The sequence below is a fragment of the Bacillus sp. NEAU-CP5 genome (genome assembly GCF_026420705.1).
GTDB lineage: Bacteria > Bacillota > Bacilli > Bacillales > Bacillaceae > Bacillus > Bacillus velezensis.
In genome coordinates, this window is sequence record NZ_JAPMOV010000005.1 from 1 (window position 1) to 230,686 (window position 230,686).

At 45.9% G+C, this 230,686-nt stretch carries 230 protein-coding genes, 2 tRNA genes, 1 rRNA gene, 7 pseudogenes and 2 riboswitches (1 of these 242 cut by a window edge); of the genes and pseudogenes, 181 read left to right on the top strand and 59 right to left on the bottom strand.

The features are described from left to right. The first annotated feature begins 11 nt into the window (after positions 1-11). The 8 genes from rrf to tsaD all read left to right on the top strand — a co-directional run bounded on the left by rrf (position 12) and on the right by tsaD (position 4,132). Positions 12-127 (top strand): 5S ribosomal RNA (rrf, locus tag OTK50_RS15270). A gap of 19 nt (positions 128-146) precedes the next feature. Continuing rightward, positions 147-223, top strand: a tRNA-Met gene (locus tag OTK50_RS15275). 10 nt (positions 224-233) lie between these two features. Then, positions 234-310, top strand: a tRNA-Asp gene (locus OTK50_RS15280). Positions 311-493: 183 nt separating this feature from the next. Then, complete coding sequence (thiL, locus tag OTK50_RS15285; protein ID WP_100001264.1) at positions 494-1,471, top strand: thiamine-phosphate kinase; 978 nt, start codon at positions 494-496, stop codon at positions 1,469-1,471. A gap of 15 nt (positions 1,472-1,486) precedes the next feature. Then, positions 1,487-1,963 (top strand): tRNA (adenosine(37)-N6)-threonylcarbamoyltransferase complex ATPase subunit type 1 TsaE, encoded by a 477-nt coding sequence (gene tsaE / locus OTK50_RS15290; RefSeq protein ID WP_007408853.1) that lies wholly within the window; start codon positions 1,487-1,489, stop codon positions 1,961-1,963. Next, a complete protein-coding gene (gene tsaB / locus OTK50_RS15295) occupies positions 1,944-2,633 on the top strand; it encodes a tRNA (adenosine(37)-N6)-threonylcarbamoyltransferase complex dimerization subunit type 1 TsaB (protein WP_007408854.1) in 690 nt (229 codons plus the stop codon). Before tsaE ends, tsaB begins: the two co-directional genes overlap by 20 nt. Positions 2,634-2,643: 10 nt before the next feature. Then, positions 2,644-3,099 carry a ribosomal protein S18-alanine N-acetyltransferase gene (gene rimI / locus OTK50_RS15300; protein WP_003155993.1) on the top strand — a complete coding sequence of 152 codons (456 nt, stop codon included), beginning with the start codon at positions 2,644-2,646 and terminating at the stop codon, positions 3,097-3,099. Next, the gene (gene tsaD / locus OTK50_RS15305; RefSeq protein WP_015239289.1) at positions 3,092-4,132 is read left to right on the top strand and encodes a tRNA (adenosine(37)-N6)-threonylcarbamoyltransferase complex transferase subunit TsaD; all 1,041 of its coding nucleotides are present in this window, start codon (positions 3,092-3,094) and stop codon (positions 4,130-4,132) included. Before rimI ends, tsaD begins: the two co-directional genes overlap by 8 nt. A gap of 223 nt (positions 4,133-4,355) precedes the next feature. On the opposite strand, the gene OTK50_RS15310 is transcribed toward tsaD, so the two are convergent. Then, on the bottom strand, positions 4,356-6,284 hold the full coding sequence (locus OTK50_RS15310) for an ABC-F family ATP-binding cassette domain-containing protein (protein WP_015239290.1): 1,929 nt from the start codon (positions 6,282-6,284) through the stop codon (positions 4,356-4,358). A gap of 139 nt (positions 6,285-6,423) precedes the next feature. On the opposite strand from OTK50_RS15310, the gene moaC reads away from it, so the two are divergent. Genes moaC through tatC form a run of 4 tightly spaced genes read left to right on the top strand, consistent with a single transcriptional unit; the run spans position 6,424 to position 8,534 of the window. Further along, positions 6,424-6,936, top strand: a complete 513-nt coding sequence (gene moaC / locus OTK50_RS15315; protein ID WP_003155986.1) for a cyclic pyranopterin monophosphate synthase MoaC — start codon at positions 6,424-6,426, stop codon at positions 6,934-6,936. After that, a complete protein-coding gene (locus OTK50_RS15320) occupies positions 6,933-7,580 on the top strand; it encodes a redox-sensing transcriptional repressor Rex (RefSeq protein ID WP_003155984.1) in 648 nt (215 codons plus the stop codon). Before moaC ends, OTK50_RS15320 begins: the two co-directional genes overlap by 4 nt. A gap of 18 nt (positions 7,581-7,598) precedes the next feature. Next, a complete protein-coding gene (locus OTK50_RS15325; RefSeq protein WP_003155981.1) occupies positions 7,599-7,769 on the top strand; it encodes a twin-arginine translocase TatA/TatE family subunit in 171 nt (56 codons plus the stop codon). A gap of 6 nt (positions 7,770-7,775) precedes the next feature. Then, on the top strand, positions 7,776-8,534 hold the full coding sequence (gene tatC / locus OTK50_RS15330) for a twin-arginine translocase subunit TatC (protein WP_095352346.1): 759 nt from the start codon (positions 7,776-7,778) through the stop codon (positions 8,532-8,534). Between the two features lie 38 nt (positions 8,535-8,572). Here the strand turns inward: tatC and OTK50_RS15335 are convergent, their stop codons facing one another. Next, positions 8,573-8,764, bottom strand: coding sequence for a YdiK family protein (locus tag OTK50_RS15335; protein WP_003155975.1), 192 nt, complete (start codon positions 8,762-8,764; stop codon positions 8,573-8,575). Continuing rightward, entirely contained in the window at positions 8,761-9,495 is a 735-nt protein-coding gene (locus OTK50_RS15340) for a CPBP family intramembrane glutamic endopeptidase (protein WP_007408860.1), read from the bottom strand. The genes OTK50_RS15335 and OTK50_RS15340 overlap by 4 nt, the downstream gene beginning before the upstream one ends. A gap of 236 nt (positions 9,496-9,731) precedes the next feature. Between OTK50_RS15340 and groES the strand changes: the two genes are divergently transcribed. Beyond that, on the top strand, positions 9,732-10,016 hold the full coding sequence (gene groES, locus OTK50_RS15345) for a co-chaperone GroES (protein WP_003155970.1): 285 nt from the start codon (positions 9,732-9,734) through the stop codon (positions 10,014-10,016). A gap of 41 nt (positions 10,017-10,057) precedes the next feature. Continuing rightward, positions 10,058-11,692: a chaperonin GroEL gene (groL, locus tag OTK50_RS15350; RefSeq protein ID WP_003155941.1), complete on the top strand. Its 1,635-nt coding sequence runs from the start codon at positions 10,058-10,060 to the stop codon at positions 11,690-11,692. 90 nt (positions 11,693-11,782) lie between these two features. Here the strand turns inward: groL and OTK50_RS15355 are convergent, their stop codons facing one another. The 4 genes from OTK50_RS15355 to OTK50_RS15370 form a co-directional block, all read right to left on the bottom strand. Beyond that, positions 11,783-12,979 (bottom strand): tyrosine-type recombinase/integrase, encoded by a 1,197-nt coding sequence (locus OTK50_RS15355; protein ID WP_266121922.1) that lies wholly within the window; start codon positions 12,977-12,979, stop codon positions 11,783-11,785. A gap of 17 nt (positions 12,980-12,996) precedes the next feature. Further along, complete coding sequence (locus OTK50_RS15360) at positions 12,997-13,503, bottom strand: ImmA/IrrE family metallo-endopeptidase (protein ID WP_214812960.1); 507 nt, start codon at positions 13,501-13,503, stop codon at positions 12,997-12,999. A gap of 72 nt (positions 13,504-13,575) precedes the next feature. Further along, positions 13,576-14,523: an SHOCT domain-containing protein gene (locus OTK50_RS15365; RefSeq protein WP_266121923.1), complete on the bottom strand. Its 948-nt coding sequence runs from the start codon at positions 14,521-14,523 to the stop codon at positions 13,576-13,578. Positions 14,524-14,769: 246 nt separating this feature from the next. Next, positions 14,770-15,132, bottom strand: coding sequence for a helix-turn-helix domain-containing protein (locus OTK50_RS15370; RefSeq protein WP_266121924.1), 363 nt, complete (start codon positions 15,130-15,132; stop codon positions 14,770-14,772). Between the two features lie 164 nt (positions 15,133-15,296). On the opposite strand from OTK50_RS15370, the gene OTK50_RS15375 reads away from it, so the two are divergent. Next, the gene (locus OTK50_RS15375) at positions 15,297-15,524 is read left to right on the top strand and encodes a helix-turn-helix transcriptional regulator (protein ID WP_266121925.1); all 228 of its coding nucleotides are present in this window, start codon (positions 15,297-15,299) and stop codon (positions 15,522-15,524) included. Positions 15,525-15,737: 213 nt separating this feature from the next. Here OTK50_RS15375 and OTK50_RS15380 read toward each other — a convergent pair whose 3' ends face one another. Then, the gene (locus OTK50_RS15380) at positions 15,738-16,121 is read right to left on the bottom strand and encodes a hypothetical protein (RefSeq protein WP_266121926.1); all 384 of its coding nucleotides are present in this window, start codon (positions 16,119-16,121) and stop codon (positions 15,738-15,740) included. 79 nt (positions 16,122-16,200) lie between these two features. Between OTK50_RS15380 and OTK50_RS15385 the strand changes: the two genes are divergently transcribed. The 17 genes from OTK50_RS15385 to OTK50_RS15465 all read left to right on the top strand — a co-directional run bounded on the left by OTK50_RS15385 (position 16,201) and on the right by OTK50_RS15465 (position 24,444). Then, positions 16,201-16,515, top strand: a complete 315-nt coding sequence (locus OTK50_RS15385; protein WP_266121927.1) for a hypothetical protein — start codon at positions 16,201-16,203, stop codon at positions 16,513-16,515. After that, entirely contained in the window at positions 16,512-17,210 is a 699-nt protein-coding gene (locus OTK50_RS15390; RefSeq protein WP_266121928.1) for a BRO family protein, read from the top strand. Before OTK50_RS15385 ends, OTK50_RS15390 begins: the two co-directional genes overlap by 4 nt. 68 nt (positions 17,211-17,278) lie before the next feature. Further along, positions 17,279-17,851, top strand: coding sequence for a helix-turn-helix domain-containing protein (locus tag OTK50_RS15395; protein ID WP_003155916.1), 573 nt, complete (start codon positions 17,279-17,281; stop codon positions 17,849-17,851). Then, positions 17,848-18,105 (top strand): YqaH family protein, encoded by a 258-nt coding sequence (locus OTK50_RS15400; RefSeq protein WP_266121929.1) that lies wholly within the window; start codon positions 17,848-17,850, stop codon positions 18,103-18,105. The genes OTK50_RS15395 and OTK50_RS15400 overlap by 4 nt, the downstream gene beginning before the upstream one ends. Beyond that, positions 18,102-18,305: a YqaI family protein gene (locus tag OTK50_RS15405; RefSeq protein WP_266121930.1), complete on the top strand. Its 204-nt coding sequence runs from the start codon at positions 18,102-18,104 to the stop codon at positions 18,303-18,305. Before OTK50_RS15400 ends, OTK50_RS15405 begins: the two co-directional genes overlap by 4 nt. A 102-nt stretch (positions 18,306-18,407) precedes the next feature. Further along, a complete protein-coding gene (locus OTK50_RS15410; protein ID WP_266121931.1) occupies positions 18,408-18,596 on the top strand; it encodes a hypothetical protein in 189 nt (62 codons plus the stop codon). Continuing rightward, positions 18,593-19,510 (top strand): hypothetical protein, encoded by a 918-nt coding sequence (locus OTK50_RS15415; RefSeq protein WP_266121932.1) that lies wholly within the window; start codon positions 18,593-18,595, stop codon positions 19,508-19,510. Before OTK50_RS15410 ends, OTK50_RS15415 begins: the two co-directional genes overlap by 4 nt. Continuing rightward, on the top strand, positions 19,470-20,267 hold the full coding sequence (locus OTK50_RS15420) for a PD-(D/E)XK nuclease-like domain-containing protein (RefSeq protein WP_317236467.1): 798 nt from the start codon (positions 19,470-19,472) through the stop codon (positions 20,265-20,267). Before OTK50_RS15415 ends, OTK50_RS15420 begins: the two co-directional genes overlap by 41 nt. Positions 20,268-20,464: 197 nt before the next feature. Then, positions 20,465-21,166, top strand: a complete 702-nt coding sequence (locus OTK50_RS15425; RefSeq protein WP_161503361.1) for a DnaD domain protein — start codon at positions 20,465-20,467, stop codon at positions 21,164-21,166. Continuing rightward, positions 21,051-21,998, top strand: coding sequence for an ATP-binding protein (locus OTK50_RS15430; protein ID WP_252616895.1), 948 nt, complete (start codon positions 21,051-21,053; stop codon positions 21,996-21,998). Before OTK50_RS15425 ends, OTK50_RS15430 begins: the two co-directional genes overlap by 116 nt. Then, the gene (locus OTK50_RS15435; protein WP_014304482.1) at positions 21,995-22,138 is read left to right on the top strand and encodes a hypothetical protein; all 144 of its coding nucleotides are present in this window, start codon (positions 21,995-21,997) and stop codon (positions 22,136-22,138) included. Before OTK50_RS15430 ends, OTK50_RS15435 begins: the two co-directional genes overlap by 4 nt. A 94-nt stretch (positions 22,139-22,232) precedes the next feature. Then, positions 22,233-22,661 (top strand): RusA family crossover junction endodeoxyribonuclease, encoded by a 429-nt coding sequence (locus OTK50_RS15440; RefSeq protein WP_016938684.1) that lies wholly within the window; start codon positions 22,233-22,235, stop codon positions 22,659-22,661. A 57-nt stretch (positions 22,662-22,718) separates the two neighbouring features. Beyond that, the gene (locus OTK50_RS15445; RefSeq protein WP_266121933.1) at positions 22,719-22,871 is read left to right on the top strand and encodes a hypothetical protein; all 153 of its coding nucleotides are present in this window, start codon (positions 22,719-22,721) and stop codon (positions 22,869-22,871) included. Between the two features lie 80 nt (positions 22,872-22,951). Further along, complete coding sequence (locus OTK50_RS15450; protein WP_003155894.1) at positions 22,952-23,155, top strand: XtrA/YqaO family protein; 204 nt, start codon at positions 22,952-22,954, stop codon at positions 23,153-23,155. 31 nt (positions 23,156-23,186) lie between these two features. Next, positions 23,187-23,546 (top strand): hypothetical protein, encoded by a 360-nt coding sequence (locus OTK50_RS15455; protein WP_017417487.1) that lies wholly within the window; start codon positions 23,187-23,189, stop codon positions 23,544-23,546. A gap of 220 nt (positions 23,547-23,766) precedes the next feature. Next, a complete protein-coding gene (locus OTK50_RS15460; RefSeq protein WP_017417489.1) occupies positions 23,767-24,027 on the top strand; it encodes a hypothetical protein in 261 nt (86 codons plus the stop codon). Between the two features lie 3 nt (positions 24,028-24,030). Then, positions 24,031-24,444 (top strand): hypothetical protein, encoded by a 414-nt coding sequence (locus tag OTK50_RS15465; RefSeq protein ID WP_017417490.1) that lies wholly within the window; start codon positions 24,031-24,033, stop codon positions 24,442-24,444. Positions 24,445-24,587: 143 nt separating this feature from the next. On the opposite strand, the gene OTK50_RS15470 is transcribed toward OTK50_RS15465, so the two are convergent. Then, positions 24,588-24,938 (bottom strand): Ig-like domain-containing protein, encoded by a 351-nt coding sequence (locus OTK50_RS15470; RefSeq protein ID WP_017417491.1) that lies wholly within the window; start codon positions 24,936-24,938, stop codon positions 24,588-24,590. A 108-nt stretch (positions 24,939-25,046) separates the two neighbouring features. On the opposite strand from OTK50_RS15470, the gene OTK50_RS15475 reads away from it, so the two are divergent. From OTK50_RS15475 to OTK50_RS15645, 35 genes are all read left to right on the top strand, one after another. Further along, on the top strand, positions 25,047-25,481 hold the full coding sequence (locus OTK50_RS15475) for a hypothetical protein (RefSeq protein ID WP_266121934.1): 435 nt from the start codon (positions 25,047-25,049) through the stop codon (positions 25,479-25,481). Between the two features lie 10 nt (positions 25,482-25,491). Next, positions 25,492-25,665 carry a hypothetical protein gene (locus tag OTK50_RS15480; protein ID WP_266121935.1) on the top strand — a complete coding sequence of 58 codons (174 nt, stop codon included), beginning with the start codon at positions 25,492-25,494 and terminating at the stop codon, positions 25,663-25,665. A gap of 85 nt (positions 25,666-25,750) precedes the next feature. Beyond that, entirely contained in the window at positions 25,751-26,368 is a 618-nt protein-coding gene (locus tag OTK50_RS15485; protein WP_151296168.1) for a hypothetical protein, read from the top strand. Positions 26,369-26,500: 132 nt separating this feature from the next. Further along, entirely contained in the window at positions 26,501-26,629 is a 129-nt protein-coding gene (locus OTK50_RS15490; RefSeq protein WP_151296169.1) for a hypothetical protein, read from the top strand. Between the two features lie 14 nt (positions 26,630-26,643). After that, positions 26,644-27,159 carry a sigma-70 family RNA polymerase sigma factor gene (locus OTK50_RS15495; protein WP_266121936.1) on the top strand — a complete coding sequence of 172 codons (516 nt, stop codon included), beginning with the start codon at positions 26,644-26,646 and terminating at the stop codon, positions 27,157-27,159. A gap of 104 nt (positions 27,160-27,263) precedes the next feature. Beyond that, the gene (locus OTK50_RS15500; RefSeq protein ID WP_014304494.1) at positions 27,264-27,401 is read left to right on the top strand and encodes a hypothetical protein; all 138 of its coding nucleotides are present in this window, start codon (positions 27,264-27,266) and stop codon (positions 27,399-27,401) included. 298 nt (positions 27,402-27,699) lie between these two features. Further along, a complete protein-coding gene (locus tag OTK50_RS15505) occupies positions 27,700-27,912 on the top strand; it encodes a helix-turn-helix domain-containing protein (RefSeq protein WP_003155868.1) in 213 nt (70 codons plus the stop codon). A 133-nt stretch (positions 27,913-28,045) separates the two neighbouring features. After that, complete coding sequence (locus tag OTK50_RS15510; protein ID WP_041481605.1) at positions 28,046-28,234, top strand: hypothetical protein; 189 nt, start codon at positions 28,046-28,048, stop codon at positions 28,232-28,234. Between the two features lie 168 nt (positions 28,235-28,402). Continuing rightward, complete coding sequence (gene terS, locus OTK50_RS15515) at positions 28,403-29,164, top strand: phage terminase small subunit (RefSeq protein WP_266121937.1); 762 nt, start codon at positions 28,403-28,405, stop codon at positions 29,162-29,164. Then, entirely contained in the window at positions 29,151-30,359 is a 1,209-nt protein-coding gene (locus tag OTK50_RS15520; RefSeq protein ID WP_252616944.1) for a PBSX family phage terminase large subunit, read from the top strand. The genes terS and OTK50_RS15520 overlap by 14 nt, the downstream gene beginning before the upstream one ends. Before the next feature lie 5 nt (positions 30,360-30,364). Then, a complete protein-coding gene (locus OTK50_RS15525) occupies positions 30,365-31,768 on the top strand; it encodes a phage portal protein (RefSeq protein WP_252616871.1) in 1,404 nt (467 codons plus the stop codon). Then, positions 31,755-32,678, top strand: coding sequence for a phage minor head protein (locus OTK50_RS15530; protein WP_266121938.1), 924 nt, complete (start codon positions 31,755-31,757; stop codon positions 32,676-32,678). The genes OTK50_RS15525 and OTK50_RS15530 overlap by 14 nt, the downstream gene beginning before the upstream one ends. 3 nt (positions 32,679-32,681) lie before the next feature. After that, positions 32,682-33,008, top strand: a complete 327-nt coding sequence (locus OTK50_RS15535) for a hypothetical protein (protein WP_266121939.1) — start codon at positions 32,682-32,684, stop codon at positions 33,006-33,008. Between the two features lie 113 nt (positions 33,009-33,121). Continuing rightward, on the top strand, positions 33,122-33,703 hold the full coding sequence (locus OTK50_RS15540; protein WP_266121940.1) for a DUF4355 domain-containing protein: 582 nt from the start codon (positions 33,122-33,124) through the stop codon (positions 33,701-33,703). 15 nt (positions 33,704-33,718) lie between these two features. Next, positions 33,719-34,636 (top strand): phage major capsid protein, encoded by a 918-nt coding sequence (locus OTK50_RS15545; protein WP_234949358.1) that lies wholly within the window; start codon positions 33,719-33,721, stop codon positions 34,634-34,636. A 4-nt stretch (positions 34,637-34,640) separates the two neighbouring features. Next, positions 34,641-34,976 carry a hypothetical protein gene (locus tag OTK50_RS15550; RefSeq protein ID WP_266121941.1) on the top strand — a complete coding sequence of 112 codons (336 nt, stop codon included), beginning with the start codon at positions 34,641-34,643 and terminating at the stop codon, positions 34,974-34,976. A 1-nt stretch (position 34,977) separates the two neighbouring features. Beyond that, on the top strand, positions 34,978-35,229 hold the full coding sequence (locus OTK50_RS15555) for a hypothetical protein (RefSeq protein WP_053574174.1): 252 nt from the start codon (positions 34,978-34,980) through the stop codon (positions 35,227-35,229). Between the two features lie 8 nt (positions 35,230-35,237). Then, positions 35,238-35,537 carry a phage head-tail connector protein gene (locus OTK50_RS15560; protein WP_266121942.1) on the top strand — a complete coding sequence of 100 codons (300 nt, stop codon included), beginning with the start codon at positions 35,238-35,240 and terminating at the stop codon, positions 35,535-35,537. Next, entirely contained in the window at positions 35,534-35,872 is a 339-nt protein-coding gene (locus tag OTK50_RS15565; RefSeq protein WP_053574173.1) for a phage head closure protein, read from the top strand. The genes OTK50_RS15560 and OTK50_RS15565 overlap by 4 nt, the downstream gene beginning before the upstream one ends. Next, positions 35,865-36,281, top strand: a complete 417-nt coding sequence (locus OTK50_RS15570; RefSeq protein WP_007408589.1) for an HK97 gp10 family phage protein — start codon at positions 35,865-35,867, stop codon at positions 36,279-36,281. Before OTK50_RS15565 ends, OTK50_RS15570 begins: the two co-directional genes overlap by 8 nt. An 18-nt stretch (positions 36,282-36,299) precedes the next feature. After that, complete coding sequence (locus tag OTK50_RS15575; protein ID WP_017417510.1) at positions 36,300-36,698, top strand: DUF3168 domain-containing protein; 399 nt, start codon at positions 36,300-36,302, stop codon at positions 36,696-36,698. A gap of 13 nt (positions 36,699-36,711) precedes the next feature. After that, positions 36,712-37,224: a phage major tail protein, TP901-1 family gene (locus OTK50_RS15580; protein ID WP_266121943.1), complete on the top strand. Its 513-nt coding sequence runs from the start codon at positions 36,712-36,714 to the stop codon at positions 37,222-37,224. Next, entirely contained in the window at positions 37,166-37,480 is a 315-nt protein-coding gene (locus OTK50_RS15585) for a fibronectin type III domain-containing protein (RefSeq protein ID WP_266121944.1), read from the top strand. Before OTK50_RS15580 ends, OTK50_RS15585 begins: the two co-directional genes overlap by 59 nt. Further along, positions 37,470-37,736 carry a fibronectin type III domain-containing protein gene (locus tag OTK50_RS15590; RefSeq protein WP_266121945.1) on the top strand — a complete coding sequence of 89 codons (267 nt, stop codon included), beginning with the start codon at positions 37,470-37,472 and terminating at the stop codon, positions 37,734-37,736. Before OTK50_RS15585 ends, OTK50_RS15590 begins: the two co-directional genes overlap by 11 nt. 56 nt (positions 37,737-37,792) lie before the next feature. After that, the gene (locus OTK50_RS15595; protein ID WP_266121946.1) at positions 37,793-38,299 is read left to right on the top strand and encodes a tail assembly chaperone; all 507 of its coding nucleotides are present in this window, start codon (positions 37,793-37,795) and stop codon (positions 38,297-38,299) included. A 47-nt stretch (positions 38,300-38,346) separates the two neighbouring features. Next, positions 38,347-38,655, top strand: a complete 309-nt coding sequence (locus OTK50_RS15600) for a hypothetical protein (protein ID WP_095315853.1) — start codon at positions 38,347-38,349, stop codon at positions 38,653-38,655. Between the two features lie 4 nt (positions 38,656-38,659). After that, positions 38,660-43,801: a hypothetical protein gene (locus tag OTK50_RS15605; RefSeq protein ID WP_266121948.1), complete on the top strand. Its 5,142-nt coding sequence runs from the start codon at positions 38,660-38,662 to the stop codon at positions 43,799-43,801. Further along, positions 43,798-44,562 (top strand): distal tail protein Dit, encoded by a 765-nt coding sequence (locus OTK50_RS15610; protein ID WP_014304512.1) that lies wholly within the window; start codon positions 43,798-43,800, stop codon positions 44,560-44,562. Before OTK50_RS15605 ends, OTK50_RS15610 begins: the two co-directional genes overlap by 4 nt. Positions 44,563-44,574: 12 nt before the next feature. After that, the gene (locus tag OTK50_RS15615) at positions 44,575-47,769 is read left to right on the top strand and encodes a phage tail spike protein (protein ID WP_266121949.1); all 3,195 of its coding nucleotides are present in this window, start codon (positions 44,575-44,577) and stop codon (positions 47,767-47,769) included. Positions 47,770-47,780: 11 nt separating this feature from the next. Beyond that, a complete protein-coding gene (locus tag OTK50_RS15620; protein WP_150941149.1) occupies positions 47,781-48,068 on the top strand; it encodes a hypothetical protein in 288 nt (95 codons plus the stop codon). Positions 48,069-48,086: 18 nt separating this feature from the next. Further along, positions 48,087-48,254 (top strand): XkdX family protein, encoded by a 168-nt coding sequence (locus tag OTK50_RS15625; RefSeq protein ID WP_014304515.1) that lies wholly within the window; start codon positions 48,087-48,089, stop codon positions 48,252-48,254. 13 nt (positions 48,255-48,267) lie between these two features. Continuing rightward, positions 48,268-48,489, top strand: a complete 222-nt coding sequence (locus tag OTK50_RS15630; protein WP_213390678.1) for a hypothetical protein — start codon at positions 48,268-48,270, stop codon at positions 48,487-48,489. A gap of 71 nt (positions 48,490-48,560) precedes the next feature. After that, the gene (locus OTK50_RS15635; RefSeq protein ID WP_374107373.1) at positions 48,561-48,830 is read left to right on the top strand and encodes a hemolysin XhlA family protein; all 270 of its coding nucleotides are present in this window, start codon (positions 48,561-48,563) and stop codon (positions 48,828-48,830) included. Positions 48,831-48,845: 15 nt separating this feature from the next. Then, on the top strand, positions 48,846-49,109 hold the full coding sequence (locus OTK50_RS15640; RefSeq protein WP_266121951.1) for a phage holin: 264 nt from the start codon (positions 48,846-48,848) through the stop codon (positions 49,107-49,109). Between the two features lie 55 nt (positions 49,110-49,164). After that, entirely contained in the window at positions 49,165-50,325 is a 1,161-nt protein-coding gene (locus tag OTK50_RS15645) for an N-acetylmuramoyl-L-alanine amidase (RefSeq protein ID WP_266121952.1), read from the top strand. Between the two features lie 37 nt (positions 50,326-50,362). On the opposite strand, the gene OTK50_RS15650 is transcribed toward OTK50_RS15645, so the two are convergent. Beyond that, positions 50,363-50,803: an SMI1/KNR4 family protein gene (locus tag OTK50_RS15650; RefSeq protein ID WP_129091951.1), complete on the bottom strand. Its 441-nt coding sequence runs from the start codon at positions 50,801-50,803 to the stop codon at positions 50,363-50,365. Between the two features lie 12 nt (positions 50,804-50,815). After that, positions 50,816-52,636, bottom strand: a complete 1,821-nt coding sequence (locus OTK50_RS15655) for a T7SS effector LXG polymorphic toxin (RefSeq protein WP_266121953.1) — start codon at positions 52,634-52,636, stop codon at positions 50,816-50,818. A gap of 543 nt (positions 52,637-53,179) precedes the next feature. Here OTK50_RS15655 and OTK50_RS15660 point away from each other — a divergent pair. Both OTK50_RS15660 and OTK50_RS15665 read left to right on the top strand, forming a co-directional pair. Continuing rightward, positions 53,180-53,503, top strand: coding sequence for a hypothetical protein (locus OTK50_RS15660; protein ID WP_213390675.1), 324 nt, complete (start codon positions 53,180-53,182; stop codon positions 53,501-53,503). 58 nt (positions 53,504-53,561) lie between these two features. Next, on the top strand, positions 53,562-54,575 hold the full coding sequence (locus OTK50_RS15665) for a type II TA system antitoxin MqsA family protein (protein WP_213390674.1): 1,014 nt from the start codon (positions 53,562-53,564) through the stop codon (positions 54,573-54,575). Positions 54,576-54,702: 127 nt separating this feature from the next. Here the strand turns inward: OTK50_RS15665 and OTK50_RS15670 are convergent, their stop codons facing one another. Continuing rightward, a complete protein-coding gene (locus OTK50_RS15670) occupies positions 54,703-54,891 on the bottom strand; it encodes a hypothetical protein (protein WP_266121954.1) in 189 nt (62 codons plus the stop codon). 642 nt (positions 54,892-55,533) lie between these two features. Between OTK50_RS15670 and OTK50_RS15675 the strand changes: the two genes are divergently transcribed. Then, positions 55,534-56,106 carry a hypothetical protein gene (locus OTK50_RS15675; protein ID WP_015239293.1) on the top strand — a complete coding sequence of 191 codons (573 nt, stop codon included), beginning with the start codon at positions 55,534-55,536 and terminating at the stop codon, positions 56,104-56,106. Between the two features lie 462 nt (positions 56,107-56,568). Next, entirely contained in the window at positions 56,569-56,958 is a 390-nt protein-coding gene (locus OTK50_RS15680; protein WP_025284353.1) for a hypothetical protein, read from the top strand. A 197-nt stretch (positions 56,959-57,155) separates the two neighbouring features. Here OTK50_RS15680 and OTK50_RS15685 read toward each other — a convergent pair whose 3' ends face one another. Both OTK50_RS15685 and gutB read right to left on the bottom strand, forming a co-directional pair. Then, positions 57,156-59,072 carry an NB-ARC domain-containing protein gene (locus tag OTK50_RS15685; protein ID WP_376707337.1) on the bottom strand — a complete coding sequence of 639 codons (1,917 nt, stop codon included), beginning with the start codon at positions 59,070-59,072 and terminating at the stop codon, positions 57,156-57,158. Then, positions 59,073-60,119: a sorbitol dehydrogenase gene (gutB, locus tag OTK50_RS15690; RefSeq protein WP_266121955.1), complete on the bottom strand. Its 1,047-nt coding sequence runs from the start codon at positions 60,117-60,119 to the stop codon at positions 59,073-59,075. A 200-nt stretch (positions 60,120-60,319) separates the two neighbouring features. Here gutB and OTK50_RS15695 point away from each other — a divergent pair. The 8 genes and pseudogenes from OTK50_RS15695 to OTK50_RS15730 all read left to right on the top strand — a co-directional run. Next, positions 60,320-60,904 (top strand): annotated as a pseudogene (locus OTK50_RS15695) (transcriptional regulator); the annotation flags it as partial. Then, positions 60,902-62,044 (top strand): annotated as a pseudogene (locus OTK50_RS15700) (glycoside-pentoside-hexuronide (GPH):cation symporter); the annotation flags it as partial. The pseudogenes OTK50_RS15695 and OTK50_RS15700, both read left to right, overlap by 3 nt. Before the next feature lie 101 nt (positions 62,045-62,145). After that, positions 62,146-63,108: a carbohydrate kinase family protein gene (locus OTK50_RS15705; protein ID WP_100001269.1), complete on the top strand. Its 963-nt coding sequence runs from the start codon at positions 62,146-62,148 to the stop codon at positions 63,106-63,108. Between the two features lie 233 nt (positions 63,109-63,341). Continuing rightward, the gene (locus OTK50_RS15710) at positions 63,342-63,659 is read left to right on the top strand and encodes a YjdJ family protein (RefSeq protein ID WP_025284358.1); all 318 of its coding nucleotides are present in this window, start codon (positions 63,342-63,344) and stop codon (positions 63,657-63,659) included. A 113-nt stretch (positions 63,660-63,772) separates the two neighbouring features. Beyond that, complete coding sequence (locus tag OTK50_RS15715; RefSeq protein WP_015239300.1) at positions 63,773-64,459, top strand: PspA/IM30 family protein; 687 nt, start codon at positions 63,773-63,775, stop codon at positions 64,457-64,459. A gap of 50 nt (positions 64,460-64,509) precedes the next feature. Next, entirely contained in the window at positions 64,510-65,535 is a 1,026-nt protein-coding gene (locus OTK50_RS15720) for a TFIIB-type zinc ribbon-containing protein (RefSeq protein ID WP_007408871.1), read from the top strand. Further along, a complete protein-coding gene (locus OTK50_RS15725) occupies positions 65,535-66,296 on the top strand; it encodes a TPM domain-containing protein (protein WP_012116978.1) in 762 nt (253 codons plus the stop codon). The genes OTK50_RS15720 and OTK50_RS15725 overlap by 1 nt, the downstream gene beginning before the upstream one ends. Before the next feature lie 26 nt (positions 66,297-66,322). Then, positions 66,323-67,327 (top strand): SPFH domain-containing protein, encoded by a 1,005-nt coding sequence (locus tag OTK50_RS15730; protein ID WP_020955434.1) that lies wholly within the window; start codon positions 66,323-66,325, stop codon positions 67,325-67,327. 41 nt (positions 67,328-67,368) lie between these two features. Here the strand turns inward: OTK50_RS15730 and OTK50_RS15735 are convergent, their stop codons facing one another. The 4 genes from OTK50_RS15735 to OTK50_RS15750 form a co-directional block, all read right to left on the bottom strand. Further along, complete coding sequence (locus OTK50_RS15735) at positions 67,369-69,300, bottom strand: acyltransferase family protein (protein WP_094031555.1); 1,932 nt, start codon at positions 69,298-69,300, stop codon at positions 67,369-67,371. 271 nt (positions 69,301-69,571) lie between these two features. Next, the gene (gene rsiV / locus OTK50_RS15740) at positions 69,572-70,432 is read right to left on the bottom strand and encodes an anti-sigma-V factor RsiV (protein WP_038457135.1); all 861 of its coding nucleotides are present in this window, start codon (positions 70,430-70,432) and stop codon (positions 69,572-69,574) included. Next, complete coding sequence (locus OTK50_RS15745; protein ID WP_003155802.1) at positions 70,432-70,929, bottom strand: RNA polymerase sigma factor; 498 nt, start codon at positions 70,927-70,929, stop codon at positions 70,432-70,434. The genes rsiV and OTK50_RS15745 overlap by 1 nt, the downstream gene beginning before the upstream one ends. A 188-nt stretch (positions 70,930-71,117) precedes the next feature. Beyond that, positions 71,118-72,158, bottom strand: coding sequence for a 2,3-butanediol dehydrogenase (locus tag OTK50_RS15750; protein WP_007408876.1), 1,041 nt, complete (start codon positions 72,156-72,158; stop codon positions 71,118-71,120). 363 nt (positions 72,159-72,521) lie between these two features. Between OTK50_RS15750 and OTK50_RS15755 the strand changes: the two genes are divergently transcribed. Both OTK50_RS15755 and OTK50_RS15760 read left to right on the top strand, forming a co-directional pair. Next, positions 72,522-72,890 carry a septal ring lytic transglycosylase RlpA family protein gene (locus tag OTK50_RS15755; protein ID WP_014417081.1) on the top strand — a complete coding sequence of 123 codons (369 nt, stop codon included), beginning with the start codon at positions 72,522-72,524 and terminating at the stop codon, positions 72,888-72,890. A gap of 65 nt (positions 72,891-72,955) precedes the next feature. Continuing rightward, positions 72,956-74,002 carry a TolB family protein gene (locus tag OTK50_RS15760; RefSeq protein ID WP_239033869.1) on the top strand — a complete coding sequence of 349 codons (1,047 nt, stop codon included), beginning with the start codon at positions 72,956-72,958 and terminating at the stop codon, positions 74,000-74,002. Positions 74,003-74,032: 30 nt separating this feature from the next. Here OTK50_RS15760 and OTK50_RS15765 read toward each other — a convergent pair whose 3' ends face one another. From OTK50_RS15765 to gabP, 4 genes are all read right to left on the bottom strand, one after another. Then, positions 74,033-74,191, bottom strand: coding sequence for a hypothetical protein (locus OTK50_RS15765; RefSeq protein WP_003155794.1), 159 nt, complete (start codon positions 74,189-74,191; stop codon positions 74,033-74,035). 98 nt (positions 74,192-74,289) lie between these two features. Further along, entirely contained in the window at positions 74,290-74,499 is a 210-nt protein-coding gene (locus tag OTK50_RS15770) for a cold-shock protein (protein WP_007408879.1), read from the bottom strand. A gap of 202 nt (positions 74,500-74,701) precedes the next feature. Continuing rightward, positions 74,702-76,240 carry an outer spore coat copper-dependent laccase CotA gene (cotA, locus tag OTK50_RS15775; RefSeq protein WP_045206917.1) on the bottom strand — a complete coding sequence of 513 codons (1,539 nt, stop codon included), beginning with the start codon at positions 76,238-76,240 and terminating at the stop codon, positions 74,702-74,704. Between the two features lie 109 nt (positions 76,241-76,349). Continuing rightward, positions 76,350-77,735 carry a GABA permease gene (gene gabP / locus OTK50_RS15780; RefSeq protein WP_012116987.1) on the bottom strand — a complete coding sequence of 462 codons (1,386 nt, stop codon included), beginning with the start codon at positions 77,733-77,735 and terminating at the stop codon, positions 76,350-76,352. A gap of 332 nt (positions 77,736-78,067) precedes the next feature. On the opposite strand from gabP, the gene OTK50_RS15785 reads away from it, so the two are divergent. From OTK50_RS15785 to purD, 23 genes are all read left to right on the top strand, one after another. Then, on the top strand, positions 78,068-79,030 hold the full coding sequence (locus OTK50_RS15785) for an AAA family ATPase (protein WP_239033868.1): 963 nt from the start codon (positions 78,068-78,070) through the stop codon (positions 79,028-79,030). Further along, positions 79,030-80,214 carry a DUF58 domain-containing protein gene (locus OTK50_RS15790; RefSeq protein ID WP_239033867.1) on the top strand — a complete coding sequence of 395 codons (1,185 nt, stop codon included), beginning with the start codon at positions 79,030-79,032 and terminating at the stop codon, positions 80,212-80,214. The genes OTK50_RS15785 and OTK50_RS15790 overlap by 1 nt, the downstream gene beginning before the upstream one ends. 18 nt (positions 80,215-80,232) lie before the next feature. Continuing rightward, a complete protein-coding gene (locus OTK50_RS15795) occupies positions 80,233-82,440 on the top strand; it encodes a DUF4129 domain-containing transglutaminase family protein (protein ID WP_239033866.1) in 2,208 nt (735 codons plus the stop codon). Positions 82,441-82,603: 163 nt separating this feature from the next. Then, positions 82,604-84,145 (top strand): glutamine-hydrolyzing GMP synthase, encoded by a 1,542-nt coding sequence (gene guaA, locus OTK50_RS15800; RefSeq protein ID WP_007408887.1) that lies wholly within the window; start codon positions 82,604-82,606, stop codon positions 84,143-84,145. A 103-nt stretch (positions 84,146-84,248) separates the two neighbouring features. Then, positions 84,249-84,782: a sigma-70 family RNA polymerase sigma factor gene (locus tag OTK50_RS15805; protein ID WP_239033864.1), complete on the top strand. Its 534-nt coding sequence runs from the start codon at positions 84,249-84,251 to the stop codon at positions 84,780-84,782. Beyond that, a complete protein-coding gene (locus OTK50_RS15810; protein ID WP_266121956.1) occupies positions 84,764-86,203 on the top strand; it encodes a DUF4179 domain-containing protein in 1,440 nt (479 codons plus the stop codon). Before OTK50_RS15805 ends, OTK50_RS15810 begins: the two co-directional genes overlap by 19 nt. Before the next feature lie 123 nt (positions 86,204-86,326). Beyond that, a riboswitch (purine riboswitch) is annotated at positions 86,327-86,428 on the top strand. A gap of 131 nt (positions 86,429-86,559) precedes the next feature. Further along, positions 86,560-87,882, top strand: a complete 1,323-nt coding sequence (locus OTK50_RS15815) for an NCS2 family permease (protein ID WP_007408891.1) — start codon at positions 86,560-86,562, stop codon at positions 87,880-87,882. A gap of 197 nt (positions 87,883-88,079) precedes the next feature. Then, the gene (locus OTK50_RS15820; RefSeq protein ID WP_020955444.1) at positions 88,080-88,862 is read left to right on the top strand and encodes a hypothetical protein; all 783 of its coding nucleotides are present in this window, start codon (positions 88,080-88,082) and stop codon (positions 88,860-88,862) included. Between the two features lie 138 nt (positions 88,863-89,000). After that, entirely contained in the window at positions 89,001-89,174 is a 174-nt protein-coding gene (locus tag OTK50_RS15825) for a Fur-regulated basic protein FbpA (protein ID WP_003155777.1), read from the top strand. Positions 89,175-89,296: 122 nt separating this feature from the next. Next, on the top strand, positions 89,297-89,851 hold the full coding sequence (locus OTK50_RS15830) for a DUF2179 domain-containing protein (RefSeq protein ID WP_020955445.1): 555 nt from the start codon (positions 89,297-89,299) through the stop codon (positions 89,849-89,851). Beyond that, positions 89,848-90,045, top strand: a complete 198-nt coding sequence (locus tag OTK50_RS15835; protein ID WP_007609843.1) for an NETI motif-containing protein — start codon at positions 89,848-89,850, stop codon at positions 90,043-90,045. Before OTK50_RS15830 ends, OTK50_RS15835 begins: the two co-directional genes overlap by 4 nt. 78 nt (positions 90,046-90,123) lie before the next feature. After that, positions 90,124-90,225, top strand: a riboswitch (purine riboswitch). 132 nt (positions 90,226-90,357) lie between these two features. Next, the gene (gene purE / locus OTK50_RS15840; protein ID WP_007609846.1) at positions 90,358-90,846 is read left to right on the top strand and encodes a 5-(carboxyamino)imidazole ribonucleotide mutase; all 489 of its coding nucleotides are present in this window, start codon (positions 90,358-90,360) and stop codon (positions 90,844-90,846) included. Next, positions 90,800-91,981 (top strand): 5-(carboxyamino)imidazole ribonucleotide synthase, encoded by a 1,182-nt coding sequence (purK, locus tag OTK50_RS15845; RefSeq protein ID WP_266121957.1) that lies wholly within the window; start codon positions 90,800-90,802, stop codon positions 91,979-91,981. Before purE ends, purK begins: the two co-directional genes overlap by 47 nt. Beyond that, a complete protein-coding gene (purB, locus tag OTK50_RS15850; RefSeq protein ID WP_007408896.1) occupies positions 91,981-93,273 on the top strand; it encodes an adenylosuccinate lyase in 1,293 nt (430 codons plus the stop codon). The genes purK and purB overlap by 1 nt, the downstream gene beginning before the upstream one ends. A 75-nt stretch (positions 93,274-93,348) precedes the next feature. Then, on the top strand, positions 93,349-94,068 hold the full coding sequence (gene purC, locus OTK50_RS15855; protein ID WP_007408897.1) for a phosphoribosylaminoimidazolesuccinocarboxamide synthase: 720 nt from the start codon (positions 93,349-93,351) through the stop codon (positions 94,066-94,068). Further along, on the top strand, positions 94,068-94,322 hold the full coding sequence (gene purS / locus OTK50_RS15860; RefSeq protein ID WP_003155758.1) for a phosphoribosylformylglycinamidine synthase subunit PurS: 255 nt from the start codon (positions 94,068-94,070) through the stop codon (positions 94,320-94,322). Before purC ends, purS begins: the two co-directional genes overlap by 1 nt. After that, positions 94,319-95,002, top strand: coding sequence for a phosphoribosylformylglycinamidine synthase subunit PurQ (gene purQ, locus OTK50_RS15865; protein ID WP_007408898.1), 684 nt, complete (start codon positions 94,319-94,321; stop codon positions 95,000-95,002). Before purS ends, purQ begins: the two co-directional genes overlap by 4 nt. Next, positions 94,986-97,214: a phosphoribosylformylglycinamidine synthase subunit PurL gene (gene purL, locus OTK50_RS15870; RefSeq protein ID WP_191974092.1), complete on the top strand. Its 2,229-nt coding sequence runs from the start codon at positions 94,986-94,988 to the stop codon at positions 97,212-97,214. The genes purQ and purL overlap by 17 nt, the downstream gene beginning before the upstream one ends. Continuing rightward, positions 97,190-98,620 carry an amidophosphoribosyltransferase gene (gene purF / locus OTK50_RS15875; protein ID WP_007609856.1) on the top strand — a complete coding sequence of 477 codons (1,431 nt, stop codon included), beginning with the start codon at positions 97,190-97,192 and terminating at the stop codon, positions 98,618-98,620. Before purL ends, purF begins: the two co-directional genes overlap by 25 nt. Positions 98,621-98,711: 91 nt before the next feature. Beyond that, a complete protein-coding gene (purM, locus tag OTK50_RS15880) occupies positions 98,712-99,752 on the top strand; it encodes a phosphoribosylformylglycinamidine cyclo-ligase (RefSeq protein ID WP_094031563.1) in 1,041 nt (346 codons plus the stop codon). After that, a complete protein-coding gene (purN, locus tag OTK50_RS15885; RefSeq protein WP_007408902.1) occupies positions 99,749-100,336 on the top strand; it encodes a phosphoribosylglycinamide formyltransferase in 588 nt (195 codons plus the stop codon). The genes purM and purN overlap by 4 nt, the downstream gene beginning before the upstream one ends. Further along, on the top strand, positions 100,333-101,871 hold the full coding sequence (gene purH / locus OTK50_RS15890; RefSeq protein WP_105938005.1) for a bifunctional phosphoribosylaminoimidazolecarboxamide formyltransferase/IMP cyclohydrolase: 1,539 nt from the start codon (positions 100,333-100,335) through the stop codon (positions 101,869-101,871). The genes purN and purH overlap by 4 nt, the downstream gene beginning before the upstream one ends. Before the next feature lie 15 nt (positions 101,872-101,886). Then, on the top strand, positions 101,887-103,155 hold the full coding sequence (gene purD, locus OTK50_RS15895; RefSeq protein ID WP_239033862.1) for a phosphoribosylamine--glycine ligase: 1,269 nt from the start codon (positions 101,887-101,889) through the stop codon (positions 103,153-103,155). Between the two features lie 169 nt (positions 103,156-103,324). On the opposite strand, the gene OTK50_RS15900 is transcribed toward purD, so the two are convergent. Next, positions 103,325-103,555: a DUF2892 domain-containing protein gene (locus OTK50_RS15900; RefSeq protein WP_017419030.1), complete on the bottom strand. Its 231-nt coding sequence runs from the start codon at positions 103,553-103,555 to the stop codon at positions 103,325-103,327. A 121-nt stretch (positions 103,556-103,676) separates the two neighbouring features. On the opposite strand from OTK50_RS15900, the gene OTK50_RS15905 reads away from it, so the two are divergent. From OTK50_RS15905 to OTK50_RS15915, 3 genes are read left to right on the top strand one after another with little or no spacing between them, the layout of a single operon-like run. Next, positions 103,677-105,419 carry an adenine deaminase gene (locus tag OTK50_RS15905; RefSeq protein ID WP_239033861.1) on the top strand — a complete coding sequence of 581 codons (1,743 nt, stop codon included), beginning with the start codon at positions 103,677-103,679 and terminating at the stop codon, positions 105,417-105,419. A 24-nt stretch (positions 105,420-105,443) separates the two neighbouring features. After that, positions 105,444-106,439: a DUF3048 domain-containing protein gene (locus tag OTK50_RS15910; RefSeq protein ID WP_101670767.1), complete on the top strand. Its 996-nt coding sequence runs from the start codon at positions 105,444-105,446 to the stop codon at positions 106,437-106,439. Positions 106,440-106,441: 2 nt separating this feature from the next. Next, positions 106,442-106,753, top strand: coding sequence for a YerC/YecD family TrpR-related protein (locus OTK50_RS15915; RefSeq protein ID WP_003155745.1), 312 nt, complete (start codon positions 106,442-106,444; stop codon positions 106,751-106,753). A 34-nt stretch (positions 106,754-106,787) separates the two neighbouring features. On the opposite strand, the gene OTK50_RS15920 is transcribed toward OTK50_RS15915, so the two are convergent. Next, a complete protein-coding gene (locus OTK50_RS15920) occupies positions 106,788-108,362 on the bottom strand; it encodes an FMN-binding glutamate synthase family protein (protein WP_224224081.1) in 1,575 nt (524 codons plus the stop codon). A 195-nt stretch (positions 108,363-108,557) separates the two neighbouring features. Between OTK50_RS15920 and OTK50_RS15925 the strand changes: the two genes are divergently transcribed. The 5 genes from OTK50_RS15925 (at position 108,558) to OTK50_RS15945 (ending at position 116,000) form a co-directional block, all read left to right on the top strand. Beyond that, positions 108,558-109,247, top strand: a complete 690-nt coding sequence (locus OTK50_RS15925) for a heptaprenylglyceryl phosphate synthase (RefSeq protein WP_003155740.1) — start codon at positions 108,558-108,560, stop codon at positions 109,245-109,247. Positions 109,248-109,304: 57 nt separating this feature from the next. Further along, positions 109,305-111,524, top strand: a complete 2,220-nt coding sequence (pcrA, locus tag OTK50_RS15930) for a DNA helicase PcrA (protein ID WP_224224082.1) — start codon at positions 109,305-109,307, stop codon at positions 111,522-111,524. Positions 111,525-111,548: 24 nt separating this feature from the next. Then, on the top strand, positions 111,549-113,555 hold the full coding sequence (ligA, locus tag OTK50_RS15935; RefSeq protein ID WP_032872523.1) for an NAD-dependent DNA ligase LigA: 2,007 nt from the start codon (positions 111,549-111,551) through the stop codon (positions 113,553-113,555). Positions 113,556-113,570: 15 nt separating this feature from the next. Next, positions 113,571-114,767, top strand: coding sequence for a CamS family sex pheromone protein (locus OTK50_RS15940; protein WP_007609871.1), 1,197 nt, complete (start codon positions 113,571-113,573; stop codon positions 114,765-114,767). Between the two features lie 237 nt (positions 114,768-115,004). Further along, positions 115,005-116,000, top strand: a complete 996-nt coding sequence (locus tag OTK50_RS15945) for a phosphotransferase enzyme family protein (RefSeq protein WP_224224083.1) — start codon at positions 115,005-115,007, stop codon at positions 115,998-116,000. A 36-nt stretch (positions 116,001-116,036) separates the two neighbouring features. Here OTK50_RS15945 and OTK50_RS15950 read toward each other — a convergent pair whose 3' ends face one another. Further along, positions 116,037-116,729 (bottom strand): MgtC/SapB family protein, encoded by a 693-nt coding sequence (locus OTK50_RS15950; RefSeq protein WP_007609875.1) that lies wholly within the window; start codon positions 116,727-116,729, stop codon positions 116,037-116,039. Positions 116,730-116,849: 120 nt separating this feature from the next. Next, a complete protein-coding gene (gene putP, locus OTK50_RS15955) occupies positions 116,850-118,328 on the bottom strand; it encodes a sodium/proline symporter PutP (protein ID WP_012117009.1) in 1,479 nt (492 codons plus the stop codon). Positions 118,329-118,749: 421 nt separating this feature from the next. Here putP and gatC point away from each other — a divergent pair, with 421 nt between their 5' ends. The 3 genes from gatC to gatB are packed head-to-tail and all read left to right on the top strand — an operon-like array spanning position 118,750 to position 121,956. After that, on the top strand, positions 118,750-119,040 hold the full coding sequence (gene gatC, locus OTK50_RS15960) for an Asp-tRNA(Asn)/Glu-tRNA(Gln) amidotransferase subunit GatC (protein ID WP_003155732.1): 291 nt from the start codon (positions 118,750-118,752) through the stop codon (positions 119,038-119,040). A gap of 14 nt (positions 119,041-119,054) precedes the next feature. Next, a complete protein-coding gene (gene gatA, locus OTK50_RS15965; RefSeq protein WP_224224084.1) occupies positions 119,055-120,512 on the top strand; it encodes an Asp-tRNA(Asn)/Glu-tRNA(Gln) amidotransferase subunit GatA in 1,458 nt (485 codons plus the stop codon). Between the two features lie 13 nt (positions 120,513-120,525). Then, complete coding sequence (gene gatB / locus OTK50_RS15970) at positions 120,526-121,956, top strand: Asp-tRNA(Asn)/Glu-tRNA(Gln) amidotransferase subunit GatB (RefSeq protein ID WP_003155730.1); 1,431 nt, start codon at positions 120,526-120,528, stop codon at positions 121,954-121,956. Between the two features lie 63 nt (positions 121,957-122,019). Here the strand turns inward: gatB and OTK50_RS15975 are convergent, their stop codons facing one another. Further along, positions 122,020-122,868 (bottom strand): TetR/AcrR family transcriptional regulator, encoded by an 849-nt coding sequence (locus OTK50_RS15975; protein WP_224224085.1) that lies wholly within the window; start codon positions 122,866-122,868, stop codon positions 122,020-122,022. 128 nt (positions 122,869-122,996) lie between these two features. On the opposite strand from OTK50_RS15975, the gene OTK50_RS15980 reads away from it, so the two are divergent. The 3 genes from OTK50_RS15980 (at position 122,997) to rlmD (ending at position 128,737) form a co-directional block, all read left to right on the top strand. Then, positions 122,997-126,140, top strand: coding sequence for an efflux RND transporter permease subunit (locus OTK50_RS15980; RefSeq protein WP_032872515.1), 3,144 nt, complete (start codon positions 122,997-122,999; stop codon positions 126,138-126,140). Between the two features lie 152 nt (positions 126,141-126,292). Then, a complete protein-coding gene (locus OTK50_RS15985; RefSeq protein ID WP_007609891.1) occupies positions 126,293-127,204 on the top strand; it encodes a diacylglycerol kinase in 912 nt (303 codons plus the stop codon). 147 nt (positions 127,205-127,351) lie between these two features. Then, a complete protein-coding gene (gene rlmD, locus OTK50_RS15990) occupies positions 127,352-128,737 on the top strand; it encodes a 23S rRNA (uracil(1939)-C(5))-methyltransferase RlmD (RefSeq protein ID WP_224224087.1) in 1,386 nt (461 codons plus the stop codon). Between the two features lie 188 nt (positions 128,738-128,925). Here rlmD and OTK50_RS15995 read toward each other — a convergent pair whose 3' ends face one another. Next, positions 128,926-129,393: a hypothetical protein gene (locus OTK50_RS15995; protein WP_052827154.1), complete on the bottom strand. Its 468-nt coding sequence runs from the start codon at positions 129,391-129,393 to the stop codon at positions 128,926-128,928. Between the two features lie 352 nt (positions 129,394-129,745). On the opposite strand from OTK50_RS15995, the gene OTK50_RS16000 reads away from it, so the two are divergent. Both OTK50_RS16000 and OTK50_RS16005 read left to right on the top strand, forming a co-directional pair. After that, positions 129,746-130,699, top strand: coding sequence for an ABC transporter ATP-binding protein (locus tag OTK50_RS16000; protein ID WP_003155721.1), 954 nt, complete (start codon positions 129,746-129,748; stop codon positions 130,697-130,699). Beyond that, positions 130,700-131,575, top strand: coding sequence for an ABC transporter permease (locus tag OTK50_RS16005; RefSeq protein WP_007609910.1), 876 nt, complete (start codon positions 130,700-130,702; stop codon positions 131,573-131,575). Between the two features lie 67 nt (positions 131,576-131,642). On the opposite strand, the pseudogene OTK50_RS16010 reads toward OTK50_RS16005, so the two are convergent. The 9 genes and pseudogenes from OTK50_RS16010 to OTK50_RS16050 form a co-directional block, all read right to left on the bottom strand. Beyond that, positions 131,643-131,906 (bottom strand): annotated as a pseudogene (locus OTK50_RS16010) (TIGR01741 family protein); the annotation flags it as partial. A 91-nt stretch (positions 131,907-131,997) separates the two neighbouring features. Then, entirely contained in the window at positions 131,998-132,468 is a 471-nt protein-coding gene (locus OTK50_RS16015) for an immunity protein YezG family protein (RefSeq protein ID WP_224224088.1), read from the bottom strand. 33 nt (positions 132,469-132,501) lie between these two features. Further along, on the bottom strand, positions 132,502-132,963 hold the full coding sequence (locus OTK50_RS16020; RefSeq protein WP_224224344.1) for an antitoxin YezG family protein: 462 nt from the start codon (positions 132,961-132,963) through the stop codon (positions 132,502-132,504). Positions 132,964-132,977: 14 nt separating this feature from the next. Continuing rightward, positions 132,978-133,466, bottom strand: coding sequence for an immunity protein YezG family protein (locus tag OTK50_RS16025; RefSeq protein WP_224224089.1), 489 nt, complete (start codon positions 133,464-133,466; stop codon positions 132,978-132,980). Positions 133,467-134,079: 613 nt separating this feature from the next. Beyond that, positions 134,080-134,535: a TIGR01741 family protein gene (locus OTK50_RS16030; protein WP_173613769.1), complete on the bottom strand. Its 456-nt coding sequence runs from the start codon at positions 134,533-134,535 to the stop codon at positions 134,080-134,082. Positions 134,536-134,554: 19 nt separating this feature from the next. Continuing rightward, a pseudogene (locus OTK50_RS16035) lies at positions 134,555-135,115 on the bottom strand (DNA/RNA non-specific endonuclease); the annotation flags it as partial. Between the two features lie 264 nt (positions 135,116-135,379). Continuing rightward, entirely contained in the window at positions 135,380-135,775 is a 396-nt protein-coding gene (locus tag OTK50_RS16040; protein ID WP_224224090.1) for an immunity 22 family protein, read from the bottom strand. A 596-nt stretch (positions 135,776-136,371) separates the two neighbouring features. Then, positions 136,372-136,662, bottom strand: coding sequence for a contact-dependent growth inhibition system immunity protein (locus OTK50_RS16045; protein ID WP_015417243.1), 291 nt, complete (start codon positions 136,660-136,662; stop codon positions 136,372-136,374). A gap of 16 nt (positions 136,663-136,678) precedes the next feature. Beyond that, a complete protein-coding gene (locus tag OTK50_RS16050) occupies positions 136,679-138,562 on the bottom strand; it encodes a ribonuclease YeeF family protein (RefSeq protein ID WP_224224091.1) in 1,884 nt (627 codons plus the stop codon). Positions 138,563-138,860: 298 nt separating this feature from the next. On the opposite strand from OTK50_RS16050, the gene OTK50_RS16055 reads away from it, so the two are divergent. From OTK50_RS16055 to OTK50_RS16095, 9 genes and pseudogenes are all read left to right on the top strand, one after another. Then, on the top strand, positions 138,861-139,580 hold the full coding sequence (locus OTK50_RS16055) for a YebC/PmpR family DNA-binding transcriptional regulator (RefSeq protein WP_003155709.1): 720 nt from the start codon (positions 138,861-138,863) through the stop codon (positions 139,578-139,580). 311 nt (positions 139,581-139,891) lie between these two features. Beyond that, positions 139,892-140,005 (top strand): annotated as a pseudogene (locus OTK50_RS19970) (hypothetical protein); the annotation flags it as partial. Positions 140,006-140,246: 241 nt separating this feature from the next. After that, positions 140,247-141,110: an aminoglycoside 6-adenylyltransferase gene (gene ant(6), locus OTK50_RS16065; RefSeq protein ID WP_045206945.1), complete on the top strand. Its 864-nt coding sequence runs from the start codon at positions 140,247-140,249 to the stop codon at positions 141,108-141,110. Between the two features lie 139 nt (positions 141,111-141,249). Then, on the top strand, positions 141,250-141,498 hold the full coding sequence (gene cotJA / locus OTK50_RS16070) for a spore coat-associated protein CotJA (protein ID WP_003155704.1): 249 nt from the start codon (positions 141,250-141,252) through the stop codon (positions 141,496-141,498). Further along, complete coding sequence (gene cotJB, locus OTK50_RS16075; RefSeq protein ID WP_007408934.1) at positions 141,482-141,745, top strand: spore coat protein CotJB; 264 nt, start codon at positions 141,482-141,484, stop codon at positions 141,743-141,745. Before cotJA ends, cotJB begins: the two co-directional genes overlap by 17 nt. 14 nt (positions 141,746-141,759) lie before the next feature. Next, positions 141,760-142,329, top strand: coding sequence for a spore coat protein CotJC (gene cotJC / locus OTK50_RS16080; RefSeq protein WP_003155700.1), 570 nt, complete (start codon positions 141,760-141,762; stop codon positions 142,327-142,329). Between the two features lie 88 nt (positions 142,330-142,417). After that, complete coding sequence (locus OTK50_RS16085) at positions 142,418-142,951, top strand: GNAT family N-acetyltransferase (RefSeq protein ID WP_266121958.1); 534 nt, start codon at positions 142,418-142,420, stop codon at positions 142,949-142,951. Positions 142,952-142,979: 28 nt separating this feature from the next. Further along, positions 142,980-143,258 carry a YesK-like family protein gene (locus OTK50_RS16090; RefSeq protein WP_012117023.1) on the top strand — a complete coding sequence of 93 codons (279 nt, stop codon included), beginning with the start codon at positions 142,980-142,982 and terminating at the stop codon, positions 143,256-143,258. A gap of 113 nt (positions 143,259-143,371) precedes the next feature. Continuing rightward, complete coding sequence (locus OTK50_RS16095; protein ID WP_012117024.1) at positions 143,372-144,061, top strand: YetF domain-containing protein; 690 nt, start codon at positions 143,372-143,374, stop codon at positions 144,059-144,061. Positions 144,062-144,093: 32 nt separating this feature from the next. On the opposite strand, the gene hmoA is transcribed toward OTK50_RS16095, so the two are convergent. Further along, complete coding sequence (hmoA, locus tag OTK50_RS16100) at positions 144,094-144,420, bottom strand: heme-degrading oxygenase HmoA (protein ID WP_003155696.1); 327 nt, start codon at positions 144,418-144,420, stop codon at positions 144,094-144,096. A gap of 84 nt (positions 144,421-144,504) precedes the next feature. Further along, positions 144,505-144,867 carry a VOC family protein gene (locus tag OTK50_RS16105; RefSeq protein ID WP_029326180.1) on the bottom strand — a complete coding sequence of 121 codons (363 nt, stop codon included), beginning with the start codon at positions 144,865-144,867 and terminating at the stop codon, positions 144,505-144,507. 160 nt (positions 144,868-145,027) lie between these two features. Here OTK50_RS16105 and OTK50_RS16110 point away from each other — a divergent pair, with 160 nt between their 5' ends. From OTK50_RS16110 to OTK50_RS16125, 4 genes are all read left to right on the top strand, one after another. After that, a complete protein-coding gene (locus OTK50_RS16110) occupies positions 145,028-145,894 on the top strand; it encodes an STAS domain-containing protein (protein ID WP_007408939.1) in 867 nt (288 codons plus the stop codon). A gap of 311 nt (positions 145,895-146,205) precedes the next feature. Then, a complete protein-coding gene (locus OTK50_RS16115) occupies positions 146,206-146,379 on the top strand; it encodes a YezD family protein (RefSeq protein WP_003155693.1) in 174 nt (57 codons plus the stop codon). A 29-nt stretch (positions 146,380-146,408) separates the two neighbouring features. Next, a complete protein-coding gene (locus tag OTK50_RS16120; RefSeq protein ID WP_045206947.1) occupies positions 146,409-146,711 on the top strand; it encodes a hypothetical protein in 303 nt (100 codons plus the stop codon). A gap of 90 nt (positions 146,712-146,801) precedes the next feature. Continuing rightward, positions 146,802-147,446, top strand: coding sequence for a Bax inhibitor-1/YccA family protein (locus tag OTK50_RS16125; protein ID WP_007408941.1), 645 nt, complete (start codon positions 146,802-146,804; stop codon positions 147,444-147,446). Between the two features lie 38 nt (positions 147,447-147,484). Here OTK50_RS16125 and OTK50_RS16130 read toward each other — a convergent pair whose 3' ends face one another. Continuing rightward, positions 147,485-147,997, bottom strand: a complete 513-nt coding sequence (locus tag OTK50_RS16130; RefSeq protein ID WP_045206948.1) for a MarR family transcriptional regulator — start codon at positions 147,995-147,997, stop codon at positions 147,485-147,487. Positions 147,998-148,147: 150 nt separating this feature from the next. On the opposite strand from OTK50_RS16130, the gene OTK50_RS16135 reads away from it, so the two are divergent. Beyond that, positions 148,148-149,269, top strand: a complete 1,122-nt coding sequence (locus OTK50_RS16135; RefSeq protein WP_045206949.1) for an FAD-dependent oxidoreductase — start codon at positions 148,148-148,150, stop codon at positions 149,267-149,269. Between the two features lie 36 nt (positions 149,270-149,305). Here the strand turns inward: OTK50_RS16135 and OTK50_RS16140 are convergent, their stop codons facing one another. Continuing rightward, positions 149,306-150,376 (bottom strand): DUF3900 domain-containing protein, encoded by a 1,071-nt coding sequence (locus tag OTK50_RS16140; protein WP_007609950.1) that lies wholly within the window; start codon positions 150,374-150,376, stop codon positions 149,306-149,308. A 164-nt stretch (positions 150,377-150,540) separates the two neighbouring features. Here OTK50_RS16140 and OTK50_RS16145 point away from each other — a divergent pair, with 164 nt between their 5' ends. The 6 genes from OTK50_RS16145 (at position 150,541) to OTK50_RS16170 (ending at position 157,336) form a co-directional block, all read left to right on the top strand. Next, positions 150,541-153,723 carry a bifunctional cytochrome P450/NADPH--P450 reductase gene (locus OTK50_RS16145; RefSeq protein ID WP_266121959.1) on the top strand — a complete coding sequence of 1,061 codons (3,183 nt, stop codon included), beginning with the start codon at positions 150,541-150,543 and terminating at the stop codon, positions 153,721-153,723. A gap of 292 nt (positions 153,724-154,015) precedes the next feature. Beyond that, entirely contained in the window at positions 154,016-154,609 is a 594-nt protein-coding gene (locus OTK50_RS16150) for a hypothetical protein (RefSeq protein ID WP_015416999.1), read from the top strand. Then, positions 154,602-154,913, top strand: a complete 312-nt coding sequence (locus OTK50_RS16155) for a winged helix-turn-helix domain-containing protein (protein WP_007609957.1) — start codon at positions 154,602-154,604, stop codon at positions 154,911-154,913. The genes OTK50_RS16150 and OTK50_RS16155 overlap by 8 nt, the downstream gene beginning before the upstream one ends. Further along, entirely contained in the window at positions 154,914-155,804 is an 891-nt protein-coding gene (locus tag OTK50_RS16160) for an ABC transporter ATP-binding protein (RefSeq protein WP_015417000.1), read from the top strand. A gap of 14 nt (positions 155,805-155,818) precedes the next feature. Then, the gene (locus tag OTK50_RS16165; RefSeq protein WP_032867543.1) at positions 155,819-156,559 is read left to right on the top strand and encodes an ABC transporter permease; all 741 of its coding nucleotides are present in this window, start codon (positions 155,819-155,821) and stop codon (positions 156,557-156,559) included. A gap of 54 nt (positions 156,560-156,613) precedes the next feature. Further along, positions 156,614-157,336 (top strand): pentapeptide repeat-containing protein, encoded by a 723-nt coding sequence (locus OTK50_RS16170; RefSeq protein WP_094031571.1) that lies wholly within the window; start codon positions 156,614-156,616, stop codon positions 157,334-157,336. A gap of 61 nt (positions 157,337-157,397) precedes the next feature. On the opposite strand, the gene pznA is transcribed toward OTK50_RS16170, so the two are convergent. Further along, the gene (pznA, locus tag OTK50_RS16175) at positions 157,398-157,523 is read right to left on the bottom strand and encodes a TOMM peptide plantazolicin (protein WP_157662605.1); all 126 of its coding nucleotides are present in this window, start codon (positions 157,521-157,523) and stop codon (positions 157,398-157,400) included. 977 nt (positions 157,524-158,500) lie between these two features. Here pznA and OTK50_RS16180 point away from each other — a divergent pair. The 12 genes from OTK50_RS16180 (at position 158,501) to OTK50_RS16235 (ending at position 171,332) form a co-directional block, all read left to right on the top strand. Continuing rightward, entirely contained in the window at positions 158,501-159,205 is a 705-nt protein-coding gene (locus tag OTK50_RS16180) for a hypothetical protein (protein WP_012117035.1), read from the top strand. A 12-nt stretch (positions 159,206-159,217) separates the two neighbouring features. Beyond that, the gene (locus OTK50_RS16185) at positions 159,218-160,210 is read left to right on the top strand and encodes a TOMM precursor leader peptide-binding protein (protein ID WP_076425521.1); all 993 of its coding nucleotides are present in this window, start codon (positions 159,218-159,220) and stop codon (positions 160,208-160,210) included. Positions 160,211-160,212: 2 nt separating this feature from the next. Then, on the top strand, positions 160,213-161,559 hold the full coding sequence (locus tag OTK50_RS16190) for a YcaO-like family protein (protein ID WP_015239353.1): 1,347 nt from the start codon (positions 160,213-160,215) through the stop codon (positions 161,557-161,559). A 26-nt stretch (positions 161,560-161,585) separates the two neighbouring features. Beyond that, a complete protein-coding gene (locus tag OTK50_RS16195; protein WP_076425519.1) occupies positions 161,586-162,395 on the top strand; it encodes a SagB/ThcOx family dehydrogenase in 810 nt (269 codons plus the stop codon). Beyond that, positions 162,395-163,069 carry a type II CAAX prenyl endopeptidase Rce1 family protein gene (locus OTK50_RS16200; RefSeq protein WP_227749529.1) on the top strand — a complete coding sequence of 225 codons (675 nt, stop codon included), beginning with the start codon at positions 162,395-162,397 and terminating at the stop codon, positions 163,067-163,069. Before OTK50_RS16195 ends, OTK50_RS16200 begins: the two co-directional genes overlap by 1 nt. 24 nt (positions 163,070-163,093) lie before the next feature. After that, positions 163,094-163,900 (top strand): class I SAM-dependent methyltransferase, encoded by an 807-nt coding sequence (locus OTK50_RS16205; RefSeq protein WP_076425516.1) that lies wholly within the window; start codon positions 163,094-163,096, stop codon positions 163,898-163,900. 469 nt (positions 163,901-164,369) lie between these two features. Continuing rightward, complete coding sequence (locus OTK50_RS16210) at positions 164,370-166,298, top strand: LTA synthase family protein (RefSeq protein ID WP_003155677.1); 1,929 nt, start codon at positions 164,370-164,372, stop codon at positions 166,296-166,298. Positions 166,299-166,513: 215 nt separating this feature from the next. Then, positions 166,514-167,278: a glucose-1-phosphate cytidylyltransferase gene (gene rfbF, locus OTK50_RS16215; RefSeq protein WP_052827163.1), complete on the top strand. Its 765-nt coding sequence runs from the start codon at positions 166,514-166,516 to the stop codon at positions 167,276-167,278. 6 nt (positions 167,279-167,284) lie between these two features. Then, positions 167,285-168,253, top strand: a complete 969-nt coding sequence (locus tag OTK50_RS16220) for a GDP-mannose 4,6-dehydratase (RefSeq protein ID WP_012117042.1) — start codon at positions 167,285-167,287, stop codon at positions 168,251-168,253. Between the two features lie 24 nt (positions 168,254-168,277). Next, positions 168,278-169,189 (top strand): putative nucleotide-diphospho-sugar transferase, encoded by a 912-nt coding sequence (locus OTK50_RS16225; protein WP_015239358.1) that lies wholly within the window; start codon positions 168,278-168,280, stop codon positions 169,187-169,189. A 28-nt stretch (positions 169,190-169,217) separates the two neighbouring features. Beyond that, a complete protein-coding gene (locus OTK50_RS16230) occupies positions 169,218-170,378 on the top strand; it encodes a glycosyltransferase family 2 protein (RefSeq protein WP_059366706.1) in 1,161 nt (386 codons plus the stop codon). A gap of 15 nt (positions 170,379-170,393) precedes the next feature. Further along, a complete protein-coding gene (locus OTK50_RS16235; RefSeq protein ID WP_007408951.1) occupies positions 170,394-171,332 on the top strand; it encodes a putative nucleotide-diphospho-sugar transferase in 939 nt (312 codons plus the stop codon). A 29-nt stretch (positions 171,333-171,361) separates the two neighbouring features. On the opposite strand, the gene OTK50_RS16240 is transcribed toward OTK50_RS16235, so the two are convergent. Together OTK50_RS16240 and OTK50_RS16245 are read right to left on the bottom strand one after the other, a co-directional pair. Continuing rightward, positions 171,362-172,591 carry an MFS transporter gene (locus tag OTK50_RS16240; protein WP_007408952.1) on the bottom strand — a complete coding sequence of 410 codons (1,230 nt, stop codon included), beginning with the start codon at positions 172,589-172,591 and terminating at the stop codon, positions 171,362-171,364. A 117-nt stretch (positions 172,592-172,708) separates the two neighbouring features. Continuing rightward, complete coding sequence (locus tag OTK50_RS16245; protein ID WP_266121960.1) at positions 172,709-174,094, bottom strand: amino acid permease; 1,386 nt, start codon at positions 174,092-174,094, stop codon at positions 172,709-172,711. A 244-nt stretch (positions 174,095-174,338) separates the two neighbouring features. Here OTK50_RS16245 and OTK50_RS16250 point away from each other — a divergent pair, with 244 nt between their 5' ends. The 3 genes from OTK50_RS16250 to OTK50_RS16260 all read left to right on the top strand — a co-directional run bounded on the left by OTK50_RS16250 (position 174,339) and on the right by OTK50_RS16260 (position 177,695). After that, the gene (locus OTK50_RS16250; protein WP_038457244.1) at positions 174,339-175,796 is read left to right on the top strand and encodes an aldehyde dehydrogenase family protein; all 1,458 of its coding nucleotides are present in this window, start codon (positions 174,339-174,341) and stop codon (positions 175,794-175,796) included. Between the two features lie 465 nt (positions 175,797-176,261). Further along, positions 176,262-176,666, top strand: a complete 405-nt coding sequence (locus OTK50_RS19975; protein WP_370466150.1) for a methyl-accepting chemotaxis protein — start codon at positions 176,262-176,264, stop codon at positions 176,664-176,666. Between the two features lie 129 nt (positions 176,667-176,795). Beyond that, positions 176,796-177,695 (top strand): SDR family oxidoreductase, encoded by a 900-nt coding sequence (locus OTK50_RS16260; RefSeq protein ID WP_007408956.1) that lies wholly within the window; start codon positions 176,796-176,798, stop codon positions 177,693-177,695. A gap of 47 nt (positions 177,696-177,742) precedes the next feature. Here OTK50_RS16260 and OTK50_RS16265 read toward each other — a convergent pair whose 3' ends face one another. Next, entirely contained in the window at positions 177,743-178,810 is a 1,068-nt protein-coding gene (locus tag OTK50_RS16265; protein ID WP_266121961.1) for a glycosyltransferase family 2 protein, read from the bottom strand. 158 nt (positions 178,811-178,968) lie between these two features. Between OTK50_RS16265 and OTK50_RS16270 the strand changes: the two genes are divergently transcribed. The 3 genes from OTK50_RS16270 (at position 178,969) to OTK50_RS16280 (ending at position 182,719) form a co-directional block, all read left to right on the top strand. Beyond that, positions 178,969-180,858: an ABC-F family ATP-binding cassette domain-containing protein gene (locus tag OTK50_RS16270; RefSeq protein WP_138091867.1), complete on the top strand. Its 1,890-nt coding sequence runs from the start codon at positions 178,969-178,971 to the stop codon at positions 180,856-180,858. 190 nt (positions 180,859-181,048) lie between these two features. Next, positions 181,049-181,471 (top strand): MerR family transcriptional regulator, encoded by a 423-nt coding sequence (locus tag OTK50_RS16275; protein WP_044802026.1) that lies wholly within the window; start codon positions 181,049-181,051, stop codon positions 181,469-181,471. Positions 181,472-181,534: 63 nt separating this feature from the next. After that, a complete protein-coding gene (locus OTK50_RS16280; protein WP_014304592.1) occupies positions 181,535-182,719 on the top strand; it encodes an MFS transporter in 1,185 nt (394 codons plus the stop codon). 43 nt (positions 182,720-182,762) lie between these two features. Here the strand turns inward: OTK50_RS16280 and OTK50_RS16285 are convergent, their stop codons facing one another. After that, the gene (locus tag OTK50_RS16285) at positions 182,763-184,319 is read right to left on the bottom strand and encodes an ABC-F family ATP-binding cassette domain-containing protein (protein ID WP_003155656.1); all 1,557 of its coding nucleotides are present in this window, start codon (positions 184,317-184,319) and stop codon (positions 182,763-182,765) included. Positions 184,320-184,490: 171 nt separating this feature from the next. Between OTK50_RS16285 and OTK50_RS16290 the strand changes: the two genes are divergently transcribed. Both OTK50_RS16290 and OTK50_RS16295 read left to right on the top strand, forming a co-directional pair. Continuing rightward, a complete protein-coding gene (locus OTK50_RS16290) occupies positions 184,491-185,621 on the top strand; it encodes a DEAD/DEAH box helicase (RefSeq protein ID WP_032872449.1) in 1,131 nt (376 codons plus the stop codon). A 70-nt stretch (positions 185,622-185,691) separates the two neighbouring features. Next, positions 185,692-186,137, top strand: a pseudogene (locus tag OTK50_RS16295) (GNAT family N-acetyltransferase). A 52-nt stretch (positions 186,138-186,189) separates the two neighbouring features. On the opposite strand, the gene OTK50_RS16300 reads toward OTK50_RS16295, so the two are convergent. Next, a complete protein-coding gene (locus OTK50_RS16300; protein ID WP_021495142.1) occupies positions 186,190-187,209 on the bottom strand; it encodes an NADP-dependent oxidoreductase in 1,020 nt (339 codons plus the stop codon). Between the two features lie 128 nt (positions 187,210-187,337). Then, positions 187,338-187,688: a DUF3212 family protein gene (locus OTK50_RS16305; protein WP_007610002.1), complete on the bottom strand. Its 351-nt coding sequence runs from the start codon at positions 187,686-187,688 to the stop codon at positions 187,338-187,340. A gap of 191 nt (positions 187,689-187,879) precedes the next feature. On the opposite strand from OTK50_RS16305, the gene OTK50_RS16310 reads away from it, so the two are divergent. The 6 genes from OTK50_RS16310 to OTK50_RS16335 all read left to right on the top strand — a co-directional run bounded on the left by OTK50_RS16310 (position 187,880) and on the right by OTK50_RS16335 (position 200,564). Then, a complete protein-coding gene (locus OTK50_RS16310) occupies positions 187,880-188,227 on the top strand; it encodes a general stress protein (protein ID WP_003155650.1) in 348 nt (115 codons plus the stop codon). 164 nt (positions 188,228-188,391) lie between these two features. Beyond that, a complete protein-coding gene (locus OTK50_RS16315; RefSeq protein WP_224224096.1) occupies positions 188,392-189,657 on the top strand; it encodes a pectate lyase family protein in 1,266 nt (421 codons plus the stop codon). A gap of 124 nt (positions 189,658-189,781) precedes the next feature. After that, a complete protein-coding gene (locus OTK50_RS16320) occupies positions 189,782-191,218 on the top strand; it encodes an anion permease (RefSeq protein WP_007408966.1) in 1,437 nt (478 codons plus the stop codon). Positions 191,219-191,323: 105 nt separating this feature from the next. Then, the gene (locus OTK50_RS16325; RefSeq protein ID WP_094031576.1) at positions 191,324-192,022 is read left to right on the top strand and encodes a hypothetical protein; all 699 of its coding nucleotides are present in this window, start codon (positions 191,324-191,326) and stop codon (positions 192,020-192,022) included. 114 nt (positions 192,023-192,136) lie between these two features. Beyond that, a complete protein-coding gene (locus OTK50_RS16330) occupies positions 192,137-198,160 on the top strand; it encodes an NTTRR-F1 domain (protein WP_099320039.1) in 6,024 nt (2,007 codons plus the stop codon). A 178-nt stretch (positions 198,161-198,338) separates the two neighbouring features. After that, positions 198,339-200,564, top strand: a complete 2,226-nt coding sequence (locus tag OTK50_RS16335) for an exosporium glycoprotein BclB-related protein (RefSeq protein WP_191974095.1) — start codon at positions 198,339-198,341, stop codon at positions 200,562-200,564. Positions 200,565-200,718: 154 nt separating this feature from the next. Here the strand turns inward: OTK50_RS16335 and OTK50_RS16340 are convergent, their stop codons facing one another. Further along, positions 200,719-201,798 carry a sensor histidine kinase gene (locus tag OTK50_RS16340; RefSeq protein ID WP_227749532.1) on the bottom strand — a complete coding sequence of 360 codons (1,080 nt, stop codon included), beginning with the start codon at positions 201,796-201,798 and terminating at the stop codon, positions 200,719-200,721. Between the two features lie 72 nt (positions 201,799-201,870). Next, positions 201,871-203,754, bottom strand: a pseudogene (locus OTK50_RS16345) (ATP-binding protein); the annotation flags it as partial. A 234-nt stretch (positions 203,755-203,988) separates the two neighbouring features. Between OTK50_RS16345 and OTK50_RS16350 the strand changes: the two are divergent. The 9 genes from OTK50_RS16350 (at position 203,989) to nosA (ending at position 218,959) form a co-directional block, all read left to right on the top strand. Beyond that, positions 203,989-205,065 carry a response regulator gene (locus tag OTK50_RS16350; RefSeq protein WP_266121962.1) on the top strand — a complete coding sequence of 359 codons (1,077 nt, stop codon included), beginning with the start codon at positions 203,989-203,991 and terminating at the stop codon, positions 205,063-205,065. Between the two features lie 179 nt (positions 205,066-205,244). Next, on the top strand, positions 205,245-211,148 hold the full coding sequence (locus tag OTK50_RS16355) for a SpaA isopeptide-forming pilin-related protein (protein WP_266121963.1): 5,904 nt from the start codon (positions 205,245-205,247) through the stop codon (positions 211,146-211,148). A 107-nt stretch (positions 211,149-211,255) separates the two neighbouring features. Beyond that, positions 211,256-211,909 (top strand): class A sortase, encoded by a 654-nt coding sequence (locus OTK50_RS16360; protein ID WP_038457258.1) that lies wholly within the window; start codon positions 211,256-211,258, stop codon positions 211,907-211,909. Between the two features lie 241 nt (positions 211,910-212,150). Next, on the top strand, positions 212,151-213,755 hold the full coding sequence (locus tag OTK50_RS16365) for a sensor histidine kinase (protein WP_039062765.1): 1,605 nt from the start codon (positions 212,151-212,153) through the stop codon (positions 213,753-213,755). After that, a complete protein-coding gene (locus OTK50_RS16370; protein WP_072588893.1) occupies positions 213,752-214,432 on the top strand; it encodes a response regulator in 681 nt (226 codons plus the stop codon). The genes OTK50_RS16365 and OTK50_RS16370 overlap by 4 nt, the downstream gene beginning before the upstream one ends. Positions 214,433-214,444: 12 nt before the next feature. Beyond that, a complete protein-coding gene (locus OTK50_RS16375; RefSeq protein WP_072588894.1) occupies positions 214,445-215,407 on the top strand; it encodes a tripartite tricarboxylate transporter substrate binding protein in 963 nt (320 codons plus the stop codon). A 192-nt stretch (positions 215,408-215,599) separates the two neighbouring features. Further along, positions 215,600-216,898, top strand: coding sequence for a citrate:proton symporter (locus OTK50_RS16380; protein WP_007408485.1), 1,299 nt, complete (start codon positions 215,600-215,602; stop codon positions 216,896-216,898). 51 nt (positions 216,899-216,949) lie between these two features. Beyond that, on the top strand, positions 216,950-217,744 hold the full coding sequence (locus tag OTK50_RS16385; protein ID WP_072588895.1) for an MBL fold metallo-hydrolase: 795 nt from the start codon (positions 216,950-216,952) through the stop codon (positions 217,742-217,744). Between the two features lie 123 nt (positions 217,745-217,867). After that, complete coding sequence (gene nosA / locus OTK50_RS16390; RefSeq protein WP_094031581.1) at positions 217,868-218,959, top strand: nitric oxide synthase; 1,092 nt, start codon at positions 217,868-217,870, stop codon at positions 218,957-218,959. Here nosA and OTK50_RS16395 read toward each other — a convergent pair. Further along, entirely contained in the window at positions 218,953-219,225 is a 273-nt protein-coding gene (locus OTK50_RS16395; RefSeq protein WP_025284412.1) for an acylphosphatase, read from the bottom strand. The two genes, nosA and OTK50_RS16395, sit on opposite strands and share 7 nt — an antisense overlap. Positions 219,226-219,292: 67 nt before the next feature. On the opposite strand from OTK50_RS16395, the gene OTK50_RS16400 reads away from it, so the two are divergent. After that, on the top strand, positions 219,293-219,952 hold the full coding sequence (locus OTK50_RS16400) for an MOSC domain-containing protein (protein WP_017419099.1): 660 nt from the start codon (positions 219,293-219,295) through the stop codon (positions 219,950-219,952). A gap of 39 nt (positions 219,953-219,991) precedes the next feature. Here OTK50_RS16400 and OTK50_RS16405 read toward each other — a convergent pair whose 3' ends face one another. From OTK50_RS16405 to map, 4 genes are all read right to left on the bottom strand, one after another. Beyond that, positions 219,992-220,126, bottom strand: coding sequence for a YflJ family protein (locus OTK50_RS16405; protein ID WP_003155609.1), 135 nt, complete (start codon positions 220,124-220,126; stop codon positions 219,992-219,994). A gap of 179 nt (positions 220,127-220,305) precedes the next feature. Beyond that, positions 220,306-220,461, bottom strand: a complete 156-nt coding sequence (locus tag OTK50_RS16410; protein ID WP_007610027.1) for a hypothetical protein — start codon at positions 220,459-220,461, stop codon at positions 220,306-220,308. Between the two features lie 82 nt (positions 220,462-220,543). Then, entirely contained in the window at positions 220,544-220,855 is a 312-nt protein-coding gene (locus OTK50_RS16415; protein ID WP_003155607.1) for a DUF3243 domain-containing protein, read from the bottom strand. Positions 220,856-220,911: 56 nt separating this feature from the next. Next, entirely contained in the window at positions 220,912-221,661 is a 750-nt protein-coding gene (gene map / locus OTK50_RS16420) for a type I methionyl aminopeptidase (protein ID WP_007408490.1), read from the bottom strand. Positions 221,662-221,825: 164 nt separating this feature from the next. Between map and nagE the strand changes: the two genes are divergently transcribed. Both nagE and OTK50_RS16430 read left to right on the top strand, forming a co-directional pair. Beyond that, positions 221,826-223,208 (top strand): N-acetylglucosamine-specific PTS transporter subunit IIBC, encoded by a 1,383-nt coding sequence (gene nagE / locus OTK50_RS16425; RefSeq protein WP_015239387.1) that lies wholly within the window; start codon positions 221,826-221,828, stop codon positions 223,206-223,208. Positions 223,209-223,334: 126 nt separating this feature from the next. Next, positions 223,335-223,778 carry a YfmQ family protein gene (locus tag OTK50_RS16430; protein WP_007408492.1) on the top strand — a complete coding sequence of 148 codons (444 nt, stop codon included), beginning with the start codon at positions 223,335-223,337 and terminating at the stop codon, positions 223,776-223,778. A 40-nt stretch (positions 223,779-223,818) separates the two neighbouring features. Here OTK50_RS16430 and OTK50_RS16435 read toward each other — a convergent pair whose 3' ends face one another. Beyond that, a complete protein-coding gene (locus tag OTK50_RS16435; RefSeq protein ID WP_020955498.1) occupies positions 223,819-225,756 on the bottom strand; it encodes an LTA synthase family protein in 1,938 nt (645 codons plus the stop codon). A 245-nt stretch (positions 225,757-226,001) separates the two neighbouring features. On the opposite strand from OTK50_RS16435, the gene OTK50_RS16440 reads away from it, so the two are divergent. Further along, positions 226,002-226,379, top strand: coding sequence for a DUF1992 domain-containing protein (locus tag OTK50_RS16440; RefSeq protein WP_007610033.1), 378 nt, complete (start codon positions 226,002-226,004; stop codon positions 226,377-226,379). Positions 226,380-226,388: 9 nt separating this feature from the next. Here the strand turns inward: OTK50_RS16440 and OTK50_RS16445 are convergent, their stop codons facing one another. From OTK50_RS16445 to OTK50_RS16455, 3 genes are read right to left on the bottom strand one after another with little or no spacing between them, the layout of a single operon-like run. After that, positions 226,389-226,820, bottom strand: a complete 432-nt coding sequence (locus OTK50_RS16445; RefSeq protein WP_038457280.1) for an Hsp20/alpha crystallin family protein — start codon at positions 226,818-226,820, stop codon at positions 226,389-226,391. A 15-nt stretch (positions 226,821-226,835) separates the two neighbouring features. Next, complete coding sequence (locus OTK50_RS16450) at positions 226,836-227,078, bottom strand: spore germination protein (RefSeq protein ID WP_003155595.1); 243 nt, start codon at positions 227,076-227,078, stop codon at positions 226,836-226,838. Positions 227,079-227,092: 14 nt separating this feature from the next. Continuing rightward, on the bottom strand, positions 227,093-227,353 hold the full coding sequence (locus tag OTK50_RS16455) for a spore germination protein (RefSeq protein WP_014417185.1): 261 nt from the start codon (positions 227,351-227,353) through the stop codon (positions 227,093-227,095). A 270-nt stretch (positions 227,354-227,623) separates the two neighbouring features. On the opposite strand from OTK50_RS16455, the gene treP reads away from it, so the two are divergent. Next, on the top strand, positions 227,624-229,039 hold the full coding sequence (treP, locus tag OTK50_RS16460; protein ID WP_020955500.1) for a PTS system trehalose-specific EIIBC component: 1,416 nt from the start codon (positions 227,624-227,626) through the stop codon (positions 229,037-229,039). 75 nt (positions 229,040-229,114) lie between these two features. After that, positions 229,115-230,686: the 5' portion of an alpha,alpha-phosphotrehalase gene (treC, locus tag OTK50_RS16465; protein ID WP_007408498.1), read on the top strand. It continues 114 nt past the right edge of the window; the window shows 1,572 of its 1,686 coding nt (coding positions 1-1,572); it begins with the start codon at positions 229,115-229,117; its stop codon lies beyond the right edge, outside the window.

The window sequence follows — 230,686 nt, forward strand, 5'->3', positions numbered from 1 at the left end:
ACTCTCAATGGTTTGGTGGCGATAGCGAAGAGGTCACACCCGTTCCCATGCCGAACACGGAAGTTAAGCTCTTCAGCGCCGATGGTAGTCGGGGGTTTCCCCCTGTGAGAGTAGGACGCCGCCAAGCTTTTCTAAAATTTTATCATCGCGGGGTGGAGCAGTTCGGTAGCTCGTCGGGCTCATAACCCGAAGGTCGCAGGTTCAAATCCTGCCCCCGCAACCAAAAAATAAATGGTCCGGTAGTTCAGTTGGTTAGAATGCCTGCCTGTCACGCAGGAGGTCGCGGGTTCGAGTCCCGTCCGGACCGCCATTTTTATTGTAAACGAAACGATCATGTTTTCGTTTTTTTTTGTGTTTTCTTTTAAATACTGGCAGCTTGGTATCTAACCAAGCTTTCTTTTATATCGTTAAAGTCTTGGATATTGAAACATAATCCGATACACTAGAAAGAGCTGTATTTCACAAGAGCGTCAGAAAGGGAGACGGAAGATATATGGATGAGTTTGATTTGATTCACAGTATTACGCCGCATTCGCATTATCATCCTTCCGTCGATGTAGGGATCGGTGATGATGGTGCGGTTTATACAGCATCACCCCATATGCAGCAAATTGTCTGCCTTGATACAATGGTGGAGAATGTCCATTTTAAATTAGAGTATTCCTCTCCTCGTGATATCGGTTATAAGGCGCTTGCTGTTAACATTAGTGACGTGGCGGCGATGGGAGGCATTCCGAAGTTTTATTTGGTGTCTCTAGCGGTTCCTTCTTGCTGGCAGAAAGCGGACGTCCAGGCAATGTATGAAGGAATGGCGGAACTGGCGAAACTATATCAAATGGATTTGATCGGGGGAGATACCGTCTCCGCTTCCGGTCAAGCCGTAATTACCGTTACTGTCATCGGAGAAGTTGAGAAGGATTGCGCTTGTCTGCGAAGCTCGGCAAGACCCGGAGATGTTGTGTTTGTTACAGGGGATATCGGTTCGTCCGCAGTAGGACTGTCTCTTTTATTGGGAGAAACACTCCCTTCTGCTTTTCATATGACTGATTATTTTATTCAAAAACATAAGCGGCCCGTTCCGAGAGTTCAGGTCGGCCGCTTCTGCTCTCAGCTTCAGCGCGCGGCTCTGAATGATATCAGTGACGGATTGGCTAGTGAGCTGCATGAAATAGCTGCGGCAAGTTCAGTTACGATAGAAATTAAAGAACAACTTCTGCCGGTGCATCCGGATTTGCCTGAGGCAGATTCTGAGTGGAAGAAATGGGTGTTATTCGGCGGTGAAGATTTTGAATTGGTTGGAACGGTTTCTCAGCAAGAGTGGACCTCTCTGCTTGATTACTGCACTCAATCGGGCATTCCGATTGCGAAGATAGGAGCAGTAACTGAACGGAAGGAAGCATGTGTTCTTTTGACAGCCAATGATCAGAGACAAATCGTCCTTGAGAAAAAAGGATACAATCATTTTAAATAAGACGGGTGACTCACTTTGAAGACATTACAATGGAGAACGAAAAACCCCGAAGAAACGAAAGCCGTAGCCAAGCTTGCCGCTTCTTTGGCAAAGCCGGGAGACATTTTGACACTGGAAGGCGACTTAGGCGCGGGAAAAACGACTTTTACAAAGGGTTTTGCCGAAGGACTGGGAATCACGAGGGTGGTAAACAGCCCGACTTTTACAATTATAAAAGAATACCATGACGGTTCGCTTCCTCTATATCATATGGATGTGTATCGTATGGAGGATGAAAGCGAAGACTTAGGGCTTGAAGAATATTTTGAGGGACAAGGCGTCTGCTTAATTGAATGGGCTCATTTAATTCAGGATCAGCTGCCTGCTGAACGGCTGCAGATCGTCATCACAAGAGCCGGTGATGAGGCAAGGGACATTACCTTTACGGCTTGCGGAACACGGTATGAAACGCTTTGTGAGGAGATAAATAAACATGACAATACTGGCAATTGATACGTCAAATTACACGTTGGGTGCCGCGCTCGTTCGTGACAAAACGGTGATGGCGGAGTATATTACATATTTAAAAAAGAATCATTCCGTGCGGGCCATGCCTGCTGTCAATTCATTGCTGAAGGATTGCGGCCTAACACCGCAGGACCTTACGAAAATAGCGGTGGCGAAAGGACCGGGTTCGTACACAGGTGTCAGAATCGGTGTGACGCTGGCAAAAACATTGGCATGGTCGCTGAAGCTTCCGGTTTCCGCTGTCTCGAGTCTGGAGGTGCTGGCGGCTAACGGACGGCACTTTCAAGGACTGATCTGCCCGTTATTTGATGCCCGGCGCGGACAGGTATATACGGGACTTTATGAATATCAGGACGGCCGATTACAATCCGTTCTTCCAGATCAGAATGTCCTTTTAACTGATTGGCTCGGCATGCTGAAAGAAAAAGCGTCTCCGGTTTTATTTTTAGGACACGATACAGCCATTCATGAAGAAACCATTCTGCATGAATTGACATCTCAAGCAGTGATTGGAACGGCTGCACAGCATAATCCGCGGCCGTCAGAGCTGGCGTTTTTAGGCTTAGAAAAAGAGGAAGCGGATGTCCACAGCCTTGTTCCGGATTATTTGCGTCTGGCAGAGGCTGAAGCGAAATGGATGGAATCTCAAAAATAGGGTGATAGGGATGAAAACGAAAACGGCGATTCGAAGCATGCGTCCGGAAGATATTGATCAAATTTATGAAATTGAAACAGCATCCTTTACTTCTCCGTGGACGAAGGATTCATTTTATCATGAGCTTTTGGAAAATCCGTATGCCCACTACCTTGTCATTGAAAAGGACGGCTGTCTGGCGGGGTATTGCGGAATCTGGATTATTATAGATGACGCGCAGATTACGAACATAGCCATTAAGCCGGAATATCGGGGCCAATCATTGGGAGAAGCGCTGTTTCGCTCTGCGATAGAATTGTGCAGAGAAAAAAAGGCAAGAAGGCTCTCTCTCGAAGTCAGGGTCTCAAATCATCCCGCCCAATCCTTATATAAAAAATTCGGTCTTCAGGCCGGAGGAATCAGAAAACAATACTATACAGATAACGGAGAAGATGCGTTATTAATGTGGGTGACATTACATGAGTGAAAAACAAGATATTTATGTATTAGGAATCGAAACAAGCTGTGATGAAACAGCGGCCTCGGTCGTAAAAAACGGGAATGAAATTATTTCAAACGTTGTCGCTTCTCAAATTGAAAGCCATAAACGTTTCGGCGGGGTCGTGCCTGAAATAGCGTCCAGACATCATGTGGAGCAGATTACCCTTGTGATTGAGGAAGCTCTTTTAAAAGCGGAGATGGGCTTTGATGACCTTGATGCGATTGCCGTAACGGAAGGACCCGGACTTGTCGGAGCCCTGTTAATCGGAGTCAATGCGGCAAAGGCGTTAAGCTTTGCCCATCAAATACCGCTAGTCGGCGTCCATCACATCGCGGGCCATATTTATGCAAACAGGCTGATAGGAGAGCTTCAATTCCCGGCGCTTGCTTTGGTTGTGTCAGGCGGACATACGGAATTGGTTTATATGAAAGAGCACGGTTCATTCGAGGTTATCGGTGAAACGCTGGATGATGCCGCAGGCGAAGCTTACGACAAAGTGGCAAGAACGATGGGGCTTCCTTATCCGGGAGGGCCGCAGATTGATAAGCTGGCTGCTGTGGGAACGGATTCCATTCCGCTTCCGCGTGCGTGGCTGGAAGAAGGGTCTTACAATTTCAGCTTCAGCGGCCTGAAGTCAGCCGTGATTAACACGCTTCATAACGCCTCGCAAAAAAATGAGGTGATTCCTCCTGAGGATCTTGCCGCAAGCTTTCAGCAGAGTGTCATTGATGTACTGACGGCAAAAACTTCTAAGGCCGCGAAAGAATACGGGGTTAAACAAGTGCTGCTGGCAGGGGGCGTAGCCGCTAACAAAGGGCTGAGAGCCGCACTGCAGCAGGAATTCAGTCATTCGGGAGATCCCGAGCTTGTCATCCCGCCGCTTTCCTTATGTACGGACAATGCAGCGATGATTGCGGCTGCCGGAACCGTTGCTTTTGAAAAGGGGATTCGGGGCTCATATGATATGAACGGACAGCCCGGTTTGGAATTAACATCCTTTGATCGTCTCACGTTGTAAAACGTGAGGCTTTTTTTTACTTATTAACAGATAATTCGAACATATCCACAGGATTGTGAATACGTTCAGAAATCCAGGCTGGATAAGGGGCTGCAAGTTGTTAGTAAAGTGGATAAAGTCAGAAAATTTTGTGGATAGTGTGTATAAAACGCTTACTTACATGGCTGACAAGGAAGATAGCTGTGGATAAAAAAGCACCCCTTAAAGAGGTGCTTGACGTTTTCTATTCTTCTGAGGAGAGTTCCTCCCATTCTGCTAATAAGTTTTCGAGCTCTTGATTCAGAGCTTCATTCTCCGCGTGAATGGTCTGTACCTTTTCATGATCCTGATACACGTCAGGATCGCACAGCAGCTCCTCATTGGCGCTGATTTTCTCTTCGGCGGATGAGACGGCAGCTTCAATTTCTTCAATGCGTCTCAGGCGCTGCCGTTCTTTCTTCTTCCATTCTTTTTCTTCCTCGTAAGTTCTTTTCGTATCCTGTTTGACCTTGCCGGCAGGCTGAGCCTGCTCCTTTTCCTGCCGCTTCATTTCTTCCAGTTCCAGCTGCTGGGCTTTTTTCTCGGTGTAATAGTCATAGTCACCCAAATATTCTTCTGCATGATCCGGAGACAGCTCCAGCACCCTTGTGGCGATCCTGTTAATAAAGTAGCGGTCATGCGATACAAATAACAGTGTTCCCGGGTAGTCGATCAGGGCGTTTTCCAGCACTTCTTTACTGTCCAGATCAAGGTGGTTTGTCGGTTCATCAAGGATGAGAAAGTTTGCTTTTTGCAGCATCAGCTTGGCAAGCGCGACTCTTGCTTTCTCACCGCCGCTTAGAGAACGGACAGGTTTCAGGACATCGTCTCCGCTGAACAGGAAGTTGCCGAGGCATGTCCTGATCTCTTTTTCCGGCATGTCCGGATATTCATCCCACAGCTCGTCCAGCACGCGTTTGGACGAGGTCAGTTCAGCCTGCTCCTGATCATAATAGCCGATTGTGACATTGGAACCGTACGTGATCGATCCGGATTCGGGGCTGAGCGTGTTCATAATGGTTTTCAGCAAGGTTGATTTGCCGATTCCGTTCGGTCCGACGAGGGCGGCGCTTTCGCCTCTTGTAATGCCGAAGGTCAGGTTTTTCAAGAGCGGCGGCTGGCCGTCATAGCTGATGGAAACATCCTGTACGCGCAGGACGTCGTTTCCGCTCTGTTTTGTAATGTCAAAACGGAAGGCGGCTGATTTTTCATCCCCGAGCGGCTTTGCCATGACGTCCATCCGTTCAAGCTGTTTTCTTCTGCTTTGGGCTCTTTTCGTTGTAGAAGCTCTGGCCAGATTGCGGTCGACAAAATCTTGAAGCTTGGCGATTTCGTCCTGCTGTTTTTCATACAGCTTCAGGTCTTTCTCATACTGCTCAGCTTTTTGTTCTAAATAGGCGCTGTAGTTGCCGAGGTATTTTTTGCTTTCTGTCCGTGAGACCTCGTACACTTGGCTGACGACTTTATCAAGAAAGTATCTGTCGTGGGAAACGATCAGGATGGCGCCTGAATATCCCTGTAAATAATGCTCAAGCCATGTAAGCGTATCGATGTCGAGATGGTTCGTCGGTTCATCCAGAATAAGGAGATCAGGCTGGGTCAGCAGCAGTTTTCCGAGCGCAAGTCTTGTTTTCTGACCGCCGCTCAGGCTTTGCACTTTCACGGAATCGTCAAATTTTCCGAAGCCGAGGCCGTGAAGGATAGATCGGACATCCGCTTCATATTGATAGCCGCCTTTATCCTTGAAATCCTGCTGAAGCCTGTCATAGGTTTTCATCAGCGTCTCAAGCTCCGCGGGGGCGGCCGTGGCCATCTTTTCTTCAATAGAGCGCATCTCTTTTTCCATTGCTTTCAGGAAATCAAAAACGCTCAGCAGTTCTTCTTTTATGGTAAGCTGGGATTCCAAGCCTGTGTGCTGGGCGAGATATCCCATCGTTAATTCTTTCGGTTTGATTAATTCACCCTTTTCATATGAAAGGTGACCTGCGATAATTTTAAGGAGAGTTGATTTGCCGGCTCCGTTTCTGCCTACTATGGCGATGCGATCCCGAGATCTGACTTCAAGCTTTATATTGTTTAAAATAGGATCAGCGCCAAAAGATTTGGATAGCTGATTAATTTGTAAGATCATCATATTATTTCACCTCTGTTATAATAAGTTAAGTGTAGCTTATCAACCTGCTGTCAGCAAACAATACATCAGAATTGGAACATTATAGGATAAGACATCAGGGAGAAAATAGTGTATGATCAGAAGTAAGGAGAGTTTAAATATGAATGGATTTTCTCATTTTAATGAAGAAGGCCGTGCCCGCATGGTGGATATAAGCGATAAATCTTCAACAGTCCGTACTGCCGCTGCGATATCCAGCGTACACATGAAGCATGACGTGTACAGCAGAATCAAAAACCGCGAGATCGGAAAAGGAGACGTGCTGGCTGTCGCACAGGTGGCAGGAATTATGGCCGCAAAGCAGACGTCAGCGATTATCCCGATGTGCCACCCGCTTTCTTTAAGCAGCGTCGACATTTCATTCGGCTGGGAGGAAAAGGATTCCGAAGCCGTTCTTCATATACAGGCAAGCGTAAAAACGAAAGGGAGTACAGGTGTGGAAATGGAAGCGCTAACTTCCGCTTCAGTCTGCGCTTTGACCGTTTATGACATGTGCAAGGCGCTGGATAAAGGAATGGTCATCGGCCCGACCTGCCTCATGGAAAAGACAGGAGGCAAAAACGGTGATTTTAAAAGAGATGCATCTGAGTATAAAGTGGAGGACCAATCATGAACAAGGATCAATCAAAAATTCCACAGGCGACGGCAAAACGGCTGCCGCTTTATTATCGCTTTTTAAAGAATTTACACGCGTCAGGAAAACAGCGCGTTTCATCAGCTGAACTGAGCGACGCGGTAAAAGTCGATTCGGCCACGATCCGCCGGGATTTTTCCTATTTCGGGGCGCTCGGCAAAAAAGGATACGGCTATAATGTGGATTACCTGCTGTCATTTTTCAGAAAAACACTGGATCAGGATGAAACGACGAACGTCATTTTGATCGGTGTCGGGAATTTAGGGACGGCGTTTCTTCACTATAATTTCACAAAAAATAATAACACAAAAATATCTATGGCTTTTGATGTGAATCAGAGTAAAATAGGAACTGAGGTAGGCGGTGTGCCTGTCTTTGATCTTAATGATTTAGAGCTTCACATTAAGGATGAACCCGTGGCGATTCTTACCGTTCCCGCGGTTGCCGCCCAGTCAATCACCGACCGGCTCGTGTCGCTCGGAATCAAGGGGATCCTTAACTTTACGCCGGCCCGTTTGAATGTGCCGGATCACATTCGAATTCATCATATAGATTTAGCTGTAGAGCTTCAATCATTGGTTTATTTCTTGAAGCATTATTCTGTTTTGGAAGAAATTGAATAGCGAAAGGAGGAGCTGCACATGATCGGTCCTGGAAGCCTGGCGGTTATCGGTGTGGTAGCGGTGATTATTTTCGGTCCGAAGAAGCTTCCCGAATTAGGAAAAGCGGCGGGGGACACGCTTCGTGAATTTAAGAACGCTACTAAGGGATTAGCCGGTGAAGAAGAGGAAAAAAAGAAAGAAGAACAGTAAGATAGGATGACGCGTATGAGAGTGAATCAAATGACGCTTGTGGAGCATATTGCCGAACTTCGGAAACGATTGCTGATTGTGGCGTTATCCTTTACGGTTTTCTTTATTGCCGGCTTTTTTCTGGCAAAACCTATCATTGTGTATCTTCAAAAAGCCGATGAAGTAAAAGAGCTCACCCTTAATGCTTTTAACCTGACGGATCCGCTGTTTATCTTTTTGCAGTTCGCGTTTATCATCGGCATCATTTTGACTTCGCCGATTATTCTCTATCAGATTTGGGCGTTTGTCAGCCCGGGTCTGTATGAGAAGGAGCGCAAAGTAACACTCAGCTATATTCCGATTTCGATCGTGCTGTTTGTCGGCGGTGTGTCGTTTTCTTATTATATTTTATTTCCGCTGGTCGTTGATTTTATGAAGCGGGTCTCGAATGACCTCGATGTCAACCAGGTGATCGGGATCACCGAGTACTTTCATTTTCTGCTGCAGCTGACGATTCCGTTCGGACTGCTGTTTCAGATGCCGGTGCTGATCATGTTTTTAACGAGACTCGGTGTGATCACGCCGATGTTTTTATCGAAGATCAGGAAGTACGCGTATTTTGTGCTGCTTGTGATCGCCGCGATGATTGCGCCGCCTGAGCTGCTGTCTCACTTGATGATTACCATTCCGCTTTGCATTTTATACGAGGTCAGTATCCTGATTTCAAAAGCGGCGTATCGGAAAAGGCAGACCAGCAGTGAATCCGATCAGGACGTATCAGCATAAAAAAAGCCATTTCTCAATGATGAGAAATGGCTTTTCTTTTATTTTTGATTTTTTTTCACTTTAAATGAGAAAGCGAACATTTTAAACGAGATGCTGATATTATAAGCGGCGAAAACCATCAGCAGTATGGAATAAAAAGACCACATGCTTCCCGGAGAGCTTGCGGCCAAATACGTAAAGATACAGCCGACTGCGAAATAAATCAAGCCCCAAGTCATTGGGTTCCTCATACAAACAATCCTCCAATAATTAATTGCATTTGCTCACTATGCTGTTCAATATATTTTTGGGCGGGGCCGAGCTGCATGACCACGACAATGGTATTCATCATGACATGGGCGAATATCGGCACAATAATCCGTTTCGTCTGCACATACAAGAACGCAAAGGTAAAGCCCATGGCCGTATACAGCAGCAGGTGCGTGAGGTCTTGATGCACAATGCCGAAAATGACGGAACTGATCAGTCCGGCGATAAAGAAATTCGTTTTTTCATATAATACACCGAAAATGATCTTCCGGAAAATGATTTCTTCAAGAATCGGCCCGACGATAGAAGAAACGATAATCATGAGCGGCATGGCTTTAATAATGCTGAGAATGGCTTTCGTGTTTTCGGAACCGCTGCCCACATGAAAGACATACTGCTCAATCATCCCGGCGATTCCCTGAGAAAATAAAGCGAGCCATATTCCCGCGACCGCCCAGAGAACGGACATGCCGGCGGATGCTTTCTTCCCGTTTCTTAATGTCTGCTTCGGCGCGGTTCTCAAAATCAAGAGAACGATAATCAGGCAGATAAAAAAGCTTACGACGGAATAAATCCCCTGAGCCATGGTGAGATTCGCATTCGTAGGGTGCCCGCCCGCATAGCCGAATTTGTACATTAAAGGAATGCCGATCAATGCGGAAAGCTGCATGATAACATATGTCAAAATGATATACCAATACTGTTTTCTCAAATGATATGTACTCCTTTATCCTATAAAATCAACTTATTTGTTCTTATTGTAACACAAGTGAACTTGACGTGAAAAAAGGAGAAAATCAGTGTGAGAGAGAATCATGTAAGCGTGAAAATTTTTTATTCTTATGACTTGAAATTGGAAGTGAGATTCTTTATTATAATAACTGTGTTAGCACTCTTTAGAGCTGAGTGCTAAAATTACATATTCATACTATTGAGGAGGTTATTACATTGTTAAAGCCATTAGGTGATCGCGTTGTCATTGAACTCGTAGAATCTGAAGAAAAAACTGCCAGCGGAATCGTATTACCGGATTCTGCAAAAGAAAAGCCGCAAGAAGGCAAAATCGTGGCAGCCGGTTCAGGTCGCGTGTTGGAAAGCGGAGAGCGCGTTGCTTTAGAAGTAAAAGAGGGCGACCGCATTATCTTCTCAAAATACGCCGGTACTGAAGTGAAATACGAAGGTACTGAATACTTAATCTTACGTGAAAGCGACATTTTAGCTGTAATCGGCTAAGCAAATAAATATTTTTAAAAATTCGAGGAGGTTTCGTTAACATGGCAAAAGATATTAAGTTTAGTGAAGAAGCACGCCGCGCTATGCTTCGCGGTGTCGATGCGCTTGCTGACGCTGTAAAAGTAACTTTAGGGCCAAAAGGACGCAACGTGGTTCTGGAGAAAAAATTCGGTTCTCCGTTAATTACTAATGACGGTGTAACAATCGCAAAAGAAATTGAACTTGAAGATGCGTTTGAAAACATGGGTGCGAAGCTTGTAGCTGAAGTAGCCAGCAAAACAAACGACGTTGCCGGTGACGGTACGACGACTGCGACTGTACTTGCGCAGGCTATGATCCGCGAAGGCCTTAAAAACGTAACTGCGGGGGCTAACCCTGTTGGCGTGCGTAAAGGTATGGAACAAGCCGTGACTGTAGCAATCGAAAACTTAAAAGAAATTTCTAAGCCGATCGAAGGCAAAGAGTCTATCGCTCAGGTTGCTGCGATCTCTGCTGCTGATGAGGAAGTCGGAAGCCTTATCGCTGAAGCAATGGAGCGCGTAGGAAACGACGGCGTCATCACAATCGAAGAGTCTAAAGGATTCACAACTGAGCTTGAAGTTGTTGAAGGTATGCAATTCGACCGCGGATATGCGTCTCCTTACATGGTGACTGACTCTGATAAGATGGAAGCGGTTCTTGACAATCCATACATCTTAATCACAGACAAAAAAATCACAAACATTCAAGAAATCCTTCCTGTGCTTGAGCAAGTTGTACAGCAAGGCAAACCATTGCTTCTGATCGCTGAAGATGTTGAAGGGGAAGCTCTTGCTACACTCGTTGTCAACAAACTTCGCGGCACATTCAACGCTGTTGCCGTTAAAGCTCCTGGCTTCGGTGACCGCCGTAAAGCAATGCTTGAAGACATCTCTGTTCTTACAGGCGGAGAAGTAATCACAGAAGACTTAGGCCTTGACCTGAAATCTACTGAAATCGGACAATTGGGACGCGCTTCTAAAGTTGTGGTAACGAAAGAAAACACAACAATCGTAGAAGGCGCCGGCGATACTGAAAAAATCGCTGCACGCGTCAACCAAATCCGCGCTCAAGTGGAAGAAACAACTTCTGAATTTGACAGAGAAAAATTACAAGAGCGTCTTGCGAAACTTGCCGGCGGCGTAGCTGTCATCAAAGTCGGCGCTGCGACTGAAACTGAGCTGAAAGAGCGCAAACTTCGCATCGAAGACGCCCTCAACTCAACTCGCGCAGCTGTTGAAGAAGGCATCGTATCCGGCGGTGGTACAGCGCTTGTCAACGTATACAACAAAGTCGCTGCAGTGGAAGCTGAAGGCGATGCGCAAACAGGTATCAACATCGTGCTTCGCGCGCTTGAAGAGCCGATCCGTCAAATCGCACACAATGCAGGTCTTGAAGGATCTGTCATCGTTGAGCGCCTGAAAAACGAAAAAATCGGCGTAGGCTTCAACGCTGCAACTGGCGAATGGGTAAACATGATCGAAAAAGGTATCGTTGACCCGACAAAAGTGACACGTTCTGCTCTGCAAAACGCAGCTTCTGTAGCAGCAATGCTCTTAACAACTGAAGCCGTTGTCGCTGACAAACCGGAAGAAAACGCCGGCGGCGCAGGAATGCCTGACATGGGCGGCATGGGCGGTATGGGTGGAATGATGTAATCAAACGGCGAAAACCCTTGATATACCAAGGGTTTGACCGTTTTTCATCACCCCGATTAGCCAAAAAAATAACAAAAAAATAACATTTCTTTATGAAATCCCGAAATTGAGGATGTTTCCAAAAGTCTGCTGGACTTTGTGGGAGGCATCCTCTTTCATTTTTTTGGTTACATGAGTATAAATCTTCATCGTTGTTTTCATGTCGTCATGCCCAACTCTTTCCATTACAGTTGGCAAGTCAACTTTTGCCTCGGCCAGCATGCTGATATACGTGTGTCTAAATATATGGGGAGTAGCATGTTTTTTAATTGATGTTTTTTCCAGTATTCTTTCCATTCTTACAATGATATTTTTTGGTAAAAAGGGATAGCCATTCTCACGAGCAAATAGGAAATTACCGTCGTGGTATTCGCTTGGATCAATCCTGGACTGTAGACGCAACTTCTTTTGTTTGGTTACATGCGCCTTCAATATATCCATTATCTGATCGTCGAGAGTGATAGTTCGCACCGATCCGGCTGTTTTCGGCGGAGTTAATTCATAGTTCCTCATATTGTTATCTTCGGAATATATGGTTTTAGTGATACGCAGCTCTTTTGTTTCAAAATTTATATCAGGAAGTTTGAGGGCGCACATTTCCCCTGAACGCATGCCTGTAAAAGCGAGTAAGTAAAATCGTTCAAGGTCCATTTCCAAACCATGGACTTTTACAGCTAAGAGGAATTCTTCAAGTTCTTCCCTTTCAAGATATTTTTGCTCTATTTTACTACTTTCAATATCTTCTACCGTCATTCTCTTTTTAGGAACTACAGCGCCGGCCACTGGATTATCTTTTAAAAGCTTCACTTTTACAGCGTATTTAAAAATCATTCCGGCTGTCGTATGCACACCACTAATGGTGGTACGGGCATATTCTTGATCAGTGAGATCGTTGAGTATCTTTTGATATTTTCTTCCTGTTACCTGAGCGATATTGGTTTTAGCGATATACCGGTTTAAGATTTTAATTTCTTTCCTTCGAATACGCAGAGTTGCTTTTTTCTTTCCTGTGAGAGCATATTCATTCAACCATTCGGCAGCAAGCTTTTCGAAAGTCATTTTTTTAACTACTGATTCATCAATACCATCCTCTTTTAAGGCATCAATAGCATCTCTAACTCTTTGTTCAGCTTCTTTTTTTGTTTTGCCACGTCGCGCAATTTGTTTGCGTTTACCGGTAACGGGATCACGAGGTCCGTCACCAACAGCCAGCCATTTTTTACCCTTGATCAATTCCTCTGTATACATTTTGTCACCCCAATTTTTCAATGAATAGTTTTAAAGAGCTGTTTATACATCAAGAATGAGAACTGTTTTCTTGTATACATATCGAGCCGTTTAGCAGCAAATTGATATGTAACATTAAAGGTATCACCTATTAATTTTATAACCTCTGATTTCATGCGTGGCAACGAAATCTTTTCAAGCATAAAAGTAGGAACACAGAAATGATACATAAAGCTATTAGCCTGATACTCTTGCAACTGGCGAAACATACGATTCATGTTGAACTGGTTTCCACAATGTTTAATCACATGCCCTAGCTCATGAACAAAGTCTTGCCACTGTTCTTGTGGAGAGGCTCGAGCATCAAGGACGACGCTATACTCACCGTTAATTTGAAACATGCAGCTTTTTCTTTGCTCATAATGCAGCCAGATACGAAATGCCGCGGCAATCCTTTCTAAATCAATGTCTTCAGGAGTCTCGATATTTAATGTGTAATAGATTCTTTTCACTTCTTCTTCAAGGTAAGATAACTGGATTGACATTAAAAACACCACCATGGAGAGAATGTATGTTCTGTTTTTGGTGTGAAAGAAAAGCCCAAGGAAGAAGGGCTGTCATAAATTCAATAGCTGTTTCTTTTTAATTTCATATTCTTCTTGAGTGATAGCACCCATATCCAACAATTCTTTATATTTTTTCAATTCATCAGCTCCAGATACAGTAGGGGCAGGAGCTGGTGGTATTGTTGGAGCAGGCATAGACTGATGCTCTTCTATGTATTTTTGAATTTCTAAAACCATAGGCAGTTCATTTGTGCCAAAAGTGAAAGAGTTATCGTCTTGTATTGCGTCCCAGAGTCCACTTGTTTCATTAGCAGCTGGCGTTAAAAATTGAAAATAGCCAGAGGTCACTAATCCAGGTTTTTTTATTTGAAGCCCGGACAGTTCGCTGATTCTATAAGATTTCTCCCCACTATACCCTCGTGTGATAGTATTAACAGCGCCTTTTCTTGCTACTCTTATATAGTTTCCGTCAAGTGTGATTGTTGTTTTTGCAGATTTAAAATAATACTCTTTGATATGTTTTTTCGATTTTTCTTCAATTTTTTTTTGTTCTTGGAGGTCCTTTTCTTTTTCCCGATTAAATTTTTCTTCATTACCAGTAATTTTCGATTCTACATATTTACTGACTGCCTCTGGATTTCCTTCTGTTATGTTAGTGATACTGAATTCTCCATCTGAAGTGATACAATCTATCCGAAAACCAGCAAGTGCTTTTTTCGTAACAGAGATTTTCAAAATAGAATCGTAAAGCCATTTCTCTGTAATCAGGGCGTCTTTTTTAAGATAGAAGAAATACACAGAATCATCTGTTACGGCAAATATACCAGTAGGTAGGCTTACAACTTTGGGTCTATTCAAGCTACCTCTTGCCATTTCCAATACGGTTTCGTTTATCTCATTAAGCATCATTTTATAGGTTTTTACAAAGTTTTTAGAAGCCTTCATGTGTTTTTTGAATTGACAGTTATACACTTCACCATTCTCTGACAAAAAAGACAAATTAAATTTCCCCTTTTTAAATAATAACAGTTGAGTTGCTCTCTTTTTTCTGATCTAATTCGGTTTGAATCCTGAAGCAATCCTGATGAGGAAGGTTGTTATCTCCCTTGATATAACTGACTTCAACCTATCTGTGAAAAATTCTTTCCCGATCCAGTTCAGTTCTAATTCCGATCCAATCCTGATCTTATTAGTAAACAGAAATAACATAATAACAATAATATAAATAAAGGTTTCGCCAGTTAGTTATTTCTTTGGCTTACGACCCTCGCGTTCTTCTTTCTCTTTGAGGTACTTTATAAAATCAATTGCTTGTTTTTGTCTTTCTACTGAGAAGTCACTCGCTTCTCTAAAGGCGATCTGTAAATCAGGATCATCAAAAAGGTCATTATTAAAAGTAGGTTCTTTGCCAGTCAGGAGGTAATCAGTTGTTACACCATACAAACTTGCAAGTCTAACGAGCATTTCTCCATCTGGTTTCCTTAAACCGTACTCCCAGTTCGCATATGTAGACATTGTTTTAATACCTAATTTTTTTGCGACGAAAGATTTGCTCCAACCTTTCTTTTCTCTTAATTCAGTTAAGATTTTCCCTGTTATATTATCCATTATTATACACCTTTTTTTCATTTGGTGTGTAAATTTTAACACGGTTTACACACAATAGATAATTACTTACACAAAAAGAATAAAAATATATTGACTTACCCTTATTGTGTATATTATTATGTATTTAACGAGTTACACGAAAAGAGTAAGGTGGTGAGTTAATAGTGTTAGAAAAATTACGGGCGATAAGACTTTCTCAAGGAAAGACCCAAACCTTTATGGCAAAAAAGCTTGGATATAGATACGCAAGCGGTTATGCAAATATAGAAATGGGGCGTACAAAGCCAAGTCTTGAAAAAGCACACCAAATATCCGAGTTACTGAATGAAGAAGTCGATGAGCTTTTTTTTGATGAAAAGTTACACGAAACGAGTAAAGAGAATACTGCTTAGTTACAAAAAACAATATAGGAGTGAGAGTATGAATCAAATTAATCAAAAAGCCACCGCGATAACGGCGGCTCTCGAAACTGATAATGCATGCAATAATTGCGGCAGATCTTGGAGTGGGAATTTAAACTTTTGTGGAGTTTGTGGAAATAGGCTAATCCCTTACTCGCAGTTGAAACAGTTTTTCCCTAACAGACGTTTTGTGAGGGTAAATTATTAAGATAATTCATCCATCTTTTGTCGGTTTCTCCAATCATCTTTTCGGGAGATATCAAGTTCAGCAAAAAAAGAAGTAATATCATGAAAAGTATTTTCAATTGTACCGCCTTTATTATCTAACTGAATTTGTTTCAGAGCGGTACTAAACAAATGCATTTTAGTTTGCCCATCATTATTTTGGAATGATAGATCACCAGCAAGTTGATAAACATTATTCTCATCAGGAATATAAATTCCAATCATTTGGGATGAGACGTGAACGCTAAGAATTATTTTGTTTGGTAAATCAATCAACATGGTACCTGATTTCCCATTGGCAAATTTGAACCATTTACCTGAGATTGTCTCTACCAATGTACTTCCATCTTGAAAATCAGACATAGTTAACACCACCTTTCTATGAAGATTTTACCACATAAGAGATTGGAAGATTATCTAAAAAGCATAGGAGGTCAAAAACATGTTCACTATGCAATACGACGACAAATTCATTGATCAGATCGCTGCCAAAATTGCTGATAGAGCAACAGACATGCTGGTAGAGCGGCTCAGCTCATTGAACGAGCTTCCTCACATCTTGACGAGAACTGAAGCGATGGAGGTTCTGCGGTGTGGCCCCACTAAAATGGCGGAACTAATGGCCCGTCCGGATTTCCCGGTCAACAACGAATGCGGCAAAAAAATTCCGACTGCTTTGCTCTTCAAGTGGGTCGAGTGCAACACTCGTTGGGTTGCTGAGAATACTGACTACTACAAGAAAGGGGCTACAGCATGAATCAATTACAAAATTTTTCACATGAGCAATTCGGAAACTTGCCGATCATTCAAGTCGACAACAAAGACTTTTTCGGAGCAACCGAAGCTGCTGCAGCCCTCGGATATGCAAATGCACATGATGCAATCTCAAAACATTGTAAAGAAAATGGAGTCGCGTTTCACGAGGTCACAGATTCGCTCAATCGTAAACAACACAAAAAATTCATTAGCGAAGGAAATCTTTACAGGCTGATTACTAAATCTAAACTTCCAGCAGCTGAACAATTCGAAGCGTGGGTATTTGACGAACTGCTACCAACACTGCGTCAGACAGGCCAGTACGGCGGCCCGAGAGTTTTATCCGATGAAGAACAGCGAATCGAATCGCTGAAACTCACTTTACAAACAGCAGAACAACAACAAAAAATGCAAAAAGTGTTGTTTCATCATGAAAAACAGATCGGTGAGCTCAGTCAAAAAGTGGACGAGCAAATCACTCTGGATTCCGGAGAACAGCGTCGGTTTCAAAAAGTAGTTGCGCGCCGGGTTTATAGCATCACGGAAGGTAAGACAGAAGCGGCCAGGCTTTTCAGAGAAATACACCGTGAGATAAAAGACCGGTTCGGCGTTGCAAGCTACAAAGACATAAAGCGCCGGGAGCTGTTATCCGCAATCAAATATATAGAAAATTGGATTCCTCGGAAGGTTTCCTAAAGCCTTTCGAGTTCCTTCATTAATTAAATTTTACCAGTGAACAACTGGATATATCAGGAGGCAAACATATGGAGAACAACCCATACAATTTGCATAATCTACCCCGGATCATGCGTAGTGTCCGCAAAGCGGCAGGACTTGCACAGTATCAGATCGGTAATTTGATAGGGGGAAAGGATCAGCGGTATGTTTCGGACGTTGAAAATGGATTCAGTAAGCTTACCCCGGAATTATGCATCAAGTGGTTTGAGGCGTGCGAGGCATACGAACATATTGATCTGGTACATTACCTCTTCAAACTGCACCCGACGACGGCAGCGCCCATTGATCCAGCACTTAACGAGAGCGCAAGCGCGGCGGTAATCAATATGATTCACCAGCTTGAAGAAGCATTGCAAGCAACAAGGCATTTAGCGCGCTGGCTGGCAAACGATAGGCCAGGCCGACAACCTGAAGAACTGCCAATGGCCGATATTAAACAGATTTTTGATCTGATCCCGGCAAATAAAACGCTGATATATTCGCTGGCCCGCAGTCATGGACTGAACATGAAGGAACTGGCCGAAAGGTGGACGCGGAAAGCGCTAATGAGTCAAGTTGCAATGGCAAAAACAGAGGAAAGGCAGGCGGTACTGGTATGAAAATCAATCAGTTTCTTAAAGTAGATGCAGATTCAGCAAAAAGGAAAATCGAGTCGGCAGAAGAGCTCTCTATCATGCTTTCGGAGGCATTACGGGATGGCGATTACGAAGAAGCTATCAGTCTTGCAGGGAGCATCAAGGTTCTTATAGAGGATATTAACCGGCTGGCGAATAAAGGACGCTTACACCAAACCGTTTTAAATATGGCGGCCCGTGGGATTCACCTGAGTGTTGTGAGTAGGTGTTCACAATGAATATTGAAAATCCAATGGTTCTGAACAACTGGCATGACAAGCTGACTGAGCCGGAAACGCAAAAGGATTTCTTTGGGGATGAAGTAACGGCTTTCGATGATTTCGTGATAGATAGTGCTGAAGGTGAAGTCGTATTGAGGGAAAACCTTGAGCGGTATCTGAAGGAGCATCTTGGTTTTGAATTTAAAAATGAGCAATAAAAAAAGCCCACTTGGCAGAGTGGACTTCAAAAGGTCTTTTGGTAAAGATTAGTTTCTTTATTATACCAAATTACTTCATAAAAGACAATGGAGGTTTTACACATGGCAAAACGAATAACAGCATCTTTCAGTGACCGGGCGGACGATCAGAAGCGCCTGAGAGAAGTCGGCGGCTCAATCATGTTCAGTAAAGGTAAACCCGTATTTTCCTTTCCGTCAATGTATGCATACCGAGAATGGCAGCGGCTCGGCACAGAAGCTTATTTGAGAAAGGTGGCAGAGGCACAATGAACGGACTATCTCAGGTAGATTACTCAGATTACATGCCAGCCCCTCAGCAGGCTACTGGCGTGACTACGGAAGCGATGGTAAGCCGACAGGCTCAAGAAGTACAGGCGGCAATGGTCATTGCAAAGAAATTCCCACGGGACGTATACGCGGCTTTTGACCGTATTAAAAAAGCATGCGAGCGGAGGCTGTTAGCCGAGAATGCGGTTTATGAATATCCGCGCGGCGGCACAAAGGTTTCCGGCCCATCCATCCGGCTGGCGGAGGCCTTGGCACAGAACTGGGGGAACATTGATTACGGAATTATGGAGTTGGAACAAAAAGCTGGTGAATCATCTGTCATGGCTTACGCTTGGGATCTTGAAACGAATACCCGGCAAACCAAAATTTTCACTGTGAAGCATGAACGGAAGGCACGGGGCGCCATTACAAAACTGGATGATCCGAGGGATATTTACGAAATGGTTGCCAATCAAGGAGCCCGCCGGGTTCGCGCCTGCATACTTGGAGTGATTCCGGGCGACATCGTTGATGCGGCGGTAGATATGTGTCAAAAAACATTGATTAGTGGACATAAGGAACCACTGGAAGACCGGCTCAGAAGCGCCTTCTCCCTATTTAAAAAAGAGTTTGGCATCACTAAGGAAATGATTCAGGAGTACATCGGCAGTAATGTTGATGCCTTCACTGAGCAAGATTTCCTGAAAATTGGTCGTATTTACACGTCCCTGCGTGATGGGATGGCGAAGAAAGAGGATTACTTCAATGTGAAGGCCACAGGCGCGACTAAGTCAAAGGCTGAGGAAGAATTCAAAAAGCAGAAAGAGCAAGCTGACAAGCCTGCTGATAGTAAAGAAAAGGCGGGTGATCCTGCTAATGCGGATACCGGCACTGAACAAGGAGAATTATTACTCTAACGAGATTGATCGACACTACATGTCAAATTCTCAATATAAAAGCTTTTTGCAATGCGAGGCTGCTACGATGGCAAAGTTGAACGGAGAATGGACGCCGCCCACATCGGAGGCGCTCCTCTTCGGCCAATATGTTCATGCCTGGCTTGAAGGTGAACAGGCTTTTGATGAATTTAAAAAGAACACCCCATCACTTTTTACACAAAAGGGCCAGCTGTACAAGCAGTATCAGTTAGCTGATCTGATGATTGAGGCGATTCAACATGACGAACTCTGTATGTTCATTCTGCAAGGAGCAAAGGAAGTTATCGTAACGGCTGAACTCTTCGGCATCCCGTGGAAAGGCAAGCTGGACGTTTACAACCCTGCCGGCAGCCGTTTTGCCGATCTGAAAACAGCCCGTTCACTCCGGGAGAGGGTTTGGCATCCGGAAAAAGGCTATTGCTCATTCGTCGAGGCAAATGGCTATATTGAACAAATGGCACTGTATGCTGAGCTTGAAAAAAGAATGACTGGACGGAACGAATGGCTTGAGCCCCTGATCGTAGGGGTTTCAAAAGAAGATCCACCTGATAAAGCTGTCATCAATATTGATGAAGGCAGGATGGAAGTAGAGCTTGCAGAGATTGAGCAACGGATGGACCGGATTTTGCAAGTGAAACACGGCGGAGAGAAGCCGGAGCGGTGCGAAAAATGCAAGTATTGCCGGGCCACTAATCAACTGAACAGCATCATCCATTTTTCGGAGTTGGTGAGCTGATGGAAAGGGAGTTGATCAGGATTCCCATCCCACATTGTTATCTTTGGCTGGTCAAAACGGTTCAGCGCGACATGAGAAAGGACTTGTATACCCGGTACACGACTGACTACTTAAAGACAAATGAGCCGTCTCTGAGATTAGTAGAAATAGATTTCAAGGCTCTGACAGCACTGTGTGAAAGGAAGTAGGTGAGCGGCATGGATATGCAAGGTTTGGGGTATGTGGTCCTACCTCGGCTGCCATTTAAGGATTCACGTGATGAGACAATATACGATTATTTATTCAAACGGGCGGAGTACAGGGCGGATCAAGAACTAAAGCTCGGGCAGACAATCGTTAAGCTTGTGGATTTAGCCAAGCGCTTCAACTGGTCTTCTGATCAGATCAAATACTCGTTAGATCGGATGGTAAAGCAAGAGTATTTGAAGCTGGACCGGCTGCCACAAAAACGTGGTTTCATTGTGACGGTGTTGAATTATGCCGAGTACATACAGCTTGGAAATTACAACAAGAAGATAGACCCGGCTCCAATACCTTTAGGACAGCAGGAGGTTGACGAAAAAATGAAAAACGCATTTGAACTATTCGAAAACAAAACAGCCCGCACCATTGGCACGATGGAGGTTCAGCGGCTCGGGTATATGGTGGATGATTACGGCGAAGAGAAAGTCATGGAGGCAATGAAACAGGCTTTCAGAAGCAAGGGCAACAACGTTAATCTGAATTACATTGAAGCCATCCTCTCAAACCCATTCAGCCAGAGACGAAAGGAGAAACAGCAGTATGGAAGCTCGCAAAACGCAAGATATGGACGCGGCAATGAAGGCCATTCTAACCAAGCTCCGGGATCGGTCAGCAGCATCTTCAACGGGACAGGCCGCCTCAGAAGAAAAGGCTGAATACGAGTGCTCTGACTGCAAGGATAAGGGCATTATTGTTTACCGTATTCACCAAGACACAGAGCGCCAACTGAGGAAAGATCATAAGACAATGGAGAGCCTGGCCCCCGATCAAATGGTCAGGGAAGAGGATTATCTTGCAGGGAAAGTATGCTTGCCGGATAAGGCCCGGGAATGGAAAACCACATTTTCAAAGCAATGCGAGTGTGTAAAACGGAAAAAGATCGCCCGGCTTATGAAGGCCAGCGGCATCACGGAGGAATTCGAAAAGCTCCTTTTTGGAAACTTCATTAAGGACGGGAAGCCGGACATGATCAAGGACGCTTATGAGTGCGCGGTGGAATACTATAAGGATTTTCAGAGCATTAGGGGAAATCGTTCAAACAGCATCGCTTTGCTCGGGCAACCGGGCAGCGGAAAAACGCACTTGTTAACGGCGATCATGAACAATTTGATCAAGAAAAAATCAATTTACTGCATGTATTTCCCGTACGTTGAGGGAATGGGCGATCTGCGAAATGATTTTGACCAGCTGGAAACAAAGCTCGACGCCATGCGGAAAGCCGAGGTCCTGTTCATTGATGACTTATTCAAGCCAGTAAAGGGGGAGCCGCGGGCGACGGATTGGCAAGTGGAACAAATTCAATCGGTTGTGAATTATCGGTACTTGAATCATAAGCCTCTGCTAATCTCTTCCGAGCTTGATACGGGCGAAATTTTGGACATCGACGAGGCGCTGGGCTCCCGGATTCATCAAATGTGCAGAGATTACACGGTGATCATTAAGGGCGACCGGATGCAATTAAACCATAGGTTAGGAGATTGGGAATGACGGAAAAAGCGAACTTCACGGCAACCGGCGGCATGTACATGTTCGGGCCCGCCGAGCAAACGGCCGGCCAGGACCTTACCCCGGCGATCCGGGTGCTTGAGGAAAAAATCAAACAAATGGAGCTGATGCACAGTGCTTAAAGCGGTTATCCTGCTGCCGGCCATCATCCTCACAGCGCCGTACAAGGAAAAGCAGATTCAGCACTGGGAACAAATTGACGGGAGGTAATGACGGTTGGATTCCATTCAGTTTATAGTTTACGGCGAGCCTGTTGCACAGGGGAGGCCGAGGGGATCTGTTATAAATGGCAAGGTTAAAATGCGTGATCCTTTGAAATCAAAGAATTTTAAACAATATGTTGCGCTGGTGGCGTCACAGTATCGGCCAAAACAAGTTATTACGGGACCTGTGGCAATGGATGTCAGAGTATTCAGACCAATGACGAAAGAAATTTCTAAATCCAAGACAAAAAGAGAAAATGCGGAAAAGGGTCTCCTGCGTCCCGTAACAAAGCCGGACGTTGACAATTATGTAAAGGGAGTTAAAGACGCCCTGAATCATCTGATTTACCGGGATGATAGCCAGGTAGTCGATCTGAAAGTTAGCAAGTTTTACAGTGAAGAACCCCGAGTGGAAGTCATTATAACGGAAATCCTGCCATAACGCTTTGCAGCAAAAGTTTGATGCTTGAAAACTAAATCAATTCAGGAGGTTATCGCTATGCAAGAAAAAATCGATCCATACAAGCCTGGTCCAGTTAAGGAGTGGAAAATGACGCCGGAGCAGTTGGCGGCATACGTCGAAAAACATCCGATCATCTACCGCGAGGAATTAAAGCCATCTACTGGCGTAACGATGCGGCTGCCGTCATAAAACGAAAAAAGCACCGAAGCCGAAGCCCTGGAGCTTTGATATGAACTGGTACTTCTATCATAGCACAGGGGGCGGCCAGAGTGAACAAGCCAACAGAAATAAAAAATCATGAAACAACTATTCAGCAAAGCATCGAGCCGGGGAAAGTCCGCATCATCGTTTTAGATGGCACTGAAGGGACTGCTCATCTAATGGACGCCCCGGAACACGGTAAAACTATCATTCAAACAATAAAAGGCGGCCTGGCTCGTTGTGATTACGAGATCGGCCATAAATTCAAATAGCAGGGGTTTCCCCTGCGGGGGAGGAACGGGCATGAAAGAGAGAATTGAACGTCTGAAAAAACTGACATACATTCCGCAGAAGGAAATTGCTTGGCTTATTGAGCAAGCTGAACTGAATGTTAAGCAGCAGGAAATCATCGAGGAAAATAAGCGTCAGCAGGAAGTCGCGGTCAATCAGTTTCGGCAGGCCCGGGAGGAGATCAGCCGGCTACGGGCGGAGAACAATCGCTTTAAAGAGGCTCTGCAAGTATATGCGAATAAGAGAAATTATGAATCAAGGAGACGAAAGGTTCCCGGAACCGCATTAAATGGGGAGAAAATCAGCGCTTCCTTGATCGAAATAGACAAAGGGCAAACGGCCAGAGAAGCATTGGAGGGTGATGCGGAATGAGCGAATTATCCCAAGCACAAACTTGTCCGTATTGCGATTGCACAGAAGAAGCATACCATTCTAACTGGGATTCAGACAGCGACGGGATCGTAATATGCACGAGTTGCCATAAAGAATATTATTCAATGCCCAAATATCACTTTGAGGGTTGGCAGGTTGAAAAAATATGCGAAGAATGCGGTCATGAAGAAAGTGAATGCCATTGCGAGGGGGAAGAAAAATGATGCCATTACAAGTAGAACTGCAACGGAACGTGAAGGCCACGAAGGACGAAGCAATGACCGTCGAGCAGGCGGCCGAGCTTTTAAAGGTTCACCCGGACTACATCCCGACGCTGGTCGCTCGGTCTGACGATCTGAAAATGATCGGCGACCATACCATTATCGCTAAACGGGATAAAACAAATATCTGGTTGGTCGGGGCATGCGTGGGGCTCATCTTCTTCACTATCTCCGTGTTGCCGAATTTGATCGGGGGTTAAGGGATGGCAACAGCAGAGCAATTGAAACGAATGAACGACATAAACGATTTGATCAAGCTTATCGCAAGCATAGACAGACGTACTTTCTTCTGTAAATACAAGGAGCGGGTGGCGTATTTCAGATTTAAGAAAAAACTGTTCTTCGTTGATGATTACACGGGCGCTGACGTTTACCCATATGAATTGGGATACGGCAGTTCAAACGGCTTTTCGCATGGGGGCAACATGTGGCAACTGGTCAATAGCTTCAGAAAATTCATCATAACAGGGAAATACGGCGAGCTGAGGGATTATAAAGAAATATGGGCTTACAGCTATGAAGGATGTATGAAAATCCGTCAGAAGGCGAAGGAGATCGGTTTCATTGAAAGTGTTGATTACCCCTACAGTTTTGATGAATGGGCGGATAGTAAATGATCGAATACCATTGCCCGGACTGCGATTATAAAAAACTTGATTTAGAAATCCGCACAGATGCCCGCTGCCCGCATTGTGGGCGCTGCATGGGTGGTGAAGTGGAAAAATAGAAGAGCATATTAGAATGCTCTTCTATTAGAAAATTAATAGACAAATACGTGTAACTGACCGTATACTGATCCATTTTTGAATATAGTTAAATATGCATTTCCAGCTTTATTGCCACGGACAAGTCCATTGGTATCTACTGTGAAAACAGCGCTATTATCTGAATGATAAGCGAATCCTGATCCTAAATACTTTGCATCTAATTGTTTAGAACCCCCAGCTCTCACTTCAAAAGTATCGTAATAGGCTTTAATTGGACCAGGAGATATAGTTGTTTGCATTTCATTTTTTTGAGGAGTTATCTCCTTAGCTGAAGCCATACCACTAATTGAAAAAGCTAATACAGGAATCGATAGTGCAGTCACAGCAATCTTTTTGAAATTCATTTTAAACACTCCCTTGGTTTTTTATGGAACATAGTAAGAATTCGAGCAAAATAACGATTATCCTTGTAAATAAATGTTAATTATTTGTGAATTAGGAAGGGGAAAATAATGAAAAAACTATTCAAATCAATCATTTTATCAGCTGCATTACTTACGGGAGCGGCGGCCGTTGCGCCGTCTGCTTCCGCCGCATGGTCCGGCTGGCAAAATGAATCCGGGTACAGCGGCCGGGTGTTTACGGATGCTGCGACATATACGGGCGGCGCCTCAACGGTGGACTGGAAAGCCGAGAAAAAAGGATCAAGGACACTTTATTACACAGCCGGCGTATACAAGAAGCGCAGCGGCGGCGGGCTGACTGATACGAATCTGGTACAGCGGGGCAGCTTCAAAACGGCAACGCCTCTGAAATCATTCAACGTGAAAACGATCCGGAATAAGACCGGAAAGGGAACCTATGTCATTCAGCTGGACTGCTACTCTGATTCCGGCAAGCGGAACTATATCGGAACATTTGAATCAGCAAAATTTCATATCAAATAAGGAGGATACAATGGCGCTGAGAATAATTTTTCTTCTGATGGGATTAGGATTCTGGTTTTATTTCCAATACGAATATAGGCCGGACATGAAAACGAACATCACGTTAATAGGCGCAATAATTGCGTTCACGGCTGCGGCGTTTTTTCAGGATATTGATAAGTATGTTAGATCTGAAAAAGAATAGAATAATATGAATTTATTAGAATTCCTTTTTACTGTATAATTTGTGTAAAAAATAGGAGTGAAAAGTCATAGATATAAATTTCTTTTTGAAGACCGAAGGCATAGGAACAAATATCATTAGTGATTTCCTGTTAAATCCTAGTCTGTGGGGTTCATTAATCGGATCTGGAATATCTGCATTAGTAGCTATAACAATTATGCAACACAATATCAAACATGAAAGGCGGATGTATAAAAGGACACAATTAGAAAGTTCTTTAAAAGAAGCAAGGTTCCTCGAGCATTCAACTAATCTTTTGATTAGAGCTGTTGGATCCTATATAGACTTAGAGGCGAAACATTTTAATGTCGATGAAAGTATAATGCTCTACGAAGAGTTCTCTGATATAAAAGAAGAAGACCAACAGGAATTAGATAATATACTTAAGTCAAAAGAACATATTAAAAGAAACCTTTTTATATATTTAAACAGGATAAAATCAATAGATAGGCAAAAGCTCAGCACAGATAATTATCAAATATATTTAGAGATTTTAGGTTTATGTGAAAATCAGATAGAAGATTTATTGGAGAAAAGTTATAAGTTAGCACAGGGTGGGTATGCAGATACTTTTTCAGTTTATTTAAGAGATTTAAAAGGAATGAATTCTAGATTAAAAGACATAATCAACTTAAGCATTAAGGAGCTTGAAGAACTTAAATAAGTCCAAGACGGAAAGCCTGCGGACACTGATCATTGCACAGAATTGCTCTGTGCTCTGATTGGTGTCCGTTTTTTATTTCGCAACTATCTGGATGTCTATTGGGATTACTAATGTTGAAAGGAGTGGTGAGACATGAAACAGTCCAAAAAGAAACCATCACAGAAGCAACAGGAGCGCTCAGATCGTTTCTGGCAACAAATGATGAACACGAACATGCAAACACTTAAACGAGGCAAGGGCGGCGCATTTAAGCGCAAATAAGGGGAGGAATCAGAATGCAGGATTTAATCATTGAATACAAACGAGCTTTAAGAGAAACAAGAAAAATGCACCGGCTCTACAAAGATACGGCTGAAGTCAATCTGACGGCTGAACAGATCAACGACAAAAAGATTATCAGTAGCATGATCAGCGATATAGAATTCACTCTCGAATGGCTGCAGAACGGAAGACAGCCCGGTGCCCGCCGAGGTGCTGACAGAAGAGACGCATATCAAAGGACGATTCTTGCTGATCCGCGCTTAATTGATGCGCTGCCGGAAGAATACGCAATCGTTCAAGAGGCTGAGGGAGAGGTAAGTGATTGGGATAAGGAAAGAATCGCTGATGCCCTATCCGTGCTTACCGAAAGAGAAAAAGACATTTTCATGATGCACGCTGTGCAAAACATGTCATTCGAAGAGATAGCGCAGTTATTGGGGATTAAAAAAGGAACCGTACAAAAGAACATTGAACGTTCCCGCCTGAAAATGAAAAATAGAGCAGATCACAGCCTATTCTGTTTAGCGTGAATAGGCTCTTTTTTTTTGGATAAATAATGAAAAAAGCCCATTAAATTACTTGACGTGAGTAAATAAATGAGGTATAATTAGAGTATAGAAAGGAGGGAAAGAAAGTGGCTGAAATCGCATTGGTACTGGGGATTATCCTCACAACTCTCACAGTTGTTGAAAAAGTCCTCATCATCAGGGAAAAGCTTAAAACAAAAAAGCCCAAAATCAAAAAACGCCGTCGACCAAGAAAGCGCAGATGATTTTGAGCCGAGGGAGAAGGTAGCGCTTCTCCCTTGCTCCAAGTATAGCAAATGCGGCGACTAAAGAAAAATACTTGAAAGCCAGCCACTTTCAAAAAAATGAAAAGTGTACAGTCCACCACCGATATTGTTGTTCTTCTCGCCCTGGCGTATATGCTGTTTTTCCGTCAGGATGTGGCAGCGGGACCATTGAAAACGGCTCTCGACATTAGTCTGATCATTTTATTTGTTGTTTCGATCATTGAGAAAGCATTTTCCCTTTACTTGAAATATCGCGAGAAAAAAGGATGATTCAAAAATGTACAAGCCTAAAGAGCGTGACGCAATCAAGAAATTCTTGAATGAAGAGATACTCAATACAAGTGAAGCGCTTGAGATATTAGGGTTCACCCGTCAGTATCTGAACCAGTTAGTAAAGACCGGGGAATTAGAGCCGATGAAAGAAATGCCCCGGGACAGGCTTTTTCTGAAAGAAGATATTTTGGATTTCCAAAAACATAGGCGGAAATGAGCACCCTGTCAAAAGGGTGTTTTTTCGTCTTACGGTTGCCACCTATTTATGAAGGGCGCTTTCGTTCGACAAATTTTGCAAATAGTTCCTTTATCATACTCCTTAACCGATAATAAGGTGGGAGGTGAGAATTATGATAGTTAGTGGTGTGAAGGTAAAGCAATTTTATCAACATGTCTTCGAACCTAAAGAAGATTGGGCGGAATTCCTTGGAGAGTTTAGCAGAGAATTGGGTGAAGAGCATAAAGCAACAAATGTGAGACTTACTCAATTTGTTAAACTTAATGACAAAGAAACACTGATTGTTTGGGAGATAAGCTAATGTGATGAACACCCTTCGGGGTGTTTTTTTATGTTCTCTGTAAACCGGGTCCAGTGAATCTCAGATAAAACAATTGGCGGCTGACAGCCTCTGAGTGTGGGCGCGGTTTAGAGGGAATATCTTTTTCCAAAACAAACACGAATCAGAAGGGGGCGGCGGTGAATGTAGATGGCTGAAAAGCAAATTCAGGCGTATAAGGATTACGTCAAAGGCATGAAATACAAGGACCTTGCCGAAAAATACGGGGTGTCAGTGAACACCATCAAATCGTGGAAGCAGCGGCATGGATGGGAAAGGAAAAAGGGTGCACCCCCTGAAAAAAGTGTGCACACAAAAATAGGCGGGCAACCCGGCAACAAAAACGCATTAGGAAATAGCGGCGGGGCGGCTCCGGCGAGAAATCAAAATGCTGTATCACATGGGTTCTTCTCAAAGTATCTGCCGGAAGAAACGCTTGAAATCATGGAAGAGATTCAGAAACGTTCCCCTACTGATATGATATGGGATCAGATTCAAATACAATATGCAGCCATTCTACGGGCGCAACGCATTATGTTTGTGCAGAATAAAGATGATACGGCAAAAGAGCTTAAAAAGGCAAAATACGCTTATCATCAAGATGAGGACGAAGATGGCAATCTAACATATGAAAAAAACATTGTAGAAGAAGAACTTGAAATACAGTTCGCTTGGGATCGTCATGCGACTCTCTTAAACGCTCAATCTCGGGCAATGGGTGAGCTCCGGAGTCTGATTAAGCAGTTCGACCAGCTGGCGCATGAGCAAGATGAGAGGCGCCTTAAATTGGAACAGATGCGCTTGAGTATCGAGAAGACGAAGAAGGCTGTTAACGGCGGCGACGGAAACACCCAAGAAAATGATATTGCTGCAATGTTGAGGAAAATGGTGAATGCCGATGGAACTGAATAAAAAGCAAAAGGAAGTTTGGGACAGCTTTATTAAAGAGCAACCCAAAATTCTAATTTGTAGCGGCGCAAAGAGGGCAGGAAAAACATTCGTGCTCCTTTTGACGTTCCTTGCTCACGTCAGTAAGTATCAAAATATGGGTTTATCCTTCATCATCGGCGGGGCTACTCAGGCAGCCATAAAACGAAATGTCTTGAACGATATGGAACTGATTCTGGGTAAAGAATTGAGGCTCGACAAGTCGAATGCCGTTGAAATATTCGGCAACCGTGTATATTGCTTTGATGGAGCCAATGCTGATTCATGGAAAAAAGCGCGGGGGTTCACATCAGCCGGCGCATTCCTAAACGAAGCGACTGCCCTGCACGATTCATTCGTGAAAGAAGTCATTTCCCGGTGCTCGTATAAAGGCGCTGTGGTCATGATGGATACAAACCCCGAAAACCCGATGCACACCGTCAAAACGGATTATATCGACAAAGACGGGCAAATGCTGAAAAGCGGGCGGCTGAACATCAGGTCATTTCATTTCTCGCTGTTCGACAACAATTTTCTCGATCCGGAATATGTGGAGAGCATCGTGGCATCAACGCCGAGCGGCATGTTTACAGATCGGGATATACACGGTTATTGGGTGGCGCCTGAAGGGGTCATATACAAGGATTTCAATAAGGACATCCACTATATCAGCTCTGAGGAATTGGGAAACAGGCGCGTCAATTTCAAGAAGTATTTTGCGGGCGTCGACTGGGGGTACGATCATCCGGGTTCTATTGTTGTGATCGGACAAGATGACCAAGGGTATTTTTATTTACTTGAAGAACATTGCAAGCGACATGAGGAAATTGATTACTGGGTGAAGGTAGCGAAAGGCGTTAAAGAGCGGTACGGAAACATTAATTTCTATTGCGATTCTGCGCGGCCAGAGCACGTTGTTCGTTTCCGGCGTGAAAAACTTCGGGCTATCAACGCTGATAAAGCTGTAGTATCCGGTATAGAAGAAGTAGCGCGGCTGTTCAAACAAGAACAGCTTTTGGTCGTTGAAGACAAAGTGGACCGTTTTAAAAAAGAAATCTTTATGTATGTCTGGAATCAGAAGACAGGCGAACCTGTTAAGGAATGGGATGACGTTCTGGACTCCATACGTTATGCCCTTTACACAAACAACAAACCAATGAGACGAAAAGGGAAGGGGTGATCATTGTGAATCATCTGATAGATAAGATCAGAGCTTCAGGCATTACACCTGAATTGATTGCAGACATCATCGCAGCGCATAAAAGCGATCATGATAGAATGAAAAACTTATATGACCGGTATAAGGCAGAGGTTCAGGGCGTACCAATCCTAACCAGAGAAGCCATTGAATATGAGGATTTCGAGACCGGTCATGTTAAGCGGATAGATCATAAGGTCAATAACAAGCTTAATAACTCATTTGACTCAGACATTGTTGATACAAAGGCGGGCTATCTCTTCGGGCATCCGATTACTTATGAGTTTGATGATAAGCGAGAGACTGGCACTACTTCATCCGGAAAGCAGATGATTGATGACTTCAACACTCTGAATAATATTGCTGACGAAGATAGTGAATGGGGAAAGATGGCGACAATTTGCGGCTACGGAGCGCGGCTTGCATATATCGACCGGAACGGTAATGAAAGAGTCAAAAACATTGAACCATGGGAAGCGGTTTTCCTCAGCGATGGGAATATTCATGAACCGGAATATGCTTTGCGTTATTACGAGACATATAACGGGCAGAAAAAAGCAGAATTTTATGATAGCAAAACGATTTATTATTTCAGTACGAAGGATAGTTCAGCTTTTACCTTAGACGACAAAACGCCTCATATGTTTGATGGTTGCCCTTTATTTGGGTTGGCAAACAATAAAGAGCTCAAGGGCGATGCCGAGAAGGTATTGTCTCTTATTGATGCCTATGACCGGACACTGTCAGACGCCTCAAACGAAATTGAACAATACAGACTGGCGTACTTGATCCTAAAGGGACTGGGAGCCGATGAGGATACACTCCAACAGCTTAAAAAGACTGGGGTTCTTGAACTTTACGATGAGAAAGACGATGTCAGCTATCTGACAAAGGATATAAACGACGCGATTATTGAAAATCACTTGAACCGTTTGGAAGATAACATTCTCCGTTTCGCAAAGTCGGTCAATTTCTCTGATGAATCATTTGGCGGGAATGTCACAGGCGTTGCAATGAAATTTAAATTGATGGCGCTTGAGAATAAGTGCATTACGATGGAACGGAAAATGACTGCTGCCCTCCGTTATCAGTACAAGTTGATCTTTTCAGCTTGGGCAACGAAAAATAAAGCCAAAGCAGAAGATTACTTGAAAGTCTGGTTCGGATTCAAGCGCAATCTTCCAGCCAACGTACTTGAAGAGGCACAAACCACAGCTCAGCTTAAAGGAATGGTAAGCGAAGAAACCCGCCTGTCTCTGCTGTCGTTTGTTGATGATGTCCAGTATGAGCTGAAGAAGATGGAAGAGGAAGAAGAGGAATACAGGCTCAACATGCCGCCGTTAACGGATGTGGAAACAGATGCGGGCGGTGATGAAGATGAACCAGAATGATATTGATAAGTACCTGGACGACATGATCACTGAGGATGCTCAGAAGATTGATGTCGTTTTTGCGTCTCGCTTAAAGGAGATCAATGCACAAATTGCCCGGCTGTATGCGAAATACAGTAAGGACGGCCAGCTTACTTTAGCCGATGCCAACAAATACAATCGTCTGAACAAGGAAATGGAGAGGATGGCCGAGGAATCTCACAAGGCTTTCAAAACCATTCTGACTATTGTTGAGGCATTAGCAGCCAAGCAGTTTTTAGAGAATTATATGCGTTCTGCTTATCTTTTTGAAATGGAATCCGTGGTTAACTTGGGTTTTAGCATCCCGACAGCCGAAGTCATTCGGCAGGCCATTCTAAACCCTATAGCTGAATTGACTTTGTCAGCGATATACAGGCGGCATCGAGACGATTATATCCGGCAGATTCAAATTTCCGTCGCACAGGGCCTACAAGCGGGGGAGGATTATTCAAAGATCGCCCGCCGCATTGAAAGAGCAACCGAATTTGCCCGCAGGAAAGCCCGTGACGTGGCGAGAACAGAAGCTCATAGGGTACAAGTCTCGGCGAGGATGGAAAGCGCTGAAAAGGCCTCAAAACGGAGCAATCTTAAAAAGATGTGGAATGCTACCCTTGATCTTAAAACACGAGCCGGTCACAGGAAGCTGGACGGGAAGACGATAGAACGCAATGGGCTGTTCAAATCAATTTACGGCGGTGTCGGTCCGGCTCCGGGACACATGAATAATGCGAAAGACGATATAAACTGCCGTTGTACGATTGCTTTTAAAGTAAACGGCGTGCTGCCGGATACGAGAAGGGCGAGGGAAGGCGGCAGCGGGGCAGGCCAAACAATCCCATATCAAACATATGAGGAATGGTACAAATCCATTGAGGAAAAGGGGAAATGATGAGTGGCTAAACTTGAAATCAAGCTAAATGAAGAGGGAAGAAGAAAACTTGAATCTCCCTCTATGCATTCGCTAAAGATCAGTGATTATGACATATTGATTGATGGTCAAGAACCCAGCTTAATAACAGACCTAACACTGCGTATGTCAACGGAAAAATTTAATGAATGCACAATTAGTTTTGCGACTGAACATATCGACATTGATGCTGAAACCCTTGCTTCTTTGGAATTAATCGCTGAAGAAAAACAGACGGTTATTAATTTGGATACAGATATTGTTTCTGAAGAAATTGCAGAACGGTCTATAACAGATCCCGGTATTACTTAACAAAAGGTTAACGTGTTTGATTTCTATTTGTCCTGAGCATGACGTTAAAAGGCTTATTTTTCATGCACTCATAACAGGCGAGCACTGTAGAGGGCGAAGGAGGAAGAAACGTAATGCCAACTTTAGAAGATGTGAAAAAATTTCTTGAAGAAAATAAAGAGAACGAAGAAGTACAGTCGTATCTGAATGAACTTTCTGCCGTGTCTGCTGACAAGGTGAATGGGTTTTTAGATACAGAAGAAGGAAAACGTCTCATTCAGCCTCGGTTGGATTCTCATTTTACAAAAGGTCTTGATACGTGGAAGGCGAACAACCTCGATGCTCTGATTGATGCAAAGGTAAAAGAGCTTTATCCGGAAGAAACAGAAGAGCAGAAGCGGATCAGGAAGCTCGAAAAGGAGCTGGAAGATCAAAAGACAGCGGCACAACGTGAAAAGCTTTTAAACAAAGCTGTTTCTTATGCTTCTGAAAAGCAACTGCCAGCAGATGTAGTGGAATTCTTTATCGGTGAGGATGAAGAATCAACGATGAAGAACCTCGGAGCATTCGAAGAGAAGTACAATGCCGCACTTCAAAAGGCTATTGAATCCAAGTTTCAAGAGAATGGCCGTGATGTCCAGTCCGGTAGCAATGAACCGACAAATCAAGATTTAGACATCAGCTCGCTTGCAGCTGAAGCAAGTATTAGAAAATAAGGAGGGCTATCTTTAATGCCAACATTTAATCCGAACAATGCATTGATGCAAGACTCAGTAAATGGGAAGGTTCCAACTGAACAAGGAACGCTGGTTTTAAAAGAGTTTATGACCCAATCTGCTGTCACGAAACTAGCAAAATATGAAGAAATGACTAAGCCGGAGAAAGAATTCACGTACTTGGCTTCTGGGCCAGGGGCATACTGGGTTGGAGAGGGCGATAGAATTCAAACATCTAAGGCCCAATGGTTAACAGCAAAAATGATTTCAAAGAAATTGGGTGTCATCATCCCTGTTTCTAAAGAATTCTTGCGTTACTCTGTAACAGATTTCTTCACACAAATGCGCCCGGCTATCGCTGAAGCCTTTGCGATCAAATTTGATCAGGCTGCGTTATTCGGTGTAGATTCACCGTTTGGAAAAGGCGTATCTGTATTTGAAAAAATCAAGGAATCTGGTAACACAATTGCGTTAAACTCACTTGGCAATCTTTATGATGAGTTAAACGGGGTCATGGCTCTTGTTGAAGACGCTGACAAAGATGTAAACGGCTTTACAACAACACGCCGATTCCGTCAAAAGCTCCGCGGCACTAAGGACGGTAACGGGCTTCCGATCTTCAACGATGCGACAGGGGGCGCCACACAACAAGCCCTTGGCCTTCCGATCGGATATGTGGATTCTAAGTCATGGGATTACGAAAAAGCGGCATTACTTGCGGCTGACTGGAATTACACACGTTACGGAATCCCTCAAGGCATGGAATACAAAATCTCAGAGGATGCAACATTGACAACGATTGTCGATGCAGACGGAAACCCGATCAACTTGTATGAGAGAGATATGGTTGCTCTCCGTGTAACTCAGCAAGTCGGATTCATGACACTGACCGATGATGCTTTTGCTGCTATTACACCAGCAACGGAGGCGTAAGCTTATGGGGTACACATCTAAAAACTATAGCACTAATAACGGCGACAAATTGGTGATCGGCGGCGAGCTCGAAATAAAAGAGGGTGCGAAGGTGACCGGGTTATCGGGTTCTGCACCTGCTCCTAAAACTATCACTTCGGAAATGATCGGCGACGGAGAAGTGAAAAACAGCAATATCGGTGATGGTTCTGTCCAAAATCGTAACATCGGCACTGGTAGTGTACAAAATGCCAACATCGGTGCCAAGGCAGTTACTTTAGCTAAACTCGGTGACGATGTGACAGCCAAACTATCTGATTTAGAGAATCGGATAAAAGCACTGGAAGGAGGCGGCGCGTGATATGAAAGCATCTAACGGTTCCAAAACCATTGAATGCACTGAAAAGGCTTTTGAGGTGGTTTATTCTCACATTGGTTTTAAGAGAGTGGAAGAGGCCGAGAAGCCAGCTGCCGATCTTCTTGATATGACTGAGGCTCAACTGCAGAAGGTAAACAAAGATGAGATTATTGCTTTCTTGAAAGAGAATGAATATGATTTTGACCCTAAAGCGCCTAAAGACGAACTGATCAAGATTGTCTTAGGTGAAGAGTAGGTGATTCAGTGGACATCGCACAAGTAAAGCGAATGACAGAGATTAAGACAGATAGTCATGACGAATATTTGTCTGAAATAGTCCCTATTTTGATTGAGTCTGCCAGTGATTTTTGTAGCAACACTTTCGATCCGGAGGCTTTACCAGCTGGCGTGAAGCTTTTTGTTGCGAAGGCTGCGGAATATAACATGAATCCTTCTGGACTCTCGGGAAGAAGCATGGGGGATGTGTCCTATTCGTACAATACAGAATTTCCTCGGTACATCACAAAACACCTTACGCCATATCGAAGGCTGAGAGTTAAATGATATATGAGGAATTCCCGCACGTCATAACGTTTCAGCGGTTGGAAAAGGTGCCGGACGGCGGCGGGGGCTATGTTGAAAAATTCACCGATTATCTCACAACAGAGGCCTTTGTCGGGGGGATTACGTCCCGGGAATATTATCAGGCTCAGCAGCTTCAGAATCCGGTTGATTGCAATGTGTATTTCCCGTATCGCAATGATATTGAGAAGACAATGCGGATCATCTACGAAAACAAGGTGCTGACTCTCAAATCAGATCCGATCGACCAGGGCGGCATGCATGAGATTATGAATTTGAAATGTCAGGTTACGGGGGTGCTGAAGGGCAATGGCTGAGGTGAGCGGTAGATGGGTCAGGCAGATGCAAAGAGCCACGAGCGAGTTCAGAAACCGGGTCATAGATGATATTAAGCAACTGGTCACAGACACGGCCGAGCTGATTTACAGCCATGCTGTTCTGAATGCTCCAACCGCCGCGATAGACGGGGGGAACCTGAAAAATTCAATTGAAATCGACTACCAAGAGGGCGGCTTACGGGCCGTTATTTCTGTTGGTGCCGATTATGCCGTATATGTGGAATACGGAACAGGGATTTACGCAGAGGAAGGCGGCGGCCGGCAAACGCCGTGGGTTTATTACGACACCAAGCTAAATAGATGGGTAGTCACCCGGGGAATGCGGGCGCAGCCGTTCTGGAATCCAGCTGTGGACGAAGGCATGCGGTATTTTGCCAGTCAAATGTGATAGAAAGGAGCTGTCATCATGCGATCTGCCCTGTGGCCGTTGCAGGCTGCTCTATTTAAGAGGTTATCAACAGACGAAGAGCTGAACGGGCGCGTCACAGGCGTCTTTGATGCAGTCCCGAAAGATCAGGAAAAGCCTTATGTGACAATGGGGGATGATGATGTTTCCCCATTTAAAACCAAGACATCCAGCGGTGAAGAAATTAATGTCGTTCTGCATTGCTGGTCAGGTTACAACGGAAAAAAAGAAGCTATGGAGATTTTGAGCCTTATGCTTCAAGCATTGACAAACAGGCCCCTAACAATAGAGGGCTTTTCTTTATGCCGTTCTGAGATGCGCAGCATGCAGGTGATCACCGATATTGACGGGTACACGCGTCACGGCATTCTCAGAATGCGCTTCACAATAAACAACTGAAAGGATGAAGAAAATGCCGGAATTATTGAACGGTAAAGATGAGATTTATTTTGTGCAGCCGATGGATGCAAAAGGGACAGACGGGCTGTTCATCGCCTTTCAAACAGAAGGGTCACACACGAAAGAACAGGACACGCTGGATGAGTCCACAAAATCAGGCCGTATTGTCGGTTATGGTACAAAAAATGAAAGCTTTGAGCTGACTTATTATGCTGCTGTGACCGATCCGGGTCAGGAAGCGATTGAAAGTGCTTATGATAACGAAAAGGCAATTAAGGTCTGGAAAGTCAATAAAAACAAAAACAAAAATGATAAGCATGATTCTGTCTATGGACATGCAATTATTGAAAGTTTGGAATTCAGTCAGCCACAGGATGGGTTTGTTGAGGTTTCAATAACTCTGCCTGTGCTCGGGAAAACATTCAAAGGCGAATTGCCTCCACTGCCGGAAGAAGTGTTAAAGGCTATTGAATCCTCTGCCGGCGCGACTAAATTTGAGGAATTCGGCGGCACGACTACGCCCTAATGCGCCCCAAAATCTATCGTTCACGGCTACGACTGACAGCGTGACCGTGAAATGGGATGCGGTAGATGGGGCGACTTCATATAAGGTATACAGGGGAGCGGGCAAGCAACTAGACGCAACTGTCAGAGGCACATCCCACACCCTGACAGGAATTGCGGCCGACACGAAACTGACAGTCAATGTTTCTGCTGTGAACGAGGCGGGCGAATCCTCAATGACTGAGATTGTTACGCAAACACAAGCGGTTGCGCCCTAACGTACCCCGCAATATAACTGCGAAAAGCGCCACTTCAAATCAGGTGAGTTTTTCATGGGATGCGGTGAAAGGGGCGACATCTTACAACATTTACAGATTTTATGCAAAAATAGCGACTGTCTCAAAGAATTCATACACGTCGAATCCTAACCTGAAGCCGGACACCGCCTACATTTTTAACGTGTCGGCAGTGAACTCGGCCGGGGAATCGGAACGATCGGCTAATTTTACGATACGAACAGAAAAGGAATCATAGGGTCCGGGCTTCCCGGGCTCTTTTTTAACATACAACAATAATCGGAGGTTTTATAAATGGCTTACTTAACTATCGGAGATAAAGAATACAAATCACGTTGCGACTTTGCTTTTGACAGATTAGCAAACGAAAAATATTCCACTGCGGACGAAAAGGGCAAAGGCGGCACAATGAATATTTACATGAGCTTGCTCAACGAAGAGGCTTCCTATCTTTCTGCTTTTTGGGATTGCGCACTTGCTTACTTGAAGAAAGAAAAGCCATCAACTGAGGCTATTGAGGAAGCAATCATAAAAATCATTGATGAAGACGAAACAGGTGACGCAATTGACAAGATGATCAATGAAGCATTTACGACATTGGACTCAGCGGGTTTTTTCAGAGGCGTGATCCGTCAGCGGTGGAAGATGATGGAGAAGATGAACAAAGGGAAGAAACCGGCTCCAAACGAAACACCGGAAATGGAAGCGAAACGGCTGGAGGACGAAGAGAACGGCAAGGAAGTCCTGAAGATGATGAAAGAGGCGTACAAAGAGAGAACGGGATCGACTACGACCAAATAATTACGAATTCCGCACGTTGGCTCAAGGTTTATGATGTGGATTTAATCATGTCATGGACTCCTAACGAGTACAAGCTTCTGCTCAAAGGGGCCAAGTTGCGAGAAATAGATGAATTGGAGCTTATGGCAAGAAACGCCATGTTTCACCGTTACGCCATGAATGAGAAGCGCCCCAAAGAAACGAAAATGTTTGATGCGAAGAAGGCCAGACGCCAATTGGAGCGCAATATCACTGGCGATAACGACAAATGGCGTAAGACAGATGTAAACGAGCTCGGCAAGCGAGCCAAAGGGGTTCAGCGGTTTAATGATGCAATCCGCAACCACTTTGCAAAATCCGGACAAGGAATGGGGTGAGGGAATGATCGAAAGACTGACAGCAATAGTTGAAGCACAGACAAGAAAATTTAATCGCAGTATGGATCGTGTCAACGATATAATGCGCCGGATGGCTGATCATCACACAGTCGAGGTTGACGCCGAGATTGCCAGCTTTCAGGCAAGAGTACGGCAGGCGGCGCAACAAATAGATAACTTTGTTCATCGACATCAACGCACGCGAGTTGATTTAGATGCGGATTCAGACCCTTTAACTCGGGCCATCAATTGGGCGAAGCAAAGATTAAGACAGATTCCCCAAACTGTCACCACGCAATTAATGGGGAATGTGCGGCCGTTATCTTCCGCATTGGCACGCGCTAAAGCAGGGCTATCGGCGGTGGCGAACAGAATCACAACGACGATAGACGGAAATCCCACTCCTTTAGGGCGTGCTGTCGCTGTTGCGCGGTCAGCCATAGCATCAGTATCTCATAACGTAACTACCACTTTTAATGCGGCCGCGTCGCCTATCATGCGCGGGGTTTCGGCAGTCCGTTCAGCTTTGGCTTCACTGCCAAACAGAATTACCACGGTCATAAACGGAAACACGGCTGCGCTTATGCGCTCTGTGGCAACGGCTCGCGCTGCTCTGGCGTCCTTACCGAGAAGAGTATGGATCAGTATAGAGGCTCGAATTGATCGGTTTGAAACGTCAATGAACAGGCTTGCCAAGATTACAAACTCAGTTTCAACAGTCATCGGTCATTCAATTGCCGGGGCACTAACGTCCCTACTCCCTGCAATTTCGCCAGCCCTTGCAAGTATTGTCGGGGTAATCGGCTCATTGGGTCCTATGCTCGGGGTGGCAGCCGGCGGAGTAATGGGGTTAACCAGTGCATTTGCAACAGCGGGAACAGGCGCGGCGGCATTCGGTGCCCTGGCTATTACTTCAATAAGCGGTGTATTCAAAGCATCTGAAGACCTTGCAAAGCTGCAGGAGAAGCTGGACAATGCAACAAGCGCAAAAGAGCGCGCTAAAATCATGAAACAGATCAATAATCTGCAAAAATCTCTTGGAAAAGAAGAGAGAGAGGCATTAAAGAACCTCGAAGACTTTAAAGACAACTGGCGGGACATCGGTACGATGGTTCAAAAGCCGATCTTGAAAACATTCGGTATGTCTCTAAATACGTTTAAACTCGCTCTCAACTCACTCATTCCAATGTTTGACGGACTGGCGAAAGAGGGCGTGGGACTGGCGAAAAGCATGGACAAAGCCTTTAAAGCTCCGGACATGCAGAGATTCATTTCCTATCTGAACAAAGAAGCTCCGAAGGCGTTTGCTTCATTCGGCCGATCTGCCGGGAATGTCTTACGGACAGTTTTTAATCTGATCGTAGCATTCGGACCGACCGGAAAGAGCATGACAAAATCCATCGAAGGAATGACCCAATCATGGGTGAAATGGTCAGCGAACTTGGGTTCTTCAAAGAAATTTCAGGCTTTCGTGGAGTATACAAAAACCAACGGCCCGAAACTGCTACAGATCATCAGAAACTTTTCCGGCGGCCTGACAAAGCTGTTTACTGGATTCGCTCCTATGTCTCAGGACATGATGACGTCACTCGTAGATCTGACCAAGCGGTTCAATGAGTGGGCTGGTAGCGTTACGAAAACAAAAGAATTTCAATCGTTCATTGACTATATCAAAACCAACGGCCCTACAGTATGGAGCACATTGGGGCAGATCGCGAAGACTATCATCAACTTGCTTGTCGGCATGGCTCCACTCGGAAAAACGATTTTGGAGAATGTAAACGGTTTTTTGAAATTTACTAATGCGGCGATGGAGGCAAACCCAGCAATCGGGAAGTTCATTGCTGCGGGCATCTCATTAATCGGTGCTTTAAGAGCTATTGTTCCGGCGATAGTAGCGGTCAGCGCTGTTACCAACGGTCTTAAAGATTTTATGACTGCTGCTCGATATATTCGGAGTTTCAGTTCTGCCGCATCCGGAATTAGAATGGCCGGATTGATCACCCAATTAAAATCAGCGATAGCTACTATAGGGCAATTCATTGCGAGATATACCGTTATGGCAGCAAAGGCAACAGCTAATGCTGTGAAAATGGCAACATCATGGACTGCGATGAAAATCGGTTCTTTTATAACAATGCTGAAAAACGGCATTAAGCAGATGGGACTTTTCATTGCCAGAATAACTGTTTTAGCAGCAAAATCAGCAGCTCAAGCAACACGTATGGCAGCGGCGTGGACTGCGGCAAAAATCAGTTCGTTTGTGTCAATGTTGGCGGCAGGAATTAAGCAAATGATCTTATTTGGTAAACGCTTGGTCATTCTGGCGGCTCAAGCAGCGGCAAATGCGGCGCGCATGGCAGCATCATGGGTAATCGCAATGGGGCCTATCGGGTGGATTACAGCGGCTGTTATAGCCTTGGTTGTCCTCATTATTGCCAATTGGGACAAGGTCAAGCAGTACACCCTTCAAGTTTGGGGCGTCATATCTCAGTGGCTCCAATCTGTATGGGAAGGCATTAAAACAGCGGCAACATCAACATGGAACGCAATAACGTCGTTTTTCTCCACTGTTTGGAATGGAATTGTTTCGGCTGCTAAAACCATTTGGAAAGGGCTATCAGCCTTCTTTAAATGGGAATTCAATCTGTACAAAACTATTTTCACAACTGTTTGGAACGCTATAAAATCCTTCGCCACAACTGTGTGGAACGGAATAATCAGTGTAGGTAAATCCACTTGGAATGGCTTGAAAACATTCTTTTCATCAGTCTGGAATGGGATGAAAACTGCATTCACAACGGTATGGAACGGCATTAAGTCATTTGCTACTTCCACTTGGAAAGGTATTGTGTCGGTTGGGAAATCCGTCTGGAATGGATTAAAAACATTCTTCACCAATTTGTGGAACGGAGTAAAGAAGGTATTTTCAGCTGTCTGGAACGGAATCAAGACAGCGGTCACGGCGGTCTGGAAAGGCATGGTTTCTGTCGGGAAAACTACTTGGAACGGCCTGAAAACGTTCTTTAATAATCTCCTTAACGGATTGAAAAAAGTCTTTTCGACTATTTGGAATGGAATAAAAACAGCAGTGACAGCCATTTGGAAGGCTATCGTTACAGCCGGAAAAGCCACATGGAATGGTTTAAAGACATTCTTCACTAATTTACTTAATGGATTAAAGATAGTGTTCTCTACCGTGTGGAATGGAATTAAAAAAGCAGTAACGACCATTTGGAAAGGACTAACCTCAACTGCTAAAACGACCTTTAATGCCATGAAATCTGCTATCTCAAACATCATGAACAATGTTAAGAGCAAAATAAAGAGCATTTGGAATGGTGTTATGAGCTTTTTTAAAGGCATTAATCTCAAATCCATTGGCCGCAACATCATCCAAGGCTTAATAAATGGTATCAGTAGCATGGCGGGAGCATTAGCGAGCAAAGTGAAATCAATGGCAAATGCTATCCCAAACGGCATGAAAAAACTTCTGGGAATCCATTCTCCATCAAGGGTAATGCGTGACCAGGTCGGCTATCACGTCGGTACCGGTATGGCGGCTGGTATTGATAAATCTCAGGGCAAAGTAAAAGCGGCCGCGGCAAAAGCAGCGAAAGCGGCTCAGAAGGCGGCTGAGGTAAAGGTATCCAACAAAATTAAGAACGCTGAAGTGAAGTATGACACCAAGAAAATGGGCGCCGATACGTATATCAAAACATTGCAGAAGATTCAGAAGCAAAACAAGCTTACCAGCGAGCAAAACCGAAAAATCCAGCGCGAGATATATCAGGCATCCAAAAGCGCCTCTGATAAACAGAAGAAGCTTCTAAAAGAGCAACAGCGCAAGGAAGCGAAGGCGAAACTGGCGTATACCAAGAAAGTATCAGATCAGATTAAGAAAGCTGAGGCAAAATACGATACAGGAAAAATCAGCGGGAATACCTATATCAAAACGCTTGAGAAAATCAAGAAGAAGAACAAGCTGAATTCTGACCAGCAAATAAAGGTTCAACGGGAAATCTATCAGACTCAAAAAACGATGGCTGATAAGGCCAGAAAGCAGAAGGAAGCCGAAAAGAAAGCGGCTGACAAACTTAACAAGGGCATTCTTTCTGCAAACAATACTTATCTCTCAAAATTCAAAAGTGTGAATGATAAACTGACTGCCGATATTAAGGCGGCCAATGATGCCTATAAAAAAGAGCTGCAAGACCGAACTGACGCGATCTATAACGCCATCGGTCTATTTGACGATGTCTCAAGTCAAAATGTGAATGGCTCCAAGCTGACTGCAAATCTTAAAAAGCAGCTGGACAAGATCAAAACGTTCAACAATGACATTTCAAAAATAGCAGGTCGGGCACCGAAGGCGTTCACAGATGAATTGAAAGAAATGGGTATCGGGTCAGCTGATCAGATTAATGCGATTTCACGCATGACAGATTCCGAGTTAAATGAGTATGTCAAACTGTGGCAGGAAAAGCATAAGCTGGCGAGCACTCAGGCGGAAAAAGAATTAACCGGACTGAAGAACGAGACAACCAAGAAAATAGTTGAATTACGATCTGCCGCAAATAAAGAACTGGCACTTTTGAAAAATGACTATCTCCGCAAAATTGGGGAGCTTACAGTGGATGTAAAACAGCTTGGTTCTCTTAAGAAAAGCGGAAAAGCCATCGGTTCAAATACAATGGCTGGCATTATTTCTGGAATGAAGAATATGCAAGGCGAGCTGGCGAAAGAAGCAAATTCCATCGCCTCGACAATTGAGAAAACCATTAAGAAAAAATTGAAAATCCACTCCCCATCCAGATTGATGCGGGATCAGGTGGGGATCATGGTTCCTGCTGGTATCGCTGTGGGGATTCAGAATGGTATCGGCACTGTTCAAAAAGCTATGGGAGCCGTCAGTGAAGCTATGACTATTCAGCAAGAGGATATGAATTTTGCATATGACACATCCATTTCTAGCGGTGAACTTGGCACCGTTAGAAAAGAATTGAGCGCGGACATCCGGAACCTTGAATTGCCTGACAGGATGATTGTTATTGAGATGGACAGCAAGAAGGTCGGTCAAGGAGTAGAAAAGCCTGTCACAAACGCACAAAAAAGGTCAAACGCAAGGAGGGATAGATTTAATTGATCAATTATCAGGAACTGCTGCCTAATCAATGGAAAATCACGTTTGACGGCATTGATATATCACCCTTCTTTTATGTGAAGTCGACGGGCGGCCGGGGAGTGACAGGAAGAGAAGTGAATACAGCCACTATCGGGAATCGCCCCGGCGGTTTCCTGCGGGACACAAGAATCCCTGTAAGAGTCATAACCGTGGAGGTTCTTTTTGCCTTCAGCAGTGAAGAAGAGCTGAAGAAAAAGCAGGAGGAACTGACTTTTATTCTGCACACCGAAGAACCTAAACCGTTAATTTTTCACGATGAGCCTGACAGAGTCTATAATGCTGTCTTTGAAAGCATTTCAGAAGGCGAAGAACAGGGAGGCTTTCAAACTGCAACATTGACTTTTATCTGTCCCGATCCAAAAAAATACGGCCCGGCGAAGGATTTTGAATTTAATTCAGGTGTTCAAACTATTACTAATCCGGGCTATGCAGCCGCAGACCCAACAATCGAATGCGTTTTTGAAGAGAAAGCCACTTCATATGAGGTGGCTCTTCTTAATGCTGATGGGTCTGTATCGAAAACGATCAAGCTGCTGTACGATTTCATCGCTGGTGACACTCTTGTAATTGATTCAGCAAAAAGAAAGGTCACTTGCAGCGGTAATTTAATCATGACAGCACTTCAAATTCAATCAGATTGGTTTCTGCTGCCGCCCAGGACGCCAGTTAAAATCAAGTTCAGTCATAAGAGCAGCATCAAATTTAATGAGGCATATTTGTAAGGAGGTCCGGTCATGGCTGACATTTATATACTTTCACCAGATGATAAATTATTGACAGTGCTGTCCAGCCACGGACGAGAAACCTGTACGTTTTGGGATGCTAAATACAAGGAAGAGCTCAACAAGGGCTCTTCTTTTTCTTTTGTAGCCGATGCCTCCCACCCTGACGCGCGCTTCCTATTCGAAGAGAATCAAGTGGTATTCAAGGATAAGGACGGTGTAATGCGTCTGTTTGTCATCAAGGAACTGGATGATACAAGTGAAGAAGGAGAGATTAACACTCAGGTTACCTGTGAAGCTGCCATGATGGAGCTTGCTGAAACCTTTGTAAAAGATTTTCGCCCTACCAATAAAACTGCTCAGTTTGTACTGGATAATGTTCTTTCTCGGTCAAGATGGGTGGCGGAAGTAACGGCGGAGCTTGGAGTGAATTCGACTACCTTCTATAAAAAAACAGCGTTGGATTGTATCGCTGATGTGATCAATATATGGGGCGGAGAGCTTCAGGACACTATAGAATTTGATGGAAATAAGGTCGTTAAACGAATCATAAAAATACTTCCTCGTCGCGGTAAAGACAGCGGGAAGCGCTTTGAGAGTGATAAGGATACAACGAATATCCGGCGGACTGTTATCAGTTACCCGGTGACAGCCCTTTGGGGTTACGGAGCATCCATAGCATCTACGGATGAGGATGGAGAGGAAACGGGCGGCTATTCTCGTTTTATTGATTTCTCTGAAGTGGAATGGAAAAAATCAAAAGGCGACCCGGTCGATAAGCCTTTAGGCCAGGAATGGGTTGGCGATCCGGATTTATTAGAACGATTGGGGCGCCTTAAAGATGGAAAGTTGATCCATAGGGAAGGCCAGTTCAATAATGAAGACATAACGGAGCCGGAAGAGCTCTTAAAGGCCACATATAATCATTTGATTACGACTGCATGCAAGACAGAAATCAATTATGAGCTGTCCGTGCAACTGCTCGAGAGCGTGCCGGGACACGAACACGAACATGTGGAATTGGGAGATACAACGATCGCAATTGATCGAAACTTTGCTATCCCAATTGAGACGTCGCAGCGCGTTATTTCAATGGAATACGATATTACCGATCCTGATAATACATGCGTCGTTGAGATCGGCCAATTTTTATCAGCTTTACAAAAGGACGGCCGTATTGATCAAATTGAAAGCGTAATTGAAAAAAATCGCGGTACTTGGGAAAGTAAACCGGATGCCGGCGAGGTTACTGATGGCAGTTTCCCTGATAGAGCCCCACCTGTTCCATCGAATGTAGTGGTCAAGCCAATGTTTCAGAATGTGACCCTGACATGGGACTATGATCCGTCCAGTTATATTGCAGCCTATGAGGTGTATGCTTCACAAGTAAATGGATTCACCCCATTAAAAGAGAATCGTATTTTCAGAGGCAAAACAGGCGGATACGAGCATTTTACGGGAGTAAATGAAGTTTGGTATTATCGCTTGCGCTCAATCAACACACGGGGCACAGCAAGCGAATTCACGGATCAATTTTCCGCGACCACTAAGCGTATTCTGACTGAGGACATTGTTTTCGGAGCGATCACAAAAGAAAAACTGGCTGAGCTGGCCGTTGATGCTGATAAGCTTTCCAGAAACTTTGATGATGCCAATATTTTGCCGGGTTCATTGTTGGATAGCAACTGGTGGTATGCCTATTCAGGCGCCAAGTACACGATAGACAAAAAAGAATTCAATGAAATGACAATTTATCAGGATGGCGCCAAGGCTTTTGGTGTTTGTCAACTCTCTGTAAAACAGACGATGGCGCTTGTGAAAGATCAAGTATATACTTTGTCTTTTGAAGTGAAACGAAATAATACAACAGATATATCTTGGAATCATCTAAAAAAAGGCAGCACATTCATTTCATTGGATGCAAGCGGGCTCACTGACATAAGCAATTACCCGGCTGATGAATTCGTGAGAGTGAATATTCAATTCACGGCACCAGAAACCGGTAATAATTACACAATTGGTTTGGGCGGCCGTGGTTCGGATGATAACAGTAATTGCAGTTATGTCGTAAGAAAAATTCAAGTCAGAAAAGGAGCGGTAATTAAAGAATATGGCTACAGTCCCTATGACGTAGCCCTGGTTGATGGGGTCATCACGAATAACTATCTTGCAAACCTTGCGGTCGGTTCAGCCAATATTCAATCAGCCGCAATAACATCAGCGAAAATTGCAGACGCGGCGGTAGGATCTGCTGCTATTGCGAACGCCGCAATTAAAAAGGCGCATCTCGGAACGGCCATAATTGACACTGCGCATATCGTTGACGGCGCAATTACAAACGCAAAAATCGCCAATTTGTCTGCTGATAAAATAAATGCCGGCACGATCAAGGGGATCACGATAGAAGGTTCTTTGATAAAAGGAGCCCGGTTTGAGCCAATCTCAAACTCGGATTCACTAACTGCCTATATTGAAGCGGGTACAATATATCAAAGAAAAAGAGCAAATTGGTTAGAATATGATGTTTTAGAATTGACAGCTTCATCATTCTCACAAAGAAGGCAATCTGAAGATAAAAGCGGTAATGTTGAATATGATATAAACCGTGTGTTAATCGAGAATGGCACAATTACGATAGACGGAGGCAAAACATTTCCGGAAGAAACTTATACTTCGGCCCTGAAAATCTATTCACAAAATCAAATTGATACTCGTGATTCAGCTGGCACATATTTTGATTTTTCGCTGAACAATGAGGTTGTTATGCAGTTGAAAAACACTGTAAATTACGACGGCTTAGTTGGAGATAGATATGAAGCGGTTTTGGAGCACAAAAAATCAAGATTTGTGATAAGAAATAAAGACAGTGGGTGGGAATTCTTGCAGGTTATGAGCCCTTTCGCAAGTAAAGGAGGCTCTTTTGGTCCAGTTAGATATCGAATTAATGAAAGCGGCGATGTAATGTTGCGGGGCTTTTTGAGGAAAATGGGTGCTGGGGAACTGCGTGATTATGTAATTTGCAGTTTGCCTGAAGAAGTTGCACCGGAGTATCAGCAAATCTTTCCTGCTTACGTTTGGAATGGAACTGGAAAGGAACGTTTTACTGTGTATCCTAGCGGCGATGTAAAGCTATTCTATGGACCGACTGACGGCCGAGAATATGAAGTGTCAATTAGCAACATTCATTTTAGACCAAAAGATAAATAGGTGGGATTGCCATGAAAACTTTTTTAGGAGTTGATAAAGAAGGTTTTGTAAACGATGTGTTTTATCAGAATTCTGAAGATCGCGAGCCACCTGAAGGTTTTTATGAGGCTCCGGCCGAACAGTTTTTTATGGTTAAAAGAGATTTTGAAAATAACTGCTGGACTGAGGGCTTATCAACGGAAGATATTGAACGTATTAAAGAAGAAAGCGAAGGTTCTCAAACTGATGAAGAGGAAAATTTGAAAGCCAGAACTCTTGATCTTCAGCGTGTTTGCAATCTCTTAATGAATCAATCATAAGAAGCGGAGGAAATGTCATTGGAGAATCGAAGCGTTCTCTTCGGTTTTTTTGAAGACTGCTGGAAAAATGGAACTGTTTTGACCGTTGAAATGAAAAAGGCTGTTGAGAAAGGCCGCATCACACAAGCGGAATATGATGAAATTACAGCAAAAGAGCGCGGTAATGCGTATCCAGATCAAGAATAGGGAGGGGAACAGGATGCAAGAAATGACAAAAGAGCAGCTTCAGGAACAGCTACAGATTGAAATCTATAACTCCATTTCACTCCAGGAAGAATTGAATCAAAAGAATAAGGAACGCGCCGAATACAAGGCTTTATATACATTTTCGGAAAAGAAGCGAAAGGAACTTCAAGAACAATTAAATGCTGCACTGTCAGCAAATGAAGGCCTTAGTGAACCAGCACCTGTAACCGAATAGGTGTATTTATTTTGCCTCGAAGGAGGTGAAGCGTATGAGATAGATAAAAGGGGGGCGTACTAATGTCACAAATGACGGAGGTACCGGAAGTGAATGCTTTACAAAAAGAAATGACAGAGGTTAAAGCCGGGCAAAAGACTCTTGAACAGCGAGTGAGTGTCCTCGAGCGTTCTTCAGACAGGCATGATCAGCAAATCATTTCATTAAACGAGAAGCTGAACAAAATTGATGAAAATACGACTTGGATTAAACGGACCATCACAGGAGCCATAATAACGGCCGTCAGCACCGGATTTATCGGCGGGGCTATCGCGATCATGTATAACCTGCTGCAAAAATAAGGAGGAAAACAACATATGAAAAAATTCGACAAAGGTACAGTCGTCCGCACTGTGCTTCTTTTTATTGCTCTCGTAAACCAAATTTTAGTGATGTTTGGTAAGGATGTGCTACCGATTGCAGATGATCAAGTGAATGACCTTGCGGACGCGGTTTATTTAGGCAGCTCCATCGGTTTTACGATCATCATGTCACTGGTAGCATGGTTCAAAAACAACTATGTGACTGAAAAAGGCCATAAGCAAAAAGCCGTTTTAAAACAGCATGATTTAACCAAGTAAGGGCTGCCGTTCGGCGGCCTTTTTATATTTCAAAACAGAATAGGAGAGATTTTTTATGTCAGCATTTAAAAACCAATATATTGATATTAATAAATGGACGCGGCCGGGAATCAAAAACAACGGCGTGAAGAAACTGGCTGTACATTACACGGCAAACCCCGGCGCGTCTGCTGCCAATCATTATAGATATTTTGGCCAAACGCTCCCCGCACAGAACAGAAATCTATCTGAGAAAAAACAGACGTTTGCATCTGCACATATCTTTGTCGATCGTACAGAGGCTATTTGCATCATTCCGTTGAATGAAGTGGCTTATCACGCGAATGACGTCCAGCAATTCGTCAACGGGCAGCCTTACCGGGGTGTCGCGGCGCTGAAGCCGAATGCAAATTTCTTATCTATCGGCGTGGAGCTTTGCATTGAAAAGAACGGCACTTTCCATCCGGATACGATTGCCCGTGCAGAACAAGTTTGTGCCGAGCTGTGCAAAATGTACAAACTTGACCCAACCAATGATATTGTTCGACATTATGACATTACACATAAAATTTGCCCGGCGCCGTGGGTAAGCAACTCTCAAGGGTTTGCCGATTTTAAGACCCGTGTTAAAAAGCGAATGGCCGGCGCGGTTGTAACGGTGCCTGTGGTATCAAATCCAGATGTTACCCATACAGACACAGGAAGATTCATCAAAAACACGGTGGTTTCAAGTGATGGGCTTGTTTTACGTACACAACGGAGCGCCTCTTCTTCCATGGTGCTTAACCTGCCGAATGGCACAGTTGTAAAATATCAACTTGGATCAACTGTCAACGGATGGGGATATGTTGAATACACCAATTCAAAAGGCCAGACATTCCACGGATATGTGAATGTTTCCTATATCAAAAGCGATAACGAGCTGAAAAGCGGCGGCAAGAAGAAAGCAACATCGTCAAAGCCTAAATCCACCCAAAAATCAAAATTCAGACTGCCTGCGGGCATTTTTAAAGTCACAAGCCCGTTGACCCGAGGGGAGGCCGTAAAACAGATTCAAACAGCGCTGGCGGCTCTTCATTACTACCCGGATAAGAATGCAAAGAATTTCGGAATAGACGGCGCATATGGCTCGAAAACAGCAAATGCAGTCAAACGATTCCAGTCCATGTACGGCCTGTCTGCTGACGGTATTTATGGACCAAAAACAAAAGCGAAGCTTGAAGCTCTACTAAAATAAGAGAATCCCTTCTCGTTATGAGAAGGGACTTATCTTTTTATTCATCGTATAGTTTATTAACCAAATCGGTAAATGAATCAGATATATGACTCAAAGCTCCATCAGGGTCTTCATAAGCAATTTCATGATCCCAGAAAACCACAGATGGATTTTCTTTATTCTGACGATAATCGAAACAGATTTCATTACCGAAAGGATCACAGGCGAAAGGGACTATCCCTGAAAGCATTCTTCCATCCTGATAATCTTCTAAAACCTCTAAAATAAAACTTGAACTATCCTCAGTTAGACCATGTAATCGATTAAAAACCGCACCTTTTGTATTTTCATAGTCAAAAATCTTTTTACTTGGGCGTGCTCCATTGTTGTTTAATATAGTTGAAATGTAGTCGTTTGGAAACTTAATATCTAAAGCCTTTTCGATTTTTTTAACAGTTGTTTCCCCGATAGGTTTTTCGGCGAATCTCCACTCTGTCATATTGACCAACTCCTATCTGTTCTTACTTCCTCCACCCCAAAGGTGCCGGCCTCCTGTATGGCCTGTTTGCCGATGCACCTTTTGGTCAACTAATTGCATTCTCCCTGAATCTTGGTGATGATGCCAAGTATATCCGTCTGGTGTTTCACCAGCTTTTATCATTTCGATTTGAAGGTCATTGAATTGATTTCTAAGTAAAGGATCTCTTTCAATTTCTTCTTTTAATTTTAAGGTTGCATCTTTAAATTGTAAATAATCGCTTTCCTTATAAAGTTTAGAATCAATCTTCGTATCAAATTTTGCTTTGAAAATTGGGAAACCGTCTTTATTATATGGAACTCCAGTTTTAGGATGTTTTTGGTTTTTAAGATGGCCCATTTTTAAGTTAACTGTTTTGAGGTTTCCGTATTCATCTCTGTAAGTATAAGGTGCGGCTTTAGTAAACAAATCATCCTTTGATTGAACTAATCTCTTTAAAAGCGGCGTATTTTTAACATTAATAGTATTCCCAGCGTCTTGTAAAATCCCTTCTAATGCAGGGGTATATCTATTGGCATAAGGCTTGACAGACGGATTGCCATTTTTAATCTTTTCGCTAGCCGCCTTCCCAACTTTAGCAAGATCTTTTGAGCCTGTTGAGACAGAGGACTTTCCGCCTTTCAATAACAGAAGACTTCCGCCCAAGTAAGTAACATAGTGCATCCGTGTATATGCATCCCCGTGAATCATCTTTTTATCCCAATCATCCTTCAATGTGTCAACCATACTTTGAAAGACACCTAGATAGTCGTATTCCAGAACAGTATCCAGAACTTTTTGAGGATCTTTGTTTAAGTTGTCAATTGTCCAACCGATATTCCGTCCGAGTTGAAGTGCTCCTTCACCGGTATCCTTGGCAAGATCGTATACACCAACAAGCAGACCTTTGGCGCCATCACCTATGATTTGCAATGCTTCTTTTCCGTTATCCATGAAAGCTTTACGCTGTTCCAGAAATGAAACAAATTCAAGCTGTTCAGGGGTGAGATTCTCATAGCCAACCTTTTTGGCGATTTCTAAGTATTCATCCGGGTCGGTTACGCCATCAGCCAGCTTTTTCTTCAGATCCTTGATTTCACGCTCTTTCGCTTCTTCCTTTTTAATCGTCAAATACGCATCCGAATGTCTTGCGATATCGCCTTTTTTCTTATGGATGTCGCTTTCACGGTACGCTTTGGCGTTGTAGTGAAGCGGCGTGGCGCTTTTTCCTTTGCCCGTGGCATTTTGAAGTTGCTGGAAGTCAGCTTGGATGAACTGTTCGTTCGCTTCGGTTTCTGCGTATTCATTCATTAGATCGTGATCGAGCTTGCCGAGCTTATGTATTGTTTCGCTTCTTTTTTTGTCTGCTGAAGAGAGCTTCTGATCCGTGTTTTCGGTTGAAAACAATTCGAGCGAGATGATGTCTTCGATCTCACCGAGGATGGAGCGCATGTCTTTTTTTTGCTCTTCCATAATCGCCTTTGATTTACTGAGGGCGTGGGTGAGCTCATGCTCCAGAAATGATTCCTCCACATGCGAATTGGAAAGTCCGGCATCTTCGACCTTACCGGGAAGGCTTGTGAGAAATGCGATTTTCATATCGATCAGATCAAGCCAGCTGTCTGTGACGCCGGCGTGGTCTTGGAAAAAGGCTTTGATGTTGTCAGCACCCCGGCCTGAAAAGTCGTTGTCACCGAGGTCAGCCATACCTTGAAACGCTTTTTTTAGATTGACCATCTGGCCGTGCAGTTCTTTGTATTCACTTGCACGCTGTTTGGCAGCGGTCAACAAGCTGTTTGCTTCAAAAACTTTCATGACCATATCCTTTCTTTTAAAAAGCTTCAACAAGATATTACCATGGAAGAATGAAGAAAAAGATTAATGTGCGATCCAAAGAGGAAAAATGAATAATTTAACCCGTATCTTTGTTCCTATCTTTGTATGAAATGTGTCAAAGTTAAGGGGAAAACTTAAAGTCGGTTGTAAGAGTACTGGCTTTATGATGAGCGAAGCTTTTCTTGAAATGAGAAGGAATTTTCTGACTAAATTTGTAATACGTTTGCTACCTAATAATAGAGATTATAAAGATTATGGAGAATTTTCACTAAGTTATTTCCATTTATTCTTAGAAAGTTTATAATTTAAGTTGTTCTCCATTGTAATCTCTTCCAAATGTCGAAAGGTGTCGACAAAAAATATTCCTGTCAGGAATATTTTCGTGTCAAAACGGTATCAATTGATACCGGTATTGTATATACTCGGTATATACCCTTTATATATTCAATATTATAAAATAAATAAAATAACAAATGTCACTGGGGGAGAAAGCTTCTGCATAATAAAGATTCAAAATCCTTTTTGAAAGAAGCTAAACGACTAATCTCCAGCGGCAAAAGAGATTTCATACCACGAACTTATAATCATCCATCAGGAAAAAAAGTTAAGTGGAAAGAAGCGCTATTGGATATTGGACTGACAACAGTTAGTCAGGTCTGGAATGAAACCTTAACTTTAACACCAAGTCATTATGTAGACGGACCGATTATTGATGTTGACCGTAAGCATGAGGGAAAAGTAATCTGGGTGTTCAAAAAAGTTGTAAACGGTGATCAAGTATACATCAAAATGAAAATTCATAAGCGTCGTGGATGTGTCTGTTTATCCTTTCATAAGGATTGGTAAGTGCAACAATTGGGTAAATGATGAAAAACAGGGAGATTTGACAATGGAGGACACTATGGTGAAGACAAAAATTCAATATTGTGATGTCTGTGATAAAGATGTTGAAACCATAATTGTAGAACGTCCCACTAAGTATACTTTCAAAGGTGAGACATTCGATCTTACAGAGAGAGTTTTGCAATGCAAAACGTGTAATGAAGATTTATACAATGAAACTTTAGATAATGAAACAATGAATATGTTGGTTAAGCTTTATACAGAGCGAGTTGGTCTGCCTCTTGATGAGATAAAAAATATTAGAAATCAATATGGTTTGTCTATGGATTTATTTTCTCGGATTTTAGGATGGAGTAAGTCTACAATAGTACGGTATGAATCAGGTAAGTATATTCCTGATTCATCACATATGAATATATACTTGCAACTAAACAAAAATCCAGAGAAATTAGATGATTTTTTTAAGCAAAGAATGTACAAATTTAATGATAAAGAGCAAGAGAAAATAAAGAGTAAACTCAGTTGTGTAGAGCAACGCGAAGTAGAGCAGAGCCTGTTGGATACTATTCAAATGAATTATAAAATACACGAAAAAACAATTGACTCAGGTTATAGTCCTTTTAATATAGAGAAATTAATAAATATGGTTTTGTACTTTGCTCAACTCGGAGTACAGAAAACCAAACTAATGAAGTTATTATTTTATTCAGATTTTCTAAATTTCAAGCAAAACACTTTATCCATAACAGGGATGCCCTACGTTCGTTTTAAATTTGGACCAGTACCTAAAGATTATGAATTGCTATTATCAACGTTAGAAAAAAATAAGCTTATTAAAATACAGTACGAAATGCAAGGTAATTATGTTGCAAACCAAATTAAATCTTTAGAGAACTTCAATGAGAGTATCTTTGATGAACATGAATTTGAGATATTGCAAAAAGTAGATAAATTCTTTATTGATTACGGCTCTGGAGATATAAGTGATTTTTCACATGAGGAAAACGCTTGGAAAGAAACAGACGAACTTCAGATAATTTCTTATGAACATGCAGAAACGCTTCTAATTGATTAAAGCTCGCCATTATTATGGTGAGCTTTTTTTTGCAGTTTCCTCTTTTTAGATTATTTCTAAAAGAGCATCAAGTGCAATAAACCATGTAACCCCTTTTAAATCCTTTGTTTAACTTTATTGTAATGAGTCAAAACATCCACTTCTCTTTTTTCTTATCCCACTTCAAAATGCGTTGCCTCATCAAATTTTTCACAGCAGCACGGATCGTCTGCTCATCTTTCCCGGTTTTCCTTTTCAATTGTTCCATGGAGGGATTTTTCCCGAAGCGGCTCATATTAAAAATAATCCGATACACTTTCCGTTCAAAATCGGTCATTGTGTTTCATCTCCTTGGAGACGATTATAAAGAACGTGCGTTCGACATGCAAACCAACCTGTTATTTTTTAAAAAATAACACAAAAATAACGAAAGTTGCGTCAGGGTCTGAAACAATGCGGTTTTTGTTTCTTTTCCATTCATGATCACATTAAAAAAATAACACCGATCGAAAGGGTGCGAAAGCGAGCGAAAACCGTGGTAATTATGGGCGGCATGATGTAAAAAATTATGATCCCTGTTTGGACATAAGGGGTTGCCAGATGTAATGCCATACGAGGTCTCTCACAAGTTCAATGAATTTGTGAGGGGCTTTTTTTATTTCTATCATTCATCTCAAATTACGAATGAATGATGCTAATTTATTTAAGTTAGCATCGGCTATAGTACAAGATACTCTCAATTTTCCAAAAACAGATTTAATAATTCATTTGAAGCAGTTACTAAGGATGCAGAGTGCTATTTAAACACCAACAATCCTGTCTATCTGAAATTTAAACATCATTTTACTGTTAATAATTATACCCAAGAGGATGGTCAAACAATTGCACAAGCATTTGCAGATTGCCTTAAAGAAAAATAAAATCTGAATAATTAATTCTTCCCAAAAGTAATGCACATTATGAGGGGGCGCATATCATTGTGATACAGTTAAAGATTATATATAAGGCAGTATTAATAATTTTAATAAGTGCCTGTTTATTATTGTTTAATGGATGGTATTTTCATAAATGTATTATTGATCCGCATTACTACCAATTAACAGATTTTTCGGAAGAAGATATTCAAATTTTTGAGCATTTTTATAATATTGATCTACCTTCAAACACGAAGTTTATTAAAGCAGAGCAATTTGAAACAGGGGTAGGTAATTATTCTGCGATTTTGTACGTAGCATTACCTGCCAAAAAGGTAAAGCCTTTAGTTTCTGACTATTCTTATATGCCTATCTTTTATAACAATAGGTATACAGTATTTTATGGTGTTAATATTACAAGCAGCAATAAGGAAACAGCACAAATTACATTTGGAGCAGACGATAGTTCGCTGAATGGTTCTTTATGGAGTAAGCAAGTAAGGAATCTCTTAGAATCGAAAGGGAAGTATATTGGCGTTTCAGATGAAACTTATGTTATTTCTGCGTTTTTAATTAACGTCGTTTTTATTGCATTACTTGTTTGGATCTTGAAAAAGAGCAGAAGAACTAGAGTTTGAATTAAGAAATATTTGAACTCACCAGCATAATGTTGATTAGGAATACTTAAGGGTATATCGGACAGAAAGAGTTTTCATTGCACAGATCTTTATTAAATAATAACACTAAACCAATTTTAAATGCAGTTCAAGGGTATTAGAATAGTCTTGTTTAATAGTATGGAAGGAAAGAGAAAGGGGAAACATGAGGAACTTATCATGCTGTTATTCACATTGTGTTTTCTACCCCATATCCATTGGGCGCTTGGAAGGACACCTTGGCAAAGGTTTTATAGATGATACTATACTTCAAATTTTAAGCTTCATTTCACAAAAATCTTAAATTTGCATTAATATTATAAATTTCTATCATACTTATTCATTTCTCGGAAGAAAGATATGGAAAAACCTCTGTTTTTTTAGGAAAATATGTTATTATAATTTTGGATTTAAAATATTAAAAAGAAAAGAGGAATTCTAAAGATGAAAAAGTTAGTAATGACCCTGTTTACAGCAGTACTTTTGGGAGTTGCTATTTTCGCAGGTGGGTCAGAAGCCTTAGCTATGGATTCGAAAGGTACAATCAAATTTAAAACAGATGCTAATACATATACGAAAAGTGCTACTTCCATTGTAGTTACGGGTACTTTGGCTAGGGATTTAGATAATGGCTTTTCAGTAATTATCTTAAATAATAAAGGTAAAGTATTTGCCAGAAAAGATATTTCGCATAGTATTGGTTCACGTAATTTTCGTGTGAGTTTTTCAACGAAAAATCTTCCTGCAGGTAAGTATGATGTGCAAGTTGGACAGGATTGGGGAGGAAGATATTGGTCAGGTGAACTAAAACATTATATTACAGTACAGCATTAATACGGCTGTATAAGTATTAACCTCTTGTTGTTAAAAAGTTTAACTTTAGAAATTTGTTTTCTGTGAAAAATTAATTTTTCAATCAAGGTATCTTAATCAATTTACTGTACTGATAAAGATACCTTTTTATCTTTAAAAACAACAAGGTCATGAGTGTTTTTCAAAGCTCTTACCGCTAGCCGCAATGTATTTGTCTTTTAAATGAGAATATCCATTTGCTCCACCTCACCCCGAATCCCAATCCCAGGCTCCCACGAATCAATCAGACGAATCGCCTTTTGATTAGCTTCTATCGCTTTCGTAGTTTCTCCTTTTCGATACAACAGCTGTGCCATTCCGTAATGATAGTAAATCAGTTCAACTTGATTGGCGTTGTGTTTGTCATAGAGCATTTGTTCAAAGGCTTTTTCCGCTTTTTCGAGTTGATCACACTTGACGTAAGCCATGCCCAGGTTAAAATAGGCTTCTATCGTTTTTTCGCCGCCGTATGCGGCGCTGGTGGTGTTTGCCGCTTCGTATAATGTGATGGCTTCTTCGTAGTGAGAGCGGGCGAAACTCAGGTCGCCGCGGACCAGAAGAACCCTGTGCCGGATAATGGGCGAGACGGGCTGATCTTTGATGCCGTCCAGCATTGCTGCCGCTTTGTCCGGTTCTCCGATTTTTAACAGCAGCCTTGCTTGCAGGGCGATTCCCCATACTTTCAAGTCATCGTGATCCGGCGCGCCTGATTGTTCGAGTATCTTCAGGCCGGCTTCTATTTGCCTGAGAGCTTCGTCTGAATCGTTGACTTCCATCAGCGCCCAGCCTGCCGTGTCGATCCGAAAGTAAGCTTCCCGTGTGTGTTCGCCTGATTGATGGGCGGCATCGGCAGCTTTTAATCCGTATTCGATTCGCAGGGGCAGGCTGATTCTGCTTAGAAAATGGCTGATACGGATGATGAGTTTGATCAGGATTTCATGTTGTCCGGTTTCGCTCGACCATTCGATGACCTTCAGGATATTCGGCCATTCCTTTTTCATTTGCTCTAAATTCCGTCCCAGCAGGTAGCTCCAATAGATGGAATTCGGCTGTTCCCGTTTTATATGGGTTTCCGCATAATCCATATAATAATGCGCCCAGCGGCTTCGGGCTTCTTTTGCAAAATCATGATTTTCGGATAAGTGCTGTTCTCCGTAAGCGACAACAGTTTGATGGGCTGAATATTGAATTCTTCCTTCGCTTCGTTCCGGCTGTATTAAAGCATATGACCGCATTTGCTCAATCGCGTAATGAAAACGGCGGGCGTCTAATCCGGCCGCTTGAGCCAAGCTTTTTTCGTCAGGGGGTTTAGCGAAAAAGCAAAGCGTCTGCCATAGTTTTCGTGTGTCTTCATGACATCTGTCCCATGTGCGGCCAAAGAGAACCTCAAACAATTCCAATAATGAGTAACCCGCTTGTTTAAGCTCTTGAATGAGCTGGGGAGCGGGGATGTCGTCGTCTGACATGTATGCAATGCTGAGTGCCATGGCCTTCGGGTTGCCGGCGGCTGCCGAGACAAATTCATTCTTAAGGTCAGGCGATAGCTGCAACAGCTGCTCCAGCTTTTCCCGTTTATGCGGGAGATTGCATGTTTGCAGACAGCGATGCACTTCTTGATGAAAAAAATCAAGGGCATCCGTTTGTTCAAGACCGCTCAGCTGGATGGCCGCCAGTTCTCCGAAGCCGTCCCGGTATGTCTGTTTTACATTTTCACGTGCCGTAAGGAGGACTTTTACGCCTTGCGGAAGGCCGATGATAAATTCGTGAATGTCACGTTCCGCTGTATCAATGCCGTCAACGATCAGCAGCACGGGTTTTTCACTTGCATGAGCGGCTAATGCATTGCGGACAACGAACCGTTTTTCGTTAATGGATTTGTCGATTTGTTCGGTGCGTCCGAGCTGGTAGGCAATCGTGTTTAAAAAATCGCTGAAGCTTAATCCTTTCCAGTCAGCGCTGATCCAGATGATGCTGTTGAATGCCGGCCAATCTGGTGAACCGCCGGCACAAAGGTAGGCTGCTTCAAGAGCGATTGTTGTTTTTCCCATGCCGGCCCAGCCGGTGAGAGGGAGAATGCAAAGATCCTCCCCGTTCACTCAGCGATTTGGATACACCATCACTTTTAAGCATTCATTTTTGTATTGAAAGGCCCGTTCCATCGCCTCTTGCGTCTTCTCCAGCGGATATTGGTCCGTTACAAGATGCTTCGTGTCCACTATGCCGGAAGCGAGAAATTCAATTCCCTTCGGATACGTATTCGCATAACGGAAGATTCCGTATATATCAATCTCGTTATCTGCAATAAACGGCACATTGAGCGGAATCTCGTTCTGAGAAGGCAAACCGACAATCGCCAGTTTTCCGCCCCGGCGCACGGAAGCCAGTGCGGATTGCAATGCCGCCGGATTCCCCGCTGTTTCCCAGGCAGCATCAACGCCTCTGCCATTCGTGATCGTTTTGATTTCTTCACCGGCATCCTGTTCCCGGACATTGATGACATGAGTCGCTCCCATTTTTTTCGCAGCTTCTAACCGCAGCGGCTCCAAGTCGGTCACAATGATTGTGCCTGCCCCGTATGCTTTCGCTGCCGCAACGGCCATTAATCCTACAGGCCCCATTGTTGATCCGGGCTGAAGCTTTGTTCTCGCGGCCGCATGAATGCCGACAGAAAACGGTTCGATCAAAGCCGCATCTTCATAGGATAGTGAATCCGGAATCGAGAAAACAAAGTCCTGACGCATTTTGATATATTGGACAAACGCGCCGTCAACCGGCGGTGTCGCCAAAAACTGTACATCCGGGCAAAGATTATAACGCCCCTCCTTACACGCCTCACAGCGTCCGCATGTGACACCGGGTTCGACGGCGACACGGTCTCCCACCTTGAATTGATCGACAGACGATCCGACGGCGGCAATTTCTCCCGCACATTCATGACCGAGGATAAATGGTTTTTCCACTACATAATTGCCTATTCTGCCATTTGTATAGTAATGCAGATCAGATCCGCAAATTCCGACAGCCATCACCTTAATCAACACTTCATCATGATTGATTTCAGGCACGGGCAATGTTTCGATTTTGATTTCTCTCGTGTTGTGCATAACCGCCGCTTTCATGTTTTGAGGCACTGTGTGAGTCATTTGGCAAAATCCTTTCTCTGCTCTGAAATGTAAGTGCATACATTTTTATTTTCTCTGTTACTGCCCCTATTTTATCTGCTTTTCCATACGTTCAACAGCCTTTCCTGCTGTATAAAAGGACAGCCGCACTGTACTTTTTATTTTTTCATATACAAAAAACACTGAATTGATAAAATAGTACTAATAGGAGGTGCAGGCTAATGGCCGAACTTGAAAACCGGACACATTTTGCAGAACTGCTGGCGCCTGCCGTCAAATCGCTGAAACTTCATCCTGATTATAAAGTCAGAAGGAAAAAGAACGAAAAAACAGGACAGTCTTATATAGATCAAATCGCACTCCGATTAGGCGTTTCCTCTAACACGATCAAAAGCTGGATCGGACAGATGGGCGCAAACTACATTCCCGGACGAATTGACGACGGAAAGCTGTTCGGCATGATCTGGATCATTATAGAAAAGACTGATATGGATTCTGAATGGCTGACCGGCCTTCTGGAAACCACCACCATACCCGTCATCAAACCCGCATTGCCCGTTTGGACGGCGTCTTGTCTAAAAAAAGCAAAAATACTCCGGAAAGACGGATCATTCGGAGCACCGAGTGATGACGATGTTGAAAAAGCAGTAAAGCGGCTGTTTCATGACAGACCAAGCCACGAAACGAATGCGCTTACAAGAAAGTCCGTCACGCATAACTTACCGTCACGCCGGACGGGGAACTTTATCGGCCGCGACTTTGATATAGAGGCGATTCGGCAATGGATGCTGTCTCCGTCACCGGTTTTAGACAAGACGAATACAAGATGGGGAAAGGCAAGGCCGTATCTTTTGTGGGTGGCGTTTCCTTTTGCGCTATTTACGTTCTTATGCTTCACGACCCCCCATTTCGGCGAGACGGGGAACATGGTTTATGCGTACATCACTTATATTCTGCTTGGGATGTCCTTCAGCATGCAGACGATTCCGGTCAACAGCTTAACGGGGCGGATGACGAATTCCGTGGAGGAACGGACGGTTCTGACGACGACCCGGATGATTTTAGTTTATATCGGAATTCTGTTATCGATTTCCTGTGCGACACCGCTTGCGGACGCCATCGGCGGGAAAGATCAGGCGTTTGGATTTCAGATGACGGCGCTCATCTATGCGGCTGTCAGCATCGTTTTGAATCTATTTAGTTTCTTTACTGTACGGGAGCGGATTCAGCCTGAAAAAAGAAAAAAACAAGGAATGAAAAAGACGTTGTCTGTTTTGTTCCGAAACAAGCCTTTGCTCATTTTGGTTTCTGCATTTTTGGCGTTTGCGATTGGGTTTAACATTAAGCTCAGCACGATGGTGTACTATTTTACGTATAACGTCAGCCATAAGGAATTTGTGTTTTTAGGAACCGTGTTGTTTTTCGGCGCAGCGCTGATCAGCAATCTGTTTATTCCTTTCTTTTCTGAGAAGCGGGGCCGGAAGCAGGTTATGATCATCACGGCGGCGCTATCGCTGATTTCTTATGCGGGCCTTCAGTTTACATCGTATTCTTCGCTGCCGCTTATTTTCTTTTGGCTTTTCGTTTCGGGATTTTTCACGACGCCTTTAAATACGCTTGCTTGGGGAATGGTTGCCGATTGTGTCGATTATGCGGAATGGAAAACCGGAGTCCGGGCTGATGGCGTGGTGATTTCGAGCATGAGTTTCATCAATAAGCTCGGAGTTGCGTTAGCCGGGTCATTTTCGGCCGTTTATCTCGGAATCGCCGGATATGCCGCGAATACCGATCAGACCGCCTCGTCATTGAATGCGATTAAAAATATGAATGCGCTCATTCCGGGATTGTTCATTCTGCTGTCTATTATTCTTATTTCTTTTTATCCTTTAACTGAAAAAAAATATCAGCAGATGATGTCTGATCTGGAGCAAAGGGCTGCCAGATAAGTATACGTAAAATTTAAAATATTCTATGTAAACGGTTGTATTTATGACAGAAAGCACTATACTGAAACTATAATCGAGAATTGATAAATGAGTGTGATAATGTGAGAAGCCAATCTGTTATTTGTATTGGAGAATTGTTAATTGATTTCTTTTGTACCGATGTGGATGTTGATTTGACGAAAGGGCGCAACTTCTTAAAAAGTGCCGGCGGCGCACCGGCGAATGTGTCGGCAGCGATTGCTAAGCTGGGCGGAGACGCGGCTTTCAGCGGAAAAACAGGCAAAGATCCGTTCGGGTATTTTCTGAAGCAGACATTGGACGCCGTACACGTCGATACCTCTATGCTCGTCATGGATGAGAAAGCGCCTACAACGCTTGCGTTTGTTTCATTAAAACAAAATGGGGAGCGCGACTTTGTGTTTAACAGAGGAGCGGACGCTTTGTTTACGCTGGATGATATTGATCTGGAAAAGGTAAACGATGCGAAAATCGTTCATTTCGGATCAGCGACAGCATTGTTATCTGATCCGTTTTGCTCAGCCTATTTACGGCTGATGTCGATTGCGAAAGATAATGGACAGTTTATTTCCTTCGATCCTAACTACCGTGAGGATTTATGGAAAGGAAGAGTTTCAGAGTTTATAAACACCGCAAAAAAAGCCGTTGCCGTAAGTGATTTTGTGAAAGTCAGTGACGAAGAGCTTGAGATCATCAGCGGTGCGAAGGATCATAAAGAAGGTGTTGCGGTTCTTCATGAGCTCGGGGCCGGTATTGTGGCGGTGACACTCGGGAAAAGCGGGACCCTTCTTTCAAATGGGAAGGATATTGACATCATTCCGAGCATTCCGGTGACATCAATAGACTCAACGGGAGCGGGAGATGCGTTTGTCGGCGCGGCGCTGTATCAGCTGGCGCGCACGGATGAGATTCAGACGGCAGCCGATGATTTTGCGAAGCTGCGTGATATTGTCTCATTTGCCAATAAGGTGGGGGCGCTCGTGTGCACCAAAATCGGTGCGATCGATGCTTTGCCGAGTTTAAAAGAGGTTGAAGTATCACTGTAAAATATCGAGGATGCTTCTTGAAAGTCATCGGACTTCGGGAAGCATCCTCTTTTATTTAGGCCTGAAACCCTTTTCGATATAAGGTATACTTTAGAAAGGCATCCAGTAAATTGAACCGCTGTGAAGTTCATACAATAACTTTTTTATCAGTTCTGAGTAAAACCAAGTTTCTGCTGCTGCCGTCATGTATAGTGTGACGGCCTGTGATATTGAACCGCGGAGGAATGTTTTTCATGAAACATGTTTTTCTTATTGTGCAATGCGCGTTTTCTGTTTTTTGTTTTCTTTGTCTCGCCGCTGTCAATTGGTATCAGGGGAGTGAGCTTGTTTCTGATTCGTTTGATTGGAATTATACGGCTAAATTTTCAAAGCTTTTGAATGGGACGGATACGATTACAAGTCCGGAACAGATTTCGCAGCTGGATTTCTTTGTGTATGCGGCGAAGCATTACCCGTTAGTGAGCGGGTTGATGATCGCGCTTTTTATTTATTTTTTGTTCTCACTGTATCTGGTCGTAAAGAATTTCCGCCGGCACAAATGGGCTGAATGAGACTATTTTCATATAAAATACATAAATTTATGAGAAAATGAAACTTTTTTCGAAAAAAACAGTATAGATAACTATGAACTTGTTACTATTTAATTTTGGGAGGAAAATGAAAAATGAGTATTTTAGGAAGATTTAAAGACATCATGTCAAGCAATATCAATGCGCTGCTGGACAAAGCTGAAAACCCTGAAAAAATGGTTGATCAATATTTGCGGAATCTGAACAGTGATTTAGGAAAAGTGAAAGCGGAGACGGCTTCTGTCATGGCTGAGGAACAGCGGGCGAAAAGAGCGTTAACAGAATGCCAGGCTGATGCCGAAAAGATGGAAAGTTATGCGATGAAAGCGTTGCAGGCCGGCAATGAAGCCGATGCGCGGACGTTTTTGGAAAGGAAAGCGGCTGTTGAATCAAGACTGACTGAGCTGCAGACGGCTTATCAGCTCGCTTCTTCCAACGCCTCTCAAATGCGCAAAATGCATGACAAGCTTGTCGCTGATATCGGAGAGCTTGAGTCGCGCCGAAATGCCATCAAAGCGAAGTGGTCTGTGGCAAAAACGCAGGAGAGAATGAACAAATTGGGGTCCTCTGTGTCAAATGCGGGCCAATCGATGACAGCTTTCGGCAGAATGGAAGACAAGGTCAACCAAGCGCTTGATCATGCCAATGCGATGGCTGAGCTGAACGCGTCTCCGAAAGACGATATTGACGATCTGACGGCTAAATATGACAGCAATCAAAGCAGTGTCGATGATGAATTGGCGGCGCTCAAGCAGAAAATGCTTTTCAGTAAAGATCAATAGACAGCGGGCTGCAGCTTTGTCCGATATAAAGAGAAAGTGAGAGAAACAGAATGATCATTTCTTATAAATGCCCGAACTGCGGCGATGATATGGTCTTTGACAGTTCATCCGGCATGCTGACATGTCACAGCTGCGGGCGGCAGGATCAGATTGAAAGCCTGCCAAAGGAGTATATTACGACGAGATTTTCCGAAAATGAGGCGAACGAGTACCGGTGTGAGAATTGCGGCGCGGTATTAATGACTGAGGCGGAAACGACGGCCACGACGTGCGGGTTTTGCGGAGGAGCCGCCGTTCTCGCCGACCGATTGTCGGGAAATCTCGCGCCTTCGATGGTGATTCCTTTTACGATCAGTAAAGAAGAGGCCATGAGCGCTTTTAAAAAGTGGTGCCGAAACGGCCGTCTGACACCGAAAGGATTTATGACTGCCGATCGGGTGAAGAGCATAACCGGCATGTACGTGCCATTTTGGATGTTTGATTTAAACAGCAAGGTTCAGGTCAATGCCGTTTGTACGAGAGTGCATCACTATGAAGATGGAGAATACCGGGTGACGGAGACCGAGTATTACAACGCGTACCGAGATATCAATCTTGATTATCTCAAAATTCCGGTCGACGCTTCAGAAAAAATGAATGATGAATTAATGGACAAATTGGAACCTTACTCATACAGTGAACTGAAGGAGTTTAATACGGCCTATTTAGCGGGATATATAGCGGAAAAGTACAATTATACCGATGACGATCTCTTTCCGCGGGCGAAGGATAAAATCAGCCATTATATTGATTCTTATATCAGATCCACCTTCTCCGGATATACGACGGCTGACATTACGGATGAGCAGATTCAGACCGATAAAATCAGCAGCTTTTACGTACTGCTTCCGGTCTGGATGGTCAGCTACGACTATGAGCGGGCTGAGCACATTTTTGCGATGAACGGGCAGACGGGCAAGGTTGTCGGCAAACCGCCGATCAGTGCCGGAAAAGTGGCCGCGTGGTTCGGCGGCATAACCGCCGGTGCGTTTTTAGCATTAAGACTCGTCTCACTTATGATAGGAGGCGGTTTTTGATGAAAGTATCGATAAAAAAAGCGTGTCTCTTCTGCTTCGTCCTTTTTCTGATGCTGTCTTTTGGTTTACATACATCGGCGTCTGCCGCGGAACAGAAGCAATATGTTTATGACAATGCTCATTTATTAACGAAGGATGAAACGAAGAAACTTGAGGAATTGGCCGGGAAGCTCGGGGCAAAGCGCCATACCGATTTTATCATTCTTACCGCAAACGGAACGGGCGGTAAGGACATCGAGCAGTACGCCGGTGATTTTTATGACAGTCATTTTAGCGGAAGCACGGCGATTTTGACCATTGATATGAAAAAGCGGGAAGTATTTATCTCCGGATATAAAAAGGCGGAGACGTATTTGAATAACAGCCGGCTGAATACGATCAGAAATACGATCTCGTCAGATATTTCCGCAGGCCATTATGAAAAGGCGTTTCAGACCTACATCAAGTTGGCTTATAAAGATATGGGGAAAAGCCCGGACGACAAGTCTGACAATCTGCTGCTCACATGGTGGTTTCAGCTCATTATTGCCGCAGCCGCGGCCGGCATCGCCGTCACTGTGATGGTGTACAATTCCGGCGGCAAGGTCACCGTCACCGGCAGCACGTATATGGATCACGATACGTCTGAAGTGCTGAGCCAGCACGACACATATATCCGAACCGACGTTACAAGAGAAAAAAAGCCTGATAAAGATAATGACAATGACGGCGGAGTCACGAGGGGCGGCACGAGTTACAGCGGAAGCAAGGGAAGTTTTTAAATTATATGTAAAGGATTTGAGCATACATGGGTTTTTTCAGAAATCAGTTAGCAAATGTGGTGGAATGGGAAGAATTCAGAGATGACATGGTTTTCTATAAATGGAACAACCGTGAAATTAAAAAAGGCAGCCGTCTGATCATCCGGCCGGGACAGGATGCCATCTTTTTATACAACGGGAAGATTGAAGGGATTTTCCGTGATGACGGCGATTATGATATCGAATCAGAAATCATTCCGTTTCTATCTACACTAAAAGGGTTTAAGTTTGGCTTTAACAGCGGCATGCGGGCTGAAGTGCTGTTTGTGAATACGAAGGAGTTCACCGTGAAGTGGGGCACAAAAAACGCTATCAACATTCCGGCGGCAGGTATGCCGGGCGGTATGCCGATCCGCGCAAACGGCACATTTAACTTCAAGGTCATTGACTACATCGGATTGATTGATAAGATTGCGGGTGTCAAAGACAGCTATTTAGTGGAGGACATTAAAATCCGGATTACGTCTATTCTCGATCAGCTTTTGATGAAATGGATCACCAGAGAAGGAAAAGACATGTTCAATCTGCAGTCGAATTCCTTTGAAATCGGAAAAGGGATTCAAGAAGATCTTGATATGCAGCTGATCGGAGACGGCATGTCGATTACGGGCTTCAATATTATGAGCTTTAATTATCCGCAGGAAGTTCAGGATATGATTACGAAAAACGCTTCTTACGGCATGGTGGGCGATGTGAACCGCTATCAGCAGATTTCCATGACGGACGGAATGTCATCCGGCAAAATGAGCGGAAGCGGCGCCGCCTCAGACATGGCGGGCATGATGATGGGAATGAATGCGGCAAATCAAATGATGAACCAAATGAACCAAAATCAGCAGAACCAGCCGCAGCAAAATCAAAGTCAGCAGAATCAGGGGACGGCACCGGCGAACGGCTCGGAAGGAGCGGCTAAGCCGAAATTTTGTCCGAACTGCGGAACGAAAACGGAAGGCGCGAATTTTTGCCCGAATTGCGGACAGAAGCTTGCCTGACGATATACGAAAAAGAGGCCTTTTTGGGGCCTCTTTTTTTGTCATGATTTCATTGTTTGAACGATGAGGGATGTCAGCGCTTTAGACCCCTCAGGTATGAGATGGACGCCGTCCGGTGTGAAGTATTCAGGGTGCTGCAATGCTTTTGCGTGCCAATCGACAAGCGTCACATTTTTGCGAGACTCGGCCTGCCGACGCAATGATTCGTTTACTTTGCTTTCCCACTGCCGCGGCACACGCGTGTTGACAAGATAGATATCGGCTTTTGAAAAGGAGCTGATCAGTGATTCAATTTGGCTGTTTGTGAAATAGCCGTTCGTCCCTAACTCGATGATGACCGCTTTGTTCGGCTGATTAAATGACGCATATTCCGAAGTGAGCTGGAGTGCTTGAGAGACTTGTCTTCCTACCTTTCCGTCGATGGTGACATGAGGGAGGGACTGCCGCAGGTATGACGCAATGTCCAGCATCACCGAATCACCGATGGCCAGCACGTCTTGCTGAGGCTGTGTTTGTTTTGGATCAGCCGTTTTTTGAGATGACCGTTCCTTTTTCTCTTCGTTTTTCTTTGTATTTGATTTGTCTGTTGGTTCTTTCTTGTTTTTGTCTGACGCGGTGTCTGTTTTTTCGCCGCCGTGTTTTTTCTTGCTGTCATCTTCTTTTGCCGGTTGATCGTGATCGGCCGTCTTGTGCGAAGAGGCGGCGGTTTCTTGCTGATCATTTTGCGCGTACGTCCATTGCGGCTGTTTTTTCTCTTCGGCTATTCCTGACAGCCCGCCCGCAAATACGAGAATGGCGGCAAGAATAAGGCCGAGCGACATTCTGCTGATGACAGAGGACGTCTTCCATTCCAGAAAGCGGTTCAGAAACACGCGGCGTAAAAATGGCCGGAAGCCCGCAGTGCGGATCGGCTGTTCAATGAAATGGTAAGACAGCTCGGCAAGAATGAAAGTGGCGCCGATTCTGACGGCGCAGTGCCAATAAACCGGATTTCCGATTTCCTGCACGGGTGTGCTCAGTACGAAAACCGGGTAATGCCAAAGGTAGATTCCGTATGATCTCGTTCCGATCCAGCGAAGCGGCTTCCATGAAAGGACATGTCCCAAAAAGCTGCTCGGATGGCATAAACATGCGACAAGAACCGCTGCGGTGATGCTGATCAAAAGCATGCCGCCCTTGTACAGGAAGGGTTCATATTCATCTGTGTAAAAGACGCAAAGCAGCAGCGCGGCAAAAGCGGCAAGCTCCGTCCCGTGAAGCAGGTGTTTCATGCTGCTCGGCAGCCGTTTGGAAGATAATCGTTTCATCGGCCACACTAAAGCTAAAGCGCAGCCGATCAGCAATTCAAATGAGCGGGTATCCGTCCCGTAATAAACGCGGCTCGGATCTCCGCCGGGCACATACATCATACTCATTACGACTGCCGAACATAACGCGAGAAACATGACCGCGGCCGCAAGCCGGGCCCGTGTTTTACATATGTACATTCCCGCAAGCAGCAGGAAGGGCCATATGATATAAAACTGTTCTTCAATCGCCAGTGACCAAAGGTTTTTTAATGGCGAAGGGGAGCCGAAGCTGTCGAAATAAGAAAGTTGATGAAAGATAAACCACCAATTGCTTATGTAAAAAAGTGAGGAGACCGCATCCCCGCGTACGGTATGCAGGAGCTCGCTGTTAAACAATACGACCCAAATGACCGTCGTGATAATCATGAGATAAGCCGCCGGCAGAAGCCGCCTGATCCGGCGCACCCAAAAATCACGCAAATCAAGGGTGATGGCATTGCCTTGGGCAGGCAATATAATAGATGTAATTAAATACCCCGATAAAACAAAAAAGATATCAACACCAATGAAACCGCCGTCGGCCCAGTTAAAATTCAGATGATATGCGATAACTGCGAGGACGGCAAAGGCGCGAAGTCCATCCAGTCCGGGAATATAGCGGTGATGCAGTGACTTGTCTGACATGGTATTCCTCCAATAATGTGTGCGGAAATTCTCGCTGTTTTGCGGATGGCTATGGCAGATTTCTGTACAGTCTTCCATTTGTTCCGTTAATTAGACGCATTCGGAAGGGGATTTTGTTTCAGAAAAAGTGAATGAAATGCTGTGATTTTCTTAAACTTTTCAGCCCCCGTCCGGCGTCTGTTATATGAAAAGGGTCCCTTATGCATCTTGGCTGTTGCGGGACGAAAGAAAAAATCCATGATCTGCGGATATCATGGATTTTTTTCTTTCTTTATCTGATGTAGCGGTCTCCGACAAGCAGCTTGGAGATGACGGAGGTCGGTATTGTAAACTCTGTAACGCCCATATATCCGGGTGCCGCTTCGTATTCATCAAATGAAATAACAAGTTTGTGCTTATCTGTAATATAAAAATTCTGGTCGGCGCGGATGGCTTTAAAAGGCTCCGTCATATCATCATCTTCGACCCAGTATATTTTATTCGGATCTTCTTTCATCTGTTTTTTCATTTGTTCTTTAATATTTTGGCTGATGACTTTAATATAACGGTCATCTTTAAATAAACTCTTTAACGTAAGCACGGCCTCATTCTTTTTATCAATCGTGATGTAACGGCTTTGCGTATAAGAGGAAGCTTGCGTTTTTTCGATATCACGGCGGATTGAGATCAAATCCGCTGTGTCAGTAACGGTCTCATAATCGCTGTAAATACTGAGGTGGCCTTTTTTGCTTTTTGAGGTCGCCTTCATAAATTCCCGATACAGCTCTTTGCTTTCTTTCATATAATGCCGGTTGATGCTGTCTTCGAGTTTATGATCGGAAAGTCCGGACAGAGCGGGCGTTTTCACATCAATGCTTGATTGGTTCTTTTCTTCCTTCATCTCCGTGAATGTGATGGCTTGGACGACTTTGCCGATGACGGGGATTTTAGACATGGCTTGTGCGGCATCCGGATTGATATTGACAACGGCGGTAAATAAGACGGCCGCAGCGACTGCCGCGGATGTCGGCCACATCACGATTCGTTTTTTCTTCGGTTTCTGCTGAAGGGCTTTTTCGACAATGCTGTCCAGTTCCTTAGGAATGGGCACACTTTTATACTCTTCTCTTAATTGTTCTAATCTCTTTTCCATTAAGAAAGATCCTCCTTCGTCAGCTGAATGCGCATGAGCTTCAGCCCCCTGTAAAGGCGTGTTTTGACGGTGTTGATGTTTTCCCCCGTGATGTCCGCGATTTCTTCTAATTTCAGGTCTTCAAAGAAACGCAGAATGATAATGGTTTTATATTGATGCGGCAGGTCATCAAGCGCTTCGTGAAGGTCTGTGTCCTTGTAGTGATCTTCCTTTCCGCGGCTCAAAAACTCGATCGTTTCATCGTCCATCACTTTCAGTTTTTTCTGTTTGCGGAGAAAATCAATGGCCGTGCGCACTAAAATTTTATAAAACCAGCTTTTGATCACATCGGGGTTTTTGACGGATTCGACCGATGTCAGCGCTTTTTGAATTGATTCCTGAACAATATCTAACGCGTCATCCTTGTTCTTTACGTAACTGTACGCAAGCCGGTAAAAGTCTTCCTTGCGCTCAGTTATGCACGTCACAAGCGACGCTTTGGCTGTTTCGTTCTTCATTGCTTCAAAGGGCTCCTTTTTTAAAAATACGTATCATAGGCTGCTGCCTAAGGATAGACGGGACAGGGTGAAAAATAGTTTGCGCAGAGGGGATCATTTTTAAAAGGAAAAGGAAGGAAAGACGAAGAGGTGAAAAAAAGAGCCGGAACGGCTCTTTTTCGGATGTGTCTGATATTCAGCTGAACGGTTTAGTTCGGTTTGACTAAGATTTTCACTTGGTTTTTCTCTTTGATTAAAGCGCCGAAGCCTTCTTCAATCAGATCGTCGAGCACGATTTTTTTCGTGACGAGCTTATCTGCTGAGAAGTAGCCCTCTTTCATCAGTGCAAGAACGGAAGGGAAGATGTCACGGTATCCGATAATGCCTTTTACGGTCCGTTCTTTGATGACGATATCGTTCGGATGAATTTCCGCTCCTTTTTCCCAGATGCTGACGATAACCGTTTCACCGGCAATGTTTGTTGACTGGATCGCCTGGCGGAGAACGACTGGAACGCCTGTTACTTCATAAGAAACATCAACGCCTCCGTTTGTGCGTTTAGCGATTTCTTCAACGACATCGTCCGTTTTTGACGGATCAATAATGATAGCGCCGAGTTCTTTCGCTTTTTCCTGACGTTCCGGTGAAAGTTCAACCGCGTAAATATCTGTGGCGCCGGCCGCTTTCAGGGCTTCAATCACAAGCAGCCCGATCGGTCCGCAGCCAAAAACTGCCGCCTTGTCGCCCGCTTTTAATTTGCTTTGGCGGACGGCGTAAAGCGCTACCGCTGACGGCTCAACAAGCGCGCCCTGTTCGTAAGAAAGCTCTTCAGGAAGCTTAAACAGCAATTCTTCGTCAACGGACACATATTCAGAAAATCCGCCGCCGCCTCCGGCTAAGCCTAAGAACCCCATTTGTTCATCAAGGTTATAGGCTCCCTGATGTCCGTGTGTGGCAAAAATCGGTTCCACGACGACACGGTCGCCGACGCTGTAATTTTTGACGCCTTCGCCCACTTCCACGACTTCTCCTGAGAATTCGTGGCCCATCGTGACGGGCGCCATTTCGTTTGTTAACGGATGAGGTTTGCCGACCGGAATAAAGATCGGGCCTCCCAAATATTCATGAAGGTCGCTTCCGCAAATCCCGCACCATTTGACTTTAATTTTGACTTTACCCGGTTCTGCTTTAGGTTCATCAATGTTTTCGATTCGAATGTCTTTTTGATTGTGCCATCTTGCCGCTTTCATTGATTATCACTCCTAGTCTGATTGAAACGAGTATAGGTACATGATCAATATGAACCACGGTTAAAAGGAATAAAGTGCCTGCTTCCTAAAGCCTGATTTCTCAAAATATATCATATTATGCAACTATCAATAGGCCTTATAAAAAGTCCATATTGAATGCAGAAATACTCTATGAATATTATAACGCTAATGAATTAAATTTTGTAGTATAATTTACCATGGAATTATATAGAACAGGAAATTGTGCCGTCGTTATGTGCATGTCTCATCACGTTGTAATGAACATGTAAAGTGATTGAAATATTATAATCGTCTTCTTGGTGTATAATTTTGCCTAGAATAAAGAATCAGGAGGACGAAAGCTTGAAGAAGTTATTCTTAGCCTTATTGATTTTAGCAGGAAGCACGCTGGGAGCGATCAGTTACTCTTCTGATGCAAGTGCTAAAAAAGTGAACGGAAATATTACATGGTATAATGGAGTCGGTAAAAAAGGATCGTCCGGTAAAAAACTGGGACACTGGGATTGCGCGACAAAATTAGGATTTGACGTTCCGAGAAACGGAACGAAAATCAGAGCTTATGCAAAAGCAAAACCGAAAAAGGTTATCACCGTGTACAAAAATGATGTAGGCCGTATGCCGAATGCCGTATTGGATGTCAGCCCGAAAGCGTTCAAAGCGCTCGGATATCCATTAAGCAAAGGAAGAGTATCCGGACACTACAGCTATTAAAATAGACCATCTTAAAAAGCAAGGACACTGATTCTTGCTTTTTCTGATTGACGGAGAGATTGATAATGAAGAAGAAACGATGGATCTGGATGTTGCTGGCCGCCGTTTTGGCGGCGGCGGTCATCGCGTCCGTTTTACTGATTAAAGGAAAAAGCGACGGCGGCGGAAAAGCCGTTGTCTCCGGCGGCCATGACAAGCTGCTTGTTTCCATTACAGACAAAGATCTGATGACGAAATATTACGAAGACAGCCGCGTGCTGTACGAGGAAAAGCTTTCGGCATATCCGGCGTTTGCGCTGGATGACGCCCATCAGGTGCTCTATTTTGTCGGGAATAATGACCAAAATGAGATGCGTCTGTATAAGCTTGATCTGAAGACGAAAAAGAAGACGGTGCTTTATAAAGGAACGGCAAGCGCTGACAGTCTGTTTTTATCAAAAGATCTGTCGCACATTTATTTCCGTCTCGGAAAAGCGGATGAAGATATTTTCCGTCTCGCATCTTTTGATTTGAAAACGAAACGTTATGAAAATCTGTATCCCGCCGCCGATGAGAAAGACGACAGTGTGAGCAGCTTCTTTTATAACCGCAGCCAAAACGATTTTGCGCTTCTGCATTATTCCGTGAAAGAGGATTATCAAAAAACGGATGAGGCAAATGAGAAGGGGATTGACCCTGAACCGACGAATATCCGGTTTGCAGCAGGAGCTGGCGAACACCTTCAGGATCTGACAAACCTTGAACAGTTTATCAGCGACGTGGCGGTGTCACCGGACGGAAAGAACCTTGTCTTTACATCTTATATCCAAAAAGGGACGGAACAAAAAGCGTCCATCCGTCTGATGAATGTCAAAACGAAAAAAGATGAAACGATTATCTCAAACGGGAAGGACTTCACTCCGCTGATTGATGCCCAGCCTCAGTTTTCTAAAGACGGCAGCATCATTTATTTCATGGCGGAAGCAAAAGGCGCTAAGCGTCTTAAGGATGAAACGGGGCGGAATGCGAAGGTCCGGACCATTTATGCTTATCATTTGGATACGAAAAAATGCGAAAAAGTCTGGGAAAATGACAACGGCATTATCAACAGTTTTTCCGTCATCCAATCATGAAAAAAACACTCAGCGCCCGCTGGGTGTTTTTTAATGAACAAAGCTGGCTGCGGCTGAGGCGAGCCATTTGAAAAAACGGAGAATCGGAACGGCAAAATGGAGCGTTTCGATGAATGACTGTGCGGCAAGGTTCATTTTCCGCCGTTTTGCCATTTCCTTCAGATCTTTCTGCTGCCGATCGTTTTTCATGTTCATTGCTCCTTTACATCATAAAAGGACACGATAACGCAAAGGCCTCTCATGAGACATGGAGGCCTTCTCTATGTTGAGACTCGTAAAAGGGAGGTCTAACTTGATGCCGTTTGATTATTGTTTTGGAGATTTACCAACGAACGGACGCCGTCGATCATTTTACTGCCGCAAAGGGGGCAAGTCGGGGTATCACTGCCGGCAAAATTCTTTCTGCTCCAGCCGATACAGTCCTCTTTTGTGCATTCCCACGTACTGACATCTTCTTTAGGCAGCGGTTCCTGATTACGTTTGTTGTAGTAAGACATAAAGTCACTTCTTCCCTTATGAATTTTCGTGCACTCCTTCATTGTCTCATACTTTTCCCTAATCTCCTAATTCCTTTTTCTATCCAGATTTCCAATGAGGGTGCATCGTCTTCCTGTTATTACAGTATATGCAAATAAGTGTCTTCTTATTTTTTCTTTTTGGATAAATAAAAAATCCCCTTCTGGAGGGGGGGGTGTTTGTTTACTGCTTATCCGTGACGTCCATCGGTCTCATCATGTCGTAATCTTCGTGCTCTAAAATATGACAGTGCCATACGTAGCGTCCGCTGTAAGGAGCGAAGGTCGCCGCGATTCTGATGACCTCTCCCGAGTGCGCCTGCACGGTATCTTTCCAGCCTTTTTCACTTGGAGGAGGCGGGACGGCTGGCCCTGTATACACAATGTCGCCGAATTTGTTATAACGCTCTAAGTCAAAAGGACGCCGGTCAAGGATTTGGAAGGAAACAAGGTGCAGGTGTATCGGATGGGTTCCCCCCATCGGATTGACAATCGACCAGATTTCCGTTGTGCCGAGCTTCGGCGCCTCTGTCACAGGATCATGCCATCGCTTGTTATTCAGCGTCAAAACGGGCCGGCCGTATTTGTCTTGCGTATTTGTAAGTTTAAGCGTCCTGATATTGTGTATTCTCTTTGATGTCACATTAGGCATTGTTGAAAGATATTTAGGCTTCCGGCTTGTGTCTTCTCCTTTCAGCGGTTTTGTGACGCGGAATTGCATCACATTGGCGTCTGTATCCGGATCGGCGTCGCCCCCGCAGCCGGTGCCGTTCGTTAAAATGATATGTTCTCCGTCAAAGGCGGAGAAATCGATGAGCACATCATACCGCTCTGCCGGGGCTAAGCTGATAGATTGTGTTTTGACAGAGCGGGGAAGCAGTCCGCCGTCAGAACCGATCTGGATAAACTTCCCGCCGTTATTGAGCGAGAGAGAAAATGTTCTTGTATTGGAGGCATTAAGGATGCGGAAACGATATGTCCGCGGTTCAACTTCCATATACGGCCACGCTTTACCATTAACGAGAATGGTATTTCCGCAAAAAAACGGGACGATGGAAGGATCGGGCAGCGTTTCGGAAGGGTTAGCAGGTCCGCTCGGATAAGACAAGGAACCGTCGTCATTTAACGTGCGGTCCAAAATCATAAGCGGTACGTCATACTCTCCGGAGGGAAGCTTCAGCTGCTTTTCTTTTCGCTCGCGAATGATATACATCCCGGCAAGCCCGGCGTACACATTGAGCCTCGTAATCGCCATGGCGTGATCGTGATACCATAACAGAGCCCCGCGCTGTTTGTTTGGATAATGGTATACCTCTTTCTCAAAATAAGGACCCGTTTCCTTAAAATCCTTTGTGAACCATGCTTCCGGGTAGCCGTCGCTGTCCGGCGGGGTTGCTCCTCCGTGTAAATGGACGACGGTTTTGACATCGGGTTCCTGATGGCCGCTTTCTGAATGGTGAATGGTATGATCCACAGGCAGAAAATGCTTATCCGGAAGGTCATTCATCCATTTAATATAGACGTTCTCATCTTGGTTCACGTCGATCGTCGGACCGGGAAATAAACCGTTATACCCCCACAGCCGGGTCGGCGGGAGATCGCGGTGCAGCTTGTGAAAGCATTCCTTCATGGTGACTTCATAATACGTGCTGCCGTCTGATTTCTTCTGCGGCTGGAGTGTTTCGATGATCGGCAGTTCATCTGCAAATTTTTCTAGTGCCATTTTTCATCCTGTCCTTATCATTTATTGAAATCCTGTACTACAGTTAATGCTGCCTTGAACAGGTTGGTTAAAAAAACACCCGCCCTTTTTTGAGGGGGGGTGTTTGCGGTTATTGCGCAACCCGGCTTTCGGAAGCGCTCTCTTTCGGTTTTTGTTTTTTGCGGAATACATATGAGGCAAGTACCAGCAGAGTAATAAATCCTGTCAGCAGAAATTCAGACCGCATTGAACTGATAAACAGCATAGATAACAAGATGGCGCAAATGGCGATGATCGTCAGGTAGGTTAAGTACGGATAGAACCACATTTTGATTTTAAGAGATTCAGGGTTTGTCCGTTCGATTTTCTTTCTCATTCTCAGATGTGAGACGGCGATAACGAGATAAACGAGCAGTGCGATCGCCCCTGATGAATTGACCAGGAACAAAAATACGGAGTCGGGAGAAAAGTAGTTCATAACAACGGCAATATAGGAGAAAAAGGTGCCGGCGATAATGGCTTGAACCGGTACGCCTCTTTTACTCAGTTTCATAAAACGCCGCGGCGCTTCATTTCGCTCTGCCAGTGAATACAGCATCCGTGACGTCGTATAAAGCCCGGAGTTCAGGCAGGACAGAACGGCTGTCAGGACGATGAAATTCATGATTTGAGCGGCTGCGGGAACCCCGATATGGCTCAAAACGGCAACGAAGGGGCTTTCCAAAATATTGGCTGAATCCCACGGCAGCAGTGTGACCACAACCGCAATGGAGCCGACGTAAAAAATAATGATCCGCCAAACGACTGAGCGGGTCGCCTTCGTGACGGATTCGACCGGATTTGACGTTTCTCCGGCTGCGATTGCGACGATTTCAGATCCCATGAAAGAAAAAATGACAACGACGATGCCGAGCAGAACGGAACTTGGACCTTTAGGGAAAAATCCGCCGCTGCCCGCCAGATTTTCCAGCCCGACCGGTTTGCTGCCGGGGACGATTCCGAAAATGAACGCAAATCCCGCGATTAAGAAGACAACGATCGTCGCTACCTTCACTAAGGAAAGCCAGTATTCAAATTCGCCGAACGATTTAACTGAATAAATATTCGTCAGTGTTAACAGCACGGTCAGAAGCAGACTCGTCAGCCATAACGGAATGCCCGGGAACCAGTACTGTATGATTCCGGCGCCTGCAATGGCTTCAATGGCAATGACGATGACCCAGAAAAACCAATACAGCCATCCGATCGTAAAACCGGCCCAAGGACCGATGGCGTCATGCGCGTACTGTGAAAACGAACCGCTTGTCGGGTTGACGGAGGACATTTCCCCCAGCATTCTCATAATAAAAATCACTAATAGTCCTGCTAATGCGTAGGAGACAATCGCTCCGGGTCCGGTGGAATGAATGACGGATCCGCTTCCGACAAATAATCCGGCGCCGATCACGCCGGCAATTGAAATCATAGTCATATGCCGGGTTTTTAATCCCTTTGATAAAGAGTTAGGCTGATTCATTCTTTGCCTCCTTTTGGTTTGTTTATGCTGAATATTCCGACAAGTATTATTCTATCATAAATGCTACAAGCAGTTGAAAATGATGTAAGAAAATATGACATTTTTTCTCGTCCGTACAGCAGAAAGTGCCGGGATGAAAGAGGACATGCCATTGACCATTCACACGTTCATATGGAGCCTCTCCAGCTGAAATAAAGCTTCCTTCCTAAAGGGAGCTTTTTCCTTTTGGGGCTGGAAACAATTCGCTGGAAACGTTTTTTTATACTGTTTATATTTTGTGGTAAAGTTAGGTTACGATAATTGAAATTTGAGAGATGACTAGGAGGAGAAGAATGGCTTATAAAGAAGAGCTGCATCCGCTGCTGGAGAAAGCCGTTGAGCATATTGAAAACATCATCATAGGAAAACGGGATATCGCCATACTCAGTCTGGCCGCCATTCTCGCAAAAGGGCATGTGCTGCTGGAAGACGTGCCGGGAGTCGGAAAAACGATGATGGTCCGCGCTTTGGCCAAACTGATCGGAGCTGACTTTAAGAGGATTCAGTTCACGCCGGATCTTCTGCCGTCAGATGTGACGGGTGTCTCTATTTATAATACGAAAACGATGGAATTTGAATACCGCCCTGGACCGATCATGGGGAATATCGTGCTGGCTGATGAAATTAACAGAACCTCTCCGAAAACGCAGTCTTCCCTGCTTGAGGCAATGGAGGAAGGGAATGTCACGATTGACGGAAAGACAATGCGGCTGGCTGAGCCGTTTTTCGTCATGGCCACACAAAACCCGGTTGAATATGAAGGAACGTATCCGCTTCCCGAAGCCCAGCTTGACCGGTTTTTATTTAAGCTGCGCATGGGCTATCCGACTGCCGAGGAAGAGCTTCGGGTTCTGTCTTTGCAGGAAGGGCGCAATCCGCTTGAAACAATCGAGCCCGTCATTTCTAAAGAACAGTTTATCAGCCTTCAGCAAAAACTGGAGCAGGTGCGGGTGGATGATGGAATAAAAGCGTATATCGTCGGCATTACTCAGCATACCCGCCGGCATCCGTCCGTACATCTGGGCGTAAGTCCGCGCGGTTCAATCTCATTAATGAAAGCCGCGCAGGCGTACGCGCTGCTTCATGACCGCGATTACGTCATTCCTGATGACGTCCAGTATTTGGCTCCGTATACGCTGCCGCACAGAATGACCCTGACCGCCGAGGCGAAATTTAACGATGTGACGCCGGAAGCGGTTATAGAAGACATCATGCAAACGGAAAAAGTCCCGGTCCAAAGGATGTCGGTCCGCTAATGAGAAAGAAGATGCATTGGCTTCTATATGGCTGGAAGCTGCTTATGTTGGCCGTACTGACGGCGGCTGTCTTTTCTTATGCCATGTTTCAGGGCGGATTTGTGAGCTGGTTTTTATTTTATGCGTTTTTGCCGTTTACCGTTTACGCCGGGCTGGTCGCTGTGTACCCGCTGCGGGCGTTTCAGGTGACGCGTGACGTGTCCTCCGCCCAGTTAACCTCAGGCGACGGGCTGTCTGTCACCATCAGGCTGACGAGGCGTTTGCCGTTTCCGCTGACATATATGGTCATTGAAGATGTGATGCCGGAAACGCTTGGCGAGAGGCGCAGTGCGAAACAGCTCGTGTTTCCATGGTTTCAAAGGAAGCTGACGTTACAATATGAGCTGCCGCAGGTGCCGCGCGGAGAGCATCATTTACATACGATAAGAGTGCGGACGGGAGATGTTCTCGGGCTTTTGGACAAGACGGCGTCGTTTTCCGTTACGGATACGGTTCTGGTTTTCCCGGCGTACGGGTCTGTTCACTATAAGCCGCAGGCTGCCTCCGGGGAAGAGGGTGCGGCTGCCGGCGCTCCGTTTCAGGTACACCGCTCCGCAATGGCTGCGAGCGTCAGAAATTATCAGCCGGGCGACCGGTTTTCCGCACTTGACTGGAAAACATCGGCGCGGCGAAATGAGCTGATGACGAAGGAATTTGACCCGCTGCAGAGTGTGAATATGATTCTCCTTTTGGACTGCAGGCCGTCCCCATCGTTTGAAGCCGCGGTATCCGCTTCGGCATCCCTGCTTTACACGGCGCTTGTGAAGGGCTCTCCCGCAGGATTTATTTCATTGGGGAGCGACCGGACCGTATTTCCCGTCCGGGAGGGAGACCGGCATTTCAGAAAGATGCTGCGTTACCTGGCATCAGCTTCAGAATCGGAAGAAGCCGATGCAGGCGGGCGTTTAGGAAAAGAGCTGGCGGATCCGCGCGTCCGCAAAGCTTCCATTGCCGTCGTGACGGGCAGTCTTACAGAAGACCTTCTCAAACAGGCTGGGCCCGGCCGTGCTGACATGACGGTGTTTTTGGCGAAAGAAACGAATGCCGCGCTTTCGGAGAAAGAACGGAAACTCGCTCTCATCTTCGCTCAAAAAAATATTAAGGTGCAAATGATCAGGGACAAACGGGTGTCCCATGTTGTTTAGAAAGAGAGGTGGCGCGCCATGCCGCATGACGAGAACCAGGGAAGCAGGCTGAGTCTGCTGCTGTTTTATTTTCTCGCTTTTTTATTGTTATGGGAATGGCTCAGGCCGCTGCACAATTTTACGGATACAAAACATACAGGTTTTTTCATCGTTTTTATCGGTTTGGCATTTCTGCTGTCATTCTTCCGGATGAGGTGGTACGTCACCGTGCCGTCCTGCATTCTGTTTACGTTGATCAGTATTCACATCCTGTTTTATAAAGATTCGGTTTTTCAGCCGGAATGGCTCGTTTCTTTTTTGCGGGACGTGATGCAAAATGCCCGCCACATCGGGTCCGGAAGATGGAATGATATGAATCCGTCATTCCGCACGTTGCTGTTTTTTGTGCTTTTATGGCTGCTCGTGTATTTGCTGCATTACTGGGTGATCTATCAGCGGAAAATATTATTCTTTTTTATCATGACGGTGGCGTATATCACCGTGCTTGATACGTTTACTCCTTATGATGCCGCGTACGCCGTCATCCGGATCGTCTTTATCGGCTTTTTGATGATGGGGCTTTTGTATATGGAGCGCATCCGGCTTACGGAACATATAGCGTTTAAAAAAAGATTGATACTCAAATGGTTTCTGCCGCTGATGCTGTTTATCTGCGCTTCCGTCGTGTTCGGTCTGGCGGCTCCGAAATCAGACCCGAACTGGCCGGACCCCGTGCCGTTTCTTAAAAAAATAACAAACCACAAAGAAGTGCCCGCCGCCGAAAGCAAAATCGGCTACGGCAATCATGATGAAACATTGGGCGGCCCTTTTCAGCAGGATGATACGCCGGTTTTTACATGGAAGGGAAAAGAACGGGCGTACTTCCGGGTGGAAACGAAGGATACATACACGGGGAAAGGCTGGGTGGAGACGGATCAGGGCATGTCCTATAAACTGAACGGCGGCAACGTGGAAGATATATGGTTTGACCGGAGTGTGCAGACGAGACGGTATACGGCACAGGTGTCCATTGATGAGAATTATCTCTATAATCACGTCATGTATCCGATCGGCGTCTCCAATATTAAACCGAAGCACTCGATTCAGCTTGAAATGAACGGAAACACCGAGCAAATTACGCCGGTCAGTGAGCAAGTGGGCAACATCCGCAATATGGGACGGTACACGGTGACTTTTCAGGCGCCAGTCTTTAAGCTGAATGATCTCAGAAAAGTGAAAGTGAAACGATACCGTGAGCAGAATCAATTCAATGACCGGTATTTACAGGTCCCCGACAACCTTCCGAAAAGAGTGAGACAGCTTGCGGACAGACTGACACGGGATCATCATAATATGTTCGATAAAGCGAAGGCGATCGAGGATTATCTCGGATCTTCCGCATTTTCGTATAATACACAGGATGTCGCGGTTCCGGAGCACAATCAGGATTATGTCGATCAATTTCTGTTTGAAACGAAAAGAGGATATTGTGATAACTTTTCATCGGCAATGGCGGTGCTGCTCCGCTCCGCGGGAATTCCCGCCCGTTGGGTGAAGGGCTATACATCCGGCGAATATAAAGGGGCAGGCGACCATAACGGCCACATTTATGAAGTCACAAACAACAACGCCCATTCGTGGGTAGAAGTGTATTTTCCCGATCAGGGCTGGGTGACGTTTGAGCCGACAAAAGGCTTCACCAATCCGACGGAGTTTACGTCAGAGCAAAATCATACCGCGGCAAAAGACAGCGGAGGCTCAGCGGGGAATTCGGATTCACCGTCTGACAAGCAGCGTCAGGAAACAAAGCCGGAAAAAGAAGAAACACCGAAAAAGCGGGATCACAATGCGGCACCGCAGCCTGTGATCCGCAACAAAACCGCGGCACACCTGTGGCCGTATGCAGCCATCGTCATCGTGATTTCAGCCGCGGCGGCACTCGCCTGGCTGTTCCGGGCGCGCTGGATTCCGCACGTTACAGCAGCCAGATTGAAGCGGCGAACGGATGAAGACGTCTTTTTCGACGCATATGCCGCGCTGCTCCGCCAGCTGAAACGAAAAGGATTCAGCAGAGGGGACGGAGAAACGCTGCGCGATTTTGCCGCGAGGATTGACGAGGCATACGGTACAAACGACATGTCCGAGCTGACGCTACGCTATGAGCGGGCCTTATACCGCAGGGATAATGCCGCAAAGCTTTGGAATGAATCGGGACAGTTGTGGGAAAATATAATTAAAACAAGATAGTCTTGACCGCATATCGTCCTGTTGTTAGAATAAATGAATGTTAAATGGGAGCCCGGGAGCGTTAAAAAGCCGGGCTTCCGTACAAGTCTTGCGCGACAGAGGGCTGAACGTTTGTCCTCCGTTTTTTCTGTGTCAAAAACTTAGAGGAGATTAGGTGACAACCATGACGAAGTTAGTGAATGAAATGATTCTTGTTCTTGATTTCGGCAGTCAGTATAACCAGCTGATTACCCGCCGGATCCGTGAATTTGGCGTATATAGCGAGCTGCACCCCCATACGTTGACAGCTGAGGAAATCAAAGAAATGAATCCAAAAGGAATTATCCTTTCAGGCGGACCGAACAGTGTATATGATGAAGGATCTTTCCGCTGTGACGAAAAAATCTTTGAACTCGATATTCCTGTATTAGGCATCTGCTACGGCATGCAGCTGATGACTCATTACCTCGGAGGAAAAGTCGAGGCGGCAAGCCAGCGCGAATACGGAAAAGCGAACATTCAGATTCAAGGAACTCCTGACTTGTTCAAGGATCTTCCGGAAGAACAGGTTGTGTGGATGAGCCACGGCGATTTGGTTGTAGAAGTTCCTGAAGGCTTCACTGTTGACGCAACAAGCCATCACTGCCCGAATTCAGCGATGAGCAAAGCGGACAAGAATTGGTACGGCGTTCAGTTCCACCCGGAAGTGCGCCACTCTGAATACGGCAATGATCTTCTGAAAAACTTTGTATTCGGCGTTTGCGATTGTGAAGGCAAATGGTCAATGGAAAACTTTATCGAAATCGAAATGCAAAAAATCCGTGAAACAGTCGGAGACAAGCAGGTTCTTTGCGCGCTAAGCGGCGGTGTTGATTCCTCTGTTGTGGCTGCTTTAATTCATAAAGCGATCGGCGACCAGCTGACTTGTATTTTCGTCGATCACGGCCTGCTTCGTAAAGGCGAAGCTGAAGGCGTCATGAAAACGTTCAGCGAAGGCTTTAATATGAATGTCATTAAAGTTGATGCGAAAGACAGATTCTTAAACAAGCTGAAAGGTGTTTCTGATCCTGAGCAAAAACGCAAAATCATCGGCAACGAATTCATTTACGTGTTTGATGATGAAGCGGACAAGCTTAAAGGCATCGATTACCTTGCGCAAGGAACGCTTTACACGGATATTATCGAGAGCGGTACTGCAACGGCGCAAACGATCAAATCGCATCACAATGTCGGCGGACTTCCTGAAGATATGCAGTTTGAACTGATCGAGCCGCTGAACACCCTTTTCAAAGACGAAGTGCGTGCGCTTGGCACAGAGCTCGGCCTTCCGGATGATATCGTATGGCGTCAGCCGTTCCCGGGCCCTGGACTTGGCATCCGCGTACTCGGTGAAGTAACGGAAGAAAAACTTGAAATCGTTCGTGAATCAGACGCGATTCTTCGTGAAGAAGTGGCGAACCACGGCCTAGAGCGCGACATCTGGCAGTACTTCACGGTTCTTCCTGATATCCGCAGCGTAGGCGTCATGGGAGATGCGAGAACGTATGATTACACAATCGGTATCCGTGCCGTAACATCAATTGACGGCATGACATCTGATTGGGCGCGTATCCCTTGGGATGTGCTTGAAGTGATTTCGACACGGATCGTCAACGAAGTGAAACACATCAACCGCGTCGTGTATGACATTACGAGCAAGCCGCCTGCAACGATTGAGTGGGAATAAATGAAGATAAAAAACGTCTCTTTTTAAAAAAGAGGCGTTTTTTTTCATCTTTTTGAAACCGTTTTGTCCCGATTCATATCTAACAGCATAGGAGGTGGATAAGGTGAAGGAAGAACGATTGATCAAAAAGGCGAAAAAAGGTGATGCCGCAGCCTTTGAAAAACTGATCACAGCACACCAGGATACTTTATATAAAACAGCTTATCTCTATTTGCATCACAAGGAAGATACACTGGACGCTGTTCAGGAAACGGCTTACAAGGCTTTTCTTCATATCGCGCAGCTGAAGGAGCCGAAATATTTTAAAACGTGGCTGATCCGGATTTTGCTTCATACGATTTTTGCGATGAGGAAAAAGCACGGAGACGTCATTCCGTTTGAGCCGCAACATGATACGCGCGCGGAGAATAAGAACATTGAAGAATACATAGATCTTCGGAATGCCCTGGAAACCCTTGACGAACATATACAGCTGACCATTCAGCTTTATTATTTTCAAGATTTCTCGATTGCTATGATCGCTGAACAGACCGGTATGGCGGAAGGCACTGTAAAAACGCATCTCCACAGGGCGAGAAAAGCATTGAAGCAGGAGCTGGAAAAGGAGGATAAACAAATATGGAAAAGCATCAAATGAAGCAATTGTATCAGGACATTGACGTGCCGAAAGCTGAATTGAGAAACGTGATACATAGCGCCGCTGTCCGTGCCGGAAAAGAAGGCGCCGTCAGACGGAGATGGGGACGAAAAGTAATAAACGGCCTCGCGGTTGCTGCTGCTTTGTTTATTCTGTATCTGTCCTCAGGCTTGTTCATGCCCTCCGTTAATACGGCTATGGGAAACATCCCTGTTGCCGGGCAGATTTACAGGGTATTTCAGGATAAGGCAGGTTCTGCGCTGTTTAAAAGCAATTTGGTGACAAAACTGAATGAGAAAGCAGAATCACGCGGAATCACGGTTACAGTGAAAAGTGTGTATTACGACAGCGGACAGCTCGTTTACAATTTTACCGTTGACAATTTGAAATCAGATGAGGAGAGCATCTCTTTTCAAGTTGATTATAAAGATCCACGGAATATGTTAGCAGAGGATTATGACAGCAGTGATATGAAAAAAATGAAAGACGGGCAGTACGGGGGGCAGCTTCGCTTTTTTGCGGACGGCTCAAAGCTGAAAGACGGTGATAAGCTTCCGCTTGTCATTACACAAATTAAGGATATCCCCGGAAACTGGCGCTTTACACTTCCGGTCAAAAAACAAAAGTCCGTTTCTCTTGAAGGAACGAAAGCTGTGAATGTAAACGGGTTATACCGCTTTTTCGATATCCGGGCGGAAAACGGAACGATGGGATCGGCTCTCCTGTATTCAGTCGACTTTCAAGATGCCGCTAAAAATGATGCCATCTCGATTGACGAGGCATCGGATGATGCTGGAAACCATTATGAAATGACGATGTCGAATATTGAACTTGGCAACAGGAAGAACCTTCCCGGCGGCGGGAAAAGAGTACGTGGCCAAACTCAATTCAGCAAACCGATAGACCCGAAAGCGAAAACACTTTTCATAACGGGTAATTTAAAATCAGAATCAGAGCCGGGAGAAATCGTCCCTCTGAAAACAAAACTGCCCGCCAGCTATAAAACGAAACATCATCATGTCGGCATTACCATCAAAAAGATCAAACAGCAAGGCAGACGGGTGATCGTCGATTATCAATTCACAGGAATTAATGACAGCAAAACGGATAAAGATCAGCTGATGAATGTCGGTGAGTCTATCGGTCTCGGCAATACGAAAAAAATGAAAACCTGGCCATCGCTTAATGAGTATGAAAAAGGCTATTATCTGAAAGGGAATAAGGCGAAAGTCACGAACCTTAAAACGGGTGAAATGGAATCCGTTTTTGAATTGGATGATTCAACCAATAAAGACTATTCATTGCGCGATTTTTCATTCGATTCATATGCTTTGTACGTCAATCAAACGGTTATGAACTTGCTGGCCGATGACAGCGGAATCACATTCGCGGTGCCGGTCGGGCCTGCCGACGGAAAATGATGTCGGGAAGGCGGCTTTTGCCGTCTTCCATTTTTGGTCAATTAACGAATAAACCAAATTTTTTTAACGGGATTGTTCGTTTTTTTTATTGAGTTTTCAAAATTGAATTGATACAATAGACTCAGAAATCAAATATGCAGATATCGTATAATGGCGGGGATATGGCCCGCAAGTTTCTACCAAGCTACCGTAAATGGCTTGACTACGGATCAATCTCAATCGTTTGATATAAATAATCCATTCTTATTTATTCAGACTGAACGTATGTAGTCAAGCGTCCCAAATGTATTTGGGGCGTTTTTTATTTGGCGGATAACGGGCAGAATAAATGGGAGAGAATGAAGGAGGCAATTGGCTTGAAGCAATTTTTTCAGTTTGATGAGCTGGGGACAAGCTATCGTAATGAAATCATCGGCGGTTTAACGACCTTTTTGTCAATGGCGTACATTCTGTTCGTCAATCCGCTGACATTGTCTTTAAACGGTGTGAAAGGATTTCCGGAAGCATTAAAAATTGATCAGGGCGCGGTGTTCACCGCTACAGCCTTGGCGTCTGCGGCCGGCTGTATTTTAATGGGGCTCATTGCAAAGTATCCGATCGCGATTGCGCCGGGTATGGGATTAAATGCGTTTTTTGCTTTCTCTGTCGTCCTCGGCATGGGGATTTCATGGCAGGCTGCGCTTTCCGGCGTCTTGATTTCCGGAATTATCTTCGTGGCGCTTTCGCTGACGGGATTGCGGGAAAAAATCATTAATGCGATTCCGCCTGAGCTGAAATTAGCGGTCGGCGCGGGTATCGGTTTGTTTATCACATTTGTCGGTTTGCAGGGTTCGGGCATTATTGAAGCAAACTCATCGACTTTGGTGTCTATCGGCAATATTCACAGCGGCCCTGTACTGCTGACGGTTTTCGGTGTTATTGTGACGGTCATTCTGATGGTGCTTCGCGTAAACGGCGGCGTATTTATCGGAATGCTTCTGACGGCGGTTGCCGGCATGGTCTGCGGACTGATTCCGGTTCCGACGCACATTGTCGGCAGCGTGCCGAGTCTTGCGCCGACTTTCGGACAGGCGTGGATGCATCTTCCGGATATCTTCTCCGTCCAAATGCTGATTGTCATTTTAACTTTCTTGTTCGTCGGGTTTTTCGATACGGCCGGAACGCTGGTGGCTGTAGCGACACAGGCCGGGCTGATGAAGGAAAACAAACTTCCGCGTGCGGGAAGAGCGCTTCTGGCGGATTCAACATCAATCGTTATCGGAGCCGTACTCGGTACGTCTACAACGACTTCTTATGTTGAATCCAGCTCAGGCGTTGCGGCGGGGGCGCGCTCCGGCTTCGCGGCTGTTGTGACGGGCATTCTCTTTTTGCTGGCGATGTTTTTCTCGCCGCTTCTGTCAGTTGTCACCACGAATGTGACGGCTCCGGCTTTAATTATTGTCGGCGCGCTGATGGTGGCGCCGCTCGGTAAGATCGCCTGGGATAAATTCGAGGTGGCTGTGCCGGCATTCTTAACGATGATTATGATGCCGCTGACGTACAGCATTGCGACGGGGATTGCGATCGGTTTTATATTCTACCCGATTACAATGATCTGCAAAGGAAAAGGAAAAAGCGTTCACCCGATTATGTACGGGCTGTTCGTCATCTTTATCCTGTATTTCATCTTCTTGAAATAACGGAAAAACCGGCTGAGTTAAGCCGGTTTTTTGTTTTTGTCCTATTCCGTAAAACCAATACATACTATAAAACGTCATGTGGGTGTCCGGGTGAAGAAAACCGCTTGACTGTTTGAGGACGCTTCGGTACCTTATATAAGTGTTTTATTTTCTTGTTTAACAAATTCCGCCGTATTTTTTTGATAGGAGTTGCTGACATGACGGAAGAAAGAAAAGAAACGTTGGAAGAAGAAAAACAGCATCAGGGAACTGATGAAGAACCGCTGTCGAGAATGTCCAGAAATGCGGGACGTTATCAAAAGCAAAAGAAAAAAGAAAAGGAACGGCGCCCGGCTCCGGCTTTTACGGAAAAACTCGCTTCTGCATGGGCCGCGGTCAAACGTTATTGCCGTTTCGCGCTGCGCATTTTGACATCACCGGTGAAGGTCGTTGGGGAAGACGGCTTTTCCCGCTTTAAATATGCTCTTATTTCAATGCTTGTATTCAGTATCTTTTTCTCAATCGGAAATTGGTTTCAGCTGAGGGCAAGCCAGCAAAGGCCTCTCGGATACGGGGAGCGGCATCATACGTTTTTTGACGGCTTTACCGTCGTTCTCGTGTATACGCTCGTCTTTTTTGCCGCTGCGGCGGGCGCGGTCTGGCTTGTATCACGCTATATGATGAAACAGAAAATCACGATGCGGGATGCGGCCGCGGGGGTCGGATCGCTTTTGGTTCCGGCTGTCGCCTGCTCTATCGTGTGGATGATTTTCGCGATATTGAATCTGCCGGTCATCACCGTGGTGTTTACGGCGCTGACCTTGTTTCTGGCCGCCTCGGCGATGGTGCAGTTTGTGCAGATTCTATACAAATCGGCTGAAGAGCCTGCGGCTGACGTGATGTACTGTATTTCCGCGGCGGTTATCATCATGCTCGTTTTTACGGCTGTGACATGGCCGCTTATTTCAGAGTACTTTACTGCTTCGCTGATCCCTTTATAAGTCGAAATTTGTCTTTCACAATGTTTACAAATTTTTCTAATGAAGCGTGTTGTTTTGAGGACCCGGCCGAGATATGATGAGAGCAACAGCAATTCGAAAGCGGCACTACTCTTTATGATTCGGAAAGGGATGATGAAGATGGCCCCGTTGTTGCGAGAAGCCATTAATCGGAAAAAACAGCACCTGAGGACAAAACTGATCCGCTCAGGGTTTTATCAAGACCATGTTCAGGAACTGTCCGGATACACGCTGAGTGAACTTGAGAAGGAATATGAAGCCGTCAAACGATTGAAAAAAGCCGAGCTTCACTGATAAGAGCTTGAAAGTCTGCCTTGCGGGGCGGGCTTTTTTTTCTTTTGAAAATGATGAAAAGAGGGTAAACTATCCTTAATTGAAGGATTGATGCTTTTCAAAGTATCAGAGGAGGGGAATCAGTGATGCAGACGATTTTATCCAACAGTATAGGTATGGTTCTCATTATTCTCATCATTAACATTATATATGTCTCTTTCTTTACGATCAGGATGATTCTGACATTAAAGGGACAGCGCTATTTCGCCGCAGGCATCAGTACGATTGAAATCCTTGTGTATGTGACCGGCCTGAGTCTTGTGCTCGGCAATCTGAATCAAATTCAAAACGTCATTGCCTATGCGCTCGGCTACGGCATCGGTGTTATAGTGGGAATGAAAATTGAGGAAAAACTGGCGCTCGGCTATATTACAGTCAACGTCATTACGAAGGAGCTCGATCTGGACCTGCCGAAACAGCTCCGGGAAAAAGGATACGGGGTTACAAGCTGGGTTGCGGGCGGACTTGAAGGAGACCGGACCGCCATGCAGATTCTGACGCCGCGCAAATATGAGCTTCAGCTTTATGATACGATTAAAACGCTTGATGAAAAAGCGTTTATGATCGCCTTTGAGCCGAAAACGATCCATGGCGGATTCTGGGTGAAAGCAGTGAAGAAGAGGAGAATTAAGGAATGACAAAGCCAAAAAAGAAACGGTTTGAAGTAACGGAAGATGAAACGATTGACACCATTCTCACTTTAATGAAGGAAGAGGGCTATATGCCCGTCCGGCGGATGGAAGAGCCGATCTTTACAGAAAAGAAAGAAAATGGATCAATTCAAGTCGTTCCTTGCGGGAAAAAAATCGTATTTGAAGGGAAATTGATCTAAACACGAACATTAAAAGAAAGAATTTTTATATCGTTCGATAATGTCGTTGACATTATCCAAGTCCGTTGTTAAGATAAACATGAAATCAAAACACGACCTCATATAATCTTGGGAATATGGCCCATAAGTTTCTACCCGGCTGCCGTAAACGGCCGGACTATGCAGGAAAGTGATAAACAGCTGACATGGATATCGCAGAAGCGAACGACTGACGATACGCGCGCCATGCCCGGTTTGTATTGCTTCCTCATAGTTGCAATATAAGCCGGGCTTTTTTTTCTGAAAAACAAAGCATGAGAAGGTGGGAACAGAATGCAGCCGCTAGCAGGAATCATCATGGGAAGCACCTCCGATTGGGAGACAATGAAACATGCATGCGACATACTTGACGAACTTCACATTCCTTATGAAAAACAGGTAGTATCCGCGCACCGGACGCCTGATTTGATGTTTGAATATGCAGAAAGCGCCAGAGACAGGGGTTTAAAAGTCATTATTGCCGGAGCCGGAGGAGCGGCGCATCTGCCGGGAATGACGGCGGCCAAAACGACGCTGCCGGTGATCGGCGTACCGGTTCAGACGAAATCGCTTAACGGGCTTGATTCTCTTCTGTCTATCGTACAGATGCCCGGCGGCGTGCCGGTCGCGACGACGGCGATCGGGAAAGCGGGCGCAGTGAACGCGGGTCTGTTAGCCGCGCAAATTTTGTCGGCATTTGACGATGACATTGCGGATAAACTAGAGGCGAGAAGAAATGCGACAAAACAAACGGTGCTGGAAAGCAGTGATCAGCTTGTCTGATAAAAAAACGATTTACCCCGGCGCCGTCATCGGCATTATCGGAGGCGGACAGCTCGGAAAAATGATGGCTGTCGCCGCAAAACAAATGGGCTATAAAGTCGCTGTCGTCGATCCCGTGAAAGACTCGCCATGCGGACAGATCGCCGATATTGAGATTATCGCCCAGTACAATGACCGGGAAGCGATTCAAAAATTGGCCGGAGTCAGTGACATCATTACCTACGAATTTGAAAATATCGATTACGAGGCGCTCAACTGGCTCAAAGAACATGCATATCTTCCCCAGGGAAGCGAGCTGCTGCTCATCACCCAAAACAGGGAAACGGAAAAAAAGGCGATCCAGTCAGCAGGCTGTCAAGTCGCGCCTTATCGGATCGTAAACAGCGGACGGGAGCTTGAGGAAGCCGTTCAGGCACTGGGGCTCCCGGCGGTGCTGAAAACATGCCGCGGCGGATATGACGGCAAAGGCCAATTTGTCATTAAGGAAGAAGGACAGACAGATGAAGCGGCTGCGCTGTTAGAAAACGGCACGTGCATACTGGAAAGCTGGGTATCATTCCGGATGGAGCTTTCCGTTATCGTGACGAGATCGGTGCACGGTGAGATTTCAACCTTTCCGGCTGCTGAAAATATCCACAAAAATAATATTCTGTTCCAAAGCATCGTACCCGCGAGAGCGGAGGAAACGGTTCAAAAGCGGGCAGAGGCGCTTGCCGTTCAGCTCGCGGAGAAATTGGAACTTGTCGGGCCGCTTGCGGTGGAAATGTTCGTCACGGAAGACGGAGACCTTTTGATTAATGAACTGGCGCCGCGTCCTCACAACTCCGGGCATTATACGCTCGACCTTTGTGAAACGAGCCAATTCGAACAGCACATCAGAGCGGTCTGCGGACTTCCTCTCGGCAGAACCGATCTTCTCAAACCGGGAATGATGGTGAATCTGCTCGGTGATGAAGTGAAGCTTGCGGAGGAGCATACGGAGTTTTTAAAGGAAGCCAAACTGTACCTGTACGGAAAACATGAGATTAAAAAAGGCCGCAAAATGGGGCATATGACATTTTTGCGGAAGCCTGATGAAACATGGATTCAGGACATCACGAACATATGGATGAAAAGAGACGGAGGACGAGCATAATGATCGAACGTTATTCAAGACCTGAAATGTCCGCGATCTGGACGGACGAAAACAGATACCAGGCATGGCTGGAAGTCGAGATTTTAGCCTGTGAAGCCTGGGCTGAGCTTGGCGTCATTCCGAAAGAAGACGTCAAAGTCATGCGCGAAAACGCGTCTTTCGACATCAACCGCATTTTGGAAATCGAGCAGGATACGCGCCATGACGTCGTTGCATTCACCCGCGCGGTTTCAGAATCATTAGGCGAAGAAAGAAAATGGGTTCACTACGGCCTGACGTCAACAGATGTCGTGGATACCGCTCTTTCCTATCTATTAAAACAGGCGAATGAGATCTTGCTCAAGGACATTGAGAGATTTGTTGACATTATAAAAGAAAAAGCGAAAGAACATAAATACACGGTCATGATGGGCCGCACGCACGGCGTACACGCGGAACCGACGACATTCGGCCTGAAACTCGCGCTTTGGCATGAAGAAATGAAACGCAACCTTGAACGTTTCAAGCAGGCAAAAGAAGGGATCGAAGTCGGGAAGCTTTCCGGCGCGGTCGGCACATATGCAAATATTGATCCGTTCGTAGAACAGTATGTCTGTGAAAAACTCGGCCTGAAAGCGGCGCCGATTTCCACTCAGACATTACAGCGCGACCGTCATGCGGATTACATGGCGGCACTGGCTTTGATCGCGACGAGCATTGAAAAATTCGCAGTGGAAATCCGCGGTCTGCAAAAGAGTGAAACACGTGAAGTGGAAGAGTTTTTTGCAAAAGGACAAAAAGGTTCATCGGCTATGCCTCATAAACGGAATCCGATCGGGTCGGAAAATATGACGGGCATGGCGCGCGTGATCCGCGGGTACATGCTGACGGCATACGAAAATGTACCGTTATGGCATGAGCGTGATATTTCTCATTCATCAGCTGAGCGCATCATTCTTCCTGACGCGACAATCGCGCTGAATTACATGCTGAACCGATTCAGCAATATCGTCAAAAACTTAACGGTATTCCCGGAAAATATGAAACGCAACATGGACCGCACACTCGGTTTAATCTACTCTCAGCGCGTGCTGCTTGCTTTAATCGACACGGGTCTGCCTCGTGAAGAAGCATATGACACGGTTCAGCCGAAAGCGATGGAAGCATGGGAAAAACAAGTGCCGTTCCGCCAGCTTGTCGAAGCGGAGGAAAAAATCACGTCCCGTCTCACACCGGAACAGATTGCCGATTGCTTTGACTACAATTATCATTTGAAAAACGTCGACTTGATCTTTGAGCGTTTAGGTTTATAGAAGAAGCCAGCCGGAGGCGGCTTCTTCAGCCGCCATAGATTGAATATTCCCAACATTCGGGTTAGGAGGCCTTCCGTGAATATTGTGAACAATAATCTTCTTTATGAAGGAAAAGCGAAACGGATTTATCAAACTGAAGACGAACAGATTCTCCGCGTGGTCTACAAGGATTCCGCAACAGCCTTTAACGGTGAGAAAAAAGCGGAGATCAGCGGAAAGGGCCGTCTGAACAATGAAATTTCAAGCCTGATTTTCAAACATCTGCACGCCAAAGGAATTGACAACCACTTTGTGGAGCGTGTTTCAGAATCAGAGCAGCTTATCAAAAAAGTGAGCATCATTCCGCTTGAAGTCGTGGTCAGAAACATTGCCGCCGGAAGCATGTCGAAACGTCTCGGCATCCCGGAAGGAACTGAGCTTCCGCAGCCGATTATCGAATTTTACTATAAAGATGACGCACTCGGTGATCCGCTCATCACAGAAGATCATATCTGGCTTTTAAAAGCGGCGGCTCCTGAGCAGGTGGAAACGATCAAATCGATTACAAAACAGGTGAATCAAGAGCTGCAGCATATTTTTGAAGACTGCGGCGTCAGATTAATAGATTTTAAGCTGGAATTCGGCTTAGACGCAGAGGGACGGGTTCTTTTAGCGGATGAAATTTCTCCTGACACGTGCCGTCTGTGGGACAAAGACACAAACGAAAAGCTCGATAAAGATTTGTTCAGACGGAACCTGGGAAGCTTAACCGACGCATATGAAGAGATTTTCAAAAGACTGGGAGGCATTTCATAATGTATAAAGTGAAAGTTTATGTCAGCTTAAAAGAAAGTGTGCTCGATCCTCAAGGAAGCGCGGTGCAGCATGCATTGCACAGCATGACCTACAATGAAGTGCAGGATGTGCGCATCGGAAAATACATGGAGCTGACGATTGAAAAATCTGACCGCGATCTTGACGCGCTCGTGAAAGAAATGTGTGAAAAGCTCCTTGCCAATACAGTCATTGAAGACTACCGATATGAAGTTGAGGAGGTTGTCGCACAGTGAAATTTGCGGTGATTGTGTTACCCGGCTCCAACTGTGATATTGATATGTTCCACGCCGTAAAGGATGAACTCGGCGAAGAAGTCGAGTATGTCTGGCACGAGGAAACAAGCCTTGACGGATTTGACGGCGTGCTCATCCCCGGCGGGTTTTCATACGGCGACTACTTGAGATGCGGCGCCATCGCCAGATTCGCAAACATCATGCCGGCCGTGAAAAAAGCGGCTGCCGAAGGAAAACCGGTTCTAGGCGTCTGCAACGGATTCCAGATTCTGCAGGAGCTCGGACTTCTGCCAGGCGCGATGAGACGCAACAAAGATTTAAAGTTCATCTGCCGCCCGGTTGAATTAATCGTGCAGAACGGCGGCACGTTATTCACATCTTCCTATGAAAAAGGACAATCGATTACGATTCCGGTTGCCCACGGCGAAGGCAATTTCTACTGTGATGACGAAACGCTTGAAAGATTAAAAGAAAACAATCAAATCGCCTTCACATACGGCGGCGATATTAACGGAAGCGTCAGCGGCATTGCCGGCGTCGTGAATGAGAAAGGCAACGTATTAGGCATGATGCCTCACCCTGAGCGCGCAGTCGATGAACTGCTCGGCAGCGCAGACGGTCTTACATTGTTCCGGTCTATCGTGAAAAATTGGAGGGAAACTCATGTCGCTACTGCTTGAACCAAGTAAAGAACAAATAAAAGAAGAGAAACTCTATCAGCAAATGGGTGTCAGTGATGACGAGTTCGCACTCATTGAATCTATTATCGGAAGATTGCCGAACTACACGGAAATCGGGATTTTTTCCGTCATGTGGTCAGAGCACTGCAGCTATAAAAACTCAAAACCGGTTTTACGCAAATTCCCGACTAGCGGCGAACGCGTGCTGCAGGGTCCCGGAGAAGGCGCGGGAATCGTTGACATCGGTGACAATCAGGCGGTCGTGTTCAAAATTGAATCTCATAACCATCCGTCAGCGATTGAGCCATACCAAGGTGCTGCGACGGGAGTGGGCGGCATCATCCGTGACGTTTTCTCAATGGGCGCCCGTCCGATAGCTGTATTAAACTCTCTTCGATTTGGTGAGCTCACTTCACCTCGTGTGAAGTACTTGTTTGAAGAAGTAGTGGCGGGAATCGCGGGATACGGAAACTGTATCGGAATTCCGACGGTCGGCGGAGAAGTGCAGTTTGACGCAAGCTATGAGGGCAATCCGCTTGTCAATGCAATGTGCGTCGGCTTAATTGATCATAAAGATATTAAAAAAGGCCAGGCGAAAGGTGTCGGCAACACGGTCATGTACGTCGGCGCTAAAACGGGCCGCGACGGCATACACGGCGCTACTTTCGCATCAGAAGAAATGTCAGATTCATCTGAAGAAAAACGTTCCGCGGTGCAGGTCGGCGATCCTTTCATGGAAAAACTTCTCCTGGAAGCATGCCTTGAAGTCATCCAATGCGACGCCTTAGTCGGCATTCAGGATATGGGGGCGGCCGGTCTGACAAGTTCGAGTGCTGAAATGGCAAGCAAAGCCGGCTCAGGCATTGAAATGAACCTTGATCTCATTCCGCAGCGGGAAACAGGTATGACCGCTTACGAAATGATGCTTTCCGAGTCTCAGGAACGCATGCTTCTCGTCATTGAACGCGGACGTGAACAGGAAATTGTCGATATTTTTGATAAATATGATCTTGAAGCGGTTTCCGTAGGTCATGTTACGGATGATAAAATGCTCCGCCTCCGCCATAACGGAGAGGTTGTTTGCGAGCTTCCGGTCGACGCGCTGGCGGAAGAAGCGCCTGTATACCATAAGCCGTCAGCAGAACCCGCGTACTACCGCGAGTTTCAGGAAACGGAAGTTCCCGCGCCTGAAGTAAAAGATGCGACAGAGACGCTTTTTGCCCTGCTGCAGCAGCCGACAATCGCCAGCAAAGAGTGGGTGTACGATCAATATGACTACATGGTGCGCACAAATACGGTGGTCGCTCCGGGCTCTGACGCGGGAGTGCTCAGAATCCGCGGCACGAAAAAAGCGCTGGCGATGACGACGGATTGTAACGCCCGTTATTTATATCTTGATCCAGAAGAAGGCGGAAAAATCGCCGTTGCCGAAGCGGCGCGCAACATCGTATGCTCCGGCGCCGAACCGCTTGCGGTCACGGATAATCTGAATTTCGGAAACCCGGAAAAACCTGAAATTTTCTGGCAAATCGAAAAAGCGGCCGACGGCATCAGCGAGGCGTGCAATGTTCTCAGCACACCCGTCATCGGCGGAAACGTATCACTTTATAATGAATCGAACGGAACGGCGATCTACCCGACGCCTGTTATCGGCATGGTCGGCTTAATTGAAGATACCGCTCATATTACGACACAGCATTTCAAACAAGCGGGGGATCTTGTATACGTGATCGGCGAAACAAAACTTGAGTTTGCCGGAAGCGAACTGCAAAAAATGACAGAAGGCCGCATTTACGGCAAAGCGCCGCAAATCGATCTTGATATAGAGCTGTCACGCCAAAAAGCATTGCTTGACGCGATTAAAAAAGGCTTCGTTCAATCAGCGCATGATGTGTCTGAAGGCGGCTTAGGCGTAGCGATTGCAGAAAGCGTCATGACGACGGAAAACCTTGGCGCCAACGTGACTGTAGCAGGAGAAGCGGCATTATTATTCTCTGAATCTCAATCTCGCTTCGTCGTTTCGGTGAAAAAAGAACACCAAGCGGCGTTTGAAGCGGCTGCGGCTGATGCGGTTCATATCGGCGAGGTAACGGCTGACGGACTTCTGGCGATTCAAAACCAGGACGGACAACAATTGGTTCACGCGCAAACGAAAGAACTAGAGCGCGCGTGGAAAGGAGCTATTCCATGCTTGCTGAAATCAAAGGCCTGAATGAAGAATGCGGTGTGTTTGGCATCTGGGGACATGAAGAAGCTCCGCAGATCACGTATTACGGCCTCCACAGCCTCCAGCACAGAGGACAGGAAGGCGCGGGAATTGTCGCAACTGACGGTGAAAAACTGACGGCGCATAAAGGACAGGGGCTCATTACCGAGGTTTTTCAAAACGGCGAACTGAGCAAAGTGAAGGGAAAAGGCGCGATCGGGCACGTTCGTTATGCGACGGCAGGCGGAGGCGGATATGAAAATGTTCAGCCGCTCCTGTTCCGTTCACAAAACAACGGCAGCCTCGCGCTCGCCCATAACGGCAACTTGGTCAACGCCACACAGTTGAAGCAGCAGCTTGAAAACCAAGGGAGCATCTTTCAGACTTCCTCCGATACGGAGGTGCTGGCTCATCTGATTAAACGCAGCGGACACTTTTCGCTGAAGGATCAAATCAAAAATTCACTATCTATGCTGAAAGGCGCTTATGCCTTTTTAATCATGACTGAAACAGAAATGATCGTAGCGCTTGACCCGAACGGACTCAGACCGCTGTCAATCGGCATGATGGGTGATGCTTACGTCGTCGCTTCAGAAACGTGCGCATTCGATGTGGTCGGTGCGACATACCTTCGCGAGGTAGAGCCGGGCGAAATGCTGATCATCAATGATGAAGGCATGAAATCAGAGCGTTTCTCCATGAATATCAACCGTTCCATCTGCAGCATGGAGTACATTTATTTCTCAAGGCCTGACAGCAATATCGACGGCATTAACGTGCACAGCGCCCGGAAAAACCTCGGAAAAATGCTTGCCCAGGAGTCCGCGGTTGAAGCGGATGTCGTCACAGGCGTGCCTGATTCCAGTATTTCTGCAGCCATCGGCTATGCCGAGGCAACGGGCATCCCGTACGAACTCGGTCTCATTAAAAACCGTTATGTCGGCAGAACGTTTATCCAGCCGTCACAGGCTCTCCGTGAGCAAGGCGTCAGAATGAAGCTGTCCGCCGTCCGCGGTGTTGTCGAAGGAAAACGGGTCGTCATGGTTGATGATTCCATCGTGCGCGGGACGACAAGCCGCCGGATTGTCACAATGCTCAGAGAAGCGGGTGCGACAGAGGTGCATGTGAAAATTAGTTCACCGCCGATCGCTCATCCGTGCTTCTACGGCATCGACACATCAACCCATGAGGAGCTGATCGCTTCTTCTCATTCCGTGGAAGAAATCCGCCAGATCATCGGTGCTGACACGCTTTCTTTCTTAAGTGTAGACGGATTGTTAAAAGGAGTCGGCCGAAAATTTGAAGACACCAATTGCGGACAATGCCTCGCTTGTTTTACGGGCAAATATCCGACGGAAATTTATCAGGATACAGTGCTTCCTCACGTAAAAGAAGCGGTGCTGACAAAATAAAATGTGAAAATGACATAAAGGCAGCGGGAATTCAGGCTGCCTTTCTCTTTCTGCCTTTTAAGGAGAAACGAATTGACAAGGAGTGATAGGGATGTCTGATGCTTATAAAAATGCCGGAGTTGACATCGAAGCCGGATACGAAGCCGTCAAACGAATGAAAAAACACGTGGAGCGCACGAAAAGGCTCGGCGTTATGGGAAGCCTGGGCGGCTTTGGCGGAATGTTTGATCTGTCAGAGCTTCCGTATCAAAAGCCTGTTTTAATTTCCGGAACAGACGGTGTCGGCACTAAGCTGAAACTCGCATTTTCAATGGATAAGCATGACACGATCGGCGTCGATGCGGTCGCGATGTGTGTAAACGATGTGCTTGCCCAAGGAGCGGAGCCGCTGTTTTTCCTTGATTATTTAGCGGTCGGCAAGGCCGATCCGGTAAAAATTGAGCAGATCGTTCAGGGCGTGGCGGACGGATGCGAGCAGTCAGGATCAGCGCTTATCGGCGGTGAGACGGCGGAAATGCCGGGGCTGTATACGGCTGATGAATACGATATTGCGGGCTTTTCAGTCGGCGTCGCGGAAAAAGACGAAATCGTCACCGGTGAACATATCGAAGAGGGGCATCTCTTAATCGGACTTACTTCAAGCGGCCTTCACAGCAACGGGTTTTCCCTAGTGAGAAAAGTGCTTCTTGATGACGGCGGACTTGATTTGGATACTGTCTATGAACCGTTTGCGCGTCCTCTCGGAGAAGAATTGCTGGAACCGACGAGAATATATGTGAAGCCGGTGCTCAAGGCGGTGAAAAGCGGTAAGGTGGACGGCATGGCGCATGTGACAGGCGGAGGATTCATCGAGAACATCCCGCGGATGCTGCCGGACGGATTGAGCGCGGAAATTGATCACGGATCATGGCCGATCCCGCCGATTTTTCCGTTTCTGCAGGAGCACGGCAAGCTGAAAGAAGAAGAAATGTTCAATGTCTTTAATATGGGCATCGGTTTTGTCCTTGCCGTTAAAGAAGAGGACTTGACAGACGTTATCGACACGCTTGAAGCTCAGGGCGAGAAGGCTTATTTGATCGGCCGGGTCAAGCGGGGCGAAGGCATTTCTTTCGGCGGTGCGGCTCTTTTATGAAAAAGTTTGCGGTATTTGCTTCAGGAAACGGATCGAACTTCGAGGCCATTGCCAAACGCATGAGAGAAGAGAAGTGGGATGCGGAGCTCTCGCTTCTCGTGACGGATAAGCCTCAGGCAAAGGCGGTGGAAAGGGCGGAGGCTTTACACATTCCGTCATTCGCCTTTGAACCGTCATCTTTTGAAAACAAAGCGGCCTTTGAACGGGCCGTTATTGAACAGCTGCGCCTGCACGGGGCGGAATTAATCGTTCTCGCCGGCTATATGAGACTGATTGGAGATACGCTGCTTGAAGCATACGGGGGACGCATTATTAATATACATCCCTCGCTTCTTCCGGCATTCCCCGGGATTGACGCTGTCGGACAGGCGTATCGGGCCGGTGTGAAAGTGGCGGGCATTACCGTTCATTACGTCGACGAAGGCATGGACACCGGACCGATTATCGCGCAAAAAGCATTCGAAATACAGGAAAACGATACGCTTGAAGACATAGAGCATACAATACACGAGCTTGAGCACAAATGGTATCCGAGCGTTGTGAAACAGCTGCTGGGACTAAATAACAGAGGTGAAAAGGCATGACAATCAAACGCGCACTAATCAGTGTTTCTGATAAAACAAATCTCGTACCTTTCGTAAAGGAACTGACAGAGCTCGGCGTCGAAGTCATTTCGACCGGAGGAACAAAAAAACTTCTTCAGGAAAACGATGTGGATGTCATCGGCATTTCAGAAGTGACCGGATTTCCTGAAATTATGGACGGACGGTTAAAAACGCTCCATCCTAATATTCACGGCGGACTGCTTGCCGTAAGAGACAATGAAGAGCATATGGCACAGATCAATGAGCACGGCATTGCACCGATTGACCTTGTGGTTGTCAACCTTTATCCGTTTAAAGAAACGATTTCAAAAGAAGACGTAACATACGATGAAGCGATAGAAAACATTGATATCGGCGGTCCCGGCATGCTGCGCGCCGCATCGAAAAACCATCAGGATGTGACGGTCATCACAGATCCGGCCGATTACAGCTCCGTGCTCAATGAGATTAAAGAACACGGCGGCGTTTCTCTTAAAAGAAAACGCGAGCTTGCGGCCAAAGTATTCCGCCATACTGCGGCATACGACGCATTAATCGCTGATTACTTAACACGCGAGGCCGGTGAGAAAGACCCTGAGCAATTCACCGTTACATTTGAGAAAAAACAATCGCTCCGCTACGGTGAAAACCCTCACCAAGAGGCGGTTTTCTACCAAAGCGCATTTCCCGTCTCCGGTTCCATCGCGGCGGCAAAACAGCTTCACGGCAAAGAGCTTTCTTACAACAATATTAAGGACGCAGATGCGGCCGTTCAAATCGTCCGGGAATTTACAGAACCCGCAGCTGTTGCCGTTAAACATATGAACCCGTGCGGAGTCGGTACGGGAGCTTCAATTGAGGAAGCATTCAATAAAGCGTATGAAGCTGATAAAACCTCCATTTTCGGCGGCATCATCGCGCTGAACCGTGAAGTTGATCAGGCAACGGCTGAAGCCCTTCACGGCATCTTTTTAGAAATCATTATCGCCCCTTCTTTCAGTGAAGAAGCGCTGAACGTACTGACGGCGAAGAAAAACCTTCGTCTGCTCACGCTTGACGTGACCGCATCAGGGAAGAAAGAAAAACAGCTGACATCCGTACAGGGCGGTCTTTTGATTCAAGATTTAGACGTCCATGGATTTGATGACGCCGACATCAGCATCCCGACAAAAAGAGAGCCGAGCGAGCAGGAATGGGAAGATTTGAAGCTGGCCTGGAAAGTCGTCAAACATGTGAAATCCAACGCGATCGTTCTTGCAAAAGACCATATGACGGTCGGTGTGGGAGCGGGGCAGATGAATCGCGTCGGTTCAGCTAAAATCGCCATTGAGCAGGCCGGAGAAAAAGCAAAAGGCAGCGCGCTCGGATCAGACGCGTTTTTCCCGATGCCGGATACAGTCGAAGAAGCCGCAAAAGCCGGTGTCACGGCGATTATCCAGCCAGGCGGATCGGTCCGCGATGAAGATTCGATTAAAAAAGCGGATGAATACGGGATCGCTATGGTATTCACCGGCATCAGACATTTCAAACATTAAGAGGGGGAACGAAGCGTGAATGTATTGATTATCGGAAAAGGCGGCAGAGAGCATACATTGGCTTGGAAAGCGGCGCAAAGCCCGCTTGTTGACACGGTGTACGCCGCGCCCGGAAATGACGGTATGGCAGACTGCGCGACGCTGGTCAACATTGAAGAAAGCGATCATGCCGCACTCATTGCGTTTGCGAAAGAACATAATGTCGGGCTGACGATTATCGGCCCCGAAGTTCCTCTGATTGAAGGGATAGCGGACGAGTTTGAAAAAGCCGGACTGCTTGTTTTCGGACCGTCTGAAAAAGCGGCAATCATTGAAGGGAGCAAACAGTTTGCCAAGGATTTAATGAAGAAATATGGCATTCCGACGGCGGAGTATGAGACGTTTACTTCATTTGAAGAGGCGAAAGCATATGTGCAGCAAAAAGGTGCGCCGATTGTCATTAAAGCGGACGGACTTGCCGCCGGAAAAGGTGTCACGGTCGCGATGACGGAAGAAGAGGCGATTGAATGCCTGCACGATTTTCTTGAGGATGAGAAATTCGGCGAGGCGAGCGCATCCGTTGTCATTGAAGAGTTCCTCGCCGGCGAAGAATTTTCCTTAATGGCGTTTGTAAAAGGGGAGACCGTCTATCCGATGGTAATCGCTCAAGATCATAAACGCACCTTCGATGGAGACAAAGGGCCGAATACGGGCGGAATGGGCGCCTACTCACCGGTGCCGCACATTTCCGATGATATCGTCAGAAGCGCAGTCGAAACGATTGTGAAGCCGGCGGCAAAAGCAATGGTCAAAGAGGGACGTTCCTTCACGGGCGTGCTGTACGCGGGGCTGATTCTAACGGAAAACGGATCAAAAGTCATTGAATTCAACGCGCGCTTCGGAGATCCGGAAACACAGGTTGTCGTGCCGAGAATGGAATCTGACCTCATCCAGGTGCTTTTGGATCTGCTGCATGAGAAGGATGTTGACCTAAGGTGGAAGGATACGGCCGCTGTCAGCGTTGTGCTGGCTTCTGAAGGCTATCCGGAAGGCTATGCAAAAGGCACGCCGATCGGAGGTTTGACGTCCGCTGAAGACGGGATCGCCGTTTTTCATGCCGGAACGAAAAAAGACGGCGGACAATTTGTTACAAACGGCGGCCGGGTCGCCAATGTCACGGCATTTGCTGAGACATTTGAAGCGGCGAGAGATAAAGTGTACAGCGCCGTTTCAGGGCTGACAAAACCCGGACTGTTTTACAGAAGCGACATCGGCGCCCGTGCGCTGAAAGCATCGCAGCGATAAAGAGGAAAACCCCGTGTCATATAAGATGCGGGTTTTCTTCTGAAAAGACGACTAAGACTGTCGGTTTGCCGTGTGACACGCAGTCATCGATGAAGTCTTCCGGCGTATAGACGGATTCTTCTCAGACTCGCGGGACAGGAGAAAATAAATAACAAGCCGAAAAGGCTTGTTATTTTTCTTGCTGATGGCTGTCATCCTGATTCATTCCGGTTTGGAACATATATGTCACCGGACAGAAGCGGAGGATGCCGGACGCCGCTTTCATCGCGCCCATCATCATACAGAAGAGATGCATCTTGCACCAAGGTTTTCTCGTGTATTTCGCTGACGCAGCAGACAAAATGGTGAGGCCGCAAGTGATGCGCATAACGGCATTTAATAAACTGATATTCGGTTTCATCATTTCAGCTCCCTTAGAAAAAGTTTTTCATTCATCTTCAATAATTTGTAACGTTTTAGCCGTGCGATAATTGTGCGGATGTGATACGATGGGTCTAATATAAGCGAAGGAGAGTATGTGAATGTCCGAACGTACCTTTAACTGGAAAAATAAAGACATCAGATCACAGGCGGATGTTGTAGACTCAAAGCTGCTTCCAACGCTACTTTTACGGGATGCTCTCGTATTAAATCCTTTTTTAAAACAATGGCTGAAAAAGAATGTCTGGATTTATGGAGACCGAATTGTATATGTTGGTCATGAGCTTCCTGATGCAGCAGAGAACATTCATACCATAAATTGTGAAGGAAAATACATTGTGCCAGGTTACATTGAACCGCATACACATCCTTTTCAAATATATAATCCCCAAACGCTCGCCGAATATGTGTCTCAATTCGGAACAACAACGTTTGTTAATGATAACTTGTTTTTTCTTTTGCACAGCGGTAAAAAGAAAGCGCTTACTATATTAGAAGAACTGAAAAAACAGCCGGTGCAATATTTCTGGTGGTCCAGATATGATCTGCAGACTGAAGTGCTGAATGAGGATCAGCTCCTTTCTTTTGATGTCCGCAAGCAATGGATGGAGCACCCGGATGTCATTCAAGGCGGAGAATTGACCGGATGGCCGCGCCTCATGGACGGCGATGACTTGATGCTTCATTGCATGCAGGCGACAAAGAAACTGCGCAAGCGGATAGAAGGGCATTTTCCCGGAGCCTCTGAAAAAACACTGACGAAGATGAAACTGTTCGGAGCGGATTCCGACCACGAGGCGATGAATGGCGGCGAGGTGATGAGACGGCTTGAATTGGGCTACTATGTTTCGCTCAGACATTCATCCATCCGCCCTGATTTGAGAACGATTTTGCAGGATCTCCATCAAAAAGGCTTCCGGCATTATGATCATTTCTTCTACACGACGGATGGAGCGACGCCGAATTTTTATAAAGGCGGCATGACGAATGAATTGATCAAAATCGCTTTGGAGGAAGGAGTTCCGGCGATCGATGCCTATAATATGGCGTCCTTTAATATCGCGAAGTATTATCAGATGGACGACTTTCTCGGTGTGATCGGTCCGGGACGGCTTGCTTCATTGAACATTCTCGATGACCCGATGAATCCGGACCCGGTCACGGTGATCTCCAAAGGCATCCTGCTGAGGGAAGACGGCCGAAATATGAATGCGTTTACAGAAACGGATTGGAAAAAGGGCGGTCTTGTCCCTCTTGAGCTTTCATATGATATGACGATGGATGATTTACAGTTTTCAATGCCGATGGGTGTGGCCATGCGCAACGCGGTCATTATGGAGCCGTATATGATTGCGATTGATAATTCTGTTGACCAGCTTTCTTTTGATCATGATGAATGCTATCTCACGCTTCTCGATAAGCATGGAAAATGGCGGGTCAATACAATGCTGAAAGGTTTTGCCGATCGGGTGCAGGGCTTTGTCAGTTCCTACACGACAACCGGAGATATTATCGCTGTCGGAAAAAATAAGGAAGATATCCTGCTCGCTTTCTCACGGATGAAAGAAATCGGCGGCGGAATCGTGCTTGCCGAAAACGGGAAGATTCTTCATGAGATTCCCCTCGCCTTAAACGGTTCTGCATCTGCGGAGAAGTATGAAGAAGTGCTTGAGAAAGAGCAAAAACTGAGGACGCTGCTGGAGGAGCGGGGCTACCGATTCTGCGATCCGATCTATACGCTGCTCTTTTTGCAGAGCACACACCTGCCTTATATCCGCATTACGCCGAGAGGAATATTCGACGTGATGAAAAAAACTGTACTCTTTCCATCGATAATGCGTTAAAATATAAAAGCAGGGAGCCGACATATGAAAAGATGGAAAACCGTTTGTATGCTTTGTTTTGCGTTTTTGCTGCTTGCCGCCTGCCGGCAGAACAATGCCGATCAGGTGCAGCCGAAAGAAGCGGAAGCTCCTTTAACGGGGCTGAAAACTGAGCAGAAGCTTGCAGAACGCCGTCCGATTGCAGTCGCAGTGAACAATCATCCGAAGGCGAGGCCCCAATCCGGGCTGTCAAAGGCGGATGTTGTCATCGAAGCGCTCGCGGAGGGCCGGATTACGCGGTTTCTCGCGATATTTCAAAGTGAGATGCCGGAAACGGTCGGGCCTGTGCGGAGCGCGAGGGAATATTTTGTCACGCTCAGCAGCGGGTTTAACAGCATATTTGTCCATCATGGCTGGAGTCCCGGCGCAAAAAAGCAGCTGGAGTCCGGAGCTTACGATTATATAAACGGTTTGGATTTTGACGGAAGCCTGTTTTGGAGAGCCGATTTCAGCAAGCCGCCCCACAATTCCTACACGTCCTATGACAATATCAGGAAGGCGGCGAAACAAAAAGGATACAAGCTGAACGGAAAAACAGAACCGCTCCCATTTCAGACATCAGATGCAAAACCCGGAAACGAAACCTACAATATTCGGATAGATTATGGAACACAAAACGTTACAAATCTTGTCGAATACGATTATGATAAAAAAGCTGATACTTATACAAGAAGCTCTGATGGTGTGAAAGCGACAGACCGGGAGACCGGAAAGCCTTTAGCCATGCACAACATTTTTATTGTTGAAGCCGGCCATCGCATGACAGACAAAGATGGAAGGCGGGCCATCGATATTCAGACAGGGGGGAAGGGCCTCCTGCTTCAGCACGGCGATGTTATGGAGTCAGACTGGGAATATAAAGACGGCCGTATTCTGCCCGTAAAAGGCGGTGAGATTCTTCCGTTTGTGCCAGGAAAGACATGGATTAATATCGTGCCTGATCTCGATGCAGCTTCCATTAGTAAAGGAGAAGGTGTTTGACGATGCAAATCGATAAATTACGCGGAAAAGAACTGGACCAGTTATTTTTATCTATTTTATCGCTGAAAGATCTGGAGGAATGCTATCGTTTCTTTGATGATCTTTGTACGATTAATGAAATCCAATCGCTGGCGCAGCGTTTGGAAGTGGCAAGAATGCTCCGCGAAGGAAATACGTATCACAAAATTGAAAGCGAAACGGGTGCTTCCACAGCGACGATTTCCCGGGTGAAGAGATGCTTAAATTACGGTAACGACGCCTATGAAATGGCGCTTGACCGCGTAAACAAAGGAGAATCCTCCTCAGCTACGTAAAAAACCGCTCTGCCGATGACGGCAGGCGGTTTTTTTATGCGTGCTGATTCAAAAGGCCGGGAAGTTCCCTCAGGCTTCCGTCTTCCTCCCGGTATACGATGTGTTCAGCTGAGAAATGAATCGGCGAGCTGATGCCCGCCGCCGCGGCGAGGTGAAACAGCCCTTCACGCAACGAGAGCACGTAGTTGCAGACGCGGTGCTGTTTATCCTCGATACTGAGCGCGCGCTGAAGTTTTGGGTCGGTTGTCGCCACTCCGACAGGACAATGATTGGTGTGGCATACTTGAGCGCGGATACAGCCGACTGAAAACATCATTCCCCGGGCAATATTGACAAAATCCGCCCCTAACGCGAGGGCAACGGCAATCTTATCCGGAGTGAGCAGCTTTCCGGATGCGAAAATTTTCAGCTTATCTCTTATACCGTATGTCTTCAAAAGGCCGTCAACAAGGGGGAGGCCGGTCAGAATCGGCAGGCCGACGGAATCCGCCAGCTCATGGAAAGAAGCTCCCGTTCCCCCTTCACTGCCGTCAATCGTAATAAAGTCGGGAAGTTTGCCAGATGAACTCATACAGGAAATAAGGTCTTCAAGGTCTTTGCGGCTGCCCGGGACAATTTTGATGCCGACCGGTTTTTCGCCGACAGTCCTTAATTTCTCAATGAAATCAAGCATGTCCGGAACATTTGAGAACTCGTTGAAGCGGTTTGGGCTGTCAATGGATTGTCCGGGCTGCACATTTCTGATGGCGGCAATTTCTTCGGTCACCTTTGAACCGTCAATATGCCCGCCTCTTGCTTTCGCCCCTTGCGCAAGCTTTAATTCAAAGGCTTTAATCTGTTCGAGGCGGCTTTTTTTCTTAAATTCTTCCCATGAAAATTCTCCATCTTCAGTGCGGACGCCGAACAGCCCGGGGCCGATTTGGCAGATAATATCCGCGCCGCCTTTCAGGTGATACTCAGACAGGCCGCCTTCGCCTGTATTCATCCATGTGCCGCCGGCCTGGTGCAGCCCTTTTGACAGGGCGGTGATTGCCCGGTCGCCAAGTGAGCCGTAGCTCATCGCTGATTGTCCGATTAACCCTTTCACATAAAACGGCTTCTTGCATGTATCGCGGCCGATCACTTGCACATCGTCCGGATGCAGGTAATAAGGGTCCGCCTTTGCTTTTTCGCGGTGTTCGCTGCGTTTCAGCAGGTTGTCTTTGTCAATCTTGTATATCATCGTGTCGATCTTCGGCGTCTGATCTGCGCGCAGCTCCTCCCTTTGTTTCGGGAAGAGGGCGTTACGGATATAATAGCCCGGCTGATTGAAATCCCGTTCTGAGCCGAAGCCCATCATTCTGCTTTTATACTTTCCCGACATGACCGTCTGTTCATATTCTCTCCGGGAAAACGGCTGTTCTTCGTTATCATTGCTGAATAAATACTGCCGCAGCTCAGGTCCGATTTTTTCAAATATATAGCGCAGTTTTCCCGCTACGGGATAATTGCGCAGCACTGAATGTTCTTCCTGCTTTTCGTCTCTTATGTATATCCAGAGAAACAATACGGCGGGAACTAAAATAATAAAAATCAATATACAAATCAGTACGATAATGGCTTGTTCCATTCAGATCAGACTCCTTGTCTTTTTTCTCTTTGACATTCCACATATTGTCTGTTTTCAAACATAGCCGTTTCCCGTCCGGCGGAGCGCAATCTTTTTTTGTGAATCAGGTGAATGACGTCTTTTTCCGTTTTTCCGGGCCAAACGAATTTGTTATAATGTTTAAATGGCAAGAAACGAATGGAGGAACGAAAACGCATGTACGATGTTAACGAGTGGAAGCATGTTTTTAAACTCGATCCGAATAAAGATTTACCGGATGAACAGCTGGAACGGCTTTGTGAATCAGGGACTGACGCCATTGTGATCGGAGGAAGCGACAATATCACCGAGGACAATGTGCTGAGACTGATGTCAAAGGTGCGGCGGTTTTTAGTGCCGTGCGTACTTGAGGTGTCGACGATTGATTCCATTGTGCCCGGGTTTGATCTTTATTTCATTCCGAGTGTGCTCAACAGCAAAAAGGCGGACTGGATTGTCGGCATGCATCATCAGGCGATGAAAGAATACGGAGAGCTCATGTCAATGGAGGAAATCGTGACGGAGGGCTACTGCATCGTCAATCCTGATTGTAAGGCGGCCGCTTTGACGGAGGCGGATACACATATAGAAACAGAAGATATTCTCGCCTATGCGCGGGTCGCGGAACATTTGCTTCATCTCCCGATTTTTTATCTGGAATACAGCGGGATGCTGGCGGACATAGAAACGGTGGAGAAAACGAAAGCTGTGCTGGACAAGTCCGTCCTGTTTTACGGAGGCGGCATTAAAGACGCGGAAACGGCGGAACGGTTCGGCCGTCATGCCGATGTTATCGTTGTCGGAAATGCCGTATATGAAGATTTTGATCAGGCGCTTAAAACGGTGGCGGCTGTAAAGACAAAGTAGCCAAGCGGACGAAATTGATTTATGATAGAACATATGTTTGATAGGCGGTGAACGGATATGAATTACATTAGCAATCAATTATTAAGCGGATTAAATCCCGTTCAGCAGGAAGCGGTCAAGACGACGGACGGTCCGCTGCTTCTGATGGCGGGCGCGGGAAGCGGAAAAACACGTGTGCTGACGCACAGAATCGCATACTTAATGGCGGAAAAACACGTGGCGCCATGGAACATTCTGGCGATTACATTTACAAATAAAGCCGCCAGAGAAATGAAGGAGCGGGTGGAGAGCATTCTCGGACCCGGCGCGGATGAAATCTGGATTTCCACCTTCCACAGCATGTGCGTGCGGATTCTGCGCAGGGATATTGACAGAATCGGCATCAACCGAAATTTCTCGATTCTTGATACGGCTGATCAGCTTTCCGTTATTAAAGGGATTCTGAAAGAGCGGAATATCGATCCGAAAAAGTTTGATCCGAGAAGTATTTTAGGCTCCATCAGCAGCGCAAAAAACGAGCTGATCGAACCTGAGGAATTCGCAAAAACGGCCGGCGGCTACTACGATCAGGTCACGAGTGACGTGTATACCGATTATCAGAAAAAACTGCTGAAAAACCAATCGCTCGATTTTGATGATTTAATCATGACGACGATTAAGCTTTTCGAGCGTGTGCCGGAAGTGCTTGAGTTTTATCAGCGCAAATTCCAGTTCATTCACGTAGACGAGTATCAGGATACGAACAGGGCGCAATACCTGCTTGTGAAGCAGCTTGCGGCCCGTCATGAAAATATCTGTGTCGTCGGTGACTCCGACCAGTCCATTTACAGATGGCGCGGGGCGGATATCGCGAATATCCTTTCCTTTGAAAAAGATTACCCGAGCGCAAACGTGATTCTGCTCGAGCAAAATTACCGCTCAACAAAGCGGATTCTGCAAGCGGCTAACGAAGTGATCAAAAACAACTCAAACCGCAAGCCGAAAAACCTGTGGACGGAAAATGACGAAGGCATCAAGCTTTCTTATTACAGCGGCGACAATGAATTCGGCGAAGGCCAATTCGTCGCGGGCAAAATTTATGAGCTGCACAGCTCGGGCCGGCGGAAGCTTTCCGATATCGCGATTTTATACCGGACAAACGCCCAGTCGCGCGTCATTGAGGAAACCCTTTTAAAATCCGGTCTGAACTACAATATCGTCGGCGGAACCAAGTTCTACGACAGGAAAGAAATTAAAGACATTCTCGCATACCTGCGACTTGTGTCAAACCCGGACGACGACATCAGTTTTACGCGGATCGTCAATGTGCCGAAGCGGGGCGTCGGCGCAACTTCACTAGAAAAAATCGCTTCATATGCGGCGATGAACGGAATGTCAATGTTCCAGGCGGTCAAACAGGTTGATTTCATCGGCGTCAGCGCGAAAGCGGCAAACGCGCTTGACGGCTTTGGCGCGATGATTGAAAATCTGACGAATATGCAGGATTACCTGTCCATTACGGAACTCACGGAAGAAATTCTCGAGAAAACGGAATACAGAGAAATGCTGAAGGCCGAAAAATCCATCGAAGCCCAAAGCCGCCTTGAAAATATCGACGAGTTTCTTTCCGTGACGAAAAACTTCGAACAAAAAAGCGAAGACAAGTCTCTCGTCGCGTTTCTGACTGATTTGGCGCTGATTGCGGATATTGACCAGCTTGACCAGAAGGAAGAAGAATCAGGCGGAAAGGATGCCGTCACTTTAATGACACTGCACGCCGCTAAGGGGCTTGAATTTCCTGTCGTGTTCTTAATGGGCATGGAAGAAGGCGTGTTCCCGCACAGCCGCTCCCTGATGGAAGAAGCCGAGATGGAAGAAGAACGCAGGCTCGCATATGTAGGCATTACGAGGGCGGAAGAAGAACTGTATTTAACGAATGCCAAAATGCGCACCTTATTCGGCCGCACCAATATGAATCCGGAATCCCGCTTTATCAGGGAAATACCTGGCGATTTATTGGAGAACCTAAATGAGAAGAAAACACCTCGCATGCAGCCGGGAAGAAAAGTGCAGCCGAAACGCGGGCCCGTATCCCGTCCCGTTTCCTATGCGAACAAAACAGGCGGCGACTCGCTCAGCTGGGCGGTCGGCGATAAAGCGGGCCATAAAAAATGGGGCACCGGAACGGTTGTCAGCGTAAAAGGAGAAGGCGAAAGCACCGAGCTTGATATCGCATTCCCGAGCCCTGTCGGCGTGAAGCGTCTGCTTGCCGCTTTTGCGCCGATTGAAAAGCAGTAACCTGAAGAGGAAAGGAAGAACATGATGGACAAAGAAACAGCGAAACACCGGGCAGAAGAATTGCGCCGCACCATCGATCAGTACAGTTATGAATATTACACCTTAGATGAACCGAGCGTGCCGGATTCCGAGTACGACAGACTGATGCAGGAGCTGATTGCCATAGAGGAAGAGCACCCGGAGCTCAGAACGCCTGATTCGCCCACACAGCGGGTCGGGGGAGCAGTGCTTGAATCGTTTCAAAAGGTGCAGCACGGCACGCCGATGCTCAGTCTCGGCAACGCATTTAACGATGATGATCTCCGCGATTTTGACCGCCGCGTCCGTCAGGCTGTCGGTGACGGCGTCGCTTATAATGTAGAGCTGAAAATAGACGGTCTTGCTGTTTCTCTCCGTTATGAAGACGGCTATTTCGTCAGAGGCGCGACAAGAGGAGACGGAACGACGGGCGAAGATATCACGGAAAACTTAAAAACGATCCGCAACATTCCGCTGAAAATGAAACGGAACCTTTCCATAGAAGTGCGCGGAGAGGCGTACATGCCGAAACAGTCATTTGAAGCGCTCAATGAAGAAAGGCTGAAACATGAAGAGGAGCCGTTCGCCAATCCCCGGAACGCGGCTGCGGGCTCACTCAGACAGCTTGATCCGAAAATTGCAGCGAAACGAAATCTTGACATCTTCGTCTACAGTATAGCGGAGCTTGACGAGATGGGTGTGGAAACACAGAGTCAGGGCCTGGATTTTCTGGATGAGCTCGGTTTTAAAACAAACCAGGAACGGAAAAAATGCGCCACGATAGATGAAGTCATTGAAATGATCGAAGAGCTGCAGGCGAAGCGGGCCGATCTCCCGTATGAAATTGACGGAATCGTCATCAAAGTCGATTCGCTCGACCAGCAGGAAGAGCTCGGGTATACGGCAAAAAGCCCGCGCTGGGCGATTGCTTATAAATTCCCGGCGGAAGAGGTCGTGACAAAACTTCTCGATATCGAACTGAATGTCGGAAGAACGGGCGTGATTACGCCGACCGCCGTTCTGGAACCGGTAAAAGTCGCGGGAACGACGGTCTCAAGAGCATCCCTTCATAACGAAGATTTAATTAAAGAGAAGGATATCCGCATTCTCGATAAAGTGGTCGTCAAAAAAGCGGGCGACATCATCCCTGAGGTCGTCAATGTCTTAATCGAACAGCGGACCGGGGAAGAAAAAGAATTCAATATGCCGACCAGCTGCCCTGAATGCGAAAGCGAACTTGTCCGCATTGAAGGGGAAGTCGCGCTGCGCTGCATCAATCCGGAATGTCCGGCGCAGATCAGAGAAGGCCTGATTCACTTTGTCTCACGCAACGCGATGAATATTGACGGACTCGGAGAACGTGTCATCACACAGCTTTTCCGTGAACATCTCGTCCGTAATGTCGCTGATTTGTATAAGCTGACGAAAGAACAGGTTATCCGGCTTGAGCGGATGGGGGAAAAATCAACTGACAATCTGATCAGCTCCATCCAAAAGTCAAAAGAGAATTCGCTGGAACGCCTGCTGTTCGGTCTCGGCATCCGTTTTATCGGCTCAAAAGCGGCCAAAACACTCGCCATGCATTTTGAAAGCCTGGAAAATCTGAAACAAGCCACGGAAGAAGAGCTGCTTGCGGTAGATGAAATCGGCGAAAAGATGGCCGATGCCGTTGTCACCTATTTCCGCAAAGAAGAAATGCTTGAGCTTTTGAATGAACTTGAGGAACTCGGTGTGAACACACTCTACAAAGGCCCGAAAAAAGTAAAAGCGGCGGACAGCGACTCTTATTTTGCCGGCAAAACCATCGTGTTAACCGGAAAGCTTGAAGAGCTGTCCAGAAATGAAGCCAAGGCGCAGATTGAAGCGCTCGGCGGAAAGCTGACGGGATCTGTCAGCAAAAAAACAGACTTGCTGATTGCCGGAGAAGCGGCCGGAAGCAAGCTGACAAAAGCGCAGGAATTAAACATTGAAGTATGGAATGAAGCACAGCTATTGGGAGAGCTAAAGAAATAAGAGGAGTGTTTTCTATTGAAAAAGATGTTGGCATTGGCGGCGACGGCAACGGCGGCAGTACTCATGCTGTCGGCCTGTTCGCCGAGTTTCGGGGGGAACAAAGAGGAAGAGATCACGCAGAAAACGGCAAAGTCTTCTGAAAAAGCGATCATACCGAAATATAATATCTCTGATTCCTACTATAAAATGGTGCTTCCGTTTAAGGCCGGAAAAGCGCGCGGCCTGACCGCGGACCGGCTGAACACGAGGCTGGACATCGATGAATTCGAGACGGGTCTGATGCGGCTCGCTCAAGACACGTTCCCGACGGATGACTATTTGTATCAGGAAGGCCAGTATTTAGATGAGGACACGGTACTCAGCTGGCTTGACCGCAAAAAAGAGGGCAGTGATCTGAAAAAGGCGAAAAAGGCAGACGCCAATTTTCAGAATCTCGGCTTAAACCCCGTGCTGCCAAGCTCGGGATCGGCAAAAGAGAAAAATGAAAACAGTCCGATTTACTTAGCGTCCATGCTTGAGCAGGATTACTTAGTTAGAAAAGATAAAAATTCCATCCAGCTTGGCGGTGTCATGATCGGTCTCGCTCTCAACTCTGTATACTATTACCGCGAAAACACAGGTGATCCGCAGCAGGAAGTGGAGCTCAGCGATAAAACGATCCGCAGCCACGGTGAAGAAATCGCCCAGGAAGTCGTTAACCGCCTTCGGAAAATGGATAACCTGAAAAATGTGCCGATTACCGTCGCCCTTTATAAACAAGCGCCGAAAACATCAATCGTACCGGGGAATTACATTGCGAAAACAGAAGTCAAGGCCGGCTCATCCACCATTTCAAACTGGGATGATGTCAAAGAAAAGTACGTCTTCTATCCGGCGGATACAGACACGGCAAAGAAATACCCTGATGATTCCGAAGTGTTTAAACGCTTCAAAAACGCCATCGACAGCTACTTCCCGAATTACACCGGAGTCGTCGGAACGGCAATGTACGAAAACGATGAAATGAGAAAAATGAAGATTGAAATCCCGATGCAATTTTACGGGAAAAGCGAAGTTATCGCCTTTACCCAATACTTAACAGGTGAGCTGATGGATTATTATTCAAAAGGCTCAGTTGATGTCGAGATTAACATTACCTCGTCTGACGGCCAGGAAGCGCTGATCGTCCGCAATGCGGGTGACAAAGAACCGACCGTCCATATTTACGATTAACCAAGATGCCCTTGTTCATTTCTGTATGAGCAAGGGTTTTTTTATTGTGAATATCGTTGGAGAGAGGGATGAGGTATGTTAAGATATTTGTATAATTAGGAATTAACAGGAAAACACATTTCGTTTCTAAGCGGATGTTACTAATCTGCTGTGAAAAAAGAAGGGCAGGAATGTTGATGAATGACATTTGCTGAGTACACACACCGCCTACAAACGTTATGAAAAGGGTGAATCAGCATGCATAAAGATATTAAAGCGATTTTTGAGGAAGAAAAGGTACTGGCTGAGGCCGGTGAAATATACGGCTTTACCAAGTTTCAATTTATTGCGGACGCAGAGAACTACGTATACGAAATTGTGAAAGATAACGAACCGTATATCTTAAAAATTACGCATACGATCAGAAGAACACCGGAATATATTCTCGGAGAAATGGAATGGCTTCATCATCTGGCAAAGGGAGGGCTTTCAGCAGCAAAGCCGATTCCTTCATTAAATGGCAGAGATGTCGAAGAAGTGCCGGATGGAAAAGGCGGAGCGTTTTTAGTAAGAGTCTATGAAAAAGCGCCCGGACGCAAAGTGGAGGAATCAGACTGGAACGGAACTCTGTTTTACCAGCTTGGAAAATACACGGGGAACATGCACCGGCTGACAAAAAGCTACCGTCTGAGCGACCCGGCATATAAAAGGCAGGAATGGGATGAAGAGGAGCAGCTGAAGCTGAGAAAATATGTGCCCGCAGATCAGCATCTCGTATTTGAGCGGGCGGATGCTCTAATGGAAAAACTGCGCCGTTTGCCGAAGAATCCTGAAAACTACGGCCTTGTGCACGCCGATCTGCACCACGGTAATTTCAATTGGGACAACGGAAAAATCACGGCATTTGATTTTGATGATATCGGCTACAATTGGTTTGTGAATGATATCAGTATTCTGCTGTACAACATATTGTGGTATCCGGTCATCCCGTATGAAGACAAGGCCGCGTTTACGGGTGAGTTCATGACACACTTTATGAAAGGCTACAGGGAAGAAAATGACCTTGACCCCGCCTGGCTTGAACACATCCCGGATTTTCTCCGGCTGCGCCATATGCTGATCTACGGATTATTGCATCAGGCGTTTGACCTCAATTCACTCGGGGACGAGGAACTTGAGATGCTGAAAGCCTTCAGGCGCGATATCGAAAACGAAACCCCGATTACGGAGTATAACTTTTCTGCATTCGTATAAATAGAAAACGCCGGCTGAATCCAGCCCGGCGTTTTTTTATAACGTATCACACTTCACTCCGACGACACCCTGAATTTCTTTAATATCATAATAGACGTCAGTGGTGTAGCGGTTTTTGTGAACACTGACTTTCACTTCCATAATCGGAAATTCTTTTTCGCGCAGATCATCAATCCGGACGGAGTGAATGCGGAGCCGTTTGCTTTTCATTTCTTTTAGAATTTCGGTCATTTTGTCTTTATCGGAAAGAGACATTCTCACGCGGATATCCTTCTCCTTCAAGCGGTTGGGACCGATTTTTCTGATCAGCCACGGAAGAAATTCGACACTGATCAGGATAAACAAGAGGCTTGCGAACGCCTCTTTATAAAAGCCGGCGCCTGTAGCCAGACCGAGCCCGGCTGCGCCCCAGATGATGGCCGATGTCGTCAGGCCGGATATGACGTCATTGCTTTTACGCAGGATCACGCCCGCGCCGATAAAACCGACGCCGGAAATGATCTGGGCGGGGAGGCGGAGCGGATCCATCATAATACGGTAATATTTTGGGAAATGATATGCCGCATTAATGCTGACGATCGTCAGCATACAGGAGCTGACGGCGATGACGATACAGGTTTTCAGTCCGAGCGGTTTGTTTTTCAGCTCGCGTTCAAGACCGATGATCATGCCGATCAGCGTGGCAATGCCCAGCTTTAATAAAATGTCTGGTTCGATAGGCCAGCTCAATTTGCACAGCACCTCCGCAATTTTTCTTATAATAAATTGATATGATTTTCTCACAGTATTTATAGCAGGACAAGTGCGGAAGAAAAAAGCCGTCAGGGATAAAATCTGACGGCTTTGTGTCTATTTCTTGTTTTTCAAAAGAGCTTCCATCCGGCTGAACAGCTGATAAGAAGCATCGGCCGGTTTTTTGGTCAGTAGGCTGACGGCAATACCGGCAATCAGACTGAGGAAGAACCCCGGAATGATTTCGTATACGCCGGTTGAAGCGGCAAGCCCTGTGGTGATCCAGATTAAAACGGCCGCGGCCCCGGTAATCATCGCCGCAAGCGCTCCCCATTCATTCATCCGTTTCCAGTACAGACTGAGCAAGAGCGCCGGGCCGATAGCCGAACCGAAGCCTGCCCACGCATATCCGACCAGATCAAGAATGGTGCTGTTCGGATTCATGGAAAGCAGGATGGCGATAACGGCCACGATCAATACCGACAGGCGTCCGGTCATGACCAATTCTTTATCGCTCGCTTCCCGTCTGAAAAAGGCGCGGTATAAATCTTCCGTAATGGCGCTTGCCGTTACGAGAAGCTGTGAGGAAATGGAACTCATGATCGCCGCTAAAATCGCGGACAGCAAGAAGCCCGTAATCAGCGGATGGAACAAGATTTTAGAAAAAATAATGAAAATCGTTTCCGGATCTTTTACGGAGACTCCGAAGTGATGAGAATACGCAACCCCGATAATCCCGGTAAGCAATGAACCGACAACTGAAATGGCCATCCAGCTCATCCCGATTCTGCGGGCGGGTTTTAAATCTTTCACTTCTTTAATCGCCATAAATCGTACGATGATATGAGGCTGGCCGTAATAGCCGAGTCCCCATGCCAAATAAGAAATAATGCTAATGACGCTCGCGCCTTTAAAGATATCCAATAGTTTCGGGTTAACGGCGTTGATCGAATCAATCGTCGTTGAAACGCTCCCGAGCTGGGTAAAAGCAACGATCGGCACAAGCACTAATGCCGCAAACATGATCGCTCCCTGCACAAAGTCAGTCAGACTGACAGCGAGGAAACCGCCAAACAGCGTGTAAAGCACAACAACACCGGCCGTTAAAAACAAACCGAATTTGTAGTCGGCGCCGAATGCCGATTCAAATAACCTGCCTCCGGATACCATCCCGGACGATGTGTACAGTGTGAAAAAGATCATAATAATCACGGCGGAAACAATTTTCAGCAATGATGACGAATGGCGGAACCGTTTATCGAAGAAATCGGGAATCGTAATCGCATCATCCGCAACTTCCGTGTAAGCGCGCAGCCTCGGAGCAAGCAGCAGATAATTTGAATACGCGCCGATCGTCAAACCGAGCGCCAGCCATAAGGTCGATAACCCCGTTGCGAACATTGCGCCGGGAACTCCCATCAGCATCCATGCGCTCATATCGGCCGCACCTGCGGACAGCGCCGTTACGAACGGGCCGAGTCCTCTTCCGCCCAGCATGTAATCATTAATATTCGTTGTCTTCCTGAATGCGTACCAGCCGATTAACAGCATGGCAGCAAAGTAAATGCCAAGAGATATAATTAGTTCAATACTCACGTTTTTGGTCCCTCTCTTCTTTCATGTAAATGTTGCATCACCTCTGTAGATTAGTAGTGCCGGAATATGCGCCGGCGATCCAGCCTTTAGTCATCATTCCATGCGGATCGCATGATTTAGTGCTGGCTATGGTTACTAAACCTAACAAAGTATCCCCGATCAATCAACTCTCGAAACCTGGCCCACTCAAGGAAAAAATCCCCGCCAACATAGAACAGCTTAGAGATGAAAACGCTACCAATAAGTTATAAAAGTAAAAATTTTCTGACATATAATTCGTTTCTCTTTCTCCCCGATTTAGGATAAAATAGAGAGGGTTTCATCATGCCTCAGAAGGCGGCGTTTTGTTGCTTTAGAGGGCTCGTTTTTGATATGATCAGTATTATATGACGAAACGGAGAATTATGCGGAGGTGGATCTTATGTCACGAATTTCTATAGAAGAAGTAAAGCATGTCGCTCATTTGGCGAGACTCGCCATTACGGATGAAGAAGCTGAAATGTTCACAGAACAGCTTGACAGCATTATCTCGTTTGCCGAGGAGCTTAATGAAGTGGACACGGATAACGTGGAACCGACAACACACGTGCTGAAAATGAAAAACGTAATGAGAGAAGATGAAGCGGGTAAAGGCCTTCCGGTCGAGGATGTCATGAAAAATGCTCCCGATCATAAAGACGGCTATGTCCGTGTGCCATCTATTCTGGATTAAAGGAGGGAGACAGTATGTCATTATTTGATCACAAAATCACAGAACTGAAACAAATGATACATAAAAAAGAAATCAAGATTTCCGATCTTGTTGATGAATCTTACAAACGGATCGCATCCGTGGATGATAAGGTGCAGGCGTTTTTACAGCTTGATGAAGAAAGAGCCCGCGCTTACGCGAAAGAACTTGACGAAGCGGTTGACGGACGGTCTGAACACGGTCTTCTCTTCGGAATGCCGATCGGCGTCAAAGACAACATCGTGACCAAAGGGCTTCGCACAACATGCTCAAGCAAAATCCTCGAAAACTTCGATCCGATTTACGATGCGACGGTCGTGGAGCGCCTTCAAGCTGCTGAAGCCGTCACGATCGGAAAGCTGAATATGGATGAGTTCGCGATGGGTTCTTCTACTGAAAACTCCGCGTACAAAGCGACGAAAAACCCTTGGAATCTCGATACGGTTCCCGGCGGATCAAGCGGCGGTTCCGCAGCTGCGGTTGCCGCGGGCGAAGTGCCGTTTTCACTCGGATCTGATACGGGCGGCTCCATCCGCCAGCCGGCTTCTTTCTGCGGCGTCGTCGGATTAAAGCCTACATACGGACGCGTGTCACGTTACGGTTTGGTCGCTTTTGCGTCTTCATTAGACCAGATCGGACCGATCACAAGAAACGTAGAAGATAACGCATTCCTGCTTCAGGCGATTTCAGGCCCGGACAAAATGGACTCTACGAGCGCCAATGTCGAAGTGCCGGACTTTCTTTCTTCATTAACTGGCGATATTAAAGGCTTAAAAATCGCCGTACCGAAAGAATATCTCGGAGAAGGCGTCGGCAAAGAAGCGAAAGAATCGGTTTTAGCCGCTTTAAAAGTGCTTGAAGACCTCGGAGCGACATGGGAAGAAGTATCTCTGCCGCACAGCAAATACGCGCTTGCGACGTATTATCTGCTGTCTTCTTCCGAAGCGTCTGCAAACCTTGCGCGCTTTGACGGCATCCGCTACGGCTACCGCTCAGACAATGCGGACAACCTGATCGACCTTTATAAACAGACACGCTCAGAAGGCTTCGGCAATGAAGTGAAGCGCCGCATCATGCTCGGCACCTTCGCGCTCAGCTCCGGCTACTATGACGCGTATTACAAAAAAGCGCAAAAAGTGCGCACGCTTATTAAAAAAGATTTTGAAGACGTATTTGAGAAATACGATGTCATCGTCGGACCGACAACGCCGACACCGGCATTCAAAATAGGCGAAAAAACCAACGACCCGCTCACAATGTACGCCAACGATATTTTAACGATTCCTGTCAACCTCGCGGGTGTGCCGGGAATCAGCGTGCCGTGCGGATTTGCGGACGGACTGCCGCTCGGACTGCAAATCATCGGAAAACACTTCGATGAAGGCACTGTATACCGCGTCGCTCATGCTTTTGAGCAGGCAACAGATCATCATAAAGCGAAACCTGAACTGTAAGGGGTGAAATGAAGTGAACTTTGAAACGGTAATCGGACTTGAAGTCCATGTGGAATTAAAAACAAAATCTAAAATTTTCTCAAGCTCACCGACGCCATTCGGCGCGGAAGCGAATACCCAAACGAGCGTCATAGACCTCGGCTATCCCGGCGTGCTGCCCGTTTTGAACAAAGAAGCGGTCGAATTCGCGATGAAAGCCGCAATGGCTTTGAACTGCGAAATCGCAACGGATACGAAGTTTGACCGGAAAAACTATTTCTATCCGGACAACCCGAAGGCATATCAAATTTCTCAATTTGACAAGCCGATCGGCGAAAACGGCTGGATCGAAATCGAAGTCGGCGGAAAAACGAAAAAAATCGGCATTACCCGTCTTCACCTTGAAGAAGATGCGGGAAAACTGACGCATACGGGCGACGGCTATTCCCTCGTTGACTTCAACCGCCAGGGCACGCCACTTGTCGAGATTGTATCTGAGCCGGATATCCGCACACCGGAGGAAGCTTACGCATATCTCGAAAAGCTGAAATCAATTATCCAATACACAGGCGTTTCCGACTGTAAAATGGAAGAAGGTTCACTGCGTTGTGACGCCAACATTTCCCTCCGTCCGATCGGCCAGGAGAAATTCGGCACAAAAACGGAGCTGAAAAACCTGAACTCCTTCGCGTTCGTGCAAAAAGGACTTGAGCATGAAGAAAAACGCCAAGAGCAGGTGCTTCTGTCAGGCGGAGTCATTCAGCAGGAGACGCGCCGCTATGATGAAGCGACGAAAAAAACCATTTTGATGCGTGTCAAAGAAGGTTCTGACGACTATCGTTATTTCCCTGAGCCTGACCTTGTCGAGCTCTACATTGATGACGAATGGAAAGAACGCGTAAGAGCAACCATTCCTGAGCTTCCGGACGAGCGCCGCAAGCGTTATATCGAAGAGCTCGGTCTGCCTGCTTATGACGCAATGGTTCTGACGCTGACGAAAGAAATGGCTGATTTCTTCGAAGAAACGGTCAATAAAGGCGCAGAAGCCAAGCAGGCATCAAACTGGCTGATGGGTGAAGTCTCAGCTTACCTGAACGCCGAACAAAAAGAGCTTGAGGATGTCGCGCTGACTCCTGAAGGCCTTGCCGGCATGATTAAGCTGATTGAAAAAGGAACCATCTCGTCCAAAATCGCGAAGAAAGTCTTTAAAGAATTAATTGAAAAAGGCGGCGACGCAGAAAAAATCGTCAAAGAAAAAGGCCTCGTGCAGATTTCTGACGAAAGCGTGCTTCTGAAGCTGGTAACAGATGCGCTTGACAGCAACCCGCAGTCAATTGAAGACTTCAAAAACGGAAAAGACCGTGCGATCGGCTTCCTTGTCGGGCAGATTATGAAAGCCTCAAAAGGACAGGCCAACCCGCCGATGGTCAACAAGATCTTACTTGAAGAAATCAAAAAACGATAAAAAAAGCAGCCGCCTCTAAGGGCGCTGCTGACACGGAGACCGGTAAGCGCCGGTCTCTTTTTTTTATAAGCTGAAATAGGTTTCAATGGAAGCCCGCAGCGTTTCAATCTGTTCAGTTCCGCTGCCTGCCAAGTTGGACAGCATTCCTTTAATAATCGGTTTTCGCGGCTCTTCCTTTGCGCATTCCTCTTCAATGACTTCAAGCGATACGAGGACGTCCTCAGGCAGCCCCTGCTGTGCTTTTATCTTTTGAATATCCGCAAGCAGTCTTTCTCTGTCCGCCGCGGGCTGAGTGAAGATATCCTCAGGCAGCAGCGGATCGGGGTTGTCTTTTATCAGTCCCGTAATCAGATCATCGATTCTGGCAATCAGAAAGGCTGCCACGTTTTCCGTCCGGAATGCCGTATGTTCATTAAAAATCAAGAAATGAATATAGGAGCTCACAATTCCTTGCGCCATAACGGACGCATCCGCTAAAAACGGTGAGACGGCATCTCCGTAAACGGAGAGCAACGCATCCCGATACAGCATGTTAAATTGAATATTGGCCTCATGAAAATACTGTTTGACCTTTTGATTTTCAGGAATGACCTTTTCGCTCAGCAAGAGAATGATAAAGTCCTTGTGCTCCATGAATTCCTGGAATTGATAAGCGATTTGTTTTCGGAATACGTCCTTAGGCGGTTTATGCTGATGTTCTGTTTTGATTTTCTTTATTTCTTCCATAGACATGCCGATGTAATACTCACATGCTGACAGCAAAAGGTCTTCTTTTGATTTGAAATGGAGATAGAAGGCTCCTTTTGAAATTCCGCATTCACCGGCGATTTCCTGAATGGTTGTTGAAGAAAACCCTTTTTTGGCAAATAAATGGATGCCTGTTTTTATGATTTTCTCTTTTTTTTCGTTCATGACGTGCTTCCCCTTAATCCTGAAAAATTTAGAAAAATTTACTGCCTTATTAGTTGACGATGTTGAGTTATACCGTTTAGTATTATATAGAATGACCAGTCAGTCAATAAAAATTAACGGAGGACATGATGAACCACATTATTAACTTTGTACTGAAGAACAAATTCGCAGTTTGGCTGATGACGATTATCGTTACTGTAGCAGGGCTGTATGCCGGTATGAATATGAAGCAGGAATCCATACCGGACGTCAACATGCCTTACCTTTCAGTAAATACGACTTATCCCGGAGCTGCTCCGAGTCAAGTTGCGGATGACGTGACAAAACCGATCGAGCAGGCGGTCCAGAATTTAGAAGGAGTGAGCGTCGTAACGTCCACATCCTCTGAAAACGTCTCATCGGTTATGATTGAATATGATTACAGCAAGGATATGGACAAGGCGAAAACCGAAGTCGCTGAAGCGCTGGACAGTGTCAGCCTTCCTGACGACGCGAAAAAACCTGACATTTCTCGTTACAGCCTCAACTCTTTCCCGATTTTGACGCTCAGTGTGACAAGCGGCAAAAGCTCGCTTGAAGACCTGACCAAAAATGTGGAAAACACTCTCGTTCCTAAGCTTGAAGGCATTCAGGGCGTTGCGTCCGTGCAAGTTTCCGGACAGCAGGAAGAGCAGGTGGAATTCTCTTTCAAAGACAAAAAAATGAAAGAGTACGGACTTGATGAAGATACCGTCAAGAAAGTGATCCAAGGCTCTGACGTCAATACGCCGCTTGGATTGTACACATTCGGCAACAAAGAAAAATCAGTTGTCGTTAACGGAAATATTACGTCAATTAAAGATCTGAAAGATATGAGAATTCCGGTCACATCTTCTTCTGCCGCTCAAGGTCAAGCGGGCGGAGCCGGTGCGGCATCTGCGGCGGACGCTCAGGCTATGCAGCAGGCACAGCAAAGCGCGGCAGCAGGAGTGCCGACAGTCAAGCTTTCTGACATTGCCGACATTAAAGATGTGAAAAAAGCTGAATCCATTTCCCGCACGAACGGAAAGGACAGCATCGGAATTAATATCGTAAAAGCCAATGACGCCAACACGGTTGAAGTGGCCGATGCGATTAAAGATGAACTGAATCAATACAAAAAAGACCACAAAGGGTTCAAGTACAGCTCGACCCTTGATATGGCAGAGCCGATTACAGAGTCGGTGGATACGATGTTGAGCAAAGCGATTTTCGGCGCGATCTTTGCGGTCGTGATCATTCTCTTATTCTTAAGAGATATTAAATCAACGATGATTTCTATCATTTCCATCCCGCTGTCACTGCTGATTGCGCTTCTTGTGCTGAATCAGCTTGATGTCACATTGAACATAATGACGCTCGGTGCAATGACGGTCGCCATCGGACGGGTAGTCGACGACTCGATTGTCGTGATCGAAAACATTTACCGCCGCATGAGGCTGAAAGATGAACCTTTACGCGGGAAGCAATTGGTGCGTGAAGCGACGAAAGAAATGTTTAAACCGATCATGTCATCAACGATCGTAACCATTGCCGTATTCCTGCCGCTTGCCATGGTCGGCGGACAGATCGGCGAACTGTTTATGCCGTTTGCATTAACAATCGTCTTCGCGCTTGCCGCATCGCTGTTGATTTCGATCACACTGGTGCCGATGCTTGCGCACAGCTTATTCAAAAAATCGCTCACAGGCGCGCCTGTTAAAGCGAAAGAGCATAAGCCGGGCAGATTGGCCAATTTCTATAAAAAAGTGCTGAATTGGTCATTAAGACATAAATGGATTACATCTATCATCGCGGTTCTGATGCTTGTCGGCAGTTTGTTCCTCGTACCTCTGATCGGCGCGAGCTACCTGCCTGCGCAAGCGGACAAAACGATGCAGCTCACATACACGCCTGAACCGGGCGAAACGAAAAGCGAAGCTGAAAAAGCTGCGCAAAAAGCGGAAGACATGCTGCTTAAACGCAAACATGTCGATACCGTTCAGTATTCTTTAGGCTCGCAAAGTCCGCTCGGCGGAAGCTCAAACGGCGCATTGTTCTACGTGAAATACGAGGATGACACGCCTGATTTTGACAAAGAAAAAGACAATGTCTTAAAAGAAATCAAAAAAACATCCAGCCGCGGCGAATGGAAATCACAAAATTTCAGTTCGTCAGGCAACAACAACGAATTAACGTACTATGTGTACGGAGATTCAGAGTCTGATATTAAAGGCACGGTCAAAGACATCGAAGGCATCATGAAAAAGCAGAAGGATCTGAAAGACATCAACTCAGGCCTTTCCAGCACATATGATGAGTACACGTTCACCGCTGACCAGGAGAAACTCAGCAAGCAGGGCCTGACGGCTTCGCAAATCTCCCAAGCCCTGATGTCCCAAACGTCACAGTCTCCTTTGACAACGGTGAAAAAGGACGGCAAAGAGCTTGACGTCAACATCAAAACAGAAAAAGACCAGTATAAGAGTGTAAAAGAATTAGAGGATAAAACCATCACATCGCCTGCAGGCCAAGAAGTAAAAATCGGCGATGTGGCGAAAGTGAAAAATGGCACGACATCCGATACCATTTCCAAACGCGACGGCAAAGTGTACGCTGACGTAACGGCAACCGTCACTTCTGACAATGTCACGAAGGTGTCATCAGCCGTTCAAAAGAAAGTTGACAAACTGGATAAGCCGGACAATGTATCCATTGATACCGGCGGTGTATCAGCGGATATTGCTGATTCCTTTACGAAACTTGGGTTAGCGATGCTTGCCGCAATCGCCATCGTATACCTCGTTCTTGTGATCACGTTCGGCGGAGCATTAGCGCCGTTTGCGATTCTGTTCTCGCTTCCGTTTACAGTCATCGGCGCATTAGCCGGCCTGTATGTATCCGGAGAGACGATCAGTCTGAATGCCATGATCGGTATGCTGATGCTGATCGGAATCGTCGTCACAAACGCGATTGTCTTAATTGACCGCGTCATCCATAAAGAAGCGGAAGGCTTATCGACGAGAGAAGCGCTCCTGGAAGCCGGCTCTACGAGATTGCGTCCGATTCTGATGACGGCGATCGCGACAATCGGCGCCCTGCTTCCATTGGCATTGGGCTTCGAAGGCGGCAGCCAGGTCATTTCTAAAGGACTCGGTGTCACCGTTATCGGCGGTTTAATCAGTTCGACTCTGCTTACCCTTCTGATTGTGCCGATCGTATATGAAGTATTGGCGAAATTCCGTAAGAAAAAACCTGGAATGGAAGAAGAGTAAGACAGCGGGCCTTGGCTCCTTAAACGGAGCTAAGGCCTTTTTTCTTCTGGCAATTCCTGTACATATTGTTGCGATTTTCTCAAGTCATAGTATAATTAAAGGTTGTTAGTGTTAATAATGGATCGGATACTCTTAAGTAGGATGATGAGATAATGAAACGTGCACGCATAATATACAATCCGACTTCAGGACGGGAGCTTTTTAAGAAAAATCTTGCCCAGGTCCTGCAAAAATTTGAACAAGCCGGTTATGAAACCTCCACCCATGCCACCACATGCGCGGGGGATGCCACCCACGCCGCAACAGAAGCCGCTTTGCGGGAGTTTGACCTGATTATCGCTGCCGGCGGAGACGGAACGATTAATGAAGTCGTCAACGGTCTTGCGCCGTTAGACAAACGCCCGACACTCGGCATCATTCCGGTCGGCACGACAAATGACTTCGCCAGAGCGCTGGGCATTCCGAGAGAGAATATACTGAATGCCGCTGATACCGTCATTAACGGCGTAGCCCGCCCGATCGACATCGGACAGGTGAACGGTCAGTACTTTATCAACATCGCCGGCGGAGGCCGTCTGACGGAGCTGACGTATGATGTGCCGAGCAAACTGAAAACGATGCTCGGCCAGCTTGCTTATTATTTAAAGGGAATGGAAATGCTGCCTTCACTTCGACCGACAGAAGTCGAGATTGAATATGACGGCAAGCTGTTTCAAGGCGAAATTATGCTGTTTTTAGTGACGCTGACCAACTCGGTCGGCGGATTCGAGAAGCTGGCCCCTGATTCCAGCCTGAATGACGGCATGTTTGATTTAATTATTTTGAAAAAAGCCAATCTCGCGGAGTTTATCAGAGTCGCGAGCATGGCGCTCAGAGGCGATCATATTAACGATCAGCACATTATTTACACAAAAGCGAACCGTGTGAAAGTCAATGTATCAGAAAAGATGCAGCTGAACCTGGACGGCGAATACGGCGGCATGCTGCCGGGCGAATTCGTGAATCTGTACCGGCATATTCACGTCATCATGCCGAAGGAGAAAGCGGAACAGCTGGATGACTAATACGCGGACAAAATCCTAAAACAGTATTCGTTTTAGGATTTTGTCATCTTTTCAGCGTGATCGGAAACCTTTGAAGGCTGACATTGAATTTGAAGGTTTGCCAGCACGCTGAAACAAGGCTATTGGTAAAACTAGAGGTGATTATAGATGAAAATGAAACCCCCGATAGAAAAAAATGAATACTATGACGTGACATTTGAGGATTTGACGCACGAAGGAGCGGGCGTCGCAAAGGTTGAGGGATTCCCGATCTTCGTGCCGAATGCCCTGCCTGAGGAAAAAGCGCAAATCAAAGTGACACGCGTCAAAAAAGGCTTCGCTTTCGGCCGCTTGATTGAACTGAAAGAAGAAAGCCCGCACAGAACGGATGCCCCGTGTCCGATCTACAAGCAATGCGGAGGCTGCCAGCTTCAGCACATGACCTATGAAGGCCAGCTCTTGTTTAAACAGAAACAAGTCAAAGACGTCTTAGAACGGATCGGCAAGCTGGATCTGTCCAATGTCACCGTGCACCCGACGCTCGGCATGGAAGACCCGTGGAACTACAGAAACAAAGCACAGGTGCCTGTCGGTGAAAGAGAAGGCGGACTCGTCGCCGGATTCTATCAGCAAAGAAGCCATGACATCATCGACATGAGCGCCTGCCTGATTCAGCAATCCAAAAATGACGAAGCCGTCCAAACCGTCAAAGACATTTGCGCAGCATACGGTGTCAAAGCTTACAACGAAGAACGCCATAAAGGCTGGCTCCGTCACATTATGGTCAGATACGGTGTCGTCACGGGCGAAATGATGATCGTCTTCATCACAAGAACAAGCGATTTCCCGCACAAAGCGAAGATCATCGAAGACATTACGGCGCAATTCCCGCACGTGAAATCCATCGTGCAGAACATCAACCCAAACAAAACAAACGTGATCTTTGGGAACGAAACAAACGTCATCTGGGGCGAAGAATACATCTACGACCTCATCGGAGACGTCAAATTCGCCATCTCCGCCAGATCGTTCTATCAGGTCAACCCGGAACAGACAAAAGTGCTCTATGACAAAGCGCTTGAGTACGCGGAGCTGCAAGGGGAAGAAACCGTCATCGACGCCTACTGCGGCATCGGAACCATTTCTCTCTTCTTAGCGAAGCAGGCGAAGAAAGTATACGGCGTCGAAATCGTGCCGGAAGCCATCGAGGATGCGAAACGCAACGCTGAGCTGAACGGCATCACAAACGCGGAATTCGCGGTCGGAGAAGCAGAAACCGTCATTCCGAACTGGTACGAAGAAGGCATCACGGCCGACACCCTCGTCGTCGACCCGCCAAGAAAAGGCTGTGACGAAGCCCTCCTGCGGACAATCATCGACATGAAACCGAAGCGGGTGGTGTACGTGTCCTGCAACCCAGGAACGCTTGCAAGAGACCTGCGGGTGCTTGAGGATGGCGGGTATCAGACGCGAGAAGTGCAGCCGGTGGATATGTTCCCGCATACGAATCATGTGGAGTGTGTGGCTGTGCTGGAATTAAGAGAAGGTAACTAGCCCTTAGGGATGGTTGCCTTTTTTTAATCCGCATTTTTTTGCATTCAGGACGAACTCGTGACAGGAGAGGAGTGCCAGAAGATGTTTGGTTAACGACTATAATATAGCTTTCTATACATCTCTTTATGTAATAAAGGGTACCTTTTTAGGAACCCTTTATTAATATTCACTCTAGAGGGGCAGCTTTTTTAATACACTTTCATATCTTGTTTTTTCTCCTTACTAATCATTACTTTTTCTAAATAACTCTTAAGAAATACATTATCTATCCTATCTGGAATGTAACCCAGACGTTTATTTAATATATTCTCTATGATATACATTTTCTTTGTGTAATATTGGTAACTATCCGTTGCGATTTGAACACTTTCTGATTCATTTCCCTTTTCTGATTCAAGTCGAGATTTATATAGCTGATCATACTTCTGTTTGCGTATTTTTCTTGAGAGCCGCAGTAAATGAAATAATTCAATTGTTGGCAGAGTCATTATTTCTGGTGTAGACTTATCCAAATCTAATTCAGAAGTATGCTCACGATATTCTATGATTTCACGTTTGCCATCTCTCTGAACATTATGTATGTACATTAAGCAAAAACTACAGTAATACTGATTATCCTTTTGAATTGAAGTTGCACAATAAGGGCATGTTTCCATTACGTTCTCCTTTCTGAATATTCTAAGATAATATGTATTTCGGTTACAAACAAGAATTTTAAATAGTATTAGAGATTCTTAACCAATAAAAACCCTTTTTATGATAAAAGGTTTATTGATTACAGCTTATATAAATTTCATGCAAAATCAATAGTGATCCCTGTGTATAGAAAATCCACCGATCCTAAACCCAATAACAAAACGCGAAAATAATAAATTATATCGTTATAATAAAGATAATTATTTATAAAAAGATAATAAAGTTGGATAAAAATGAGGAAAATTCTGGCGGGAATGACGATATAAAGTTAGTGAACAACGGTATAGAATCTTACTTTTCGAGGTGAAAAGAATGGGAGAAGAACAAGACATTATTACAGTAACGGATCTGCGCAAAAAATATGGATCATTTGAAGCAGTGAAAGGAGTATCCTTTTCTGTCAAACGCGGCGAGCTGTTTGCATTTCTGGGAACGAACGGTGCAGGGAAATCGACCACTATCGATATTCTCTGTACGCTGATTAAAAAGACATCCGGAAAAGTGGTAATAGACGGTTATACACTTGGTGAGGGGAAAGAGAATAATCATATCCGCAAAAAGATCGGAGTCGTTTTCCAAGAGAGCATTTTGGATGAACGATTGACCGTTTATGAAAATATCATGAACCGCGGACAATATTATCATTTAAGCAAGGCACAAGTGCAAGAGAACTATCAGTTTGTAACAGACTATTTAAAATTGGATGATATTAAGGAGAAAAAATACAGCGATTTGTCAGGCGGACAAAGAAGAAGAGCGGATATTGCCCGTGCCATCATCCATAAACCGACTATATTATTTTTAGATGAGCCTACTACAGGTCTTGATCCGCAAACGAGAGTTTTTGTTTGGAATGCGATTAAAAGGCTGCAGGAAGAGACAAACATGACGATCTTTTTAACGACCCATTACATGGAGGAGGCCGCTGTGGCTGATAACGTTGTGGTCATCAAAGAAGGACGTCTGATCGCAGAGGGTACACCGAGTCAGCTGAAAGATCAATATGCGTTTGACAGTCTGCATATGATGTTTAAGCAAGGCGTTGATCCGACTGCATGGTTTGAAAATAAACAACTGGATTTTACGGTTAAAAACTCTATTTATTCCCTTCGTGTAGAGTCCACTCTCCAAGCGTTTGACATTTTGAAAGGTCTTGAAGGAAAAATTGAATCTTTCGAGGTGATTAAAGGGAATATGGATGATGTGTTTATCCACATTATCGAAGAACAAGGAAGCAGTTTGCCAGTAAAGGGGAGCATTGCATAAATGAAGTCTTTATCCAGTTTAATCAGCAGAAATATAAAAATATACTTCCGTGATCGAACGCTTTTGCTTCTTTCTTTGCTGTCAGTATTTATCGTCATTCTGTTATATGCCGTGTTCTTACAGCAGACACAGCTGGACGCCATTAAGGCCTTGGTCGGTTCGACAGATGATTCCAAAGCAATGGTGAACGAATGGATGGTGGCGGGATTGCTGTCCATTACAGCTGTGACAACGACTTTAGGCGCTTTCGGAATTATGGTGAAAGATAAAGAAAGCAAGAGAACGTATGACTTTTTAACAGCTCCTTTATCAAGGGCGACCATCCAATTGAGCTATGTCATTCATTCATTTGTCATCGGCTTGATCTTTTCTTTCATCGCCTTTTTAGGCTGTGAAATTTTTCTCGTTTCAACAGGCAGCAAGCTTTTAAGCGGAACAGATATACTTGAAGTATTGGGGATCATTATTCTTTCAGTTGCACTGTCAAGTTCCATAAATTTATTTTTAACGCTGTTTATTCACACACAAAATGCATTTTCGACGTTAAGTACGATTGTCGGAACAGCCATCGGTTTTTTATGCGGAGTATATGTGCCGATCGGCGGCGTACCGGTGTTTGTGCAGAAGATTATTATGTACTTCCCTATCAGCCACACCGCCGTTCTGTTCAGAAAAGCGTTTATGACAGACTCAGTTGATAAAGTATTTAAACATGCCTCTGCGGACCAAATACAGGAATATGAAAAGCATTACGGGATCGTCTACAAGTTAAACGGCCATTTTATCAGTACGGCAGCAAGCTTGTGGATCATTGTTATTACAGCCATCATATTTACCGTCATATCTATTTTCATATTTAAAAAACAAAATAAATGACCTCTTCAGACGATACATAACGATGTAACAGGCAGCATCCGTTTACTGGATACTGCCTGTTATGTTTATCATTATTCTTTTTGTGCTCAATTCTTAATTCCTCAAAAAGTTCACGGATTTCTCTTAATAAAGTTTTGAAGATATCTTTACTTACACTGTATCGGACAGGTATATCTTGCGAATAAATCAGTTGACGTTTTTCTGGTGTCTTGAAGTGAAAGAGAACCATGGTAGAGTCATCTAATACTTCTGCATAAAGATATATTTTTGTCCATTCACAAGGTATGATGTCATTTAATTTCTCACCAATAATCTGGTACAGATCTTGCATTTTCTTATTTTTCAACCTTTTCACCTTCAATCGTCGAGAAATCTTAGTTATCAAAAATAGCCCAGCAGAGAAGCGCTGAGCCATTATTGATTTATAGACCGAAGTAGCTTATTACAAATTCTTTATCGTTCTCATCTTCAGGCAATATCCCTAAATTTTGATATTTCCAAACATCTCGTCTTTGAAGGTCATCAAGTTCAGGGGATAAAACATCATCATCAATATAATCAATTGAAAACTTTCCGGTGTTTTCTAATTTTAAAGTGAGATTAGTCCAAATATCTTGGTTGCCTAGTTTAAATTCTTCTTTTAGTTCTTCAAATAGCTCTTGAAGTTCAATTAGCAGTTGATCGTAAATCTCTTCGCTCACATCAAAATGTTCAGGTATATAATGAGAAAATAAATAATCACTGTTATTTGGTGTTGTAAAATAAAAGTATATATCCGCTGAGTCATCAAGTATTTCAGCATATAAAACGATCTTTTCCCATTGAGATGGAATCATTTCATTTAGATGTTCAGCAATCTTTTGATATAGTTCACCCATTTTTTGAGTTTCCATTGATGATCCTCTACCTTTGAATTGTTGATGGCATTATTTAATATTTAGATAATCCTTAACAAATTCTTTGTCCTCTTCGTCTTCAGGGAAAATCCCCAAGTTATTGAACTCCCAAATCATTTGTCTATCGTATTCGTCCAAATCAGATTCAATAACATCTTCATAATCATAATTAATTGAGAACGTTCCAGTGCTTTCAAGCTTCAGGGTCAAATTTGTCCATGCTTCGGGATTATTTTCTTTAAATTCATTGTGTAACTGTTTAAATAACTCTTGAAGATCTAATAATAGTTCTGTATAAATTTTTTTACTAACTTGAAATTGTTCTGGAATGTCGTGAGAGTATATATATTCATCAATTTCTGGTGTTTGAAAGAAAAAATACACTTCTCTGGAGCCGTCTAATATTTCTGCATAAAGAACAACTTTGCTCCATTCAGAAGGAATTATTTTTCCTATGACATCAGTTATTTTTAGATAAGTTTTTTCTAGCATCATATCCCAATTTATTAAATTGGATTTTCAGGATATTCATCTAAATATTTTTTTATTAATTGTTGTAATGATGGATCCTTAGGTTCTTCTCCTAGATATTTAAATTTCCAGATGATAAGCTGATCACTGAAACTATAATCTGTCTTAAACCAATCTGTATAATCAAAGTTGACAGTTAATTTTCCTGATTTCTCTAGGCTAAAAGTGAAGGAATAAAATAATTCTTGATCACGATCTCTGAAAACATCTCTCATTTTTTCGCTTAGATTAAATAATTCCATCTCATACTGATCGAATTCATTTTCGTCAATATCAAATTCAAACGGAATTTCAAGACTGTACTTAAAATGATTAGGTTCATTTTGAGAATTGTAAAAAAAGTAAGTGCCTCCGCCTGTCTCTGAAATCTGAGCATAGAACAAAAATTTCTCCCATGGTTCTGGTATCATTTCGTTAACGGTTTCAGCTATGTTTCTATATAATGCATTTAATTCATTCTCCAAAAAGAATTCACTCCCAGCCGTAGCCATTTTGGACAAAGTTCTATCAAGTCATGAAATAAGGAAGTTCTACCGTGATTTTGGGACCGAATAAAGGCTCTGTTTTTATATCAAGATCACAAATGACTCGTTCATTTCTTGATAATCAAGTTCGTTGTATCCTATTTCTTTAAAATTTGAATTCACTTTTGTGCCTATTCTGTTGATTCATAGAATAAGTCTCTGTACTGAAACCATCTAAAGTTGAAATTGACCTAAGGAGATCAACATTTTTTATTTTGAACCTGTGCTATAGATAATAAACAGGAGCTAATTTCTAAATCATAAGTTTACCAGAGTAATTTACATGAAACTCATTACTTCTCTATTGAGGAAATTCAAAGTAAAATGAAGCAGAGGTCCAGATTTCACCCATGCTTATATTCTCAAATTGTATCTCCATTGTTTTTACAAATGTTTTATTCTTTGAGTAGTGTATAGCTGTTTACATAATGATAGATAATTGTTCTGAGAAAGGTTAGCCTCATTATAGAGTTAATTTATTTTATATAGAAAACATTTAAATCTATGGTTTATAAAAAATAGCTCAGCAGAGTAGGGCTGAGCTATTTTTTAATTATAGACCGAGGTAGCTAATTACAAATTCTTTATCATCGTCATCTTCAGGCAAAATACCAAGGTTTTTATATTCCCATATTGCGATTCTTTCATATCCATCTAAATCTGATGCTAAAATATCATCATAATTATAATCTAATTGGAATTCTCCGCTACGATCCAATGTTAGTGTAAGGTTAGTCCAAACATCATCGTTATTATTTCTGTGTTCAGTTTTTAATTCTTCAAAAAGTTCTCTTAGTTCTCTTAACAACGTCTTGAAAATGTCCTTGCTTACATTGTAATGGCTAGGTATATCTTGTGAATAAATAATTTGATTATTTTCTGGTGTTCTGAAGTGAAAAAGAACCATTGTGGAATCATCTAATACTTCTGCATAAAGATATATCTTTGTCCATTCACCAGGTATAATGTCATTTAGTTTTTCTCCAATAAGTTGATATAAATCTTGCATTCTCTTAGTTTCCATTAGGTTAACCCCCTCGCTGATTTTTAATAGAGACGCTTATTTCATTTCTGCTCCCAATTTTGTAGGTTACATCGAAATATGATGGTCTAAGTGAATCTCCAGAATAGACTGGTTCTATTTGAACTGCTACTTTTTTAGGTGGTTTTTTGCTTAGGGCTTTTGCCCACTCTTGCTCCATCTCATACCATTTCCCGCCGCTCCTATTAATCTGAGAATTCATCGGCACGATGTTGTCGAATTGGCCTGAGCCTTTGAATTGAGTGGCGATTAGGTGGCCTCCATCGTCATCTGTCAGACGGTCTGGTTTACCTGCTTTTGACTGTGCATATTGGTTGCGTTTTGCTTCTCCCAGCTGCAAGTCTGCTTTGACACTTGTAATTCTACCATAGTTGTCAGTGGTGTACGTGTAGCCTTCTTTTGTTTTGTAAATGACATTCGGCTTCAATACTTTCTTTCTGGTCCATTTCGCAAAATGCTCTCTGTATTTGACCGTTACCGGCGGTACATGCGGTGCCGGTGTCCGCCTACCGATTGCGGAGGTTCCGTACGGTTTCGGCAGTACCACGCATGGAGTGGGCGATAGTGGAGAATAACCTCCAGTTATAGTTAGTACTTTGTCTGTGAGAGAACGCCCCTCCTTTTGTTTATTATAGATGTTTATAGTCTTTTAGGTTTTACACGCAAACAAAAAAGGCCTCTGAAAAAAAGAGAGCCTTCTTCTAGTCATCCTACTTTTTATCTTCTTCCAAGTAGTATGAATAACCATCTAATAAAATCTCTACATTATGAAAATGTAATTCTGAATTATGTTTTATTATGATTTTTTCTTTTATACATAGGAAACTGCTCCAATAAATTTAAATGAATAGTTTTTTGCAGTTATTTCTTTCTCCCTGCCGTCATATTCAAAATCATATAAAAGAACAGCAGCATTGATTTGATCAGGGAGTGTGGTACCTACCATGTTTTCGAAACGAGGTAAGATGACACTATCGTATGAACAGCCGTCAATTAGTGCAGGTAAATTGTTACGATTATTTTCATGTGCAACTTTTTCTATAAAATCTTCATCTAAATCATCGATATCTATATCAAAGTCAATTAAAAATTGGGAAGGAAGAAAATCACCTTCATCTTCATTGTAAACTAATTCAACATATTTACTTAATGATTCATTATCCTTTATACTTCCGATCCACAATGATACGTAATTTTGACGTTCCATATAAACCTCCTATTATTTAATCCTCAATCCTTTTGGCAGGGCTTCTACTCCACCTTTAAGTCTATAGTTTGCCCAATTGTTCAATCTGCGGACAAATATATTATAGTTCAGAGATGAATCAATAATTCCTAGCAATTCATTATGGGCAGCTGTAGAGCCCAATCCTCCGTGTTTACCAACAGGATTTACGAACTCAACTTCGTTTATGGCAGTTCTTAAATCTCTTATTTGTTCCGCTGTAATATTCCAATGTTTGTATCAGAAGATAATCACTACCTTGACAGGGTAGAGGTCGCTGGTTCGGGCCCAGTCGGAATCATAGACGAAACCCTTGCTACGAAAGGGTTTTTTACTTTCCCTTAATAAGCCGGTTTATCAAATTCGCAAGTTGTTGGCGAACTTGATTTTTTGGCTCGAAATTTATTGTTCGTATCTCTTTTAGGGGCAAAATTGTTGAAAAGTTCAGCTAGTGATGCCGTCAAGTAGATCCAAACCGCACTGTCGGTATTGCATTTCTATTCGGATAAGAAAGCCAAAAAATTCGGTATCAATATAAAAAGGCCCTCTCATAAAATGGGGGCCTTTCAGTGTTTCTTTTAAATAGCTTCTTTTAGTTGTTCTATTACACTTTTCAACCATTCTATAGGCGGTAAGCCAATTGTCGGGAAATATATTTCTGCATTACACTTTATAATGTCTTCCTTTTCTTCTTTAGTTAGATCGCTATTTAGAAACTCTTCGCAATACTTTACTGTAAATAGCAAACCTTCTTTACTAATTTCCTCAATAAATTCGTCTAAGGCGTGTTCAGGGGATTGGATATCTTGATGAAATGTTGCACCTAAAAAATTTTCTAATTCATCTAAGAAATCATACCTTTCATCCATGATACTTCCTCTCTTTCTATTTGGTTGGATATCCTGTAAGAATAAAGTTACCGTTATTATCTTTTTTGAGTATAATTTTTGCGTTTGTAACGTTTTCTACTAGTTCTGAATTTCTTGATACACTTCTGCCGATTATTTCTCCATCGCCCTTGTATCTTAACATTAATTTAGGTTTTTTAGGATCATCAATCCAATTTTCGATTTTCTTTATATTTTTTGGATCGTTTAAAACTGAATTAGCAATTCTTTCAGCGGTAGCCCTATCTTTAAAAGTAGATGAAGCTGTAATATGTGGGTTAGGATCAGTTTTCAGTCTTTCTATTAATTCTTTATCTGTTTTCCCAACATGTCTTTCTATAAGGTGTCCGCCTTTTGCTTCATGAGCAGCTAAACCTCCGCCAGGTGCGAGAGGGCTGGTGTCTCCTTGTTTAACACTATGTATGCCGTTATTGTCAGAAGTCACAGATTTACTGAGAACACTTTCTTTCTGATCTTCAATAATACTTTTCAATAAAGGCGTATTCTTCACATTGTGAGTATTTTCAATATCCTGGCCTATTCCGGCAAGTGCAGGTTCATACTTATTTTTAGAAACGGAATTGATATAATCTTTTCCTTTTTCAATCCCGGTTTTTACATGTTTTGCAGCCGCTTTTTCACCGGCTTCCAAGACGTTATCCACTTTGGCGGCACCTGTTTTCGCGAGCTTGCTTGATACTTTTACAGCTGAGCCGGAACCTTTGAGTCCGACAATGCTCCCGATGGCGTAGGTGATGTAATGTGATCTTGAATACGCATCCCCGTTAACCATTTTATCATTCCATGAATCGGCTAGGTTTGTCCATATGATTTTTGCGTAGGAAGGCGTGTTCAGCACAGCCGATATGGTTTTAGCGACTTTTTGTTCATCGGAGAGATGGTAAAAACCCCATGCGCCGACAGCCAGATCTTTGACGCCGGTTATGGTGTCTTTTCCCACATCATAAAGGCCGACGCCTATTCCTTTGACGATATCCCAAGCTGTTTCTCCGACTTCTTCGAGCTGCTTTGCTTGTTCAAGCTGCATCACATATTGCACCTGAGCGGGTTCAAGATTTTCATAGCCGATCTTTTTCGCGATTTCCAAATATTCATCCGGATCGGTGACACCAGCGGCCAGCTTTTTCTTCAGATCCTGGATTTCCCGCTCTTTCGCTTCTTCCTTTTTAATCGTCAAATAAGCATCCGAATGTCTTGCGATATCGCCTTTTTTCTTATGTATGTCGCTTTCTCGGTACGCTTTGGCGTTGTAGTGAAGCGGCGTGGCGCTTTTTCCTTTGCCTGTTGCGTTTTGGAGCTGCTGAAAGTCGGCTTGGATGAACTGTTCGTTTGCTTCGGTTTCTGCGTATTCTTTCGTTAGATCGTGATCAAGTTTGCCGAGTTTATGTATCGTTTCGCTTCTTTTTTTGTCAGCTGAAGAAAGCTTCTGATCTGTGCTTTCGGTTGAAAACAGATCAAGCGAGATGATGTCTTCGATCTCTCTGAGGATGGACCCCATGTCCTTTTTTTGCCCTTCCATAATGGCCTTTGATTTACTGAGGGCGTGGGTGAGCTCATGCTCCAGAAATGATTCCTCCACATGTGAACCGGAAAGTCCGGCGTCTTCGACCTTGCCGGGGAGGCTTGTGAGAAATGCGATTCTCATATCGATCAGATCAAGCCAGCTGTCTGTGACGCCGGCGTGATCCTGGAAAAAGGCTTTGATGTTGTCTGCGCCCCGGCCGGAGAAATCATTGTCACCAAGATCAGCCATGCCTTGAAACGCTTTTTTCAGATTAACCATCTGACCGCGCAGTTTTTTGTATTCACTCGCGCGCTGTTTGGCGGCGGCCAGGAGGGTGGTTGCTTCGAAAACTTTCATGACCATATCCTTTCTTTTGTTCGATATCAAAATTTTACCACGTGAGTCAGGATATACAGTGTAGGAAATAGGTAATGAGAATAAAATGAATCTTTTGGCTTGCGACTTCCTTCCTGTATGAAGGGAGGCTTTTTATGTTTTGTACAATAACCTTCAAATTCGGCTTACTGCGCTCCGGTGATTTTAAGCGTGCCTGTTTTTTCTAATGTCTTACACTCGAAACAACCCAACCGCTGAGGTATAATAGAAGCAGAGTATTTATCATACAGATTCAATTCGTGAAAGAGAGTGGAACAAAATGGGCCGTAAGTGGAACAACATTAAAGAAAAGAAAGCATCAAAGGACGCAAATACGAGCCGGATTTATGCGAAGTTCGGCCGTGAGATTTATGTGGCGGCAAAACAAGGCGAGCCAGATCCGGAATCGAACCAGGCGTTAAAAGTGGTGCTTGAGCGCGCGAAGACGTACAGTGTGCCGAAAAATATTATTGAGCGTGCGATTGAAAAGGCGAAAGGCGGCGCGGAAGAGAACTTTGACGAGCTGCGTTACGAAGGTTTCGGGCCGAACGGTTCAATGATCATCGTTGATGCGTTAACGAATAATGTAAACCGCACGGCGCCTGAAGTGCGTGCCGCATTCGGGAAAAACGGCGGAAATATGGGTGTGAGCGGGTCTGTCGCTTACATGTTCGATGCGACTGCCGTTATCGGCGTTGAAGGCAAGACGGCGGATGAAGCGCTGGAATTGCTGATGGAAGCTGATGTGGACGTGCGCGATATTTTAGAAGAGGATGACAGTGTTATCGTATATGCCGAGCCTGATCAATTCCATGCGGTACAGGAGGCATTCAAAAATGCCGGCGTTGAAGAGTTCACGGTTGCGGAGCTGACGATGCTTGCGCAAAATGAAGTCGAGCTTCCGGAAGATGCGAAAGCTCAATTTGAAAAGCTGATCGATGTGCTGGAAGATCTGGAAGACGTACAGCAGGTTTATCACAATGTAGATTTAGGCGAATAAAGACAAAAAGGCCGGGGCGGCATAAGTTCCGGCCTTTTTATTTTGCTTATACGGTCGGCCTGTATCGTATATCTCCGTAAGCAATTATTGATTATTTCGCCAAAACTGGGCGGATGCCCATACGTTTCCTTCCGGATGTCATAAACTGGACTGTAACCTATGTGAAGGAGCGATAAATCATGAATGAAAGAAGACCGATTTACGGCGGAGGCTATGGAGGCTTCGGAGGCTACCCGGGGTACGGTTTTGGCGGCTACGGCGGCTTCGGAGGATATCCGGGACACGGTTTCGGCGGAGGCTACGGCTACCCGGGATACGGTTTTGGCGGTTACGGCGGTTACGGCGGTTTTGGCGGCTACGGCGGCTACGGAGGCTTCGGGGGATATCCGGGGTACGGTTTTGGCGGCTATGGCGGAGGCTACGGCGGCTACCCGTTCCATCATCATCATCGGGACAGCCAATATATCTGATCATTCGGGAAAAAGCACTCTTGGAACAGCAAGAGTGCTCTTCTCATGTTCTTGCAGCTGTGTTACGATTGGAGCAAAATCATCAAGTACATAGGACTTTTCTGTAAATCATGCAAGCTCACAACCTTTTCTTTCTGTTGTTTATAAACTGAAAAGCATGATCTGTAAAAATCTCTTTATCGGGGGGTTTTACAATGTGAGAAGTGAAGACGAAATGATGAAATTGATTCTTGATATTGCGATGAAGGACGAGAGAATCCGTCTTGTCACTTTAGAGGGATCAAGAACCAATAAAAATGTACCGAGAGACAAATTTCAAGACTATGATATTTCTTATTTTGTGACCGATATGGACTCTTTCACATCTGACGAAAGCTGGCTGGATCAGTTTGGCGAAAGATTGATGATGCAAAAACCTGAAGATATGGAACTTTTCCCTCCGGAGCTCGGAGACTGGTTCTCCTATCTAATGCTATTTAAAGATCATCATAAAATCGACTTAACTTTGATCCCTCTGAGTCAAACAGAGGATTATTTTACACAGAGTGATGGTTTGGCGGAAATAGTATTAGACAAGGATGACCGAATCAATAGTAAGATTATTGCGAGTGATGAACAATATCATATAAAGAAACCGACTCCCAGAGAGTTTGATGATTGCTGCAATGAATTTTGGATGGTTTCAACCTATGTGATTAAAGGATTAATGCGTAAAGAAATACTGTTTGCGCTGGATCATATGAATGACATTTTAAGGCCTAATGTTTTGCGTATGATTGCGTGGAATATCGGGATAGAGAATCAGTTTTCATTAAGTGTAGGGAAGAATTATAAGTATATTCAACATTACATGAATGCGAAAGATTGGGAAATCCTGCTGAATACTTATGTCGGCAATACTTATGAAAGCGTGTGGAAGGCATTGTTTGACTGCCAAGGTCTCTTTAGAGCATATTCAAAGTCAGTGGCTGATTTATTGAGATATGAATATCCTGAATATGATCAACAAATTACGGAATATACATTGAAACATTATCAGCGTTTTCAAGCAGATTTTTAAATTATGGTTTTTTACTTCAAATTCCAGATGAGTTGCATTGAGTCCGTTTTTAACGGGCTTTTTTATTTTCTTACAGGGCATAAATGCCGATACAGATTCATACCTATTAAGGTCATGTGTTTAGGAAAGGAGGATCGTAATGAAAGAAAATCAGCCGTTTACACCGGTCAAATCCTATAAACCCTTCCACAGCCGGTTTGATCCCTGCCCGCCGATCGGGAGAAAATACTACAGAACGCCGCCGCATCTTTATATGCGGTTTCAGCCGTATCACTTGGAGCAGTTTTCTCCGATGGAGGCATTGAGAAAAGGGACCCTTTGGAAGGATCTTTACGATTTCTATGATAATCCTTATCGGGGGGGAATCGAATATGGCGAAAAAGATTGATGATGAATACTATCGGCTGCTGGAGCAAATCCAGGCGGCGGACTTTGTCTTGGTGGAGCTGACGCTTTATCTGGATACGCATCCCCATGACCGTCTCGCGCTTCAGCAGTTTCATGAATATTCCCGGTACTCAAGACAGCTGAGAAAGCGGTTTGAGCCTGAGTACGGACCGCTTCTGCAATTCGGCGTGAGTCAGGTCGGCGCTCAATGGGACTGGGGCCGCGGTCCTTGGCCATGGCAAGTATAAGGAGGGATCTGTAAATGTGGGTATATGAAAAAAAGCTGCAGTATCCGGTTAAAGTCAGTACATGCAACCCGATGCTGGCTAAGTTTCTCATTGAACAATACGGCGGGGCGGACGGCGAATTGGCCGCAGCGCTCCGGTACTTAAACCAGCGCTACACGATTCCTGACAAGGTGATCGGCCTGCTGACGGATATCGGCACGGAGGAGTTTGCGCATTTAGAAATGATTGCGACGATGATTTATAAGCTGACAAAAGATGCGACCCCGGAGCAGCTGCGTGATGCAGGGCTCAGTGATCATTACGTCAACCATGACAGCGCGCTGTTTTATCACAATGCGGCCGGAGTTCCGTTCACAGCGTCTTACATACAGGCGAAGGGAGATCCGATCGCTGATTTATATGAGGATATTGCGGCTGAAGAAAAGGCGAGAGCGACGTATCAATGGATTATTGATATTTCCGATGATCCTGACCTGAATGATTCACTCCGTTTTCTGCGTGAGCGTGAAATCGTCCACTCTATGCGTTTCAGGGAAGCGGTTGAGATTTTAAAAGAAGAACGTGATAAGAAGAAAATTTTTTAAACGGCCCTCAAACCCGACGGCTGTTTTTTTCCTTTCTGCGTTTGGTCTATAATAAAGGTGTCGAATATTCTGATTACAGGAGGATTTTATGACACCATTTACGATTACGGAGGAGAAGGCGGGGGCATTCCGGGTCACCTCCGCCCGGAAGGATGATGAAGAAGAGGTCATGGAGCTGCTCGTGCAAGCGGCAGAATGGCTTCGCGATAAAGGGTCGAACCAGTGGAGCGGCCTTCTAGAAGGGGAAGATACCCACAATATGCGGGAGGCGATCGCCCGAGGGTATGTTTTTTTATTCAGGCAGAATGAAGAGCTGGCCGGCGTCGTCATGCTGCTTCCCGAAGCAAGCGGGTGGGACAGACGTCTATGGGGCGAGGAAGGACATGAGGAGTCCGTATATCTCCATCGGCTGGCGATTAACAGGCGGTTTGCAGGGGCGGGGCTCGGCCGGACAATCATGACTTGGGCGGAGACGGGTGTGTCTTGTCCGGGAAAAACGAAAATCCGGCTCGATTGCGTGTCCGAAAACAAGGCGCTTCAGTCGTTTTACAGCGGAATGGGGTACGAATCAAAAGGACCCGCGCCGGGTTATCATTTGTTTGAAAAAAAGGTGAGTAAATAAAAAGCTTCTCATGATGGAGGTAAAAGACATGGGGTTTTTTTATCTGATCTGTCTGGCCGCATTTTGTCTTAACTTTGCCGTATCGGCTGTGCTCCGCAAGAAATGGCCGAAAAAGATGTGGCCTGAGTGCCTTTTGGCGGTGCTGGGCCTGACTGCTTTCGGTACGGTTGTTTACAGCATTTTCGGTGTCGGCGGCTGGGAAGGAATGGGCTTGGGGCTTGCCGCGATGTTTGCGGGTTCCGGAGCGGCCGCCGGTTATGCCGCTGAGGTGTGCTTACGGGTCGTCAGATCGAATCGAAAACAGTAAGCAGAAGTGAAAAAACGCGGCCTCGGCTGCGTTTTTTTGTGTGTTGCCGGCCGCTGTATAGAAAACAGGCGAATGTCCATAATGGTAATGACTTTTAAGAAGAAGGTGCGAATATGGGACATTTACTTACAGTGGCTTGGGAGTTAGTATGCGGTTTGGGTATTTTATTTGTGATTTTAAAATTGCTTGGAAAAACTCAATTCTCGCAAATTACGCCGTTTGATTTTATTTCCGCGCTCATCCTCGGCGAACTGGTCGGAAATGCGGTGTATGATAAAGGCGTCAGGATTTTTGAAATCATTTTTGCCTCTCTGTTATGGGGGATTTTAATTTATCTCATCGAACTGATTACGCAGAAAGTAAAAAGCTCCAGAAAGCTGTTGGAAGGCGAGCCGAGTATTATCATCCATAAAGGAAAACTGAAATATGATGTGCTGAAAAAGAATAAGCTGGACATTAATCAACTGCAAAGCCTTCTCAGACAAGCGAATTGCTTTTCCATACAGGAAGCGGAGTACGCGATTTTAGAAACAAACGGGATGGTCAGTGTCCTGCCGAAATTTCAATATGACACGACGAAAAACGGCGACATGCAAATAAAGCCGAAGCAGGTCTCTTTGCCGGTCACGCTGATTATTGACGGCGAAGTGCTGTATGAAAATCTGAAAGAAGCCGGGCTGGAAGAAAAGCAGCTGAATCAGGAGCTGAAAAAGCTGAACATCAAAAAAACGGAGGACGTGCTGTATGCGGAATGGAAGCCCGATAAACCGCTGTTTGTCCTGCCGTATGAGGAGAAAAAATAAAAAGAGCATTGCCCTGGGGCAAATGCTCTTTATTATTTTTCGTGTACGCCTGTTTTAACGGCTCTGACATGATACATACCGACATCCGTTCCAAGCATATAATCAGGTTTCGGCTTGCCTTGGTTTGCTTTGTGGGCCGCGATGTGGTCTTCGCTTTTTTCCCATTGTTTCCAATGGTCTTCTGACTCCCAGCGGATTAACACGACGACTTCTTCATCACCGCGGCGGACTTTTTTTTCCAGGACTGTTACGTCTATCAAACCTTCCTGCTTTTCAATCACGCCTTCTGAACTGAAGCGTTCGATTACTTTGTCGGCATGTCCTTCTTTTACGGTCATTTTTCTGATTTGCACAAACATCTGGCAACTCTCCAATCCTTTTCACGCTTTATCCAACATTTTAAATGAAAATGATTCTCAAAGTCAATTGGGGTGCCTGACGGATTACGATTTAAGGAGAAAGACATGACCATCCTCATCTTTAAATTGCACGAAACTGCCCCATTCCATTTGTTTCGGTTCATCTAAAAAGGTGATGCCGTTCTTTTTCATCTGTTCATATGCGGCGAAGACATCTTCACACTCAAATACGATAGAAGCCTTCATATGCTCGGCCCCTTTCATCATCGCTTTCGGATAAATAACCAAATGAGTGGCGGCTCCTTTGGGCGCTACCTCAAGCCAGAAGGCACCCGGTCCCATCGGATGCTCGGCGACGGTTTCAAACCCCGCTTTTTCCGTCCAGAATGTTTTCGCTTTTTGCTGATCATCAGTGTATACGGCGACTGTCGCGATTTTTTTGATCATCATACTGACCTCCTGTTTCATTTCTTTTATAGTGTATCCTCCTGCCGAAAAAAGCAATCAAAAGCTTTAATGTGCGGGTTTTTTTAATTTCTCTAGTGCGATCGGCGATTCCGATTTATAATTTAGACAAAAGTACATATTCTTGAAAGAGGAGACGGCAGTGAACAAAGACCAATTACTTCATGATTATATTATTACACATTCGGCAGAGCTGACGGAAAAATGGCTCAAGCTGAGACGGAAGCTGAGAGGGCGTTTTTATTCTGCGGATCAATTAAGTGAGGAAATGAAACGGCTGCTGATCGAGCAGCATACCTTTACAAACACGGTCATCGCAAGCGCTTTTTTGGAAGATCCGGCCGTTTTTCAGCATAACAAAGAAAAATGGGCCGCACAGGTAGCGAAAAGCAGAGTGGAGCAAGACGCGGAGGTTCATGAGGTCGTTGAGGCGATCGGCAATTCAAGAACCGTCTTTTGGGAGGCGGTCACCCGTTTTATGGATGAGCATCAGGACATCGTAACAAATGAGGATGCCCGCCGCTGGAATCACCTTGTCAACGGCTCGTTTGATCAGCTGATGACGGATTTTACTGAACAGTTTCAGAAATTAATGATCGCGAGGCTGTCATCTCAGCAGGAGCTTATTTCCGAATTGAGCTGTCCGGTTATTTTGATTGCGGATACGATCGGCACTCTGCCGCTCATCGGATCGATTGATACGAGACGGGCGCGCGTGATTTTGGAGTCGGTGCCGGAAAACTGTGTCGCCAAACGGATCACAAATCTTGTGATTGATCTGTCCGGTGTGCCCATTGTCGATACGATGGTGGCGCAGCAATTGTATATGCTGTCGAAAACGTTATTTCTCCTCGGCATCAGAACCGTGTTTTCCGGCATTCGGCCTGATGTGGCACAGACTTCTATCCAGTTGGGGCTTGATTTTTCAGAGTATCAAACTTACGGATCCCTGGAGCAGGCGCTCGCCAGCATGGGTGTCACATGTGTGATCGAGGAAGCAAAAGCATAGAAAAAAGGTGCTCCGTCCAGAGGCGGGGCGCTTTTTTTGTCAGCGGAAAACAACGTAAATATGTCGGAACGGAAGATTGCGTTCTTAAAAAGAGCAATATGACGCCTTGGGGGCGGGGGTCGGCGACACGGTTTATATCAAAGCGAAGGAAGTGAAAGTTTTCGCAAAGAAAACATATCCAAAAATTGTGTAAATGTTATTGATTTCTGAATGAAAACATAATAGTATAATTATATATTTCTTATCAGAATAGTATGAATTAAAACACTCATTGTCAAAAGACGAACGGCCAGACATAAAGGGGGAGCATGATGACGTCCAAAGGAAACGTAGATCCGCATGTGATCGAAAAGATTATCAGTGCGCTGGAAACGCTCGATTTCGGGACTGTTCAGATTACGGTTCATAATTCCCAAGTGACACAAATTGATAAGGTGGAGAAATATCGATTTTCCCTGAAGAGCAAAGAAGTAAAACAATCTTAAAAAACAGCCAATGACAGGAGGCGGTACATATGAAGCATTCAACTGTTCCTTTCCGGGAGAGCCGGTATCTGCACCTGCCCGAAGTGCGCTTTCTGCATTGGTGCACGAAGCAATACGGCATTAACAAAGGCGTGCTCAATACAATTGACGGCTGGTTTTATGATGCGGGCGTCATTCCGATTCCCGTCAGGCGTCTTTATGTGCTGGCATTTCTCGATTTCGCGAAAACGCCGGGGCAGAAGGGGAATATCCGATTCGGACACGGCGGATTGACGAAAAAACTGCATGATTTCATGAATATGCAGGAGTGCGCAGCAAAACGTCAGGCCTGACATCCTTAAAATCTTCTTAAAATCATACAAATTTCTCCCATTTTATTTATAATAGACCTATCACGATCATTTTTTGGGAGGACTTTTGACATGCAAACTGCTGCTTATGAGAGCAAACAATCTATTATGCAGCGCATTATAACGGTATTTGTGTTTACACTGTTAGTTGCGACAATCGGCCTGTATACGGGCCAGTTCATTCCGCCGGCATTGATGCTGCCGCTGTCGGTCTTAGAGGTCGTCATGATCATCGCCGCATTTTGGCTGCGCCGAAAAAAAGCCGTCGGATATGTGTTTGTGTTTTCATTCGCTTTCATTTCCGGAATGACGCTGTTTCCGATTATCAGCCATTATGCGTCCGCAGCGGGGGCCTATGTCGTATTGGAGGCATTCGGTTCATCGTTTGTGATTTTTGCGGTGCTCGGCACGATCGGCGCTAAGACGAAAAAGGACTTGTCGTTTTTATGGTCCTTCTTGCTTGTCGCTGTTATCGCGCTTCTCGCAGTGGGGATCTTTAATATTTTCAGCCCGCTGAATTCCGCCGCCATGATGGCGTATTCCGTCATCGGAACGATTGTGTTTTCAATGTACATCTTATACGATCTGAACCAGATCAAGCACCGGGACATCACGGCTGACCTGATTCCTTTGATGGCATTGACGCTTTATATCGACTTTATTAACCTGTTTATCAACCTGCTACGGTTTTTCGGAATTTTAAACAGTGATGATTAACCGCGCGAAAAAGGCGCCCTGCTGAGAGGGGCGCCTTTTTATGTTCTGCCGCCGGAAAACAGCAGAAGCTTATCAAATAATACTTCAAGCATTTTTGTCAATTCCGCTTTTTCTTCAGCGGTGAAGCTTTCCATGACTCCTGAAATATTGGAGAAGTGGCCGGGAAGAAACAGCATCAGCTTTTCTTTTCCTTCCTTTGTGAGTTCGATGCTGATTTTTCGTCTGTCGCCGGTATGCCGGCTGCGGTTTACAAAGCCGTCCCGTGCGAGTCCGTCGATCAATCCGGTGATGGTCGCTTTGGTGACATTGGATTTTTTCGCCAGCTCCGTCGGACTCAGGCTGTGGCCAGGTGCTTCAAACAGAAACATTAAAATTTTGAATTTCCCTTCGGACAATCCGTGACTTGAGAAATAATGCTCCATGACCTGATTCATTTTTTTAGACATATCAAATAACGTCAAAAATGTTTTCAATGATTCAGCATCCATATCGGCGTAAATCTCAGCGCGTCCGGCAATCTGCGAGTAATCCGGCAAATGTCTCAACTCCATTTTTGTAAGCCTCCGTACCATTTTAGTGATTCAAAGTATAAGCTTGCCGGATTCAAAAGGCAACCTATAAAGATTGACAGTTTTTCAGCCTATATAGTAAGGTGGCTAATAGTTAATTAATAATAAATAAATAGATAAGGCGGTATCGTGATGAACCATGAAGTGAAAAAGATCATCATAGCGGGCGGAGGGATCGGCGGCCTGTCCGCAGCGATTTCTCTCGGCAGAGCGGGTTTTGAAGTGACCCTTTGCGAGGCGGCGTCCGGCATGCGAAAAAGCGGAGCGGGCATTCTCCAGCCTCAAAATGCGCTGCGGGTGCTGCGGGAAATCGGTGTGTATGATGAATGCTGTCAACACGGCTTTCAAACGGAATGGCTGAAGCAGCATGATGAAAACGGAACGCTGCAGTTTAAAGTGAGTGAGGCGTTTTTAGATGAATCATTGCCGGGGCGGAATAATATATTGCGGCAAACGTTAAACGATATCCTCAAAAAGCATGCTGAAGCGGCGGGGGTCACGATTCTGCTCGGTAAAAAAGTCATGTCTTACGAAGAAACGGCAGATGACATAACGGTGCATTGTGCAGACGGAACCGCGATGACGGCTGACATTCTCGCCGGTTTTGACGGCATCCGCTCCGCTGTCCGCGATCAAATGCTGCAAAGAGAAGTGAAAACAGAGTATCTCGGCATGGGAGCGCACAGATTTTATATTTCTTTTCCTGAGCCGATATTTCATGATTCGACACTGATGTATAAAAAAGGGCAGACGCAGGTCGGAGTCGTGCCGCTCTCTGAAAAAACAGGATACGTATTTATCATCCGGCCGTATGACGCTGACTTCAGGGATGACGAGGACACGCGTTTTGAACGGGTGAAAGACTTGCTGCGCGGAATTCCGGGAGTGAAGTTTGTGACAGAGAATATGTCAAAGGAATATCCCGTTTTGTTTCATAAGATTGAGCAGATGGCGGTTAAAGAACCGTGGCACAGAGGCCGCGTCGTTCTGGGCGGGGATGCCGTCCATGCAGGAGCGCCGACATTGGCGCAGGGAGCGGCGATGGCGATTGAAGACGCGATTGTGCTTAGTGAAGAACTGCAAAAACACGAAAACCATGAAACTGCATGTCAAGCATACTTCGAAAGACGGGCGGAGCGGGCATTACAGGTGCAGAATCTCTCATCTGAAATCGTCCGCCGCGAGATTAAGGGAACGCCCGGCGTCCAAGACATCATCAGTGAATGCTATCGATTGCTCAAAGATCCTTATTAAATAAAGAAAGTCCAGAACATAGCGTCTGGACTTTTGTCAGTCTTGTTCAGATTTATTCCGTATCCGCTCAATCACCTCATGCAGCCCCTCAGGCTTGTGAAACTCCACCGGCGAACTGCCTTTTTCAAACGAGATCGTCTCCGCCTCAATGAGCGCGACATAGCGCCCGTTCACTTTTGCGAGATGGATGGATTCGCCGAAATCAGCCAGTAATCCTTTAATCTCTGTTTCTCCGACTTTCATTTTCAGCTCGGCTTCCGGCGTGTGTTCAATGATCTGCGCGGATGCCTCGATGACTTGATGGGTGTCGAGGCGCTCCTGAATTTCCCGCTTTTCACTCGCTTCCCAAATTTCAATGTCGTGCTCAAACTGCTGAAGCTCTTCGCTGTTTTCTTCAAACGTTTCATACACGTGTTCCTGCACCATGTTCATGACTTGGCTTTTCATGATTTCCGGCATCGATTCGCCGTATTCGACAAATTTGAGAAAATCTTCGAAATAACGGGCGTGCGAGGCCTGGTGGATTTTCAGCTCATGCTCCTCAGTCATGCCTTCTTCCGGCATATACGGATATTGAATGCTTTTCATGTTTTTTGTCGTGATGGCCATTTCGACCTTTTTAATAAGAGACGAGGCGTCTGAGATGCGGGCGACTTTCGGCTCGAAATCGCATTTCATCATAAAGACGAATTTGTCTTCAAAATACTTGCGCGGAACGGCCGATGCCACGATAAAGACACCGCCGCGCACGGCGCTCGTGTCAAGGTAAGTGCGGACGAACTGCTCGCTTGCCTCGATAAATGCTTCCTTCGTATCCGCAAGTCTGGCGCGGTTGAAAAGGTTGTAATTCGGATTTGAATCAAGCTCATGGCCCGGCTCCGTGATAAAATGGCCGATTTTTGTGGGGACCTGCTCAGATTGCGGATGCCGTTCGGCTTTCCGTTTGACGATTTTCTTCAATTCCCCGTCAAGAAAATCCTTCAGCTCGCTTTCTTCAAATTCTTCCGTATCAAGCGTCTGGAAATGTTTGAACTGCTTGTTTGCCTGTTCGTCTTTTCCTTCCACTTGAATGACGTAAAACGATAAAAACTTGATTTCAAAATCCATATGTGAACTCACCTTATTTCTGTATTTAACAAGCCTCTCCAGTATAGAAAAAACCGTTATCGATCGTCAATCCGATGATTGATCCGTGACGGCGGATAATCGGCCGGTGAAAAGGGCAATGTAGTTGGAAGGAACGCATCAACGTGTTAGAGAGGGTGTTATTCATGAAGGAAACAGGTCCGATTCCGCAGCCGAAGACATTCGGCCCGCTCGGCAATCTTCCTTTGCTTGATAAAGACAAGCCTACAATGTCGCTTATCAAACTGGCAAACGAGCAGGGGCCTATTTTTCAGCTGCATACGCCGGCGGGCGCCATTATCGTCGTGTCCGGCCATGAACTGGTGAAAGAGGTTTGTGATGAAGAGCGGTTCGATAAAAGCATTGAAGGGGCTTTGGAGAAAGTCCGGGCGTTTTCCGGTGACGGGCTGTTTACAAGCTGGACGCATGAGCCTAACTGGCGAAAGGCGCATAATATTCTGATGCCGACCTTCAGCCAGCGCGCGATGAAAGATTATCATTCGATGATGGCTGATATCGCGGTGCAGCTGATTCAAAAGTGGGCTAGGCTGAACCCGGATGAGGCCGTTGATGTGCCTGCTGATATGACCCGCCTGACGCTCGATACGATCGGGCTTTGCGGCTTTAACTATCGGTTTAACAGTTATTACAGGGAAACGCCTCATCCGTTTATCAACAGCATGGTGCGCGCCCTTGATGAAGCGATGCACCAAATGCAGCGCCTTGATGTTCAGGATAAGCTTATGATCAGGACGAAGCGCCAATTTCATCATGACATTCAGGCGATGTTTTCGTTAGTAGACAGTATTATCGCAGAGCGCCGGTCAGGCGGCCGGGATGAAAAGGATCTGCTGGCCAGAATGCTGAATGTGGAAGACCCGGAAACGGGCGAAAAACTTGATGATGAAAATATCCGGTACCAAATCATCACGTTTTTAATTGCCGGCCATGAAACGACAAGCGGCCTGCTTTCCTTTGCCATCTATTTTCTGCTGAAACATCCCCGTGTTTTGGAAAAAGCCTATGAAGAAGCCGATCGGGTATTGACCGATCCTGTTCCTTCATATAAACAAGTGCTGGATCTTACTTATATCCGAATGATTTTGCAGGAGTCATTGCGCTTATGGCCGACCGCGCCTGCGTTCAGCCTTTATGCGAAAGAGGATACGGTGATCGGCGGGAAATATCCGATCACGCCGAAAGACAGAATTTCCGTCTTAATTCCCCAGCTTCACCGTGATAAAGAAGCGTGGGGAGACAATGCGGAGGAATTTTATCCGGAGCGGTTTGAACATCCTGATCAAGTGCCTCACCATGCGTATAAGCCGTTCGGAAACGGTCAGAGGGCGTGTATCGGTATGCAGTTCGCCCTGCATGAAGCAACTCTTGTTCTGGGGATGATTCTGCAGCATTTTACCTTTATCGATCACACCGATTATGAGCTCGATATTAAACAGACACTGACGATCAAGCCCGGCGACTTTCATATCCGGGTGCGGCCGAGAAATAAAGAAGCCGTTGCGGCTGCTCTCCCGGCGGCTGAAAAAGCGGCGGAAGACGTCGAAAAAGAAAAACGGGAAACAAAAGGCGCATCCATTATCGGGCTTGATAACCGACCGCTTCTGATTCTGTACGGCTCAGATACGGGAACCGCAGAAGGCGTGGCGCGGGAGCTTGCCGATACTGCCGGGATGCACGGCGTCCGGACTGAAACGGCGCCTTTAAATGACCGGATCGGACAACTGCCGAAAGAAGGAGCTCTCTTGATCATTACGTCCTCTTATAACGGAAAGCCTCCGAGCAACGCGGGACAATTCGTTCAATGGCTTGAAGAAGTCAAACCCGGGGAACTGGAAGGCGTCCGATATGCCGTCTTCGGCTGCGGTGATCATAACTGGGCGGCGACATATCAGGCTGTACCGAGGCTTATTGATGAGAAGCTTGCCAAAAAAGGGGCGGAACGCTTTTCCTCCCGAGGCGAGGGGGACGTCAGCGGCGATTTTGAAGGAAAGCTTGATGAATGGAAAAAAAGCATGTGGACGGACGCCATGAAGGCATTCGGTCTCAAGCTGAATGAAAATGCCGAAAAAGAGCGAAGTGCGCTGGGCCTTCAATTTGTCAGCGGGCTTGGCGGGTCTCCTTTGGCACAGACGTATGAAGCGGTTTACGCATCCGTTGCGGAAAACAGGGAACTTCAGGCGCCGGAAAGCGGCCGGAGCACAAGGCATATCGAAATCACTCTGCCGAAAGAGGCTGCCTATCATGAAGGGGATCATCTCGGCGTGCTGCCGGTAAACAGCAAAGAGCAGGTCAGCCGTGTTCTCCGCCGGTTCAATCTGAACGGGAATGATCAAGTGCTGCTGACGGCCAGCGGACAGAGCGCGGCTCATCTCCCGCTCGATCGGCCGGTCAGGCTGCATGATCTTCTGAGCAGCTGTGTCGAATTGCAGGAAGCGGCATCAAGGGCTCAAATCCGGGAAATGGCCGCTTATACGGTCTGCCCGCCGCACAAACGGGAATTGGAAGATTTTCTTGAGGAGGGCGTCTATCAGGAGCAAATCTTAACATCGCGCGTCTCGATGCTCGATCTCCTTGAAAAATATGAAGCGTGTGAACTTCCGTTTGAGCGATTTCTGGAGCTTTTGCGCCCGTTGAAGCCGCGGTATTATTCGATTTCAAGTTCGCCCCGGAAACATCCCGGGCAGGCTTCAATTACCGTCGGCGTCGTTCGCGGCCCCGCCCGGAGCGGTTTGGGTGAGTATCGCGGAGTCGCTTCGAATTATTTAGCGGACCGCGGCCCTGAGGATGGTATCGTGATGTTTGTCCGCACTCCGGAAACACGATTCCGGCTGCCGGAAGATCCGGAAAAACCGATTATTATGGTCGGTCCCGGCACAGGAGTCGCCCCGTTCCGCGGATTTCTGCAGGCCCGGGCGGCGTTAAAAAAAGAAGGAAAAGAGCTGGGGGAGGCTCATCTGTATTTCGGATGCAGAAACGATCATGATTTTATTTACCGTGACGAGCTTGAAGCTTATGAAAAAGACGGAATCGTGACGCTTCATACGGCTTTCTCCCGCAAAGAAGGCGTACCGAAAACGTATGTGCAGCACTTAATGGCGAAAGACGCCGGCGCTTTAATTTCCATCCTCGGCCGGGGAGGGCACCTCTACGTATGCGGCGACGGCAGCAAAATGGCGCCCGATGTAGAGGCAACGCTGCAAAAAGCGTATCAGTCGGTCCGCGAAACAGACGAACGGCAAGCGCAAGAATGGCTTTTGGACCTCCAGACAAAAGGCATTTACGCAAAAGATGTTTGGGCGGGGATTTGACCGATTTGATGTAAAGGACTGGATGACTCCAGTCCTTTTTCCTTCAAGAAAATGAATTGCTTTCCAATCGATATACATTCGGTTTGTCAGCAATCTGAAGGCTTTGTTGTGAGATCTTATAACAAGATAAGGATGTCTCACAGTGGTGGAAGGATATCAGCGCCAAGAGTCCCATCTGCTGTTTCCGAGACTAAATAGTTGCGTCTATTTTGGATAAAACCTCTTTACAAATATATGGAATTAGAATATACTCTGTTTCACAAAGTACTTTGTAAAAAGAGGAGCCTGTCTTATGTCAAATCAGAATTTTCGAGAATCAGAGATAGCTGAAAACTTATCTCATATCAAGGTCTTGACGAACTACAAGACTGAGTACTCAAGGCAAACCAGTCCATATTTCATTATTTGGGGCTGTATATGGATTATTGCGTACTCCGTTTCTTTATGTAAGGTACCTTCTGTAGTCCTTGCTTGTGTCTGGTTAATACTGGCAGTATTAGGGTGGATACTGACTTTGAAGACATATCTTAAGCAGAAACAATTTGATCCCATGCCCACTTTCTTAAAGAATCAATTAAAATATGCATGGATTGGATTCATATTAATGGTATGCATTTTTGTTTTCCTGATTTTAATGGGATTATTGCCGCGAACAGGAGAATTTCTATCGTTTTTGATTGTGTTAATGGTGTCTATTATGTACATATTCTTAGGCATCGTGTTAACAAAAGAGATTTTTATTATGGGATTTTGGCTGAGCATACTCGGTATGCTTACATTCTGTTTATTTCCTGAGGCAATGAATATTGTTTTTGCATTTATTGGCGGAGGCAGCCTATTACTTACAGGAATGATTTTGAAAAGAAAAGGGCAAGGAAATGAGTAATGTTAACAATATCAATGATTTAATACATGCCAAAGTACGGTTGGGAATTATGAGTTTACTGATGACTTATGATCAATGTGATTTTACTTTCCTGAAAAAGTCATTAGACATCACAGATGGGAATTTAGGTTCGCATCTGAAAAAGTTAGAAGATGCAGCTTATATAGAACTAACCAAGAAGTTCGTATCCAAAAAGCCGAAGACTATTGTTCAGATTACGAAAGAAGGGAAAGCAGCCTACAAGGAGTACATTAATACAATTGAATCCATATTTAAAATAAATAACAGTGGGGGAATGGTGTAAATGCTGCAAGTTGAACATATAAGTAAGCGCTATGGCACGACTCTGGCTTTGGACAATGTGGCTTTATCAATTCCGAAAGGAGTCTGCTATGGACTTGTTGGACCGAACGGATCCGGCAAATCTACCTTAATTAAGATCATCTCACGCATCATCCGGGAATATGACGGTAAGGTTGAATTTGTCGGTAATGAAAATGGCAGATTGGGTTATGTTCCACAGGATATCAGCCTTGAAGAAAAATTAACCGCAAAGACCAATATGGAATTTTTCGGAAAGGTACATGGACTGAATGGCTTAAAACTAAAGCAAACAACAAAAAAACTGTTAGAAGATATCGGGTTGTCAGAAAGGACAAACGACGTTGTGGAGAACTTTTCCGGAGGAATGAAGCGCCGTTTAAATATCGGGTGTGCATTAATGCACGATCCAGACTTAATTATTCTAGATGAGCCGACGGTAGGCGTGGATCCGCAATCACGCCGCTACATTTTTAACATCGTAAATCGACTCAAAAAAGCCGGTAAAACCATTATTTATGTGAGCCATTACATGGAAGAGATTGAAACTCTTTGTGACTATGTAGCTTTTATCGACAGAGGGCAGATTATCGATGAAGGAGAAATAAATGAACTGCTTAAACGACATGAAGAATCATCTATTATGTTTAACTCCTCATTGTCTCATGAATTAATAAAGAGCCATGGTTTTGAGTTTTCAGTCGTTAATTCAGGGCTGATAATAAAAACCAAAAAACCTTTAGAAACCATGGAGCGCTTAATTAGCGTCAGTAAGGAAAACAATATTGTGCCTCATCAGTTGTTTTTATATAAGCCAAAATTAGAAGATGTATTCTTTAAACTTACCGGCACTGATTTGCGTGATGAAGAATAAAGGGGGAATTTATCATGTTACCGCTCGCTCAAATTGAAACGCTAAAACAGTTAAAGGATAAGTCTCTGTTTTTTTGGACGATTATATTACCTATTGTGTCCATCATATTGCTGATTGAGCTATTTACGACAGACAGTACAAACAAAACTTTAGTAGCTTCACAATCTGTAACCGGTATGAGCGTATTCTTTTCTACATTCATTATTATCTCCATCGTTATAAGTTTTGTAAAGGATCGGGAAAAAGGAATTGTATCAAGACTGGCAAGTACCCCTTTAAAGCCTTATAACTTCTTCTTAGGAAAAAGTATCCCTTTTTTAGTCATAACTTTTATGCAAATTCTTCTCCTTTCTGTTTTAGGAATATTTCTGTATGATATTGAAATTAATAATTTTCCGGCGTATCTGTGGGTTGTTGTGTTGATATCTTTACTGGTTACATCCTGGGGAGTTGCCATTTCAGTCTTTGCAAAGACTGAAAATACCGGTTTGGTCATGACAAATGTGATTGCATTAGGTACCGCTGTTGTATGTGGTTTATGGACCCCTTATGATCAATTACCAAGCTATCTTCAAACTATTGGAATGCTCTTTCCGCAGTACTGGGCGCATCAAGGGTTAATTCAATCGGTCTCGACGATATCGGGAGGAGAAAGTCTAATATGGGTAACCCTTGTTGTACTGAGCTATACAATACTGGGATTTATAGTTTCTCTAATTGGATACCGGCATTACATTAAAATGGCAAGAAACTAGACCGCTGAAGAATGGGTCATTAAAACGCAGCTGGGACTAAAAGGAGAGCGGGAAATGATAAGTGAAAAACTAAAACTGTATGTCGAGGCTCTATTTAAAAAGTACGAAAGAAATTCGTTACTGAGCAGAAAAAAAACGGAGCTTTTAACTAAGCTTCATGATAGAGGTATTAGCCTGGAAGCAGAGGGTATGACAAAGCTGGATATTGAGAAGTTGCTTATACGCGAAATAGAATCCAAAAGCTTGGCGGTCGATACCAGTGACCTGAATATAGATAAATCCAATGTATTAAAACTCAAAAAAAAGACGTTTATAAATAAGAATTTGCAAAAAACGGAGGATTTTGAGCCGGTAAATGCCGAGTACTATCTCAGTGACTTTAAAAGTGCAACTCTTCAGAATATCGATGTCGAACACTCTGTCTTCAAAAACTGCTACTTCAAGAATTTCTCATGTAAAGACTCCGCCATCATAGAATCGACATTTAAAAAAAGTGATCTCAGCCAGTCAAATTATGACACATGTAAACTTGAGTATATGCTTTATACCGGTTGTCACCTCCCAAAAGTCAATTTTACAGATACCTCCATCCTGCATACGTTCTTCAAGAACTGCTATCTAAAGAAAGTATCCTTTACGAACTGCAATCTAATTAATATTCGGTTTGAATCTTGTGATATTGCAAACGTTAAAATTACAGGAGGCAAAATGGATAAAACAACATACCGTATACTGCAAGAAGAGGGGACTTCATTACATTCAGTAGAATTAATTTAAATTTAATATAAAGAAGCATAGACCAATAAGAATCATCTTATTGGTCTATTTGTCTTAGAGGTTAAAACGTAGATGAACTAGAGATGATTGTGGTACAGGTACAGCGTGCAGCCATTGGCTCGAATAAATGTTGACCTTCTCCGTGTACACTTGCAATAAGAGCAGTTGGCACTTTAATTTGAGTCATAATTGTTACCTCCTCCATAAAATTTATCGACAAAGAATTTACCGATATGTACCATATTGTGATTTATATGGACAGCATTGTCAACCCAAATATGTAATTTTTTGTGATATAGATAATGAATTTATAATGAGCAATTTGGTTTAAGAAGCTGAATCACTCTAAATTTAGTTAAAAATGAAATTAATAATTCTGAATTTTGTATTTGATCAGAGGGAAAGTATGTGTTTTAATAGGGTTATGGGAATAAATACTATTTTTTAAGCGGAATAACCCAACTTGTTAGGAAAAAGGAAACGTTGTTTGAAGTTAAAGCTAAGCTAATTCAGGCAAATCGCATAGGCTGATCGGGGCTTTGGGTGGATTCTTAACAGGAAATGTCAAACTTCAAGGAAGCTTGAGCTTTGTCTGTTGGACAAAAGGGGTGACTGCCCGACTGCTTAGAATAAAGCTTAATTTACTAAGGGTTTCTTGTACCCCATTGGTATTGTAATGATTCTGGTGTCACCTACGAAAGATTTACTCTTCTTTGTATTACCTCAGCATTCTTCAGAAGCTTCTTCAGATAGTATTACAAAATCAATAATTGATTTAATGATATTTGTGAATTCGTAACTCCCTGTATTATTTTGTCGCACAGAGAGATGAACCAGGCCGCCCCTGGCGATCTAAAGTAGGAGGAAGTAATACGTTATTAACTTATTTGTTTTCTCAAGACACCATCCTTTGTTTACTTTAAGAAAGGTATTTAACTTCTGATCCTAACTAACTTAATCTTGTATGCTGTTTTCTATTTGCTGCTGCACTGTCCTAACTTTTATGGTTCAACCATCTTTTGTTAAGACATTTATTCACGGTGATTATCAAATTTATGATTTCCATATTAAGTATTAATTGGTTATATTAACTTTTTTGCTTATCTTTCTGATGACAAATCATGAGATTGATCGAGTGAGATTATTGACTAGGAGGTATTAGACGTGAAAATTCACTACATGGGAGTTAGGGAACCCCTGAAACAAATATTGGAGGATAAGGCGGCTGAGCTCCATGATTATCCACTGCAGATTGTAGATTTAGGCGGATCAATAAAGTACGAAAGTGATTCTTTCATCAACTCTTTTGACTTGGATGCTGAAACAATCATACTTTCAAACCGGAGATATAATTTGAATGATGAATTGGGTTACGTGGAAACAGAGTTACTACAAAAATATAAAAAAAGTATTTTATACAGAACATCCCCTTTGGATATCGGAATCGAGTTGTACAGAGGATGGGCAGCAGCCACAGGAATACTGCTCACTGCTTTTTCTCCGGTAGGCGTAAATTGGATTTCCACTCAAGATGTTGCATCTGCATGCTTAATCTCAAAAAAAGATGTAAATGTTCGCGCAGGGAAAGCCTTTGACCTAACCGGAGCGGAAGTTATTAGTATGGAAAGACTCAAAGATATATTTGAACAAGATTTGGAAATGCAGATAGATTTACAATGTAAAAATAAAGAGGAAGCGATTAGGATGCTGATGCAAAATAACATGCCACTGGATCTAATAGAATGGTTGGTAGAATATCAGATACTGTCTTCCGATGACCGACTAGAACCAACTACTAATATTCTGGAACAGATAATTGGGCATCCGCCAAATGCAGCTCAATTATTTGAAAATAAACAAATTAATTAAGGAGGAATACAGATGTCTCAACAAACTCAATCTATTCAAACGGTTGTAAGGTTCAAATTATCTCCTCATATTACTTTGGGAGAATTGGAAGGAAGCCTGTTAAGCTTTAAAGCACAATCCATTACAAAAGTTGATGGAGAAGGAATCGTTGAATTCTTTGAGGCAATTTCAGAATATCTTGTATGTGAGAATGGAGTCTCAATTGAAGAACTGCACCAAAGGTTCAACCTAGAGAAAGATCAGTTAAGAAACGTCTTCGATTTCCTGGTGACGAACGGATTGTGTATACAATCTACTTCTAATTTTGACATGACTGCTTTTTTGGCATATGAGAGGGCAGGGGGGCAAGTGGAAGTCAACCAGATCTTACATAGATTAAAGACAAGCATAGTGGAAGTTGTAGCACATGGGGAAAATAACCTAGCAATAACCCTTACTAATAGCTTGCAGGAAACAGGATTAAACATAGATTGGAAAGAAAAACCGGATAATGGGAAGCCTTCGATACGTATTGCTGTAGCAGCTTCACATTTGGACCCGCTGTTAGAACAAGTAAATGATCAGTCATTAGAAGATCATGTCCCTTGGTTGTGTGTTATTCCATACGATGGTCAGACAGCTTGGGTTGGTCCATTTTTCATCCCGCACAAGTCTGCATGTCTCCATTGTTATAACCTACGTAAATCAGCAAACTTTTCAGATGAGGTATTTCGTTCAGAATTGATGAAGGTCAAGCCAGTCAACGCTGCGAAACAACCGGTATATAATCAGCCAGTTCATTTGGTACAGGCAGGAATAGCGAATAATCTTGTCACAGAGTGGATTACACTAAGAGACTATGCACCAAGCGCCGTTCCAGGTGGTTTTATAACTGTCAATTTGGATGACAGGGGAGTTTCAGTTGATAACCATCGTGTATATAGAGTACCGAGATGCCAAAAGTGTTCTCCTGCCGCTGACACAGGGTTTCCTCAAGTATGGTATCACGGCGAGGTGGCCAAATAATTATGGTGAGTAAATGGACGACATTAGAAGATTCATGGAAAGTCCTTGATAGTCTTGCTGATCCATATGTAGGTATAGTGAGAAGAGAGTATCGGAAATTACGCGATGTAGATGACGTTTGGGGACACTCGTACGGTGCTCATGGGACAGACAGTAAAATTTTATTCGGAGTCCCCTCTAATTCTTATAATGGAGGCGGATCGGATAATGCGGCTGCGGCAAGACTAGCTGCTATTGGGGAAACGGTGGAAAGATATAGTGCAGCTTATCTTCCATTTGATTCTGATGTTGTATGTTTTGGATCACAAAAGGAATTAGAGAAGGAGAATAAGCGTTTCATTGGATATAAAGATTGGGAATTGTACGCTCCAACTCAATTCAAAGATCCTATATTTCCTCATGAAGTTTGGAATGAAAATACTAAGCTGTGGTGGAGAAAAGGGACATATGCTAAAACAAATGAGGAGGTATGGACCCCAGGGCAACTAATCCATATCGCCAATCATACGGAATGGCCTGGGGACACTAATATAGGTCATGCTACAAGTAATGGTCTTGCTTGCGGAATTACCTTTGTAGAAGCAGCAATTTCAGGTTTATTTGAAACGATTGAACGGGATGCTTTTATGCTTACCTGGTATAACAAGCTGAGCTTGCCCCAGATTGATGTGAATTCTTCTCCGAGATTAAAACGCTTTTATGAAAGATATATTAAACCAACATCATTGCGGCTGCACTTAGTTGATATGACTGTATTTTCAGGTATTCCTTCTGTGCTAGCAGTTGTCAGAAATCCTCATACGAATTTAGCCCCTTTTGCAATTGGAGCCGCCTCCTCCTATTCAATAGAAAGGGCTTGTGAAAAGGCAGCAATTGAAGGTATGTATACAAGAACTTGGGTCAAGACGGAACAACGTTTAGGTAACGCATTAGTGAATGCGGATTTTAATAGGGATATCAATAGTTTTGAGGACCATATTAAGCTTTACGCAGGAACCGATATCGTCAAGGAAGCTGATTTCCTTACAAGTAACAGCACTTTAGTTGATGTTAACCAATTTAAGTCATTCGATGATAGTTCTCCTGATGTACTTTGGAATAGTCTAAATGATCACCTATATGAAAAAGGTTTCAAAGTGGCTACATTTGATTTAACAAGTCCTGATATAAAAGATGCCGGAGCTTATGTAGTAAAGTCCATCATTCCAGGGTTTAAACCTATAGATGTCCTTTACAGGGGAAGAATGTTGGGTGGAGAACGTATATTACGACATTCTTACGATTTAGGGTTAGTACCAGACCCGTTTACAATCGAAACACTTAATCCAGTACCTCATCCATTCCCATAAATACTAAGGTGAAAGGGGTTAACGAAATGAAAGAGATTGAAAGGCATGCCACTAATTTGGTTGATGTAGTCTATGGCAATGAAAAACTAAGATTTGATGATCCTTCTGAGAACTGGTTTGAGGCTTCGAAAGTTTATCGAAGCTCTATGGCGTGGGACGCGCCAGGAGTAGCAGGCCTAATGAGATCTGCAACATTACAGAAGATCGCTACTCATGCAGGTAAACGATTTGATGACTTGCCATTGATTACATTACCTTCCCCATTGAGGACAAGTGTATCATTAGATGAAGTTATTCAAAATAGGAGAAGTATCGAACAGTTTAACGGTGGTAGTACAACATTAGCACAGCTTTCTACCATTCTGCAGGGTAGTTATGGATTAATAGAGCGCCCTGAAGGTCCTAGACGCCCTATTCCTTCTGGCGGAGCTCTTTATCCGTTGGATCTGTACGTTGTTAGCAACAAGGTGGATTCTTTGGAAAAAGGTCTATATCACTTTGATCCTTATCGTAAGAGCCTAGTTCATCTAGGTGAGTACTCTGAAGAGGATTTCGGAAGAATAATGTTACAAGAAGAAGCTGTAAAGGACTTTTCTTTCGCTGTAATCATATCGGCTAGCTTTTGGAGGTCAAGGTTTAAATATGGCCATCGTTCATATCGATTTATATTTATTGAAGCGGGTCATCTGATGCAGAATATGATTTTATTGGCCACAGCCCAATGTATCCAGAGCCGTCCATACGGAGGGTTTATAGATGATGAGCTCATGGATCTTATTGGTGGCCATAATGGAGTAGACGATGCCCCTATATATACTTTAGTTGCAGGAACATGATGGAGTTAAGGGCATGCATCTTTATAGGGATCCTGATTCATTTGATGGGTCCCTATGTTTCAAAGCTAACAGTTATGTATCAAATCAAGCATAGAACTAAGGAATATAAACTGACTCGTCATATAACACCGCAGCGCAGTTATGATATTATCACCGTTTTTGGTGGAATTATGTGTTGCAGCATCTTCTTATTAGATGATAACTTTTTTTTAATACATAGCAATAATGCGTACGGTGTTTTATTATTTAGTGCCCTAGGTTTCTTTTTTCCTTATGTTATCTGGAAGGGGAAAAACAAATCCGTTGTATTTGTTAAAAGAAAAGTAAATAAACTTGATACATTGATTTTCCTGCCTTTATGCGCAGTTTCAGAGGAATTAATATGGAGAATTTGTATTCCTTTTCTATTTAAACTATACTTCTTTGATTCTGTCTTATTGTGTACGTGTATTAGCTCGATAGGATTCTTACTGCTCCATATTCCCCTCGGTGGTGTAAAGTCAGCCCCCTATATGACTGTATTTACTGTAATAGCTGTAATAGCTGCACAATTTGATTTTTTATCAGCAGCTGCATTCCATATTGTGCATAATTTAACTATCCAGTATTTTCGTCCTGTCAGCAAAAAGAAAATAAATCCATCTTCGCCGACAATGTCTCAAGCAGAGTGGTAAACTCTTTGGAGGTGTCACAGTTATATGGAAATTGAAACAATTGTCAGAGAGTCAGAAGCCAACAGAATTCAAGCACAAACATGGTTTTCTCATCCTGAGAAAAGTAAAGTGAGCTTTCGGTATGATGAGAGGGAAACCTCATCCATTAGAAGTATTTCAATTGAAACATTTCTGTCGTTTTACTCCAGTAAATTTAATAGAGAGCCGTATTCTGTATTAGATATTGGTTGCGGACAGGGGCAAGTAATTCAATATTTGAACAGTCGGTTTCAAAAGATCGAACTGACAGGTATTGATTCCTCTGCCCAAGCAATTTCTTCAGCAAAAAAACTCGGTATTAATGCATCTTTTATATGTTCAAATGCAGAAAATATTATGCAATATGTGTCTAAGAAGCAAGACATTATATTCATACATCTATGTTTTGGACTCTTTAAGAATCCTATTGCTATTGTAAATACACTCATCCATCTATTATCAGATCAATCATGTATCTATATTGTAGACTTGGACAGGAACAGTTTGGGAGAGGGCCTTAACGCAGCGCAATCTCGTGAGGAAGAAGCCTATTTAAAAGATCAATATCGTGCTTCTTTAACACTGGAAGAATTTAAACAGCTGCTGCATGTTGTGACCAAAGAACAACATGGGGTGTCATTTCAGGTGGGTAATTCCTTTATTGGCGGGTTTGATGAAACCAGTTCACAATTTTTTTCGCTAATGAGAAACAGAAATTTGCAAGACGCGTTAAGGACCAGTGTTGGAGAACAGTTAAAGCAGTCACAAATGCCAGCTCTGCTGCATGGTTGGATTATAAAAAACAAAAGGTAAACGTGAAGAAAGCATTTTTGTATATCTTTAGGGTCTAAGCGATAATTTGACAGGTAAAGGACTGGATGACTCCAGTCCTTTTTTTACATCAGCCAAAAAAACCTTCAAGTTTTTTAACCCCTTTGCATACAATAACTTCAGCCCGCCTGTTGGGCGGCTGTCTTTGATATTCATTGTTCGTTTTTAGAAGTTTGTGTTATTCTTATATTTGGTATCTCCTATTTTCAGACCCGGTCTGATACGGTACCTTTTAATGCCAGAAAAAAATGTGAAACGAAGAACGGATATCCTGCGTCTAATGGCTGGCGGGATAAGATGTTCAATGGGCATGACACGAATGATAAATATATCGTTTTTTTAAATGGTGTGTTTATGGGGCTGTGTGATGCTTTCGTTTTGCTCGGAAAGCAGGAATTGAAGCAAAAAGTAAGAATACAGATTTAAAGTGTTTAGGAAAGTAGAGGTTGCCATGAAGAAATTATTTTCTTACAGACTTAGTTTTTTTGTACTGGCTATTATTTTGTTTTGGGCCAAAACGTATTTAGCCTATCATGCTGAATTCAACCTTGGGGTGAAGGGTCCGACGCAGCAGTTTCTGCTTGTGATCAATCCGTTCTCAAGCGCCATTTTCTTTTTAGGACTGGCATTGTTTGCGAAAGGCCGCAAATCAGCGATTATCATGGTGATTATTGATTTCATCATGACGTTTATTTTGTATGCAAATATCCTATTCTATCGATTCTTCGATGATTTCTTGACATTCCCGAACTTAAAGCAATCCGGTAATGTGGGAAATATGGGAGACGGCATCTTCAGCATTATGTCCGGCCATGATATTTTATACTTTGTTGATATTATTATTTTAATCGCGCTTCTGGTGTGGAGACGTGAGCTGAAGGAATTCAAGCTGAAAAAACGGTATACGTCATTAATTATCGTGACGGGTATTGTTTTGTTCTTCGTGAACCTGGCGATTGCCGAAGAGGACCGCCCGGAGCTGCTGACAAGAACGTTTGACCGCAATTACATTGTAAAATACTTAGGCCTTTATAATTACACAATTTATGACGGCGTACAGACGGCGCAGACGGAATCACAGCGGGCATATGCCAGCAGCGATGACCTGACGAGCGTTGAAAACTACACATCGTCGCATTATGCGAAGCCGAACGCCGAGTATTTCGGCAAGGCCAAAGGCAAAAACATCATTAAGATTCACCTGGAGAGCTTCCAATCGTTTTTGATCAACTACAAACTTGACGGAAAAGAAGTCACGCCGTTCCTGAATAAACTCGCCCGCGGCGGAGAGGACATGACGTACTTTGATAACTTTTTCCACCAAACGGGCCAAGGTAAAACATCTGACGCCGAGCTGATGATGGATAACAGCCTGTTCGGACTGCCTGAAGGATCAGCCTTCGTGACAAAAGGGGAAAACACGTATCAATCGCTTCCTGCCATCCTTGACCAAAGTGAGGGCTATACAAGCGCCGTTTTACACGGTGACTACAAATCATTCTGGAACCGTGACCAGATTTACAAACATATCGGCTACGATAAATTCTTTGACGCCAGCACATACGATATGTCTGATGACAACCTTGTCAATATGGGACTGAAGGATAAACCATTCTTCAAAGAATCCATTCCGAAGCTTCAATCGCTGAAACAGCCGTTCTACGCGCATTTGCTCACGCTGACGAACCATTATCCGTTTACGCTTGATGAAAAAGACGCAACGATCGAAAAAGCGAAAACGGGCGACGCGACTGTGGATGACTATTTCCAGACGGCGCGTTATCTCGACGAGGCGCTTGAACAGTTCTTTAAAGACCTGAAGTCATCCGGTTTATATGACAACTCGGTGATTATGCTTTACGGAGACCATTACGGAATCTCTGAAAACCATAACCGCGCGATGAAAGAAATTCTCGGCAAAGAAATTACGCCTTATCAAAACGCGCAGAATCAGCGTGTGCCGCTTATGCTTCGCATCCCGGGCAAAAAAGGCGGGGTGAACCATACGTACGGCGGTGAAATGGACGTTGTGCCGACGATCCTTCACTTGGAAGGCATCGATTCTAAGAAATATATTAATTTCGGCACCGATCTCTTCTCGAAAGACCATGATGATACGGTGACGTTCCGTAACGGAGATTACGTCACGCCGAAATATACTTCCATCTCCAATGTCGTATACGATACGAAGACAGGAAAAGAACTGAAAGGCAATCAGGAAACGAAAAACCTGAAAGCCAGAGTCACAGAGCAGCTGAAGCTGTCTGACAGCGTGATGTACAAAGACTTGCTCAGATTCCACAAATTGAGCGACTTTACGCCGGTTGATCCGTCTAAATATCATTACGGCAAAGAAAAGCTGAATCAGGATAATAAATAATAGAAAGAGCCTTACGGAATTTCCGTGGGGCTCTTTTTTTGTGTGTATCTTCACCAATCTGAAAAAAGAGAGAGCTTTTGGTCACAAAGGGCGCCAATCTCTCATATCTTACAGTAGATTTTGAAACCGGTAATAGAGAATCGGACAAATTATCGGGTTGGTTTCTCTTATACGGGCGGTTTCGAATCCAATATTCACAGAGAAGAGGGGTAGAGATGAAAGCAGTCATTCTCTGCGGCGGAAAAGGAACGAGAATGAGCGAAATCACCAATGAACGTCCCAAACCGCTCGCCATGATAGGCGGCAAACCGATTCTATGGCATATTATGAAACTCTATCAATACTATGGCGTGAACGAATTTATCCTGCTTCTTGGTTTCAAAGGAGAGATGATTAAGGAATATTTCTTAGATTATGACTGGAAGAATCACAGCATGACGCTGGACAGCTCTACCGGAGAAGTGCGGATATTGGGAAAATCCGAGCCGTGGAAAATCACTTTTTTAGACACGGGGGAACACACGCAGACAGCGGGGCGGCTTTTACAGGCGAAGGACATCATCGGTGATGAAACCTTTCTTATGACGTACGGGGACGGACTGGCCAACATCAACCTGTTTCATCTGATCAGCTATCATCAATCAAAAGGGGCTGCGGCGACCGTCACCGGTATAGAAAAGACCTCGCAATTCGGAACGCTGACGGTTGAAGACGGTATGGCGAAAAGCTTTTCTGAAAAAACCTCAAGTGACGGCATCATCAACGGCGGATTTTTCGTGCTCAGCCCGAAGGTATTTGATTATCTGCCGAAAGACAGGGATGTCATGTTTGAAGAAGAACCGCTGAAGGAGCTGGCGAAAGACGGCGAATTGGCGGTATACCGGCATTACGGTTTCTGGACGGCGATCGATACGTATAAAAACCTGCTGGAAATCAACAAGATGTGGGACCGGGGACAACATGTATGGAAGGTATGGTGATCAAGTTTGAGTTTCTGGAAAAATAAAAATGTGTTTGTGACGGGATGTACAGGTCTTTTAGGAAGCTGCTTGGTGAAGGAACTGATCGATCAGGGGGCCAATGTGACGGGACTTGTCCGTGACACTGTGCCCAAGTCGAACCTGTATCAGGGAGAACAAGTGAAGCAAATGAATATCGTGCAGGGCGCGCTTGAAGATCTGGATGTGATTGAGCGGGCGCTGGGCGAATATGAAATTGACACGGTCTTTCATTTAGCCGCTCAGGCGATCGTCGGCGTCGCAAACCGCAATCCGATTTCCACATTTGAAGCCAATATTCTCGGCACATGGAACATCCTTGAAGCGTGCCGCAGGCATCCGCTCATCAAGCGGGTGATCGTCGCGTCCAGTGATAAAGCGTACGGCGACCAGCCGACACTGCCGTACGATGAAAACATGCCTCTTCAAGGCAAACATCCGTATGACGTATCAAAAAGCTGTGCCGATTTGTTAAGCCACACATATTTTAATACGTACGGACTTCCGGTCTGTATTACGCGCTGCGGCAACTTGTACGGCGGCGGAGATTTGAACTTCAACCGGATTATTCCGCAGACGATTCAGCTCGTGCTGAACGGTGAAGCGCCGGAAATCCGCAGCGACGGCACATTTATCCGTGATTATTTTTACATCGAGGATGCGGTCGAGGCATACCTTTTGCTGGCGGAAAAGATGGAGGAGCTCAATCTTGCGGGAGAAGCGTTCAACTTCAGCAATGAGATTCAGCTGACGGTGCTGGAGCTTGTAGAAAAAATTCTTAAGGCCATGGACAGTGACCTCAAGCCGAAAGTGCTCAACCAGGGAAGCCATGAAATCAAGCACCAATATTTATCGGCGGAAAAGGCGAGGAAGCTTCTGAATTGGACGCCCGCACATACCATTGATGAAGGATTGGAAAAAACGATCGAATGGTATAAAGCCTTTTTTCAAAAGTAACAGAAACAGAGGTGAGAGAAAGACGTGACAAGCGCATATTGCACAGTTTTATCAAAAGGAAGGCTGTATCAGGCTATCGCTTTGTTCGGCTCATTGAAAGCGGTTCAGGCGGACGCCCCCATTTTTACTTTGTGTATGGATCAAGACACCTATGACGTGCTTCAGGCAATGCGGCAGGATAATGTCACCTTGATTCAGGTGTCCGCACTGGAAAATGAGGAGCTCCTTGAACTGAAGCGGACGAGGGATCAGAGCGAATACTGCTGGACGGTGAAGCCGGTATTTCTCGAATTCGTGCTGGACGGACATCCGGAATTAGAGCGTGTCACGTACATTGATGCCGATTTGTTTTTCTTCGCTGATCCGCGCGCGATTTTTGACAATCAGCCGGATTGTTCGGTGCTTCTGTCACGGGGCGATATCGTCATTCCCTCATTTGAAAAACAGGAAATCGACATGCTGCAGCGTCTTTTAGGCCGGTATAATTCCGGTTTTCTCAGCTTCAAAACCGACAGTGCCGGCACAGATTGTCTCAGATGGTGGAAAGAACGCTGCCTGGAAGAATGCAAAAATGCGCCGGGCGAAGGAAAATTCGGAGATCAAGGCTACTTGGATTACATGTCCGGCCTGTTCCCGAATGTGTGTGACATCACCACGCCCGGCGTGAATATCGGCCATTGGAATTACGGCCGCCACACGTTTTCATGGAAGGACGGGCGTCTTGTGCTCGAAGACGGAAGTCCGCTGATTTTCTATCATTTCAGCGGATACCGGATCGTTACAGCCGGCGACATTCGGCAGATTCATGAGACGGACCGGACCGACCTGCCGTTTGTCCATCAGCTTTATCAGGACATTCTGAAGCGGGTGATCGGGACGGTCAGCGCCGTCTGCCCGGAGTTCAGCGGCTTTGCATCTGAGGATGATAACAAATAAATGATCATATACAGGAAGTGAACGAAAAGTGAAGGCAAGCGTCATTGTTCCCGCATATAATTCCAAGGAGCGGCTTTATAACAGCCTGCTGTCCCTGAATGAACAGGAATGCACAGAGCCGTTCGAAGTGATTGTGGCTGACAACGGTTCGGAAGACGGAACCTTATCCATGCTTGAATCATTCAGCGCGAATTTTCCGCTGATTTTTGTGAGAATTAAAGAAAACAGAGGGATCGCTTACGGCCGGAATCAGGCGGTCCGCAATGCCAGAGGCGATATTTTGATCTTCCATGACAGCGATATGCTTGCCGAAAAGGATTTGGTGGCGAAGCATATCAAGGCTCATGAGAACCGGGACGATCTTGTCGTATGCGGTATGTTCTGGAAGCGGATTTACAGCTTTTATTATGACCGTTTTGAAAAAGAGCATAAAGAGAAACTCGCCGAACTGTATGAAGAGCTGCCGGGCGATAAAGAGCCGCTCCTTCATGAAAGTGATATCAGAGACGGAAGTTTTCTTGACCAATGCTTTGATTTAGATACCGACTTTATCCGGGTGCTGAAAAGCATTTTGGAAAAATACGGAGATGATTTGAACGGCTACCGTCTGCCGTGGCGTTTTTTCATTACGAACAATTCGTCAGTCAAGCGACAGCACGTGGCAGATCTCGGCCTGTTTGATGAAGGCATTGTCAGATACGGCTTTGAAGATTATGATCTCGGCATCAGGCTTCATCAGTCGGGAATGAGATTTCAGCTGCGGCGCGATATCATGAGCGTCCATCAGGAGCATCCGAGCAACTGCGCTTCCGTTGATGACATCAGGGCGAATATCGCGTACATGTGCGACAAGTATAATGACATTCATTCGCTTGACGTGCACCTCGCGTTTAACGGCCCGTTTGACGCGGAGTTAACCAACAGCATGATGGCAGACATCGAAGTGCTGCTTAATTATGAGAAATATGAAAGCCTGCTGCACATTTTTCTCGAGCTGCTGCACGCGGTTAAAGACCGCAACCTCGACCCGGACTGGAAGACGAAAAGCCCGCGGATCACGGCGAACAGCTTCAATCTGCCGGAGGTCGGAAAGCTTTTGGCAAAAGCAGAAAAAAAGCTGGGCGTCACGCACTTTGCAAGGGCGTTCAAAGCGCTGGCTGCTGATTTACTGCATGTGGATCTTAAATAAATTGGATGTGATATGGTGAGTAAATATCATTTTTCAACCATTGTTTCCAGAACGCATATCTTTAAACTGATGCCGATGATTCATTCTCTCCATGAGCATTGCCGGGATTTTCATCTGTATGTGCTGTGTGTCGATCAGAAAGCGTACGAACTGCTTCAGCAGGTGCCGTGGGAACATATCACGGCGGTTCAGCTCCATGAAATGGAGGACCCGGAGCTGCTTGAAGCAAAGGGCGGCCGGACGTTTCATGAATATTGCTGGACGCTGAAGCCGGCATTTCTGTTCCATGTGATGACGGAGTATGATGAAGCCGAATATTTTGCCCACTTGGACACCGATCTCTTTTTCTTCTCAGATGCGGGCGAGCTGTTTGCGGAAAAGCCGGATGCTTCCCTTTTTCTGACGGACCACCGCAATTCAGAACGGTTTGCGTCTTATTACAAGCTGACAGGGCAGTACAACACCGGGTTTGTCGGCGCGCGGAATACCGGGGAAGCGTATCGGGCGGTCTGGCAGTGGAGGCAGGATTGCATCTCTTATTGTACGGTGGAGATGAATGAAGAAAAAAAGACATACGGTGATCAAAGGTATGTTGAAAAGTGGCCCGCGCAGTTTGAAGACGTTCATGTCACGGAGTCGATCGGCGCGAATGCGGCGCTGTGGAATATTGAGCAATATGACGTCAGCCTGCGCGGCGGGGCTGTATATGTCAATGACACCCCGCTGATTTTTTATCATTTTTCAGGCTTTACGCTCGTCACGGAGAACGAATTCAATCTGTGCTGGTACTATCACATTGATGACGAGGCGACAGTCAATATGATTTACGTGCCGTACATCAAAAACGTAAAAAAATGGATTGATGAAATTCAAAAAGCGTTTCCTGATTTCAGAGACGGGTTTATTCCGAAATATGCGGTTCCTGATACTCATTTTTATACGGTTGAAACATAAAATCCCTGCCTTTTCGGCAGGGATTATTTTTATGAATGCCATTCTTTTAATGTTTTGTCGCTCGGCAGGACAAAGGCGAGCAGACCTAAAACGGGCAGAAAGGCGACGGCTGTCATGGTCGGCGTCAATCCCGCTGAATCAATAAGAGCTCCGAGCGCAACGGCTCCGATCGCGCCCATTCCGAAGGCGAGCCCGACTGTAAGCCCTGACATCGTTCCGATTTTGCCTGGAACAAGCTCCTGCGCGTAGACAACCGTCACGGAGAAGCTGGACATCAGAACAACGCCGATCAGCGCCAGTACGCCATAGGCGATGACAGGCCCCGCAAACGGAAGGAAAATCGTCAAGGGAGCCGATGCTATCATCGAAACAATGATGACGTTCCGCTTTCCGAAACGGTCTGCAAGCGGCCCGCCGAGAAACGTTCCGACAGCTCCGAAAAATAAAAAGACGAAGATGTAGCTCTGTGCCTGCTGAATGCTGACATGATAGGCATTCATCGCATAGAACGTATAAAAGTTGCCGATCGCGCTCACATACCAGGAGCGCGCGAAAATTAAGAAGATAATCATGATAAGGGCGAGAATAATCGGTTTTGTAATCACGGTCTGCACAGCGGAGGCCGGTGATTTTTTACTTACGGCGCGCAAATGAATAAGGCGGCCTTTATACCATTTGGCGATATAGATGAGAAACAGCACAGCGATTGCGGCGACTAGCGTAAACCAGACAGAGCCGAATTGACCAAGCGGAACGAGAATCAGCGCGGTAATCAAGGGCGCCATCGCCTGGCCGGTATTCCCTCCGACTTGGTAAATCGATTGCGCCAACCCGCGCTTTTCGCCGGCGGCCATGTAGGCGACACGCGATCCTTCAGGATGAAAGACGGCGGAGCCAAGGCCGATAAAAAAGACACAGCATAAAATCGTCAGAAAAGACGGGGCGAACGCGAGACCTAAAATGCCGAGCATGCTTGCGGTGAGTCCGAGCGGCAAAGCATACGGCATCGGGCGTTTATCCGTATACCAGCCGATGACGGGCTGCATCACGGAAGACACCATATTCAGCGTAAAGGCGATAATTCCGAGCTGCGTAAACGTAAGATTCATGGAACGTTCCAATATCGGAAACATCGCCGGAATCACCGCTTGCAGTGAATCGTTCAGCAAATGACAGATCCCGATAATGAACAAAATAGAATACATGGTTGTCTCGGGACGATGGACAGGTTTTTCTTTAAGCGGGGCGGCAATTGCCAAAGTGATTCTCCTCCTTTTTATGTAAACGAAGCATACACCATATTATTCATAAGGTGAATGAATTATCAAGTGCAAAAAAGGCTCTTCTTTCTCAAACAGAAAAAAGAGCCTCCCTTTTTATTTATTTAACAAACTGTGTTTTCTCGAATACATCATATAAACGACGATCCCGGCGGCGATCCAGATGACAAAGGCGAGCCATGTCACGCCCGGCAGGCTGCTTGCGAGATACAGGCATAAGCATGCGCTGATGATCGGCACAAAAGGCACGAAAGGAACACGGAAGGAAGATTTGATATCCGGATGTTTCTTTCTTAAAACGATGACGGCGATCGCAATGACCGTAAAGGCCGCCAAGGTTCCCATGTTGACGAGATGCGCCAAGGTTCCCAAATCAATAAAACCCGCGATCCCGGCGGCAACGATCCCCGTCACCCATGTGTTTTGAAACGGTGTTTTAAAACGCGGGTGAACCTTGGAAAACATGCGGGGCAAAAGGCCGTCTCTGCTCATCGCAAATGTAAGGCGCACCTGAGCGTAAAGCAGAGCGAGCATGACCGTTGTAATCCCGATAATCGCGCCGACGGAAATAATGCCTGCTATCTTGTTCTGGCCGACAAATTGGAGCGCGAAAGATACCGGATCTCCGACATTCAGCTTAGTATACGAAAGCATTCCCGTCAGGACGAGCGATACCGTAATGTAAAGGATGGTGCAGATGGCAAGCGCGCCGATGATTCCGACCGGCATTGATTTCTGCGGGTTTTTCACTTCCTCCGACGCGTTTGACACGGCATCAAATCCGAGATACGCGAAGAAAACGGTCGCGGCGCTCGTGATGACGCCTTTCATTCCGAACGGCATAAACGGCGACCAGTTTTCCGGTTTCACGTAGCCGAAACCGACGATGATAAACAGCAGAATGATCGCAATTTTCATTAATACAATGACATTGTTAAAGCGGGTGCTTTCTTTCACGCCCCTTGAAACAATCGCGGTAATGACCAAAATAATGATAACGGCCGGCAGGTTGAACACGGCACCCGTTTTGCTTCCGGGTGCGGCGGTCAGCGCCTCCGGAAGATGCAGCCCGAAGCCTGCAAGAAGCGACTGGAAATAGGATGACCAGCCGGTTGCGACGGCGGCGAGCGCGATGACATATTCAAGCATTAAGTCCCATCCGATTAAAAACGCGAGACACTCCCCGAGAGTGACATATGAATACGTATATACGCTGCCTGAAATCGGAATGGATGAAGAAAATTCCGCATAACAAAACGCGGCGAGCGCGCAGGCAAGGCCCGCGAGCACAAACGACAGAATCAAAGCCGGTCCTGCGCCTGTCGCGGCCACAGTCCCGGTAATCACAAAAATCCCCGTGCCGACAACACAGCCGATTCCGAGCAAAACCAAGTCAAAAGCGCTTAACGAGCGGGACAGGCTGGTCTGTTTGCTCTGGGCCTTTAAGTCGGCCAGCGGCTTTTTCCGAAATAGTAAAGACATATGGGTCCTCCTGAAAATTCATAATATTCTTATCATTATATACACTGACGTTTGTATTATATTGTCGAAATTTCTCGCAGTCAATTAAAGAATTTTCCACTTTAAAAGGACAAAGCTAAAAAGCGTCGATGCACGGAAGGAACGGGAATTTTATTGTGAAATAGTTCAATTTTCTCACCTTAAGACCGATACAAAAGATGACTCATCAACTAATTTCAAGTTTCGGTGAAAGGGAGATGTTTACATGTTTCAATATGAAGAACTAAATAAGCAGTTTATCGGCGGCCGATGGAGGGATGGAAGCAGCCGGAACGTATTGGAAAACAGAAATCCTTATACTCAAAAAGTCATCACCTCATTCCAAAAAGCGACGTCTGATGACGTGGATGCGGCATATCGCGCCGCGGCTCTTGCGAAACAAGAATGGGACAAAGTAAACCCTTTTAAAAAGCGGGCCATTTTGGAAAACGCCGTTTCTTTCATTGAAGAGCACGAAGAAGCGATTATTTACTTAATTATGGAGGAGCTTGGCGGAACACGGCTGAAGGCTGAGTTTGAAATCGGACTTGTCAAAAATATGATAAAAGAAGCCGCAACATTTCCGGTGCGGATGGAAGGAAAAATTCTCCCGTCCACGATTGACGGAAAAGAAAACAGACTGTACAGAATACCCGCCGGAGTCGTGGGGGTGATCAGCCCGTTTAATTTCCCGTTTTTCCTTTCGATGAAATCTGTTGCGCCGGCACTCGGCGCGGGGAACGGCGTCGTGCTGAAGCCTCATGAAGAAACACCGATCTGCGGCGGAACGCTTATCGCGAAAATTTTTGAAGCGGCCGGCGTACCGGACGGGCTGCTCAATGTTATCGTGACAGATATCGGGGAGATCGGCGACAGCTTTGTTGAGCATCCCGTGCCGCGGATTATCTCATTTACAGGCTCAACCGGAGTGGGCAGCTATATCGGACAGCTTGCAGTCAAACACTTTAAAAAACCGCTGTTGGAGCTTGGCGGAAACAGCGCGCTGATCGTGCTTGAGGATGCTGATCTTGAATACGCCGTCAATGCGGCCGTATTCAGCCGGTTTACGCATCAAGGCCAGATCTGTATGTCGGCGAACCGCGTGCTCGTTCACACATCTGTATATGACAAATTTACAGAGCTTTACGAAGCGAAAGTGTCATCGCTGAAAGTCGGCGATCCGATGGACCCTGATACGGTTATCGGTCCTTTAATCAATGAGAGGCAGGCGGAAGGTCTGAGACGGTCTGTCGAAAAAGCGATAGAAGAGGGAGCGGTTCCGGTGCTGTCCGGCCGATTCAGCGGAACGGTCGCTGAGCCCGTCATTTTAAAAGATGTGAAACCTGAGATGAGCATCGCGAAGGAGGAGCTGTTCGGACCGGCCGTCTGCATCATGCCGTTTGAAACGGAGGATGAAGCGGTAAGCATCGCAAACGCGACACCGTTCGGTTTAAGCGGAGCCGTGCATACGGCAAACGTTGAGCGCGGCGTTGAGTTTGCCAAGCGGATCGAAACCGGCATGATTCACGTCAACGATACGACCATTAATGATGAACCGAACGTCGCGTTCGGCGGCGAGAAACAATCAGGTCTCGGCAGGCTGAACGGCGAATGGAGCCTTGAAGAATTCACCACGCTGAAATGGATTTCGGTTCAGCATGAAAAACGGCAATTCCCATATTAAGAAGGAGTGAAAGAAATGAGTATACAGACGGAGCAGCAAACCCACAGCCTGCTTGACGCTTTTGTCAAAGTTGCGCCTTTTTTAAACAGCCTGATCCAAGATGACATCACCATCGGAATTTATGATACAGAAAAATTAATCGTGAATATTCCGGCTAAAACGTTTTCTCTTAATGTAAAGCCGGGAGACCCGCTGCAAAAAGGGGACATCATTACAGACGCGATCCGCATGAATCAGAAGAAGACAAGCATGGTGCCGAAAGAGCTGTTCGGATTTCCGCTGATCGCCAGAGCGATTCCGCTTCACGATGAAAACGGAAAAGTCATCGGCGGCGTCGGTCTCGGCACGAGCCTTGAAAAATCAGCCAAGCTTCACGACGTCGCTGAAAGCCTGTCCGCCGTCGTGGAACAGACCGCTTCGGCCATCGCGGATATCTCAGAATCCATCAGCGGTTTCTCAGCACAGATGACCGGGATTTCCACTCAGGCGAAACAAGTCAGTGAAAGCGCGGGAGAAATCGCCGACATTTCCGTCACTGTCAAGGGCATCTCGGATCAAAGCAATCTGCTCGGTTTGAATGCGGCCATTGAAGCCGCGAGAGCAGGAGAATCCGGCAAGGGCTTTTCCGTGGTGGCGGATGAGATCCGCAAGCTTGCCACTCATTCAAAAGACAACGTCGGCCAAATTGACCAGATTACGAAAAAAATCCACAGCCTGCTGAAAGGGCTGGAGGACTCTATTGAATCCATCAACCAGAACACAAACGGCCAAGCGGCGGCGGTTGAACAAATTTCTGCCACGATGCAGGAAATTTCGGGAAGCGCCCAGCATTTAGCGAAAATGGCTGAAAACGTACTCGGAGAGTCATAAAAAAAGGGAGCTTACGGGCTCCTTTTTTGTTTTCCCTTTATCAAGCGGAAACTGCACTTACACGTTTGATCCGTCATGCTAAAGGGGTACACATACGAATACATCACCAATGATAAAGGAGAGTCTTGTATGTCTGATGCAAATCTGCACAACCCGCTGACGAAATATGATCATGATGAATTTCCAAAACAATATCAAGAACCGCCCGGTTTGCAAAAAGAGATGAAGCCTGTGCCGGACTGCGGTGAAACGAGCTATAAAGGAGCCGGTAAGCTGAAGGGAAGAAAAGCCCTCGTCACCGGCGGCGATTCAGGTATCGGCCGGGCCGCCGCGATTGCTTATGCCCGGGAAGGGGCGGATGTGGCGATTAACTATCTGCCTGAGGAACAGCCGGATGCCGAAGAAGTGAAAGCGTTAATTGAAAAAGAGGGAAGAAAAGCCGTTCTGCTGCCGGGAGATTTAAGCGATGAAGCGTTTTGCGGAGAATTGGCGGAAAAAGCGTATCAAGAGCTTGGCGGTCTTGACACGCTCGCTCTTGTCGCCGGCAAACAGCAGGCAGTGGATGATATCAGCGATCTTGCCACAGAACAAATCTATCAAACATTTGAAGTCAACGTATTCTCGCTGTATTGGCTCGTCAAAGCCGCACTTCCGTATCTGCCGGAAGGCGCGTCTATTATCACGACAACGTCCGTAGAAGGGTATAATCCAAGCCCGATGCTGTTGGATTATGCCGCGACGAAACATGCCATTATCGGTTTTACCGTCGGCTTAGGAAAGCAGCTGGCGAATAAAGGAATCAGAGTCAACTCGGTAGCGCCGGGGCCGATCTGGACGCCGCTGCAGATTTCGGGAGGACAGCCCGGTGAAAACATTCCGAAATTCGGCAAGGAAACACCGGCCGTTCCATTAAAGCGCGCCGGACAGCCGGCGGAGCTAGCAGGGATTTATGTCTTTTTGGCCTCAGAAGAATCGAGCTATGTGACATCCCAGATTTACAGTGTAAGCGGAGGAATTCCGACAGCGTAATCAATAAGGAGCTGCCCTTCATACGGGGGCAGCTCTTTTTTTTGATGTTATGTGCCGAGCACGTTTTGATTATACAGGACACTCGGATGTGACGGATGATAGGAGGCGGCTTTGTCGTTATGAATCTTCGCTTTTTCTCTGTCGCCGAGCTGCCAGTGGCAGACGCAGAGCTGCAGATGGGGATACCAGGTGGAATATTCGAGCTGGGTAAAGCCTGCATCACTGCTTTTGGCGGATAGGGCGAGCTCATACCAAAATACGCCCTGCCGGTATTGCCGTTTCTCCGCAAAATAGTCGCCGAGCCTGCAGCAGAACTCCGGCCGCGGACAATCGATCAGAAATGATTTTAAGAGAGACGTCATGGCGGCCTCTTCATGGCCGACCGCCCTGTAGCAATCGGATAGATATTGGCACGTTCTGATCTCGTCTTCGATCCAGCACTGTTTTGTGGAAAGAAAATGGTGATAATACGTGATGGCGCGCTGATACTGGCCGTGATCCTTTAATTCATTCGCGAAGTAAAACAAATCGCGCGGTGTCATCGTTTCACTGTTTTCCGCCATTTTCTCATAAATCTTCAAGTTGCGGTCTGAGGGAGGCGAGTGCTTTTTCTCGGATTTCCGGTGTGTGACGGCAATATCGGTTTCTATGATGTTTCCGTATACTTCAAGATACTCATGCACGGCTCCGATCCAGCGGAACCCTTTTTCACGCTTGACGAGTCGGTTGCGGCGGTATCTGAAGCTGACCTCTCCCCGAGCATCAAAGCCGACGTGATAATACATGGATACCGCGTCCACCTCTTTTGAAAGCGACGCCTTCAGTTCAATCAGCTTTTCACGGTCCTTTTCCGTCAGTATATCGTCGGCGTCCAGCCACAGAATATAACCCATTTCCGCTTTCGAAAACACAAAATTACGGGCGGCCGCAAAGTGATCGATCCATTCAAAATCATAAATCTTATCCGTATAACGGGCCGCGATTTCTTTCGTCCGGTCGGTCGAGCCCGTATCAGCAATCACAATTTCATCCGCAATGTCTTTGACGGAATCAAGGCAGCCCGCAAGCACTTCCTCTTCATTTTTCACGATAACGCACAAACTGACGCTGATCATGTCATCACCTCTTCCCCTCCAGTGTATAAAAGGAGAGGCGGAAACATTCTTCGGACAAAATGATCTCTTCCAAGAAATTTGTCTGTCCTTTTACTAGTTTTATTCCAGCGCCTGATTTAAAATGAACACATGAACTTACGTGAGGATTGATAGGGACCATGAGCATCATAAAAGCGGAAAACCTTTATAAAACATACGGAGATAAGACATTATTCGACCATATCTCCTTTCATATTGAAGAGAATGAAAGAATCGGTTTAATCGGCCCGAACGGAACGGGGAAGTCTACGCTTCTGAAAACCATTGCCGGCCTTGAATCAACGGAGGAAGGCGAGATTACGGCTTCAGGAAGCGTGCATATTGAGTTTTTGCATCAGGACCCTGAGCTTCCGGCCGGACAAACCGTACTTGAGCATATTTATTCCGGCGGATCAGCCGTCATGAGAACGATGAGAGAGTACGAAAAAGCGCTTCAGGCGCTGAATGAAGAACCGGAAAATGACCAGCGCCAGAAACAGCTGCTTGATGCGCAGGCCCGAATGGACGCGAATGATGCGTGGGAGGCGAATACGTTAGCCAAAACGGTTTTAACCAAACTTGGCGTCACCGATCTGATGAAGGATGTCAGCGAGCTGTCCGGCGGCCAGAGAAAGCGCGTCGCGATTGCGAAAAACGTCATCCAGCCGGCTGACCTGCTCATTTTGGATGAACCGACAAACCACTTGGACAATGAAACGATTGAATGGCTGGAAGGCTACTTATCGCAATACCCGGGTGCCGTTATGCTTGTCACGCACGACAGATATTTTCTGAACAGGGTGACGAACAGAATTTACGAGCTTGAGAGAGGCAGCCTTTATACGTATAAAGGAAACTATGAAGTATTCTTGGAAAAACGGGCCGAACGGGAAGCGCTGGCGGAGCAGAAAGAAACAAAACGTCAAAACCTCCTGCGCCGCGAATTGGCGTGGCTCAGAAGAGGGGCGAAAGCGCGCTCGACGAAACAAAAAGCGAGAGTGGACAGAGCGGAGGCGCTCAAGGAGCAAAAAGGGCCGGCAGTCTCCGGATCACTCGATTTCGCGATCGGCTCACACCGTCTCGGAAAACAGGTGATCGAAGCCGATAACGTCGCCATTACCTATAACGGCCAAGCGCTGATCAGCCGGTTTAATGAGCTTGTCATCCCGGGGGAAAGAATCGGCATCATCGGGCCGAACGGAATCGGAAAAACGACACTTTTAAACAGCCTCGCCGGCAGAATTCAGCCTGACAGCGGCAATATCACCATCGGGCAGACGGTCCGGATCGGCTACTACACCCAGGACCACAGCGAAATGAACGGTGATATGAAAGTCATTGAATATATAAAAGAGACGGCTGAAATCGTCAAAACGGCGGAAGGCGATGTCATCACCGCGGAACAAATGCTTGAGCGTTTTCTGTTCCCGCGTCCGATGCAGCAGACGTATATCAGAAAGCTGTCGGGCGGGGAAAAGCGCCGTCTGTACTTGCTGAATGTACTGATGCAGGAACCGAATGTGCTGTTTTTAGATGAGCCGACCAATGATCTGGACACGGAAACATTAAGCGTGCTCGAAGATTATATCGAACAGTTCCCGGGCGTCGTCATCACCGTATCCCATGACCGCTATTTCCTTGACCGCGTCATTGACCGCCTGATCGTATTTGAAGGACAAGGTGTCATTTCCCGTTTCCAAGGTTCGTACAGTGAATACATGGAACACGCAAAAGCGAAGAAGACGGCGGTAAAACAGCCGGCCGAAGAGAAAAAGGCGGAAGAAGAGCCGAAGAAAAAACGCAAAAAGCTTTCATATAAGGATCAGATCGAATGGGACGGCATCGAAGACAAAATCGCCGGCCTTGAAGAAAAGCATCAGCGTCTGGAAGCGGAAATCGCTGAAGCGGGAAGTGATTTCGGAAAGATTCAAGAACTGATGGCCGAACAGGCAAAAACGGCTGAAGAGCTTGAAGCGGCGATGGAGCGCTGGACCGAATTGTCACTGATGATTGAAGAACTTGAGAATTAAGAAAAGCCGGTACGGCCCCCGAGAAGATGGCGGGTCATACCGGCTTTTTTTATCTTGCACAGATGTTTCCCGGCGCTTTAAAGACAAACGTTTTGTCCAAACTAAGTTTATCAGGCATAAAAAGTTTACGTTTACGTTAAGGTTCAAATGGTGTATAATAGAAACAGATACGACAAGAGGGGGATTCACCTTGGAATGGATGAAGATTGATCAAGTTGCCAAGCGAAGCGGATTGACAAAACGAACCATTCGTTTTTACGAGGAGATTGGTTTGATTCCTGCTCCTAAACGGACAGAAGGCGGCGTCCGGCTTTACTCTGAAGATGATATGGAGGAGCTCGAAAAAGTAACCAGCACAAAAGAAGTGCTCGGTTTTTCCCTTCAGGAGCTTCAGCAGTTTATGGAGATGAGCCGTCAGCTGGAATTAAACAAAGAGGGGTACTTGTTGTCACTGAATCCGAAGGAACGGAAAGAAAAGCTGGAAGAGATTCAGCACGCTTTGAACCACCAGCTTGAGATGATTGATGAGAAGATCAGCACATTTCAGCATTTTAAAACGCGCCTTAACGGAATGAAAGAAAAAGCTGAACGCGCCATTCAATCAATCGAATGATTTTGCTGTAAACGCTATGGATATAGCGTTTCTTTTAATGGATCAAATAGGAGGTCTGGTCAAATGGATACATCATCACAACAGAAAACAGGCTTATTCAGCCAGCCAAAAGCCGTTTGGGCGGTTGCGTTTGCCTGTGTGATTTCCTTTATGGGAATCGGTCTTGTCGATCCGATTCTTCCGGCGATCGCCGCACAATTACATGCTTCACCTAGTGAAGTATCTCTGTTATTTACAAGTTATTTGCTCGTTACCGGTTTTATGATGTTTTTCTCCGGCGCGATTTCAAGCCGGATCGGCGCAAAATGGACGCTGCTTCTCGGACTTATTTTTATCATCGTGTTTGCCGCCCTTGGCGGAAGCTCAAGTTCAATCGCTCAGCTTGTCGGCTATCGCGGCGGCTGGGGGCTTGGGAATGCTCTCTTTATTTCAACCGCGCTTGCCGTCATCGTCGGGGTATCTGTCGGCGGCAGCGCCAAAGCTATTATTCTGTATGAGGCCGCGCTCGGACTGGGAATTTCCGTCGGGCCGCTTGCTGGCGGAGAGCTAGGCAGCCTTTCATGGCGCGCTCCGTTCTTCGGAGTGTCTGTCCTGATGTTTATAGCGCTTTGCGCGATTTCACTCATGCTGCCGAAGCTGCCGAAACCGGCGAAACGCGTCGGTGTGTTTGATGCGATGAAGGCGCTCAAATATAAAGGCCTTTTGACAATGGCAGTATCTGCATTCTTATACAACTTTGGATTTTTTATTTTGCTTGCTTATTCTCCGTTCGTGCTGGATTTAGATGAACACGGTCTCGGATATGTCTTCTTCGGCTGGGGCCTTCTGCTGGCAATTACGTCAGTCTTTACGGCGCCGCTCGTGCACAAAGCGCTGGGCACAGTGCGTTCGCTCGTCGTTCTCTTTATCGCCTTTGCGGCCATTCTCGTTATTATGGGGGTCTGGACTGACCATCAGACGTTGATCATTACATGTATCGTTGTTGCCGGTGCTGTCCTCGGTATGGTGAATACGATCATGACAACCGCTGTGATGGGTGCTGCGCCGGTTGAACGTTCAATCGCGTCTTCAGCCTACAGCTCAGTCCGCTTTATCGGCGGTGCGCTCGCTCCGTGGATTGCGGGAATGCTGTCAGAACACTTCACCGCAAGCACTCCATATACAGTAGGCGGGATCGTCGTTTTTGTAGGCATGCTTGTCCTTCTCATGGGACGCAAACATCTCGCCGGAATAAAAGCCGGACATTAAGAAAAAAAGGAACTTCCGCACGGGCGGGAGTTCCTTTTTGTGTTTACAGCACTTTTGTCGTCCAAGACTCACAATTCCATGTTTCCGTCGCGATATCCATGTAAAACTCGGGTTCGTGGGAAATCAGCAGAATGGAGCCTTTGTATTCTTTCAGCGCGCGTTTCAGCTCTTCTTTCGCATCGACATCCAGGTGGTTTGTCGGTTCGTCAAGCACAAGTAGATTTGTTTCTGAATTGATCAGCTTGCACAGTCTGACCTTCGCTTTTTCTCCTCCGCTGAGAACGGAGACGCGGCTTTCAATGTGTTTGGTCGTCAGGCCGCATTTGGCGAGGGCGGCGCGGATTTCGTACTGGGTAAAGGAAGGAAATTCGCTCCACACTTCTTCGATGCACGTATTGTTATTGGTTTCTTTCACTTCCTGCTCGAAATAGCCCGTGTATTGATGCTCGCCGCGCTCCACCGTGCCTTCCAGCGGCTGGATTTCACCGAGCAGGCTTTTTAACAGCGTCGTTTTCCCGATGCCGTTTGCGCCGTACAGGGCGACTTTCTGTCCGCGCTCCATTCTGAGATTGAGCGGGCGTGACAGCGGAGTATCGTAACCGATGACTAAGTCCTTCGTTTCAAAAATGAGCTTGCCTGACGTTCTCGCAGGCTTGAAATGGAATTCCGGTTTCGGTTTTTCGGCCGCCAGTTCGATCATATCCATCTTATCAAGCTTTTTCTGACGGGACATCGCCATATTTCTCGTGCTGACGCGGGCTTTGTTGCGGGCGACGAAATCTTTCAGCTCAGCCACTTCCTGCTGCTGTTTTTTGTAGGCGGCTTCGAGCTGCTGTTTTTTCACTTCGTAGACTTCCATAAACTGATGATAATCGCCGACATAACGCGTCAGCTCCTGGTTTTCCACATGGTAAATCAAATTGATTACGCTGTTTAAAAACGGAATGTCGTGAGAAATTAAGATGAACGCATTTTCATATTCCTGCAAATAGCGTTTCAGCCATTCAATATGCTGTTCATCAAGGTAGTTCGTCGGTTCGTCCAACAGAAGGATTTCCGGCTTTTCCAAAAGCAGTTTGGCGAGCAGCACTTTCGTCCGCTGTCCGCCGCTTAAGTCAGTGACGTCGCGGTCTAGGCCGACTTCCTGCAGGCCGAGGCCGCGGGCGATTTCTTCAACTTTGCTGTCAATCACGTAGAAATCATTGTTTGTCAGGGCGTCCTGAATGACACCGACATCTTCAAGCAGCTGCTCAAGCTCATCAGGGTCCGCTTCGCCCATTTTGTTGTAAATCTCGTTCATTTCTTCTTCCATCGCAAATAAGTAATGGAACGCATCCTTCAGCACGTCGCGGATCGTTTTTCCTTTTTCAAGCACGGTATGCTGATCGAGATAGCCGACACGCACGTTTTTCGCCCATTCAACCTTACCCTCATCAGGCTCAAGCTTTCCGGTAATAATATTCATAAACGTTGATTTACCTTCGCCGTTTGCTCCGATTAAGCCGACGTGCTCCCCTTTTAAAAGACGGAACGATACATTGTTAAAAAGCGCACGATCACCGAAGCCGTGGCTTAAATCTTTTACGGATAAAATACTCATCATTACACCTCTATCGTTATCAGACACGCTTTATTTATCATGTGTCTTTCTCATTTATGATTATAAAGGAGGAGACCGTTTGTTAAAAGGCTTGGAAGGAAAAAGAAAATTGCGTTTGACGCGTGCATTTGAGATACTATGGAGTAGATTTTAAGAATTGAGGAGAACGACATGACCCAAACATGGCCATTTTTACAGCATACACAACCATTTATCGCCGAAAACTGGGAGGCCTCAGGTTTTCAGGAGCCGACCGTTATTCAGGAAAAAGCCGCTCAGGTGATCATGGAAGGGAAAGACGTCATTGCCGAATCCCCGACGGGAACGGGAAAAACATTGGCGTACACGCTTCCGGTTCTGGAGCGGATCAACCCGGAACAGAAACATCCGCAAGTGATCATTTTAGCGCCGTCCCGCGAGCTTGTGATGCAGATTTTTCAAGTGATTCAGGATTGGAAAAAAGGCTCCGATCTTCGCGCTTTGTCTTTGATCGGCGGAGCAAACGTGAAAAAGCAGGTAGAGAAGCTCAAAAATAAACCGCATATCATTGCGGGCACACCGGGCAGGGTGCTCGAATTGATTCAGGCGAAAAAGCTGAAAATGCATGAAGTCAAGACGATCGTTCTTGATGAAGCGGATCAGCTCGTGACAAAGGAACACCGCGAAACGATGAAAAAAATCATTAAAACGACGCTGAAAGACCGACAGCTTTTAAGCTTTTCCGCTACGCTGCAGCCGGAAACAGAACAGGTGCTGAATACCATCGCGCACGAACCGGCCGTTTTGAAAGTGGAGCGGAATACGGCGGAAAAAGCGCGCGTCACACATCAATATCTCGTCTGCGATCAGCGGGATAAAGTAAAGCTATTGCAAAAGCTGTCACGGCTGAACGGCATGCAGGCGCTCGTGTTCGTCAGAGATATCGGAAATTTAAGCGTCTATGCGGAAAAACTTGCCTATCATCACGTGGACCTCGGCATCCTGCACGGAGAAGCGAAAAAAATGGAGCGGGCAAAGATATTATCAGCGTTTGAACGGGGAGAATTTCCGCTGCTTCTGGCGACTGACATTGCGGCGCGCGGACTCGATATCGATGATCTTCCGTACGTCATTCACGCGGACATCCCGAATGAAGACGGATATATCCACAGATCCGGCCGGACGGGGCGGGCCGGTAAAGAAGGAACCGTACTCAGCCTTGTCACGCCGATGGAAGAATCCAAATTGAAAAAAATGGCCAAATCACTCGGAATTGAGCTGAAAGAGGCCGTTTATTCAGGCGGAAAATTATCTGAGAAATAAGAAACGGAGGGCGGGAAGCCCTTCTTTTTTATTGTAAAATAACGGAAAAGGTTCAGGCGGGGGCGGGAAGATGGTTTCAATAGACAGATTTCAAATATTGAAGGTGCGTGAGCTGAAAATCCTTGAACACTGGTTTAAGAACGATAACATCAGACGGAGAATGGATGCGATGCTGCCATTAGACGCGTGGTATGCACGATTGAGTAAAGATGAAGACGATACTGTCATTATGGCACATGACGGGCAGCTTCCGGCAGGCATGGTCTCTATAGAGTTTGTGGAGGAGCGGGCGTATATCGGATTGATCGTCAATCCTTTGTACCAGCTTCAAGGGTACGGAAAACAGATCTTGCAAAAACTGCTGACTGATTCTGGGTTTACGGCGTGCGGGAATGGGCGGCAAGCATCGAAAAAGACAATCAAATCAGTTTAGCCTGCTTTCAAGCAGCGGGATTCACTTTGGAAGATACGGAGCCTGATGAAGACGGCTTTCTTACTTTGATTCTTCGCGGCTGATCCGAAAAAAAGAAAAGGAGGGGACAAAGCCCTCCTTTTTTTCATCATCATGTTAACTTAGATCACTCACTTTGATGATCTGTTTGCCTTTGTTTTCTCCTTTAAACAGGCCGAGGAACGCGTCAGGAATATTGCTGAATCCTTCCGTAATCGTTTCTTCATAATGAAGCTTTCCGTCCTTAAGCCATTCGGCCAATTGTTTCGCGCCTTCGGAAAAGCGGTCAGCATAATCACTGACGATGAATCCCTGCATCAGCGCTTTTGTTTTGATCAGCTTCGGCTGGACGCGGGGGCCCATGTCTTCTTCTTCACTTTCGGTATTGTACGATGAGATCGCTCCGCATACCGGAATGCGGGCAAATTCATTCAGCAGGTTTATCACCGCATCTGAAATCGGTCCGCCGACATTGTCAAAATAGACATCGACACCGTCAGGACATGCCTGTTCCAACGCTTTTTGAATATCATCCGCCGTTTTGTAATTAATGGCTTCATCAAATTGAAGCTCCTCTTTCAAATACGCGATTTTTTCATCAGATCCGGCGATGCCGACAACCCGTGCGCCTTTGATTTTGGCAATCTGTCCGACTGTTGAGCCGACGGCGCCCGCCGCGCCTGAAACGACGACGGTTTCGCCTTTTTTCGGACGGCCGATATCGAGCAGCCCGAAGTAAGCGGTCAGTCCGGTCATCCCTAAAATGCCGAGATACGCCTGGGCGGGTGCGATATCCGTATCCAACTTGCGGAGGGCGGACTCATTGACGGCTGAATATTCCTGCCACGCGAGATTTCCGATCACAACATCTCCTTTTTTCAGCTTATCGCCGTCTGTCAGAACCTCGGCAATCACTCCGCCTGTTATGGCTTCATCTAAAGCGAACGGCTCTACATATGATTTTGTATCCTGCATCCGTCCGCGCATGTACGGATCAACGGACACATAACTCGTTTTCACAAGCACTTCGCCGTCTTTCGGTTCGGGAACGGCAATCGTTTCAAAGCGGAAATCGTCATGGGCGGGAACGCCTTTGGGGCGTCTTGCCAATTGAATTTGCTGCTGATTATTCGGCATACTGAATCCTCCTTCAAGATAAGTGGTTGTTCCAAATGTAACACGAACCATTTCCCGATTACAAAATCAAACCGTCAGCGGTCATAAAAAAAGAAGGGCCCAGGGCCCTTCTTTCCTTATATGCATATTTAATAGAATAACCGGTACACATCGGTGTTTTTCTCATGTTCCAAATATTCATAGGCATTCGTTTTTGAAGAATGAAGCATGTCAGCGGTAACGACGGGCTGAAGCGCGGTCAGATAAGAACCCAGCCTATTTTCAATTTCTTTCGGCAGAACGGATTCGATATCACCGATATTGATAATGATAGAGAAAACGAAATCGATATTAATATGAAAAGTATCTTCAGCAAAGGCCGTAAGCTCTTTTATTCCATCCGGGCAGCGGGTATGCCGGCGGAATACCTGCTTCACTAAATCACTGACAACCCAAGCGTTAAATCGCTGTTCCGGTGAAAAGTAATGAATAGGAACCACCTCCCTGCTTAATCGGCTCATGAAGATTTTTATTTTTCTGATAAATGTAGCTTTCTCTACTGTAACATGTCCCGCCAGAAAATATCCACCGACAACCTGCCCGTTTTTTCACGGAACTCTCTTTCTTTTGTTTGATCCTTGATTGAGCGGGTAAACATCAAATATACAAAAACAAAAGGGAGGACTTATCAATGAAACCGGTAGTAAGAGAATATACAAATGATCAAAAACTGATGCAGGACGTAAAAGAGCTTCAGCAGCTGGGTGTTGCAAAAGAGGACGTATATGTGCTTTCACATGATGACGACAGAACGGATCGCCTGGCCGATAATACTGATGTCAATACCATCGGAGCGAAAGAAACGGGCATTAAACACGCGGTCGGCAATATGTTTAATAAAAAAGGCGACGAGCTCCGCAACAAAATTCACGAAATCGGCTTTTCAGAAGAGGAAGCGTCACAATTTGAAAAGCGCTTAGATGAAGGAAAAGTTCTTCTGTTTGTCACGGATAATGAAAAAGTGAAATCATGGGCGTAAGCTGAACAGATCCCAAGGGGTTTTCGGTCCCTTGGGATTTTTTTGCGGTTTCCGCAATAAAACCGAAAGGCACATTCTGTACATTTTCGGTGCTGTTTCTCAACTGATTTGATACAATTCGATTGTAATAAATTGGAATCAAAAAATCAGGAGGAGCACAATTCATGAAAAAAATGTTATTTATGCTGGCGGTTTGTTTATGTATGATCCCTGCGGACGTCTATGCCGCTGATCTGGGACGGCAGACGTTAGGAACAAATGACGGCTGGGGAGCCGCTTCCGGCGGGACAACCGGCGGCGCGAAAGCCTCTTCATCGAATGTATACACCGTATCAAACAGACAGCAGCTCGTTTCCGCATTAGGGGGAAGCGCCAACAGCACGCCGAAGATTATTTACATACAAGGCACAATCAATATGAATACGGACGACCGCAATAAAACACTCGGCTTTAATGATTATAAAGATCCGGCATATGATCTCAACGCTTATCTGAAGGCGTACGACCCGGACAAATGGGGGAAAAAAGCGCCGTCAGGCACCCAGGAAGACGCCAGACAGCGATCGCAAAAAAACCAGAAGGCACGGGTCGTAATTGACATTCCTTCAAATACGACGATCATCGGTTCGGGTTCAAATGCCAAAGTGACAGGCGGAAGTTTTAATATAAAGAACGGCGTCGACAATGTCATCATCCGCAACATTGAATTTCAAGACGCTTACGACTATTTTCCGCAATGGGACCCGACGGACGGCAGCAGCGGCAACTGGAACTCGGAATATGACAATATCACCATTAACGGCGCGACGCACATCTGGATCGATCATTGCACCTTTAATGACGGATCGAATCCCGACAGCGGTTTTCCCTACTATTATGGGAGAAAATATCAGCACCATGACGGCCAGACGGATATAGCCAACGGGGCGAATTATATTACATTGTCCTATAATAAATATCATGACCATGACAAAGGCTCCGTCATCGGAAACAGCGACAGCAAGACGTCGGATGAGGGAAAACTGAAGGTGACCCTTCACCATAACTATTACCAGAACATCGTCCAGCGCGCGCCGCGGGCCCGGTACGGGCAGGTTCATATTTATAATAATTTTTACGCAGGCTCTAAAAGCGCCGCATACCCGTTCAGCTATGCGTGGGGCGCGGGCCACGCGTCGAAAATATATGCCCAGAATAATGTTTTTGAAGTGCCGGGACTGGCTGCTGATAAAGTCATCAGCGTCTTCAGCGGCGGAAAAGCGCTTCATGAAGACGGCACTCTTTTAAACGGCTCCTCCATTAACGCGTCAGCCGCCAACGGATTAAGTCAGTCCGTCGGCTGGACACCGTCATTGCACGGTTCCATCGGCTCATCATCAAATGTAAAATCAGATGTTATATCTAAAGCCGGGTCGGGCATATTAAAATAATAAACAAGAAGCACAAAGGAAAATATTCCTTTGTGTTTTTTAATTAACAAAAACGTTTATTAACTTAGTTAAGTAGTAAAATGGGATAGGGGATGGAAGACAACAAAATAGGAGGAGACCTGTAATGGCTTCAGAAAAAGACGCAAAAAAACAGCAGGCGGTAAAAATTATTCCTTTGCTTATTACCGTTGCTGTGGGATTAATCATTTGGTTTATTCCCGCGCCGTCCGGACTTGAACCTAAAGCATGGCATTTGTTCGCTATTTTTGTCGCAACAATTATCGGCTTTATCTCCAAGCCCTTGCCAATGGGCGCAATTGCAATTTTTGCATTGGCAGTCACCGCGTTAACGGGAACGCTATCTATTGAAAATACGTTAAGCGGATTTGGAAACAAGACAATCTGGCTGATTGTCATCGCCTTTTTTATTTCCCGGGGATTTATCAAAACCGGGCTCGGCGCCAGGATTTCTTACGTATTCGTACAACGGTTCGGGAAGAAAACACTCGGCCTTTCTTATTCACTGCTGTTCAGTGATTTAATTTTATCACCTGCCATTCCGAGCAACACGGCACGGGCGGGCGGCATTATTTTTCCTATTATCAGATCATTATCCGAAACTTTCGGATCAACGCCGGCAGACGGAACAGAGCGGAAAATCGGCGCTTTCTTATTAAAAACCGGTTTTCAAGGAAACTTGATTACGTCTGCGATGTTTTTGACGGCAATGGCGGCGAACCCGCTGATCGCCAAGCTGGCCCACGATGTCGCAGGGGTGGACATCACATGGACAAGCTGGGCAATCGCAGCCATTGTACCGGGATTGGCGAGCTTAATCATTACGCCGCTGGTCATTTATAAGCTGTATCCGCCGGAAATTAAAGAAACACCGGATGCGGCTAAAATCGCAACGGAAAAATTGAAAGAAATGGGTCCGTTTAAAAAATCCGAACTCTCCATGGTCATCGTCTTTTTATTAGTGCTTGCGCTGTGGATTTTCGGAGGAAGCTTAAATATTGACGCAACGACGACGGCCCTGATCGGATTATCCGTTTTGCTTTTGTCACAGGTATTAACATGGGAGGACATCAAAAAAGAACAAGGTGCATGGGATACGCTGACTTGGTTCGCGGCGCTTGTGATGCTGGCGAATTTCCTGAATGAGCTCGGCATGGTGTCTTGGTTCAGCAATATGATGAAATCTTCTGTTTCCGGTTTTTCATGGATTGTGGCATTTATGATTCTGATTGTCGTGTATTATTACACGCATTACTTCTTTGCGAGCGCAACCGCGCATATCAGCGCCATGTATGCGGCATTTCTCGCCGTCATCGTGGCGGCAGGCGCTCCGCCGCTGTTGGCGGCGCTCAGCCTGGCGTTTTTCAGCAACCTTTTCGGTTCGACGACGCATTACGGCTCAGGAGCGGCTCCGGTCTTTTTCGGAGCGGGTTATATATCGCAAAGCAAATGGTGGTCCATCGGCTTTATCCTGTCAATCGTCCATATTGTGACATGGCTTGTGATCGGCGGATTATGGTGGAAAGTATTAGGGTTATGGTAGAAGAAAAAGGCAGACTCAGGTCTGCCTTTTTTTATTTCTGTAAGGAAGGGGAAGGGCCTGCACATGATGACTCCAGTGCGAATAGAATATGGCCGGGGTGATAATATGAGCAGCGGCCGTAATCAATACATGATATTGAAACAGAAACCTTACAAATATATGAGCAGACATATGAAACATCGGTATGAACAATTACCATGTGAACATGAAAGGCCGGAAACAGGGACGGAAAAACGGTTTCCGTCTTCAGATGAAAATCGATCTGCCTTGTGCGTACCCGGGCTGCGAGGTCCCGAAGGCAAAAGAGGACCCGCCGGCTCCCGCGGTCCGCAAGGGGAGGCGGGTCCGCCCGGTCCACCGGGGCCTGAGGGGCCGCCGGGAGCGGTTCCTGCGGTAGCTTTTCAAAATACAGCAGACCAAATGATGATTCCGTTAGAAGGAACACCGATAAACGTGTTAAGCGCAGTGATAGCCGCGCCGACAGATCAATTGGTGAAAACGGATGCCGTCATACAAGTAAATGTGGAATTAGATCCGCTCGCGTCTCATTTCTCATTGGTCTTAGCTGTCGATCTGCAAAGAAATGGCGTATCGATACAAACACAGAGACAAGAGCGGAACCTCTTTTCTTCAGGCGGACAAATCATAGGAATTCCTTTTACGTACATCGACGAAATGAAGGCGGATGAAACAGCCGCGTACCAGCTCTATTTATCCGTCCTTTCTTCGAATTACGTAACACAAGTCGCTGCGGCAAACCGCTCCCTCATTGCGACGGGATTCCCCATTCAAGGATCGGATTAAGGTGATGAAAAGAAATCACCTTTTTTATTTAGATTGTCAAAACACAGCCCGTATTAATATGCTGTCTTAATAAGTAAGACGGTCAACAACGGGAAGGAGAGGGAAAAAGATTGAATGAATAATCCGATTATAAACGGAAGCTTTGAAACCGGCACATTAGCGGGGTGGAGTTCGGCAAATACCCAGATTAACAGTTTGTTTGCACATTCAGGGAGATATTCTGCGCAATTTATTGGAGCTCAGCCATATGCTTACCTCAGTCAAATCGTTCCAATTTCAGCCAAGTCAGTGACTCTATTCGTATCACTCGCAACGCTCGGAAATGAGCCAAGTCCCCAAGTAACTCTCCAGATCATATATGTCAGCGCAGCAGGTGAACAAATCAGTTCCATTCAAGAAAATATTACACCCGGAAATTTGCCGAACGTGCTCTTTCACACATGGTCTGAAATCTATAAAACAAGCAGTGTGCCTTCTGGCGCGGCCTCTGCTGTCATTGTATTAAGTAAGGTTTCTTCCGGCACGGTTTTAATAGACGACGTTTCATTGGCGCAAACCGGGGGTGAACCTGGCGTAACAGGAATTACAGGTCCCACTGGAGTGACGGGCCCCACAGGAGTGACCGGAGCAAGAGGAGCGACCGGAGCAACCGGAGTAACTGGAGCTACCGGCTCGACTGGTGTAACAGGAGCAAGAGGAGCTACCGGAACCACGGGCTCAACCGGAGTGACTGGAGCAAGAGGAGCGACAGGAGTAACTGGTGCAACGGGAGCAACCGGAACTACGGGCTCAACCGGAGTGACTGGAGTAACAGGAACAACTGGAGTGACTGGTGTAACAGGAGCAACAGGTTCAACCGGCTCAACGGGAGCAACCGGATCAACAGGTGCAACTGGAGTGGCTGGGGCAACGGGTGTAACTGGAGAAATCGGTCCAACGGGAGAGACCGGTCCAACCGGAGCAACTGGCACGATTGGCTCAACGGGAGGAACCGGCCCAACAGGAGTAACAGGTGCAACCGGTTCAACAGGAGCGACAGGGTCAACGGGGATAACCGGCTCGACTGGCTCAACCGGTGTAGCAGGGTCAACAGGAGAAACCGGCTCGACTGGTGCAACAGGCCCAACTGGTTCAACAGGAGCAACAGGCTCAACCGGAGAAACTGGTGTGACTGGCCCGATTGGGGTCACGGGAGCAACAGGAGCAACCGGGGCGACGGGGATAACCGGCTCAACTGGAGTAACAGGTCCAACTGGAGTTACTGGCGCAACCGGAGAAACTGGCTCAACAGGAGTGACTGGGGTAACGGGGCCAACAGGATCAACAGGTTCAACCGGACCGACTGGCTTAACGGGAGAAACCGGCCCAACCGGAGTAACGGGTCCAACTGGAGTAACGGGAACAACCGGTGTAACAGGGTCAACAGGAGAAACCGGAGCGACTGGTGTAACAGGGTCAACAGGAATAACCGGTGTAACTGGAGCAACAGGAGAAACCGGTGCAATGGGAGAAACTGGCCCAACGGGAGAGACCGGTCCAACCGGCTCAACAGGATCAACGGGCGCCACTGGCATAACCGGAGCAACTGGTGTGACTGGCCCGACGGGGGTCACGGGATTGACAGGAGTAACAGGGGTAACCGGGGCAACAGGCCCAACGGGTGCAACAGGAGTAACAGGCATAACTGGTGGAACAGGCTCAACCGGAGTAACGGGTCCAACTGGAGTAACCGGAATAACTGGCCCAACCGGAGTAACTGGTCCGACTGGAGTAACCGGTGCAACAGGGATTACTGGCTCAACCGGGGATACCGGAGCTACTGGAGTAACCGGCCCAACAGGCGCAACCGGAGAAACCGGTTCAACCGGCTCGACAGGCGCAACTGGCTCAACAGGTATAACCGGAGAAACAGGCTCAACTGGAGTAACAGGCCCAACGGGAGTAACAGGAGCGACCGGTGCAACTGGATCAACCGGCGCAACGGGTGCCACTGGCATAACCGGAGCAACTGGGGTAGCAGGTCCAATCGGAGTAACGGGGTTCACCGGCGCAACTGGTGTGACTGGCCCGACGGGGGTCACGGGATCGACAGGAGTAACAGGGGTAACCGGGGCGACAGGCCCAACGGGTGCAACAGGAGTAACAGGCATAACTGGTGTAACCGGATCAACAGGGTCAAGCGGAGAAACGGGCCCCACCGGAGTAACAGGGGCGACTGGTGTAACGGGGACAACTGGGGTAACAGGAGAAACCGGAGCGACAGGCACAACTGGCGCAGCAGGTCCAACCGGAGTAACGGGGTTGACAGGAGAAACCGGAGCGACCGGTGTAACTGGTGCAACAGGAATAACCGGAGCAACGGGATCGACAGGTTCAACAGGAACAACGGGAGAAACCGGCTCAACCGGTGCAACTGGTGTAACCGGGGGAACGGGAACAACCGGCTCGACTGGTGCAACAGGACCGACTGGAACAACCGGCCCAACTGGCCCAACTGGGGTAACAGGATCAACCGGTGCAACTGGAGTTACTGGCGCAACCGGAGTAACAGGCTCAACCGGCCCGACTGGTGTAACGGGATCAACTGGTGCGACGGGATTAATTGGAGAAACCGGATCAACAGGAGAAACCGGGGCGACCGGTGTAACTGGGGCAACAGGGATAACCGGCTCAACGGGTGCAACGGGATCGACAGGCACAATCGGTTCAACCGAATCAACCGGCTCAACAGGATCAACGGGCGCCACTGGCATAACCGGAGCAACTGGTGTGACTGGCCCGACGGGGGTCACGGGATCGACAGGAGTAACGGGGGTAACCGGGGCGACAGGCCCAACGGGTGCAACAGGAGTAACAGGCATAACTGGTGTAACCGGAGCAACAGGGTCAACCGGAGTGACTGGAGCAATAGGTGAAACCGGAGCAACGGGAGCCACCGGAGTAACAGGAGTTACTGGCCCGATCGGCACAACAGGATCGACCGGCTCGACTGGCCTAACTGGATCAACAGGAGCAACAGGAGAAACCGGAACCACGGGCTCAACCGGATCAACTGGAGTAACAGGAATAACCGGAGCAACAGGGTCAACTGGTTCAACAGGAGAAACCGGGCCAACGGGAGAGATCGGCCCAACAGGAGCAACCGGGTCAACAGGAACAACCGGCGCAACGGGCGCCACTGGAATAACTGGAACAATCGGCTCGACTGGTGCAACAGGCCCAACTGGTTCAACCGGAGAAACCGGTGCAACAGGGATTACTGGCACAACAGGAGAAACCGGTGCAACTGGAGTAACTGGGGCAACGGGAGAAACTGGCCCAACTGGAGTAACTGGGGCAACGGGAGAAACCGGCCCAGCAGGAGTAACGGGCACAACCGGTGTAACCGGAGCAACGGGAGTGACTGGGGCCACAGGAATAACCGGAGCAACCGGGACAACGGGAGAGATCGGCCCAACTGGAGTAACAGGAGCAACAGGCCCAACTGGTGTGACTGGCCTAACTGGGGCGAGTGGTGTAACTGGTCCAACTGGAGAAAGCGGGTCAACAGGAGAAACCGGATCAACAGGAGTTACTGGCCCGACTGGGGTCACGGGCTCAACTGGTGTAACCGGAGTAACCGGATCGACAGGAGAAACGGGATCAACTGGTGCGACGGGATTAACTGGAGAAACCGGCCCAACTGGAATTACAGGAACAACCGGAGCAACGGGATCGACAGGAGAAACCGGTTCAACAGGAACAACTGGAGAAACCGGCTCAACCGGTGCAACAGGGGCGACTGGAGTAACAGGCTCAACTGGTATAACTGGTTCAACCGGAGCAACTGGTCCAATCGGCCCAACAGGAGAAACCGGTTCAACTGGAGTGACTGGGGTAACTGGTGTAACTGGCGGAACGGGAACAACTGGCTCGACTGGTGCAACAGGCCCAACGGGAGAAACCGGCTCAACCGGAGCAACAGGGCCAATAGGAGTAACCGGTGCAACGGGAGTAACAGGAGCCACCGGATTAACAGGCCCAACCGGCGCAATAGGAGAGACCGGTGTAACAGGAACAACCGGAGCAACGGGATCGACAGGAGCGACTGGGGTAACTGGTGTAACCGGGGGAACGGGAACAACCGGCTCGACTGGTGCAACAGGACCGACTGGATCAACCGGAGAAACCGGCCCAACTGGGGTAACGGGCTCAACAGGAGTGACTGGAGTAACAGGCTCAACAGGAGTAATGGGATCAACGGGAGAAACTGGCCCAACAGGTGCAACCGGAGCGACCGGCCCAACAGGAGTAGCCGGATCGACAGGAGAAACCGGATCAACTGGTGCGACGGGATTAACTGGAGTGACCGGAGTAACAGGTGCAACAGGAGCAACTGGCTCAACGGGAGAAACGGGTCCAACTGGTGTAACAGGCCCAACCGGATCGACAGGAGAAACGGGGTCAACTGGAGTGACTGGGGCAACCGGCCCAGCAGGAGAAACCGGATCAACTGGACCATCAGGAGCAACAGGATCAACAGGAGAAACCGGAACCACGGGCTCAACCGGATCGACTGGAGTAACAGGTCCAACTGGTGTAACTGGTGTAACTGGTTCAACCGGAGAAACTGGTCCAATTGGTGTAACCGGCTCAACCGGCCCAACTGGGGTCACGGGCTCAACTGGGGCAACTGGCTCAACAGGAGAAACGGGAGTAACGGGTCCAACCGGAGTAACCGGGTCGACAGGAATAACAGGAGCAACAGGAATAACCGGAACCACGGGCTCAACCGGCCCAACAGGAGCAACCGGCTCGACTGGTTCAACAGGCCCAACTGGTGTAACCGGCTCAACCGGTGCAACTGGAGTAACTGGAGCAACGGGAGAAACTGGCCCAACAGGAGGAACTGGGTCAACCGGTGCAACAGGGGTAACTGGAGAAATCGGTCCAACCGGAGTAATCGGTGCCACGGGAGAAACCGGCACAACCGGAGTAACAGGCCCAACTGGTATAACCGGAGAAACGGGCTCAACTGGAGTGACTGGGGCAACGGGGATAACAGGAGCGACAGGAGCAACCGGAGTAACAGGGTCAACAGGAGTAACCGGCGTAACGGGATCGACCGGAATAACAGGCGCGACAGGCTTAACCGGTGTGACTGGCCCAACTGGTCCAACGGGAGTGACAGGATCAACCGGATCGACAGGAGTAACCGGTCCAACAGGCACAACCGGAGTGACTGGTGCGACCGGAGAAACAGGATCAACCGGAGCAACGGGTGCATCCGGGGTAACGGGGTCAACCGGATCAACCGGCATAACAGGCCCAACAGGTGTAACTGGTATAACCGGATCAACGGGTGTAACAGGAGTAACCGGCCCAACAGGGTCAACGGGGGTAACTGGAGCCACCGGATCGACAGGCGCAACGGGCCTAACCGGCTCAACTGGATTAACAGGAGCGACAGGATTAACAGGCTCAACCGGCCCAACGGGAGGAACTGGGTTAACTGGTGCAACAGGAGTGACTGGCCCAACAGGTGTAACGGGATTAACAGGCTCAACCGGCGCAACAGGCTCAACAGGAGTAACTGGAGCAACTGGAGAAACAGGCTCAACCGGAGTAACCGGTTCAACGGGAGTGACTGGAGCAACAGGCTCAACCGGCTCGACTGGTGTAACCGGGGCAACAGGAGTAACAGGAGTAACGGGCCCAACTGGAGCAACAGGACCAACCGGCGCCACAGGCAGTACACCAACCTTGCTCTTCACAAGAACCAACGGGCCGCTCACTGTTTATCCGCCGTTAAATACAGAAGTTCCCATTGCTACGCTGGCAATCCCGGTTAACGCTTTGCAGAATGTAAAGCTTGATTATGCACTCAGTGTCGCGCTAACAACTGCAGCCAATTCAAACTTTGTTTTTGAGGTGAGATTATATAGGGGAACAGTACAAATTCATACAAGAACTCTGTCGCGAACTAGTACTACCGCAGCTACGGATAGTTTTTCGATTGCTGATACAACAGTGGATACAGCACAGACCGCAGGAACAAATACGTACCAGCTGAGAGTTATTTTCACAACTGCGAATAATATAACAACAGCGACAGCTCTCAATATCGATTTTAACAGCATTCGTTTCCCGACAACCTAATACAACAGCAGACTGATATTTTAAAGATGAAAGACCTGACTTATGCACAGTTAGGTCTTTTTTCTGTAAATGCTGCATGATGCAGCCTTAAAGAACATTTAAAAATTTGCCCAATAGAAGTGGGGTTTTGCCACACCTTTTTTTATCATGGAAATATTATGAAAATAGAGGTGGTGTAATGAGAAAAGGAGATACTTGGTATAACAGATACGACTCTTGGGATTACGACTGCCGGAATAGTAATGAGTGTTGCTGTCATTTTCAACATAAAAGAAGAAATCAAAGGCGCAGTTATCAAAATCGGGCACATTGCTGTGAAGGATTCTGTTGCGAAAACTCTTGCTGTCATGAAAGATGGTGTCCATGCTGTCATCCAAATCATTTTCATGTAAGAGGATTCACCGGAGCAACGGGGTGCACCGGAGCAACGGGGCTGACCGGAGCAACAGGGCTGACTGGAGCAACGGGATTCACTGGAGCAACGGGGTTTACCGGAGCAACGGGCTCGACTGGGAATACCGGAGCGACTGGGGTAACCGGCGTCACTGGAGATCCCGGCGCCACGGGAGCAACGGGAGTAACGGGCTCGACCGGCGCCACCGGCGCGACTGGAATAACCGGTGCCAACGGGGTAACGGGAGCAATGGGATTAACCGGCGCAACGGGAGTAACAGGCTCGACTGGAATAACCGGTGCCACCGGGGTAACGGGAGCAATGGGATTAACCGGCGCAACGGGAGTAACAGGCTCGACTGGAATAACCGGTGCCACCGGGGTAACGGGAGCAATGGGATTAACCGGAGCAACCGGCGCAACTGGGGTAACGGGAGCCACGGGAGTAACCGGTGCAACTGGGATAACGGGAGCAACTGGGGTAACGGGAGCAACGGGATTAACCGGCGCCACCGGGGTAACGGGGGCAACTGGGGTAACGGGAGCAACTGGGGTAACGGGAGCAACGGGAGTAACAGGCTCAACCGGAGTAACAGGCTCGACTGGAATAACCGGCGCAACCGGGGTAACCGGAGCGACCGGAGTAACCGGCGCAACCGGGGTAACCGGAGCGACCGGAGTAACAGGTGCAACTGGGGTAACGGGAACAACCGGAGTAACAGGCGCAACTGGGATAACGGGAGCGACCGGAGTAACCGGCGCAACTGGAATAATGGGAGCGACCGGAGTAACCGGAGCAACCGGGCTCACCGGAGTAACAGGAGCCACCGGAGCAACCGGGGTAACGGGAGCAACCGGAGATACTGGATCGACTGGGGCAACGGGAGCCACTGGAGTAACGGGAGCAACCGGAGTAACAGGTGCAACTGGGGCAACGGGAGCCACTGGAGTAACGGGAGTAACCGGAGTAACCGGCGCAGCTGGGATAACGGGAGCCACCGGGGCAACAGGAGTAACCGGGATAACGGGAGTAACCGGGCTCACCGGCGCCACCGGGGCAACCGGAGCCACCGGGGTAACGGGAGTAACGGGAGTAACGGGAGTAACGGGAGTAACGGGAGTAACGGGAGTAACCGGCGCAACTGGAGCAACAGGAGTAACGGGAGCCACGGGAGTAACCGGAGATACTGGAGCAACAGGAGTAACCGGAGCGACCGGGGCAACAGGAGTAACAGGAGCAACTGGGGTAACCGGCGCAACAGGAGTAACCGGGGTAACCGGAGCCACCGGGGTAACGGGAGTAACCGGAGATACTGGAGCCACCGGAGTAACGGGAGCCACGGGAGTAACGGGAGCCACAGGGGTAACAGGTTCGACTGGAGCAACCGGAGCCACCGGGATAACGGGAGCCACGGGAGTAACGGGAGCCACAGGGGTAACAGGGTCAACCGGGGTAACTGGAGCAACTGGGATAACAGGAGCCACCGGAGCAGGCGCGATCATTCCCTATGCTTCAGGTCTTCCAACTGCCGTGACGACCATTGCCGGCGGATTAATCGGAACGGTGAGCCTTGTCGGCTTCGGCAATTCTGTGACGGGCGTCAATGTCGGAGGGGGAGGTGCAATTGATCTTACCGGGGCTGGAGGAACTCTGCTGAACTTTGCTTTTTCTGCTCCGAGAAGCGGAACCATTACATCAATTGCCGCCTATTTCAGTACAACCGCAGCATTGTCGCTTGTCGGCTCGACTGTTACGATAACCGCACAATTATACAGTTCCACAGTGCCGAACAATACGTTCACGCCGATCCCCGGAGCATCCGTCACTTTAGCTCCTCCCCTCACCGGCATATTGTCAATCGGCAGCATCAGCAACGGAATCACGACAGGGCTGAACATTGCGGTAACTCCTCAAACCCGGCTGTTAATGGTATTCTCCGCCACTGCGACAGGCCTTTCGCTTATTAATACAGTGGCGGGATATGCAAGCGCGGGAGTTACGATTTCTTAAGTGAAAACGGCCAGACTGGTGCGGATCATCTAAGCTTGGAGAAGATATCACTTTTTCTTCAAGCTTTTTTGTTTTTACGTCTTTTTGGGTAAATAAAGGCTGACGGGAATTCCCCGACAGCCGGCAGAAGTATTTACAAGCCTTCTGAAGTTAATCAGTATCTTAATGAAGACGTTTTTAGTGAGATCAAATCATCCGTTGTGCCGGGAGTGTGAATCATCATCGAAACAGCGGTGCCCTCATCCGGGGTGCTGGTGATCGTCAATTCACTTCCGCAAAAATGCTTCAGCCGCCGATTGATATTTTTCAGGCCGACACTGCGATTAACATCAGAAGACAAAATATCTTTCTGTATGTCCGGCATGATGCCGGTTCCATTATCCTCCACTTTGATAAAATACGTGTTTTCGCTTTGTTTTTTTGCTGTCAGCTTTATCCGTCCGCCGCCTCTTTTCTTACTGATCCCGTGATGAACGGCGTTTTCCACCAATGGCTGTATCATTAAAGGCGGAAGGGGGAAGTCAATGTCCTGTTCAATATCAAAAAGGATATCAATCCGTTTGCCGAAGCGTGTTTTTTCTATAGAAAGATATGACGTAATGATAGAAAGTTCGTTTTTGAATGAGCTGATGTCCGAAGTGTTTTGAAAATCAAAACTCATCCTTAAATAGTTTGTAAATGCAGCAGTCGTTTCCCGTGCTTTTTCAATATCCAAATGGCTGAGCGCGATGATCGTATTTAATACGTTGTAAAGAAAATGAGGCTTAATCTGCGACTGAAGAAATGCCATTTCTAAATTTGTGGCTTGGTGAGCCGTATGCTTCATCAAAATTAAATTTTTAATACGCGCGGTGAATTCAGAGTAATGATAAGGCTTCTGTAAGATGTCGTTTGCTCCGGCATGAAACGCCTTGTATTTGTCATGGCTGATAATGGCTGCCGTAACGATAAGAACCGGCAGATCGACCATGCTGAATCTTTCGCGGATGATTGTGCAGACTTCAAAACCCGTCATGTCGGGCATCATCAAGTCTAATATGACCAAGTCAAGCTTCGAGGAAGAGACAGCTTGAAGCGCCTCTTTTCCGCTTTTTACTGCGATTACGTTATAAGGAACACCTTCCAGCATATCAGTTAAAATTTTCAAACTCTCGATGTTATCGTCGACGATCAGAATCGTCGGAGCATCGATTTTTTCTGAGTGATAAGGCGTGACCAGCGAAATATCCGACATTCTCTGCCCGGGATGTGATTCAGGAAGTTCGGTCTTTGCTTCCGGTAAAGAATCAATTTGAGCGGCGGGTAACGTAAAATGAAAGGCTGATCCTTGCGCCGCCGCTGACTCCGCCCAGATGTCCCCGTTTTGGAGCTTGACGAGCTGTTTCACAATACTTAAACCTAAACCCGTTCCATCTTCTTCCGTCCCTCCCGCTTGCTGAAAAGAATCAAAAATGGTTTCAAGATCAGCCTTAGGAATGCCGCTGCCGGTATCGGCCACCGTGATTTGGATCATTTTGTCATTCAGGCTTTCAGCAGAAAGAATAATGTTCCCCTCGGATGTGTACTTGATTGCGTTTTCAACAAGATTGGTTAAGATTTGACGGAATCGGTTTTCATCTGCAAGCACCAAAGGGAGGCCGTCCGGCACATGATTAAGAATGGCAAGTTTTTTATGTTTGGATAAAAGCCGGTAGAAGTTCATCTCACTGCATATGACGGCATGCACATCGACGGGAACCGGACGAATCTGCAGCATACCCTGCTTCATTTTTTCCAAATCAAGAATATCATTTACGAGATCGGAAAGTCTGTAGCCCATACGGATGATCAGCTGCATATTTTCTTTCTCTTCCTCTATCGTCTTCTTTTTTCTGCCGGCTACAAGGGTTTGGCATATATTAATAATGCTGTTCAGCGGCGTCTTGAATTCGTGTGAAGTTTTGGCGATAAATTCATCTTTCAGTTGGTCGATTTTGACTAATTTCCGTGAGAGGACTTCATTGTCCCGGAAAGCTCCGGCGAATTGCTGCGCCATCAGAAGAACCACCGCCAATAAAGCGATGACTGTCGGCAATGAATAGAGCGAATTAAAAGAAAAAGCCGTTTTGCCGCTGTAAGCTGAAATGGTCGTAAGAATCACAAAAGCGCACATCGAGACGGATGCGAGTGTAAGGTACGTGCTTCCTTTTATTTTTCTTATGGCGGCAATCGTAAAAATATATGTAATATAAAACAGAGTCGTAACGGCAAGCACAGAATGTAAAATGTATGAGAGGTGGTCAATGAAACGTCCGGACATAAAATCAGTGATCAAGATGATCCCGGATACAGCGGTTAAAATGGTGATCGTCGTTTTTGAAACAATTTCTCTGTATGCATAAAAGAGATAAAGAAAAACCGCCATGCTGACAAGCACGGTTGAGATGATACGCAAGGAATTCAGCAATGAAAATGAAATAGACGGAAAGAGGAGAAAGATAATTCTTTCTTTCCCGATCATAAGAATAATGGCAGAAAAAAGCAGACACATCACGGAAAAGAACAATAAATGTTTATCCTTTGTCCGTTGCAGAAAAAAGCCGAGAAAATATAAACCGGTAATGAAAAAAGCCGTAATCATAATGGAATCATTGAAAAAGGAAATTTGATTCTCGCGTATAATTTGTTCTTGAGTCCCAAACGTTATCGGTTTTGCGATCCCCCAGCCGGGAACTTTTCCGAAATTCGAAAAATGCAGGACAAGTTCATTGTCACCCTTGTGAAGCCTGAAAAAGCTGCTGTACGGTTTGTTCTGCGCCTTAAAATCAGCTTTTTCTGTAGGATTGCCGCTCTGTCCAATTAATTTCCCATTAAGATAAAGGCGGTTTGAACTGTAGATATAAGATGTGCTGATCCCCAAAACCTGATTGTCTTCATTTGATCGGATTGTCAGTTTGTACGTCCCGTAATCCACATCGGCCGTTTTTCCGAACAGCTTCACATTGACGGGGACATCAACGAGTACGGGGTTTTTTCCTTTTGCTGAATGAAGCGCCTGCGGTGACAGCATCTGATTTGGATATAGAATCCATTTCCCGTTCAGCTGGACATTTCCATCCTTTTGAAAATCCCACTTTTCCAGATTAATCACGCCCTGTTCCGCTTGAGGGAGGGATGATCCTGAAAAATGATTCAGGACCATAAAAATCATAAAGAAAGCAGCGTAGCCGCAAATAATCGAAATCGAAATAAATTTTTCTTTCACATCATTACTCCTTTATCCCATTCAGGGGCATTCTATTATCTTATGTAATGTATAAATATTGTAATCACAAACGTTATAATACAACAAGAGAAAGAAAAAGAATCCAACTATATAGGGCGTTGGACATGGTATAATTGAAATTATTTTCAGATATATCTATATTGACGGGTGGGATGCGGTTTGAAAGCGTTAATTGTGGATGATGAGGAACTGGCATTGCTTCATTTTAATCGTATGCTTGAGCGGACAAACGCCTTTCAATCTATTATAACGTTTCAAGATCCGGCGGAAGTTCTGGAGCATTCGGAGCTTTCAGCAGCTGATGCGGTGTTTCTTGACATTGAAATGCCCGGGATAAACGGTATTGAGCTTGCTGAATCGATTCAGGAGCTCAATGAAAATATCCAAGTTATTTTTATCACCGCTTATAATGAATTCGCGATCAAAGCGTTTGAATTAAATGCTGTCGATTATCTTTTAAAACCGGTTGACAATGCCCGGCTGCTGACAACTGTTGAGCGAATCCGAATGAATAAAAAACTCAGGACGGCAGAAGAGAATACCGGGACGGATTATGTTATACAATGTTTTGGGAACCTGGACTTTTATCAATCGGTAAATGGTGTCAAAACATACATAACAGTCAAGTGGAGAACATCCAAAGCCCGTGAACTGTATGCATTTTTACTTCTTAATCAAGGTCGCACAGTCAGTAAAGATATGCTGATGGAGATGTTTTGGCCTGCTTATGATATATCAAAAGCAAGCACCCAGCTCTATTCGACAATATATCAGATACGGAAATTAATCGGTCAGCTGCCCTTCAGCCAATCAATAGAAAATACCGATATAGGATACATTCTCCGGCTTTCCGGGGTAAAGATTGATACAGTTGAATGGGAAAAAACATTAAAAGAGGCTCCTCCGCTCAGCGCAGCTGCACTAACCCGGCACATGAACATTGTCATGTCATATGAGAACCATTATCTCATGGAGAATGGCTATCTGTGGGCGGAGCCGGAAAAAGCGCGTCTTGCCCATCAGTGGCTCAGCAAAGCGTACGAACTGATTGGTTTTCTCATCCAAGAGAAGAACGATCATCAAGCGATGGACATTTGCCTGCAGGTTGAGAAAATAGAGCCCGGTGACGATAAAATTATACAATACAAACTGCAGTTATTTAATAAACTGGGAAAGGTAGAAGAGGCGATAAAGGAATACGAACGCTATAAACAATTGAAGGATAAAATCAATTGACGATTGAATGAACGGACCGGCTGATGCCGGTCTTTTTTTGTGCGCTATTTCTGAAATGATCCCATGTACAGAATTTGTATAGGCCGATTTCATACAATGTAGTTTGGTTCGGATAAGGAGATTCCCATGCTTACCGGCTTGTTCGAACGTGAGTCTATATAAAAGGGGAGGAATAAGACTTGGGAGTGAGGAACTTTTCGTTCAGCCCGAAAAAAAGCAAAAGGCTGAGGCCGGCATTGATTTCATGCTTCACGCTGTTTTTCATCTTCAGCCAAGTTGTCAGCTTTACTCCGATCGCAGCCGCTTCCGGATCACAACAAAGCGAGAGCGGGTTCTTTGATTCAGTTGCAGTCAAAGACAGCAGACAGCAGACCGTTGACGGGTCAAAAGGGAGTGAGCCCGCTTTAGCATCGGGAGATAAAGTGACACTGACATACGAATGGTCACTAAAACACAAGGAAGATGCAAGTGACCGGAATATCACCTTAAAGATTCCGGAAAGTTTTACATTAGATAACGATGCCGAAGGTGAGCTGAAATCAGCTGATCGGGTGATCGGTATATATAAAGCTGAAGCAGACAGCAGCACGCTGGAAGTGAAAGTGAACGATGCTGGAGCGGATGCCGGGGATGCCAAAGGCTCCATTACACTGTCGGCGAAGTTTACTCCTGACATAACAGATGAGACGAAAATGGCAAAAGCTCTTTTTCAACTGGATGCCGGCAAGACCCAGCAGGTGTTAATACCTGTGAAGAAAGACGGAACAACGGATTCCGAAACAGAAAAAAACACCTCTTCAACACCTGCTGAACCTCAGGAAAAGACAGAGAAAAAATCAGCATCTGCAGACGGCGGGGAGAAAGCAGAACAGACAACGAAATCAAAACCTTCTGCTAAACGCAGTCAATCAAAAATGGTGGTTTCAAGCAAATCTGCCGCTAAAAGCCTTCAATCAGGCGGAAGCCAGATTACGCAAAATATTTTAACTGATGTGAAATTGACGGATGAAAAAGGAAAAACATATGACAAAAACAACCCTGCGAATACGAACTCTCCGGCAAATATCACCATTCAATGGGCGATTCCGAATGAGCTGGGAAAAACAATAAACGACGGTGATCGATATGAATTTGATCTGCCTAAAGAATTTATCATGCATAATGACATTACGAACCAGCCATTGACCGACGGCGATAGTACGTACGGAACTTTTTCCATTAATACGAGCGGCCATGTCATCATGACGTTTAACGGCGAGGTAAAAGAAGATACTAACGTCAAGGGGTCATTGTATGTAAACACCCAATTCAATCAGAAAGAAATAAAAGGATCCACCACACAAAAGATTAAGTTTCCGGTTAACTCTGATACGCCGGACGTGACGGTTTATTTTAAACCGAATGTCAATAAAACCATTGAGAAATCAGGGTCATTGGATAAAGGTATTAATCCTGGAAAGGTAACGTGGACGGTTGATCTTAATAAAAAGGAAGAAGAAGTTAAACATGCGAAATTGACTGAAAGCCTTCCGGACGAATTGACTTTCCGCTCTGTGAAAGTGTATGAACTTGATGTGAATATTGACGGCTCGGTGAGTCAGGGAAATGAGATAACTTCAGGTTATACTGTTGACGAAAACGGTAATGTCACCTTCGCCGGGACAATTGATTCAGCCTACCGGCTCATATATGACACGGAAATTAAAGATGAGGCAAAGCCGGGTAAAGGCGGAAACATCACGCAGACAAACAAGGCGGCATTCAGCGGAGAAAATGCGGAGCCGATTTCTGCGGAAGCTTCCGTAACAGCGGGTTACGGAAAAATGATAGAAAAATCTTCGACAGGTTATAAAGGAGAAACCCAAACGTTCAGCTGGGCTGTGATGTACAACTACGGTGAGAAAAAGATTGATCAATCCAAAGCCGGCATCAAGGATACGTTCGGATCAGACGATCTGCATCTTGTTCCCGGTTCATTGAAAGTCCTTCCGATTACATTCAGCCAGAACGGCACCGAACAAGAGGGCGCCCCATTAAAAGAGGGTGAGGATTATACGCTGACTGATAACGGGAACGGCTTTGACATAAAATTCAAGCAAACTGTCACAGGAGCATATAAGATCATTTATCAATCTCAAGTCAACGATGGGGTCATTATTGACAGTCCTGTCAAATACACCAATACAGCAATGACAGATACGGGGGACTCAAAGGAAACTCCGGGAACCGCCATTCAGCAGAATCTGATTAAACATTATTCAAACGCAGACTATGAGAAGAAGACGGTTGATTGGACAATCACAGTTAACAAAAACGGTTACACAATGAAAGACTGGACGCTGGATGATCAATTTACCAGCGGAGGCCTGGCGCTCATTGACGATTCATTTCACATGCAAGACACGACTGATAACAAAACGCTGAAAGAAGGAACAGACTATACATTAACAAAAAAATCCGGAAATCAAGGCTTTACAATAGCATTGATCGGGGATTATGCAGAAACAAACAGTCAGTTTAAGATCACGTATAAGACAAAATTCAACGCTGACTTTTCAAACGAACCCATTAAGAATACGGCTGAGTCGACATGGACGGATAAAAACGGCGGCAAACGCACAAATAAGGAATCGAGCGGCTTCACACCGAACAATCAGACGTCCCATAATGGATTCAAAAACGGCTCATACAACGCCGTTTCAAAAGAAATCACATGGAAAGTCGGCATTAATTATAATGGCGAACCTTCAAAAAATCCTTATATAAAAGATACGATCACAGATGGTCAGCAATTTTTGCATGGATCGGTTGCTGTTAAATCGTATACCATCAGCAAAAACGGCTCCATCACTGAAGGAGAGGCGCTGGATCCTTCAAAATATGAAATAGAGGAGCCGTCAGATGGCAACAAAAATACGTTAACCGTACATCTCAAAACAGATGACGCTGTACCATACCTGATTGAATTTAAAACGTCATTAAAAGGCCAGGTCATCAAACAGAATCAATACACAAACAAAGCAGAGTACTTTAATAATGACCACGCAGACCGAACGCTGACGGGTTCAGTTTCCATCGCAAACGGAGGAAACCTGATTTCTAAAGGCGGCAAACAGAACGGAAACAATATCGATTGGAACATCAATGTCAATGCCAGCCAATCGACACTGGATGACGTAAAAGTCAAAGACACACCGGATGAGAATCAAATAATAGATGAAGATTCTTTTAAAGTATATCAAGCAAAATATAATGAGAACGGCGTTATGAAAGACAGCAGCGGAAACCTTATTCCGGGTGATGTGAAGCTTGAAAAAGATAAGGACTATAAACTAGATATAAAAACTGACAATGCCACCGGCGAACAATCATTTGTCCTTACCTTTACAGGCAGCTATAAACAAATCGACCGCGCGTATGTCATACAATATCGTTCTCTCATTAATATTTCCGGCAGCAGCGGTCAGGTCAGCAACAAAGTGTCGATATCAGGGACAAATGTTGAGGAGCAGACCCAAGAGAACAACAGCTCAGTGTTTGTCGCCATTTCAAGCGGCGGCGGCTCAGGATCAGGAGAGAAGGGAAGCCTGACGATATCTAAAACAGGATCAGACGGAACATCTCTTTCAGGAGCCGGCTTTCAATTATGGTCTAAAGACGGCAAGCAGCTGCTGCGTACGGGCACAACAGACGATGCCGGTAAACTTACGTTTGGGAATATCCGTTACGGAACCTATGTACTGAAAGAAATAAAAGCTCCGGACGGCTACACCATCAGCGATGCTTATGTAAACGGGGTCTCCGTTACGATTGACGGCAAATCCTCCGCTGCAGGAGCACTCTATAAAGTCATAAATCAAAAAAATAAGGTGACGCTTATCAAAAAAGACGAAAACAACAAGCCTTTGGCCGGTGCTGTATTTAAGCTTGAGAAAAAATCAAGCGACGGCACCTATACTCTGATAAAAAATAATATTGAAAGCGATAAAAATGGGAAAGTTGAGATCAACGGTTTGCCCGCCGGATACTATCGGCTGATGGAGACGAAAGCCCCATCAGGGTTTATCGTAAACACAAAAGCCATTCACTTCTCAATCGCAAAGAACGAAAAGAATCAAGTACCTGATGTTGAATTGGGATCAATGGTGAATTATCAAGGAAAAGCCGCATTAACGAAGAAAGATGCAGACGGCGGGAATCTTGAAGGCGCAGTTTTCAAAATCGTCGACAGTGATGGAAAAACGGTTCAGAAAGATCTGGTTTCAGATAAGGATGGAAAAATAGAAACATCCGGCCTTGCACCCGGTCATTACGCCTTCATCGAAACGAAAGCGCCCAACGGATATGTGTTAAATACGGAGAAAGTGGAGTTTACCATCTCAGAAACAGCGGAAGGAAAGCCGGAGTCAACTGACGCAGGAACGGCCGTCAACTATAAAGGCTCTGTCCGGCTGACGAAGGAAGATGCGGAAGGCCGAAACCTTGAAGGCGCAGTCTTCAAAATCGTCGACAGTGATGGAAAAACGGTTAAAGAAGATCTGGTTTCAGATAAGGACGGAAAAGTAGAAACATCCGGCCTTGCACCCGGTCATTACGCCTTCATCGAAACGAAAGCGCCCAACGGTTATGTGTTAAATACGGAGAAAGTGGAGTTTACCATCTCAGAATCGGCGGAAGGAAAGCCGGAGTCAACTGACGCAGGAACGGCCGTCAACTATAAAGGCTCTGTCCGGCTGACGAAGGTAGATGCGGAAGGCAAGAAGCTTGAAGGTGCAGTCTTCAAAATCGTCGACAGTGATGGAAAAACGGTTAAAGAAGATCTGGTTTCAGATAAGGACGGAAAAGTAGAAACATCCGGTCTTGCACCGGGTCATTACGCCTTCATCGAAACGAAAGCGCCCGACGGCTATGTGTTAAATACGGAGAAAAAAGAGTTTACCATCTCAGAAACAGCGGAAGGAAAGCCGAAGCCGTCTGACGCAGGAACGGCCGTCAACTATAAAGGCTCTGTCCAGCTGATCAAGAAGGATCAAGACGGAAACGTTTTAGACGGTGCAGTATTTAAAATCATTGACAGTGATGGAAAAACCGTAAGAGACGATCTGATGACAAAAGAAGGCGGCAAAATTGACGCCGGCGGTTTGGCGCCCGGAAACTATCAATTTGTTGAAACAAAAGCGCCGGATGGTTATCTGCTGTCAACAACCCCTGTGCCGTTTACGATTAAGGCTGAGAACAGCGGAAAACCGAATCAGGCTGCCCTGACTGCAGTTAACATCAAGAACAGCGTTGTTCTCACAAAATTGGATCAAGGTGACAAACGGAAAGTCCTGCAAGGTGCGAAGTTTAATCTGACAGATGCAAACGGCAAAGTACTGACAGAGGGTCTGACGACAGATGAGCACGGACAAATTATTGTACGGGGACTGAAAGCGGGCGAATATCAATTTATCGAAACAAAAGCGCCCGAACTTTACAGTTTGGATCAAACGCCAATATCATTCAAGATCACAAATACCGACATAAAACCAGTCGAAATCAGTGCGGAGAATACACTGACGCCTGGTGATGTCACACTGACAAAAGTGGATCATGACGATAAAAATAAGGTGCTGGAAGGTGCTGAATTCAAGATCACGGATTCTGCCGGACATCCGGTAAACACCGGCGGCAAAGAACGGCCGGCGGTATGGAAGACGGATCAAAAGGGCCGGTTTACGGTGAAAGGATTAGCGCCCGGGCAGTATCGATTTATCGAAACAAAAGCGCCTGACGGCTATCAGCTGAACGAAAAACCAATTGAATTCACAATTGAAAAAGGACAGTTAAAAGCCGTTGAGGTCGTCGTTTCTAATAAGAAATTAAAAAATCCCGCACCTGGGAAAGACACACCGAATCATCAAACGAATCAAGGCGGGCATCATCCTGATACCAATGGTAAAACCAATCATTCGGATACAGGCAAAAACCTGCCGAAAACCGGTGATACGGACGGTATGATGCCGGTCACGGCCGGTATTCTGCTGCTATTAGCCGGCGGAGCCGCGGCTGTTGTATCAAGAAAGAAAGCAAGGAATAGATAGACGTTATCGCACCTGATCATGTAAGAATCGATCAGGTGCTTTTTTAAAAAGAGAATCATTTCTCACCAAATACTCACCGCATGACGTACAAGAAAGGAATTTTCTTCATGGTTAAAAAGATGATCATTGCCGTTCTTATTTTGTCCGGGCTGCTTCTCATTTTCTCACCTCTCATGAAAGGCTGTTTGATCGCGTACCTCAGTAAAAGCCAAATTGAATCGGAATTAACCGCAGAACAAGCGCGGAAAAATAACATGAAAAAAGCGGACTATGATTTTGAATCCATTCATCCGCCCGGTTTCAGGGAAACAGTTCAGTCAAGTTTTAATCGCAAACCAAAACCGATAATCGGACGGATAACCATCAGCAGCATCGATTTAGACCTTCCGATTTTAAAAGGCACAACCAATGAAAACCTGCTGATCGGCGCGGCAACTATGCGTCCGGATCAGAAAATGGGCGAGGGAAACTACCCGTTGGCAGGCCACCATCTGAAGCAGGAGAACCTATTGTTCGGCCCTCTTTTACACATAAAAAAAGGCGCGCAAATCGTGATGACCGACTTTAGAAAAGACTATATTTATTCTGTAACATCAAAAACCATGATTTCAGAAATAGAAGCAAACGCAATTCAGGAGACAAAAGATAAAGAGATTACATTAATCACATGCGACAAAGCGGTAAGAACCGAAGGACGCCTGGCCGTCAAAGGAAAATTGATTGATATTTCCGGTCATTCAAATGTATCTCGGCCATCATAGAGAAACACTTTTTCAACTGAATATACGTCCGCTGTTAAACATCCCGAGACTGGCTTCTGTCAGTCTTTTTTTGCGCAGCGATTATAAAAAGTTCATCCTTCTTATCTCTCTTGAGGGAAATTATACCAGACTGCACTTTTTGAAAGAAATGACAAGAGAAAAAGATCACGAAAATTCTCAAAAATGAGAAACAAAGATTTAAAAAGTGGTATGATTTTAGGAGGAAAGGACGGCTGGTGCTGTGTTGGAAGCGAAGCGGTTTTATGTCTCTCTGCAAATGAAAATCGCCGGATTAATTGCGGCTTTATTAATACTTGTTATCGGAACGCTCACAGTTATATTTGCCTTTCAGCAATTAAAGGAAGGCCAGAAGCAGGCTGAACAGCTGGCGGTGCAAACGGCAAAAACCATTTCATACATGCCTCCTGTAAAAGAGGCGTTCCGGCTTGCGGATCAAGAGGCTTTTACAAAGTTAGATGTCATTGAACAAATGAAAGAACAGGCAGGCGCGCACGCCGTCTACATCACTGATCAAAAAGGGCATGTTGCATTTCATTCGGCCCGAAGCAGCATTCCGAAAGAAAATCAAAATCTGCAAAATAAAACCGTCATGTTCGGCGGGTCACCGGTTTCCGACGGAATGAAGGCTGTCCGGGGGAGCGCCCCGGTTATTTTGGAGGAAAAAAATCATAACGAAGTCGTCGGAACGGTGACAGTCGAGTTTTTACAAGATGAGATAGAAAAAGATATGAAAGCGCATCTGCGGCATTTAGGCTATTTTGCATGTTTGGTGTTTCTTATCGGCATCGGGGGAGCGGCGGCGCTCGCAAAAAGCATCCGTAAAGATACACTCGGCCTTGAACCGCATGAAATTGCAGCGCTATACAGGGAGCGCAATGCGATGCTCCTTGCGATTAAAGAAGGGATTATCGCCGTAAACAAAGAAGGCGCGGTAACCATGATGAATTTATCTGCGGCTGATATGCTGAATCTTCCGGAACCGATGATCGGAAGGCATATAAAAGAAATCATGCCGGGCGCAAATCTCATGCCGGTGTTGGCAGGGGGAGAATTACCGCCGAACGTGGAGGTGCGTGCCGGAGATAAAGTATTTATCTTAAACGTGAAAGAAATGAAGCAGACCGGACAAGTATACGGAGCGGTGATCAGCTTCCGCGAAAAAACGGAGCTCAAGAAACTCATTAACAAGCTGACTGAAATGAAAAAATACTCAGAGGATCTTCGGGCGCAAACGCATGAATTCTCGAATAAGCTTTACGCGATCCTCGGTCTGTTAGAGCTGGGAGAATATAATGAAGCCATTGAACTGATAAAAGAAGAGTACGCCATTCAGAATGAACAGCACGAAATCCTCTTTCAAAACATTCATTCACAGCGGGTTCAGGCCATACTATTAGGAAAAATGGGAAAGGCGTCTGAGAAGAAAGTGAAGCTTTCAATAGATGAAAACAGCTTTTTAGAATCGCTGCCGGAGCATGTGGGTTCATCCCAGCTCATTACGATCATCGGAAATCTTATTGATAACGCTTTCGAAGCCGTCGCCGAAAAAGAGAAAAAAGAGGTCGCCTTTTTTATGACCGATATCGGCAGGGATATCGTCATCGAAGTGGCGGACTCAGGAGACGGCGTGCCTCAGGAAAAAACAGAAACGATATTTGAAAAGGGCTACTCTTCAAAGGGGACGAGGAGAGGATACGGCTTAGCCAATCTGAAAGAAGCCGTCAGTGAATTGCAGGGATCGATAGAGATTTCGCAGCAAAAGAGCGGCGGTGCCGTATTTACGGTGTTTATACCGAAAGAAACGCCAAAGGGGGAATCGGTGTGATTAACATCGCGATTGCAGAGGACGACTTTCGAATAGCGCAAATTCACGAAAAATTTATCGAACATCTTGATGGATTCAATGTCATCGGTAAAGCAATCAATGCCAAAGACACCATATCGCTGCTTGAGAAACGGCAGCCTGATCTTCTGCTTTTGGATATTTATATGCCTGATGAGCTGGGGACAGATCTGCTTCCCCTTATCCGCGGCCGTTTTCCTTCCGTTGATATCATCATTATTACGGCTTCTGCCGAAACAAGACTGCTGCAGGAAGCGCTCAGGTCAGGCGTTTCTCACTATGTCATAAAGCCGGTGTCGGCAAATAAATTTACAGAAGTGCTTTTGCAGTACCGGGAAAAAAGAGAATGGCTGCACTCACAGCCGGAGCTGAGCCAGTCCGTTATCGACATGTTTTTCGGAAGCGGTCAGAAAGAACAAAAACAGCTCAATGATCTGCCAACCGGGATTAATTCGATTACACTTCAAAAAATCAAAAACGCGCTCAGGGAAGCCCAAAAAGGGATGACGGCCGAAGAACTGGGCGAAAAAATGGGCGCCTCCAGAACAACGGCGCGGCGCTACGCCGAGTTTCTCGTTTCTCAGGAAGAAGCGCTCGCTGAATTAGAGTACGGCATTATCGGCAGGCCGGAACGGAAATATTATTTAGCACATGAATAAGGGATGGGAGAAATGAAGCGGTTGGGAGTGCTTCTTGTCATGCTGGCGGCGCTGGTTTCTTTTGACGGACGGCAGATGGCGGGCATCCGTTCAGCCGAAGGGCCGGTTGAAATTGTCGTCCCGGCAGCGCCTCAAGGGGGCTGGGACGTAACGGCAAAAGCTTTGCAATCGGTAATAGAGCGGAAGCAAATATTAGGCCGGCCCGTAAAGATCGTCTATAAACCCGGCGGAGGCGGAGACAGCGGCTGGAAATATGTAAACGAACGAAAAACGGATGTCATCAGTATGAATTCAAGCCTGCTGTTAAGCAATGAAATTTTGGGACAAAGCCGGCTGAAGGCAGCTGATTTTACGCCTTTGGCCATTATCGCAAAAGAGTGGCAGACCGTCGCTCTTCCGAAGGATTCAAAGATAAAAAGCGGAAAGCGGCTGCTCGGCGATATTAAAGCACATCCGGGCGGCATAAAAATCGGATTTGCGCCCGGCCTCGGAAATGATGACCAGCTCTCCTTTGCGAGAGCGGCGGAAATGGCCGGAATTTCTCCGTTTGATATCCGTTTTTTTCAATACGGGAGCAGCAATGAAGTCATTGAAGCTCTTATCAGCCACGAGATAGACGCCGCTTCAATGACCATTTCAGAAGCGAGAGACGCCTATCGGAAAGGGAAAATCACATTGGCGGCCGTTACGTCGGACAAAAGGCTCTCCGGCTTCAGCGATGTGCCGACATGGAAAGAGCAGGGGGTGCCGTTTGTCTTTGCGCACTGGAGAGGCATCATGGGGCCGATAGACATGACCGAAGGCGAGATCGCCTATTGGGATCAGGCTTTGAAACAGATTACCTCATCCGCGGAGTGGAAGCAAATGTTGAAAAAACGGGATTGGGAGAGCTTTTATAAAAACAGCAGCGGCGCAAAACGCTTTTTAGAAGAGCAGACCGAGTTTTATAAAGAGATGATGAGCAGCGAAAAATAAGCCTTCCGCATATTTGCGGGAGGCTTTTTATTTATAAATGAACAAAATGAACGAAAAGGTTATAAAAAATTAAAAATCTTTAAAATCCAAAATATTTACTTCAATATCCAATTCTCATAAGATAGCAAAAAGGCGGATAAAGGGGATCGGGCCTTTAAAATGTAAGCGTATTCACGATAAGGGGGACATACTGTGCTAGCAATCTTAGGCTTTCTTATGATGCTTGTTTTTATGGTACTGATTATGACAAAACGGCTTTCAGTGTTAACGGCGCTCGTATTAACGCCGATCGTGTTTGCGCTGTTTGCCGGGTTTTCTTTTAACCGGGTCGGCGAGATGATGATTTCCGGGATTGAACAGGTGGCGCCGATTGCAGTCATGATTATGTTTGCGATTCTTTATTTCGGCATTATGATTGATACCGGTTTATTTGATCCGATGGTGTCGCGTATTTTAAAGCTGGTTAAAGGCGACCCGCTCAAAATTGTAGTCGGAACAGCCGTTTTAACCATGCTTGTCGCACTGGACGGAGACGGCTCGACGACGTATATGATTACGACAAGCGCAATGCTGCCTTTGTATATCATGCTCGGAATCCGTCCGATTATTTTAGCGGGAATCGCCGGTGTCGGCATGGGTATCATGAACACGATACCATGGGGCGGCGCGACGCCGCGTGCGGCGAGTGCGCTCGGCGTTGACCCGGCAGAGCTGACGGGGCCGATGCTGCCTGTCATTGCCAGCGGAATGGTGTGTATGATTGTGGTCGCTTATGTACTCGGAAGGATGGAAAGGAAACGGCTCGGGGTGATCGAATTAAAGCAGCCGTCCCATACAAATGAAACGGCTGCGGCTGCGGAAGATGAATGGAGGCGGCCGAAACTGTGGTGGTTCAATTTACTGTTAACGCTTTCTTTAGTGGGATTTTTAGTGTCAGGAAAAGTGAATTTAACCGTGCTGTTCATCATTGCGTTTTGTATCGCGCTGATTGTCAACTATCCGAAGCTTAACGATCAAAGGGAGCGTATTTCAGCCCATTCGAGCAATGTGCTTGCGATCGGTTCGATGATTTTTGCCGCAGGCGTGTTTACCGGAATTTTAACGGGGACGAAGATGGTTGATGAGATGGCCATTTCCCTCGTATCGCTTATTCCGGAACAGATGGGGGGATTTATTCCGGCGATTGTTGCCTTAACGAGCGGTATCTTTACGTTTCTGATGCCCAATGACGCCTATTTTTACGGCGTGCTGCCCATTTTATCCGAGACCGCCGTGGCGTACGGTGTAGATAAGGTGGAAATCGCCCGCGCTTCGATCATCGGCCAGCCGATTCATATGTTAAGCCCGCTCGTGCCGTCGACGCATTTATTAGTCGGGCTTGCCGGGGTCACGATTGATGAACACCAGAAGTTTGCGATGAAATGGGCGGTTCTTGCCGTTATCGTCATGACAGCTTTTGCGCTCATCATCGGCGCAATCACGATTTTTTAACATAAAACACCCGGTTCGTCGCACACTAAAGGCATCAGAGGAGGTGTCATGATGAGTGATCCGTTTATGCCGCTTTTTTCAGTGAGAAGCGGGGCCGGTTTTAAAGCGGCGGACGGCGTTTACGGACTGACCGTGCAGATTGCGAATGTTTACTTTATCGAAAATCCCTCAGCTCCGCAGGAAATCATTCTGGTTGACGCGGGAATGCCTCAATCGGCGGAGATGATAACAGAAGAAATGAAACGCCGATTCAAAGAGGGGTATCAGCTGAAGGCGGTCATTTTGACACACGGTCATTTTGATCATGTCGGTGCGATTGAAGAGCTGCTTGAACTTTGGGATGTGCCGGTTTACATTCATGAAAAGGAGCTCCCGTACGTCACGGGGAAAGCGGATTATCCGCCTGCCAGGCCCGATGCGAAAAAAGGGCTTGTCGCAAAGCTGTCACCGCTGTTTCCGCGCCATACGATCCGCATTCCGTCCGTTCAGGCACTGCCTTCAGACGGTACCGTTCCGTTTCTTGAAGAATGGAAATGGGTGCATACGCCCGGCCACACACCCGGCCATATTTCATTATTCCGGGATAAAGACCGCGTTCTGCTTGCCGGTGATGCCGTGATCACTGTTGAACAGGAATCGCTTGCGGACGTTGTCATTCAAAAGCAAGAGCTTCACGGGCCGCCCGCTTATTTTACAGCGGATACGCAGACGGCGGCCGCATCCGTTCAGAAACTGGCCGAACTGGAGCCGGAAGCGCTTTTGACGGGTCACGGAATTCCGATGACGGGAAAAAACTACCGTGAGGATTTGCTTACACTGGCTGAAAAACTGCATTCCGTTTTGTAAAACACCTGCGAACATCACAGGTGTTTTTTCTTTGCAGTTTCCAGTATGATACAAAAAAACCATTGTGTTCACTCTTAAAAACGATACAATGGGAAACAGATGTAAATTGAAGGAGAGAGTTTTTTGAAACATACGGAAATACTTTGGGATGAGGCGAAGGGTTTTATTGATGTCTGCTATCAGGAACTCGGAATGGAATCGGAAATCAACGCGCGTCTGCACGCGATAAAAGATGAGATAGATCGGACGGGAAGTTACGTCCATACGGCGGAAGAGCTTGAACACGGGGCGAAAATGGCGTGGCGCAACAGCAACCGCTGTATCGGGCGTCTGTTCTGGCAATCGCTGAACGTCATTGACCGGCGCGGTGTGAAAACGAAAGAAGAGGTGCGCGACGCATTATTTGAACATATTGAAATCGCCACGAACGGCGGAAAAATTAAACCGACGATTACGATTTTCCCCCCTGAGAAGAATGGGGAGAAGCAAGTGGAAATCTGGAATCACCAGCTCATCCGCTATGCGGGATATGAGACTGAAAAAGGAAGAGTCGGTGATCCGGCATCATATGAGCTGACGGCTGTCTGCGAAAAACTCGGCTGGCGCGGGAAGCGGACCGATTTTGATATTCTGCCGCTGCTTTTCCGGATGAAAGGGGACGGGAAGCCGGTCTGGTATGACCTGCCTCAGACGCTCGTGAAAGAAGTGCCGATCACCCATCCGGATATTGAAGAGTTTGCCGATTTAAATCTCAGATGGTACGGGGTTCCGATTATCGCCGATATGAGGCTTGAAATCGGCGGGCTGTCGTACAACGCGGCGCCTTTTAACGGATGGTATATGGGAACCGAAATCGGCGCAAGGAACCTTGCTGACGAAAAACGGTATGATATGCTCAAAAAAGCCGCTGCGGTCATGGGGATTTCCGCCAGCCTGAATACCGACCTGTGGAAGGATCAGGTGCTGGTGGAACTGAATAAGGCAGTGCTCTATTCATACAAAAAACACGGTGTCAGCATTGTCGATCACCATACGGCGGCGAATCAATTTAAACGCTTTGAAGAACAGGAACAAGACGCGGGCAGAAAGCTGACGGGCGACTGGACCTGGCTGATTCCGCCGATCTCGCCGGCTTCCACCCACATTTTCCATAAATCATATGACAATACGATTGTGAAGCCGAATTATTATTATCAGGACAAGCCTTATCAGTAACTGATGGTAAAAGTGCGGTACCCTTTCAGACGGTGTGATTCTTCGATGGTTATGCCGGTGACATTTGAGAAGGGGCTGCCTTTTCTGACTGCTTCGGCAAATTGTTTTAACGACTCTTCAGGACCTTCGGCAAGGATTTCCACCCGGCCGTCATCACGGTTTTTTACCCAGCCGGCTACCTTATGTCTGTCGGCTTCCATCTGGACGAAGTAGCGAAAACCTACGCCCTGAACCCGGCCGTCTGCAATCATATGATATTGAAGCATGGAAAAACCACCTTTTTCTTACTATGATAAAGGAAAGATATGAGATTTCGCAAAGGATGTGAACGAGGTGACGCAAGACTATTCTGTCTTATCTATCAATCTCGGAAAGCCCGCAATTCATGAATTTGCCGGCAGACAAATCAATTCCGGCATCATAAAGCGGCCCGCAGATTCTCCCGTCATGCTGTATAAAACCCATTTTGACGGGGACGGGCAGGCTGATCTGAAGAATCACGGAGGCCCCGATAAAGCGGTGTGCGTGTATCCCGCCGAGCATTATTCATATTGGGAAACAACGCTCGCGAGAAAACTTCCCGCCGCCGCGTTCGGGGAGAATGTAACGGTCAAAGGACTTGCCGAACAAGACGTGTGGATCGGAGACGTCTTTCAGCTGGGGGAAGCCGTCGTTCAAGTAAGCCAGCCGCGCCAGCCCTGCGTCAAACTCGCGCTCAAATATGGCATCAAAGATATGGTGCTCCGTGTACAGCAGACGGGATTTACCGGCTTTTATTTCAGGGTGCTTGAAGAAGGATATGTCGATCCGCGTCCCGTCCTCAAGCGTCTGTCGAGAGGAAAAGAAAGCATTTCCGTCTGGTATGCGAATGAAGTGAAATATCGTGATTCCGGCAATCTGTCAGCGATTGAAGAAATACTGCGGGAAGAAGCGCTGTCAGAAAGCTGGAGGGAGTCCTTCCTTAAAAAAAGAGACAGGCTCACTAATGTATAGAAAAAAGCCGTGCTGCACTGACAGCACGGCTGATTTACGTTATGCTTGTTTTTTTGTTTCCAGCAGATTGGCAAGGAAGTACTTTTTGAAGCTTTGAAGCTTTCTTCCTTCATAGTGGGTAATTCCTTTTTTCTTTAACTCTTCTACATACCAGCCTTTACTGCCATAATGCATGTCAGAAAACTCCTTTCTCCGTTCTCCCGTTGAGGAGAGTTTCTTCAGTTTTTGCCAAACTTTTGGCATTGTAACATCTATAAAAAGACGCTGAAAAGGGATAACGCAAAAACTGAGACTTTCGATTCAGAGATGTAAAGCTTTCTTACATATATATGTAAAGGGCGGTCTTTTCATGCCTAATGGCCGGTTAATTTTAACAGCACCGTTCCGAGTGTCATGATTCCGAAAACGACGCCGAAATAAACCAGCATCCCCTTCTTTTTCTTCACTCCGTAAACGGTGAGAATGATGCTTTCAATAAAGAAAATAAACCCAAAGATAATAAACCACATGTTGAAAAATGGCTCCTTTCACAGACATATGTCCAGTGTAGCACAACTCTTATAACGGAGCATAAAAAAGCCGGGCACTGTATCAGTGTCCGGCAAGTTTGACGAGAAGCTGGGCCAAATGCTGTTTTTCATTGTCATCCGCAATGTCCCACAGTTCTTGTAAGAGTTTTTCTTCCGCATTGCGGGGCTCCTCGTGTTTGGCGAGATAGTCCCCGAGGATGGCGGCGCTTTTGATGATTTTGCTGTCATCCAGGCCCAGTTTTTTTCCGGCGGAAATTTTCTGATGAAGGTACGCCTTAAATTCCTCGAAATCCTCTAAAATCTGCTGTTTCGTTACGCCGTGCATGGCGTGTATTTCGTTTTCGATTTTGATTTTTTCTTTATCTTTTTTCATGCGTCTCCCTCCTTCGGGTTAGTTGTTGTATACCTGTTTGGAAGGGAGATGAAACATTACAATGCAGTTAAAATAATCGGTTTGTCTTTTGTGATCACGATGGTGTGTTCCACTTGGGCGACAAGGCTTTTATCCGGCGTTTTAAACGTCCAGCCGTCTCCCGCTTCAACAATCGTTTCCGCTTTCGTGGAAATAAACGGCTCAAGCGCGATCACGGTTCCGTTTTTAAACAGCGCGTTATCAAACGGATCATAGTAATTCATGATGTGGTTCGGCGCTTCATGGAGGTTTCTGCCGATTCCGTGGCCCGTCAGCGTTTTAATAACGGTAAATCCATTGGAGCGGGCTTCATGATAGACGGCTCTGCCGATCTGGTTTTGGCGTTTGCCGGCTTTTGCCTGATCCAATCCTTTCTGAAATGCGGATGCTGCGCAATTACAAAGCTTTTGCAGACGTTCATCGCCTTCTCCGAGTACAAATGAAATTCCCGTATCGGAATAAAAACCGCCGAACTCCGCCGAAATATCGATATTTACAAGATCTCCGGCTTTTAAGATTTTAGAGGCGCTCGGAATGCCGTGAGCGACTTCGTCATTTACGCTGATGCATGTCACGCCCGGGAAATCGTATTCCTTCTCCGGAGCGGAAGCGGCTCCGTGCTCGTCAAGCACCGCCTTTCCGATCAGGTCAAGATCTTTCGTGCTCATGCCGGGCTCGGCTTTTTTCTTCATTTCTTCACGCGCCAGCGCGACGATTCTGCCGATTTTTTTAAGGCCTTCTAATTCTTGATCGTTCGTTACAATCATTGTCATTCCCGCTTTCTATTTTTAATCATCTGATTCAAGCTTACCACAACTGGTTTATAAATAGAAAACCAACAAGCCTTATGTGAATAAATGAAGGAAAATTGGTATAGATCACTAGATAACTTATGTGGTATATTTAAGAAAAAAGAAGGGGGATGGGTAAAATGCTTCAATTTTTGCAAAAACTCGGAAAATCATTTATGCTTCCGATTGCCGTTCTGCCCGCCGTTGGTATTATTTTGGCCATCGGCAGAGAGGACTTATTAAATATTCCGTTCATTTACGCGGCGGGGACCGCGGTATTTGATCATCTGCCGCTGATTTTCGCGATCGGAATCGCGATCGGGATTTCCAAAGACAGCAACGGGGCCGCCGCTCTGTCGGGAGCAATTTCTTATATCATGCTGGACGCGGCTGTAAAATCAATCAATTCGACAAATAATATGGCCGTTTTCGGAGGGATTATCGCGGGGTTAATTGCGGGATACACGTATAATCGCTTTAAAGATACGAAGCTGCCCGAATATCTCGGGTTTTTCAGCGGGCGCAGGCTCGTTCCGATTGTAACGGCGCTGATTACCATTATTTTGGCGGGGATCTTCGGATTTGTGTGGCCGCCGATTCAGTCGGTGATTACGTCTTTCGGGGAATGGATGATCGGGCTTGGCGGAATCGGCGCCGGGATTTACGGGATTTTTAACCGGCTTTTGATTCCATTCGGCCTTCATCATGTGCTGAATAATATTTTTTGGTTCCAGTTTGGCGATTTTCACGGAAAAACGGGAGATCTGGCCCGCTTCTTTGCGAAGGATCCGACGGCGGGAACTTATATGACGGGATTCTTCCCGATTATGATGTTCGGGCTTCCTGCCGCATGTCTGGCAATGATTGCCGCGGCTAAGCCAAGCAAGCGCAAAGCGACGGCCGGAATGATGATCGGTCTCGCGCTGACGGCATTTATTACCGGAATTACAGAGCCGATTGAATTTGCATTTATGTTTTTATCACCGCTTTTGTACGGGGTTCATGCTATATTAACCGGGTTCTCTTTATTTATCGTGAATGTTCTCGGAATCAGGTCAGGTTTTTCATTCTCGGCGGGGGCGATCGATTATCTCCTCAGCTACGGCATTGCCGAAAAACCGCTTTTGCTGCTCGTTGTCGGGCTTTGTTATGCAGTGATCTATTTTGTCGTCTTCTATATGCTCATCAAAACGTTAAACTTGAAAACGCCGGGACGGGAAGATGATGAGGAAGAGGAAGAAGTGCTTAGTGAAGATACGGCCGGTTCCGTCGAAGAACATGCCATGCTCAAGGGGCTCGGCGGCAGGCAAAACCTCGAAACGATTGATCACTGTGCGACCCGCCTCAGGCTGACCGTGCAGGATACGTCTCTCATTAATGAGGCGGCGCTTAAAAAAGCGGGAGCAAAAGGGGTTATCAAAACGGGGAATAAAACGGCGCAGGTCATTATCGGGCCGAACGTCGAATTTGTCGCGGAAGAGCTGAGAGAAGCCGTCCGCCGTGACGACCAGAAGCAGACTTGAAAAATCCGGATCACCTATGTGATCCGGATTTTTTTTGAACATATATCAAGTTTCACATAATGTACAAAAAACAACGTTTTCTTCTATGTTAAGATTCATGTAGAACAAGTATGGAGATGATGTAAGGTGACATGGATTGCAGTTGTTTCAATTGTTGTCATAAGCCTGATTAAGATTGTGCTGACATGCCTTCCTACCGGAGCGGTGGAATGGATCCTCCGCAAGTTTGAAACCCATTCAAAGCTCAGTGACGCGTCCGCTGCCGTTTCCCTCGGCGGAAAACGTCTGGAAGGCGAAGACAAACGCCGGGTGATTGATGATTTTAACGAAGCCGTGTTTATCGAACGGCATTATATATACCCAGGGGATGAAGAGCGTTATCTTCATCCGCAAAACGGAGCCGATCCGCTTGTCATTAAGACGAGAAAAGGGAAAAAAGATGTGACGGTGTTTGTATACAGCTACGAAGATCATGTAGATGTCGTCAAACAGCAGAAAAAGAAAGTCGTCGCTTATTCAGTTCTTTCCGACAGCCTGCAAAAGCGCTCTATGGCCGCCGCCGGGAGCTGAACATAAAAAAGCCAGATCATTGATATGATCTGGCTTTTGTTTATTCTTTTTGATCATCTGCTGAGGAATCTTCACGCTTCGTATAATCGAATTGTGAAGGATCCACTTTCTTAAAGCCTTTCGGCTGATAGAAACGAAGCAGATCGCCGTTGATGATCTTATCAGACATTTCAAGCTCAGTCTTGACGAGAGAGTCTTCTTTTTTGTCGACTTCTGAATCATCTAAAAGTCTTCCGGTTTTCGTATCGTAATACTTGCCGGACACTTTCGTATAGTTCGGTGAGATGAAGTCTCCGTTACGGAACGGAATGACTTCTCTGTGCTCTTTCGATAAGATATCTGAACCTGACATGAGATAATCTTTCGTATCGACGCCGAGCAGATGAAGAACGGTCGGCGCGACATCGACTTCACCGGCAAATTTATGATTGCGGCCGCCTTTCACGCCGGGAGCGTGGATAAAGAGCGGCACCCGCTGAAGCTGGGCATTGTCGTATTCAGTGATCTCATCTTTGCCGAGCACTTTCGCCATCGCTTTATTATGGTTTTCGGAGATGCCGTAGTGGTCTCCGTACATCACGATAATCGACTTATCGTACAGGCCGTCTTTTTTCAGGTCATGAAAGAACTGTTCAATTGATTCATCCAGATAGTTCGCGGACTGGAAGTAATTATTAACGACTGAATCGCCAAAGTCTCCCGCAGGGAAGTCCGTGTCTTCTTTATCCATTCCGAACGGGAAGTGGTTGGACAGCGTAATGAACTTCGTATAGAACGGCTGCGGCAGGCTCTTTAAGAGCGGCATGGATTCTTTGAAATACGGTTTATCTTTCATGCCGTAGTTTTTCGTGTTTTCTTCGCTCATGTCATAATAAGCGGAATCGAAAAACTTATCGATGCCTTCCGCTTTGTACATTTCGTTACGGTTCCAGAAAGTCTGCGTATTTCCGTGGAAAGCGGCAGACGTGTACTTTTTGCCTTTTAAGATCGCAGGAACGGACTGCAGCGTGTTTTGCGCTTTATTGACGAAAACCGAACCTTGCGAAAGCGGGTACAGAGAGTTCTCCATCATAAATTCCGCATCAGATGTTTTACCTTGTCCCGTTTGGTGGAAAAAGTTATCAAAGTAGAATGTTTGATTATCGTGCGCCAGCTTATTTAAAAACGGCGTCACTTCCTTGCCGTTAATTTTATAGTCAATGATAAAGGATTGCAGAGACTCTAATGAGACGTAGATGACGTTTTTTCCTTCGGCTTTTCCGAAGTAGACGTTATTCGGCACGTCATAGTTGGCCTTCATATAGTTTTCCACATCCGTTACATCGCTTGAATCGGCAAGCGCGCGCTGGCTGTTTGATTTCACATTCTGCACGGCATCGTAAATCGTAAAGTTGTACGTGCCCAAGTATTTCACCAGATAGTTTCGGTCAAATGAGCGTGTCAAAAGCTCAGGACGGTCGGATTCCGCGACGGCGAGGTTGATCAGGAACATAAGCACGGCGGAAGCCAAAACGATTCTGAATGATTTCTTCGCCGGTTTTTCAGCCGGTTTTTTCATCTTAAGGGCCAAAATAATCAAAATGACGGTATCCAGGAAGTAGAAGGCGTCTGTCCATCTCATTAACGAGAACGCGCTGTCTCCGAGCTGGCCGCCGTTTGTCTTTGCCTGCATCATGACCGGGATGGTAATGAAATCATTAAAGAATCTATAATAGACGATGTTTGCAAAAAGCAAAAAAGACAATAAAAAATGAATCACAATAATGGCTGTCTGCTGTAATTTTTTCTTGAAAAGAAGCCCAAATCCAAGAAAGAACAAGCTGGAGCTCAGCGGATTCACAAAAAGCAATATTTTCTGGATCGTGTTGTCTATGCCGAGGTTAAAGTTTAAAATATAAGCGACATATGTTTTCACCCACAATAACACGACCGCTATCAAGAAGAAGGCAAGTCCTCTTTCTTTTATAAATGTTTTCATTGTTACACTCCTTTTTTCCGATCACGGTTTACACGGAACGATAGAAAAAACGAACGTAATCAATATACCATGAAACCAGCAAATAGAAAAGGTGGAAAAGGCTCATCGGAAAAAGGGCGAAAAACGCTGTCGCAACGGCGGTTGATCTGTTGAATGACAGCTTTAAAACATATAAATGGCACAAACTGGGATTTGTGTTTCCGTATGATCATACCCGGTTCTATTGAAAAAAGAGGTGAACAGTGATGGATATTGCCCATATCGTGGCTGAAGATAAAATCAAGCGCGCCATTAAGGATGGAGAGTTCGCCGGCATCAAAGGAATGGGAAAGCCCCTGCCGAAAGACGATGCCGCACATCTTCCGGAGTCGCTCAGAATGGGCTACCGCATATTAAAAAACGCCGGGATCGCCGAGGATGAGGGCGCGCTGAAGAAAGAGCTGATGACGCTCGATTATTTGATCGCCAAGTGCCGCAATGAACAGGAGCGGGATCACCTGCGGAACAAACGGACGGAAAAACAAGTCAGACTCGACAAACTGACGGAGGAGAAAGCCATGTTCTCAAAACCCGCATCTTCTCATTATAAGGAGAAAGTGTACAGACGGCTGGGCCGCCCGTAAGCCGGCTCCTTATATGTTTTTCTGAAAAGGAATGTGCTCCATAAGGCGCGGGCAGGAAATGTGGAGCAGGCCGTTTACGCACTGCGCCTGTAACAGGTGGGGCTCAGCCGGTTCAGGAAGCTCAATCGTCTCATCGATTTCCCCGTAATATCGGTTCTGGCAAACTCCCATGTTCTTTGGGAAAAGGGGTGTGATGTTGCCTTTTATATGCAGCCGTGTCCTTGACAGCAGCCTCAATGTCAATTCTTCTTCGTAAACGCCGGGCATTTCCACAATGACAAATGTGTACTGTTCATCCTGATAAATATCATAAGTCAGGGTGTTTTTTTGTAAGGAGAAAAAATCTTCGGGAGATTTCCGTTTCAGGACATTAGTCCAAAAGTCGCTGGGCTTGTGCTCGTTCGTAATCTCAAGCCACTTTCTCATTTTTTCGATATCCACTTCGGCAGAACCTCCCTATATTTGATTTGCGATCGGCATTGACGGGTTGGCGATCTGATCCTGATCGCTCACGTCAGGGTCAAGATGGCCCGAATTCAAACATCCGGCGGCCGGCGAAAAATCCCCTAAAGAAAAGTTCGCGCCGACAAATTTGCTGTTGGCGGTGTGGCTGTTTTGTACGGTCTGACCGATATCGACGTTTCCGTTTTGCGTTGCTCCGTTTACTTTTATATTGACGACGTTAATTTGGTAAGGCATTCATAAAAACCCCTTTAATCTATAGTCGGCGGTACCGGCATAACATTTGCGGTATCTGCGGTTCCGATTTCTGTCTGGTCGTTGACATCAGGATCATTTAACAAGTTCTCCATCATCGATTCTATAGGTGACGTATCGCCGAATGAAGAGTTCAGTCCTTGTGATTTGTTATTTGTGGTGGGACTGTTGTATGCCGCTTCCCCAATCGTAATAGATCCGTTGCCAGAAATACTGTTAATCTTCAAATAGTACAGGTTGATAACAGTGGATGGCATCTCTTCACACCTCTTTAACTTAGTTGTACAGTACTGTATGCTTTTTGTGCTCCTGTTGTGAATTTCGCCCGGACATGTTCCCGACCAAACAAGAAGTCAAGGCCCGGTTCCGGCGGGGCTTTTTTTGTTTCAGGGTCTTTCGCAGTATATTTGTGATGAAAGCGCTATAAAAATAGATTGACGACATGTATATACATCATTACAATAGAGTCATAAACATGTATATACAAGTTTGCGAGACAAAATGAAAACGGTTACGGAGGGGTTGGCATGGGTGAGTTTAACCGGGCTGCGCGGCAGATCGCTGAAGCTGTCGGCGGAATTGAAAATATTGAGGCGGCGACTCATTGTGTGACGCGTTTGCGGTTTGCATTAATAGATGAAACCAAGGTAAACCAAAAAATGCTTGATGCAATAGACATTGTCAAAGGATCTTTTGCGGTAAACGGGCAGTTTCAAGTCGTGATCGGGCAGGGGACGGTCAACAAAGTATATGCGGAATTAGTGAAGGAAACGGGGATGGGTGAAGCGTCCAAGGATGACGTGAAGAAGGCGGCGGCGCAAAAAATGAATCCTTTACAGCGTGCTGTGAAAACGCTTGCGGACATCTTTATTCCGATCTTGCCGGCGATCGTCACGGCCGGGCTGTTAATGGGTCTGAACAATATCTTAACGGCGGAAGGCATTTTCTACAGCACGAAATCGATTGTCCAAGTGTATCCGCAATGGGCGGATCTCGCCAATATGATTAATCTGATCGCGGGGACGGCTTTCGCTTTTCTGCCGGCTTTAATCGGCTGGTCGGCAGTGAAGCGGTTCGGAGGAAGCCCGCTTTTGGGCATCGTGCTCGGGCTGATGCTGGTGCATCCTGATCTGTTAAACGCATGGGGCTACGGGGCTGCCGAGCAGAGCGGCGATATTCCGGTGTGGAACCTGTTCGGCCTTGAGGTGCAGAAAGTCGGGTATCAAGGTCAGGTGCTCCCGATTCTGCTGGCGTCTTATTTACTTGCCAGGCTTGAGCTCTTTTTGACGAAACGGACGCCGGAGGGCATTCAGCTGTTGGTCGTCGCGCCGGTGACGCTTTTGGTCATCGGTTTTCTATCCTTTGTCATCATCGGTCCGATTACCTTTGCGATCGGTAACGCGCTGACGGCGGGATTGATTGCCGTTTTCGGACAATTCTCCGCCATCGGAGGCCTGCTGTACGGAGGGCTGTATTCGGCGCTTGTGATCACGGGGATGCACCATACGTTTCTCGCGGTCGATCTTCAATTAATCGGATCAAAGCTCGGCGGCACATTTTTATGGCCGATGCTCGCATTGTCAAATATCGCTCAAGGATCGGCGGCTTTGGCCATGATGCTGATTACAAAAGATAAAAAACAGCGGGGGCTTTCACTGACGGCCGGCATTTCCGCATATTTGGGCATTACCGAGCCGGCGATTTTCGGCGTGAATCTTCGTTACAAATTTCCGTTTGTGATTGCCATGATCAGTTCGGGAATCGCGGGGATGTTCATCTCCGTCAAAGGCGTTCTCGCAAGCTCGGTCGGAGTCGGCGGCGTGCCGGGGATCTTCTCCATTATGAGCCGGTACTGGGGTCCGTTTGCGATCGGAATGCTGATCGTGCTGATTCTCCCGTTTGCGGGAACATACGGGTATGCGCGGCTGAAACGGCAAAAATAGAAAACCTGCGGGGCGCCTTCTATCAGGCTGTCCCTTTTCCCTTTCAATTCAAAACATTACAGGCGGTGAAGAAAAATGAAAACAGACAGCACACCATGGTGGAAAAAGGCAGCGGTATATCAAATTTATCCGAAGAGCTTTAATGATACGACGGGAAACGGGATCGGTGATCTGAACGGTATTATCGAGAAGCTTGATTATTTGCAGAAGCTTTTGATTGATGTCATTTGGCTTACGCCGATTTACGATTCGCCGCAGAATGACAACGGTTATGACATTCGCGATTACTGCACCGTTTATGAAGAGTACGGAACGATGGAGGATTTTGAACGCCTTCTCGATGAAGCGCACAAAAGAGGAATCAAGGTCGTTATGGATCTTGTCGTCAACCATACATCAGTCGAGCATCGGTGGTTCAAAGAAGCGGTCTCGTCACCCGACAGTCCGTATCGGGATTTTTACATTTGGAAAGACGGAAAGGAAGACGGCCGGGCGCCGAACAACTGGGAATCAAAATTCGGCGGTTCCGCTTGGGAGCTCGACCCGGCGTCAGGCCAGCACTATCTGCATTTATTTGATGTGTCGCAGGCCGATTTGAACTGGGAAAATGAAGAGATGAGAAAAGAGGTTTACGACATGATGCATTTTTGGTTCCGAAAAGGAATCGACGGTTTCCGGCTGGATGTGATCAACCTCATTTCTAAAGACCAATCGTTTCCTGATGCCGAGGATGGGCGTGACGGGCGCCCTTATTATACGGACGGGCCGCGCGTGCACGAATTTCTCCATGAGATGAACCGGGAAGTGTTTTCGAAATATGACAGCATGACGGTCGGTGAAATGTCCTCGACAACGGCTGACCACTGCATCCGGTACACAAACCCTGAGAATAAAGAACTCGATATGACTTTTAACTTTCACCATTTAAAAGTGGATTATCCGAATGGTGAAAAATGGGCGCTCGCTCCGTTTGATTTTCTGAAGCTGAAACGGATTTTAGCGTTTTGGCAGACGGAGATGCAAAAAGGCGGAGGCTGGAACGCATTATTCTGGTGCAACCATGACCAGCCGCGGGCCGTATCCAGATACGGAGACGACGGCGTATACCGGACGAAATCAGCCAAAATGCTGGCGGCGGCCATTCATATGATGCAGGGCACGCCTTACATTTATCAAGGTGAAGAGATCGGCATGGGCAATCCGAAATTCGATGACATCGGCTCATACCGCGATGTCGAATCATTGAATATTTACAAAAAGATGAAGGAAGAAGGCGTGCCCGAAAAAGACATTATCGCCATTTTAAAAGAGAAATCAAGAGACAATGCAAGAACCCCCATTCAGTGGAACAGCGGGCCGCACGGCGGTTTCACGACGGGCACGCCTTGGATTCCGGCGGCGGATGATTATCGGGACGTTAACGCGGAAGCGGCTTTGCGGGACCCGGATTCAATTTTCTACCATTATCAGAAGCTCATCATGCTCAGAAAGGAATATGACATCGTGACTGAAGGAACGTTTGAGCTGCTTGCTGAAGACGATCCGGCGGTTCTGGCGTACGTCAGACACGGCAAGGATGAAAAACTGCTGTGCATCAACAACTTCTACGGGAAAGAAGCGGACTTTACGGTTCCGTTTAAAGACACG

What these genes read in the sequence shown, in the direction of transcription:
- thiL (WP_100001264.1), top strand. Translation starts at nt 494, where the DNA reads ATGGATGAGTTTGATTTGATTCACAGTATTACGCCGCATTCGCATTAT.
- tsaB (WP_007408854.1), top strand. Translation starts at nt 1,944, where the DNA reads ATGACAATACTGGCAATTGATACGTCAAATTACACGTTGGGTGCCGCG.
- rimI (WP_003155993.1), top strand. Translation starts at nt 2,644, where the DNA reads ATGAAAACGAAAACGGCGATTCGAAGCATGCGTCCGGAAGATATTGAT.
- tsaD (WP_015239289.1), top strand. Translation starts at nt 3,092, where the DNA reads ATGAGTGAAAAACAAGATATTTATGTATTAGGAATCGAAACAAGCTGT.
- OTK50_RS15310 (WP_015239290.1), bottom strand. Translation starts at nt 6,284, where the DNA reads ATGATGATCTTACAAATTAATCAGCTATCCAAATCTTTTGGCGCTGAT.
- moaC (WP_003155986.1), top strand. Translation starts at nt 6,424, where the DNA reads ATGAATGGATTTTCTCATTTTAATGAAGAAGGCCGTGCCCGCATGGTG.
- OTK50_RS15320 (WP_003155984.1), top strand. Translation starts at nt 6,933, where the DNA reads ATGAACAAGGATCAATCAAAAATTCCACAGGCGACGGCAAAACGGCTG.
- OTK50_RS15325 (WP_003155981.1), top strand. Translation starts at nt 7,599, where the DNA reads ATGATCGGTCCTGGAAGCCTGGCGGTTATCGGTGTGGTAGCGGTGATT.
- tatC (WP_095352346.1), top strand. Translation starts at nt 7,776, where the DNA reads ATGACGCGTATGAGAGTGAATCAAATGACGCTTGTGGAGCATATTGCC.
- OTK50_RS15335 (WP_003155975.1), bottom strand. Translation starts at nt 8,764, where the DNA reads ATGAGGAACCCAATGACTTGGGGCTTGATTTATTTCGCAGTCGGCTGT.
- groL (WP_003155941.1), top strand. Translation starts at nt 10,058, where the DNA reads ATGGCAAAAGATATTAAGTTTAGTGAAGAAGCACGCCGCGCTATGCTT.
- OTK50_RS15355 (WP_266121922.1), bottom strand. Translation starts at nt 12,979, where the DNA reads ATGTATACAGAGGAATTGATCAAGGGTAAAAAATGGCTGGCTGTTGGT.
- OTK50_RS15360 (WP_214812960.1), bottom strand. Translation starts at nt 13,503, where the DNA reads ATGTCAATCCAGTTATCTTACCTTGAAGAAGAAGTGAAAAGAATCTAT.
- OTK50_RS15370 (WP_266121924.1), bottom strand. Translation starts at nt 15,132, where the DNA reads ATGGATAATATAACAGGGAAAATCTTAACTGAATTAAGAGAAAAGAAA.
- OTK50_RS15380 (WP_266121926.1), bottom strand. Translation starts at nt 16,121, where the DNA reads ATGTCTGATTTTCAAGATGGAAGTACATTGGTAGAGACAATCTCAGGT.
- OTK50_RS15385 (WP_266121927.1), top strand. Translation starts at nt 16,201, where the DNA reads ATGTTCACTATGCAATACGACGACAAATTCATTGATCAGATCGCTGCC.
- OTK50_RS15390 (WP_266121928.1), top strand. Translation starts at nt 16,512, where the DNA reads ATGAATCAATTACAAAATTTTTCACATGAGCAATTCGGAAACTTGCCG.
- OTK50_RS15395 (WP_003155916.1), top strand. Translation starts at nt 17,279, where the DNA reads ATGGAGAACAACCCATACAATTTGCATAATCTACCCCGGATCATGCGT.
- OTK50_RS15400 (WP_266121929.1), top strand. Translation starts at nt 17,848, where the DNA reads ATGAAAATCAATCAGTTTCTTAAAGTAGATGCAGATTCAGCAAAAAGG.
- OTK50_RS15405 (WP_266121930.1), top strand. Translation starts at nt 18,102, where the DNA reads ATGAATATTGAAAATCCAATGGTTCTGAACAACTGGCATGACAAGCTG.
- OTK50_RS15410 (WP_266121931.1), top strand. Translation starts at nt 18,408, where the DNA reads ATGGCAAAACGAATAACAGCATCTTTCAGTGACCGGGCGGACGATCAG.
- OTK50_RS15415 (WP_266121932.1), top strand. Translation starts at nt 18,593, where the DNA reads ATGAACGGACTATCTCAGGTAGATTACTCAGATTACATGCCAGCCCCT.
- OTK50_RS15420 (WP_317236467.1), top strand. Translation starts at nt 19,470, where the DNA reads ATGCGGATACCGGCACTGAACAAGGAGAATTATTACTCTAACGAGATT.
- OTK50_RS15425 (WP_161503361.1), top strand. Translation starts at nt 20,465, where the DNA reads ATGGATATGCAAGGTTTGGGGTATGTGGTCCTACCTCGGCTGCCATTT.
- OTK50_RS15430 (WP_252616895.1), top strand. Translation starts at nt 21,051, where the DNA reads ATGGAAGCTCGCAAAACGCAAGATATGGACGCGGCAATGAAGGCCATT.
- OTK50_RS15435 (WP_014304482.1), top strand. Translation starts at nt 21,995, where the DNA reads ATGACGGAAAAAGCGAACTTCACGGCAACCGGCGGCATGTACATGTTC.
- OTK50_RS15445 (WP_266121933.1), top strand. Translation starts at nt 22,719, where the DNA reads ATGCAAGAAAAAATCGATCCATACAAGCCTGGTCCAGTTAAGGAGTGG.
- OTK50_RS15455 (WP_017417487.1), top strand. Translation starts at nt 23,187, where the DNA reads ATGAAAGAGAGAATTGAACGTCTGAAAAAACTGACATACATTCCGCAG.
- OTK50_RS15460 (WP_017417489.1), top strand. Translation starts at nt 23,767, where the DNA reads ATGATGCCATTACAAGTAGAACTGCAACGGAACGTGAAGGCCACGAAG.
- OTK50_RS15465 (WP_017417490.1), top strand. Translation starts at nt 24,031, where the DNA reads ATGGCAACAGCAGAGCAATTGAAACGAATGAACGACATAAACGATTTG.
- OTK50_RS15470 (WP_017417491.1), bottom strand. Translation starts at nt 24,938, where the DNA reads ATGAATTTCAAAAAGATTGCTGTGACTGCACTATCGATTCCTGTATTA.
- OTK50_RS15475 (WP_266121934.1), top strand. Translation starts at nt 25,047, where the DNA reads ATGAAAAAACTATTCAAATCAATCATTTTATCAGCTGCATTACTTACG.
- OTK50_RS15480 (WP_266121935.1), top strand. Translation starts at nt 25,492, where the DNA reads ATGGCGCTGAGAATAATTTTTCTTCTGATGGGATTAGGATTCTGGTTT.
- OTK50_RS15490 (WP_151296169.1), top strand. Translation starts at nt 26,501, where the DNA reads ATGAAACAGTCCAAAAAGAAACCATCACAGAAGCAACAGGAGCGCTCA.
- OTK50_RS15495 (WP_266121936.1), top strand. Translation starts at nt 26,644, where the DNA reads ATGCAGGATTTAATCATTGAATACAAACGAGCTTTAAGAGAAACAAGA.
- OTK50_RS15505 (WP_003155868.1), top strand. Translation starts at nt 27,700, where the DNA reads ATGTACAAGCCTAAAGAGCGTGACGCAATCAAGAAATTCTTGAATGAA.
- OTK50_RS15510 (WP_041481605.1), top strand. Translation starts at nt 28,046, where the DNA reads ATGATAGTTAGTGGTGTGAAGGTAAAGCAATTTTATCAACATGTCTTC.
- terS (WP_266121937.1), top strand. Translation starts at nt 28,403, where the DNA reads ATGGCTGAAAAGCAAATTCAGGCGTATAAGGATTACGTCAAAGGCATG.
- OTK50_RS15520 (WP_252616944.1), top strand. Translation starts at nt 29,151, where the DNA reads ATGGAACTGAATAAAAAGCAAAAGGAAGTTTGGGACAGCTTTATTAAA.
- OTK50_RS15530 (WP_266121938.1), top strand. Translation starts at nt 31,755, where the DNA reads ATGAACCAGAATGATATTGATAAGTACCTGGACGACATGATCACTGAG.
- OTK50_RS15540 (WP_266121940.1), top strand. Translation starts at nt 33,122, where the DNA reads ATGCCAACTTTAGAAGATGTGAAAAAATTTCTTGAAGAAAATAAAGAG.
- OTK50_RS15545 (WP_234949358.1), top strand. Translation starts at nt 33,719, where the DNA reads ATGCCAACATTTAATCCGAACAATGCATTGATGCAAGACTCAGTAAAT.
- OTK50_RS15550 (WP_266121941.1), top strand. Translation starts at nt 34,641, where the DNA reads ATGGGGTACACATCTAAAAACTATAGCACTAATAACGGCGACAAATTG.
- OTK50_RS15555 (WP_053574174.1), top strand. Translation starts at nt 34,978, where the DNA reads ATGAAAGCATCTAACGGTTCCAAAACCATTGAATGCACTGAAAAGGCT.
- OTK50_RS15565 (WP_053574173.1), top strand. Translation starts at nt 35,534, where the DNA reads ATGATATATGAGGAATTCCCGCACGTCATAACGTTTCAGCGGTTGGAA.
- OTK50_RS15570 (WP_007408589.1), top strand. Translation starts at nt 35,865, where the DNA reads ATGGCTGAGGTGAGCGGTAGATGGGTCAGGCAGATGCAAAGAGCCACG.
- OTK50_RS15575 (WP_017417510.1), top strand. Translation starts at nt 36,300, where the DNA reads ATGCGATCTGCCCTGTGGCCGTTGCAGGCTGCTCTATTTAAGAGGTTA.
- OTK50_RS15580 (WP_266121943.1), top strand. Translation starts at nt 36,712, where the DNA reads ATGCCGGAATTATTGAACGGTAAAGATGAGATTTATTTTGTGCAGCCG.
- OTK50_RS15595 (WP_266121946.1), top strand. Translation starts at nt 37,793, where the DNA reads ATGGCTTACTTAACTATCGGAGATAAAGAATACAAATCACGTTGCGAC.
- OTK50_RS15600 (WP_095315853.1), top strand. Translation starts at nt 38,347, where the DNA reads ATGTCATGGACTCCTAACGAGTACAAGCTTCTGCTCAAAGGGGCCAAG.
- OTK50_RS15605 (WP_266121948.1), top strand. Translation starts at nt 38,660, where the DNA reads ATGATCGAAAGACTGACAGCAATAGTTGAAGCACAGACAAGAAAATTT.
- OTK50_RS15615 (WP_266121949.1), top strand. Translation starts at nt 44,575, where the DNA reads ATGGCTGACATTTATATACTTTCACCAGATGATAAATTATTGACAGTG.
- OTK50_RS15620 (WP_150941149.1), top strand. Translation starts at nt 47,781, where the DNA reads ATGAAAACTTTTTTAGGAGTTGATAAAGAAGGTTTTGTAAACGATGTG.
- OTK50_RS15630 (WP_213390678.1), top strand. Translation starts at nt 48,268, where the DNA reads ATGCAAGAAATGACAAAAGAGCAGCTTCAGGAACAGCTACAGATTGAA.
- OTK50_RS15635 (WP_374107373.1), top strand. Translation starts at nt 48,561, where the DNA reads ATGACGGAGGTACCGGAAGTGAATGCTTTACAAAAAGAAATGACAGAG.
- OTK50_RS15640 (WP_266121951.1), top strand. Translation starts at nt 48,846, where the DNA reads ATGAAAAAATTCGACAAAGGTACAGTCGTCCGCACTGTGCTTCTTTTT.
- OTK50_RS15645 (WP_266121952.1), top strand. Translation starts at nt 49,165, where the DNA reads ATGTCAGCATTTAAAAACCAATATATTGATATTAATAAATGGACGCGG.
- OTK50_RS15650 (WP_129091951.1), bottom strand. Translation starts at nt 50,803, where the DNA reads ATGACAGAGTGGAGATTCGCCGAAAAACCTATCGGGGAAACAACTGTT.
- OTK50_RS15655 (WP_266121953.1), bottom strand. Translation starts at nt 52,636, where the DNA reads ATGAAAGTTTTTGAAGCAAACAGCTTGTTGACCGCTGCCAAACAGCGT.
- OTK50_RS15670 (WP_266121954.1), bottom strand. Translation starts at nt 54,891, where the DNA reads ATGACCGATTTTGAACGGAAAGTGTATCGGATTATTTTTAATATGAGC.
- OTK50_RS15680 (WP_025284353.1), top strand. Translation starts at nt 56,569, where the DNA reads ATGAAAAAGTTAGTAATGACCCTGTTTACAGCAGTACTTTTGGGAGTT.
- gutB (WP_266121955.1), bottom strand. Translation starts at nt 60,119, where the DNA reads ATGACTCACACAGTGCCTCAAAACATGAAAGCGGCGGTTATGCACAAC.
- OTK50_RS15710 (WP_025284358.1), top strand. Translation starts at nt 63,342, where the DNA reads ATGAAACATGTTTTTCTTATTGTGCAATGCGCGTTTTCTGTTTTTTGT.
- OTK50_RS15715 (WP_015239300.1), top strand. Translation starts at nt 63,773, where the DNA reads ATGAGTATTTTAGGAAGATTTAAAGACATCATGTCAAGCAATATCAAT.
- OTK50_RS15720 (WP_007408871.1), top strand. Translation starts at nt 64,510, where the DNA reads ATGATCATTTCTTATAAATGCCCGAACTGCGGCGATGATATGGTCTTT.
- OTK50_RS15725 (WP_012116978.1), top strand. Translation starts at nt 65,535, where the DNA reads ATGAAAGTATCGATAAAAAAAGCGTGTCTCTTCTGCTTCGTCCTTTTT.
- OTK50_RS15730 (WP_020955434.1), top strand. Translation starts at nt 66,323, where the DNA reads ATGGGTTTTTTCAGAAATCAGTTAGCAAATGTGGTGGAATGGGAAGAA.
- OTK50_RS15735 (WP_094031555.1), bottom strand. Translation starts at nt 69,300, where the DNA reads ATGTCAGACAAGTCACTGCATCACCGCTATATTCCCGGACTGGATGGA.
- rsiV (WP_038457135.1), bottom strand. Translation starts at nt 70,432, where the DNA reads ATGGAAAAGAGATTAGAACAATTAAGAGAAGAGTATAAAAGTGTGCCC.
- OTK50_RS15745 (WP_003155802.1), bottom strand. Translation starts at nt 70,929, where the DNA reads ATGAAGAACGAAACAGCCAAAGCGTCGCTTGTGACGTGCATAACTGAG.
- OTK50_RS15750 (WP_007408876.1), bottom strand. Translation starts at nt 72,158, where the DNA reads ATGAAAGCGGCAAGATGGCACAATCAAAAAGACATTCGAATCGAAAAC.
- OTK50_RS15760 (WP_239033869.1), top strand. Translation starts at nt 72,956, where the DNA reads ATGAAGAAGAAACGATGGATCTGGATGTTGCTGGCCGCCGTTTTGGCG.
- OTK50_RS15765 (WP_003155794.1), bottom strand. Translation starts at nt 74,191, where the DNA reads ATGAAAAACGATCGGCAGCAGAAAGATCTGAAGGAAATGGCAAAACGG.
- OTK50_RS15770 (WP_007408879.1), bottom strand. Translation starts at nt 74,499, where the DNA reads ATGTCTTACTACAACAAACGTAATCAGGAACCGCTGCCTAAAGAAGAT.
- cotA (WP_045206917.1), bottom strand. Translation starts at nt 76,240, where the DNA reads ATGGCACTAGAAAAATTTGCAGATGAACTGCCGATCATCGAAACACTC.
- gabP (WP_012116987.1), bottom strand. Translation starts at nt 77,735, where the DNA reads ATGAATCAGCCTAACTCTTTATCAAAGGGATTAAAAACCCGGCATATG.
- OTK50_RS15785 (WP_239033868.1), top strand. Translation starts at nt 78,068, where the DNA reads ATGGCTTATAAAGAAGAGCTGCATCCGCTGCTGGAGAAAGCCGTTGAG.
- OTK50_RS15790 (WP_239033867.1), top strand. Translation starts at nt 79,030, where the DNA reads ATGAGAAAGAAGATGCATTGGCTTCTATATGGCTGGAAGCTGCTTATG.
- OTK50_RS15795 (WP_239033866.1), top strand. Translation starts at nt 80,233, where the DNA reads ATGCCGCATGACGAGAACCAGGGAAGCAGGCTGAGTCTGCTGCTGTTT.
- guaA (WP_007408887.1), top strand. Translation starts at nt 82,604, where the DNA reads ATGACGAAGTTAGTGAATGAAATGATTCTTGTTCTTGATTTCGGCAGT.
- OTK50_RS15810 (WP_266121956.1), top strand. Translation starts at nt 84,764, where the DNA reads ATGGAAAAGCATCAAATGAAGCAATTGTATCAGGACATTGACGTGCCG.
- OTK50_RS15820 (WP_020955444.1), top strand. Translation starts at nt 88,080, where the DNA reads ATGACGGAAGAAAGAAAAGAAACGTTGGAAGAAGAAAAACAGCATCAG.
- OTK50_RS15825 (WP_003155777.1), top strand. Translation starts at nt 89,001, where the DNA reads ATGGCCCCGTTGTTGCGAGAAGCCATTAATCGGAAAAAACAGCACCTG.
- OTK50_RS15835 (WP_007609843.1), top strand. Translation starts at nt 89,848, where the DNA reads ATGACAAAGCCAAAAAAGAAACGGTTTGAAGTAACGGAAGATGAAACG.
- purE (WP_007609846.1), top strand. Translation starts at nt 90,358, where the DNA reads ATGCAGCCGCTAGCAGGAATCATCATGGGAAGCACCTCCGATTGGGAG.
- purK (WP_266121957.1), top strand. Translation starts at nt 90,800, where the DNA reads ATGCGACAAAACAAACGGTGCTGGAAAGCAGTGATCAGCTTGTCTGAT.
- purB (WP_007408896.1), top strand. Translation starts at nt 91,981, where the DNA reads ATGATCGAACGTTATTCAAGACCTGAAATGTCCGCGATCTGGACGGAC.
- purS (WP_003155758.1), top strand. Translation starts at nt 94,068, where the DNA reads ATGTATAAAGTGAAAGTTTATGTCAGCTTAAAAGAAAGTGTGCTCGAT.
- purL (WP_191974092.1), top strand. Translation starts at nt 94,986, where the DNA reads ATGTCGCTACTGCTTGAACCAAGTAAAGAACAAATAAAAGAAGAGAAA.
- purF (WP_007609856.1), top strand. Translation starts at nt 97,190, where the DNA reads ATGCTTGCTGAAATCAAAGGCCTGAATGAAGAATGCGGTGTGTTTGGC.
- purM (WP_094031563.1), top strand. Translation starts at nt 98,712, where the DNA reads ATGTCTGATGCTTATAAAAATGCCGGAGTTGACATCGAAGCCGGATAC.
- purN (WP_007408902.1), top strand. Translation starts at nt 99,749, where the DNA reads ATGAAAAAGTTTGCGGTATTTGCTTCAGGAAACGGATCGAACTTCGAG.
- purH (WP_105938005.1), top strand. Translation starts at nt 100,333, where the DNA reads ATGACAATCAAACGCGCACTAATCAGTGTTTCTGATAAAACAAATCTC.
- OTK50_RS15900 (WP_017419030.1), bottom strand. Translation starts at nt 103,555, where the DNA reads ATGAAACCGAATATCAGTTTATTAAATGCCGTTATGCGCATCACTTGC.
- OTK50_RS15905 (WP_239033861.1), top strand. Translation starts at nt 103,677, where the DNA reads ATGTCCGAACGTACCTTTAACTGGAAAAATAAAGACATCAGATCACAG.
- OTK50_RS15910 (WP_101670767.1), top strand. Translation starts at nt 105,444, where the DNA reads ATGAAAAGATGGAAAACCGTTTGTATGCTTTGTTTTGCGTTTTTGCTG.
- OTK50_RS15915 (WP_003155745.1), top strand. Translation starts at nt 106,442, where the DNA reads ATGCAAATCGATAAATTACGCGGAAAAGAACTGGACCAGTTATTTTTA.
- OTK50_RS15920 (WP_224224081.1), bottom strand. Translation starts at nt 108,362, where the DNA reads ATGGAACAAGCCATTATCGTACTGATTTGTATATTGATTTTTATTATT.
- OTK50_RS15925 (WP_003155740.1), top strand. Translation starts at nt 108,558, where the DNA reads ATGTACGATGTTAACGAGTGGAAGCATGTTTTTAAACTCGATCCGAAT.
- pcrA (WP_224224082.1), top strand. Translation starts at nt 109,305, where the DNA reads ATGAATTACATTAGCAATCAATTATTAAGCGGATTAAATCCCGTTCAG.
- ligA (WP_032872523.1), top strand. Translation starts at nt 111,549, where the DNA reads ATGGACAAAGAAACAGCGAAACACCGGGCAGAAGAATTGCGCCGCACC.
- OTK50_RS15945 (WP_224224083.1), top strand. Translation starts at nt 115,005, where the DNA reads ATGCATAAAGATATTAAAGCGATTTTTGAGGAAGAAAAGGTACTGGCT.
- gatC (WP_003155732.1), top strand. Translation starts at nt 118,750, where the DNA reads ATGTCACGAATTTCTATAGAAGAAGTAAAGCATGTCGCTCATTTGGCG.
- gatA (WP_224224084.1), top strand. Translation starts at nt 119,055, where the DNA reads ATGTCATTATTTGATCACAAAATCACAGAACTGAAACAAATGATACAT.
- OTK50_RS15975 (WP_224224085.1), bottom strand. Translation starts at nt 122,868, where the DNA reads ATGAACGAAAAAAAAGAGAAAATCATAAAAACAGGCATCCATTTATTT.
- OTK50_RS15980 (WP_032872515.1), top strand. Translation starts at nt 122,997, where the DNA reads ATGAACCACATTATTAACTTTGTACTGAAGAACAAATTCGCAGTTTGG.
- OTK50_RS15985 (WP_007609891.1), top strand. Translation starts at nt 126,293, where the DNA reads ATGAAACGTGCACGCATAATATACAATCCGACTTCAGGACGGGAGCTT.
- rlmD (WP_224224087.1), top strand. Translation starts at nt 127,352, where the DNA reads ATGAAAATGAAACCCCCGATAGAAAAAAATGAATACTATGACGTGACA.
- OTK50_RS15995 (WP_052827154.1), bottom strand. Translation starts at nt 129,393, where the DNA reads ATGGAAACATGCCCTTATTGTGCAACTTCAATTCAAAAGGATAATCAG.
- OTK50_RS16000 (WP_003155721.1), top strand. Translation starts at nt 129,746, where the DNA reads ATGGGAGAAGAACAAGACATTATTACAGTAACGGATCTGCGCAAAAAA.
- OTK50_RS16005 (WP_007609910.1), top strand. Translation starts at nt 130,700, where the DNA reads ATGAAGTCTTTATCCAGTTTAATCAGCAGAAATATAAAAATATACTTC.
- OTK50_RS16015 (WP_224224088.1), bottom strand. Translation starts at nt 132,468, where the DNA reads ATGGAAACTCAAAAAATGGGTGAACTATATCAAAAGATTGCTGAACAT.
- OTK50_RS16020 (WP_224224344.1), bottom strand. Translation starts at nt 132,963, where the DNA reads ATGCTAGAAAAAACTTATCTAAAAATAACTGATGTCATAGGAAAAATA.
- OTK50_RS16030 (WP_173613769.1), bottom strand. Translation starts at nt 134,535, where the DNA reads ATGCAAGATTTATATCAACTTATTGGAGAAAAACTAAATGACATTATA.
- OTK50_RS16040 (WP_224224090.1), bottom strand. Translation starts at nt 135,775, where the DNA reads ATGGAACGTCAAAATTACGTATCATTGTGGATCGGAAGTATAAAGGAT.
- OTK50_RS16045 (WP_015417243.1), bottom strand. Translation starts at nt 136,662, where the DNA reads ATGGATGAAAGGTATGATTTCTTAGATGAATTAGAAAATTTTTTAGGT.
- OTK50_RS16050 (WP_224224091.1), bottom strand. Translation starts at nt 138,562, where the DNA reads ATGAAAGTTTTCGAAGCAACCACCCTCCTGGCCGCCGCCAAACAGCGC.
- OTK50_RS16055 (WP_003155709.1), top strand. Translation starts at nt 138,861, where the DNA reads ATGGGCCGTAAGTGGAACAACATTAAAGAAAAGAAAGCATCAAAGGAC.
- cotJA (WP_003155704.1), top strand. Translation starts at nt 141,250, where the DNA reads ATGAAAGAAAATCAGCCGTTTACACCGGTCAAATCCTATAAACCCTTC.
- cotJB (WP_007408934.1), top strand. Translation starts at nt 141,482, where the DNA reads ATGGCGAAAAAGATTGATGATGAATACTATCGGCTGCTGGAGCAAATC.
- cotJC (WP_003155700.1), top strand. Translation starts at nt 141,760, where the DNA reads ATGTGGGTATATGAAAAAAAGCTGCAGTATCCGGTTAAAGTCAGTACA.
- OTK50_RS16085 (WP_266121958.1), top strand. Translation starts at nt 142,418, where the DNA reads ATGACACCATTTACGATTACGGAGGAGAAGGCGGGGGCATTCCGGGTC.
- OTK50_RS16090 (WP_012117023.1), top strand. Translation starts at nt 142,980, where the DNA reads ATGGGGTTTTTTTATCTGATCTGTCTGGCCGCATTTTGTCTTAACTTT.
- OTK50_RS16095 (WP_012117024.1), top strand. Translation starts at nt 143,372, where the DNA reads ATGGGACATTTACTTACAGTGGCTTGGGAGTTAGTATGCGGTTTGGGT.
- hmoA (WP_003155696.1), bottom strand. Translation starts at nt 144,420, where the DNA reads ATGTTTGTGCAAATCAGAAAAATGACCGTAAAAGAAGGACATGCCGAC.
- OTK50_RS16105 (WP_029326180.1), bottom strand. Translation starts at nt 144,867, where the DNA reads ATGATCAAAAAAATCGCGACAGTCGCCGTATACACTGATGATCAGCAA.
- OTK50_RS16115 (WP_003155693.1), top strand. Translation starts at nt 146,206, where the DNA reads ATGACGTCCAAAGGAAACGTAGATCCGCATGTGATCGAAAAGATTATC.
- OTK50_RS16120 (WP_045206947.1), top strand. Translation starts at nt 146,409, where the DNA reads ATGAAGCATTCAACTGTTCCTTTCCGGGAGAGCCGGTATCTGCACCTG.
- OTK50_RS16125 (WP_007408941.1), top strand. Translation starts at nt 146,802, where the DNA reads ATGCAAACTGCTGCTTATGAGAGCAAACAATCTATTATGCAGCGCATT.
- OTK50_RS16130 (WP_045206948.1), bottom strand. Translation starts at nt 147,997, where the DNA reads ATGGAGTTGAGACATTTGCCGGATTACTCGCAGATTGCCGGACGCGCT.
- OTK50_RS16135 (WP_045206949.1), top strand. Translation starts at nt 148,148, where the DNA reads ATGAACCATGAAGTGAAAAAGATCATCATAGCGGGCGGAGGGATCGGC.
- OTK50_RS16140 (WP_007609950.1), bottom strand. Translation starts at nt 150,376, where the DNA reads ATGGATTTTGAAATCAAGTTTTTATCGTTTTACGTCATTCAAGTGGAA.
- OTK50_RS16145 (WP_266121959.1), top strand. Translation starts at nt 150,541, where the DNA reads ATGAAGGAAACAGGTCCGATTCCGCAGCCGAAGACATTCGGCCCGCTC.
- OTK50_RS16150 (WP_015416999.1), top strand. Translation starts at nt 154,016, where the DNA reads ATGTCAAATCAGAATTTTCGAGAATCAGAGATAGCTGAAAACTTATCT.
- OTK50_RS16155 (WP_007609957.1), top strand. Translation starts at nt 154,602, where the DNA reads ATGAGTAATGTTAACAATATCAATGATTTAATACATGCCAAAGTACGG.
- OTK50_RS16160 (WP_015417000.1), top strand. Translation starts at nt 154,914, where the DNA reads ATGCTGCAAGTTGAACATATAAGTAAGCGCTATGGCACGACTCTGGCT.
- OTK50_RS16165 (WP_032867543.1), top strand. Translation starts at nt 155,819, where the DNA reads ATGTTACCGCTCGCTCAAATTGAAACGCTAAAACAGTTAAAGGATAAG.
- OTK50_RS16170 (WP_094031571.1), top strand. Translation starts at nt 156,614, where the DNA reads ATGATAAGTGAAAAACTAAAACTGTATGTCGAGGCTCTATTTAAAAAG.
- pznA (WP_157662605.1), bottom strand. Translation starts at nt 157,523, where the DNA reads ATGACTCAAATTAAAGTGCCAACTGCTCTTATTGCAAGTGTACACGGA.
- OTK50_RS16185 (WP_076425521.1), top strand. Translation starts at nt 159,218, where the DNA reads ATGTCTCAACAAACTCAATCTATTCAAACGGTTGTAAGGTTCAAATTA.
- OTK50_RS16190 (WP_015239353.1), top strand. Translation starts at nt 160,213, where the DNA reads ATGGTGAGTAAATGGACGACATTAGAAGATTCATGGAAAGTCCTTGAT.
- OTK50_RS16195 (WP_076425519.1), top strand. Translation starts at nt 161,586, where the DNA reads ATGAAAGAGATTGAAAGGCATGCCACTAATTTGGTTGATGTAGTCTAT.
- OTK50_RS16200 (WP_227749529.1), top strand. Translation starts at nt 162,395, where the DNA reads ATGGAGTTAAGGGCATGCATCTTTATAGGGATCCTGATTCATTTGATG.
- OTK50_RS16205 (WP_076425516.1), top strand. Translation starts at nt 163,094, where the DNA reads ATGGAAATTGAAACAATTGTCAGAGAGTCAGAAGCCAACAGAATTCAA.
- OTK50_RS16210 (WP_003155677.1), top strand. Translation starts at nt 164,370, where the DNA reads ATGAAGAAATTATTTTCTTACAGACTTAGTTTTTTTGTACTGGCTATT.
- rfbF (WP_052827163.1), top strand. Translation starts at nt 166,514, where the DNA reads ATGAAAGCAGTCATTCTCTGCGGCGGAAAAGGAACGAGAATGAGCGAA.
- OTK50_RS16245 (WP_266121960.1), bottom strand. Translation starts at nt 174,094, where the DNA reads ATGTCTTTACTATTTCGGAAAAAGCCGCTGGCCGACTTAAAGGCCCAG.
- OTK50_RS16250 (WP_038457244.1), top strand. Translation starts at nt 174,339, where the DNA reads ATGTTTCAATATGAAGAACTAAATAAGCAGTTTATCGGCGGCCGATGG.
- OTK50_RS19975 (WP_370466150.1), top strand. Translation starts at nt 176,262, where the DNA reads ATGACCGGGATTTCCACTCAGGCGAAACAAGTCAGTGAAAGCGCGGGA.
- OTK50_RS16260 (WP_007408956.1), top strand. Translation starts at nt 176,796, where the DNA reads ATGTCTGATGCAAATCTGCACAACCCGCTGACGAAATATGATCATGAT.
- OTK50_RS16265 (WP_266121961.1), bottom strand. Translation starts at nt 178,810, where the DNA reads ATGATCAGCGTCAGTTTGTGCGTTATCGTGAAAAATGAAGAGGAAGTG.
- OTK50_RS16270 (WP_138091867.1), top strand. Translation starts at nt 178,969, where the DNA reads ATGAGCATCATAAAAGCGGAAAACCTTTATAAAACATACGGAGATAAG.
- OTK50_RS16280 (WP_014304592.1), top strand. Translation starts at nt 181,535, where the DNA reads ATGGATACATCATCACAACAGAAAACAGGCTTATTCAGCCAGCCAAAA.
- OTK50_RS16285 (WP_003155656.1), bottom strand. Translation starts at nt 184,319, where the DNA reads ATGAGTATTTTATCCGTAAAAGATTTAAGCCACGGCTTCGGTGATCGT.
- OTK50_RS16290 (WP_032872449.1), top strand. Translation starts at nt 184,491, where the DNA reads ATGACCCAAACATGGCCATTTTTACAGCATACACAACCATTTATCGCC.
- OTK50_RS16300 (WP_021495142.1), bottom strand. Translation starts at nt 187,209, where the DNA reads ATGCCGAATAATCAGCAGCAAATTCAATTGGCAAGACGCCCCAAAGGC.
- OTK50_RS16310 (WP_003155650.1), top strand. Translation starts at nt 187,880, where the DNA reads ATGAAACCGGTAGTAAGAGAATATACAAATGATCAAAAACTGATGCAG.
- OTK50_RS16315 (WP_224224096.1), top strand. Translation starts at nt 188,392, where the DNA reads ATGAAAAAAATGTTATTTATGCTGGCGGTTTGTTTATGTATGATCCCT.
- OTK50_RS16320 (WP_007408966.1), top strand. Translation starts at nt 189,782, where the DNA reads ATGGCTTCAGAAAAAGACGCAAAAAAACAGCAGGCGGTAAAAATTATT.
- OTK50_RS16325 (WP_094031576.1), top strand. Translation starts at nt 191,324, where the DNA reads ATGAGCAGCGGCCGTAATCAATACATGATATTGAAACAGAAACCTTAC.
- OTK50_RS16330 (WP_099320039.1), top strand. Translation starts at nt 192,137, where the DNA reads ATGAATAATCCGATTATAAACGGAAGCTTTGAAACCGGCACATTAGCG.
- OTK50_RS16335 (WP_191974095.1), top strand. Translation starts at nt 198,339, where the DNA reads ATGAGAAAAGGAGATACTTGGTATAACAGATACGACTCTTGGGATTAC.
- OTK50_RS16340 (WP_227749532.1), bottom strand. Translation starts at nt 201,798, where the DNA reads ATGTCGGATATTTCGCTGGTCACGCCTTATCACTCAGAAAAAATCGAT.
- OTK50_RS16360 (WP_038457258.1), top strand. Translation starts at nt 211,256, where the DNA reads ATGGTTAAAAAGATGATCATTGCCGTTCTTATTTTGTCCGGGCTGCTT.
- OTK50_RS16375 (WP_072588894.1), top strand. Translation starts at nt 214,445, where the DNA reads ATGAAGCGGTTGGGAGTGCTTCTTGTCATGCTGGCGGCGCTGGTTTCT.
- OTK50_RS16385 (WP_072588895.1), top strand. Translation starts at nt 216,950, where the DNA reads ATGAGTGATCCGTTTATGCCGCTTTTTTCAGTGAGAAGCGGGGCCGGT.
- OTK50_RS16395 (WP_025284412.1), bottom strand. Translation starts at nt 219,225, where the DNA reads ATGCTTCAATATCATATGATTGCAGACGGCCGGGTTCAGGGCGTAGGT.
- OTK50_RS16405 (WP_003155609.1), bottom strand. Translation starts at nt 220,126, where the DNA reads ATGCATTATGGCAGTAAAGGCTGGTATGTAGAAGAGTTAAAGAAAAAA.
- OTK50_RS16410 (WP_007610027.1), bottom strand. Translation starts at nt 220,461, where the DNA reads ATGTGGTTTATTATCTTTGGGTTTATTTTCTTTATTGAAAGCATCATT.
- OTK50_RS16415 (WP_003155607.1), bottom strand. Translation starts at nt 220,855, where the DNA reads ATGAAAAAAGATAAAGAAAAAATCAAAATCGAAAACGAAATACACGCC.
- map (WP_007408490.1), bottom strand. Translation starts at nt 221,661, where the DNA reads ATGATTGTAACGAACGATCAAGAATTAGAAGGCCTTAAAAAAATCGGC.
- nagE (WP_015239387.1), top strand. Translation starts at nt 221,826, where the DNA reads ATGCTTCAATTTTTGCAAAAACTCGGAAAATCATTTATGCTTCCGATT.
- OTK50_RS16435 (WP_020955498.1), bottom strand. Translation starts at nt 225,756, where the DNA reads ATGAAAACATTTATAAAAGAAAGAGGACTTGCCTTCTTCTTGATAGCG.
- OTK50_RS16440 (WP_007610033.1), top strand. Translation starts at nt 226,002, where the DNA reads ATGGATATTGCCCATATCGTGGCTGAAGATAAAATCAAGCGCGCCATT.
- OTK50_RS16450 (WP_003155595.1), bottom strand. Translation starts at nt 227,078, where the DNA reads ATGCCTTACCAAATTAACGTCGTCAATATAAAAGTAAACGGAGCAACG.
- OTK50_RS16455 (WP_014417185.1), bottom strand. Translation starts at nt 227,353, where the DNA reads ATGCCATCCACTGTTATCAACCTGTACTATTTGAAGATTAACAGTATT.
- treP (WP_020955500.1), top strand. Translation starts at nt 227,624, where the DNA reads ATGGGTGAGTTTAACCGGGCTGCGCGGCAGATCGCTGAAGCTGTCGGC.